Origin of the sequence: Serratia sp. H402Y (genome assembly GCF_051172415.1) — a bacterium.
Classification (GTDB): domain Bacteria; phylum Pseudomonadota; class Gammaproteobacteria; order Enterobacterales; family Enterobacteriaceae; genus Serratia; species Serratia ureilytica.
Genome location: NZ_JBPIYZ010000002.1, coordinates 1 through 230,686, shown reverse-complemented (window position 1 = coordinate 230,686; position 230,686 = coordinate 1). Strand labels below are relative to the sequence as shown.

The 230,686-nt window shown below is 59.8% G+C and carries 207 protein-coding genes, 5 tRNA genes, 2 pseudogenes, 1 riboswitch and 2 other annotated features (1 of these 217 cut by a window edge); of the genes and pseudogenes, 126 read left to right on the top strand and 88 right to left on the bottom strand.

Going from position 1 to position 230,686, the window contains the following annotated elements:
* On the top strand, positions 1–89 hold the end of the coding sequence (gene trpR / locus ACSBQS_RS15030) for a trp operon repressor (RefSeq protein WP_016929152.1). 241 nt of this gene lie to the left of the window's left edge; 89 of the gene's 330 nt are visible here — the last part of the coding sequence; the start codon falls outside the window, past its left edge; the stop codon is at positions 87–89.
* A gap of 11 nt (positions 90–100) precedes the next feature.
* On the opposite strand, the gene yjjX is transcribed toward trpR, so the two are convergent.
* On the bottom strand, positions 101–619 hold the full coding sequence (yjjX, locus tag ACSBQS_RS15025) for an inosine/xanthosine triphosphatase (protein ID WP_033641807.1): 519 nt from the start codon (positions 617–619) through the stop codon (positions 101–103).
* Positions 620–720: 101 nt separating this feature from the next.
* Here yjjX and gpmB point away from each other — a divergent pair, with 101 nt between their 5' ends.
* Positions 721–1,368 (top strand): 2,3-diphosphoglycerate-dependent phosphoglycerate mutase GpmB, encoded by a 648-nt coding sequence (gene gpmB, locus ACSBQS_RS15020; RefSeq protein ID WP_025305227.1) that lies wholly within the window; start codon positions 721–723, stop codon positions 1,366–1,368.
* Here gpmB and robA read toward each other — a convergent pair.
* The gene (gene robA, locus ACSBQS_RS15015) at positions 1,365–2,234 is read right to left on the bottom strand and encodes an MDR efflux pump AcrAB transcriptional activator RobA (protein ID WP_033641808.1); all 870 of its coding nucleotides are present in this window, start codon (positions 2,232–2,234) and stop codon (positions 1,365–1,367) included. The two genes, gpmB and robA, sit on opposite strands and share 4 nt — an antisense overlap.
* Before the next feature lie 342 nt (positions 2,235–2,576).
* Between robA and creA the strand changes: the two genes are divergently transcribed.
* On the top strand, positions 2,577–3,056 hold the full coding sequence (gene creA / locus ACSBQS_RS15010; protein ID WP_033641809.1) for a protein CreA: 480 nt from the start codon (positions 2,577–2,579) through the stop codon (positions 3,054–3,056).
* A 51-nt stretch (positions 3,057–3,107) separates the two neighbouring features.
* Here the strand turns inward: creA and arcA are convergent, their stop codons facing one another.
* Positions 3,108–3,824 carry a two-component system response regulator ArcA gene (arcA, locus tag ACSBQS_RS15005; protein WP_004933003.1) on the bottom strand — a complete coding sequence of 239 codons (717 nt, stop codon included), beginning with the start codon at positions 3,822–3,824 and terminating at the stop codon, positions 3,108–3,110.
* 629 nt (positions 3,825–4,453) lie between these two features.
* On the opposite strand from arcA, the gene ACSBQS_RS15000 reads away from it, so the two are divergent.
* From ACSBQS_RS15000 to thrC, 5 genes are all read left to right on the top strand, one after another.
* The gene (locus tag ACSBQS_RS15000; protein WP_182074370.1) at positions 4,454–5,143 is read left to right on the top strand and encodes a tRNA/rRNA methyltransferase; all 690 of its coding nucleotides are present in this window, start codon (positions 4,454–4,456) and stop codon (positions 5,141–5,143) included.
* Between the two features lie 194 nt (positions 5,144–5,337).
* The gene (gene thrL, locus ACSBQS_RS14995) at positions 5,338–5,424 is read left to right on the top strand and encodes a thr operon leader peptide (protein ID WP_071845095.1); all 87 of its coding nucleotides are present in this window, start codon (positions 5,338–5,340) and stop codon (positions 5,422–5,424) included.
* Positions 5,363–5,480 (top strand) — a sequence feature (Thr leader region). Its footprint overlaps the gene before it by 62 nt.
* Positions 5,481–5,504: 24 nt before the next feature.
* Complete coding sequence (thrA, locus tag ACSBQS_RS14990) at positions 5,505–7,964, top strand: bifunctional aspartate kinase/homoserine dehydrogenase I (RefSeq protein ID WP_033641811.1); 2,460 nt, start codon at positions 5,505–5,507, stop codon at positions 7,962–7,964.
* A 1-nt stretch (position 7,965) separates the two neighbouring features.
* Positions 7,966–8,895, top strand: coding sequence for a homoserine kinase (thrB, locus tag ACSBQS_RS14985; RefSeq protein ID WP_004932993.1), 930 nt, complete (start codon positions 7,966–7,968; stop codon positions 8,893–8,895).
* A gap of 3 nt (positions 8,896–8,898) precedes the next feature.
* Positions 8,899–10,188, top strand: a complete 1,290-nt coding sequence (thrC, locus tag ACSBQS_RS14980) for a threonine synthase (RefSeq protein WP_033641812.1) — start codon at positions 8,899–8,901, stop codon at positions 10,186–10,188.
* A gap of 47 nt (positions 10,189–10,235) precedes the next feature.
* Here the strand turns inward: thrC and yaaA are convergent, their stop codons facing one another.
* Positions 10,236–11,012, bottom strand: coding sequence for a peroxide stress protein YaaA (yaaA, locus tag ACSBQS_RS14975; protein ID WP_033641813.1), 777 nt, complete (start codon positions 11,010–11,012; stop codon positions 10,236–10,238).
* 105 nt (positions 11,013–11,117) lie between these two features.
* On the bottom strand, positions 11,118–12,554 hold the full coding sequence (locus ACSBQS_RS14970; RefSeq protein WP_004932985.1) for an alanine/glycine:cation symporter family protein: 1,437 nt from the start codon (positions 12,552–12,554) through the stop codon (positions 11,118–11,120).
* A 384-nt stretch (positions 12,555–12,938) separates the two neighbouring features.
* Here ACSBQS_RS14970 and tal point away from each other — a divergent pair, with 384 nt between their 5' ends.
* From tal to ACSBQS_RS14955, 3 genes are all read left to right on the top strand, one after another.
* On the top strand, positions 12,939–13,892 hold the full coding sequence (gene tal / locus ACSBQS_RS14965; protein WP_004932982.1) for a transaldolase: 954 nt from the start codon (positions 12,939–12,941) through the stop codon (positions 13,890–13,892).
* Between the two features lie 151 nt (positions 13,893–14,043).
* Positions 14,044–14,631 (top strand): molybdopterin adenylyltransferase, encoded by a 588-nt coding sequence (mog, locus tag ACSBQS_RS14960; RefSeq protein WP_015376607.1) that lies wholly within the window; start codon positions 14,044–14,046, stop codon positions 14,629–14,631.
* 124 nt (positions 14,632–14,755) lie between these two features.
* Positions 14,756–16,063 carry an MFS transporter gene (locus ACSBQS_RS14955; protein WP_197666596.1) on the top strand — a complete coding sequence of 436 codons (1,308 nt, stop codon included), beginning with the start codon at positions 14,756–14,758 and terminating at the stop codon, positions 16,061–16,063.
* Between the two features lie 43 nt (positions 16,064–16,106).
* On the opposite strand, the gene satP is transcribed toward ACSBQS_RS14955, so the two are convergent.
* Positions 16,107–16,706 (bottom strand): acetate uptake transporter, encoded by a 600-nt coding sequence (gene satP, locus ACSBQS_RS14950; protein WP_033644189.1) that lies wholly within the window; start codon positions 16,704–16,706, stop codon positions 16,107–16,109.
* Positions 16,707–17,031: 325 nt separating this feature from the next.
* On the opposite strand from satP, the gene dnaK reads away from it, so the two are divergent.
* The 4 genes from dnaK (at position 17,032) to nhaR (ending at position 22,670) form a co-directional block, all read left to right on the top strand.
* Complete coding sequence (gene dnaK, locus ACSBQS_RS14945; RefSeq protein ID WP_033641815.1) at positions 17,032–18,945, top strand: molecular chaperone DnaK; 1,914 nt, start codon at positions 17,032–17,034, stop codon at positions 18,943–18,945.
* A gap of 106 nt (positions 18,946–19,051) precedes the next feature.
* Positions 19,052–20,176 carry a molecular chaperone DnaJ gene (gene dnaJ / locus ACSBQS_RS14940; protein WP_434991013.1) on the top strand — a complete coding sequence of 375 codons (1,125 nt, stop codon included), beginning with the start codon at positions 19,052–19,054 and terminating at the stop codon, positions 20,174–20,176.
* A gap of 235 nt (positions 20,177–20,411) precedes the next feature.
* On the top strand, positions 20,412–21,578 hold the full coding sequence (gene nhaA, locus ACSBQS_RS14935; protein ID WP_033651695.1) for a Na+/H+ antiporter NhaA: 1,167 nt from the start codon (positions 20,412–20,414) through the stop codon (positions 21,576–21,578).
* A gap of 192 nt (positions 21,579–21,770) precedes the next feature.
* Complete coding sequence (nhaR, locus tag ACSBQS_RS14930) at positions 21,771–22,670, top strand: transcriptional activator NhaR (RefSeq protein WP_004932962.1); 900 nt, start codon at positions 21,771–21,773, stop codon at positions 22,668–22,670.
* Positions 22,671–22,741: 71 nt separating this feature from the next.
* Here nhaR and rpsT read toward each other — a convergent pair whose 3' ends face one another.
* A complete protein-coding gene (gene rpsT / locus ACSBQS_RS14925; protein WP_004932960.1) occupies positions 22,742–23,005 on the bottom strand; it encodes a 30S ribosomal protein S20 in 264 nt (87 codons plus the stop codon).
* Positions 23,006–23,395: 390 nt separating this feature from the next.
* Here rpsT and ribF point away from each other — a divergent pair, with 390 nt between their 5' ends.
* The 5 genes from ribF to ispH all read left to right on the top strand — a co-directional run bounded on the left by ribF (position 23,396) and on the right by ispH (position 29,236).
* On the top strand, positions 23,396–24,334 hold the full coding sequence (gene ribF, locus ACSBQS_RS14920; RefSeq protein WP_033641817.1) for a bifunctional riboflavin kinase/FAD synthetase: 939 nt from the start codon (positions 23,396–23,398) through the stop codon (positions 24,332–24,334).
* Positions 24,335–24,490: 156 nt separating this feature from the next.
* The gene (ileS, locus tag ACSBQS_RS14915; RefSeq protein WP_033641818.1) at positions 24,491–27,307 is read left to right on the top strand and encodes an isoleucine--tRNA ligase; all 2,817 of its coding nucleotides are present in this window, start codon (positions 24,491–24,493) and stop codon (positions 27,305–27,307) included.
* A gap of 13 nt (positions 27,308–27,320) precedes the next feature.
* On the top strand, positions 27,321–27,830 hold the full coding sequence (gene lspA / locus ACSBQS_RS14910) for a signal peptidase II (RefSeq protein WP_172755866.1): 510 nt from the start codon (positions 27,321–27,323) through the stop codon (positions 27,828–27,830).
* Between the two features lies 1 nt (position 27,831).
* On the top strand, positions 27,832–28,302 hold the full coding sequence (gene fkpB, locus ACSBQS_RS14905) for an FKBP-type peptidyl-prolyl cis-trans isomerase (RefSeq protein ID WP_016929135.1): 471 nt from the start codon (positions 27,832–27,834) through the stop codon (positions 28,300–28,302).
* Positions 28,283–29,236, top strand: coding sequence for a 4-hydroxy-3-methylbut-2-enyl diphosphate reductase (gene ispH / locus ACSBQS_RS14900; protein ID WP_033641819.1), 954 nt, complete (start codon positions 28,283–28,285; stop codon positions 29,234–29,236). Before fkpB ends, ispH begins: the two co-directional genes overlap by 20 nt.
* A gap of 271 nt (positions 29,237–29,507) precedes the next feature.
* On the opposite strand, the gene ACSBQS_RS14895 is transcribed toward ispH, so the two are convergent.
* The gene (locus tag ACSBQS_RS14895; RefSeq protein ID WP_223525040.1) at positions 29,508–30,413 is read right to left on the bottom strand and encodes a LysR family transcriptional regulator; all 906 of its coding nucleotides are present in this window, start codon (positions 30,411–30,413) and stop codon (positions 29,508–29,510) included.
* A 212-nt stretch (positions 30,414–30,625) separates the two neighbouring features.
* Between ACSBQS_RS14895 and pvcA the strand changes: the two genes are divergently transcribed.
* The 8 genes from pvcA (at position 30,626) to kefC (ending at position 42,355) form a co-directional block, all read left to right on the top strand.
* The gene (gene pvcA / locus ACSBQS_RS14890; RefSeq protein ID WP_004932937.1) at positions 30,626–31,594 is read left to right on the top strand and encodes an L-tyrosine isonitrile synthase; all 969 of its coding nucleotides are present in this window, start codon (positions 30,626–30,628) and stop codon (positions 31,592–31,594) included.
* Between the two features lie 95 nt (positions 31,595–31,689).
* Positions 31,690–32,553: a TauD/TfdA dioxygenase family protein gene (locus ACSBQS_RS14885; protein WP_033651693.1), complete on the top strand. Its 864-nt coding sequence runs from the start codon at positions 31,690–31,692 to the stop codon at positions 32,551–32,553.
* Positions 32,554–32,578: 25 nt separating this feature from the next.
* Positions 32,579–33,838 carry a glycosyltransferase gene (locus tag ACSBQS_RS14880; protein WP_197666622.1) on the top strand — a complete coding sequence of 420 codons (1,260 nt, stop codon included), beginning with the start codon at positions 32,579–32,581 and terminating at the stop codon, positions 33,836–33,838.
* 263 nt (positions 33,839–34,101) lie between these two features.
* Positions 34,102–34,923: a 4-hydroxy-tetrahydrodipicolinate reductase gene (gene dapB / locus ACSBQS_RS14875; protein WP_033651691.1), complete on the top strand. Its 822-nt coding sequence runs from the start codon at positions 34,102–34,104 to the stop codon at positions 34,921–34,923.
* A gap of 470 nt (positions 34,924–35,393) precedes the next feature.
* Positions 35,394–36,542 carry a glutamine-hydrolyzing carbamoyl-phosphate synthase small subunit gene (carA, locus tag ACSBQS_RS14870; RefSeq protein WP_071845094.1) on the top strand — a complete coding sequence of 383 codons (1,149 nt, stop codon included), beginning with the start codon at positions 35,394–35,396 and terminating at the stop codon, positions 36,540–36,542.
* A 14-nt stretch (positions 36,543–36,556) separates the two neighbouring features.
* Positions 36,557–39,781: a carbamoyl-phosphate synthase large subunit gene (gene carB / locus ACSBQS_RS14865; protein ID WP_025301533.1), complete on the top strand. Its 3,225-nt coding sequence runs from the start codon at positions 36,557–36,559 to the stop codon at positions 39,779–39,781.
* 170 nt (positions 39,782–39,951) lie between these two features.
* Complete coding sequence (gene kefF, locus ACSBQS_RS14860; RefSeq protein ID WP_047025189.1) at positions 39,952–40,509, top strand: glutathione-regulated potassium-efflux system oxidoreductase KefF; 558 nt, start codon at positions 39,952–39,954, stop codon at positions 40,507–40,509.
* Positions 40,502–42,355 carry a glutathione-regulated potassium-efflux system protein KefC gene (gene kefC, locus ACSBQS_RS14855; protein WP_033651689.1) on the top strand — a complete coding sequence of 618 codons (1,854 nt, stop codon included), beginning with the start codon at positions 40,502–40,504 and terminating at the stop codon, positions 42,353–42,355. The genes kefF and kefC overlap by 8 nt, the downstream gene beginning before the upstream one ends.
* Positions 42,356–42,389: 34 nt before the next feature.
* On the opposite strand, the gene ACSBQS_RS14850 is transcribed toward kefC, so the two are convergent.
* Positions 42,390–43,004 (bottom strand): LysE family translocator, encoded by a 615-nt coding sequence (locus ACSBQS_RS14850; RefSeq protein ID WP_015376619.1) that lies wholly within the window; start codon positions 43,002–43,004, stop codon positions 42,390–42,392.
* Positions 43,005–43,132: 128 nt separating this feature from the next.
* On the opposite strand from ACSBQS_RS14850, the gene ACSBQS_RS14845 reads away from it, so the two are divergent.
* The 4 genes from ACSBQS_RS14845 (at position 43,133) to ACSBQS_RS14830 (ending at position 47,090) form a co-directional block, all read left to right on the top strand.
* Positions 43,133–43,933, top strand: coding sequence for a threonine/serine ThrE exporter family protein (locus tag ACSBQS_RS14845; protein ID WP_033641829.1), 801 nt, complete (start codon positions 43,133–43,135; stop codon positions 43,931–43,933).
* A complete protein-coding gene (locus tag ACSBQS_RS14840; RefSeq protein WP_033651687.1) occupies positions 43,930–44,394 on the top strand; it encodes a threonine/serine exporter in 465 nt (154 codons plus the stop codon). The genes ACSBQS_RS14845 and ACSBQS_RS14840 overlap by 4 nt, the downstream gene beginning before the upstream one ends.
* A 143-nt stretch (positions 44,395–44,537) precedes the next feature.
* Positions 44,538–45,020, top strand: coding sequence for a type 3 dihydrofolate reductase (gene folA, locus ACSBQS_RS14835; RefSeq protein WP_033637073.1), 483 nt, complete (start codon positions 44,538–44,540; stop codon positions 45,018–45,020).
* A gap of 180 nt (positions 45,021–45,200) precedes the next feature.
* Entirely contained in the window at positions 45,201–47,090 is a 1,890-nt protein-coding gene (locus tag ACSBQS_RS14830) for a PhoX family protein (RefSeq protein WP_042783673.1), read from the top strand.
* A gap of 46 nt (positions 47,091–47,136) precedes the next feature.
* On the opposite strand, the gene apaH is transcribed toward ACSBQS_RS14830, so the two are convergent.
* The 6 genes from apaH to lptD form a co-directional block, all read right to left on the bottom strand.
* On the bottom strand, positions 47,137–47,988 hold the full coding sequence (apaH, locus tag ACSBQS_RS14825) for a bis(5'-nucleosyl)-tetraphosphatase (symmetrical) ApaH (RefSeq protein ID WP_033641832.1): 852 nt from the start codon (positions 47,986–47,988) through the stop codon (positions 47,137–47,139).
* A gap of 2 nt (positions 47,989–47,990) precedes the next feature.
* A complete protein-coding gene (gene apaG / locus ACSBQS_RS14820; RefSeq protein ID WP_015376624.1) occupies positions 47,991–48,368 on the bottom strand; it encodes a Co2+/Mg2+ efflux protein ApaG in 378 nt (125 codons plus the stop codon).
* A gap of 12 nt (positions 48,369–48,380) precedes the next feature.
* Positions 48,381–49,199, bottom strand: a complete 819-nt coding sequence (gene rsmA, locus ACSBQS_RS14815; RefSeq protein ID WP_033641833.1) for a 16S rRNA (adenine(1518)-N(6)/adenine(1519)-N(6))-dimethyltransferase RsmA — start codon at positions 49,197–49,199, stop codon at positions 48,381–48,383.
* Positions 49,192–50,184 carry a 4-hydroxythreonine-4-phosphate dehydrogenase PdxA gene (gene pdxA, locus ACSBQS_RS14810; protein ID WP_089192563.1) on the bottom strand — a complete coding sequence of 331 codons (993 nt, stop codon included), beginning with the start codon at positions 50,182–50,184 and terminating at the stop codon, positions 49,192–49,194. Before pdxA ends, rsmA begins: the two co-directional genes overlap by 8 nt.
* The gene (gene surA, locus ACSBQS_RS14805) at positions 50,171–51,472 is read right to left on the bottom strand and encodes a peptidylprolyl isomerase SurA (RefSeq protein ID WP_033641834.1); all 1,302 of its coding nucleotides are present in this window, start codon (positions 51,470–51,472) and stop codon (positions 50,171–50,173) included. Before surA ends, pdxA begins: the two co-directional genes overlap by 14 nt.
* A 65-nt stretch (positions 51,473–51,537) precedes the next feature.
* Positions 51,538–53,898 carry an LPS assembly protein LptD gene (lptD, locus tag ACSBQS_RS14800; RefSeq protein ID WP_021505352.1) on the bottom strand — a complete coding sequence of 787 codons (2,361 nt, stop codon included), beginning with the start codon at positions 53,896–53,898 and terminating at the stop codon, positions 51,538–51,540.
* A gap of 228 nt (positions 53,899–54,126) precedes the next feature.
* Here lptD and djlA point away from each other — a divergent pair, with 228 nt between their 5' ends.
* Positions 54,127–54,948, top strand: coding sequence for a co-chaperone DjlA (gene djlA / locus ACSBQS_RS14795; RefSeq protein WP_025301546.1), 822 nt, complete (start codon positions 54,127–54,129; stop codon positions 54,946–54,948).
* 143 nt (positions 54,949–55,091) lie between these two features.
* Here djlA and rluA read toward each other — a convergent pair whose 3' ends face one another.
* The 3 genes from rluA to ACSBQS_RS14780 all read right to left on the bottom strand — a co-directional run bounded on the left by rluA (position 55,092) and on the right by ACSBQS_RS14780 (position 61,320).
* The gene (rluA, locus tag ACSBQS_RS14790) at positions 55,092–55,742 is read right to left on the bottom strand and encodes a bifunctional tRNA pseudouridine(32) synthase/23S rRNA pseudouridine(746) synthase RluA (protein ID WP_033641835.1); all 651 of its coding nucleotides are present in this window, start codon (positions 55,740–55,742) and stop codon (positions 55,092–55,094) included.
* 57 nt (positions 55,743–55,799) lie between these two features.
* Entirely contained in the window at positions 55,800–58,706 is a 2,907-nt protein-coding gene (rapA, locus tag ACSBQS_RS14785) for an RNA polymerase-associated protein RapA (RefSeq protein ID WP_142001906.1), read from the bottom strand.
* Positions 58,707–58,953: 247 nt separating this feature from the next.
* A complete protein-coding gene (locus tag ACSBQS_RS14780; protein WP_197666593.1) occupies positions 58,954–61,320 on the bottom strand; it encodes a DNA polymerase II in 2,367 nt (788 codons plus the stop codon).
* Between the two features lie 215 nt (positions 61,321–61,535).
* Here ACSBQS_RS14780 and ACSBQS_RS14775 point away from each other — a divergent pair, with 215 nt between their 5' ends.
* Entirely contained in the window at positions 61,536–62,306 is a 771-nt protein-coding gene (locus tag ACSBQS_RS14775; protein ID WP_046688224.1) for a DedA family protein, read from the top strand.
* A gap of 27 nt (positions 62,307–62,333) precedes the next feature.
* On the opposite strand, the gene ilvN (ACSBQS_RS14770) is transcribed toward ACSBQS_RS14775, so the two are convergent.
* From ilvN (ACSBQS_RS14770) to sgrR, 7 genes are all read right to left on the bottom strand, one after another.
* The gene (gene ilvN, locus ACSBQS_RS14770; RefSeq protein ID WP_033641839.1) at positions 62,334–62,627 is read right to left on the bottom strand and encodes an acetolactate synthase small subunit; all 294 of its coding nucleotides are present in this window, start codon (positions 62,625–62,627) and stop codon (positions 62,334–62,336) included.
* Between the two features lie 3 nt (positions 62,628–62,630).
* Positions 62,631–64,325: an acetolactate synthase large subunit gene (ilvB, locus tag ACSBQS_RS14765; RefSeq protein ID WP_170853033.1), complete on the bottom strand. Its 1,695-nt coding sequence runs from the start codon at positions 64,323–64,325 to the stop codon at positions 62,631–62,633.
* Positions 64,326–64,436: 111 nt separating this feature from the next.
* Positions 64,437–64,550, bottom strand: coding sequence for an ilvB operon leader peptide IvbL (gene ivbL, locus ACSBQS_RS14760; protein ID WP_154747116.1), 114 nt, complete (start codon positions 64,548–64,550; stop codon positions 64,437–64,439).
* An 88-nt stretch (positions 64,551–64,638) separates the two neighbouring features.
* On the bottom strand, positions 64,639–65,343 hold the full coding sequence (gene thiQ, locus ACSBQS_RS14755; RefSeq protein ID WP_089194280.1) for a thiamine ABC transporter ATP-binding protein ThiQ: 705 nt from the start codon (positions 65,341–65,343) through the stop codon (positions 64,639–64,641).
* Positions 65,330–66,937: a thiamine/thiamine pyrophosphate ABC transporter permease ThiP gene (gene thiP / locus ACSBQS_RS14750; protein ID WP_434990999.1), complete on the bottom strand. Its 1,608-nt coding sequence runs from the start codon at positions 66,935–66,937 to the stop codon at positions 65,330–65,332. Before thiP ends, thiQ begins: the two co-directional genes overlap by 14 nt.
* A complete protein-coding gene (gene thiB / locus ACSBQS_RS14745) occupies positions 66,913–67,899 on the bottom strand; it encodes a thiamine ABC transporter substrate binding subunit (RefSeq protein ID WP_042783680.1) in 987 nt (328 codons plus the stop codon). The genes thiP and thiB overlap by 25 nt, the downstream gene beginning before the upstream one ends.
* A gap of 57 nt (positions 67,900–67,956) precedes the next feature.
* A riboswitch (TPP riboswitch) is annotated at positions 67,957–68,075 on the bottom strand.
* A gap of 37 nt (positions 68,076–68,112) precedes the next feature.
* Entirely contained in the window at positions 68,113–69,774 is a 1,662-nt protein-coding gene (sgrR, locus tag ACSBQS_RS14740; protein ID WP_434990996.1) for an HTH-type transcriptional regulator SgrR, read from the bottom strand.
* Between the two features lie 90 nt (positions 69,775–69,864).
* Between sgrR and sgrT the strand changes: the two genes are divergently transcribed.
* From sgrT to ACSBQS_RS14725, 3 genes are all read left to right on the top strand, one after another.
* Positions 69,865–70,038: a glucose uptake inhibitor SgrT gene (gene sgrT, locus ACSBQS_RS14735; protein ID WP_071883530.1), complete on the top strand. Its 174-nt coding sequence runs from the start codon at positions 69,865–69,867 to the stop codon at positions 70,036–70,038.
* Between the two features lie 156 nt (positions 70,039–70,194).
* Complete coding sequence (locus tag ACSBQS_RS14730) at positions 70,195–71,391, top strand: sugar efflux transporter (RefSeq protein WP_033641845.1); 1,197 nt, start codon at positions 70,195–70,197, stop codon at positions 71,389–71,391.
* Between the two features lie 144 nt (positions 71,392–71,535).
* Positions 71,536–73,008, top strand: a complete 1,473-nt coding sequence (locus ACSBQS_RS14725; protein WP_197666590.1) for a DASS family sodium-coupled anion symporter — start codon at positions 71,536–71,538, stop codon at positions 73,006–73,008.
* A gap of 37 nt (positions 73,009–73,045) precedes the next feature.
* Here the strand turns inward: ACSBQS_RS14725 and leuD are convergent, their stop codons facing one another.
* The 4 genes from leuD to leuA are packed head-to-tail and all read right to left on the bottom strand — an operon-like array spanning position 73,046 to position 77,728.
* Positions 73,046–73,648, bottom strand: coding sequence for a 3-isopropylmalate dehydratase small subunit (leuD, locus tag ACSBQS_RS14720; RefSeq protein WP_025159634.1), 603 nt, complete (start codon positions 73,646–73,648; stop codon positions 73,046–73,048).
* Positions 73,649–73,657: 9 nt separating this feature from the next.
* The gene (gene leuC, locus ACSBQS_RS14715) at positions 73,658–75,058 is read right to left on the bottom strand and encodes a 3-isopropylmalate dehydratase large subunit (RefSeq protein WP_069101109.1); all 1,401 of its coding nucleotides are present in this window, start codon (positions 75,056–75,058) and stop codon (positions 73,658–73,660) included.
* A gap of 1 nt (position 75,059) precedes the next feature.
* Positions 75,060–76,151 (bottom strand): 3-isopropylmalate dehydrogenase, encoded by a 1,092-nt coding sequence (gene leuB, locus ACSBQS_RS14710; RefSeq protein ID WP_025159635.1) that lies wholly within the window; start codon positions 76,149–76,151, stop codon positions 75,060–75,062.
* 2 nt (positions 76,152–76,153) lie between these two features.
* Complete coding sequence (gene leuA, locus ACSBQS_RS14705; RefSeq protein WP_033641848.1) at positions 76,154–77,728, bottom strand: 2-isopropylmalate synthase; 1,575 nt, start codon at positions 77,726–77,728, stop codon at positions 76,154–76,156.
* A gap of 872 nt (positions 77,729–78,600) precedes the next feature.
* On the opposite strand from leuA, the gene leuO reads away from it, so the two are divergent.
* The 5 genes from leuO (at position 78,601) to cra (ending at position 85,585) form a co-directional block, all read left to right on the top strand.
* Entirely contained in the window at positions 78,601–79,548 is a 948-nt protein-coding gene (gene leuO / locus ACSBQS_RS14700; protein WP_197749995.1) for a transcriptional regulator LeuO, read from the top strand.
* A gap of 465 nt (positions 79,549–80,013) precedes the next feature.
* Positions 80,014–81,822, top strand: a complete 1,809-nt coding sequence (locus ACSBQS_RS14695; RefSeq protein WP_197749996.1) for an AMP-dependent synthetase/ligase — start codon at positions 80,014–80,016, stop codon at positions 81,820–81,822.
* A 327-nt stretch (positions 81,823–82,149) separates the two neighbouring features.
* Positions 82,150–83,868: an acetolactate synthase 3 large subunit gene (ilvI, locus tag ACSBQS_RS14690; RefSeq protein WP_028127857.1), complete on the top strand. Its 1,719-nt coding sequence runs from the start codon at positions 82,150–82,152 to the stop codon at positions 83,866–83,868.
* A gap of 2 nt (positions 83,869–83,870) precedes the next feature.
* On the top strand, positions 83,871–84,362 hold the full coding sequence (gene ilvN, locus ACSBQS_RS14685) for an acetolactate synthase small subunit (RefSeq protein ID WP_004932806.1): 492 nt from the start codon (positions 83,871–83,873) through the stop codon (positions 84,360–84,362).
* Positions 84,363–84,580: 218 nt separating this feature from the next.
* Positions 84,581–85,585: a catabolite repressor/activator gene (gene cra / locus ACSBQS_RS14680; protein ID WP_004932801.1), complete on the top strand. Its 1,005-nt coding sequence runs from the start codon at positions 84,581–84,583 to the stop codon at positions 85,583–85,585.
* Positions 85,586–85,619: 34 nt separating this feature from the next.
* On the opposite strand, the gene ACSBQS_RS14675 is transcribed toward cra, so the two are convergent.
* Positions 85,620–86,060 carry an L-alanine exporter AlaE gene (locus ACSBQS_RS14675; protein ID WP_033651675.1) on the bottom strand — a complete coding sequence of 147 codons (441 nt, stop codon included), beginning with the start codon at positions 86,058–86,060 and terminating at the stop codon, positions 85,620–85,622.
* 863 nt (positions 86,061–86,923) lie between these two features.
* On the opposite strand from ACSBQS_RS14675, the gene mraZ reads away from it, so the two are divergent.
* The 16 genes from mraZ to lpxC all read left to right on the top strand — a co-directional run bounded on the left by mraZ (position 86,924) and on the right by lpxC (position 104,775).
* Complete coding sequence (mraZ, locus tag ACSBQS_RS14670; RefSeq protein ID WP_004932796.1) at positions 86,924–87,382, top strand: division/cell wall cluster transcriptional repressor MraZ; 459 nt, start codon at positions 86,924–86,926, stop codon at positions 87,380–87,382.
* Between the two features lie 2 nt (positions 87,383–87,384).
* Positions 87,385–88,326, top strand: a complete 942-nt coding sequence (rsmH, locus tag ACSBQS_RS14665; protein WP_004932794.1) for a 16S rRNA (cytosine(1402)-N(4))-methyltransferase RsmH — start codon at positions 87,385–87,387, stop codon at positions 88,324–88,326.
* The gene (ftsL, locus tag ACSBQS_RS14660) at positions 88,323–88,643 is read left to right on the top strand and encodes a cell division protein FtsL (protein WP_033651674.1); all 321 of its coding nucleotides are present in this window, start codon (positions 88,323–88,325) and stop codon (positions 88,641–88,643) included. The genes rsmH and ftsL overlap by 4 nt, the downstream gene beginning before the upstream one ends.
* Before the next feature lie 42 nt (positions 88,644–88,685).
* On the top strand, positions 88,686–90,449 hold the full coding sequence (locus tag ACSBQS_RS14655) for a peptidoglycan glycosyltransferase FtsI (RefSeq protein WP_004932790.1): 1,764 nt from the start codon (positions 88,686–88,688) through the stop codon (positions 90,447–90,449).
* A complete protein-coding gene (gene murE / locus ACSBQS_RS14650) occupies positions 90,436–91,923 on the top strand; it encodes a UDP-N-acetylmuramoyl-L-alanyl-D-glutamate--2,6-diaminopimelate ligase (protein ID WP_033651673.1) in 1,488 nt (495 codons plus the stop codon). Before ACSBQS_RS14655 ends, murE begins: the two co-directional genes overlap by 14 nt.
* A complete protein-coding gene (gene murF / locus ACSBQS_RS14645) occupies positions 91,920–93,281 on the top strand; it encodes a UDP-N-acetylmuramoyl-tripeptide--D-alanyl-D-alanine ligase (RefSeq protein ID WP_434990984.1) in 1,362 nt (453 codons plus the stop codon). Before murE ends, murF begins: the two co-directional genes overlap by 4 nt.
* Positions 93,275–94,357: a phospho-N-acetylmuramoyl-pentapeptide-transferase gene (gene mraY, locus ACSBQS_RS14640; RefSeq protein ID WP_004932782.1), complete on the top strand. Its 1,083-nt coding sequence runs from the start codon at positions 93,275–93,277 to the stop codon at positions 94,355–94,357. Before murF ends, mraY begins: the two co-directional genes overlap by 7 nt.
* Positions 94,358–94,359: 2 nt before the next feature.
* On the top strand, positions 94,360–95,679 hold the full coding sequence (murD, locus tag ACSBQS_RS14635) for a UDP-N-acetylmuramoyl-L-alanine--D-glutamate ligase (protein WP_033651671.1): 1,320 nt from the start codon (positions 94,360–94,362) through the stop codon (positions 95,677–95,679).
* Positions 95,676–96,878 (top strand): cell division protein FtsW, encoded by a 1,203-nt coding sequence (gene ftsW / locus ACSBQS_RS14630; RefSeq protein WP_015376649.1) that lies wholly within the window; start codon positions 95,676–95,678, stop codon positions 96,876–96,878. Before murD ends, ftsW begins: the two co-directional genes overlap by 4 nt.
* A 3-nt stretch (positions 96,879–96,881) precedes the next feature.
* Positions 96,882–97,946 carry an undecaprenyldiphospho-muramoylpentapeptide beta-N-acetylglucosaminyltransferase gene (gene murG, locus ACSBQS_RS14625; RefSeq protein ID WP_131165219.1) on the top strand — a complete coding sequence of 355 codons (1,065 nt, stop codon included), beginning with the start codon at positions 96,882–96,884 and terminating at the stop codon, positions 97,944–97,946.
* 84 nt (positions 97,947–98,030) lie between these two features.
* Positions 98,031–99,506 (top strand): UDP-N-acetylmuramate--L-alanine ligase, encoded by a 1,476-nt coding sequence (gene murC, locus ACSBQS_RS14620; protein WP_025301571.1) that lies wholly within the window; start codon positions 98,031–98,033, stop codon positions 99,504–99,506.
* A complete protein-coding gene (locus ACSBQS_RS14615) occupies positions 99,499–100,419 on the top strand; it encodes a D-alanine--D-alanine ligase (RefSeq protein WP_033651670.1) in 921 nt (306 codons plus the stop codon). The genes murC and ACSBQS_RS14615 overlap by 8 nt, the downstream gene beginning before the upstream one ends.
* Before the next feature lies 1 nt (position 100,420).
* Positions 100,421–101,272 carry a cell division protein FtsQ gene (gene ftsQ / locus ACSBQS_RS14610; protein WP_004932761.1) on the top strand — a complete coding sequence of 284 codons (852 nt, stop codon included), beginning with the start codon at positions 100,421–100,423 and terminating at the stop codon, positions 101,270–101,272.
* Entirely contained in the window at positions 101,269–102,525 is a 1,257-nt protein-coding gene (gene ftsA / locus ACSBQS_RS14605) for a cell division protein FtsA (RefSeq protein ID WP_004932758.1), read from the top strand. The genes ftsQ and ftsA overlap by 4 nt, the downstream gene beginning before the upstream one ends.
* 74 nt (positions 102,526–102,599) lie before the next feature.
* On the top strand, positions 102,600–103,754 hold the full coding sequence (gene ftsZ, locus ACSBQS_RS14600; protein ID WP_004932757.1) for a cell division protein FtsZ: 1,155 nt from the start codon (positions 102,600–102,602) through the stop codon (positions 103,752–103,754).
* Between the two features lie 103 nt (positions 103,755–103,857).
* Entirely contained in the window at positions 103,858–104,775 is a 918-nt protein-coding gene (gene lpxC, locus ACSBQS_RS14595; protein WP_004932754.1) for a UDP-3-O-acyl-N-acetylglucosamine deacetylase, read from the top strand.
* Positions 104,776–104,889: 114 nt separating this feature from the next.
* Here lpxC and ACSBQS_RS14590 read toward each other — a convergent pair whose 3' ends face one another.
* Positions 104,890–105,405 carry a DUF721 domain-containing protein gene (locus tag ACSBQS_RS14590; RefSeq protein ID WP_004932751.1) on the bottom strand — a complete coding sequence of 172 codons (516 nt, stop codon included), beginning with the start codon at positions 105,403–105,405 and terminating at the stop codon, positions 104,890–104,892.
* A gap of 26 nt (positions 105,406–105,431) precedes the next feature.
* Between ACSBQS_RS14590 and secM the strand changes: the two genes are divergently transcribed.
* From secM to mutT, 3 genes are all read left to right on the top strand, one after another.
* A complete protein-coding gene (gene secM, locus ACSBQS_RS14585) occupies positions 105,432–105,962 on the top strand; it encodes a secA translation cis-regulator SecM (protein ID WP_033641856.1) in 531 nt (176 codons plus the stop codon).
* An 82-nt stretch (positions 105,963–106,044) separates the two neighbouring features.
* Positions 106,045–108,753, top strand: a complete 2,709-nt coding sequence (gene secA, locus ACSBQS_RS14580) for a preprotein translocase subunit SecA (protein WP_042783690.1) — start codon at positions 106,045–106,047, stop codon at positions 108,751–108,753.
* 80 nt (positions 108,754–108,833) lie between these two features.
* On the top strand, positions 108,834–109,238 hold the full coding sequence (gene mutT, locus ACSBQS_RS14575) for an 8-oxo-dGTP diphosphatase MutT (RefSeq protein ID WP_434990976.1): 405 nt from the start codon (positions 108,834–108,836) through the stop codon (positions 109,236–109,238).
* Positions 109,239–109,277: 39 nt separating this feature from the next.
* On the opposite strand, the gene yacG is transcribed toward mutT, so the two are convergent.
* Positions 109,278–109,469, bottom strand: a complete 192-nt coding sequence (gene yacG / locus ACSBQS_RS14570) for a DNA gyrase inhibitor YacG (protein WP_025301578.1) — start codon at positions 109,467–109,469, stop codon at positions 109,278–109,280.
* Between the two features lie 51 nt (positions 109,470–109,520).
* Positions 109,521–110,261: pseudogene (gene zapD, locus ACSBQS_RS14565) on the bottom strand (cell division protein ZapD); the annotation flags it as partial.
* Between zapD and ACSBQS_RS14560 the strand changes: the two are divergent.
* A complete protein-coding gene (locus ACSBQS_RS14560) occupies positions 110,149–110,379 on the top strand; it encodes a hypothetical protein (RefSeq protein WP_227414610.1) in 231 nt (76 codons plus the stop codon). The pseudogene zapD and the gene ACSBQS_RS14560 sit on opposite strands and share 113 nt — an antisense overlap.
* Here ACSBQS_RS14560 and coaE read toward each other — a convergent pair.
* Entirely contained in the window at positions 110,279–110,893 is a 615-nt protein-coding gene (gene coaE, locus ACSBQS_RS14555) for a dephospho-CoA kinase (protein ID WP_047025205.1), read from the bottom strand. The genes ACSBQS_RS14560 and coaE overlap by 101 nt on opposite strands.
* Positions 110,894–111,255: 362 nt before the next feature.
* Here coaE and ACSBQS_RS14550 point away from each other — a divergent pair, with 362 nt between their 5' ends.
* Entirely contained in the window at positions 111,256–112,299 is a 1,044-nt protein-coding gene (locus ACSBQS_RS14550) for a GMP reductase (RefSeq protein WP_015376656.1), read from the top strand.
* A gap of 54 nt (positions 112,300–112,353) precedes the next feature.
* On the opposite strand, the gene hofC is transcribed toward ACSBQS_RS14550, so the two are convergent.
* From hofC to nadC, 4 genes are all read right to left on the bottom strand, one after another.
* Entirely contained in the window at positions 112,354–113,553 is a 1,200-nt protein-coding gene (gene hofC / locus ACSBQS_RS14545; protein WP_342163841.1) for a protein transport protein HofC, read from the bottom strand.
* On the bottom strand, positions 113,550–114,992 hold the full coding sequence (gspE, locus tag ACSBQS_RS14540) for a type II secretion system protein GspE (RefSeq protein WP_197666583.1): 1,443 nt from the start codon (positions 114,990–114,992) through the stop codon (positions 113,550–113,552). The genes hofC and gspE overlap by 4 nt, the downstream gene beginning before the upstream one ends.
* A 5-nt stretch (positions 114,993–114,997) precedes the next feature.
* Positions 114,998–115,435 carry a prepilin peptidase-dependent pilin gene (gene ppdD / locus ACSBQS_RS14535; protein ID WP_033641862.1) on the bottom strand — a complete coding sequence of 146 codons (438 nt, stop codon included), beginning with the start codon at positions 115,433–115,435 and terminating at the stop codon, positions 114,998–115,000.
* Between the two features lie 189 nt (positions 115,436–115,624).
* The gene (gene nadC, locus ACSBQS_RS14530; protein WP_025301584.1) at positions 115,625–116,515 is read right to left on the bottom strand and encodes a carboxylating nicotinate-nucleotide diphosphorylase; all 891 of its coding nucleotides are present in this window, start codon (positions 116,513–116,515) and stop codon (positions 115,625–115,627) included.
* Positions 116,516–116,599: 84 nt separating this feature from the next.
* Here nadC and ampD point away from each other — a divergent pair, with 84 nt between their 5' ends.
* Together ampD and ampE are read left to right on the top strand one after the other, a co-directional pair.
* Positions 116,600–117,196 carry a 1,6-anhydro-N-acetylmuramyl-L-alanine amidase AmpD gene (gene ampD / locus ACSBQS_RS14525; protein WP_025301585.1) on the top strand — a complete coding sequence of 199 codons (597 nt, stop codon included), beginning with the start codon at positions 116,600–116,602 and terminating at the stop codon, positions 117,194–117,196.
* Complete coding sequence (gene ampE, locus ACSBQS_RS14520; protein WP_033631795.1) at positions 117,196–118,050, top strand: beta-lactamase regulator AmpE; 855 nt, start codon at positions 117,196–117,198, stop codon at positions 118,048–118,050. The genes ampD and ampE overlap by 1 nt, the downstream gene beginning before the upstream one ends.
* Before the next feature lie 62 nt (positions 118,051–118,112).
* Here ampE and hemL read toward each other — a convergent pair whose 3' ends face one another.
* The gene (gene hemL / locus ACSBQS_RS14515; RefSeq protein WP_047025209.1) at positions 118,113–119,402 is read right to left on the bottom strand and encodes a glutamate-1-semialdehyde 2,1-aminomutase; all 1,290 of its coding nucleotides are present in this window, start codon (positions 119,400–119,402) and stop codon (positions 118,113–118,115) included.
* Between the two features lie 174 nt (positions 119,403–119,576).
* On the opposite strand from hemL, the gene clcA reads away from it, so the two are divergent.
* Together clcA and erpA are read left to right on the top strand one after the other, a co-directional pair.
* The gene (gene clcA, locus ACSBQS_RS14510) at positions 119,577–121,016 is read left to right on the top strand and encodes a H(+)/Cl(-) exchange transporter ClcA (RefSeq protein ID WP_197666582.1); all 1,440 of its coding nucleotides are present in this window, start codon (positions 119,577–119,579) and stop codon (positions 121,014–121,016) included.
* An 89-nt stretch (positions 121,017–121,105) separates the two neighbouring features.
* On the top strand, positions 121,106–121,450 hold the full coding sequence (gene erpA / locus ACSBQS_RS14505; protein ID WP_033641865.1) for an iron-sulfur cluster insertion protein ErpA: 345 nt from the start codon (positions 121,106–121,108) through the stop codon (positions 121,448–121,450).
* A 56-nt stretch (positions 121,451–121,506) separates the two neighbouring features.
* On the opposite strand, the gene ACSBQS_RS14500 is transcribed toward erpA, so the two are convergent.
* The 4 genes from ACSBQS_RS14500 to mtnN form a co-directional block, all read right to left on the bottom strand.
* Positions 121,507–121,755, bottom strand: coding sequence for a hypothetical protein (locus ACSBQS_RS14500; protein ID WP_147838126.1), 249 nt, complete (start codon positions 121,753–121,755; stop codon positions 121,507–121,509).
* 186 nt (positions 121,756–121,941) lie between these two features.
* On the bottom strand, positions 121,942–122,556 hold the full coding sequence (locus tag ACSBQS_RS14495; RefSeq protein WP_047025210.1) for a TRIC cation channel family protein: 615 nt from the start codon (positions 122,554–122,556) through the stop codon (positions 121,942–121,944).
* The gene (btuF, locus tag ACSBQS_RS14490) at positions 122,556–123,362 is read right to left on the bottom strand and encodes a vitamin B12 ABC transporter substrate-binding protein BtuF (RefSeq protein WP_047025211.1); all 807 of its coding nucleotides are present in this window, start codon (positions 123,360–123,362) and stop codon (positions 122,556–122,558) included. The genes ACSBQS_RS14495 and btuF overlap by 1 nt, the downstream gene beginning before the upstream one ends.
* A gap of 1 nt (position 123,363) precedes the next feature.
* On the bottom strand, positions 123,364–124,065 hold the full coding sequence (gene mtnN / locus ACSBQS_RS14485; protein ID WP_019455094.1) for a 5'-methylthioadenosine/S-adenosylhomocysteine nucleosidase: 702 nt from the start codon (positions 124,063–124,065) through the stop codon (positions 123,364–123,366).
* Positions 124,066–124,194: 129 nt separating this feature from the next.
* Here mtnN and dgt point away from each other — a divergent pair, with 129 nt between their 5' ends.
* Together dgt and degP are read left to right on the top strand one after the other, a co-directional pair.
* A complete protein-coding gene (dgt, locus tag ACSBQS_RS14480; protein WP_033651661.1) occupies positions 124,195–125,712 on the top strand; it encodes a dGTPase in 1,518 nt (505 codons plus the stop codon).
* A gap of 181 nt (positions 125,713–125,893) precedes the next feature.
* A complete protein-coding gene (gene degP, locus ACSBQS_RS14475; RefSeq protein ID WP_033651660.1) occupies positions 125,894–127,336 on the top strand; it encodes a serine endoprotease DegP in 1,443 nt (480 codons plus the stop codon).
* A 68-nt stretch (positions 127,337–127,404) separates the two neighbouring features.
* Here degP and barA read toward each other — a convergent pair whose 3' ends face one another.
* Positions 127,405–130,131 (bottom strand): two-component sensor histidine kinase BarA, encoded by a 2,727-nt coding sequence (gene barA, locus ACSBQS_RS14470; protein WP_197666581.1) that lies wholly within the window; start codon positions 130,129–130,131, stop codon positions 127,405–127,407.
* Between the two features lie 66 nt (positions 130,132–130,197).
* Between barA and rlmD the strand changes: the two genes are divergently transcribed.
* The 8 genes from rlmD to ACSBQS_RS14430 all read left to right on the top strand — a co-directional run bounded on the left by rlmD (position 130,198) and on the right by ACSBQS_RS14430 (position 141,158).
* Entirely contained in the window at positions 130,198–131,547 is a 1,350-nt protein-coding gene (rlmD, locus tag ACSBQS_RS14465; protein WP_047025213.1) for a 23S rRNA (uracil(1939)-C(5))-methyltransferase RlmD, read from the top strand.
* A gap of 9 nt (positions 131,548–131,556) precedes the next feature.
* Positions 131,557–133,788 carry a GTP diphosphokinase gene (gene relA / locus ACSBQS_RS14460; RefSeq protein ID WP_197666579.1) on the top strand — a complete coding sequence of 744 codons (2,232 nt, stop codon included), beginning with the start codon at positions 131,557–131,559 and terminating at the stop codon, positions 133,786–133,788.
* Positions 133,789–133,887: 99 nt separating this feature from the next.
* The gene (gene mazG, locus ACSBQS_RS14455; protein WP_172756161.1) at positions 133,888–134,682 is read left to right on the top strand and encodes a nucleoside triphosphate pyrophosphohydrolase; all 795 of its coding nucleotides are present in this window, start codon (positions 133,888–133,890) and stop codon (positions 134,680–134,682) included.
* A gap of 358 nt (positions 134,683–135,040) precedes the next feature.
* Entirely contained in the window at positions 135,041–136,678 is a 1,638-nt protein-coding gene (pyrG, locus tag ACSBQS_RS14450; RefSeq protein WP_004932674.1) for a glutamine hydrolyzing CTP synthase, read from the top strand.
* Between the two features lie 81 nt (positions 136,679–136,759).
* Positions 136,760–138,055, top strand: coding sequence for a phosphopyruvate hydratase (eno, locus tag ACSBQS_RS14445; protein ID WP_004932670.1), 1,296 nt, complete (start codon positions 136,760–136,762; stop codon positions 138,053–138,055).
* A gap of 284 nt (positions 138,056–138,339) precedes the next feature.
* Positions 138,340–139,530, top strand: a complete 1,191-nt coding sequence (locus ACSBQS_RS14440; protein WP_042783697.1) for an NAD(P)/FAD-dependent oxidoreductase — start codon at positions 138,340–138,342, stop codon at positions 139,528–139,530.
* Positions 139,527–139,931 carry a hypothetical protein gene (locus tag ACSBQS_RS14435; protein WP_080280870.1) on the top strand — a complete coding sequence of 135 codons (405 nt, stop codon included), beginning with the start codon at positions 139,527–139,529 and terminating at the stop codon, positions 139,929–139,931. Before ACSBQS_RS14440 ends, ACSBQS_RS14435 begins: the two co-directional genes overlap by 4 nt.
* 30 nt (positions 139,932–139,961) lie before the next feature.
* Positions 139,962–141,158, top strand: a complete 1,197-nt coding sequence (locus ACSBQS_RS14430; protein ID WP_434990965.1) for a methionine gamma-lyase — start codon at positions 139,962–139,964, stop codon at positions 141,156–141,158.
* Between the two features lie 36 nt (positions 141,159–141,194).
* Here the strand turns inward: ACSBQS_RS14430 and ACSBQS_RS14425 are convergent, their stop codons facing one another.
* The 4 genes from ACSBQS_RS14425 to ACSBQS_RS14410 form a co-directional block, all read right to left on the bottom strand.
* Positions 141,195–142,589, bottom strand: coding sequence for an amino acid permease (locus tag ACSBQS_RS14425; RefSeq protein WP_342163848.1), 1,395 nt, complete (start codon positions 142,587–142,589; stop codon positions 141,195–141,197).
* A 102-nt stretch (positions 142,590–142,691) separates the two neighbouring features.
* Complete coding sequence (hutH, locus tag ACSBQS_RS14420) at positions 142,692–144,227, bottom strand: histidine ammonia-lyase (RefSeq protein WP_025301604.1); 1,536 nt, start codon at positions 144,225–144,227, stop codon at positions 142,692–142,694.
* On the bottom strand, positions 144,224–145,915 hold the full coding sequence (hutU, locus tag ACSBQS_RS14415) for a urocanate hydratase (protein ID WP_025159649.1): 1,692 nt from the start codon (positions 145,913–145,915) through the stop codon (positions 144,224–144,226). Before hutU ends, hutH begins: the two co-directional genes overlap by 4 nt.
* Positions 145,916–146,290: 375 nt before the next feature.
* Positions 146,291–147,631, bottom strand: a complete 1,341-nt coding sequence (locus ACSBQS_RS14410; RefSeq protein ID WP_033641877.1) for an MFS transporter — start codon at positions 147,629–147,631, stop codon at positions 146,291–146,293.
* A 327-nt stretch (positions 147,632–147,958) separates the two neighbouring features.
* Between ACSBQS_RS14410 and queE the strand changes: the two genes are divergently transcribed.
* Both queE and ACSBQS_RS14400 read left to right on the top strand, forming a co-directional pair.
* Positions 147,959–148,630, top strand: a complete 672-nt coding sequence (gene queE, locus ACSBQS_RS14405; RefSeq protein WP_033641878.1) for a 7-carboxy-7-deazaguanine synthase QueE — start codon at positions 147,959–147,961, stop codon at positions 148,628–148,630.
* Between the two features lie 43 nt (positions 148,631–148,673).
* On the top strand, positions 148,674–149,183 hold the full coding sequence (locus tag ACSBQS_RS14400) for a GNAT family N-acetyltransferase (RefSeq protein WP_049866645.1): 510 nt from the start codon (positions 148,674–148,676) through the stop codon (positions 149,181–149,183).
* A 26-nt stretch (positions 149,184–149,209) separates the two neighbouring features.
* On the opposite strand, the gene queD is transcribed toward ACSBQS_RS14400, so the two are convergent.
* Positions 149,210–149,569 (bottom strand): 6-carboxytetrahydropterin synthase QueD, encoded by a 360-nt coding sequence (gene queD, locus ACSBQS_RS14395; protein WP_004932638.1) that lies wholly within the window; start codon positions 149,567–149,569, stop codon positions 149,210–149,212.
* A gap of 436 nt (positions 149,570–150,005) precedes the next feature.
* On the opposite strand from queD, the gene cysJ reads away from it, so the two are divergent.
* The 3 genes from cysJ to ACSBQS_RS14380 all read left to right on the top strand — a co-directional run bounded on the left by cysJ (position 150,006) and on the right by ACSBQS_RS14380 (position 154,316).
* A complete protein-coding gene (gene cysJ / locus ACSBQS_RS14390; RefSeq protein WP_033651649.1) occupies positions 150,006–151,805 on the top strand; it encodes an NADPH-dependent assimilatory sulfite reductase flavoprotein subunit in 1,800 nt (599 codons plus the stop codon).
* Positions 151,805–153,520 carry an assimilatory sulfite reductase (NADPH) hemoprotein subunit gene (cysI, locus tag ACSBQS_RS14385; RefSeq protein ID WP_197782033.1) on the top strand — a complete coding sequence of 572 codons (1,716 nt, stop codon included), beginning with the start codon at positions 151,805–151,807 and terminating at the stop codon, positions 153,518–153,520. The genes cysJ and cysI overlap by 1 nt, the downstream gene beginning before the upstream one ends.
* A 61-nt stretch (positions 153,521–153,581) precedes the next feature.
* The gene (locus ACSBQS_RS14380) at positions 153,582–154,316 is read left to right on the top strand and encodes a phosphoadenylyl-sulfate reductase (RefSeq protein WP_033641881.1); all 735 of its coding nucleotides are present in this window, start codon (positions 153,582–153,584) and stop codon (positions 154,314–154,316) included.
* 55 nt (positions 154,317–154,371) lie between these two features.
* Here the strand turns inward: ACSBQS_RS14380 and ACSBQS_RS14375 are convergent, their stop codons facing one another.
* Entirely contained in the window at positions 154,372–155,442 is a 1,071-nt protein-coding gene (locus ACSBQS_RS14375) for an aminopeptidase (RefSeq protein ID WP_042785639.1), read from the bottom strand.
* A gap of 261 nt (positions 155,443–155,703) precedes the next feature.
* Between ACSBQS_RS14375 and cysG the strand changes: the two genes are divergently transcribed.
* From cysG to ACSBQS_RS14350, 5 genes are all read left to right on the top strand, one after another.
* Entirely contained in the window at positions 155,704–157,134 is a 1,431-nt protein-coding gene (cysG, locus tag ACSBQS_RS14370; protein WP_069101116.1) for a siroheme synthase CysG, read from the top strand.
* Positions 157,135–157,156: 22 nt separating this feature from the next.
* Complete coding sequence (gene cysD / locus ACSBQS_RS14365; protein ID WP_116286811.1) at positions 157,157–158,065, top strand: sulfate adenylyltransferase subunit CysD; 909 nt, start codon at positions 157,157–157,159, stop codon at positions 158,063–158,065.
* Between the two features lie 11 nt (positions 158,066–158,076).
* Complete coding sequence (gene cysN / locus ACSBQS_RS14360) at positions 158,077–159,504, top strand: sulfate adenylyltransferase subunit CysN (protein WP_342097503.1); 1,428 nt, start codon at positions 158,077–158,079, stop codon at positions 159,502–159,504.
* Positions 159,443–160,132, top strand: a complete 690-nt coding sequence (gene cysC, locus ACSBQS_RS14355; RefSeq protein WP_084587945.1) for an adenylyl-sulfate kinase — start codon at positions 159,443–159,445, stop codon at positions 160,130–160,132. Before cysN ends, cysC begins: the two co-directional genes overlap by 62 nt.
* Positions 160,133–160,216: 84 nt before the next feature.
* Positions 160,217–160,543, top strand: a complete 327-nt coding sequence (locus tag ACSBQS_RS14350) for a DUF3561 family protein (protein ID WP_033641885.1) — start codon at positions 160,217–160,219, stop codon at positions 160,541–160,543.
* Positions 160,544–160,595: 52 nt separating this feature from the next.
* On the opposite strand, the gene ACSBQS_RS14345 is transcribed toward ACSBQS_RS14350, so the two are convergent.
* The 3 genes from ACSBQS_RS14345 to ACSBQS_RS14335 form a co-directional block, all read right to left on the bottom strand.
* Positions 160,596–161,318 carry an amino acid ABC transporter ATP-binding protein gene (locus ACSBQS_RS14345; RefSeq protein ID WP_042783703.1) on the bottom strand — a complete coding sequence of 241 codons (723 nt, stop codon included), beginning with the start codon at positions 161,316–161,318 and terminating at the stop codon, positions 160,596–160,598.
* The gene (locus ACSBQS_RS14340) at positions 161,302–162,021 is read right to left on the bottom strand and encodes an amino acid ABC transporter permease (protein ID WP_042706788.1); all 720 of its coding nucleotides are present in this window, start codon (positions 162,019–162,021) and stop codon (positions 161,302–161,304) included. Before ACSBQS_RS14340 ends, ACSBQS_RS14345 begins: the two co-directional genes overlap by 17 nt.
* A gap of 114 nt (positions 162,022–162,135) precedes the next feature.
* Positions 162,136–162,906, bottom strand: coding sequence for a basic amino acid ABC transporter substrate-binding protein (locus ACSBQS_RS14335; RefSeq protein WP_047572629.1), 771 nt, complete (start codon positions 162,904–162,906; stop codon positions 162,136–162,138).
* Between the two features lie 403 nt (positions 162,907–163,309).
* On the opposite strand from ACSBQS_RS14335, the gene ftsB reads away from it, so the two are divergent.
* The 8 genes from ftsB (at position 163,310) to rpoS (ending at position 169,615) form a co-directional block, all read left to right on the top strand.
* Complete coding sequence (ftsB, locus tag ACSBQS_RS14330) at positions 163,310–163,630, top strand: cell division protein FtsB (protein ID WP_016929043.1); 321 nt, start codon at positions 163,310–163,312, stop codon at positions 163,628–163,630.
* Positions 163,631–163,633: 3 nt separating this feature from the next.
* Positions 163,634–164,341 (top strand): 2-C-methyl-D-erythritol 4-phosphate cytidylyltransferase, encoded by a 708-nt coding sequence (ispD, locus tag ACSBQS_RS14325; RefSeq protein WP_197756100.1) that lies wholly within the window; start codon positions 163,634–163,636, stop codon positions 164,339–164,341.
* A 10-nt stretch (positions 164,342–164,351) separates the two neighbouring features.
* The gene (gene ispF / locus ACSBQS_RS14320; RefSeq protein ID WP_004932594.1) at positions 164,352–164,825 is read left to right on the top strand and encodes a 2-C-methyl-D-erythritol 2,4-cyclodiphosphate synthase; all 474 of its coding nucleotides are present in this window, start codon (positions 164,352–164,354) and stop codon (positions 164,823–164,825) included.
* Positions 164,826–164,829: 4 nt separating this feature from the next.
* On the top strand, positions 164,830–165,876 hold the full coding sequence (gene truD, locus ACSBQS_RS14315; protein WP_197750004.1) for a tRNA pseudouridine(13) synthase TruD: 1,047 nt from the start codon (positions 164,830–164,832) through the stop codon (positions 165,874–165,876).
* Complete coding sequence (gene surE / locus ACSBQS_RS14310; RefSeq protein WP_033641889.1) at positions 165,857–166,618, top strand: 5'/3'-nucleotidase SurE; 762 nt, start codon at positions 165,857–165,859, stop codon at positions 166,616–166,618. The genes truD and surE overlap by 20 nt, the downstream gene beginning before the upstream one ends.
* Complete coding sequence (locus tag ACSBQS_RS14305; RefSeq protein WP_033641890.1) at positions 166,612–167,238, top strand: protein-L-isoaspartate(D-aspartate) O-methyltransferase; 627 nt, start codon at positions 166,612–166,614, stop codon at positions 167,236–167,238. The genes surE and ACSBQS_RS14305 overlap by 7 nt, the downstream gene beginning before the upstream one ends.
* Before the next feature lie 325 nt (positions 167,239–167,563).
* On the top strand, positions 167,564–168,562 hold the full coding sequence (gene nlpD, locus ACSBQS_RS14300; RefSeq protein WP_033651642.1) for a murein hydrolase activator NlpD: 999 nt from the start codon (positions 167,564–167,566) through the stop codon (positions 168,560–168,562).
* Positions 168,563–168,616: 54 nt separating this feature from the next.
* On the top strand, positions 168,617–169,615 hold the full coding sequence (gene rpoS / locus ACSBQS_RS14295; RefSeq protein WP_019455119.1) for an RNA polymerase sigma factor RpoS: 999 nt from the start codon (positions 168,617–168,619) through the stop codon (positions 169,613–169,615).
* A gap of 79 nt (positions 169,616–169,694) precedes the next feature.
* On the opposite strand, the gene mutS is transcribed toward rpoS, so the two are convergent.
* The 4 genes from mutS to ACSBQS_RS14275 form a co-directional block, all read right to left on the bottom strand.
* Positions 169,695–172,250: a DNA mismatch repair protein MutS gene (gene mutS, locus ACSBQS_RS14290; protein ID WP_047025251.1), complete on the bottom strand. Its 2,556-nt coding sequence runs from the start codon at positions 172,248–172,250 to the stop codon at positions 169,695–169,697.
* 309 nt (positions 172,251–172,559) lie between these two features.
* Positions 172,560–173,552 (bottom strand): Vgb family protein, encoded by a 993-nt coding sequence (locus tag ACSBQS_RS14285; RefSeq protein WP_342163863.1) that lies wholly within the window; start codon positions 173,550–173,552, stop codon positions 172,560–172,562.
* 30 nt (positions 173,553–173,582) lie between these two features.
* Positions 173,583–174,554: an aldo/keto reductase gene (locus ACSBQS_RS14280; protein WP_033651640.1), complete on the bottom strand. Its 972-nt coding sequence runs from the start codon at positions 174,552–174,554 to the stop codon at positions 173,583–173,585.
* Positions 174,555–174,566: 12 nt separating this feature from the next.
* Positions 174,567–175,367, bottom strand: a complete 801-nt coding sequence (locus ACSBQS_RS14275) for an SDR family NAD(P)-dependent oxidoreductase (RefSeq protein WP_050440141.1) — start codon at positions 175,365–175,367, stop codon at positions 174,567–174,569.
* A gap of 106 nt (positions 175,368–175,473) precedes the next feature.
* On the opposite strand from ACSBQS_RS14275, the gene ACSBQS_RS14270 reads away from it, so the two are divergent.
* From ACSBQS_RS14270 to chbG, 6 genes are all read left to right on the top strand, one after another.
* Positions 175,474–176,367 (top strand): LysR family transcriptional regulator, encoded by an 894-nt coding sequence (locus ACSBQS_RS14270; RefSeq protein ID WP_042783708.1) that lies wholly within the window; start codon positions 175,474–175,476, stop codon positions 176,365–176,367.
* A gap of 417 nt (positions 176,368–176,784) precedes the next feature.
* Positions 176,785–177,102, top strand: a complete 318-nt coding sequence (locus ACSBQS_RS14265; protein ID WP_004932561.1) for a PTS sugar transporter subunit IIB — start codon at positions 176,785–176,787, stop codon at positions 177,100–177,102.
* Between the two features lie 12 nt (positions 177,103–177,114).
* Positions 177,115–178,476, top strand: a complete 1,362-nt coding sequence (chbC, locus tag ACSBQS_RS14260) for a PTS N,N'-diacetylchitobiose transporter subunit IIC (RefSeq protein WP_033641899.1) — start codon at positions 177,115–177,117, stop codon at positions 178,474–178,476.
* 43 nt (positions 178,477–178,519) lie between these two features.
* Positions 178,520–179,905, top strand: a complete 1,386-nt coding sequence (locus ACSBQS_RS14255; RefSeq protein ID WP_060659937.1) for a glycoside hydrolase family 1 protein — start codon at positions 178,520–178,522, stop codon at positions 179,903–179,905.
* A gap of 15 nt (positions 179,906–179,920) precedes the next feature.
* Positions 179,921–180,769 (top strand): transcriptional regulator ChbR, encoded by an 849-nt coding sequence (chbR, locus tag ACSBQS_RS14250; RefSeq protein WP_043135810.1) that lies wholly within the window; start codon positions 179,921–179,923, stop codon positions 180,767–180,769.
* 148 nt (positions 180,770–180,917) lie between these two features.
* Positions 180,918–181,679 carry a chitin disaccharide deacetylase gene (gene chbG, locus ACSBQS_RS14245; protein WP_197750007.1) on the top strand — a complete coding sequence of 254 codons (762 nt, stop codon included), beginning with the start codon at positions 180,918–180,920 and terminating at the stop codon, positions 181,677–181,679.
* Between the two features lie 9 nt (positions 181,680–181,688).
* On the opposite strand, the gene ACSBQS_RS14240 is transcribed toward chbG, so the two are convergent.
* Positions 181,689–183,068, bottom strand: a complete 1,380-nt coding sequence (locus tag ACSBQS_RS14240; protein WP_033641904.1) for an MFS transporter — start codon at positions 183,066–183,068, stop codon at positions 181,689–181,691.
* A 240-nt stretch (positions 183,069–183,308) separates the two neighbouring features.
* On the opposite strand from ACSBQS_RS14240, the gene pncC reads away from it, so the two are divergent.
* From pncC to recX, 3 genes are all read left to right on the top strand, one after another.
* Positions 183,309–183,797, top strand: coding sequence for a nicotinamide-nucleotide amidase (pncC, locus tag ACSBQS_RS14235; protein ID WP_047025224.1), 489 nt, complete (start codon positions 183,309–183,311; stop codon positions 183,795–183,797).
* 111 nt (positions 183,798–183,908) lie between these two features.
* The gene (gene recA, locus ACSBQS_RS14230; protein WP_004932541.1) at positions 183,909–184,973 is read left to right on the top strand and encodes a recombinase RecA; all 1,065 of its coding nucleotides are present in this window, start codon (positions 183,909–183,911) and stop codon (positions 184,971–184,973) included.
* Between the two features lie 60 nt (positions 184,974–185,033).
* Positions 185,034–185,537 carry a recombination regulator RecX gene (gene recX / locus ACSBQS_RS14225; RefSeq protein WP_197666572.1) on the top strand — a complete coding sequence of 168 codons (504 nt, stop codon included), beginning with the start codon at positions 185,034–185,036 and terminating at the stop codon, positions 185,535–185,537.
* Between the two features lie 40 nt (positions 185,538–185,577).
* Here recX and ACSBQS_RS14220 read toward each other — a convergent pair whose 3' ends face one another.
* A complete protein-coding gene (locus ACSBQS_RS14220) occupies positions 185,578–185,721 on the bottom strand; it encodes a hypothetical protein (RefSeq protein ID WP_162180460.1) in 144 nt (47 codons plus the stop codon).
* Here ACSBQS_RS14220 and alaS point away from each other — a divergent pair.
* The 11 genes from alaS to luxS all read left to right on the top strand — a co-directional run bounded on the left by alaS (position 185,671) and on the right by luxS (position 193,409).
* A complete protein-coding gene (gene alaS, locus ACSBQS_RS14215; protein WP_033641907.1) occupies positions 185,671–188,298 on the top strand; it encodes an alanine--tRNA ligase in 2,628 nt (875 codons plus the stop codon). The genes ACSBQS_RS14220 and alaS overlap by 51 nt on opposite strands.
* Before the next feature lie 252 nt (positions 188,299–188,550).
* Positions 188,551–188,736, top strand: coding sequence for a carbon storage regulator CsrA (gene csrA, locus ACSBQS_RS14210; protein WP_004091602.1), 186 nt, complete (start codon positions 188,551–188,553; stop codon positions 188,734–188,736).
* A 310-nt stretch (positions 188,737–189,046) separates the two neighbouring features.
* A tRNA-Ser gene (locus ACSBQS_RS14205) sits at positions 189,047–189,139 on the top strand.
* Positions 189,140–189,142: 3 nt separating this feature from the next.
* Positions 189,143–189,219, top strand: a tRNA-Arg gene (locus ACSBQS_RS14200).
* A 60-nt stretch (positions 189,220–189,279) separates the two neighbouring features.
* Positions 189,280–189,356, top strand: a tRNA-Arg gene (locus ACSBQS_RS14195).
* 190 nt (positions 189,357–189,546) lie between these two features.
* Positions 189,547–189,623, top strand: a tRNA-Arg gene (locus tag ACSBQS_RS14190).
* A 75-nt stretch (positions 189,624–189,698) separates the two neighbouring features.
* Positions 189,699–189,775: transfer RNA gene (locus tag ACSBQS_RS14185), tRNA-Arg, on the top strand.
* Between the two features lie 315 nt (positions 189,776–190,090).
* The gene (yqaB, locus tag ACSBQS_RS14180) at positions 190,091–190,657 is read left to right on the top strand and encodes a fructose-1-phosphate/6-phosphogluconate phosphatase (RefSeq protein ID WP_033641908.1); all 567 of its coding nucleotides are present in this window, start codon (positions 190,091–190,093) and stop codon (positions 190,655–190,657) included.
* Positions 190,654–191,082 (top strand): YqaA family protein, encoded by a 429-nt coding sequence (locus ACSBQS_RS14175; RefSeq protein WP_004932520.1) that lies wholly within the window; start codon positions 190,654–190,656, stop codon positions 191,080–191,082. The genes yqaB and ACSBQS_RS14175 overlap by 4 nt, the downstream gene beginning before the upstream one ends.
* Before the next feature lie 82 nt (positions 191,083–191,164).
* On the top strand, positions 191,165–192,727 hold the full coding sequence (gshA, locus tag ACSBQS_RS14170) for a glutamate--cysteine ligase (protein WP_047025226.1): 1,563 nt from the start codon (positions 191,165–191,167) through the stop codon (positions 192,725–192,727).
* A gap of 166 nt (positions 192,728–192,893) precedes the next feature.
* Positions 192,894–193,409 carry an S-ribosylhomocysteine lyase gene (luxS, locus tag ACSBQS_RS14165; protein WP_033641910.1) on the top strand — a complete coding sequence of 172 codons (516 nt, stop codon included), beginning with the start codon at positions 192,894–192,896 and terminating at the stop codon, positions 193,407–193,409.
* Positions 193,410–193,474: 65 nt separating this feature from the next.
* Here the strand turns inward: luxS and ACSBQS_RS14160 are convergent, their stop codons facing one another.
* Both ACSBQS_RS14160 and ACSBQS_RS14155 read right to left on the bottom strand, forming a co-directional pair.
* The gene (locus ACSBQS_RS14160; protein ID WP_016929024.1) at positions 193,475–194,764 is read right to left on the bottom strand and encodes an HlyC/CorC family transporter; all 1,290 of its coding nucleotides are present in this window, start codon (positions 194,762–194,764) and stop codon (positions 193,475–193,477) included.
* Positions 194,765–194,806: 42 nt separating this feature from the next.
* Positions 194,807–195,598 (bottom strand): cytochrome C assembly family protein, encoded by a 792-nt coding sequence (locus ACSBQS_RS14155; RefSeq protein ID WP_004932506.1) that lies wholly within the window; start codon positions 195,596–195,598, stop codon positions 194,807–194,809.
* Between the two features lie 169 nt (positions 195,599–195,767).
* On the opposite strand from ACSBQS_RS14155, the gene ffh reads away from it, so the two are divergent.
* From ffh to rplS, 5 genes are all read left to right on the top strand, one after another.
* A complete protein-coding gene (gene ffh, locus ACSBQS_RS14150) occupies positions 195,768–197,129 on the top strand; it encodes a signal recognition particle protein (protein WP_004932504.1) in 1,362 nt (453 codons plus the stop codon).
* Between the two features lie 214 nt (positions 197,130–197,343).
* Complete coding sequence (rpsP, locus tag ACSBQS_RS14145; RefSeq protein WP_004932501.1) at positions 197,344–197,592, top strand: 30S ribosomal protein S16; 249 nt, start codon at positions 197,344–197,346, stop codon at positions 197,590–197,592.
* Between the two features lie 18 nt (positions 197,593–197,610).
* Positions 197,611–198,159, top strand: a complete 549-nt coding sequence (gene rimM, locus ACSBQS_RS14140; protein WP_019455135.1) for a ribosome maturation factor RimM — start codon at positions 197,611–197,613, stop codon at positions 198,157–198,159.
* A 52-nt stretch (positions 198,160–198,211) separates the two neighbouring features.
* Positions 198,212–198,979 carry a tRNA (guanosine(37)-N1)-methyltransferase TrmD gene (gene trmD, locus ACSBQS_RS14135; RefSeq protein WP_033641911.1) on the top strand — a complete coding sequence of 256 codons (768 nt, stop codon included), beginning with the start codon at positions 198,212–198,214 and terminating at the stop codon, positions 198,977–198,979.
* A gap of 48 nt (positions 198,980–199,027) precedes the next feature.
* Positions 199,028–199,384 (top strand): 50S ribosomal protein L19, encoded by a 357-nt coding sequence (gene rplS, locus ACSBQS_RS14130; protein ID WP_015376707.1) that lies wholly within the window; start codon positions 199,028–199,030, stop codon positions 199,382–199,384.
* A gap of 143 nt (positions 199,385–199,527) precedes the next feature.
* Here rplS and ACSBQS_RS14125 read toward each other — a convergent pair whose 3' ends face one another.
* The 22 genes and pseudogenes from ACSBQS_RS14125 to ACSBQS_RS14020 all read right to left on the bottom strand — a co-directional run bounded on the left by ACSBQS_RS14125 (position 199,528) and on the right by ACSBQS_RS14020 (position 218,129).
* Positions 199,528–199,755, bottom strand: coding sequence for an ogr/Delta-like zinc finger family protein (locus ACSBQS_RS14125; protein ID WP_025301639.1), 228 nt, complete (start codon positions 199,753–199,755; stop codon positions 199,528–199,530).
* Positions 199,756–199,844: 89 nt separating this feature from the next.
* Positions 199,845–200,939 (bottom strand): phage late control D family protein, encoded by a 1,095-nt coding sequence (locus ACSBQS_RS14120; protein ID WP_434990936.1) that lies wholly within the window; start codon positions 200,937–200,939, stop codon positions 199,845–199,847.
* Positions 200,936–201,409, bottom strand: coding sequence for a phage tail protein (locus ACSBQS_RS14115; protein WP_033641914.1), 474 nt, complete (start codon positions 201,407–201,409; stop codon positions 200,936–200,938). The genes ACSBQS_RS14120 and ACSBQS_RS14115 overlap by 4 nt, the downstream gene beginning before the upstream one ends.
* 22 nt (positions 201,410–201,431) lie before the next feature.
* The gene (locus tag ACSBQS_RS14110) at positions 201,432–203,525 is read right to left on the bottom strand and encodes a phage tail tape measure protein (protein ID WP_089196597.1); all 2,094 of its coding nucleotides are present in this window, start codon (positions 203,523–203,525) and stop codon (positions 201,432–201,434) included.
* On the bottom strand, positions 203,518–203,640 hold the full coding sequence (locus tag ACSBQS_RS14105; protein ID WP_033641916.1) for a GpE family phage tail protein: 123 nt from the start codon (positions 203,638–203,640) through the stop codon (positions 203,518–203,520). The genes ACSBQS_RS14110 and ACSBQS_RS14105 overlap by 8 nt, the downstream gene beginning before the upstream one ends.
* A 32-nt stretch (positions 203,641–203,672) precedes the next feature.
* Positions 203,673–203,960 (bottom strand): phage tail assembly protein, encoded by a 288-nt coding sequence (locus ACSBQS_RS14100; protein ID WP_033641917.1) that lies wholly within the window; start codon positions 203,958–203,960, stop codon positions 203,673–203,675.
* Between the two features lie 64 nt (positions 203,961–204,024).
* Positions 204,025–204,534, bottom strand: a complete 510-nt coding sequence (locus ACSBQS_RS14095) for a phage major tail tube protein (protein ID WP_197666570.1) — start codon at positions 204,532–204,534, stop codon at positions 204,025–204,027.
* Between the two features lie 12 nt (positions 204,535–204,546).
* Positions 204,547–205,716 (bottom strand): phage tail sheath protein, encoded by a 1,170-nt coding sequence (locus ACSBQS_RS14090; protein ID WP_033641920.1) that lies wholly within the window; start codon positions 205,714–205,716, stop codon positions 204,547–204,549.
* A 140-nt stretch (positions 205,717–205,856) separates the two neighbouring features.
* Positions 205,857–206,414, bottom strand: a complete 558-nt coding sequence (locus ACSBQS_RS14085; protein ID WP_197666569.1) for a tail fiber assembly protein — start codon at positions 206,412–206,414, stop codon at positions 205,857–205,859.
* Positions 206,414–208,291 (bottom strand): phage tail protein, encoded by a 1,878-nt coding sequence (locus ACSBQS_RS14080; protein WP_197666568.1) that lies wholly within the window; start codon positions 208,289–208,291, stop codon positions 206,414–206,416. Before ACSBQS_RS14080 ends, ACSBQS_RS14085 begins: the two co-directional genes overlap by 1 nt.
* A 2,768-nt stretch (positions 208,292–211,059) precedes the next feature.
* Positions 211,060–211,581: pseudogene (locus ACSBQS_RS14075) on the bottom strand (phage tail protein I); the annotation flags it as partial.
* On the bottom strand, positions 211,574–212,482 hold the full coding sequence (locus tag ACSBQS_RS14070) for a baseplate assembly protein (protein WP_033641923.1): 909 nt from the start codon (positions 212,480–212,482) through the stop codon (positions 211,574–211,576). The pseudogene ACSBQS_RS14075 and the gene ACSBQS_RS14070, both read right to left, overlap by 8 nt.
* Before the next feature lie 4 nt (positions 212,483–212,486).
* The gene (locus tag ACSBQS_RS14065) at positions 212,487–212,837 is read right to left on the bottom strand and encodes a GPW/gp25 family protein (RefSeq protein ID WP_033641924.1); all 351 of its coding nucleotides are present in this window, start codon (positions 212,835–212,837) and stop codon (positions 212,487–212,489) included.
* Complete coding sequence (locus tag ACSBQS_RS14060; RefSeq protein WP_434990932.1) at positions 212,834–213,469, bottom strand: phage baseplate assembly protein V; 636 nt, start codon at positions 213,467–213,469, stop codon at positions 212,834–212,836. The genes ACSBQS_RS14065 and ACSBQS_RS14060 overlap by 4 nt, the downstream gene beginning before the upstream one ends.
* Positions 213,470–213,554: 85 nt before the next feature.
* Complete coding sequence (locus tag ACSBQS_RS14055) at positions 213,555–214,019, bottom strand: phage tail protein (protein ID WP_046688263.1); 465 nt, start codon at positions 214,017–214,019, stop codon at positions 213,555–213,557.
* Positions 214,020–214,072: 53 nt separating this feature from the next.
* A complete protein-coding gene (locus ACSBQS_RS14050) occupies positions 214,073–214,585 on the bottom strand; it encodes a lysozyme (protein WP_033641927.1) in 513 nt (170 codons plus the stop codon).
* A complete protein-coding gene (locus ACSBQS_RS14045) occupies positions 214,569–214,787 on the bottom strand; it encodes an HP1 family phage holin (protein WP_033641928.1) in 219 nt (72 codons plus the stop codon). The genes ACSBQS_RS14050 and ACSBQS_RS14045 overlap by 17 nt, the downstream gene beginning before the upstream one ends.
* A gap of 3 nt (positions 214,788–214,790) precedes the next feature.
* A complete protein-coding gene (locus tag ACSBQS_RS14040) occupies positions 214,791–214,994 on the bottom strand; it encodes a tail protein X (protein ID WP_147839180.1) in 204 nt (67 codons plus the stop codon).
* Positions 214,995–215,185: 191 nt separating this feature from the next.
* A complete protein-coding gene (locus tag ACSBQS_RS14035; RefSeq protein ID WP_047025231.1) occupies positions 215,186–215,380 on the bottom strand; it encodes a hypothetical protein in 195 nt (64 codons plus the stop codon).
* 63 nt (positions 215,381–215,443) lie between these two features.
* On the bottom strand, positions 215,444–217,540 hold the full coding sequence (locus ACSBQS_RS14030; protein WP_197666565.1) for a replication endonuclease: 2,097 nt from the start codon (positions 217,538–217,540) through the stop codon (positions 215,444–215,446).
* The gene (locus ACSBQS_RS14025) at positions 217,524–217,745 is read right to left on the bottom strand and encodes a TraR/DksA C4-type zinc finger protein (RefSeq protein WP_033641931.1); all 222 of its coding nucleotides are present in this window, start codon (positions 217,743–217,745) and stop codon (positions 217,524–217,526) included. Before ACSBQS_RS14025 ends, ACSBQS_RS14030 begins: the two co-directional genes overlap by 17 nt.
* Before the next feature lie 78 nt (positions 217,746–217,823).
* The gene (locus tag ACSBQS_RS14020; RefSeq protein ID WP_033641932.1) at positions 217,824–218,129 is read right to left on the bottom strand and encodes a hypothetical protein; all 306 of its coding nucleotides are present in this window, start codon (positions 218,127–218,129) and stop codon (positions 217,824–217,826) included.
* 242 nt (positions 218,130–218,371) lie between these two features.
* Here ACSBQS_RS14020 and ACSBQS_RS14015 point away from each other — a divergent pair, with 242 nt between their 5' ends.
* Positions 218,372–219,268 (top strand): helix-turn-helix domain-containing protein, encoded by an 897-nt coding sequence (locus ACSBQS_RS14015; RefSeq protein WP_147839177.1) that lies wholly within the window; start codon positions 218,372–218,374, stop codon positions 219,266–219,268.
* 46 nt (positions 219,269–219,314) lie between these two features.
* On the opposite strand, the gene ACSBQS_RS14010 is transcribed toward ACSBQS_RS14015, so the two are convergent.
* Entirely contained in the window at positions 219,315–220,079 is a 765-nt protein-coding gene (locus ACSBQS_RS14010; protein ID WP_033641933.1) for a DUF481 domain-containing protein, read from the bottom strand.
* Between the two features lie 495 nt (positions 220,080–220,574).
* Here ACSBQS_RS14010 and ACSBQS_RS14005 point away from each other — a divergent pair, with 495 nt between their 5' ends.
* A complete protein-coding gene (locus ACSBQS_RS14005) occupies positions 220,575–221,651 on the top strand; it encodes a 3-deoxy-7-phosphoheptulonate synthase (protein WP_016929016.1) in 1,077 nt (358 codons plus the stop codon).
* 3 nt (positions 221,652–221,654) lie between these two features.
* Positions 221,655–222,776 (top strand): bifunctional chorismate mutase/prephenate dehydrogenase, encoded by a 1,122-nt coding sequence (tyrA, locus tag ACSBQS_RS14000; RefSeq protein WP_033641935.1) that lies wholly within the window; start codon positions 221,655–221,657, stop codon positions 222,774–222,776.
* A 54-nt stretch (positions 222,777–222,830) separates the two neighbouring features.
* On the opposite strand, the gene pheA is transcribed toward tyrA, so the two are convergent.
* The 4 genes from pheA to bamD all read right to left on the bottom strand — a co-directional run bounded on the left by pheA (position 222,831) and on the right by bamD (position 225,665).
* Positions 222,831–223,988, bottom strand: coding sequence for a bifunctional chorismate mutase/prephenate dehydratase (gene pheA, locus ACSBQS_RS13995; RefSeq protein WP_197666564.1), 1,158 nt, complete (start codon positions 223,986–223,988; stop codon positions 222,831–222,833).
* Between the two features lie 42 nt (positions 223,989–224,030).
* Positions 224,031–224,157 (bottom strand) — a sequence feature (Phe leader region).
* A complete protein-coding gene (locus tag ACSBQS_RS13990) occupies positions 224,109–224,156 on the bottom strand; it encodes a hypothetical protein (RefSeq protein ID WP_101428074.1) in 48 nt (15 codons plus the stop codon). Its footprint overlaps the feature before it by 48 nt.
* A gap of 122 nt (positions 224,158–224,279) precedes the next feature.
* The gene (gene raiA, locus ACSBQS_RS13985) at positions 224,280–224,621 is read right to left on the bottom strand and encodes a ribosome-associated translation inhibitor RaiA (RefSeq protein ID WP_004932457.1); all 342 of its coding nucleotides are present in this window, start codon (positions 224,619–224,621) and stop codon (positions 224,280–224,282) included.
* Between the two features lie 312 nt (positions 224,622–224,933).
* Positions 224,934–225,665: an outer membrane protein assembly factor BamD gene (gene bamD / locus ACSBQS_RS13980; RefSeq protein WP_004932456.1), complete on the bottom strand. Its 732-nt coding sequence runs from the start codon at positions 225,663–225,665 to the stop codon at positions 224,934–224,936.
* Positions 225,666–225,796: 131 nt separating this feature from the next.
* On the opposite strand from bamD, the gene rluD reads away from it, so the two are divergent.
* From rluD to clpB, 3 genes are all read left to right on the top strand, one after another.
* Complete coding sequence (rluD, locus tag ACSBQS_RS13975) at positions 225,797–226,774, top strand: 23S rRNA pseudouridine(1911/1915/1917) synthase RluD (protein WP_197750010.1); 978 nt, start codon at positions 225,797–225,799, stop codon at positions 226,772–226,774.
* Positions 226,774–227,505 (top strand): purine nucleoside phosphorylase YfiH, encoded by a 732-nt coding sequence (gene yfiH, locus ACSBQS_RS13970; RefSeq protein WP_033641938.1) that lies wholly within the window; start codon positions 226,774–226,776, stop codon positions 227,503–227,505. Before rluD ends, yfiH begins: the two co-directional genes overlap by 1 nt.
* A 130-nt stretch (positions 227,506–227,635) precedes the next feature.
* Complete coding sequence (gene clpB / locus ACSBQS_RS13965) at positions 227,636–230,209, top strand: ATP-dependent chaperone ClpB (protein ID WP_025301647.1); 2,574 nt, start codon at positions 227,636–227,638, stop codon at positions 230,207–230,209.
* Positions 230,210–230,686 lie beyond the last annotated feature (477 nt).

Sequence of the window (230,686 nt, the reverse complement as noted above, 5' to 3'; positions counted from 1 at the left end):
CCATCACCCGCGGTTCTAACAGCCTGAAAGCGGCTTCACCCGCGCTGAAACAGTGGCTTGAGCAGCAGTTGCTGCACGACGCGCCCTAGCAGACTCTGCGTTATTGCTGATAGATGGCGTTGTGGAACGGCACCAGCGCCAGCAGCAGCGCCTGATGATAAACGCTGGTACGGCTCAGCCGGCCGTCGGTGAAGACGCCGATGGCGCCGCCCTGGCGCTTCACCTCGGCGTTGCCGGTGATCGTCGCCATTTCGCTGCCCAATTCGCGGCCTTCGCGAATACCTTGTAAGATGACTTCCGGCAGCATCAGGCTCGCCGAGCGGGATTCACCGCGAATGGACGGGTTCTCGATGGTCATCCAGGCGAAGGTCATATTCTCTTCAATCCCGGCTTCCACGCCGACCCAAAAATCGGCCTCGGGCCTGACCTGGCGCGCTTCCATCACGCGTTGACGCGCACCGGTGCGCGTTTCGTGATTGCCTATCGGCTGCAGCGAAACGCCGCTGGCGACGTCGACGGGTTCAATGCGGTATTGGCCTGCGCCGAAGACGTCATCGAAGGCCAATTGAATAGCCTTGATCTTTGCCGGGTTGGTAGTTGCAGCGACAACATGGTACATAACGGGTTTGATATCCTTCTGGCCGATACGCCGGGCAGCGGCAAAAGCGCCGCCGGGCCGGGGATAAACGCAAATTTCACGCAGTATAACGGAAAACAAAAATGTTACAGGTATACCTCGTTCGCCACGGCGAAACGGAATGGAACGCGGCTCGCCGCATCCAGGGTCAGTCCGACAGCCCGTTAACCGCCATGGGGGAACACCAGGCCCGTCTGGTCGCCAGGCGCGTCAGCAAAGAAGGCATTACGCATATCATTACCAGCGACCTGGGGCGCACGCGCCGCACCGCGCAGATCATCGCCGAAGCCTGTGGCTGCGAAGTGATTGGCGATCCGCGTTTGCGTGAGCTGCACATGGGGGTTCTGGAAGAACGCCTGATCGACAGTTTGACGCCGCAGGAAGAACAGTGGCGTAAACAGATGGTCGATGGTACTCCTGACGGCCGTATCCCTCAAGGCGAATCCATGGAGGAGCTGGGCGAGCGCATGCGCGCCGCGCTGGAGAGCTGCCTGATGCTGCCGGAGGGCAGCAAGCCGCTGCTCGTCAGCCATGGCATCGCGTTGGGGTGTTTGATCAGTACGGTGCTCGGGCTGCCGGCCTATGCGGAACGTCGCCTGCGCTTGCGCAACTGCTCACTGTCGCGCGTCGATCACCAGCAGAGCCCGTGGCTGGCTTCCGGCTGGATCGTCGAAACGGCGGGCGATGTCACGCATCTGGACATGCCCGCGTTGGACGAACTGCAGCGTTAACGTCGAATCGGGATCAGGTAATCGCACTTGATCTCGGTAGGCGCCTGATGCGGACGGCGCTCGCCTTTCGGGTAGAAGCGCTCGATGTCGTGCCCTTTGCGGCGCGTCAGTTTGAGCTCCGGCAGGCAAGTGCCGTAGACCGTCAGGATAAAGTCCTGCAGGCCTCCGATGGGCCCTTCATAGCTGAACATTGCAAATTCGCCGCCCGGCAGCACCAGCGGTTGAACTTCCTGCACTTTATCAGGCACCTGATCCGGCTCCAGCGCCGTGGTGTACAGCACTTCCTGTTCGTCGTCCTTCTCCTGGCTCGGACGCGAGTGGTGCAACCCGTACAGCACCGGCGGCAAGGTTTCGACTTCGCCGAGGAACTGGCGCCAGAACTGCGAGCGCAGCTCGGTGCGCACGGTGGTGATCTGTTCCAGCGTGCAGGAGTAGCTTTGGGTCAGGCCGACCAGATGCTTATCCGGCAACGAGAGGAACTCGGGCTGCGGCAGAGTGAAGGCCCCCAGACGGATCGGCGGACAGATGCCGAACGCGTTCCAGTCTTCGGCGCGGCGGTACAGCGCCGGCGTTTGCGCAAACTGTTTCTTGAAGGCGCGCGTGAAGGTCTGCTGCGAGTCGAAGCGATATTGCAGAGCGATATCCAAAATCGGCCGACTGGTCAGGCGCAGCGCGACGGCGGCCTTGGACAGCCTTCTTGCCCGGATGTAAGCACCGATGGCATTACCGGTAATATCTTTGAACATCCGTTGCAGGTGCCATTTGGAGTAGCCGGCCTTGGCCGCCACGTTATCCAGCGACAAGGGTTGGTCCAAATGGCTTTCCAGCCAGCTAAGCAGATCACGAATGATACCGGCTTGATCCATAGATCTTCCTCGTAAAGCTTGGGGGTAGGAACCCGAACTGTTGATTCGTCACGCTGGTGCTGCGCTATCAGACCGATCCATGAGCCATTATGCGTTGCACTCTTTGCCTCTGCTGCGCATGCCGCGCCAGAGTTGGATTGGGGTACACCGTAGTGGGCGCAAAGAAATAACGACGCCGCATCATAGCAATTTTTTTCCTCCGCGACTCTCAAAGATTTTTGTCACGCTCTGTGCTAAAACGGACGGTGCGGACCCGTAAAAACCCGATTCCGTGAGCTTAGACATAAATAATGGTGATCGCCGAGCCCATTTTCGCGGCAAGGTTATATCGGAGTTAAGTAAATGAAAAAAAGCTGGATATTTTTATTCGGTTTGGTTTGCGCAACCGTGGGAAGCGCACAGGCGGAGCAAGTGGGTTCCGTTGATACGGTGTTTAAATTGTTGGGGCCGGACCACAAAATCGTGGTCGAAGCGTTCGACGATCCGGATGTTAAAAATGTAACTTGTTATATCAGCCGCGCCAAAACCGGCGGCATCAAAGGCGGGCTGGGGCTGGCGGAAGATACCGCCGACGCGGCCATTTCCTGCCAGCAGGTCGGGCCTATCGAGCTGAGCGACAAGATCAAAAACGGCAAGGCGGAAGGCGATGTGGTGTTCCAGAAACGCACGTCGCTGGTGTTCAAGAAGCTGCAGGTGGTGCGCTTCTACGACGCCAAACGCAATTCGCTGATCTACCTGAGCTACTCCGACAAGGTGATCGACGGCTCGCCGAAGAATGCGCTGAGCGCGGTGCCGATCATGCCGTGGGCTGAGGCAAAATAAAAAAACGGGGTTCAGCATGCTGAACCCCGTTTTCATGACGGCAGGCTGGAATTACTCTTCCAGATCGCCGCAGAAGCGGTAGCCTTCGCCGTGGATGGTGGCGATGATTTCCGGCGTGTCCGGCGTCGATTCGAAGTGCTTGCGAATGCGACGGATGGTGACGTCCACGGTGCGGTCATGCGGCTTCAGCTCGCGGCCGGTCATCTTCTTCAGCAGTTCGCCGCGGGACTGGATCTTGCCCGGGTTTTCGCAGAAGTGCAGCATGGCGCGGAATTCGCTGCGCGGCAGCTTGTACTGTTCGCCGGCCGGGCTGATCAAAGAGCGGCTGTTGATGTCCAGCTCCCACCCGTTGAACTTGTAGCTCTCGACCAGGCGGCGCTCTTCGCCGAGGCTGCCCAGATTCATGGTGCGCGACAGCAGGTTGCGCGCGCGGATGGTCAGCTCACGCGGGTTGAACGGTTTGGTGATGTAATCGTCGGCGCCGATTTCCAGGCCGAGGATTTTATCCACCTCGTTATCGCGGCCGGTCAGGAACATCAAGGCGACGCTGGCCTGTTCGCGCAGTTCGCGCGCCAACAGCAGGCCGTTTTTGCCTGGCAGATTGATGTCCATGATGACCAGATTGATATCATTTTCAGACAGGATATTGTGCATCTCTGCACCATCATTGGCTTCATGAACAATGTAGCCTTCCGCCTCGAAAATGCTCTTCAGGGTGTTACGAGTGACTAACTCGTCTTCGACAATCAGAATGTGCGGGGTCTGCATATTTGCTACCTAAAATTGCCAACAAAATAGAAAATAGGAAGTACAGAAGTCTCTGTTTTCTTAGAGGAGGGCAGAGATAGCGCCACGTTCCCTCTCAGCAAATGACTAAAGTACGTAAACTCGTTCTTGATGCACTTTCCATCTCATGTCAACAAGATCGCTAGCCTGGTGGGGATGCCGTTCCCTACAACCCCTTGGGTGCCAAAACGGCGCATATCCTAACCCCATTAACAGCAATATAACAGCGCGTGCCGAATTCATCACCCAACAAAACTACGCTTTGTTGACATATATCAAATTCAATTGTAGCACGTTAACAGATTTGTGAAAAACACTTACAGAAATGCCAGTTTAAGTCACAGAACCTCAAATTCTGTGAACGATTCAGCATTATCCGGCCTGATAGGATACAATTATTCGCTTATTGATCATTGCGTTGTTTTAACTCATTGATAAATAAATGCAGTAAAACATAAGCATGAATAATGACTATTACGACAGGTTTATTAGCTCAACGAGCCGTTTAATCTTGTTTGTTGCTATTAACGCGTTTATTGTTACGCAATTGTAAATACATGCGGGCGCTGCGCTATCGTCAAAAATGCAGGCCCGCCTTCGGTGGAAGAGTGATGCAGATTCATATTGTTCTAGTGGCTCCGGCGCGGCCGGAAAACGTCGGCGCGGCGGCGCGCGCGATGAAAACCATGGGTTTCGCTTCGTTGCGCATTGTCGACAGCGAGGCGCATCTGCAGCCGGCGGCGCGCTGGGTGGCGCATGGGGCTGGCGAGATCCTCGACGGCGTGCAAACGTTCGCCACGCTGGAACAGGCGCTGGCGGATGTGGATTTCACCGTCGCCACCACCGCCCGCAGTCGCGCGCGTTTTCACTACTACTGCACGCCGCCTGAGCTGCTGGAACAGCTGAGTGAGCGTAAGCAGTGGGTCGGCCAGGCCGCGCTGGTATTCGGCCGCGAGGATTCCGGCCTGACCAACGAAGAGCTGGCGCTGGCGGATTTGCTGACCGGCGTGCCGATGCAGGCGGACTATCCGTCGCTCAACCTGGGCCAGGCGGTGATGGTGTACTGCTACCAGTTGGCGAGCCTGATGGGCGTCAACGCCGCGCCGCAGGAGGCTGCGGCGCCTGAAGGGCAACTCAGGGCGTTGCGCCACCGCGCCGATGCTTTGTTGGATGCCCTGGAGGTCGGCGATGACCAAAAATTGCGCGACTGGCTGCACCAGCGCCTCGGTGCGTTGCCGCAGCGAGATACGGCGATGCTGCATACGCTGCTGCACGACATCGAAAAAAAACTCGCCAAGTGATAGCGGCTCCAGCAGGCGGTTACTCAGTGTGATCCACTATTAAACCGGCTTTAGGTTGTTTTTTTGTTCTGTCATTTTGCTTTTCACCTGTTGCATCGCGCATTACCGCCGCTGAACGGAAAATAAGCAAAAAAAAGAAATCGTTTGACTTGGGATAGCGATTGCTTTAACCAATAGAGGGGACAGAGTATTTCATGAGACAGACAGACAACATGCGCAATATCAGCCTGACTACCACAATTATTACCACCACCGATACCACAGGTAACGGGGCGGGCTGACGCGCACAGGAAACACAGAAAAAAGCCCGCACCTAATCAGTGCGGGCTTTTTTTTCGGCTTAAATTCGGAGAGATCACAAATGCGAGTGCTGAAATTTGGCGGAACCTCGGTAGCGAATGCGGAACGTTTTCTGCGCGTCGCCGACATCATGGAGAGTAACGCGCGTCAGGGACAGGTAGCCACGGTCTTGTCCGCCCCCGCAAAGATCACCAACCATCTGGTGGCGATGATCGACAAAACGGTGGCGGGCCAGGACATTCTGCCGAATATGAGCGACGCCGAGCGGATCTTTGCCGACCTGCTGAGCGGGCTGGCGCAGGCGCTGCCGGGCTTTGAATACGATCGTTTGAAAGGCGTGGTCGATCAGGAATTCGCGCAGCTCAAACAGGTGCTGCATGGCGTCTCGCTGCTGGGGCAGTGCCCGGACAGCGTGAATGCGGCGATCATCTGCCGCGGCGAAAAGCTCTCCATCGCCATCATGGAAGGGGTGTTCCGCGCCAAAGGCTATCCGGTCACGGTGATTAACCCGGTGGAGAAACTGCTGGCGCAGGGCCACTACCTGGAGTCCACCGTGGACATCGCCGAGTCTACGCTGCGCATCGCCGCCGCGGCGATCCCGGCCGATCACATCGTGCTGATGGCCGGTTTCACCGCCGGTAATGACAAGGGCGAGCTGGTGGTGCTGGGCCGCAACGGCTCCGACTATTCCGCCGCGGTGCTGGCCGCCTGCCTGCGCGCCGACTGTTGCGAGATCTGGACCGACGTCGACGGCGTTTATACCTGCGATCCGCGCACCGTGCCGGACGCCAGGTTACTGAAATCGATGTCGTACCAGGAAGCGATGGAGCTTTCCTATTTCGGCGCCAAAGTGTTACACCCCCGCACCATCACTCCGATTGCCCAGTTCCAAATCCCTTGCCTGATTAAAAACACCTCCAACCCGCAGGCCCCCGGCACGCTGATCGGCAAAGACAGCACCGATGCCGATATGCCGGTGAAGGGCATCACCAACCTGAACAACATGGCGATGATCAACGTCTCCGGCCCGGGCATGAAAGGCATGGTCGGCATGGCCGCACGGGTGTTCGCCGTGATGTCGCGCGCCGGCATTTCGGTGGTGCTGATCACCCAATCCTCTTCCGAATACAGCATCAGCTTCTGTGTGCCGCAGGGTGAACTGCAGCGTGCTCGTCGCGCGCTGGAAGAGGAGTTCTATCTGGAGCTGAAAGACGGCGTGCTGGATCCGCTGGACGTGATGGAACGCCTGGCGATCATCTCGGTGGTCGGCGACGGCATGCGCACCCTGCGCGGCATTTCCGCACGCTTCTTCTCCGCGCTGGCGCGCGCCAACATCAATATCGTTGCCATCGCCCAAGGGTCTTCCGAACGTTCCATTTCGGTGGTGGTCAGCAATGATTCCGCCACCACCGGCGTGCGCGTCAGCCACCAGATGCTGTTCAACACCGATCAGGTGATCGAAGTGTTCGTCATCGGCGTCGGCGGCGTCGGCGGGGCGCTGATCGAGCAGATCTATCGCCAGCAGCCGTGGCTGAAGCAAAAACATATCGATCTGCGGGTGTGCGGCATCGCCAACTCGCGCGTGATGCTGACCAACGTGCACGGCATCGCGCTGGACAGCTGGCGCGACGCGCTGGCCGGCGCGCAGGAGCCGTTCAATCTCGGCCGCCTGATCCGGCTGGTGAAGGAATATCACCTGCTGAACCCGGTGATCGTCGACTGTACCTCCAGTCAGGCGGTGGCCGATCAGTACGTGGACTTCCTGGCGGACGGCTTCCATGTGGTGACGCCGAACAAAAAGGCCAACACCTCGTCGATGAACTATTATCAGCAGCTGCGCGCGGCCGCCGCCGGTTCGCATCGCAAGTTCCTGTACGACACCAACGTCGGCGCCGGTCTGCCGGTGATTGAGAACCTGCAAAATCTGCTGAACGCCGGTGATGAACTGGTGCGTTTCTCCGGCATCCTGTCCGGCTCGCTGTCCTTTATCTTCGGCAAGCTGGACGAAGGGCTGTCGCTGTCGGCGGCGACCCTGCAGGCCCGGGCCAACGGCTACACCGAGCCGGATCCGCGCGACGATCTGTCCGGGATGGATGTGGCGCGTAAGCTGCTGATCCTGGCGCGCGAGGCCGGTTACAAACTGGAACTGAGCGATATCGAGGTCGAGCCGGTGCTGCCGCCGTCCTTTGACGCGTCGGGCGACGTGGACACCTTCCTGGCGCGGTTGCCGGAGCTGGATAAAGAGTTCGCGCGCAACGTGGCCAACGCCGCCGAGCAAGGCAAGGTGCTGCGCTATGTCGGCCTGATCGACGAAGGGCGCTGCAAGGTGCGCATTGAGGCGGTGGACGGCAACGATCCGTTGTATAAAGTGAAGAACGGCGAGAACGCGCTGGCCTTCTACAGCCGCTACTATCAGCCGTTGCCGCTGGTGCTGCGCGGCTACGGCGCCGGTAACGATGTGACTGCAGCGGGCGTATTCGCCGATCTGCTGCGCACACTGTCATGGAAGTTGGGAGTTTAATATGGTTAAGGTGTATGCACCGGCCTCGATCGGCAACGTCAGCGTCGGTTTCGACGTGCTGGGCGCGGCGGTTTCGCCGATCGACGGCACGCTGCTGGGCGACTGTGTCAGCGTCGAAGCCGCCGAGACGTTCAGTTTGCAGAATGCCGGGCGCTTCGTCAGCAAGCTGCCGGCCGAGCCGAAAGAGAACATCGTTTATCAATGCTGGGAGCGCTTCTGCCAGGAGATCGGCCGCGAAGTGCCGGTGGCGATGCGTTTGGAAAAGAACATGCCGATCGGATCGGGGCTGGGTTCCAGCGCCTGTTCGGTGGTCGCCGGGCTGATGGCGATGAACGAATTCTGCGATCGCCCGTTGGATAAGACGACGCTGCTCGGCCTGATGGGCGAGCTGGAAGGGCGCATTTCCGGCAGCGTGCATTACGACAACGTGGCGCCTTGCTATCTGGGCGGCCTGCAGCTGATGCTGGAAGAAGAAGGCATTATCAGCCAGGAGGTGCCGTGCTTTGACGATTGGCTGTGGGTTATGGCCTATCCGGGCATCAAAGTGTCCACCGCCGAAGCGCGCGCCATTTTACCCGCGCAATACCGTCGTCAGGATTGCATCAGCCATGGCCGCTATCTGGCCGGCTTTATTCACGCCTGCCATACCCGGCAGCCGCAGCTGGCCGCCAAATTGATGCAGGACGTGATCGCCGAACCGTACCGCACCCGGCTGCTGCCGGGCTTCGCCGAAGCGCGCAAGGCGGCGCAGGAGATCGGCGCGTTGGCCTGCGGCATCTCCGGCTCTGGCCCGACGCTGTTCGCCGTCTGCAACGACGGCGCCACCGCGCAACGCATGGCCGCCTGGCTGCAACAACACTATCTGCAAAACGACGAAGGTTTTGTTCATATTTGCCGTCTGGATACCGCAGGCGCTCGACTACTGGGATAACGCATGAAACTGTACAACCTTAAGGATCACAACGAGCAGGTCAGCTTCGCGCAGGCGATCAAACAAGGCCTGGGCAAGCAACAGGGGCTGTTCTTCCCGCTGGAGCTGCCGGAGTTCGAACTGACCGAAATCGACCACCTGCTGGAACAGGATTTTGTCACCCGCAGCAGCCGCATTCTGTCGGCCTTTATCGGCGAAGAGGTGCCGGAAGCGGCGCTGAAGAAACGCGTGCAGGCCGCCTTTGAGTTCCCGGCGCCGGTGGCGAAAGTGACCGATGACGTCTCCTGCCTGGAGCTGTTCCACGGCCCGACGCTGGCGTTCAAAGACTTCGGCGGCCGCTTTATGGCGCAGATGCTGGCGGAAGTGGCCGGCGAGCAGCCGGTGACCATTCTGACCGCCACCTCCGGCGACACCGGCGCCGCCGTGGCGCACGCCTTCTACGGCCTGAAAAACGTGCGGGTGGTGATCCTGTATCCGCAGGGCAAAATCAGCCCGCTGCAGGAAAAGCTGTTCTGCACCCTGGGCGGCAACATTCACACCGTGGCGATCGACGGCGACTTCGATGCTTGTCAGGCGCTGGTGAAGCAGGCGTTCGACGATCAGGAATTGAAAGACGCGCTGCACCTGAACTCGGCCAACTCGATTAACATCAGCCGTTTACTGGCGCAGATTTGCTACTACTTCGAAGCGGTGGCGCAGCTGCCGCAGGAAGCGCGCAATCAACTGGTGATTTCGGTGCCGAGCGGCAACTTCGGCGATCTGACCGCCGGGCTGCTGGCCAAATCGCTGGGCCTGCCGGTGAAGCGCTTCATCGCCGCCACCAACGCCAACGACACCGTGCCGCGCTTCCTGACCAGCGGCCAGTGGCAGCCGCACGCTACGGTCGCGACGCTGTCCAACGCCATGGACGTCAGCCAGCCGAACAACTGGCCGCGCGTGGAAGAGCTGTTCCGTCGCAAGGTCTGGCAGTTGAAGGAGCTGGGTCACGCGGCGGTCAGCGACGAGACCACCAAAGACACGATGCGTGAGCTGGCCGAGCTGGGCTATATCTCCGAACCGCACGCGGCCATCGCCTACCGTGCGCTGCGTGACCAATTGCAGGAAGGGGAGTTCGGCCTGTTCCTCGGCACCGCGCATCCGGCCAAGTTTAAAGAGAGTGTGGAAGCGATACTCGGCCAGGAACTGCCGTTGCCGAAAGCGCTGGCGCTGCGGGCTGAGCTGCCGCTGCTGTCGCACACGCTGCCGGCCAACTTCGGCGAGCTGCGCAAGTTCCTGATGGGGCTGCCGGCCTGAAGTTCGGCAGGGTAAAATGCGAAAAGCCGTCTTGCGACGGCTTTTTTTTATGCCTGCTCCGGGCGTTTGAACACCAGTTCATTGCCTTGCGAGGCGGCTTCGTCGAAGGCGTAGCCTTCCAGGTTGAAGTCCGCCAGCTGCTCGCTGCGCGTCAGGCGGTTTTTGATGATAAAGCGGCTCATCAACCCGCGCGCTTTCTTGGCGTAGAAGCTGATGACCTTGAACTTGCCGTTCTTCTCGTCGAGGAACACCGGTTTGATCAGCGAGCCGTGCAGCTTGGCCGGCTTCACCGCTTTGAAATACTCGTCTGACGCCAGGTTGACCACCACGTCGTCGCCCTGTTGCTCCAGCGCTTCGTTGAGCTTTTTGGTGATCTGATCGCCCCAGAAGCTGTACAGATCTTTGCCCTTCGGGTTTTCCAGCTTGATGCCCATCTCCAGCCGGTACGGCATCATCAGATCGAGCGGGCGCAGTACGCCATACAGGCCGGACAGCATGCGCAGATGCTGCTGGGCGAAGTCGAAATCGGCTTCGTTGAAGTCCTGCGCCTGCAGGCCGGTATATACGTCGCCCTTGAACGCCAGCAGCGCCTGACGGGCGTTGTCCGGGGTAAATGTCGGTTGCCATTCGCTAAAGCGCGCGGCGTTCAGCCCGGCCAGCTTGTCGCTGATGCTCATCAGGCTGGCGATTTGCGCCGGCGTCAGCTCGCGGCAAATGTTGATAAGCTGCTTAGACTTGTTCAGCAGTTCGGGCTGCGTGAAGCGTTTTGTCGCCAGCGGGCTGTCGTAATCGAGCGTTTTTGCAGGTGAAATAATAACGAGCATGGCCAGATCCTGTTTATCCAAGTGCGCATACTGTAGCAAAAAGCGCGGGAAAAAGGGGCTATCGGTCCAATAGGCGGGGCGCGCATCGCACGCGCCCCGGAATACTCAGCGCGGCGGCTGCTTGTCGTCCCACACGCCCGGCTCCAGCTGCGATTTCAGCTCCGGGTAACGGTTGGCGTCGAAGGTCGGCAGCTTGCCCAGGCGGCGCTGGCGATGGTAGTCGTCGGCCAGCTTCAGCGCGACCCGCGACAGCAGCAAGATAGCCGTCAGGTTGGTGATCGCCATCAGCGCCATGGAGGTATCCGCCATTTTCCACACCAGCGGCAGCTCCGCCAGCGCGCCGAACATCACCATGCCCAGCGCCACGCAGCGGAAAATCAACAGGCCGCCCGGGTGGTTGTGCTCGAGGAACACCAGATTGCTCTCGGCATAGGCGTAGTTGGCGATGATCGACGTAAAGGCGAAGAAGAAGATGGCGATGGCGACGAACGGAGTCCCCCAACTGCCGACGGCGGTCGACAGCGCGCGCTGGGTCAGATCGATGCCGCTGATGCTGTCGGTCGGCTGATCGAGAATGCCGGAAGAGAGGATGATCGCCGCGGTGGCGCTGCAGATGACGATGGTGTCGATAAATACCCCGAGCATCTGCACGTAGCCCTGTGAAGCGGGATGCGGCGGATAAGGCGAGGCGGACGCCGCCGCGTTGGGCGCCGATCCCATGCCGGCTTCATTGGAGAACAGGCCGCGCTGCACGCCCTGGGTCATCGCCTGGGAGATACCGTAACCGACGGCGCCGGCCGCGGCTTCCTGCAGTCCGAAGGCGCTTTTGAAGATCAGCGTCAGGATCGCCGGCATGTGCTCGATGTTATGGCCAATCACCCAGAGAGCCAGCAGCAGGTAGGCGCCGGCCATCAGCGGCACCACCAGCTCGGCCACTTTGGCGATGGAGCGGATGCCGCCGAAGATCACCACGCCGCTCAGCAGCACCAGGCCAATACCGACGTGCAGCGGCTGTAAATGGAAGGCGACGGCGGAGGCCTGCGCGATGGAGTTGGCCTGTACGGCGTTGAACACCAGGCCGAAAGCGATGATCAGGAAAATGGAGAACAGCACGCCCATCCAGCGCATGCCGAGTCCCTTTTCCATGTAATAGGCCGGGCCGCCGCGGTAGTTGCCGTTGTCGTCTTTGGTTTTGTAGAGCTGAGCCAGCGAGCTCTCCACAAATGACGTGGCCATGCCGATAAACGCCACCACCCACATCCAGAAGATGGCGCCGGGGCCGCCGGCGGTCAGGGCGATGGCGACGCCGGTCAGGTTGCCGGTGCCGACGCGCGCCGCCAGCGTGGTGCACAGCGCCTGGAAAGAGGAGATGCCGGCGCTGTCGCTTTTATTGCTGTTTTTCAACACCGAGAACATGTGGCTGAAGTGGCGGAGCTGGATAAAACGGGTGCGCAGCGTGAAGTAAATGCCGGTGCCGAGCAGCAGATAAATCAGCACCGACCCCCACAAAATGTTGTTTATAAAATTCATCAGGTCCGTCAAGGGATCCCTCCTCCTTATCGAAATGTCATGCGCACCTGGCAGCATCCACCGCAGGTGAGAAATATTGGCCTATTTTTTACAAGAGCTTAGCTGGAATCGGTCCGGCGTCAGGCGATTAAGATTTTTCGCAGATTAGCGGACGAATTGCATCAATTTTTTCGAATTTAACATAATTTATTCGGGCAATAGCACGTTATTGCCTTTCCATCCGCTCGGTAATGGCGAAAGATATCGGCGTAAACGGTTGCTCGCCCAAGGATAAAACAGATGCTTGCGCGCCGCGGTTTTCCAGCCTTGCGCCGGGCTTGGCGCATGTTATTATCAGGGCAGGGCATGGTTGAACAATGCCAAAAGTTCATGCACAAACGATGAGATAATGCCAACATGACCGACAAATTAACTTCCCTGCGCCAGCTGACTACAGTGGTTGCAGATACGGGTGATATCGCGGCAATGAAGCTGTATCAACCGCAGGACGCCACAACCAACCCTTCGCTGATCCTCAATGCAGCCCAAATTCCTGAATACCGCAAACTGATTGACGAAGCCATCGCCTGGGCGCGCGGCCAGAGCAGCGATCGCGAGCAGCAGATCGCCGACGCCGCCGACAAGCTGGCGGTCAACATCGGTCTGGAGATCCTCAAACTGGTTCCGGGCCGCATCTCCACCGAGGTTGACGCGCGTCTGTCTTACGACACCGTCGCCAGCGTGGCCAAGGCCAAGCGCCTGATCAAGCTGTACAACGAAGCCGGCATCAGCAACGATCGCATTCTGATCAAACTGGCCTCGACCTGGCAGGGCATCCGCGCGGCGGAGCAGCTGGAGAAAGAAGGCATCAACTGTAACCTGACGCTGCTGTTCTCCTTCGCTCAGGCTCGCGCCTGCGCCGAAGCCGGCGTTTACCTGATTTCGCCGTTCGTCGGCCGTATCCTCGATTGGTACAAAGCCAACGGCGACAAGAAAGAGTTCGCGCCGCACGAAGATCCGGGCGTGATCTCTGTGACCGAGATTTACCAGTACTACAAACAACACGGTTACAACACCGTGGTGATGGGCGCCAGCTTCCGCAACGTCGGCGAAATCATCGAGCTGGCCGGCTGCGACCGCCTGACCATCGCCCCTGCGCTGCTGAAAGAGCTGGCGGAGAGCGAAGGCGCGCTGGAGCGCAAACTGTCTTATACCGGTGAAGTCAAGGCGCGTCCTGCCGCACTGACAGAACCTGAGTTCTACTGGCAGCACAACCAGGATCCGATGGCGGTCGAGAAACTGACCGACGGCATCCGCAAGTTTGCCGTAGACCAGGGCAAACTGGAAAAAATGATCGCCGACCTGCTGTAATTCCCGCAGATCGCGCAGTAAAAAGGTGGCTCAGGCCACCTTTTTTTATGCCCGACGCTCCCGCCGGCGGGGGAAGCCCTTATACTCTCGGCAATGACAACAGAACGGGAGACGAACCCGTTCGGACCCCATCAGGCTGTAGAGGTTACGCATGGATATTTTACGTATTGGTTTGGTTTCCGTTTCTGACCGCGCTTCCGGCGGCGTTTACCAGGATAAAGGCATTCCGGCGCTGGAGGAGTGGCTGGCCGGCGCGCTGGCGACGCCGTTCAAGCTGGAAACCCGGCTGATCCCCGATGAGCAGACGCAAATTGAACAAACGCTGTGTGAGCTGGTGGACGAAATGGGCTGCCATCTGGTGCTGACCACCGGCGGCACCGGGCCGGCGCGTCGCGACGTCACCCCTGACGCCACGCTGGCGATCGCCGATCGCGTGATGCCCGGCTTCGGCGAGCAAATGCGTCAGATCAGCCTACACTATGTGCCAACGGCAATTCTTTCTCGCCAGGTGGGGGCGATCCGCAAGCAGGCGCTGATCATCAATCTGCCCGGCCAGCCAAAGTCGATCAAGGAAACGCTGGAAGGGGTGAAGGACGAGCAGGGCAATGCGGTGGTGCACGGCATCTTCGCCAGCGTGCCTTATTGCATTCAGTTGCTCGACGGGCCTTATGTCGAAACGCATGCCGCAGTGGTAGCAGCATTTCGGCCAAAGAGCGCGCGTCGCGAGATAAACCTCTAAAATTCAGCAATCTGCGAGATCGGCTTCAGCCCGTTTGGTGTGAAAATAATTTGCCGCTATAGTAAGGATTCTTTTACAGAAAGCCTGCGGCTTTTATTTTTACAGCCTTTACCGACGGTGCCCTATGCCTCACGACACTAATCGCCGGCTGAACCGGCAAGACTACAAAACGCTGACGTTGGCCGCGTTGGGCGGCGCGTTGGAGTTTTACGACTTCATCATCTTCGTATTCTTCGCCGCCGTGGTCGGCGATCTGTTCTTCCCGGCGGACATGCCGGAATGGCTGCGGCTGGTGCAAACCTTCGGCATTTTCGCCGCCGGCTATCTGGCCCGCCCGCTGGGCGGCATCGTGATGGCGCACTTCGGCGATCTGGTCGGCCGCAAAAAGATGTTTACCCTGAGCATTCTGCTGATGGCGTTGCCGACGCTGGCGATGGGCCTGCTGCCGACCTACGCCAGCATCGGCATCGCCGCGCCGCTGTTGCTGCTGCTGATGCGCGTGCTGCAGGGGGCGGCGATCGGCGGAGAGGTGCCGGGCGCCTGGGTCTTCGTCGCCGAACACGTGCCGCGCGGGCGCATCGGTTTCGCCTGCGGCACGCTGACCGCCGGGCTGACGGTGGGCATCCTGCTGGGATCGGTGGTGGCGACGGTGATCAACACCACGCTTAGCCCGCAGAGCATTGCCGGCGGCGGCTGGCGCATTCCATTCCTGCTGGGCGGCATGTTCGGCCTGGTGGCGATGTACCTGCGCCGCTGGCTGCAGGAAACGCCGATCTTCATCGAGATGCAGGCGCGCAAAGCACTGGCCGAGGAGCTGCCGCTGAAATCGGTGGTGCTCAACCACAAACGGGAAGTGGCGGTGTCGATGCTGCTGACCTGGCTGCTCTCCGCCGGTATCGTGGTGGTGATCCTGATGACCCCGACCTATCTGCAAAAACAGTTCGGCATTGCGCCGGCCCTGACGCTGCAGGCCAACAGCATCGCCACCATCATGCTGATCGCCGGCTGCATCGTCGCCGGTTTGTCGGCCGATCGCTTCGGCGCCAGCAAAACGCTGGTGGTCGGCAGTTTGCTGCTGGCCGGCTGCAGCTGGTTGTTCTATCAGACGGTGGGCGTCCGCCCGGAAATGCTGTTCGCCTGCTATGCGCTGGTGGGTTTCAGCGTAGGCGTGGTGGGAGCCGTGCCGTACGTGATGGTGCGGGCTTTCCCGGCGGAAGTGCGGTTTACCGGCATCTCGTTCTCATATAACGTCTCGTACGCTATTTTTGGCGGTTTAACCCCTATTTTTGTGACGCTGATCATGAAATTAACCCCGTTAGCGCCCGCTTACTATGTGCTGGCGCTGTCGCTTATCGGGCTGCTGCTCGGTGTCTACCTGCATCGCGACCTGAACAGCGAAGCCGGCGAGCGGCGAGCCGGTTCCTACAGCTAAAAAAAGCCCTGCATTGCAGGGCTTTTTCGTCAGGGGCGGGCGATTACGCCGTGACCGGCGATGCCGCGACGCGGGCCGAGGCCGGTTCGCCAATCGGCAGCACGGTGCGGCCGTATTGCTCGTTGAGCACTTCGGCCATCGCCAGGTAGATGGCGCTGGCGCCGCAGATGATGCCCTCATAACCGGCGAAGGTCAGCAGCGCGTGGTTGCCGGTGATGTTGCCGACGGCCAGCAGGGCGAACAGCAGCGTCAGGCTGGCGAACACGAACTGCAGCACGCGGTTGGCGCCCAGGGTGCCGAAGAACATGAACAGGGTGAAGACGCCCCACAGCGCCAGGTAGATGCCCAACACGTGCGCCTCGGTGGCTTCCGCCAGGCCCAAACGCGGCAGCAGCAGCAGGCCGACCAGGCTCAGCCAGAAGCTGCCGTAGGCGGTGAATGCGGTCATACCAAAGGTGTTGCCCTTCTTGTACTCCAGCAGACCGGCCAGGATCTGGGCCAGGCCACCGAAGAAAATCCCCATGCTGATGATGGCTGAGTTCAGTGGGAAAAAGCCCGCGTTGTGCAGGTTCAGCAAGACGGTGGTCATCCCGAAGCCCATCAGGCCGAGAGGGCCGGGATTCGCCAACTTGTTGGTGTGCATAAGTCCTCTGCGATAACAGAAAATTAACGGAAACAGCGAAGTAAAATCATAAATGGTCTGAATGGCCAAAAAATCGAAGTTTTCCATCAGAGCGCGCGCATCATAATGATCCCCGCAGCCGGAAACAATGATCTGAATGACGATAAAAAAAGAAATTTTTTTTGCTTTGCCCCTTGATGCCGAGCTGGATGGCCCCATCTTATTTGCAACCGCAGCTGCTAACCGCGGGTCGCACTGAGATATCGGGCAGTTGAAAAGCAAAAAATCGCCCGCATATAGGTTAGCAACCTGACTGACTTATGAATTTTTTAGTGGAGACGTTTAGATGGGCAAAATTATTGGTATCGACCTGGGTACTACCAACTCTTGCGTAGCAATTATGGATGGTGCCAAGGCACGCGTGCTGGAAAACGCCGAGGGCGACCGCACCACTCCTTCTATTATCGCATATACCCAGGACGGTGAAACTCTGGTTGGCCAGCCGGCTAAGCGTCAGGCAGTGACCAACCCTGAAAACACCCTGTTCGCCATCAAGCGCCTGATCGGCCGCCGCTTCCAGGATGAAGAAGCGCAGCGCGACAAAGCGATCATGCCTTACAAAATCATCGAAGCCGACAACGGCGATGCCTGGCTGGAAGTGAAAGGCCAGAAAATGGCTCCGCCGCAGATCTCTGCGGAAGTGCTGAAGAAAATGAAGAAAACGGCGGAAGATTACCTGGGCGAACCGGTAACTGAAGCGGTTATCACCGTACCGGCTTACTTCAACGACGCCCAGCGTCAGGCGACTAAAGACGCCGGCCGCATCGCGGGTCTGGAAGTCAAGCGCATCATCAACGAACCGACCGCGGCGGCGCTGGCCTACGGACTGGACAAAGAAGTCGGCAACCGCACCATCGCGGTTTATGACCTGGGCGGCGGTACTTTCGATATCTCCATCATCGAAATCGACGACGTTGACGGCGAAAAAACCTTCGAAGTGCTGGCGACCAACGGTGACACCCACCTGGGCGGCGAAGACTTCGACAGCCGTCTGATCAACTACCTGGTGGAAGAGTTCAAGAAAGATCAGGGCATCGATCTGCGCAACGATCCGCTGGCGATGCAGCGTCTGAAAGAAGCCGCCGAGAAAGCGAAGATTGAACTGTCTTCCGCTCAGCAGACCGACGTTAACCTGCCGTACATCACGGCAGACGCGACCGGTCCAAAACACATGAACATCAAAGTGACTCGCGCCAAACTCGAGTCGCTGGTTGAAGATTTGGTGGCGCGCTCCATCGAGCCGCTGAAAGTGGCGCTGAAAGACGCAGGCCTGTCGGTTTCCGACATCCAGGACGTGATCCTGGTGGGTGGCCAGACCCGTATGCCAATGGTGCAGAAGAAAGTCGCAGACTTCTTCGGCAAAGAGCCGCGTAAAGACGTGAACCCGGACGAAGCGGTTGCCGTGGGCGCTGCGGTACAGGGCGGCGTGTTGGCCGGTGATGTGAAAGACGTTCTGCTGCTGGACGTTACCCCGCTGTCGCTGGGTATCGAAACCATGGGCAGCGTGATGACGCCGCTGATCACCAAAAACACCACGATCCCGACCAAGCACAGCCAGGTGTTCTCTACTGCGGAAGACAACCAGTCTGCGGTCACCATCCACGTGCTGCAGGGTGAGCGTAAGCGCGCCAGCGATAACAAATCTCTGGGCCAGTTCAACCTGGACGGCATCCAGGCGGCACCGCGCGGCATGGCGCAGATCGAAGTCACCTTCGACATCGATGCCGACGGCATTCTGCACGTGTCTGCCAAAGACAAGAACACCGGTCGTGAGCAGAAGATCACCATCAAGGCGTCTTCTGGCCTGAACGAGGATGAAATCCAGAAAATGGTGCGCGACGCCGAGCTGAACGCTGAAGCTGACCGCAAGTTCGAAGAGCTGGTACAGACTCGCAACCAGGCGGATCACCTGATCCACGGCACGCGCAAACAACTGGAAGAAGCGGGCGACAAACTGCCGGCGGAAGACAAAACGGCGATCGAAGCGGCGCTGAAAGATCTGGAAGCGGCGGTGAAAGGCGAAGATAAAGCCGAGATCGAAGCGAAGACCCAGGCGTTGGTGCAGGTTTCCGGCAAGCTGCTGGAAATGGCTCAGGCGCAGCAGGCTCAGCAGGGTGCTGACGCCGGCGCGGACAACGCGGCGCAGAAAGAAGACGACGTGGTTGATGCCGAGTTCGAAGAAGTTAAAGACAAAAAATAATCGCCCTTAAGCGGGCACGGGGCGGCGGAGATGCCGCTCCCGGAAACCAGCACGGGCGTCGAGGCAACTCTGCGCCCGTGCACGCATGTTAAGGGTAAGCGAAAGAATGGCGAAGAAAGACTATTACGAGATTCTCGGCGTCAGCAAGACGGCGGATGAACGTGAGATCAAAAAGGCGTACAAACGCCTGGCGATGAAATACCATCCTGACCGCAACCAGGAACAAGACGCCGAAACCAAGTTTAAAGAAGTTAAAGAAGCTTACGAAGTCCTGACCGACGACCAGAAACGCGCGGCTTACGATCAGTACGGGCACGCGGCCTTTGAACAGGGCGGCATGGGCGGCGGCGGCTTTGGCGGCGGCGCCGACTTCAGCGATATCTTTGGCGACGTGTTTGGCGACATCTTCGGCGGAGGCCGCCGTCAGCGCGCCAGCCGCGGTTCCGATCTGCGCTATAACATGGAGCTGACCCTCGAGGAAGCGGTACGTGGCGTCACCAAAGAGATCCGCATCCCGACGCTGGAAGAGTGCGACGTCTGCCACGGCAGCGGCGCCAAGCCGGGCAGTTCGCCGGTCACCTGCCCAACCTGTCATGGTCAGGGCCAGGTGCAGATGCGTCAGGGCTTCTTCACCGTGCAGCAGGCGTGTCCGCACTGCCATGGCCGCGGTCAGATCATCAAAGATCCGTGCAACAAATGCCATGGCCACGGCCGGGTAGAAAAATCCAAAACGCTGTCGGTGAAAATTCCGTCCGGCGTGGATACCGGCGATCGCATCCGCCTGGCGGGTGAAGGCGAAGCCGGCGAGCACGGCGCACCGGCGGGCGATCTGTACGTTCAGGTGCAGGTGAAGGCGCACCCGATCTTCGAGCGTGAAGGCAACAACCTGTACTGCGAAGTGCCGATCAACTTTGCCATGGCGGCGTTGGGCGGCGAGATTGAAGTGCCGACGCTGGATGGCCGGGTGAAACTGAAGGTGCCTTCGGAGACCCAAACCGGCAAGCTGTTCCGCATGCGCGGCAAGGGCGTGAAATCGGTGCGCGGCGGCAGCCAGGGCGACCTGCTGTGTCGCGTGGTGGTGGAAACCCCGGTCAATCTGAACGACAAGCAGAAGCAGCTGTTGCGTGAGCTGGAAGAGAGCCTGGGCGGCCCGTCCGGCGACAAGAACAGCCCGCGTTCGAAGAGCTTCTTCGACGGGGTGAAAAAGTTCTTTGACGATCTGACTCGCTAACCTTCTGTTTCTGTTAGCTTATGCGCGAACCCCGGGCTTCTGTCCCGGGGTTTTTATTTGCGCGCCAAACCGCTAATCCCTTATATAAATGTGACTTATTCGTGCTTTAAATCGGTTTTTTCGAGCTGTTTAGCATTTATAAACTTATTTTTTCGAATTAAAACGCCCTCTATACTCACTTCATGACTGTGCTTCGCAGGGCGCTTCGCCTTGCTCAGATTTGGAGAGACGTATTGTGACCAACATCATTCGTCAATTTTTACGTCAGGAAGCCGCGGGCGGCATCATCCTGATCGCGGCGGCGATCGTCGCCCTGATCATGGCCAACAGCCCGGCGCAGGGGATCTACCAGGCATTCCTTAACCTGCCGGTGATGGTGAAGGTAGCTTCGCTGGAGATCGCCAAGCCGCTGCTGCTGTGGATCAACGACGGGCTGATGGCCATCTTCTTCCTGGTGGTGGGGCTTGAGGTCAAGCGCGAGCTGATGCAAGGCTCACTGTCCGGGCGTGACAAGGCGGTGTTTCCGGCGATCGCCGCACTGGGCGGCATGCTGGCGCCGGCGCTGATTTACCTGTTGTTCAACGGCGCAGATGAAGTCACTCGCCAGGGTTGGGCGATCCCGGCCGCGACCGATATCGCCTTCGCGCTGGGCGTCATGGCGTTGCTGGGCAATCGCGTGCCGACCAGCCTGAAAGTGTTCCTGTTGGCGCTGGCGATCATCGACGACCTGGGCGTGATCATCATCATCGCGCTGTTCTACACCCACGAAGTGTCGATGATCGCGCTGGGGGTGGCGGCCGCGGCGACGGTGCTGCTGGCGGTGATGAACTGGCGCGGCGTGGGCAAAACTTCGTTGTACATGATGGTCGGCCTGGTGTTGTGGGTGGCGATCCTCAAGTCCGGGGTGCACGCGACGCTGGCCGGGGTGATCGTCGGCTTTATGATCCCGCTTAACGTGAAGAAGGGGCCATCGCCGTCGGAGACGTTGGAGCATGAGCTGCACCCGTGGGTGGCGTTCATGATCCTGCCGCTGTTCGCTTTCGCCAACGCCGGGGTCTCTCTGCAGGGCGTATCGCTGGAGGGATTGACCTCGCTGCTGCCGGTCGGGATTGCGGCCGGTCTGTTTATCGGCAAGCCGCTGGGGATTTTCCTCTTCAGCCTGCTGGCGGTGAAAATGGGCATCGCCCGCTTGCCTGAGGGGATCGGCTTCAAACAGGTGTTTGCCGTTTCGGTGCTCTGTGGTATTGGTTTTACCATGTCGATTTTCATCGCCTCGCTGGCGTTCGGCGAGGCCGATGCGGCGCTCAGCACTTATTCCCGTCTGGGGATCCTGTTGGGCTCCACCGCCGCGGCGGTGGCGGGGTACGGATTACTGCGTCTGGCGTTGCCGCGCGTGCGTTAATCCTGTCAGTGCCCGGCAGGGGCGCACAATAAAATGGCTGGTCGGAGCTGTGCGGTATAAAATATGTGCAGCTTCGGCCGTTCTTCGTTGGGACTAATGGGGCTATACGTTGTCTGAAGCAGGGAAAGGAAGTTTGTCGCTCGTCACGGCACACCGTTTGCCGCTGCGAAACGTTGTTAAGGAGAGCCGCTCGTGAGGATGTCGCATATCAACTTTAATCACCTTTACTATTTCTGGCAGGTCTGCAAGGCCGGTTCCGTGGTCGGCGCCGCTGAAGCGTTGTTTCTGACGCCGCAGACCATCACCGGCCAGATCAAGGCGCTGGAAGAGCGGTTGGACGGCAAGCTGTTCAAACGCCAGGGGCGCGGGTTGGTGCCTTCGGAGCTGGGGCAGTTGGTGTTCCGCTATGCCGACAAGATGTTCATGCTCAGCCAGGAAATGCTGGATATTGTCAACTACCGCAAAGAGTCGAACCTGCTGTTCGACGTCGGCGTGGCGGATGCGCTGTCGAAGCGGCTGGTCAGCCAGGTATTGGAAACGGCGGTGGTGGTGGACAACGAGCAGATCCACCTGCGTTGTTTTGAATCGACGCACGAGATGCTGCTGGAGCAGCTCAGCCAGCACAAGCTGGATATGATCCTGTCGGATTGCCCGGTGGACTCCAGCCAGCAGGAAGGGCTGTTCTCGCTGAAGCTGGGCGAGTGCGGCATCAGCTTCTTCTGCCGCCAGCCGGCGCCGGAGTTGCCGTTCCCGGCCTGCCTGGAGCAGCGTAAGTTGCTGATCCCCGGCCGCCGCTCGATGCTGGGGCGCAAGCTGCTTAACTGGTTCAATACGCAGGGCATTCAGGTGGAGATCCTGGGCGAGTTCGACGATGCGGCGCTGATGAAGGCCTTCGGCATGTACCACAACGCGATTTTCGTGGCGCCGACGCTGTATGCGCAGGATACCTACAACGATGACAACGTGGTGGAGATTGGGCGCATCGACAGCGTGCAGGAGGAGTATTACATCATCTTTGCCGAGCGCATGATCCAGCATCCGGCGGTGCAGCGCGTATGCAACAAAGACTTCTCGGCGCTGTTTTCCTGCTAGCGGTTCACTGAACGCAGGACGTAAAAAAACCGGCCTGAGCCGGTTTTTTTATCAAGCAGATAACGAAATGCTTATTGCATTGCGTTGATGCGTGCAGTCAGGTTTGACTTATGACGCGCTGCTTTGTTTTTGTGGATCAGGCCTTTAGCTGCCTGACGGTCCACCAGTGGCTGCATTACCAGGAATGCATTTTGTGCTGCTTCTTTGTCGCCAGCTGCGATAGCTGCGTCTACCTTCTTGATGAAGGTACGCACCATTGAGCGACGGCTTGCGTTATGCTTGCGGCGTTTCTCAGACTGTACGGCGCGTTTCTTAGCTGATTTGATATTAGCCAAGGTCCAACTCCCAAATATATTCTATTGAGGACAATTCAAAGGCCGAGGAATATGCCCTTTTAGCCTTCGTTTGTCAATGGATTTGTGCAAATAAGCGCCGTTTGTACAGGCGGCACTCGCTACGTTGTGATGGCGCAGGATTTTACCAGCTTCGCTCTTGGGAATACAGTGTTTCGCGAGAAAATTCGCCAATGATTTGCCGCGGCGGGCGCAAGCCGTTGGCCGCGGTCGAGAATCGGCCCGGCGGCGCGGGATAAACTGCGGTGAAGCCGTTTCACGCGCAGATTATCTCCGGTATGGTATGTCTATTACATAAAGGCACCAATCGCGGGTTAACCTTACCGGCTGTACAAGGTATAATCCGCCGATTTCCACTGTTTTGAGCCAGCTATGGAGCTAATTCGCGGCATTCACAATATCCGGGCGCGCCACCATGGTTGCGTGCTCACCATCGGCAACTTTGACGGCGTACACCGCGGTCATCAGGCGCTGCTGGAGCAGTTGAAGCAACAAGGGCAACGCCTCGGGCTGCCGGTGATGGTCATGATCTTTGAGCCGCAGCCGCTGGAGATGTTCGCCGCAGACAAGGCGCCGGCCCGTTTGACGCGCCTGCGCGACAAGGCCAACTATCTGGCGCAGGCGGGCGTTGATTACCTGCTGTGCGTCAAGTTCGATCCGCGTTTTGCCGCCAACACCGCGCAGGCGTTCGTCGCCGAGCTGCTGGTGGAGAAGCTCGGCGTCAAATTCCTGATGGTGGGGGATGATTTTCGCTTTGGCGCCGGGCGTCAGGGCGATTTTCCGCTATTGCAGCAGGCCGGAAAAGAGTACGGCTTCGACGTGGTCAGCACCCCGACCTTCCGCGAAGGCGACCGGCGCATCAGCAGTACGGCGATCCGCACTGCGCTGAGCGAGGACGATCTGCCGCTGGCGGAGACCCTGTTGGGCCACCCGTACAGCATCTCCGGGCGCGTGGTGCACGGCGATGAGCTGGGCCGCACCATCGGCTTCCCGACCGCCAACCTGCCGCTCAAGCGCCTGGTGGCGCCGGTGAAAGGGGTGTATGCGGTGGAGGTGTACGGCCTGGGGCCGCAGCCGCTGCCGGGCGTGGCCAACATCGGCACGCGCCCGACCGTCGCCGGCGTGCGCCAGCAGCTGGAAGTGCATCTGCTGGATGTCACAATGGATCTTTACGGGCGCCATATTGAGGTGGTGCTCCGCGCAAAATTGCGCAATGAACAGCGGTTTGCTTCGCTCGATGCCCTGAAGCAGCAGATCGCCAATGATGTGGTGACGGCCCGGAAGTTCTTCGGGTTAAAAACACTGGTTTAATCGTTTACCCTAAACAATTCGAGCCGCATCGCGGCGGCAACCGCGCGAACCCCGATGAGCTTGCACAGGCAAGTGATTCGGGTGAGAAAGGGCGGCCGACAAAGATGCAGCTTGAAGTGTGACGGGTAAATAGCCGAAAACGGAAACGAGAATCTCATGAGTGACTACAAGAATACCCTGAACTTGCCGGAAACAGGGTTCCCGATGCGCGGTGATCTCGCCAAGCGCGAGCCTGGCATGCTGCAACGTTGGTATGAACAGGATCTGTACGGGATTATTCGTACTGCCAAAAAGGGCAAAAAAACCTTCATTTTGCATGACGGCCCTCCGTATGCGAACGGCAGCATTCACATTGGTCACTCGGTTAACAAGATTCTCAAAGACATTATCATCAAGTCGAAAGGGATGGCCGGCTTCGACTCGCCTTATGTGCCGGGTTGGGATTGCCACGGCCTGCCTATCGAACTGAAGGTTGAGCAGCTGTACGGCAAACCGGGCGAGAAGCTGACGGCGGCCGAGTTCCGCCAGAAGTGCCGCGAATACGCGGCCGAGCAGGTTGAAGGCCAGAAGAAGGACTTCATCCGCCTGGGTGTGCTGGGCGACTGGGATCGTCCATACCTGACCATGGACTTCAAAACCGAAGCCAACATCATCCGCGCGCTGGGCAAGATCATCAGCAACGGCCACCTGCTGAAAGGTGCCAAGCCGGTTCACTGGTGCACCGACTGCGGCTCGTCGCTGGCGGAAGCGGAAGTGGAGTATTACGACAAGACTTCGCCGTCGATCGACGTGTCCTTCCATGCGGCCGACGCGGCTGCCGTGGCGGCCAAGTTCGGCGTGAGCCACTTCAACGGCGCCATCTCGCTGGTTATCTGGACCACCACGCCGTGGACCTTGCCGGCCAACCGCGCGATCTCGCTGCACCCGGACTTCACCTATCAACTGGTGCAGGTTGACGGCCAGTGCCTGATCCTGGCGGCCGAACTGGTGGAAAGCGTGATGAAACGCGCCGGCATCACCGAGTGGACGGTGCTGGGCAGCTGCAAAGGCGCCGATCTGGAGCTGCTGCGCTTCAAACACCCGTTCATGGACTTCGACGTGCCGGCAATCCTCGGCGAGCATGTGACCTTGGACGCCGGTACCGGTGCGGTGCACACAGCGCCGGGTCACGGCCCGGACGACTTCGTGATCGGCCAGAAATACGGCCTGGAAGTGGCCAACCCGGTAGGGCCGAACGGCTGCTACCTGACCGGCACCTACCCGCTGCTGGACGGCAAGTTCGTCTTCAAGGCCAACGATCTGATCGTCGATCTGCTGCGCGAGAAAGGCGCGCTGCTGCACGTCGAGAAGTTCCTGCACAGCTATCCGTGCTGCTGGCGCCACAAGACGCCAATCATCTTCCGCGCCACGCCGCAATGGTTCATCAGCATGGATCAGAAAGGCCTGCGTCAGCAGTCGCTGGAAGAGATCAAGGGCGTGCAGTGGATCCCGGATTGGGGTCAGGCGCGCATCGAAATGATGGTGGCCAACCGCCCGGACTGGTGCATCTCGCGTCAGCGCACCTGGGGCGTGCCGATGTCGCTGTTCGTGCACAAAGAGACCGAGCAGCTGCACCCGCGCACCGTTGAGCTGATGGAAGAAGTGGCCAAGCGCGTCGAGCAAGACGGCATTCAGGCCTGGTGGGATCTGGACGCGGCCGACATCCTCGGCGCGGAAGCCGCCGACTACGTGAAAGTGCCGGATACGCTGGACGTGTGGTTCGATTCCGGTTCTACCCACGCCTCCGTTGTCGACGTGCGTCCTGAATTCAACGGCCACGGCGCCGACATGTATCTGGAAGGCTCCGACCAACACCGCGGCTGGTTCATGTCATCGCTGATGATTTCCACCGCGATGAAGGGCAAGGCGCCGTACAAGGAAGTGCTGACCCACGGCTTCACCGTCGACGGCCAGGGCCGCAAGATGTCCAAGTCGATCGGCAACACCGTCAGCCCGCAGGACGTGATGAACAAGCTGGGCGGCGACATTCTGCGTCTGTGGGTGGCGTCGACCGATTACACCGGCGAGATCGCGGTGTCCGACGAGATCCTCAAGCGTTCCGCCGACTCTTACCGCCGCATCCGCAACACCGCGCGCTTCCTGCTGGCCAACCTGAACGGGTTCGAGCCAAGCACCGATTGCGTGGCGCCGGAAGACATGGTGGTGCTGGATCGCTGGGCGGTCGGCCGCGCGCTGGCGGCGCAGCAGGATATCGAGCAGGCTTACGCCAACTACGATTTCCACGAAGTGGTGCAGCGCCTGATGCAGTTCTGTTCGGTCGAGATGGGCTCCTTCTACCTGGATATCATCAAGGATCGTCAGTACACCGCCAAGAGCGACAGCGTCGCCCGCCGCAGCTGCCAGACCGCGCTGTATCACATCGTCGAAGCGCTGGTGCGCTGGATGGCGCCGATCATGTCGTTCACCGCAGACGAGATCTGGGGCTTCATGCCGGGCAAACGCGCGCAGTACGTGTTCACCGAAGAGTGGTACGACGGCCTGTTCGGGCTGGCGGAAGGCGAGCCGATGAACGACGCTTTCTGGGCTGAGCTGCTGAAAGTGCGCGGCGAAGTGAACAAGGTGCTGGAGCAGGCGCGTGCGGACAAACGCCTCGGCGGTTCGCTGGAAGCGGCGGTGACGCTGTATGCCGACAGCGAGTTGGCGGCGCGTCTGAACAGCCTGCAGGATGAGCTGCGCTTTGTGCTGCTGACCTCTGCGGCAAGCGTTGCGCCATTGGCGGAGGCGCCGGCCGACGCGCAGGCCTCCGAGTTGCTGAAAGGGCTGAAGATCGCCTTCAGCACGGCGCCAGGTGAGAAGTGCCCGCGCTGCTGGCATTACACCACCGATATCGGCCTGGTGGCGGAGCATGCAGACATCTGCGGCCGCTGTGTAAGCAACGTCGCCGGTGACGGCGAGAAGCGTAACTTTGCCTGAGAACTTGCGCCTGATGAGTAAACCAATTTGTTCGACCGGCCTGCGTTGGCTGTGGGTTGTAGTGGCGGTGCTGGCGCTGGATTTCGGCAGCAAACAGTGGATCCTCGCTAACTTTACGCTGGGCCAGTCCCAGCCGTTGATCCCGTCGTTCAACCTGTTTTACGCGCGCAACTACGGCGCCGCGTTCAGCTTCCTGGCCGATCACGGCGGTTGGCAGCGCTGGTTCTTCGCCGGCATCGCCATCGCCATTGTCGCGGTGCTGCTGGTGATGATGTACCGCAGCGCGGCGCAGCAGAAGCTGAACAACATCGCCTACGCCTTTATCATCGGCGGGGCGTTGGGCAACCTGTTCGATCGCCTGTGGCACGGTTTCGTGGTCGATTTCATCGACTTTTACGTCGGTGACTGGCACTACCCGACCTTCAATCTGGCGGACAGCTTTATCTGCGTGGGCGCGGCGATGATCGTGCTGGAAGGTTTCCTGTCGCCGGCGAACAAAGGCGTAAAGAGCAAAGGTGAGTAATATGACGGCTCAGGTTATCAGTGACAGCGCGGTGCTGGTTCACTTTACGCTGAAACTGGAAGACGGTTCGACCGCCGAATCCACCCGCAGCAGCGGCAAACCGGCGCTGTTCCGCCTGGGTGACGGCAGCCTGTCGGCGCCGCTGGAAGAGCAGCTGCTCGGCCTGCGCGCGGGCGACAAGCGCGCCTTTACCCTGCAGCCGGAAGCGGCGTTCGGCGCGGAGAACCCGGATCTGGTCCAGTTCTTCTCGCGCCGCGACTTCGCGGAAACCGGCGTGCCGGACGTGGGCACCATCATGCTGTTTACCGCGATTGACGGCAGCGAAATGCCGGGCGTGGTGCGCGCGGTGGCGGAAGATTCGATCACCGTCGATTTCAACCATCCGCTGGCGGGCCATCCGGTGACCTTCGACATCGAAGTGCTGGAGATCGATCCGCAGCAGGAGGAGACGCATGCAAATATTGCTGGCTAACCCGCGCGGCTTCTGCGCCGGGGTTGATCGTGCGATCAGCATCGTGGAACGCGCGCTGGAGCTGTATGGCGCGCCGATCTACGTACGGCATGAAGTGGTGCACAACCGCTACGTGGTCGACAGCCTGCGTGAGCGTGGCGCCGTGTTTATCGAAGAGATCGCCGAAGTGCCGGACGGCTCTATCCTGATCTTCTCGGCGCACGGCGTGTCTCAAGCCGTGCGCGCCGAAGCCAAGGCGCGCGATCTGACCATGCTGTTCGACGCCACCTGTCCGCTGGTGACCAAGGTGCATATGGAAGTGGCGCGCGCCAGCCGCCGCGGCACCGAAGCGATTCTGATCGGCCATGCCGGGCACCCGGAGGTGGAAGGCACCATGGGCCAGTACAGCAACCCGCAGGGCGGCATGTACCTGGTCGAATCGCCGGAAGACGTGTGGAAGCTGCAGGTGAAAGACGAAAACAACCTGTGCTTCATGACGCAGACCACGCTGTCGGTTGATGATACCTCGGACGTGATCGATGCGCTGCGTCAGCGCTTCCCGAGCATTATCGGTCCGCGCAAGGATGACATTTGCTACGCCACCACCAACCGTCAGGAAGCGGTGCGTAACCTGGCCGGCGATGCGGACGTGGTGCTGGTGGTGGGGTCGAAGAACTCTTCCAACTCTAACCGTCTGGCCGAACTGGCGCAGCGCGTGGGCAAACCGGCTTATTTGATCGATTCGGCGGCGGATATTCAGGAAAGTTGGCTGAGCGAAGCGCGCAACATCGGCGTCACCGCCGGCGCTTCGGCGCCGGACGTGCTGGTGCAGGAGGTGATCTCTCGCCTGAAAGCGCTGGGCGGCGTCGACGTGCATGAAATCAGCGGGCGTGAAGAGAACATCGTGTTCGAAGTGCCGAAAGAGCTGCGCGTGGACGTCCGTCAGATTGACTGAGGTGCGTGAGCGAATGACAACGGGGAGCTTAGGCTTCCCGTTTTTTTTGGAATGCCAACGGCATTAAAAATAAAATGCTGAGCATATTCAAATTTTCTGCTAACTAAAGCCAAATTTATTCTGAGTATTTGAAATAGCGGTGGCGCTATTAATTATATAGGCTGAATGAAGTCATTAAATAGAATATCATTAGGCTGCAATCTAAATAGGGCCTGGTGTCGTCAACGTGATTACAATAATTACAATAGTGGTCTTGCAGATGTTTCTTATTTTATTCTTGTCGAATCTGTTCTAGGTCGTTTAATCCTTTCTCCTTTAAATAGAGCTTCATATGCTCCAGCAATCGCCGGACTTTTAATGGCTGGATCTCCCGTCGCGGCATAATGGCATAGCAATTAATTTCCGGTAATCGCCAGTCGGGCAATATTTCAATCAGCTCGCCGCTGCGCAACTCTCGCTCGACGTTGGCGAAGAAATTGCGAATGATGCCTTTGCCGGTCAGCGCCAGCTCCTTCATCGCCATGCCGCTGTTGGTGAACAGTCGCCCGGTCATGCGCATGCGGTGCTCGCCGCCGTCGCGATGGATCAGGCGAACAAACTGCGGATTGCCGAGCGGCGTAAAGGTGACCCAGTGATGTTGCGTCAGCGCCTGCGGCGAATCCGGCACCCCGTAGTTCGCCAGGTAGGCCGGGGAGGCGCACAGCACTTCGCGGCAGCGCGCCAGCCGCGTGGAGACGTAGCTGGAGTCAGCCAGCGCGCCGCCGCGTATCGCCAGATCGATGCGTTGCGCGATGAGGTCTATTCTCTCATCGTGGATTTCCAACCGCAGCGTGATGCGCGGGTGTTCGTCGAGGAAGCTCTGCAGCGCCGGCACCAGATAATGGGTGGCGAATTCGGTCGAGGTGGCGACGCGCAGTTCACCGACCAGCTCGCCGCGCAGCGCGGCGATCCGCTGTTGCCCGCGCTCGGCGGCGTGGATCATCAGCAGACAATCTTCATAAAAGCACAATCCGGCTTCGGTCAGGCTCAATGAGCGCGTCGATCGCAACAGTAATTGAATACCCAGATGTTCCTCCAGCTGGCGAATATGCTGGCTGACGGCCGATGTCGTCATGCCCAATTCTTTTGCCGCCATGCTGAATGCGCCACAATCGACCACTTTTGAGAAAATGGCCATGCGTTTTAAAATATTGCTCATAGTTTGTTAAGCACAACTTAACCTAGATTGTGAGTTATACGGGCTAATAATATAGCACCATCTTTCCTATATTGCCTGAAGCATATAAACGCCGGGCTGATTATTATTTTGCATGCGCTTTATCTCTTTTTGATAAATCTTATTGCGCTTGCCAATAATACACCCGCGCCACATCGCAACAGGAGCTCATTGTGGATAGCGCACAGAAAAAAGAAGAGATAGCATTAAAAATCCTACGTGAATTATTGCAATATCGACGTCGCCTCATCGCCGACGATGCTTCTCTGGCTGAAGAAGAGCGGCAGGTCACTCAGGTGCAATTGCCGCGCATTCGGGCATTCATTGAAAACGATCAGCGCATCGAATTCGTGCTGCCGGCTTTTCCGACCAAGTCACCCAACGCCAATAAAGTGATAGGCGCGGTGCCGGACATGGCGGAGCGGTTGTCGCTGATCTTCCTCAACTCGCTGTGCCAGCGCATTCAACTCTATTACCCGCCGGGCGCGCATATCGTTATCTGTTCCGACGGCCACGTGTTCGGCGATCTGATCCGCGTCAGCGACGAAGCGATCAACCATTATCAACGTGAGATTGAAAGCCTGCTGCATGAAGTGGGCGCAACCCACCTGAGCGTGTTCAACCTTGGCGATGTCAAAGGCCTGGCGGAGCATACCGATGACTACGATCTGCTGCGTCGGCTGTTGGTGGACGGTTATGCCGAATCGGAAGAGGCGATCAAGCGTCAGCTGATGCAGGACGAGCAGGGATTAATGCTGTATCGCGCCATCACGCGCTTCTTGTATGAAGACAGCCTCCTGCCGGGCTACAGCGGTTCCAACGCCGCGCTGCAAAAAGACGCCAAACGGCGCGCCTGCGGCGTTATCCAGCGCAGCTGGGCCTGGGGCAACCTGTTGGCCCAGCATTTCCCGGCGGCGATCCGCCTGTCGATTCACCCGCAGCCGGCCGACAGCCTGAAGATAGGCATCCACATGATGCCGACCAAAGACGACTGGCTGACGCCGTGGCATGGCGTGGCGGCCAACGTGAACGGCCAGTTCGTGCTGATGAAGCGTAAAGACGCGCAGAGCCTGGACGGCGAGTTGGTTGAGATCCGCGGCACGCCGAGCCATTACCTGATCGAACAACCGCAGATGGCCTGAGGCCGCTGCATGCTTTTGCGCCCGAAATCCTGACGGGCGCCTTTTTGACGGCACGTTGCCGTGTGAGCAGCACATTCGATGCAAGGAGAATCACCATGAACAACCAACCGCTTAATTGCCACATTCAACCGAACACCCCGTTCGGCGCGATCCTGACGCCGCAGCATCCGGGGCAAAAGGTCAGCGAGCTGCCGGTGGCGGCGCTGCGAGCGCTGGCGCAGGAGCACCACTTGCTGGTGCTGCGCGGATTCGACTCCGGTTTCAGCGAGCCGGAAGTCCTGACTCGCTATGCCGAACAGTGGGGCGAGATCATGATGTGGCCGTTCGGTGCGGTGCTGGACGTGAAGGAACATCCGGACGCCAAGGATCATATCTTCGACAGCAGCTACGTCCCGCTGCATTGGGATGGCATGTATAAGCCGACCATACCCGAGTTCCAGTTATTCCACTGCGTGGCGGCGCCGTCGCCGGACGAAGGCGGATGTACCACCTTCGTCGACACCACGCGCTTGCTGGCCAATGCGGACGAAGCGTTGCTGGAGCAGTGGCTGTCGGTGTCTATCACCTACCGCATCAAGCAGGTGGTGCATTACGGCGGCGAAGTCTGTTCGCCGCTGGTGGTGCAGCACCCGAACGGCAGAGGATTGATCATGCGCTACAATGAACCGCCGACGGAGGGAAAAAAATTCCTCAACCAGCACGCGCTGGAATATCACGGCGTGCCGGCGCAGCAGCAGGAACAGTTCCACCGTACTCTGCAGCAGCACCTGTACGATCCGCGTCACTATTATGCCCACCAGTGGCAACAGGGTGACGTGGTGGTCGCGGACAACTTCTCGCTGCTGCACGGCCGCGAGGGCTTTACCGCCCGTTCCGCGCGTCATTTGCAGCGCGTGCATATTCAAAGCAATCCGGTGTGCGCCAATCTGGCGCTGAAGCCGGCCAACGCAGAAGCTTAAAAGGAGCATTATGGCAAGGATACTGATGGCGGCGGTCGCCACTCCGGGGCACGTCTACCCGATGTTAGCCATCGCTCGCCACCTGATCGCCCAAGGGCATCAGGTGCGGGTGATGACCGGCGCGCTGTTCCGCGAACGCGCCGAAGCGGCTGGGGCGAGCTTCGTGCCGTTCGACGCGCAGGTGGACTTCGACTATCGCCACCTGGAGGCGCATTTCCCCGAGCGCGCCGCGCTGCCGCCGGGCAATGCGCAGATGGCGCTGGCGCTGAAAGATTTCTTCGCCGCGCCGATCCCACTGTTGGATCGTCAGCTGCGTGCGGCCATCGCCGCCGAAAAGACCGATCTGCTGATGGTGGAGAACTGCTTCTACGGCGTGCTGCCGCTGCTGCAGTCCGCCGAACGGCCGCCGGTCTTCGGGATCGGCGTCACGCCGCTGTCGTATTCTTCGCGCGACGCCATTTTCTATGGCCCGCGCATCCCGCCGGCGCTGCTGCCGCGGGCGCTGACCCGCGAGCAATTGGTGGATGAAGCGACGCGGGTGTTGCTTGATGAGGTGCAGCAAAGCTTTGATGCCGCGCTGGTGCAAGCGGGCGGGCGGCCGCTGAATCGCCCGTTTACCGATGCGCTGATCGGCGGCTGCGAGCGTTTCCTGCAGTTGGCCACCACGGCGCTGGAATATGAGCGCGACGACCTGCCGAGCGGCGTGCGCTTCGTCGGGCCGCTGCGCAGCGGTGGTCAACCGGCCGCGGAAGAGGCGCTGTGGGAGGAGGACGATCGTCGGCCGCTGGTGATCGTGTCTCAGGGCACGTTGGCCAATGTCGATCTGCATCAGCTGATCGTGCCGACGCTTCAGGCGCTGGCGCATCTGCCGGTGCGGGTGTTGGCTACTACCGGCGGGCGGGCGACCGAAGGGCTGATGGACGCGTTGCCGGACAACGCCCGAGTGCGGGCGTTCATCTCCTTCGAACACTGGTTGCCGCAGGCGGCGCTGCTGATCACCAACGGTGGTTACGGCTCGATCAACTATGCGCTGGACAGCGGCGTGCCGCTGATTATCGCCGGCACCGGTGAGGACAAGCTGGAGGCGGCCGCGCGCGTGGTGGCCGCCGGTTGCGGCATCAGCCTGCATACCAGCACGCCAAGCGCGGAACAAATACTGGCGGCAGCGACGCGCATTCTGCAACAGCCGATCTATCGCCGGCGCGCGGCGCTGGTGCAGGAGGACTATGCTCGCCACGATGCGCTGACGGCGATAGCCAACGAAGTGGCCGCCATTACCGCTTGACCCCGCCGCACTCCGTTCCTCAGGCGCCGTTTTCGGCGCCTTTTTTCTGCATTTTTTTGCAATGAAAACTGCATGATTATGTACAATCGTCGCAGGCCGCCAAATCGGTTGAATGTTAATCTCACGACAGCGCCGCTGATGAAAGAAGCGCAATATCATAATTTTCTAATTATGAAATGAATCCTCTGGCGGCGCCGCAGCGGGGCAGTTACCCTGAATCGATAGGTTAATGGGATACGCGTTACATCAAGAAGAGAGCAAGCATGAAAGATTCACAAATCCGCATTGCGATTGCGGGCGCCGGCGGCCGGATGGGCCGTCAATTGATCCAGGCGGTGCAGCAGGCGGAAGGCGTGGTGTTGGGGGCGGCGCTGTCGCGCCCGGGATCGAGCCTGGTCGGCGTTGATGCCGGCGAGCTGGCGGGCATCGGCGCGCTGGGCGTCAAGGTGAGTGACAGTCTGGATAAAGTGGCGAGCGAGTTCGATATTTTGATCGACTTCACCCGTCCTGAAAGCACCCTGGGCTACCTGGAATTTTGCGTGGCGCACCATAAGGCGATGGTGATCGGCACCACCGGCTTCGATGACGCCGGCAAACAGGCGATCCGCGACGCGGCGCAGCATATCGGCATCGTGTTCGCCGCCAACTTCAGCGTCGGCGTCAATCTGGTGCTGAAACTGCTGGAGAAGGCCGCGCAGGTCATGGGCGACTATACCGATATCGAAATCGTTGAGGCGCACCACCGGCACAAAGTGGATGCGCCGTCGGGCACGGCGTTGGCCATGGGCGAAGCGATCGCCGGCGCGCTAGGGCGCGATCTGAAAAGCTGCGCGGTCTATGCGCGCGAAGGCCATACCGGCGAGCGCGATCCGAAGAGCATCGGCTTCGCCACCATTCGCGCCGGCGACATCGTCGGCGAGCACACCGCGATGTTCGCCGACATCGGCGAGCGGGTGGAAATCACCCACAAGGCCTCCAGCCGCATGACTTTCGCCAGCGGCGCGGTGCGCGCGGCTTCCTGGCTTCAGAGTCGGGATAAAGGTCTATTTGATATGCGTGACGTGCTGAGTTTAGACCGGATATAACTAAACTGAATACCATCGTGATGTGGTTGTGTTGATCATAATGCTATGATAATAGGGCAATAATTTTATTGTCCTTTTTTTTAACATGATAAATATCGTTTTGATGTTGTTTCCTTGTCAAGGCTGGTATTTGTTTATGTTTACCTTGCTAATTATCTGCTTTTTTTCCACCGTCGGCTTTTTTAGCGTCTTTTTTGGTCCATTCCGACGCCGTTTTCCGTCATTCCTCCCCGCAACCGTTTTCCAGCCCCGGTTTTCTGTGTTTTTATGGCAGCTCAAGCCGCTTGGGCATCGAGAACTGCAAAAATAAAACAAAAAATGGCGGTTTGGGTAGACAAGCGGAACACTCATCATTAAAATGCGCCCAATTTGCCAAAAATTGGCCTCGCGGACGGTTTTTGCATTGATTTAGATCGCGATATCTGAATTAATATGCAAATATTGTGATTGATTATTCCTCGGAGGATGTTTTGATAAAGTCAGCGCTATTGGTTCTGGAAGACGGAACCCAATTCCACGGTCGGGCCATCGGGGCAGAGGGAACGGCAGTGGGGGAAGTGGTCTTCAATACGTCGATGACCGGTTATCAAGAAATCCTCACTGATCCTTCCTATTCCCGCCAGATCGTTACTCTTACTTATCCTCATATCGGCAATGTCGGCACCAATGCTTCCGACGAAGAATCCTCCGCAGTACACGCCCAAGGCCTCGTCATTCGTGACCTCCCGCTGATCGCCAGCAACTACCGCAGTGAAGAAAGCCTGTCCGACTACCTCAAGCGTCACAACATCGTGGCGATCGCCGATATCGATACCCGTAAGTTGACTCGCCTGCTGCGCGAAAAAGGCGCCCAGAACGGCTGCATCGTCGCCGCCGATTCGCCGGATGCCGCGCTGGCTCTGGCCAAGGCGCAAGGCTTCCCGGGGTTGAAGGGCATGGATTTGGCGAAAGAGGTCACCACTCAAGAGGCCTACAGCTGGCAGCAAGGCAGCTGGACGCTTGAAGGCGACCTGCCGGAAGCCAAAACCACCGCGGAACTGCCGTTCCACGTGGTGGCTTACGACTACGGCGCCAAGCGCAACATCCTGCGCATGCTGGTGGATCGCGGCTGCCGCCTGACAGTGGTGCCGGCGCAGACCCCGGCCGACGAGGTGCTGAAAATGAATCCGGACGGCATCTTCCTGTCCAACGGCCCGGGCGACCCGGAGCCGTGCGACTACGCCATCGCCGCCATCAAGCAGTTCCTGGAAACCGACATTCCGGTGTTCGGCATCTGTCTGGGTCACCAGCTGCTGGCGCTGGCCAGCGGGGCGAAAACCATGAAGATGAAGCTCGGCCACCACGGCGGCAACCACCCGGTGAAGGATCTGGACAACAACACGGTGATGATCACCGCGCAGAACCACGGCTTCGCCGTCGATGAAAACGACCTGCCGGCGAATCTGCGCGTGACGCACAAATCGCTGTTCGACCACACGGTGCAGGGCATTCACCGCACCGACAAGGCGGCGTTCAGCTTCCAGGGGCACCCGGAAGCCAGCCCAGGCCCGCACGACGCCGCGCCGCTGTTCGATCACTTTATCGAACTGATTGAGACTTACCGTTCTAACGCCAAATAATCAGGAGCAGTAAAATGCCAAAACGTACAGACATAAAAAGCATCCTGATCCTCGGCGCTGGCCCGATTGTTATCGGCCAGGCGTGTGAGTTCGACTACTCGGGCGCCCAGGCGTGTAAAGCGCTGCGCGAAGAGGGCTACCGCGTCATTCTGGTCAACTCAAACCCGGCGACCATCATGACCGACCCGGAAATGGCCGATGCGACCTACATTGAGCCTATCCACTGGGAAGTGGTGCGCAAGATCATCGAAAAAGAGCGTCCGGATGCGGTTCTGCCGACCATGGGCGGCCAGACGGCGCTGAACTGCGCGCTGGAGCTGGAGCGTCAGGGCGTGCTGGCCGAGTTCGGCGTCACCATGATCGGCGCAACTGCCGATGCCATCGACAAGGCCGAAGACCGCCGCCGTTTCGACGTGGCGATGAAGAAAATCGGTTTGGATACCGCGCGTTCCGGCATCGCGCACACCATGGAAGAAGCGCTGGCGGTAGCCGCTGACGTCGGCTTCCCGTGCATCATCCGTCCTTCCTTTACCATGGGCGGCACCGGCGGCGGCATCGCCTACAACCGCGAAGAGTTCGAAGAGATCTGCGAACGCGGTCTGGACCTGTCGCCGACCAACGAGCTGCTGATCGACGAATCGCTGATCGGTTGGAAAGAGTACGAGATGGAAGTGGTGCGTGATAAGAACGACAACTGCATCATCGTTTGCTCCATCGAAAACTTCGACGCCATGGGCATCCACACCGGCGACTCGATCACCGTTGCGCCGGCCCAGACCCTGACCGATAAGGAATACCAAATCATGCGCAACGCCTCGATGGCGGTGCTGCGTGAGATCGGTGTTGAAACCGGCGGCTCCAACGTGCAGTTCTCGGTTAACCCGAAAACCGGCCGCCTGATCGTCATCGAGATGAACCCGCGCGTGTCGCGCTCTTCGGCGCTGGCGTCGAAAGCCACCGGCTTCCCGATCGCCAAGATCGCCGCCAAACTGGCGGTGGGCTATACCCTCGATGAGCTGATGAACGACATCACCGGCGGCCGCACCCCGGCGTCGTTCGAGCCGTCCATCGACTACGTCGTGACCAAGATCCCGCGCTTCAACTTCGAGAAGTTCGCCGGCGCCAACGATCGCCTGACTACCCAGATGAAGTCGGTCGGCGAAGTGATGGCCATCGGCCGCACTCAGCAGGAGTCGCTGCAGAAAGCGCTGCGCGGTCTGGAAGTGGGCGCCACCGGCTTCGATCCGAAAGTGAGCCTGGACGATCCGGAAGCGCTGACCAAAATCCGCCGCGAGCTGAAAGACGCCGGTTCCGACCGCATCTGGTACATCGCCGACGCCTTCCGCGCCGGTCTGTCGGTCGACGGCGTCTTCAACCTGACCAACGTCGATCGCTGGTTCCTGGTGCAGATTGAAGAGCTGGTGCGCCTGGAAGAGCAGGTAGCCGAAGCGGGCATCAACGGCCTGGACAAAGACTTCCTGCGCACGTTGAAGCGCAAGGGCTTCGCCGATGCGCGTCTGGCCAAGCTGGCCGGCGTCGCCGAGAGCGAAATTCGCAAGCTGCGCCACAGCCACGGCCTGCACCCGGTGTACAAGCGCGTGGATACCTGCGCGGCGGAATTCGCTACCGACACCGCCTACATGTACTCCACCTATGAAGAAGAGTGCGAGTCCAACCCGACCAACGACCGGCCGAAAGTGATGGTGCTGGGCGGCGGGCCGAACCGTATCGGCCAGGGCATCGAGTTCGACTACTGCTGCGTGCACGCTTCGCTGGCGCTGCGTGAAGATGGCTACGAGACCATCATGGTCAACTGCAACCCGGAAACCGTCTCCACCGACTACGACACCTCGGACCGCCTGTACTTTGAGCCGGTGACCCTGGAAGACGTGCTGGAAATCGTGCGCATCGAGAAACCGAAAGGCGTTATCGTGCAGTACGGCGGCCAGACCCCGCTGAAGCTGGCGCGCGAGCTGGAAGCCGCAGGCGTGCCGATCATCGGCACCAGCCCGGACGCCATCGACCGTGCCGAAGACCGCGAACGCTTCCAGCAGGCGGTCAACCGCCTGGGCCTGAAGCAGCCGGCCAACGCCACCGTCACCGCCATCGAGCAGGCGGTCGAGAAGGCGGCGGGCATCGGTTATCCGCTGGTGGTGCGTCCTTCCTACGTGCTGGGCGGCCGGGCGATGGAAATCGTCTATGACGAAACCGACCTGCGCCGCTACTTCCAGACCGCGGTCAGCGTGTCCAACGATGCGCCGGTGTTGCTGGACCGCTTCCTGGACGATGCGGTGGAGGTGGACGTCGATGCTATCTGCGACGGCGAGCGCGTGCTGATTGGCGGCATCATGGAGCACATCGAGCAGGCGGGCGTGCACTCCGGCGACTCCGCGTGTTCGCTGCCGGCGTACACCCTGAGCCAGGAAATTCAGGACGTGATGCGTCGCCAGGTGGAGAAACTGGCGTTCGAGCTGCAGGTGCGCGGCCTGATGAACGTGCAGTTCGCGGTGAAGGACAACGAAGTCTACCTGATTGAAGTCAACCCGCGCGCCGCGCGTACCGTGCCGTTCGTGTCCAAAGCGACCGGCGTGCCGCTGGCCAAAGTGGCCGCGCGCGTGATGGCGGGCAAAACGCTGGTTGAACAGGGCGTGACCGAAGAGATCATCCCGCCGTACTACTCGGTGAAAGAAGTGGTGCTGCCGTTCAACAAATTCCCGGGCGTCGACCCGATTTTGGGGCCGGAAATGCGCTCTACCGGGGAAGTGATGGGCGTGGGCCGCACCTTCGCGGAAGCCTTCTCCAAGGCGATGCTGGGCAGCAACTCGGGCATGAAGAAACAGGGCCGAGCGCTGCTGTCGGTGCGCGAAGGCGACAAGGCTCGCGTGGTCGATTTGGCCGCCAGCCTGCTGAAGCAGGGCTTTGAGCTGGACGCGACCCACGGCACCGCGGTGGTGCTGGGCGAAGCGGGCATCAACCCGCGCCTGGTCAACAAGGTGCACGAAGGGCGTCCGCACATTCAGGACCGTATCAAGAACGGCGAGTACACCTACATCGTCAACACCACGGCAGGCCGTCAGGCGATTGAGGACTCCAAGCTGATTCGCCGCAGCGCCCTGCAGTACAAGGTGCACTACGACACCACGCTGAACGGCGGCTTCGCCACCGCGATGGCGCTGAAAGCGGATCCGACCGAGCAGGTGACATCGGTGCAGGAAATGCACGCGCGTATTGGTAAGTAACCGCGCGCGAACGCTACGCCAGGGCGCTGCAGATGCAGCGCCCTTTTTTATTCAGTGAATTTGTAGGCTGGCGTTAAAAATTTCCGCTATCAATCAGTGGGCAAACTGTCACTCTGTGTGATTGGTATATGCTTGGTGTATTGGCAAGGAACGAAGGAACGACGATAACAATGATTCTGATAATTTATGCTCACCCGTATCCCCGGCATTCGCATGCCAATCACCGCCTGCTGCAGGCGGTGAGGGATCTTCCCGAGGTGGAGGTGCGCTCGCTGTATGAGCTGTACCCCGATTTCAATATCGACATCAACGCCGAGCAACAGGCGCTGGAGCGCGCCGACCTGGTGGTGCTGCAGCATCCGATGCAGTGGTACAGCTTCCCGCCGCTGTTGAAGCTGTGGATCGACAAAGTGCTGGAGCACGGCTGGGCCTATGGCCACGACGGCAACGCGCTGGTGGGCAAAGACTGCCTGTGGGCGGTGACCAGCGGCGGTGACGAGCACCATTTCGAACTGGGCGATTTTCCCAACTTCGCCGCGCTGGCGCAGCCGCTGCAGGCCACGGCGATTTATTGCGGCATGAACTGGCAGCCGTACTTCGCCCTGCACAACACCTTTACCTGCAACGAACCGGCGCTGATCGCCGCCGGGGAAGCCTACCGGCAGCGGTTGGTCGACTACCTGATGGAACATGCCGAAGCGGAAACCCGGGAGGCCAGCCATGGATAACCACCACATGATGATCGAGGGGCTGATCTATCTCGGTTCCGCCGCGCTGTTCGTGCCGATTGCGGTGCGCCTGGGGCTGGGTTCGGTGCTCGGTTACCTGATCGCCGGCTGCATTATCGGCCCCTGGGGGCTGAAGCTGGTGTCGGATGCCGAGTCTATCCTGACCTTCGCCGAGATCGGCGTGGTGCTGATGCTGTTTATCATCGGCCTGGAGCTGGATCCCAAACGGCTGTGGACGCTGCGCGCCTCGGTGTTCGGCGGCGGCAGCATTCAGATGGTGGGCTGCGGCCTGGCGCTGAGCGCCTTCTGCTACTTCCTCGGCCTCAACTGGAAGGTGGCGCTGCTGATCGGTTTGACGCTGGCGCTCTCATCGACCGCCATCGCCATGCAGGCGATGAGCGAACGCAATTTGACGCCGTCGCCGATCGGCCGCAGCGCGTTTGCGGTGTTGCTGTTCCAGGATATCGCGGCGATCCCGCTGGTGGCGATGATCCCGCTGCTGGCCAGCAGCGGCGCCACCACGACGCTGGGCGCTTTCGTACTGTCGGCGGCCAAAGTGGTGGGCGCGTTGACGATGGTGGTGCTGCTTGGCCGCTACGTCACCCGCCCGCTGCTGCACTTCGTCGCCCGTTCGGGCATGCGCGAGGTGTTCAGCGCCGTGGCGCTGTTCCTGGTGTTCGGCTTTGGCATCCTGCTGGAGATGGCCGGGTTGTCGATGGCGATGGGGGCGTTCCTCGCCGGGGTGCTGTTGGCGAGCTCGGAATACCGCCACGCGCTGGAGAGCGATATTCAGCCGTTCAAAGGGTTGCTGCTGGGGCTGTTTTTCATCGGCGTCGGCATGTCGATCGACTTCGGCACGCTGTTCCATCATCCGTTGCTGATCGCCTCGTTGCTGCTGGGCTTTATGCTTATCAAGGCGGCGTTGCTGTGGCTGATCGGCCCGCTGCTCGGGGTGCCGAAGCGCCAGCGCGGCCTGTTCGCCATTCTGCTGGGGCAGGGCAGTGAGTTCGCCTTCGTGATCTTCAGCGCCGCGCAGCTGGCCGGCGTCTTGCCGGTTGAATGGGCCAAGTCGCTGACGCTGGCGGTGGCGCTGTCGATGGCGGCCACCCCGCTGCTGTTGGTGATCGCCGCGCAGCTGGAGAAAAATGCGCCGAAAGAGGATCGCCCGGCTGATGTCATTGATGACGAGAACGCCAGCGTGATCATCGCCGGCTTCGGCCGTTTCGGCCAGATCGCCGGTCGTTTACTGTTGGCCAACGGTGTGCACACCGTGGTATTGGATCACGATCCGGACCATATCGAAACGCTGCGTAAATTTGACACCAAGGTGTTCTACGGCGACGCCACGCGCGCCGATCTGCTGGAGGCGGCCGGCGCCGCTCACGCCAAGGTGCTGATCAACGCCATCGACGATGTGGAGGACAGCCTGGCATTAACCGAGCTGGCCAGGCAGCACTTCCCGCATCTGAAAGTGGTGGCGCGGGCGCGCGACGTCGATCATTGGTATCAGTTGCGGCAGTTGGGGGTGGAAAAACCGGAGCGCGAAACCTTCGAAAGCTCGCTGCGCGTCGGCCGTGAAACGCTGGAGCTGCTGGGGCTGGACGCCTATGAGGCGCGCGAGAAAGCGGACACTTTCCGCCGCTATAACCTGAAGATGCTGGAAGATACGCTGGATAATTACCAAGATACTGAATTCCGTATCGCCAGCCTGCAGCGGGCCAAGGAGATGCTCAGCGCGGCCATCGAGCAGGATCAGAATCGGCTGGCGCGGGTGCAGCAGACCGGCTGGCGCGGCAGTATCGACGGCAAGGCGCCGGAAGACGAAGTGGTGGAAGCCAAAGGATAAGGGGAGGGGCGCCGTGATGGCGCCCCTTTTTTGCTTAGCTCAGCGCGACCTTGATGCCTAAGGCGATCAACATGCCGCCCAGCAATTTGTCGACGATCTTCTGCGTCTTTTCCAGCCCGCGGCGCACCGGCCCGCTCTGGATCAAAAACACCAGCAGCGGCCACCAGATGACCGACAGGCCGAGAATAATCCCCGCGTACCACAGCTTGTCACCCAGACCGGAATCGATCTGCAACACCTGGGTGAAGACCGCCAGGAAGAACAGGGTGGCTTTCGGGTTCAGCAGGTTGCACAGGTAGCCTTGCGCAAAGGCGCTCTTCAGGCTGACCTGTTGCTGCGGCAGATTGCTGACGTTCATTTTGCCGCCGCCGCGCGACAGCAGCGCCTGGATGCCGATCCACACCAGATAGACCGCCCCGGCGTATTTCAGCAGGTTGAACAGCCACGGCGTCGTGGTGATCACCACCGCCAGCCCGGCGACGCAGTAGGACATGTGGGTGGCGACGCCGCAGATCACGCCGAAGGCGGTCATCATGGCGGCCAGACGCGGGTAGCGGGCGGCGTTTTTGATCACCAGGAAAAAATCCGGGCCGGGGGAAAGCATGCCGAGGGCGGCAATGCCGGCGACGAACAGTGACGTTTCAAGCATGGGAGGTGTCTCGCGCAAAAGGCAGCATGTTGGCGATAATAACGCCGCTTCCTCTGATGCGCATCAACCCAATGAGGTATTGTTAGGCTCTATGATAATAATTCATCTATCGCCAGCAACGGAGCACCATGCAGCAGACTACCGCCACAGACAGGCCGGAACCGCACCGGCAACAGCGTGAAATCACCCGCTTGTGCATTCAATGCGCGCTGCTGCTGTTGCAGCACGGCGCCGAGAGCACGGTGGTGGAGCAGTTGTCCACCCGCCTGGGGTTGGCGCTGGGGATGGACAGCGTGGAAAGTTCAATCTCCGCCAATGCGGTGGTGTTGACCACCCTCAGCCACGGCGCCTGCCTGACCACGACCCGCAAGAATGTCGATCGCGGCATCAATATGCAGGTGGTGACGGAAGTGCAGCATATCGTGATCCTCGCCGAGCATCACCTGGCGGATACGCACGACGTGGCGCGGCGCTTCGAAAAGATCCGGCCGCTGCGCTATCCGCGCTGGCTGGTGGTGCTGATGGTGGGGTTGTCCTGCGGGTGTTTCAGCATGCTCAACGGCGGCGGCGGCGACGCCTTCCTGGTGACTTTTATCGCCAGCGGCGCGGCGATGCTGGTGCGCCAGATCCTCACCGCCCGCCATATGAATCCGCTGATCAATTTTTGCCTGACGGCGTTTGTCGCTACGTCGATATCCGGGCTGCTGCTGCGCCTGCCGGTGTTTAAAGAGACCTCGAGCGTGGCGATGGCCGCCAGCGTGCTGCTGCTGGTGCCGGGCTTCCCGCTGATCAACGCGGTGGCCGACATGTTCAAGGGACATGTCAACACCGGGCTGGCGCGCTGGGCGATGGCCAGCCTGTTGACGCTGGCGACCTGTATCGGCGTGGTGATGGCGATGTCGCTGTGGGATCTGCGGGGGTGGTCATGAGTCTGCTGTGGGCATTGTTGCAGGAGATGCTGTTGGCGGCGGTGCCGGCGCTGGGCTTCGCCATGGTGTTCAACGTGCCGCTGCGCGCGCTGCGCTATTGCGCGTTGCTTGGGGCAATCGGGCGCGGCTCGCGCATGCTGATGATGCACGTGGGCATGAACATCGAGTGGGCGTCGCTGCTGGCGGCGATCCTGATCGGCATCATCGGTATCTATTGGTCGCGCTGGCTGTTGGCGCATCCGAAGGTGTTCACCGTGGCGGCGGTGATCCCGATGTTCCCCGGCATTTCCGCCTATACCGCGATGATAACGGTGGTGGAGATCTCGCATCTGGGCTACAGCGAGGCTTTGATGGAGACCATGATCACCAACTTCCTCAAGGCCAGTTTCATCGTCGGCGCGTTGTCGATCGGCCTGTCGTTACCGGGCCTGTGGTTGTACCGCAAACGCCCCGGCGTGTGAAATTCCCCGGCAAAAGAACGTTGGTTATTAGATATGCTGATAAGAGCTATCTTATATATTCATCTTGCTTGATTAGCCTATCGACGGCACTCAGGCCTTTACGTATAGTGTCACCAATTTTGCTGCCTACACAGGGTTAAACAATGATTATCAGCCTGATCGCTGCCTTGGCGGCGGATCGCGTTATTGGCATGGAAAACGCCATGCCGTGGCACCTGCCGGCGGACCTTGCGTGGTTTAAACGCAACACGTTGAATAAGCCGGTTATTATGGGCCGCAAGACCTTCGAGTCCATCGGCCGCCCGCTGCCGGGCCGTCACAATATCGTTTTGAGCAGCCGCCCGGGCAATGCCGCCGGGGTGACCTGGGTGACCTCGCTGGATGAGGCGCTGGCCGCCGCGGGTGAGGTGGAAGAAGTAATGGTGATCGGCGGTGGGCGCATTTATACCCAGTTGCTGCCGCGCGCCGATCGCCTGTACCTGACACACATCGACGCCGAAGTCGGCGGCGATACTCACTTCCCGGATTACGAGCCGGACGAGTGGGAAACCACGTTCAGCGAATTCCACGACGCCGACGATCTGAACTCGCACAGCTACTGCTTCGAAATCCTGCAGCGCCGCTGATCTCAGCGCGTTAGCCAGTCATCCCCGGGGGCGCAAGCAATTGCGCCCCCGGTCTTTTTGCGCCGGTCATTCGTAACCTTTCCGTCACATTACCTGATTAGTATGAAGCCCAACTCCGAGCGCCACGGCAACTCTGGTGAATCTTGACCGCGGCGCCATAACTAAAAAGGTAACCACGTTATGACCAAGCAAATTGAGCAATTAGACGCCGACCGCCTGATCGATCCCACTCGCCGCAAGCTGCTGCTTGGCAGCGCCGGCGCCGTCGGCCTGGCCGGTTTTCTCGGCGGCGGCATCTGGTCGGTCTCCGCCGAGGCGTTAGCCGAGGATCTGCCGCCGAACACGCTGCTGGGCTTCCGGGGCATCGCCGCGTCTACCGCCGATGAAGTGACGATAGCGCCAGGCTACCGCGCCGAGGTGCTGATCTCCTGGGGCGAGCCACTGGTGGACGGCGCGCCGGCCTTCGATCCGCAGGGCAACAACAGCGCCGCCGATCAGGAAAAACAGTTTGGCGACAACAACGATGGCATGAGCTTTTTCCCTATCGATGACAATCACGGCGTGATGGCTATCAATAACGAATACGTTAACGAGCAGTACCTGTTCGCCCACGGCGGCGCCAAGGCCACCAGCCTGGAAGAGGTGCGCAAATCGCAGGCGGCGCACGGCGTCTCCATTGTCGCGGTCAAGCGGGTCGGCGACGGCCAGCGCTGGGAGGTGGAGCGCCCGTCGCGCTATAACCGCCGCATCACCGCCAACAGCGAGATGCAATTCAGCGGTCCGGCCGCCGGACATCCGCTGTTGCAGACCGCCGCCGATCCGAGCGGCCGCAAGGTGCTGGGCACCTTCGGCAACTGCGCCAACGGCAAGACGCCGTGGGGTACCTACCTGACCTGCGAGGAAAACTTCGACACCTATTTCGGCACCCGTCAGGCCGATTATCGAACCACGCCGGAACAGAAGCGCTACACGCTGAAGGCCAGCGAACCGGAACGCAACTGGCCGGACTATGACGAGCGTTTTGATGTGGCGAAGAATCCCAACGAATTCAACCGTCACGGCTGGATTGTCGAGATCGATCCGTTGAATCCGACCTCGACGCCCATCAAGCACACCGCGCTCGGCCGTTTCAAACATGAAAACGCGGCGGTGACCGTGGCCAAAGACGGCCGTCTGGTGGTGTATATGGGCGACGACGAGCGCGGCGAACATATCTATAAGTACGTCTCCAAAGGCGTGGTCGACGCCGCCAATCCGGCCAACAATCGCACGCTGCTGGACGAGGGGACGCTGTACGTGGCGCAGTTCGACGGCGATGAAGCCGGCACGCCGCTGAAGGGCAAAGGGCGCTGGATTGCGCTTGAGTTCGGCAAGAACGGCCTGACGCCGGAGAACGGTTTCCGCGATGAGGCCGAAGTGCTGATCTTCGCCCGCAAGGCGGCGCAGCAGGTCGGCGCCACCAAAATGGATCGCCCGGAGTGGATCGCGGTGAACCCGCATGACGGGCGCGCGTACTGCACGCTGACTAACAACAGCAAGCGCGGCGAGGAAGGGATGCCGTTGAACGCCGCCAACCCGCGACCGAACAATATCTACGGCCAAATCATTCGCTGGGACGAGGGCGGCGACGCCACCGCCGACGTCTTCGCCTGGGACATCTATGCGCTGTGCGGCAACCCGATTGCCCACCCCGAAGGCGTCAACCGCGGCACGCCGAACATCACGGCGGAAAACACCTTCAACAGCCCGGACGGGCTGGGTTTCGATCGCGCCGGCCGTCTGTGGATCCTCACCGACGGCAAGTACAGCAACAAGGGCGATTACGTCGGGCAGGGCAACAACCAGATGCTGGTGGGCGATCCGGTCAGCGGCGAGATCCGCCGTTTCATGGTGGGGCCGAAGTCCTGCGAACTGACCGGCATCACCTTCACCCCGGACTACAAGACGATGTTCGTCAACGTACAGCATCCCGGAGAAGAAGGCGATTCGCACTTCCCGAACAACAGCCCGCGCCCGCGTTCATCGGTGTTGATGATCACGCGTGAAGATGGCGGAGTGATTGGGGCGTAAGGCGGCAATACAGAACAAAGGCGGCCACCGGGCCGCCTTTATCGTTTCAGGATGCGGCTAATCTGCCGGCGTGGTCAGGCGCTTCGCCGCGATTGGCGGGCTGCGTGAAGTAACGGCGGTCTTCCCAGCGCAGCATCGTCAGATCGCCGCCCCAGCAGCAGCCGGTATCCAGCCCGATCACGCCCTCCGGCGTGCCCTTGCCTTCCAGCGAGGCCCAGTGGCCGAAGATGATAGTGTATTCCGGGTCCACCAGGCGCGGCAGCTCGAACCACGGTTTCAGCGGCGCCGGCGCGCTGCCCGGCGCATCTTTGCAGATCATGTCGAGCTGGCCGTTGGGGAAGCAGTAGCGCATGCGCGTCAGCGCATTGGTGCTGAAACGCAGACGCGCCAGGCCGCTCAGCTCCGGCGCCCAGTTGTTCGGCATGTCGCCGTACATGGCGTCGAGGAACAGCGGATAGCTGTCGCTGCTCAATACCGCCTCCACTTCGCGCGCGCACATTTTCGCGGTGTCGATGTCCCACTGCGGGGTGATGCCGGCGTGGGCCATCACCAGTTTTTGCTCATCATCCACCTGCAGCACCGGTTGGCGGCGCAGCCAGTTGATCAGCTCGTCGGCGTCCGGCGCTTCCAGCAGCGGCGTGATGCGATCTTTGGGTTTGTTGCGGCTGATGCCGGCGTAAACCGCCAGCAGGTGCAGATCGTGGTTGCCCAGCACCATGCGCACCGCCGGGCCGAGCGAGCGCACATAGCGCAGCACGTCCAGCGAGGCGGGGCCGCGCGCCACCAGATCGCCGGTCAGCCACAGTTGATCGCGCTCGGGATCGAACGCAACCTGAGCCAGCAGCGACTTCAGTTCATCGAAACAGCCGTGAACGTCGCCGATAAGGTATGTCGACATAATTAATGGATCAGCGTTGGAATGGCTAAGCGGAACACGGGAATAGCGGTGCGGAACGGCTGACCCTGATGGTCAACCATTTCGTAATGGCCTTCCATGGTGCCCAGCGGCGTTTCCAGAATGGCGCCGCTGGTGTACTGAAATTCTCCACCGGGCGGAATGACGGGCTGTTCGCCGATCACGCCTTCGCCCTGGACTTCGGTTTGGCGGCCGTTGCTGTTGGTGATCAGCCAGTAACGGCCCAGCAGTTGCACGTTGGTCCGCCCCAGATTGCGGATGGTAATGGTATAGGCGAAGACGTAACGCTCTTCTTCAGGGATCGACTGTGATTCCACATAGATGCTCTGAACCTGAATACACACGCGGGGCGAATCAATCATGACAACAACTCCTTATTGCTGCGGCGCCGGATTGGCTGACAGCCAGTTCGCCAGCTTGCAGTACTGCGCCACAGAAATATTCTCTGCTCTGAGCGAAGGATCGACGCCCAGCTCCGTCAGCTGCTCCGGCGTGAACAGATCGCCCAGGCTATTGCGGATGGTTTTCCGCCGCTGGTTGAACGCCTGCGTGGTGATGCGGCTCAGCATGCGCACGTCGCCCACCGGGTTCGGCAGCTCGGTGTGCGGGACCAGGCGCACCACGGCGGAATCGACCTTCGGCGGCGGCGCGAACGCGGTCGGCGGCACTTCCAGCACCGGGATGACGTTGCAGTAGTACTGCGCCATCACGGTCAAACGCCCGTAGGCCTTGCTGTTAGGGCCGGCCACCAGACGGTTGACCACCTCTTTCTGCAACATAAAGTGCATGTCGCGGATTGCCTGAGTATAGCTGAAAAGGTGGAACATCAGCGGCGTCGAAATATTGTACGGCAGGTTACCAAATACGCGCAGCGGTTGGCCAGCCTCCTCGGCCAGTTCGGCGAAATTCACCGTCATGGCGTCCTGCTGGCGGATGGTCAGCTTGTCTTTCAGCTGCGGGTGATTCTCCAGCCGAGTGGCCAGATCGCGGTCCAGTTCGATCACCGTCATGCGGTCCATGCGTGCGCCGACCGGTTCGGTCAAGGCGCCGAGGCCGGGGCCGATCTCGACCACCGCTTCGCCCGGCTGCGGGTGAATGGCGGAGACAATGCTATCGATGACAAACTGATCGGTTAAAAAGTTTTGTCCAAAGCGTTTGCGGGCAAAGTGCCCTTGGTGGACTCTGTTATTCATTACAATTAATTATCATTTTAATGGCGAGATTCAGGGCCGTTTGGAAACTGCCGACATCGGCGGTGCCGGTGCCGGCCAGTTCCAGAGCGGTACCGTGGTCGACCGAGGTGCGTATGAAAGGCAAACCGAGGGTGATATTCACCGCGCGGCCGAACCCTTGGTATTTTAGCACCGGCAGCCCCTGATCGTGATACATCGCCAGCACCGCATCGGCATCTTGCAGATATTTGGGCTGGAACAGGGTGTCCGCCGGCAGCGGGCCGACAAGATGGATACCGTCAGCGCGCAGCGCGTCGAGCGCCGGGATGATGGTGTCTATCTCTTCGCGCCCCATATGGCCGCCTTCCCCGGCGTGGGGATTCAGACCGCAGACGTAAATGTGCGGCTGGGCGATGCCAAATTTGGTTTTCAGATCGTGGTCGAGGATGCGAATGACTTCGAACAGGCTCTGCTGCGTGATGGCGCCCGGTACCGCCAGCAGCGGCAGGTGGGTGGTCGCCAGCGCCACGCGCAGCTCTTCGGTCGCGAGCATCATCACCACGCGATCGCAGCGGCTGCGATCGGCAAAGAATTCGGTATGGCCGATAAACGGCACGCCGGCGTCGTTGATCACGCCCTTGTTCACCGGGCCGGTGATCAAGGCGGCAAACTCGCCGTTCAGGCAGCCGTCACAGGCGCGCGCCAGGGTTTCCACCACGTAGGCACTGTTGCCGACGTTCAGTTCACCGGCGGTGACCGGCTGAGCGAGCGACACCGGCAGCACGGTCAGTGTGCCGGCGCGTTGCGCCTCGGCCGGCTGCTGCGGCTGGTAGTCGCGCAGCGTCAGCGGCAGGCCCAAACATTGGGCGCGTTCAAGCAACAGGGCCGGATCGGCGCACACCACCAGCTCAACAGGCCAATCCTGTTGCGCCAGGGCGGCTACCAAATCCGGCCCCACCCCGGCGGGTTCGCCGGGGGTAATGACGACGCGTTTATTGCTGCGCATCGCTGCCATCGAGGATCTTCACGTAAGCCTGGGCGCGCTGTTCCTGCATCCAGGTCTGCGCCTCTTCGGCGAACTTACGGTTGAACAGCATGCGGTAAGCGCGATCTTTCTGCGCGGCGTCGGTCTTATCCACCTGACGGGTATCCAGCAGCTGAATCAGGTGCCAACCGAAGGAAGAGTGCACCGGCGCGCTGATCTCACCTTTGCTCAGCTTGAGCAACGCATCGCGGAAGGCGGGATCGTAGATGTCCGGGGAAGCCCAGCCCAGATCGCCGCCCTGCATGGCGGAACCCGGATCCTGCGACAGCTGTTTGGCTTCGTCGGCGAATTTGGCGCGGCCGCTCTTGATGGCTTCCGCGACGGATTGCAGTTTGGCGCGCGCCTGGTCGTCGGTCAGCACCACCGAAGGTTTCAGCAGGATGTGACGAGCGTGCACTTCGGTGACCGACACCGACTGGCTGGCGCCGCGGATGTCGTTGACTTTCAGGATGTGGAAGCCTACGCCGGAACGGATTGGGCCGACGACGTCGCCTTTCTTGGCGCTGACCAGGCGTTCAGCGAACAGGGTCGGGATCTCTTGCAGCTTGCCCCAGCCCATGTTGCCGCCTTTCAGCGCCTGAGAGTCGGCGGAGTAGGTGATCGCCAGCTTGCCGAAGTCGGCGCCGCTGTTGATCTCGCCCACCAGGCGTTTGGCCAGCTCTTCGGCTTTGTCGACCTGCTGCTGCGACGGGTTCTCCGGCAGCGGGATCAGGATGTGGCTGATGTTCATTTCGGTGTCGCTGCCGTTCTGCGCGCCCACCTGTTTGGCCAGCGCATCCACTTCCTGCGGCAGGATGGTGACGCGGCGGCGCACTTCGTTGTTGCGCACTTCGGAGATCAGCATCTCTTTGCGGATCTGCGCGCGGTAGGTGTTGTAGTTCAGCCCTTCGTACGACAGGCGGCTGCGCAGCTGATCGACGCTCATGCGGTTCTGCGCGGCGATGTTGGCGATCGCTTTGTCCAGATCGGCGTCGGAGACGGTGATGCCCATTTTCTTGGCCATCTGCAGCTGGATGTTATCCATGATCAGGCGTTCGATGATCTGATGGCGCAGCGTCTTGTCGTCCGGCAGTTGCTGACCAGCCTGCTGGGCGTTGAGCTTCACCGACTGCAACAGTCCGTTGACGTCGCTTTCGAGTACCACGCCGTTATCCACGACGGCGGCGACTTTATCCACTTCTTGGGGTGCTGCGAACGCGGCATTGGCGCAAACCACCAATCCGAGAATAAGCGTTCTCCAGTTCTTCATACATTTCCCATTATGTAATCCGCAAATGCGGGTGAAAGTTCTCGTTTTCAAAGTGTTGCAAAGCGTCAGAATGCGCGCTGATACGGCAGAATGCCGGAGCGCAGCATTTCTGCGGAGCCGAGACTATGATCGCTGCTCAGGCCGCGCAGTTCGACGTTGAACGAAACTCTGTTGTCGTAAACGCTGGTATTGTTGCTGTTGTTCCAGTCGGTGATCTTGCGCTCATAGCCCAGCGTCACCGCCCAGCAGCAGGTGTTGTACTTCAGCCCCACCAGCTGATCGGCGGATTGTTTGGCGCGGGTGTCGTAGTAGTACGCCCCGACCACCGCCCAACGATCGGCGATCGGCCAGCTGCCGGTGATGCCCACCTGCGAGATGCCGTCCTGGAAGGCCGGAACCGTTTTGGTGTTCAACGCCGTCTGGATATATTCCGGCGTGGCGTAACGGTAGTTCAGCTGCACTACGCGCTCGGCATCCTGGCGGTATTCCACCACGCCGTTGCCCAGCGAGACGCTGTTCAGGCGGGTGTCGTACTGCAGGCCGCCGCGCAGGCCCCAACGATCGTCGATTTTCCAATAGGTATCGCCGGCCCAGGCCACGCTGCCGGTATCGTCGTTGTTGTCGTACCCGGTTACCCGATCGCCGGTGCGCGAACGGCTGAAGTAGTAGATTTGACCCACGGAAGCGTTAAAACGTTCAACCAGCGCGTCATCATAAATTCGGGTGGTCAAACCGGTAGACACGCGGTTCTGCGAAGCGATGCGATCCAGGCCGCTGTAGGTGCGATCGCGGAACAGGCCGGAGTAGTCGGTCTGCAGCAGCGTGGTGTCGTAGGTGTAGATGTTGCTCTGGTCGCGGTACGGCACGTACAGGTACTGCACGCGCGGCTCCAGCGTCTGGGTGGCGCCTTCGGCCCAGATCATCGGCCGCTCGAACACCAGCTTGCCGTCGACTTTGAACTGCGGCAGTACGCGGTTGACCGAATCATCGAGCTCCGGCGCGGCAGCGTTTTTGCGGCTCTGGTAGTTGGCGGCGAAACCGTCAGGAATATCCTGCTGGTAATGGGTCGCCATCACCTTGGCTTCGGTGTTCAGGCTGGCCCAGCCGTTGGTGAGCGGCAGACTCAGCGTCGGTTCCATATGCAGACGGGTGGCGTCCGGGCTGTATGGGTTGACGCTGGTGAACTTGGCCGCCTGGCCGTAAATATGGAAGTCGAACGGACCGAGGTCGTTCTTGTAGTAGTTCAGATCCAGCTGCGGCTGGACTTTATACGAGTCCGACTGTGAGCGATCGGTATCGTCGTAAATCTGGAACTGCTTGGAGCTCAGCGTGGCGTTCCAGTTTTCGTTGGCGTAGCCGAGGCTGAATTTCTGCGTGGCGTAGCCGTCGGTGGTGGAGCCGTATTTGGAGTCCAGATCGGTGAAGTACTTGGAATCGCTGACCTTGGTGTAATCGACGTTGAAGCGCCACACCTGATCCATAACGCCGTTGTGGTTCCAGTAGAACAGCCAGCGTTTGTTGTCGTCATGATCTTTGCCGTATTCCTTATCGTCCGGCAACCAGTCGAACTCCATCAGGCCGAGGCCCGGCTGCACCAGATAACGGAACTCGGTCTGCCACTGCAGGCCGCGCTTGGACATATAGTGCGGGGTAATGGTGGCGTCGTAGTTCGGCGCGATGTTCCAGTAATACGGCAACATGAACTCGAAGCCGTTGTTGCTGCCGTACTTGGCGTTCGGGATCAGGAAGCCGGAACGGCGCTTGTCGCCGACCGGCAGCTGCAGGTACGGGCTGTAGAACACCGGCACGCCGCCGATGCGGAAGCGGGCGTTCCATATTTCCGCCACCTGCTCTTCGCGATCGTGGATCACTTCGGAACCGACCACGCTCCAGCTGTCGTCGCCCGGCAGACAGGAGGTAAAGGTGCCGTTTTCCAGGATGGTGTAACGGTTGGCGCCGCGCATTTTCATCTTGTCGGCGTCGCCGCGTCCCTGACGGCCTACCATCTGGTAGTCGCCTTCATAGACGTCGGTATCTTTGGTATTCAGGTTAGACCAGGCCTTCGGGCCTTTCAGTTTGATCTGATTGTCGCTGTAGTGCACGTCGCCGGTGGCGGTGACGGTACGCACCGGTTCCGTCTGGCCGGGGTTTTGCGTCTGATTCAGCTCAACTTCTTTGGCGGTCAGGGTGCTGTTGCCCTGCTCGATATGCACGTTGCCGCTGAACAGGGCGCTTTTCGGGTAGTCGGCGCGCGAGTCATCGGCATTGATGGTCACCGGCTGGCTGTTCGGATCGCCGCTGACCAAAGGCTTGTCGTAAACAGGAACGCCAAGCATGCATTGCTCGGCCAGATCAGCCAGCGCATGCTGACTGTAGAGTGCCGTCCAAATCATCGTGGCCAGCAGTGTTGGGAAACTTTTTTTCATACGCGGTTTTGGTGTTCCGTCATCAGAGGCGTCGTGTCCGGCAAACGGTCAGAGACTATATTACTCATCTGCGTTGCGCTAGTGCTAAATCCAGCCGTTTACTTGCGTCGTCGTTAGGCGCAAAGATAAATGACAGGTATGATAATCCAAATTCTAGGAAAAATCGCCTGCGCCCTTTCCTGAAACGGAGGAGAGCGGGCGGCTTTCGGCATGATAATTGAGGAGTATATGCAGTATTGGGGAAAACTGCTCGGCGTCATCGTCGCCATCTGGTCTGGCGCGGGATTCTGGGGTGTAGTTCTGGGGCTGATTATCGGTCATATGATCGATACGGCGCGCAGCAACAAGCGCAGCCGGGGGTTTTTCACCGACCAGCAAACGCGGCAAACGCTGTTTTTCCGCACCACTTTTCAGGTTATGGGCCACCTGACCAAATCCAAAGGACGCGTCACCGAGGCGGATATCCAGATCGCCAGCCTGTTCATGGATCGCCTGCAGCTGCACGGCGAAGCCCGCACTGCGGCGCAGCAGGCGTTCCGCGAGGGCAAACAGAGCCAGTTCCCGCTGCGTGAGACGCTGCAGCAGTTCCGCAGCATCTGTTTCGGCCGCTTCGATCTGATTCGGATGTTTCTGGAAATTCAGATTCAGGCGGCGTTCGCCGACGGCTCGCTGCACCCGAACGAACGTCAGGTGCTGTATGTCATCGCCGAAGAGCTGGGCATTTCGCGCGCGCAGTTCGATCAGTTCCTCAGCATGATGGAGGGCGGGCGTCAGTTCGGCGGCGGTCAGCAGGGCGGGTATTCGCAAGGCGGTTATCAGCAGGCTCAGCGCGGCCCGACGCTCGACGATGCGTGCAAGGTGCTCGGCGTGCGCAGCAGCGACGATGCCGCCACCATCAAACGCGCCTACCGCAAGCTGATGAGCGAACACCATCCGGATAAGCTGGTGGCGAAAGGCTTGCCGCCGGAGATGATGGAAATGGCCAAGCAGAAAGCGCAGGAGATCCAGGCGGCGTACGACCTGATCAAACGCGAGAAAGGTTTTAAATAACGATACCCGTCATACTTCGAGCTGCAGGTGTGTTGGCTGCCCGCGCTTACCCCGGTCACGTACTTTTTGTACGCTCCCGGGGCTGCGCTTAGTTGCCGCCTTCCTGCAACTCGAATTATTTAGGGCATCCCAGGGTGATGAGCTCAGAAATCCGGCTCGGCGCGAAAGTGCATCGGCGTCTGGAAGGCGGGGTGGGTGATGCGCAGCTCTTGCGCATGCAGCTGCAGCCGCGGCGCCATCGCTTTGGCCTCCGGCGGGGCGTAGAAACCGTCACCGAGGATCGGGTGTCCCAGCGCCAGCATGTGCACCCGCAGCTGATGCGAGCGGCCGGTGATCGGCGTCAGCTTCACGCGGGTGCTGCCGTCGGCATCGCGCGACAGCACCAGATATTCCGTCTGCGCCGCTTTGCCGGTGTCAAAACACACCTTTTGCAGCGGCCGGTTCGGCCAGTCGCAGATCAGCGGCAAATCCACCAACCCTTCGTCATGCGCCATATGCCCCCAAACGCGGGCGATATAGGATTTCTTCGGTTCGCGTTCGCGAAACTGACGTTTCAGTTCACGCTCGGCGGCCTTGTTGAGCGCCACCACGATCACCCCGCTGGTGGCCATATCCAGCCGGTGCACCGATTCGGCGGCCGGATGATCGGCCTGAATGCGGGTCATCAGGCTGTCTTTGTTTTCCGGCGCGCGGCCGGGCACCGACAACAAGCCGCTGGGCTTGTTGACCACCATGATGTGTTCATCCTGATACAGGATGTGCAGCGGGTCCTGCGGGGGATTGTAGGGTTCCATCTTGGCTCCGCGAAAAGGGCCGAACGGGGAGGCAACCACCTCCCCGCGTCGCGCCGGTTACTGGTGGGTGACCACCACCAGACGAATGGCGTCGAGACGCCAGCCGGCTTCATTGAGGTTGGCCAGCACCTGACGGCGGTTGAACTCCAGCGTCTCGACTTCGTCGTCGCGGATGTTCGGGTTGACCGCCTTCAGCGCTTCCAGACGCGCCAGCTCGGCGCTCAGCTTGTCGTCCGCCTCTTGCTTCGCCTGCTCGATAAGCGTGCGTGCCTGCGCTTCCACCAGGCTTTCCGCCTGCTGCAGCATGGCGTGCACGTCTTGCTGCACTGCGTTGACCAGCTTGCTGGATGTGTGACGGTTGACCGCGTTCAACTGGCGGTTGAAGCTTTCGAACTCGACCTGCGCCGCCAGGTTGGTGCCCTTGCGGTCCATCAGCATGCGGATCGGCGTCGGCGGCAGGAAGCGGGTCAGCTGCAGATGCTTCGGCGCCTGGGCTTCCACCACGTACACCAGCTCAACCAGCAAGGTGCCGACCGGCAACGCTTTGTTTTTCAACAGGGACACCGCGCAGCTACCGGTATCGCCGGACAGGATAAGATCCAGGCCGTTGCGGATGATCGGGTGTTCCCAGCTGACGAACTGCGCGTCTTCGCGCGACAGCGCCTGATCGCGATCGAAGGTGACGGTGCAGCCGTCCTGCGGCAGGCCCGGGAAGTCCGGCACCAGCATATGGTCGGACGGCGTGAGCACGATCAGGTTGTCGCTGCGATCTTCCTGATTGATGCCGACGATGTCGAACAGGTTAAGCGCGAAGCCCACCAGGTTGACGTCGTTATCTTGCTCGGCGATGGCGGCGGCCAGCGCCTGGGCTTTGTCGCCGCCGTTGGAGTGCATCTCCAGCAGACGGTCGCGGCCTTGTTCCAGCTGCGTTTTCAACTGGTCATGCTGCTGGCGGCAGGCGTGGATGAATTCGTCCAGGCCTTCCTGCTCGGTCGGCGCGGCCAGATAGCCGATCAACTGCTCGTAGCAGCTGTCGTAGATGGTGCGGCCGGTCGGGCAGGTGTGTTCGAAGGCGTCGAGCCCTTCGTGGAACCAGCGGCCCAGCACCGCCTGTGCGGTGTGCTCCAGGTAAGGCACCATGATTTGGATATCGTGCATCTGGCCGATACGGTCCAGACGGCCGATGCGCTGTTCCAGCAGATCCGGATTGAACGGCAGATCGAACATCACCAGTTGGCTGGCGAACTGGAAGTTGCGGCCTTCGGAACCGATCTCGGAACACAGCAGCACCTGCGCGCCTTCCTCTTCGGAGGCGAAGTAGGCGGCGGCGCGGTCGCGCTCGATGATCGACAGCCCTTCGTGGAACACCGCGGCGCGGATCGCTTCACGCTCGCGCAGCACCTGCTCCAGCTGCAACGCGGTATCGGCTTTAGCGCAGATCACCAGCACTTTTTCGTTGCGGTTGGCCAGCAGGTAATCCAGCAACCATTCGACGCGCGGGTCGAAGTTCCACCAGGTGGCGTTTTCGCCTTCGAATTCCTGGTAGATCTGCTCCGGATACAGCATGTCGCGCGCGCGCGCTTCGACGGATTTCTTGGCGCCCATGATGCCGGACACTTTGATCGCGGTCTGATATTGGGTTGGCAACGGCAGCTTGATCTGGTGCAGGTTGCGGTGCGGGAAGCCCTTCACGCCGTTACGGGTGTTGCGGAACAGCACGCGGCTGGTGCCGTGGCGATCCATCAGCATGGCCACCAGCTCCTGACGCGCCTGCTCGGCGTTGTCGCCTTCGCTGTTGGCGGCCTTGAGCAGCGGTTCGATGTCCTGTTCGTCGATCAGCTCGCCCAGCAGGTTAAGCTTGTCGTCAGCCAGGCGTTCACCGCTCAGCAGCAGGGTGACGGCGTCGGCCACCGGACGGTATTTCTGCTGCTCGGCGACGAACTCGCCGTAGTCGTGGAAACGGTTCGGATCGAGCAGGCGCAGGCGCGCAAAGTGGCTCTGTTGACCCAGCTGTTCCGGGGTGGCGGTCAGCAGCAGCACGCCGGGGATATGCTCGGCCAGCTGTTCGATCACCTGATATTCGCGGCTCGGCGCTTCTTCGCTCCAGGCCAGGTGGTGCGCTTCATCGACCACCAGCAGATCCCACTGGGCGTCCGCCAGCTCTTCCAGGCGCTGCTTGTTGCGGCGCACGAAGTCCAGCGAGCAGATCACCAGCTGTTCGGTCTCGAACGGGTTGCTGCTGTCGAGCTTGGCTTCGGCGTAGCGGCTGTCGTCGAACAGCGAGAAGTAGAGGTTGAAGCGGCGCATCATCTCCACCAGCCACTGGTGCTGCAGCGTTTCCGGCACCACGATCAGCACGCGCTCGGCGCGGCCCGCCAGCAGTTGCTGGTGGATGATCATGCCGGCTTCGATGGTTTTGCCGAGGCCGACTTCGTCCGCCAGCAGAACGCGCGGCGCATGGCGCTGGCCGACTTCATGAGCGATGTGCAGCTGGTGCGGGATCAGGCTGGCGCGCATGCCGCGCAGGCCGGCGAACGGCAGGCGATACTGCTCGCTCTGGTATTTGCGGGCGCGAAAACGCAGCGCGAAACGATCCATGCGGTCGATTTGGCCGGCGAACAGGCGATCCTGCGGCTTGCTGAAGGTCAGTTTGCTGTCCAGCAGCACTTCGCGCATCGCCACGCCGCTTTCCTGGGTATCCAGGCGGGTGCCGATATAGGTCAACAGACCGTTTTCCTCTTTCACCTCTTCCACCTGCAGCTGCCATCCCTCGTGGCTGCTGACGGTATCGCCCGGGTTGAACATCACGCGGGTGATCGGCGAATCGTTTCTGGCATAGAGGCGGTTTTCACCGGTGGCGGGGAAAAGCAGGGTAATCATGCGCGCATCCAGCGCCACGACGGTGCCCAGTCCTAATTCGCTTTCCGTGTCGCTGATCCAGCGTTGACCAAGAGTAAAAGGCATATATTGTCGGCTCGATTCTTTGTAAGTAAGTCTTGTTACCGGGCGGGAAGGGCCGCGGCACCTGTACTGAACATCGGTTAATCCCGGTTTGTTTTAAATTTGACGGGCAATAGCCGTTCACGCCATGCAGACGTCGCGAGACGGCAGGGCTAAGCGTGGTTCAGTTTTGGGAAGGGCGCTATGGTAATGGAAGGCGGCGCGTTCGTCACCTGCAAAACCGGATGATTTTTCTTAACCTGGCGCAATCTCAAAACAGCCCCATCTGCCCGGTGACCAGCGTGGTGAAGTCGTCGTGCAAGAAAGGGAGTATAGCGTCTGCCACCGGTTGCAGCTGACGTTCGAGGTAGTGCTGATAATCGATGGGCGAATGGCGGGTTTCCAGCGGTTCCGGCCCGGCGACGGTCATCACGTAGCTGATCCAGCCGCCGTTCTGATACTGCAGCGGCCGCCCCTGACTGCGGTTGTAGTCGTCGGCGATGCGCGCGGCGCGGGCGTGCGGCGGCACATTGCGCTGATAGTCGTCGAGCTTTCTGCGCAGCCGTTTGCGGTACACCAATTGATCGTCGAAGTCGCCGTTCAGGGTTTTGCCGACGTAGTCGCGCACATAGTCCTGGTAGGGCTGTTGTTTGAAGATGCGCTGATAGAGCTGCTGCTGGAACTGCTGCGCCAGCGGCGTCCAGTCGGTGCGCACCGTTTCCAGGCCTTTGTACACCATCTCTTCCTGGCCGTCGGCGCGCGCGACCAGGCCGGCGTAGCGTTTTTTGCTGCCCTGTTCGGCGCCGCGAATGGTCGGCATCAGGAATCGGGAATAGTGGGTTTCGAACTCCAGTTCCAGCGCGTTCTCCAGCCCGAACTGCTGCTGCAGATGCTGTTGCCACCAGGCGTTGACCCGCTGCACCAGCGCCCGGCCGATCTGCGCCGCCTGCTGCTCGTCATGCGGCTGTTTCAACCAAACGAAGGTGGAGTCGGTGTCGCCGTAAATCACCTGATACCCTTCGGCTTCGATCAGCTCGCGGGTTTGGCGCATGATCTCGTGGCCGCGCAGGGTGATCGACGACGCCAGCCGCGGATCGAAGAAGCGGCATCCGCTCGATCCCAGCACGCCGTACAGCGCGTTCATGATGATCTTCAGCGCCTGCGACAGCGGCTTATTGTGCTGGCGTTTGGCGGCCTCGCGCCCCTGCCAGATCTGTTCGACGATCGCCGGCAGGCAGTGTTTGCTGCGCGAGAAGCGGGCGTTGCGAAAGCCGGGCACCGAGTTGGCGTCGCTGGGGTGGCGCATGCCCTCCACCAGCCCGACCGGATCGATCAGGAAGGTGCGGATGATCGACGGGTACAGGCTTTTATAGTCCAGTACCAACACTGAATCGTACAGGCCGGGCCGGGAATCCATCACGAAGCCGCCGGGGCTGTGCTCTTCCGGCTGTTCGCCGAGGTTGGGGGCGACAAAGCCCAGGCGATGCATGCGCGGCATATAGAGGTGGCTGAAGGCCGCCACCGATCCGCCGCTGCGATCGGCCGCCAGCCCGGTGACGGTGGCGCGCTCCAGCAGGAAGTTGAGCAGGTCGGCCTTGGCGAAAATCCGCGTCACCAGCTCGCAGTCTTTCAGGTTGTAGCGGGCCAGCGCCGGCTTGTCTTCGGCGAAGCGCCGGTCGATCTCCGCCATGCGCTGATAAGGATTGTCGATCGCCTTGCCTTCGCCCAGCAGCGCCTGCGAAACGTATTCCAGGCTGAAGGAGGGAAAGTTCCAGGTGGCGGATTTCAGCGCCTCGATGCCGTCGATGATCAGGCGGCCGGCGGCGGCGGCGAAAAAGTGATTCTGCTTGAAGCCATGCTCGCGCCATTCCAGCAGGTTGCCGCCGCGCCCCAGCCGCAGCGGGATTTGGTAGCGTTCGGCGTGCTTTTGCAGCACCCGCAGATCGAACTGTACCAGGTTCCAGCCGATGATGGCGTCGGGATCGTGACGCTCCAGCCACGCGTTCAGCCGTTCCAGCAACTGAGGGCGGCTGGCGCAGTATTCCAGATCGAAATCCAGCGGCTCATCGCCGCCGTTGGCCGGCCCCAGCATGTAGACCTGCCGCTGGCCGCAGCCTTCCAGCGCGATGGAGTAAAGCTCGCCGTGGGCGGTGGTTTCGATATCCAGCGACACCAGTTTTAGCGTTGGGCGGTACTCCGGCGCCGGCTTCATCTGGCCGCTGAGCAACGGCCCATTGCCGTCGCCCTGGCCGTTGAACCATACCGGCGCGGTAATGAAGCGTTCCATCAGGTAGCGCTCGGGCGGGCGAATGTCGGCTTCATAGACCGCAACGCCGCCTTCCCGCAGCAGTTTTTCCAGCTTGATGAGCTGACGGTGCTGGCGGCAGTACAGCCCCAGCATCGGGCGGTGATGAAAATCCGTCAGCGCCAGCGGTTTCAGTTCGACTTGCCGCTCTTCGCGCAGCAGCAGTTCCGCGCGCTGCCTTTGTTCGGCGGGGATAAACGCCACCGAGGTTTGCGGCGGCAGACGCAGCTGGCGTGGGCCCGCGTCGGTCGCCAGCCAAAATTCGACCTCGGTGCCGGCGGGCGTGTCGCGCCAGTGGCGAGTGAGCAGGAACCCCTGTTGCAGTGCTGTCATAACCCCTTCGTTTTTCGCCGGGCGGCGTGTGCGACGTTCAGCGTGATGTCGGTTTTGGCGCTAATATAGATAAATTACAGTATGGGTTTTTATACAGTTATTGTCCATTGCCGCGCGGCGTTGCCAAATACGCATACAATTCATCGATTGACTCACCAGCGGCGGCGCTGGAAAATCCTCGGCCCCGTTTGGCACGAATAATCCACAGAGGTGTAATGGAAGCCTATTTACAAGATTTGATCACCCAGTCACTGGCTTTCACTCTGATGGTCGTTCTGCTGGTCGCTTTTCTGGAGTCGTTGGCGCTGGTGGGGCTGCTGTTGCCCGGCACGGTGATGATGGCCAGCATCGGCGCGCTGATCGGCAGCGGCAAGGTGGATTTTTACTACGCCTGGGCGGCGGGCATCGTCGGCTGCCTGCTCGGCGATTGGATCTCCTATTTCGTCGGTCGCGCCTTTAAGGGGCCTTTGCACCGCTGGTCGTTCCTGAAGAAGAACAAAGCGCTGCTCGACAAAACCGAACATGCCTTGCACCAGCACAGCATGGCGACCATTTTGATCGGCCGCTTCGTTGGCCCGACGCGCCCGCTGGTACCGATGGTGGCCGGCATGCTCGATTTGCCGCCGTACAAGTTTGCGTTGCCGAACATCATCGGTTGCCTGACCTGGCCGCCGGTCTATTTCTTCCCCGGCATTCTGGCGGGGGTGGCGATCGATATCCCCGCCGACGCCAACAGCGCGACGTTCAAGTGGCTGTTGCTCGCGGCGGCGCTGCTGGTCTGGCTGGCGGTGTGGCTAAGCTGGCGCTGGTGGCGCGAGGGCAAGCGCAACGCCGATCGGCTGAGCCGTTGGCTGACGCCGCTGCGGCTGCGCGTGGTGTGCGGATTGAGTTGGCTGGCGGCGTTGGCGGTCGGCTATTTGCTGAGCCAACAGCCGCTGATGCCGGTGTACCGGCATCTGTTGTGGCAGGTGCTGTCCGGGCAATGATTGCGGGGGCATTAGCCCCCGTTCGCCTTACTGGAAGAACGCTTCCAGCTGTTCAAATACCCGCACGTCTTCGCTGTGGCGCTTCACCCGCAGCACGTCTTCCAGCTTTTCCACCTGGCTTATCATTTGTTCCAGCCGTTGATCGTCGGCGACCAATAGCCAAATGCGGCTCTGTTGGCCGTCTTTCAACGGCAGACACAGAATGCCTTCGACGTTGAACGCGCGGCGGGCGAACAGCCCGCAAACGTGCGACATCACGCCGGGATGGTTGCGCACCGCCAGCTCCAGGATCACCTGTGGTTTATCTTGTGGTTGCAGCATGGCTTATTCTCCAATCATGTCGATGTTGGCGGCGCCCGGCGGCACCATCGGGAACACTTTTTCGTTGATATCGATCAGCGCGTGGATCAGGCAGGGACCCGGGCGCTGGATCGCCTCAGCCAGTGCCGCCTGAGGATCTTCCGCGGCGTTCAGATCGCAGGTATCCAGCCCGAATCCGGCGGCGATTTTCAGGAAGTCGGTACGCTTCGGATAGGCGGCGGCGAAGATGCGCTGTTGGTAGAACAGGGTTTGCTGTTGGTGCACCAGCCCCAGCGCCTGGTTGTTCATCAAAATGATTTTCACGTCCAGATCGTGCTCGACCGCGGTGGCCATTTCCTGAATGTTCATCATCAGGCTGCCGTCGCCGGAGAAGCACAGCACTTTACGTTCGGGCTCCGCCAACGCCGCGCCGATCGCCGCCGGCAGACCGAAGCCCATGGTGCCCAGGCCGCCCGACGTCAGCCACTGGCGCGGCCGGCTCAGCGGATAGGCCTGCGCTACCCACATCTGATGCTGACCCACGTCGGTGGTGATGATGGCGCTGTCGTCCACGCAGCGCGCGGCGGCCAGCACCAGGCCGTAATGGCTCAGCGGATCGTCGGCGTTCGGCATGTTGAACGGGAATTCGCGCTTCAGATCGTTGACGGTGTTCAGCCACGCGCTGCGCGGCTGCGTGTCGATCTGCGGCAGCAGCTGTTGCAGCACCTGGCCGACGTCGGCATGGATCGCCACGTTGGCCTGTTTGACCTTGCCCAGCTCGGCGCGGTCGATATCCACATGAATGATGGCGGCGTTAGGGCAGAACTGCTCGGTTTTGCCGATCGCCCGATCGTCGAAGCGCGCGCCCAGCACGATCAGCAGATCGGCCTCCTGCAGAATGAAGTTGGTGCTACGCGCGGCGTGCATGCCCAGCATGCCCAGCGACAGCGGGTGTTCCACCGGCATCGCGCCCAGCGCCATCAGCGTCATGGTGGTGGGCAGACCGGCGCGCTCGGCCAGCTCCAGCGCCTGCCGGTGGGCGTCGGCGCAGATGATGCCGCCGCCCAGGTAGAGGATGGGGCGTTTCGCCTGATTGATCATCGCGGCGGCCTGCGAAACCAGCGCCGGATCGAAGCTCGGGGCGGCGTCCGGCACGGCGATCGGCGGCAGCTCTTCCAGGGTGATGGTGGCGGTCTGCACGTCTTTCGGCACATCGATCCAGACCGGGCCGGGGCGGCCGGACTCGGCGATGCGGAACGCGTCGCCAATCACCTGCGGCAGCTCGCGGATATCGCGCACCAGATGGTTGTGCTTGGTGATCGGGATGGAAATGCCGTAGGTGTCCACTTCCTGGAAGGCGTCGGTGCCGATCATCGAGGAAGGCACCTGCCCGGTGATGCACACCAGCGGAATGGAGTCGAGCTTGGCGTCGGCGATGGCGGTGACCAGGTTGGTGGCGCCCGGCCCGCTGGAGGCGATGCACACCGCCGCTTTGCCGTTGGCGCGCGCCATGCCTTGCGCTATAAAGCCCGCGCCCTGTTCGTGGCGCGCCAGCACGTGGTGAATGCGGGTGCTTTGGCTCAGCGCGTCATACAGCGGCAGCGCGGCGCCGCCGGGAATGCCGGCGACGGTGGTGATGCCCTGACGCTCCAGCAGATGAACGATCAATTGTGCGCCGGTGAAGCGGGTACTCGGTTGAGGCGTGCCCGAAGTTGCCATGTTCCTGTCCTTTCTCAAGGCCGGTGAGCTTTTCTGGGCAGGGTGCTAAAACAAGAAACCCCGCCCGGTTTGCGCCGGCGGGGTTTGGGAATCGATGCGTTGATTCGGACCCTACGGCGCATTGCCGACGACCACCACCACACGCACGACGACCACCGCGGCTGGTAGCGCGGTAACTAGTAGGGTCGAAGTCAGCGAGGATGCGATCACAGGGAACCTTATCATCAGTAAAAAAAGTCAGGTTTTTATAAAAACACAGGCGCAAAATTCGCACAACAGGTTTATTGGCGCAGCATAAAAAACGCGCGTCAGATCACGCTTTACCCGAAATGCCCAGCACGTGCGCTTCGGGGGCGCTGCCGTCCAGCAGGGCCTGCGTCGGGCCGTCGTAGTAGATGCGGCCGTCGACCACCAGCAGCGTGCGCGGCGCGATGCGCGCGGCGTCGTCGAGGTTGTGCGACACCATCAGCAGCGTCAGGTCGCGCTGTTCGCACACCGTCTGCAGCAGCTGCAGCATCTCGTTGCGCAGCGCCGGGTCGAGCGCCGAGAAGGGTTCGTCGAGCAGCAGGATCGGCCGCCGGCGAATCAAACAGCGCGCCAGCGCGGCGCGCTGACGCTGACCGCCGGAAAGCTGCGACGGCAGGCGATCCAGGTGTTCTTCCAGGCCGACCTGACGGGCGATGTGTTCTCGCTGTTGACGCTGCTGCGCAGTCAAGCGCAGACCGGGATCCAACCCCAACCCGATGTTCTGCGCCACCGTCAGGTGAGCGAACAGGTTGTTTTCCTGAAACAGCATCGACACCGGCCGTTTGGCCGGCGGCGTGGCGGTGTGGTCTTCGCCGTTCAGCAGCAGCCGGCCGCTGGCCGCCGGCAGAAAACCGGCGATCAGGCTCAGCAGGGTGCTTTTACCGGCGCCGCTGGGGCCGAGCACCGCGACGCGCTCGCCCGGCTGGATGCGCAGATCAAAGCGCATCGGCAGGTGTTCATACAGATAGGTCAGTTTTTCAAGCGTCAGCATGGCGGCCCGGTAAGCGTTCAATCAGGGTAAACAGCAGGAAGCACAGCAGCAGCAACAGCAGCGCGGTCACCGCTCCGTCCTGGCTGCGGTAGGCGCCAATCTGCTGATACAGGTAAAAAGGCAGGGTACGGAAATGCTCGTTGCCAAACAAGGCGACCACGCCGAAATCGCCGATCGACAGCACGCAGGCGAAGGCCAGCGCCTGCGCCAGCGGGCGGCGCAGGGCGCGCAGTTCAATCAGCCGCAGCCGTCGCCAGCCGCGGATATCCAGCGACAGGCACAGCGGGTTGTAACGTTCGGCGAGGTCGCGCATCGGGTTCTCCAACACCTTCAGCGCATAGGGCACCGCCATCAGCGCATTGGTGAGGATCACCAGCGCATAGGGCGACTGCGGCAACCCGATCGTATCGTTCAGCAGCAGGAAGAACCCGGTGGCCAGCACGATGCCCGGCATCGCCAGGATCACCATGCCGCTCAGCTCCAGCGCTTGGCCGCCGCGCAGCTGCTGCCGCAGTTTCAGCTCGCGGCTGCTCCACAGCAGCATCATCGTGAGCGCCACGCACAGCGCTCCGGCGCCAAGGGCGATGCGCAGCGACGTGAACAGCGCCTGCCACAGCACCGGCTGGCGCAGCACGCTGATGATAGCCTGATTGGCGCCGTCGGCGATCACCGCCAGCAGAGGCGGCAGCAGCAGCAACAGCGCGGCGGCGATCAGCAGAAAATCGCTGATGCGCCGCCACAGGCTGTCTTCCGGGTTGCGCCAGCGTTGGGCGTGGGTATGCCCTACCGGCAATGCCTGGCTCAGGCGTTGGCTGATCAGCACCAGCCCCAGACAACAGCCCAGTTGGATCAGCGCCAGCAGGGCGGCGCGGCCCAGATCGTAGTCGTAACTCAACGCCTGGTAGATCGCCAGCTCGATGGTGGTGGCCTGCGGCCCGCCGCCCAGTGACAGCGCGGTGGCGAAGCTGGCGAAGCACAGCATGAAGATCAGCGCGCCGCTCGGCAGGATTTGGCGGCGCAGCGCCGGCCATTCGACGAAGCGGAACTGCTGCCAGCCGTTCATGCCCAGCTGGGCGGCCAGCTGGCGCTGTTCCACCGGAATATTCTCCAGCGCCTGCAGCAACAGGCGGGTAGCCAGCGGCAGGTTAAAGAACAGGTGCGCCAGCAGAATTCCCTGCAGCCCGTAGGGCGAGAAATCATACTCGACGCCCAGCCAGCCGCACAGCGTCGCCAGCCAGCCCTGGCGCCCATAGACGCTGAGCAGGCCGAACACCGCCACCAGCACCGGCAGCACCAGCGTCATGGCGCACAGCCGCAGCAGCAGCTGCCGGCCGGGGAAACGACGCCGGTAGAGCGCGCGCGCCAGCAGAATGGCGGGCAGCACCGAAATCAGCGCCGACAGCAGCGCCTGCAGGAAAGTGAAGCGCACCACGTGCCACAGGTAGCTGTCCTGCCACAGGCCGCGCCAGTCGCTGTCCGGCGCGTGACGCCACAGCGAGCCCATCGCCAGCGCGGCGACCAGCAGGATCATGCCGGCGGCCAGCAGCCCCGGCCAGAGCCAGCGGGGGATCAGCGGCTGACGGCGGTTTGCCATGCCCGGATCCAGCCGCCGCGTTGTGTGGCCACCTCTTCGGCGCTGTATTGCAGCGCGGTATGCGGCACGTTCATCTGTTCAAAGCCGACGGGCAGCGGGGTGTTGATCACCGGGTACATCCAGTTGCCGGTCGGGATGGTGTTCTGGAATGCCGGCGTCACCATGAACTGCATGAAACGCTCCGCCAGCTCAGGCTGTTTGGCGGCCTTCAGTTTGCCGGCCACTTCCACCTGCAGGTAGTGGCCTTCGCTGAACGTGGCGGCGGCGTAGCGGTCTTTTTTCTCGGCGATCAGATGATAGGCGGGGGAGGTGGTGTAGCTGAGCACCAGATCGCCTTCGCCTTTCAGGAACAGGCCGTAGGCTTCGCTCCAGCCTTTGGTGACGGTCACGGTCTTTTTCGCCAACTGCTGCCAGGCGGCCGGCGCCTTGTCGCCATACACTTTTTGCATCCACAGCAGCAGGCCGAGGCCCGGCGTGCTGGTGCGCGGATCTTCGTAGATCACCTTCCAGTCACGATCGCTGCTGACCAGCTCCTGCAGGCTTTTCGGCGGGTTCTTCAGTTTTTCCTTGTCGTAGACGAAGGCGAAATACCCGTAGTCGTAAGGCACGAAGGTCGCGTCCTGCCAGCCGCCCGGCACCGTCAGTTTGGCGGTGTCCACGCCGCTCGGCGCGAACAGGCCGGTTTGCTGCGCCGCCTGCAGCAGGTTGTTGTCCAGCCCCAGCACCACGTCGGCGGCGCTGTTCTTGCCTTCCATGCGCAGGCGGTTCAGCAGTGAGACGCCGTCTTCCAGCGCCACGAACTTCAGCTCACAGTCGCACTCGGCTTCGAAGGCTTTTTTCACCGCCGGGCCTGGGCCCCAGTCGGCGGCGAAGGAATCGTAGGTGTAAACCGTCAGCGTCGGCTTGGCGAACACCGGCGCGGCGCACAGCAGCAATAAGCAGGGCAGATATTTTTTGACCACGTTGCACTCCTGAAAAATAAGGGGGCAAGGGCATCTGAGGGGGCGAGGCGGCGTCGCCGGTTCGCTGGGCTCAAATCCCTCCGCCGGTATTGACCGGATCAGGTTCGACGGGTGTGCTCTCAGCGGAAAATCGGGCTTATCACGCGGCCCGGCTCTCCGCACCCCGTTGAGACGGCGCTATTGTAAAGATTAACCGACTTGGGCGAAAGGCGCTTATGCCTCCGGCGGGGCAAACCAGGCTGACTTGAAGTCGAACCAGCCGAGGGTGTTCATTCGCACGCCGCGCATGCTGCGCTGGCCGTGCAGCTGCAGCCAGTGGTGGAACAGCGGATGCAGTTGGTGATTGCTGACCAGGCGCTGGCAGAACTCCGCCAGCGGCAGACGGTTGGCGCGCCACAGCGCCGCATCCTGCGCCAGGTCCTCGCTCATGCAATGCTGCATCAGCGGCAGCTCGTACAGCGTGGCGAACAGCGAAAACTCCAGCGGCAGATAGAAGTTGGCGCTGCCGAGCCACAGATCGCTGCGCGCGTCGCCCTGGTGCCAGGTCGCGTAATCCACGCTTTGCACGATCAGGCGGATGCCGTGCTGCGCCAGCAGCGGCTCCATCGCCTGGCGGATGGCGTGGAACTCCGAATGCTCATTGAAGTGAGTCAGCGTCAGTTCGGTCAGCCCCGCCGGTTTGGGCTGCTGCGCCAGCGCGCGGTTGTGGTGCCAGCGCGGCAGCAGGCCGTACGCCGGCGACCAATAGCGCTGGTAGAGCGGCCCGGCTTGGCTCAGCAGCGAAATGGGGTTGATCAATTCGCACAGCCAGCTGCGCATGGCGGGATCGGCCGCCAAGGGAGAGCGCTGATCGAACAGCAGGAAGTAGCAGCCTTCTTCCAGCCGGCTTTCCAGCTCGCTGTTGCCGGTTTCATCGCCCTGCAGCTGTACGCCGGAGTGCACCAGTTCTTCGGAGAACTCCGGCAGCACCCAGATGTTGACCTCATCGATCAGCGCCCGGTAGCCGAAATAGTCGTCGAAGGCGTGGATCTTCATCTGGCTGGGAAGGTTGCGCACCACGCGGTAGGGGCCGGTGCCGATCGGATGGCGGGTGAAGTCCGGCAGATCGCGCCATTCGCGCGGCAGGATCATGGCGTGCACGCTGCCCAGCAGCCAGGGCAGCCAGTGGTCGGGGCTGTGCAGATGCACGTCGACAACGAACGGCGTCGGCGAGGTGACGCTTTCGATATGCGAGAACAGCGGTTGTGAGGTCAGACGCGAAAGCGAGCTGATGACGTCCGCCATCTCCAGCTCGCGGCCATGATGAAAATGGATCGCCGGGCGCAGGTAAAACCGCCAGTGCAGCGGCGTCAGCGCCTGCCAATGGTGGGACAGATCGGATTCGAGTTCCCCGTTTTCCTCATTTATGCGCGTCAGGCCGTTGAAGATCTGACGCGCCAAATGGGTCTCGGAACGCCGCAGCGCCGAGCCGGGCAGCAGGTTGTACAACTGCCGATAGTAGAGCACCCGCAGGATATGTTTCCCCTGACGGAAGCTGCGCCCCAGCTGCGACAGCAGCATTTGGCGCACCACGTTTTTGTCGCCCACCAGCTGCACCAACTGATCGATGCGATCCTGCTCCAGCAGCTCCTCGGCCCGCTGTTGCTGCAGCGCCAGGCCGGTGTAATGAAAGGTTAGCCGCGAACGCTTGCCGCGTCCCGACTCCGCCTGCCAGGTGAGCCAGCCCTCCCGCTGCATGGCGCTCAACAGGGAGCGCACGTGGCGCCGCGAGCAGCTCAGCGCCTCCGCCAGCGCCTGCAGCGTGGTGTCGGTGGTTTCACCGTGGCAGCGTTGCCACAGACGGATGAACTGCTGCTGCAATCTGGACGTGGACATAAAAGAGGAACACTCCTGTCTCAACTCGTCAATTTTTCTTTCCCTATATTACGCCGATAATTTTCATCAATGAAAGGGGAGGGCGTAATCATGAAAGCTTTCTTATCCAAATCGTTCTATCAGCGCTATTTCAGCGCGGTGCGTCGGCAGCACGCCGACTGGCTGAGCGTGGTGCCCGAGCAGGCGCGGCTGGCAATATTGGCGCACCTGACGCAATGGGATATCAAAGAGATGAGCGACAAGCAGTATCGCGAGCACCTGTAAGGCGCTGCGGCATAAAAGTTTCTGAGTAATGGTGCTGTTTCACCAGCCAGTGGGTCGCCCCACTGGTTTTTTTATTTGCGGTTAGGGCGATAGACTTGCATTTTCCTCGCCGTGACCTAAGGTTTTTGCTTCTGCTTTGGGATCAGGGAAGAGGATATGGAACGCCTGAGACGGTTATCACTGCGCATCAACCCCATCTTTGCCGCCTTCCTGCTGATCGCTTTTCTCTCCGGCATCGCCGGCGCGTTGCTGACGCCGACGCTGAGCCTGTTTCTGACCACCGAAGTTAAGGTGCGGCCGCTGTGGGTCGGGTTGTTTTACACCGCCAACGCGGTGGCCGGCATCGTCGTCAGCTTCCTGCTGGCCAAACGTTCCGACACCCGCGGCGATCGGCGCAGGCTGATCCTGCTGTGCTGCCTGATGGCGGTCGGCAACTGCCTGCTGTTCGCTTTCAACCGCGACTACCTGACGCTGATCACCGCCGGGGTGTTAATGTCCGCCGTTGCCAACACCGCCATGCCGCAGATCTTCGCGCTGGCGCGGGAATACGCCGACAGCGAGGCGCGTGAAGTGGTGATGTTCAGTTCGGTGATGCGCGCCCAGCTTTCGCTGGCGTGGGTGATCGGCCCGCCGCTGTCGTTTGCGCTGGCGCTGAATTACGGCTTTACCGTGATGTTCCTGATCGCCGCCGCCACCTTCGCTATCTGCGTGCTGCTGGTCGGGTTCATGCTGCCTTCGGTGCCGCGCGCGGCGGACGGCGACGGGCTGCGGGACGGTGCTTCCGCGCCGATTGCGCCCGCCAGCGCCTGGCGCAATCGCGACGTGCGTCTGCTGTTTATCGCCTCGATGCTGATGTGGACCTGCAACACCATGTATATCATCGACATGCCGCTGTATATTACCGCCGATCTCGGCCTGCCTGAGGGGCTGGCCGGGGTGCTGATGGGCACCGCTGCCGGGCTGGAGATCCCGGCGATGCTGCTGGCCGGTTACTACGTCAAACGTTTCGGCAAGCGCAACATGATGCTGCTGGCGGTGGCGGCGGGCGTGCTGTTTTACCTCGGGCTGACGGTGCTGGCGACCAAGCCGACCCTGATCGCGTTGCAGCTGCTCAACGCGGTGTTTATCGGCATCGTCGCCGGTATCGGCATGCTCTATTTTCAAGATTTGATGCCGGGCCGACCGGGCGCCGCCACCACGCTGTTCACCAACAGCATCTCGACCGGGGTGATCCTGGCCGGGGTGCTGCAGGGCGCGCTGGTGGAGAACCTCGGTCATGGCTCGGTGTATTGGATGGCGGCGCTGCTGGCGCTGGCGGCGCTCTGGATGAGCGCCAAAGTGCGTGAAGTGTGAGGTCAAACGACGGCATTCTTGATGCAAGTCATTGAGAAGGCTGAAGCGGACGCCCAAGCTGAAGGCATATGGAGCGCGATCGTTGCGTCCACGCCCGTCTCGCTATTGAGATGCCGCCTTGTTGTTTAGAACAGTGGGAACGTTATGGATAAACTCACACCGCTCAAACCGCTTCCTTCCCTGTGCGCCCTTGCCGCCACGCTGATCATCTGGTTCCTCATTCCCGTGCCGGAGGGCGTTGCGCCCAACGCCTGGCAGCTGCTGGCGCTGTTTATCGGCACCATCATCGCCATCATCGGCAAGGCGATGCCGATCGGCGCGGTCTCGGTGATCGCCATCGCCCTGGTGGCGGTGACCGGCGTCACCAACCCCGGCAAGCCGGGCGCTGCGCTGGACGACGCGCTCAGCGGTTTTTCCAACCAGCTGATCTGGCTGATCGGCTTTTCTATCATGATCTCCCTCAGCCTGAACAAAACCGGGCTGGGCGCGCGCATCGGCTACTACTTTATCTCGCTGTTCGGTAAAAAAACGCTCGGCATCGCCTACGCATTGACGTTGGCGGAAACCACCCTGGCGCCGGTGACGCCGAGCAACACTGCGCGCGGCGGCGGCATCATTCACCCGATCATGAAATCGATCGCCGACAGCTTTGGTTCCAAACCCGAGCTCAATACCTCCGGCAAGATCGGCCGCTATCTGTCGCTGGTGAACTACAACATTAACCCGGTCACCTCGGCGATGTTTATCACCGCCACGGCGCCTAACCCGCTGATTGTCAGCCTGATCGCCAAAGGCACCCACGGCAGCTTCGAACTGTCCTGGTCGATGTGGGCGATCGCTGCCCTGGTGCCGGGGCTGTGTTCGCTGATCGTGATGCCGCTGGTCATTTATCTGCTGTACCCGCCGGAGGTGAAAAGCACCCCGGACGCGCCGCGTTTCGCCTGCGAAAAGCTGCAGTCGCTGGGGCCGGTGACGCTGCCGGAGAAAATTACTCTCGGGGTGTTCGCGCTGCTGTTGGTGCTGTGGGCCGGCATTCCGGCGATGATTTTCGGCCCGGCGCTGGCGGTCAATCCTACCACCGCGGCGCTGATCGGCCTGGCGGTGCTGCTGGCTACCGGGGTGTTGAGCTGGGAGGATGTGCTGAAGCATAAAGGGGCCTGGGATACCGTCGTGTGGTTCTCGGCGCTGGTGATGATGGCCAGTTTCCTCGGCAAGCTGGGGCTGATCGGCTGGCTGTCGCAGACCGTCGGCAACGGCATCGACCATATGGGCATGAGTTGGGTGGGCGGCACGATCTTGCTGACCATCATTTATCTGTATTCTCACTATTTCTTCGCCAGCACCACCGCGCATGTAACGGCGATGTTCGCCGCCTTCTTCGCTGCCGGCATCGCGCTCGGCGCGCCGCCGGCGCTGCTGGGCCTGATCCTGGCGTTCTCTTCTTCGCTGATGATGTCGCTGACGCATTACGGGACCGGCACCGCGCCGATCATCTTTGGCTCCGGCTATGTGACGTTGGGGGAGTGGTGGAAAGCGGGATGGGTGATGAGCGTGGTTAACTTGCTGATCTGGATAGTGATCGGCGGCGCATGGTGGAAGCTGCTGGGGTACTGGTGAGGAAAAAATTCACCCGCCGGGCGGCGGGTGAAGGGGATTAATTCAGAAACGCCGGTTGCTGCGCTTCGTAGCGGGAGATGTCCGCTTCGTGCTGCAGCGTCAGGCCGATGCTGTCCAGCCCGTTGATCATGCAGTGGCGGCGGAAGCTGTCTATTTCGAACGGATAGCTTTTGCCACCGGCGTTGACCGTCTGGTTCTCCAGATCCACCACGAACTCCGTACCTTCATTGGCGTCAACCAGTTTGAACAGCTCATCCACCTGCTGCTCGCTCAGCGTGACCGGCAACAGCTGGTTGTTAAACGAGTTGCCGTAGAAGATATCGGCGAAGCTCGGCGCGATCACCACTTTGAAACCGTAGTCGGTCAGCGCCCAAGGGGCGTGTTCGCGCGAGGAGCCGCAGCCGAAGTTCTCCCGCGCCAACAGGATGCTGGCGCCTTTATAGCGCGGTTTGTTCAGCACGAACTCCGGGTTGGGTTGCTGGCCGGCATCGTCGAGGAAGCGCCAGTCGTTGAACAGGTGCTGGCCGAAACCGGTACGGGTCACCTTCTGTAAAAACTGCTTGGGAATAATGGCGTCGGTGTCGACGTTGGCTGCATCCAAAGGCACCACTAAGCCGGTATGTTGAGTAAATTTAGCCACGTTAGCCCCTTAGTGAATATCACGGATGTCAGCGAAGTGACCGGCGACGGCGGCCGCGGCGGCCATTGCCGGGCTGACCAGGTGGGTGCGCCCACCGCGGCCCTGGCGCCCTTCGAAGTTACGGTTGCTGGTGGACGCGCAGCGCTCGCCCGGATTCAGACGGTCGTTGTTCATCGCCAGGCACATCGAGCAACCCGGCAAGCGCCATTCGAAACCGGCTTCAATAAAGATTTTGTCCAACCCTTCGGCTTCCGCCTGGGCCTTCACCGGGCCGGAGCCCGGCACCACGATGGCCTGCACGCCATTGGCGACCTTGCGCCCCTTGGCGATCGCCGCCGCCGCGCGCAGATCTTCGATGCGCGAGTTGGTGCAGGAACCGATGAACACTTTGTCGATCGGCACGTCGGTCAATTTGATGCCCGGCTTCAAATCCATGTAGGCCAGCGCTTTCTCGGCGGAGGCGCGCTCAACCGGATCGTTAAACGATTCCGGCGCCGGGATCGCCTGATTGACGGCGATCACCTGGCCAGGGTTGGTGCCCCAGGTGACCTGCGGCGCGATCTCTTCGGCGCGCAGCGTCACCACGGTATCGAACTGGGCGTCAGCGTCGGACTTCAGCGTGCGCCAGTAAGCGACCGCCTGCTCCCAGTTTTCACCGGTCGGCGCGAACTGACGCCCCTTCAGGTAGGCGAAGGTAGTGTCGTCCGGCGCGACCAACCCGGCTTTGGCGCCCATTTCGATCGCCATGTTGCACAGGGTCATGCGGCCTTCCATGCTCAATGCCTCGATCGCCTTGCCGCAGAACTCCACCACGTGGCCGGTGCCGCCGGCGCTGCCGGTTTTGCCGATCACCGCCAGCACGATGTCTTTGGCGGTAATGCCCTCGGCGGCATCGCCGGTGACCTCAATCTTCATGGTTTTGGCCCGGCCCTGCTTCAGGGTCTGGGTCGCCAGCACGTGCTCCACTTCGGAGGTGCCGATGCCGAACGCCAGCGAGCCGAAGGCGCCGTGGGTCGCGGTGTGTGAATCGCCGCAGACGATGGTCATGCCCGGCAGCGTCATGCCTTGCTCCGGCCCGATCACGTGCACGATGCCCTGGAACGGGTGGTTCAGGTCATACAGCGAAACGCCGAATTCCGCGCAGTTCTTGATCAGCTCCTGCATCTGGATGCGCGCCATCTCGCCGCTGGCGTTGATGTCTTTGGTCTGGGTCGACACGTTGTGATCCATGGTGGCGAAGGTTTTGCCGGGCTGGCGCACCTTCCGGCCCATGGCGCGCAGGCCGTCGAACGCCTGCGGCGACGTGACTTCGTGCACCAGGTGACGGTCGATATACAGCAACGGCGTCTCGTTCGGCGCTTCGTGCACCACGTGGGCGTCGTACAATTTCTGGTATAAGGTCTTGGCCATGTTATGCCCCCTGAGCTACAAAGCGAGCGATGATGTCGCCCATTTCATCGGTGCTGACGGCTTTGCCGTCACCGGCCAGATCGGCGGTGCGGTAGCCCTGTTCCAACGCCTGGTTGATGGCGCGCTCTACGGCGTCGGCCGCTTCATCGGCGCCCAGGCTGTAACGCAGCAGCAGGGTGGCGGACAGGATCTGCGCAATCGGGTTGGCGATGCCTTTGCCGGCGATATCCGGCGCGGAACCGCCCGCAGGTTCGTACAGGCCGAAGCCTTGCTCGTTCAGGCTGGCGGACGGCAGCATGCCCATCGAGCCGGTAATCATCGCGCACTCGTCGGACAGGATGTCGCCGAACAGGTTGGAACACAGCAGCACGTCGAACTGGGACGGATCCTTGATCAGCTGCATGGTGGCGTTGTCGATATACATGTGCGACAGCGACACGTCCGGGTAATCCTTGGCGACCTGATTGACCACTTCACGCCACAAGATGGAGCTTTGCAGCACGTTGGCCTTGTCGATCGACGTCACCTTGTGGCGGCGCTTGCGGGCGGATTCGAAGGCGATGCGCGCGATGCGTTCAATCTCGAAACGGTGATACACCTCGGTGTCGAAGGCGCGCTCCTGCATGCCCTGGCCTTCGCGGCCCTTCGGCTGGCCGAAATAGATGCCGCCGGTCAGTTCGCGCACGCACAGAATGTCGAAGCCGCGGGCGGCGATATCGGCGCGCAGCGGGCAGAACGCCTCCAACCCTTGATACAGGCGGGCCGGGCGCAGGTTGCTGAACAGTTTGAAGTGCTTGCGCAGTGGCAACAGCGCGCCGCGTTCCGGCTGCTCGGCCGGCGGCAGGTGTTCCCATTTCGGGCCGCCCACCGAACCGAACAGGATGGCGTCGGCCTGCTCGCAGCCGGCGACGGTCGCCGCCGGCAACGGGCTGCCGTGGCGATCGATGGCGATGCCGCCGACGTCGTACTCGGCGGTGGTGATGCGAATGTCAAAGCGTTGACGCACCGCGTCCAACACTTTGCGCGCCTGAGCCATTACTTCCGGGCCGATACCGTCTCCGGGCAAGACGGCAATGTGATAAGTCTTCGTCATGTTCACACCGTTTCCTGATTATTTTGATGTTTGTTTTGCTGCAGACGCTGTTTTTCTTTTTCTACCTGCTGTGAGCGCCAAATATTGTTCAACACGTGCACCATCGCCTTGGCGGAGGATTCGACGATGTCGGTCGCCAGACCCACGCCATGGAAACGACGGCCGTTATAAGAGACGACGATATCCACCTGGCCCAGCGCATCGCGCCCATGGCCTTTGGCGGTCAACTGGTACTTCACCAGTTCGATCGGGTAATCGGTGATGCGATTGATCGCCTGATAGACCGCATCGACCGGGCCGTTGCCGGTGGCGGCTTCGGCTTTCTCTTCGCCGCCGCAGATCAGTTTCACCGAGGCGGTGGCCATGATGCTGCTGCCGGACTGCACGCTGAAGTAACCCAGGCTGAAGTGTTCCGGTTCTTCCTGTTGTTTGTTGATGAAGGCCAGCGCCTCCAGGTCATAGTCGAACACCTGGCCTTTTTTGTCGGCCAGCTTCAGGAAGGCGGCGTACAGGGTATCCAGGTTGTAGTCCTGCTCCTGGTAGCCCATCTCTTCCATGCGGTGTTTCACCGCCGCGCGGCCGGAGCGGGAAGTCAGGTTCAACTGCACGTCTTTCAGGCCGATCGACTGCGGGGTCATGATTTCGTAGTTTTCGCGGTTCTTCAGCACGCCGTCCTGGTGAATGCCGGAGGAGTGGGCGAAGGCGTTGGCGCCGACGATCGCCTTGTTGGCCGGGATCGGCATGTTGCACAGCTGGCTGACGATCTGGCTGGTGCGGAAGATTTCCTGATGATTGATGTTGGTGTGCACGTTCATGATGTCCTGGCGCACCTTAATCGCCATGATCACCTCTTCCAGCGAACAGTTGCCGGCGCGCTCACCGATGCCGTTCAGGGTGCCTTCCACCTGACGGGCGCCGGCCTGGACCGCGGCAATGGAGTTGCCGACTGCCATGCCCAAATCGTCGTGGCAGTGTACGGAGATGATGGCTTTGTCGATGTTCGGCACGCGGTCATACAAGGTGGTGATGATGCCGCCGAACTGGTTTGGCGTGGTGTAGCCGACGGTGTCCGGAATATTGATGGTGGTGGCGCCGGCGTTGATGGCGGCTTCGACCACGCGGCACAGATTGTCGATCGGCGTGCGGCCGGCGTCTTCGCAGGAGAATTCCACGTCGTCGGTATAGTTGCGGGCGCGTTTGACCGAGCGTACTGCCATCTCCAACACTTCGTCGAACGAGCGCTTCAGCTTCGATTCGATGTGCAGGGTGGAGGTGGCCAGGAACACGTGGATACGGAACGCTTCAGCGACGCGCAACGCTTCGGCGGCCACGTCGATGTCTTTGTCCACGCAGCGGGCCAGGCCGCAGACGCGACTGTTCTTGATCTGGCGAGCGATGGTTTGCACCGATTCGAAATCGCCCGGCGAAGAGACCGGGAAGCCGACTTCCATCACGTCAACGCCCATTCTTTCCAGCGCCAGCGCAATCTGAATCTTCTCTTTTACGCTCAGGCTGGCCTGCAATGCCTGTTCGCCATCACGCAGCGTGGTATCGAAAATAATGACTTGTTGGCTCATCGGTGCATTCCTTATCGTGTTGATTTCACGCTAAGCGGGCAAAAAAAAACCCGCGCAGTAGCGCGGGTTTCTTATGGGTGATCGGCTGAGTCAGCTCCGAACTTCGTCCACAGGCATACCGCGCAAACAAGATGCGTTGAGTAGTAGGCCTAGTAGACGGTGAGTACGGATCATAATGGTTCAGCTTCTCTTAAATTGGGTGTCTGCCTAATTTGATACGTGATTGGCCTGGCGATGTCAACACCTGATTGAATGCGGGGACAATGCACCGGCTATGCATCCAAACAGAGGATCATTCGGTAAAAATGCGGCGCTATAGAGAAAAAATGGGAGCGGTTTGCGCGCTGCTTAGCATAAACGAATCGAATATATACTGCGCTAATTGCTTCTGGATTTTGTTGGGTTAAGATTTGTGATGAAAAAATAAGGAGGATTAATCACGGGAGGAAACAAAATAACATTTTTAATGCGAATGATTTAAATTGAATTCATATGATTAATTGATTGTTTTAGTCATAATATAACAAAATAATGCGATTTTACACAAAGCGATTGATGTTTTTAGATGGTTTGATTGCTTATGATGTGTTTTTATAGTTTGTCTCATACAGTGGGGTTACGTTGTTTAATTGTATTAATCATTGTTAATACCTAATTATTAGTACCACCCAGGTGGCATTCTTCCTGCTGACGGTAGAAGTGACTGATATGCATTCCATATACGACTTAAATCGTGTCGATAACACGAGGTTTTTTATCGGCTGATGACGGTAATGGCAGGATTTGTCGTGCAAAGATAAGACAATGCGGCGTTTCATTGTTTGTCGAGCATAAGGATTAGATTATCTACACAGGATTTAGTGGAGTGAAATATGGCTGAATATGATTCAGAAATCGCCATGGTCAAAGAGCCGGCGGACATCCATTTGCGCAGCGTCGATCTTAATTTGCTGACGGTGTTTGACGCCGTGATGCAAATGCAAAATATTACGCGAGCTGCTAATTCGTTAGGGATGTCGCAGCCGGCGGTGAGCAACGCGGTAGCGCGTCTGAAGGTGATGTTCAACGACGAGCTGTTCGTGCGCTGCGGGCGCGGGATCCAGCCCACCATGCGGGCCAGGCAGCTGTTCGGGCCGGTGCGGCAAGCGCTGCAGCTGGTGCAAAATGAGTTGCCGGGATCTGAGTTTGAGCCGCTGACCAGCACGCGAGCGTTCTCCCTGTCCCTGTGCAGCCCGCTCGATTTGCGTCTGGGCGCCGGGATAATCAATCACGTCAAACAGATAGCGCCGCAGCTTAACCTGCAAATAAAGTCATACATTAACAATAATATTGAACATCAATTACGTTATCAGGACGTCGAATTTGTCATCGGCTACAGTCGTTTCGAGTCGGCAGAGTTTCGCAGCCTGGCGATGTTCGACGACGAATTAGTGCTGGCGGTTGCGCAGGTGCACCCGCGAATAGGGGAGGAGGTGACGCCGGAACACATGTTGGCCGAACAGCATGCGGCGGTTTCCCTGGAAAGTTTTGGATCGTTCAGTAAACCTTTCTATTTAGAGGAGCCGATGCTGCGCGCCGTGACACAACAGTGCACGGACCTCTACAGCGTGTTGAATATGGTGTCGCAAACGGAAATGGTGGCGATTGCGCCCGCCTGGTTGGTGCGGCAACAGACGGAGGCGTTGAAAATAAAGGCGGTTCCTTTGTGCGCCAATCACAATAAAGCGACCTGCTATCTTTCCTGGCATGAATCCTCCGAACGGGATAAAGGGCACCAGTGGATGAAGTCCGTCCTGATTGAGGCGGGTAACCCAAAGTAAAGCGATAAAAAATGGGGATATATAAAGATAATATTCAACTGAGCGTTTTTTTCTCATGATAAAAACTAAGAACTATCTGGGTTTTTATTAAGATGTTTCTTGGTTTTGCGGCGATTAAATAACTTATTTTCAGGGTGAGTTGGTTCGTTTACCAAAAATAATTAATATAAATTAATATTCTGATTTTTACTTTACGACTGGTATTTTTAACTAACTCGATGCGGCGGCCCGGATGGGCCGCGTTTTATTGCCGCCAGCAAACCTTTTCCTTCCCGTTCTGTCCAACCCATGAAAGCGCGAAAGCCGGCCTGAGTTTTGGCTCACACTTCTACGCTGAAATCGCTTTTCCCCCTGCCTGAGAGTAGGTAGACTGCGCGGAAAAAAGTAAACACGTGTAAGCTGAGATGAGGGCCGTAAGGCGTCGTTCAGGCTTAACTGTATGATTCATTTCAGGCTTAGAGCACTATGATCACTAATCTGCTGCAATACCATTTGATCCATCGTATACAGCATCAAATCACCCACCGAGCCGATCGCACAGCTTTTCGCCAATGGTCGCCCAACGGCGAGTTTCAACTGACCTGGGAAGAGGCCGCCGTTCGCATCGATCGCATTGCCGCCGGGCTGTTGGCCCTGGGGGCCGAAGTGCAAGAGCGCATCGGCATTTTCGCCAATAACGGCATGGCCTGGTCGCTGGCCGATCTCGCGATTCTCCACCTGCGCGGCGTCAGCGTGCCGCTCTATTCCACCAATACGCCGGCGCAGGCGGCCTTCGTCATCAACGACGCCGACATTCGCATACTGTTCGTCGGCGAACAGGCGCAGTTGGACGCGGCCATCGCGCTGCGCGGCGTTTGCCCACAGCTGCGCCATATTATCGTGTTTGACCAAGATGCCGACCTGCGCGGCTGCGAGATCGCGCGACACCTGAGCGTCTTCGAGCATGCCGCCGATCCGACGGCTTTTATCGCTCAACGTCGGCAGCGCATTGAAGAGTGCGACCTGCAGGACCTCTTCACCCTGATCTATACCTCGGGCACCACCGGCGAGCCCAAAGGGGTGATGCTGGATTACCGCAACCTGGCGGCGCAGCTCTACCTGCATGATGAGAGACTGACGGTCGGCGAAGAGGATGTGTCGCTCAGTTTCCTGCCGCTGTCGCATGTGTTCGAGCGTGCCTGGAGCTTCTTTGTCATGCATTCCGGCGCGCAGAACGTCTTCCTGCCGAACACCGACTGGGTGCGGGAAGCGATGGGGCAGGTTCGCCCGACGCTGATGTGCGCGGTACCGCGTTTCTACGAGAAGATTTTCAGCGCGGTGCATGAAAAAGTGGCGCGCGCGCCTTGGCTGCGCCGCGCGCTGTTCCACTGGGCGATCGTCTGCGGGGAGCGCAAGTTCCTTCAGGAGCGGGCCGGCAAACCGTTGGGTAAACTGTTCGAACTCTCTCATCGCTGGGCCGACAAGCTGGTATTGAGCAAGCTGCGCGGCATCCTCGGCGGCCGGGTGCGCTTCCTGCCGGCGGCGGGCGCCAAGCTGGATGACAATGTGATCCTGTTTTTCCAGGCGATGGGCGTCAATATCAAGTACGGCTATGGCATGACCGAAACCTGTGCGACCGTGTCCTGCTGGGAAGAAGGGCATTTCCGCTTCGGCTCTATCGGCAAACCGCTGCCGGAGGTCGAGGTGCGCATCGGTGAAGAAAATGAAATCCAGGTGCGCGGGCCGATCGTGATGCGCGGCTATTTCAACAAACCGTTGGAAACCGCCGCGACCTTTACCGCAGACGGCTGGCTGAAAACCGGCGATGCCGGGGCGATCGATGAAGAGGGCAATCTGTTCATCACCGAGCGCCTTAAGGATTTGATGAAAACCTCCGGCGGCAAATACATCGCGCCGCAGATGCTGGAAGGCACGCTGGCGCAGGACCGCTTTATCGAGCAGGTGGCGATCATCGCCGATGCGCGCAAGTTCGTTTCCGCGCTGATCGTGCCGTGCTTTGAGTCGCTGGAAGAGTACGCGAAGTCAGTCAACCTGAAGTATCAGGATCGCCTGGAGCTGCTGCGCAACGGTGAAATCCTCGAGATGTTCGAAAAGCGTCTGCGCGAGATGCAAAAGGAGCTGGCGCGCTTCGAGCAGGTGAAGAAGTTCACGCTGCTGCCGGCGGCCTTTTCCATGGAGCTGGGGGAGCTGACGCCAACGCTGAAGCTGCGCCGCAAAGTGATCCTGCAGCGCTATCAGCGTGAAATCGACTCCATGTATCAGGAACAGGGCTGAGGCCGCCGCCGGACCGCGCGTTCGGCGAAAAAAACGGCATATTCTTCGCCTGATTTAGTTCTGTAATTTCCCCTCTGTTCGAAACAATGCCTAGCCTGACGCCCCTGGGGCTAGCGCATTGTTTTTATAAAGTCGCGATCTCCAGCCGCTTGGCAATAACTCCGCCGTCGTTAAGCCATTTTGCCGTTTGCCTGCCCCATATTCTGACGTTATGTTAATTCGATAGCGACAACCCATAAAAATTTAGGGGCATTGCCCCGCAGCAGGCGCTACGTTCCGGCGCCAGAGAAGAACCAGAGAAGAATAAGCAAGCCTGGAGGCAAACCCATGGAGATGTTGTCAGGAGCCGAGATGGTCGTCCGATCGTTGATCGATCAGGGCGTTAAACATGTATTCGGCTACCCCGGCGGGGCGGTGCTCGATATCTACGACGCCCTGCATACGGTCGGAGGGATCGATCATATTCTGGTGCGCCACGAGCAAGGTGCGGTGCACATGGCCGACGGTTACGCGCGCGCCACCGGCGAAGTGGGCGTGGTGCTGGTGACCTCCGGCCCCGGCGCCACCAACGCCATTACCGGTATCGCTACCGCTTATATGGACTCGATCCCGATGGTCGTCCTGTCGGGGCAGGTGCCCAGCTCGCTGATCGGCTACGACGCCTTCCAGGAGTGCGATATGGTGGGGATTTCTCGGCCGGTGGTGAAACACAGCTTCCTGGTGAAACGCACCGAAGACATCCCGGCGGTGTTGAAGAAGGCCTTTTACCTGGCCTCCAGCGGCCGCCCCGGCCCGGTGGTGATCGATCTGCCGAAAGACATCGTCGGCCCGGCGGTGCGGATGCCTTATGCCTATCCGCAGGACGTGAGCATGCGTTCTTACAACCCGACGGTGCAGGGCCACCGCGGGCAAATCAAACGCGCGCTGCAAACCATTCTGGCGGCCAAAAAGCCGGTGATGTACGTCGGCGGCGGCGCGATCAACGCCGGCTGCGAAGCCGAACTGTTGGCGTTGGCGGAGCAGTTGAACCTGCCGGTGACCAGCAGCCTGATGGGGTTGGGGGCCTTCCCCGGTACCCACCGCCAGAGCGTTGGCATGCTCGGCATGCACGGCACCTATGAAGCCAATAAAACCATGCACCATGCCGACGTGATCTTCGCCGTCGGCGTGCGTTTCGACGATCGTACGACCAACAATCTGGCCAAATACTGTCCGGATGCCACCGTGCTGCACATCGATATCGATCCGACCTCGATCTCCAAAACGGTGGACGCCGATATCCCGATCGTCGGCGATGCCAAGCAGGTGTTGGTGCAGATGCTGGAGCTGCTGGCGCAGGACGAGAAAGCGCAGGATCACGATGCGCTGCGCGATTGGTGGCAGTCTATCGAGCAGTGGCGCGCCCGCGACTGCCTGGGCTACGACAAAAACAGCGGCACCATCAAGCCGCAGGCGGTGATTGAAACCCTGCATCGCCTGACCAAAGGCGACGCCTATGTGACCTCGGACGTGGGCCAACACCAGATGTTCGCCGCGCTCTATTATCCGTTCGACAAACCGCGCCGTTGGATCAACTCCGGCGGCCTCGGCACCATGGGCTTCGGCCTGCCGGCGGCATTGGGCGTCAAGCTGGCGCTGCCGGAGGAAACCGTGGTGTGCGTGACCGGCGACGGCAGCATTCAGATGAATATTCAGGAGCTGTCCACCGCGCTGCAATATAACCTGCCGGTGGTGGTGGTGAACCTCAACAACCGCTATCTGGGCATGGTCAAGCAGTGGCAGGACATGATTTATTCCGGCCGTCATTCGCAGTCTTACATGGATTCACTGCCGGACTTCGTCAAGCTGGCCGAGGCTTACGGCCATGTCGGCATCGCCATCCGCACGCCGGATGAGCTGGAAAGCAAGCTGGCGCAGGCGCTGGCGGAAAAAGAGCGGCTGGTGTTCGTCGACGTGACCGTCGATGAAACCGAACATGTCTACCCGATGCAGATCCGCGGCGGAAGCATGGACGAAATGTGGCTTAGCAAAACGGAGAGGACCTGATCATGCGCCGTATTTTATCTGTCTTGCTGGAAAACGAATCCGGCGCCCTGTCGCGCGTGGTGGGGTTGTTCTCCCAGCGCGGTTACAACATCGAGAGCCTGACGGTGGCGCCGACCGACGATCCGACGCTGTCGCGCATGACTATCCAGACCGTCGGCGATGAGAAAGTGCTGGAGCAGATTGAGAAGCAGTTGCACAAGCTGGTGGACGTGTTGCGCGTCAGCGAGCTGGTGCAGGGCGCTCACGTTGAACGCGAGATCATGCTGGTGAAGCTGCAGGCCAGCGGCTACGGCCGTGAAGAGGTGAAACGCTGCGCCGATATTTTCCGCGGCCAGATCGTCGATGTGACGGCGACGCTGTATACAGTGCAGCTGGCCGGCACCAGCGACAAACTGGACGCCTTCCTGAGCGCGGTGCGTGAAGTGGCGGAGATTGTGGAAGTGGCGCGTTCCGGCGTGGTCGGCGTGTCGCGCGGCGACAAAATCATGCGCTGAGCGCGGTCTGGCGGCGAATAATCGGGGGCGCGGCGTGGCTGCGCCCTTTGTTTTTCGGACTTTTTTGCCCGATTGCCGGCACCTTTCGGCAAAAGCGGTTGCTAGGTAGTGTTTTCTGCTGTTAGATCGCAGAGGCTGGATTGAATAACCGCACGGGATGCCATGGTTAATCCGAGCACAGCCTTCACTTCTATTTTCAGCGTCATTAAGGGGTTAATGTGAAACTGGATGAAATCGCGCGTCTCGCGGGCGTTTCGCGCACGACGGCCAGTTATGTCATCAACGGCAAGGCGAAGCAGTATCGTGTCAGCGATAAAACCGTCGAGAAAGTGATGGCCGTGGTCAGGGAGCATAACTATCACCCGAATGCCGTCGCGGCGGGGCTGCGCGCCGGGCGCACCCGTTCTATCGGCCTGGTGATCCCGGATCTGGAAAATACCAGCTATACCCGCATCGCCAACTACCTGGAGCGCCAGGCGCGCCAGCGGGGTTACCAATTGCTGATCGCCTGTTCCGAAGATCAGCCGGACAACGAAATGCGCTGCATTGAGCACCTGCTGCAGCGTCAGGTGGACGCCATCATCGTCTCCACCGCCTTGCCGCCGGAGCATCCTTTCTATCAACGCTGGGCCAACGATCCGCTGCCGATCATCGCGCTGGACCGCGCGCTGGATCGCGAGCATTTCATCAGCGTTGTGGGCGCCGATCAGGAAGACGCTTTTGCGTTGGCGCAGGAGCTGCGCACCTTCCCGGCGGAGTCGGTGCTGTACCTGGGCGCCTTGCCGGAGCTTTCGGTCAGCTTCCTGCGTGAGCAGGGCTTCCGCCAGGCCTGGCAAGAGGATCCCCGCCACGTCGATTACCTGTACGCCAACAGCTACGAACGCGAAGCCGCCGGCGCGCTGTTTGCCGAATGGTTGAAAACGCACCCGATGCCGCAGGCGCTGTTTACCACGTCGTTCTCTTTATTGCAGGGCGTGATGGACGTGACGCTGAAGCAACGCGGCCGCTTGCCGACCGATCTGGCGATCGCCACCTTCGGCGATCATGAACTGTTGGATTTCCTTGAGTGCCCGGTATTGGCGGTAGCGCAGCGCCATCGCGACGTGGCCGAGCGCGTGCTGGAACTGGTGCTGGCCAGCCTGGACGAACCGCGTAAACCCAAGCCGGGGCTGACGCGCATTCGCCGCAATCTGTTCCGCCGCGGCAGCCTGAGCCGCAAGTAGTTTGCCTGACAGGGGCCCGCGTTGGTGGGCTCCTTTAGACGTAACCTGCCACCCGAAACAGCCGCCGGCAGTATTCCAGGAAGTAACCATACACCACGCCCATCGCCATGGAGACCAGCGCATTGCTGGTTACCGCCGCCAGCATTTGTTGGCCGTCGGCGCCCACGCTCCATAAAATTGCAGCATAAACCGGCGACTGGAAGCTGACATAGGCCAGCAGATCGGCGAGATTGCGCAGTAGGAACTGGCCGTGCGGGCAACGACGCGCCGTGCGGATAAACAGATCGCGATAGCGGCCATAAGGCCAGGCGATCAGAATGTTGACCGGGATCGACAACAGGCGTGAAGAGAGGGATTGCTGGAAGCTCATGCCGGAGATCAACACTTCAATCGCCATACCGGCGATAAAACAGTACACCACCAGTGCAAACGTATCGGCAGCGGCGCTGCGCCAGTGTGCGGCGGGCGAAAGCATGCATCTCTCCTTTTGTGTTAATGTGCTGTTAATTTTATAATTTGTGGTTGTTAACTCTGGTTTTTTGCTTTTTATATAGTTTACTGATCTGTTTTGTGTTTTTTAACTAGGTTTATATTTTTATTTTTAACATTTGTTCGGTTTTTGTCCCGCAGGGCCGGGGCGCAGGAAGGGATGGAGAGATTAAAATCGGTGTTTTTAAATAAACCTATTAAAAACATGCTGTTGCGATTTTTTGTGTCCGCGGGGGGATTTTTCCGGCAAAAATTGTGGAAATAAAGGTGTAAGAAAATGAAACCATAATTGTAAACAGGTGTTTTGGGAATAATCTTACCAAATTGATTTAAATCGAAATTACTTCTGCTCGTAATATCCGAGCCATTTATTTTCGCCGTGCTCTCATCATGGCGGTGCAAATTGAAGTAAAATAGCGCGCAATTTCACGGTGAATAACGATTGAGCGTTATTAACTCAAGGAGTTATGGCCTTATTCTGCGGTCGACTCTTCAGGCGCCGAGCCTTGGCGCGCGCGGGGCGGCAGCGGTTACAGCCCTGAGATTGCCGAGCTGAAAAATGAGACATGGCTTGCAGAAGGAAGTAATGAGTTAATTAATCGCCAGTTCGTCAGGTTTTTAATCAGATTCTTTCCGCTTAGAAAATTCTCTCCGTTTATCATGGTGTTAATTTTTAATCGTCGAATAATCAGAGTTTCTTTCGCGAGTCAGCTCCCAAAATGACCAGAGAAATATTGCCAAAGCGCTGGCGCTCTGGCTTGACAAGGTTTTCATACCCTCCGTAAACTCCATTGTGTGGGAATTTGTGGGGTAAAGTGGTGAAAACGGTCACTAAGGGGTAGCTCAGGAATGTTCCGTGGAGCGACGATGGTCAACCTCGACAGCAAAGGGCGGCTCGCCGTACCTACCCGATATCGGGAATTGCTCAACGAGGAATCGCAAGGCCAAATGGTCTGTACCATTGACCTCCATCAGCCCTGCCTGCTGCTTTATCCTTTGCCCGAATGGGAAATTATTGAACAAAAATTATCACGTCTGTCGAGCATGAATCCCGCCGAGCGCCGCGTTCAGCGCCTGCTGTTGGGACATGCCAGTGAGTGTCAGATGGATAGTGCCGGTCGTTTGCTGTTAGCCAGTACGCTGCGGCAACACGCCGGGCTCACGAAAGAAGTGATGCTGGTCGGTCAGTTCAACAAGTTTGAACTGTGGGATGAACAGACCTGGTATCAACAAGTCAAGGATGATATTGACGCTGAACAGTCGACTCAGGAACCGTTGTCTGAGCGGCTACAGGACTTGTCGCTATAAGCATGTTGGAAAACTATAAACACACCACCGTCCTGCTGGACGAAGCCGTCAACGGCCTCAATATCCGCAGCAACGGCATATATATCGACGGTACTTTTGGTCGCGGTGGCCATTCTCGTCTGATTCTGTCCCAACTGGGGCCGGAAGGGCGCTTGCTGGCAATTGACCGTGACCCTCAGGCGATTGCAGCCGCCAAATCTATTGAAGATCCTCGTTTTACCATCGTACACGGCCCATTTTCCGAGTTGTCGCACTATGTGCGGGAGCGCGAGCTGGTGGGCAAGATCGACGGCGTTCTGCTCGATCTGGGCGTTTCCTCGCCGCAGCTTGACGACGCGGAGCGCGGGTTCTCCTTTATGCGCGACGGTCCGCTGGACATGCGCATGGATCCGTCCACCGGCCTGTCTGCCGCAGAGTGGCTGATGAAGGCCGAAGCGGACGACATCGCCTGGGTGCTGAAAACCTTCGGCGAAGAGCGTTTCGCCAAGCGCATCGCGCGCGCCATCGTCGAAAGAAACCGCGTGGAGCCGATGACGCGCACCAAAGAGCTGGCGGATCTGATCGCCGATGCCAGCCCGTTCCGTGAAAAGCACAAGCATCCGGCGACGCGCAGCTTCCAGGCGATCCGCATTTATATCAACAGCGAGCTGGAAGAGATCGAGCGTGCGCTCGACGGCGCGCTGGAAGTGCTGGCCCCGCAGGGCCGTTTGTCGATCATCAGCTTCCATTCGCTGGAAGACCGCATCGTCAAACGCTTTATGCGACACCACAGCCGCGGCGCCCAGGTGCCGGCGGGCATTCCGTTGACCGAGGAGCAACTGCGCGGCATGGGCGGGCGAACGCTGAAAGCGCTGGGCAAAATGATGCCGTCGGAAGCGGAAGTGGCGGACAACCCGCGTGCGCGCAGCTCGGTGCTGCGCATTGCTGAGAGGATGCCCGCGTGATTGGCAACGAACGTCACGGCCTGGTCGGGGTGATTGGCGGCGATCTGCTGCGCAACGCCAAGATCCCCATGATTTTACTGATTGCGTCACTGGTCTCCGCGATTTTCGTGGTGACCACCGCGCACCGCACCCGCCTGCTGACCGCCGAACGCGAGCAGCTGGTTCTGGAGCGCGATGCGCTGGATATCGAGTGGCGCAACCTGATTTTAGAAGAGAACGCCCTCGGCGATCACAGCCGGGTTGAACGTATCGCGACAGAAAAACTGCAGATGCAACACGTTGATCCATCGCAGGAAAATATCATCGTTAAACAATGAATGGTTTAACCGGAATAATGACACGGAGTAGAAAGGAAACGCATGAAAGCAGCGCGCCCCGGTAAGTTGAGACGCCAGGAAGATCAGGCCAGCTTTGTCAGCTGGCGTTTTGCGTTGCTGTGCGGCTGCATTTTGCTGGCGATGGTTGGCCTGATGCTGCGCGTCGCGTACCTGCAGGTCATCAACCCCGATCGTCTGGTGAAAGAAGGCGACATGCGTTCGCTGCGCGTGCAGGAAGTGCCGACCGCGCGCGGCATGATCAGCGATCGCGCCGGCCGTCCGTTGGCGGTCAGCGTGCCGGTGAATGCGGTGTGGGCCGATCCGAAAGAGCTGAACGAACGCGGCGGCATCACGCTGGACAGCCGTTGGAAAGCGCTTTCCGATGCGCTAAACATCCCGCTGGACCAGCTTTCCAACCGCATCAACGCCAACCCGAAAGGGCGCTTCGTTTACCTGGCGCGCCAGGTTAACCCGGCGATCGGCGACTACATCCACAAACTCAAGCTGCCGGGGATCTACCTGCGGCAGGAGTCGCGCCGTTACTACCCGGCGGGGCAGGTGACGTCGCACATCATCGGCGTGACCAACATCGACGGGCAAGGCATCGAAGGCGTCGAGAAGAGCTTCGATCGCTGGCTGACCGGGCAACCGGGCGAGAGAACGGTGCGCAAGGATCGCTTCGGCCGGGTGATCGAAGACATCTCCTCCGTCGATAGCCAGGCGGCGCATAACCTGGTGCTGAGCGTCGATGAGCGACTGCAGGCGCTGGTGTATCGCGAGCTGAACAACGCCGTGGCGTTCAACAAGGCCGAATCGGGCACTGCGGTGCTGATCGACGTGAACACCGGCGAAGTGCTGGCGATGGCCAACAGCCCGTCTTACAACCCGAACAACATGGCCGGTACGCCGAAAGAAACCATGCGTAACCGCGCTATCACCGATATTTTTGAACCCGGTTCAACCGTGAAGCCAATGGTGGTGATGACCGCGCTGCAAAACGGCGTGGTGAGAGAAAACAGCGTGCTGAACACCATCCCGTACCGCATTCAGGGCCACGAGATCAAAGACGTGGCGCGGTACTCGGAGCTGTCATTGACCGGGATCTTGCAGAAGTCGAGTAACGTCGGTGTTTCAAAGCTGGCGTTAGCGATGCCGTCCTCAGCGTTAGTAGATACTTACTCTCGTTTTGGGCTGGGAAAAGCGACCAATTTGGGGCTGGTCGGAGAAAGCAGTGGCATATACCCAAAAAAACAACGGTGGTCTGACATAGAGAGGGCCACCTTCTCTTTCGGCTACGGGCTGATGGTAACTCCGTTACAGTTGGCGCGAGTCTATGCAACGATCGGCAGTCTGGGCGTGTATCGCCCATTGTCGATCACCAAGGTTGACCCTCCGGTCGCCGGCGAACGCGTTTTCCCTGAACCTCTGGTGCGCACCGTGGTGCACATGATGGAAAGCGTGGCCTTGCCGGGCGGCGGCGGCGTGAAAGCCGCCATCAAGGGATACCGTATCGCCATCAAAACCGGTACCGCGAAAAAAGTGGGCCCGGACGGCAAATACGTCAACCGATACATCGCTTATACCGCCGGCGTCGCGCCGGCAAGTAACCCCCGTTTTGCCCTGGTGGTCGTCATCAACGACCCGCAGGGTGGGAAATACTATGGTGGCGCAATCTCCGCGCCGGTGTTCGGCGCCATCATGGGCGGCGTATTGCGCACCATGAACGTCGAGCCTGACGCGTTGCCCACCGGTGACAAAAGCGAATTAGTGATTAACAAGAAAGAGGGTTCAGGTGGCAGATCGTAATTTGCGCGACTTACTCGCCCCGTGGGTGCCGACGGCGCCCGGGCGCGCGCTGCGGGAAATGACATTAGACAGCCGTGTGGCGGCTGCCGGGGATCTGTTTGTCGCCGTGGTCGGCCATCAAACGGATGGACGCCGCTATATTCCGCAGGCCATCGCGCAGGGCGTCGCCGCCGTGATCGCCGAAGCTGACGGTCAGGCCGAAGACGGCGCCATCGTTGAGATGCACGGCGTGCCGGTGATCTACCTGAGCCAACTGAACCAGCGCCTTTCCGCGCTGGCCGGGCGTTTTTACCATCAGCCGGGCGAGCGTCTGCGCCTGGTCGGCGTGACCGGCACCAACGGCAAAACCACCACCACGCAGTTGTTGGCGCAGTGGAGCCAACTGCTGGGCGAAACCAGCGCGGTGATGGGCACCGTCGGCAATGGTCTGCTGGGCCAGGTCTGCCCGACCGAGAATACCACCGGTTCTGCGGTGGATGTTCAACACGTATTAAACGACTTGGCGGAACAGGGCGCGACCTTCGCCGCGATGGAAGTCTCATCCCACGGTCTGGTGCAACACCGGGTGGCGGCGCTGCCGTTCGCTGCCGCGGTCTTCACCAACCTGAGCCGCGATCACCTGGATTACCACGGTGACATGGCCAATTACGAAGCGGCCAAATGGTCGCTGTTCGCCGCCCACAATGTGGGGCAGGCGATCATCAACGCCGACGATGAAGTCGGCCAGCGCTGGCTGAGCAAGCTGCCGGATGCGGTGGCGGTGACGATGCAGGACAACCTGCAGCCGGGCTGTCACGGCCGCTGGCTGAAAACCACGGCGGTCGATTATCACGACAACGGCGCCACGGTTCGGTTCAGCTCCAGCTGGGGCGACGGCGAGATCGAAAGCCGCCTGATGGGCGCGTTCAACGTCAGCAATCTGCTGTTGGCATTGGCGACGCTGCTGTCGCTGGGCTACCCGCTGGAGGCGCTGGTGGAAACCGGCAACCGTCTGCAGCCGGTCTGCGGCCGCATGGAAGTGTTTAACGCGCCGGGCAAACCGACGGTCGTGGTGGATTACGCCCACACGCCGGATGCGCTGGAGAAAGCGCTGGAAGCGGCGCGCCTGCACTGCCAGGGGCAGCTGTGGTGCGTCTTCGGCTGCGGCGGCGATCGCGACAAGGGCAAGCGTCCGCTGATGGGCGGCATCGCCGAGCAGTTCGCCGATCGCGTGGTGATCACCGATGACAACCCGCGTACCGAAGAGCCGCGCGCGATTATCAACGATATCCTGACCGGATTGCTGGATGCCGGGCAGGCGCTGGTGATCCACGGCCGCGCCGAAGCGGTGACCAGCGCCATCATGCAGGCGCAGGAGCAGGATGTGGTGTTGGTGGCGGGCAAAGGCCACGAAGATTATCAGCTGGTGGGCAACCGCCGCCTGGATTACTCCGACCGCACGACGGTCGCCCGACTGCTGGGGGTGCTGGCATGATCCCTGTCTCTCTTCAGACACTGGCTGAGGTATTGAGCGCTGAACCGATCGGCGCCGATTGCCAAATTGTCGAGGTGACGACAGACACCCGCAAGGTGACCGCCGGTTGCCTGTTTGTGGCGCTGAAAGGCGAGCGTTTCGACGCTCACGACTTTGCGGCGGATGCCGTAGCCGCAGGCGCCGGGGCGTTGCTGGTCAGTAAGCGCTTATTGGTGGACGTGCCGCAGCTGGTGGTGAAAGACACCCGTCTGGCGCTGGGGCAGCTTGGCGCCTGGGTGCGTCAGCAGGTGCCGGCGCGCGTGGTGGCGCTGACCGGCTCCTCGGGCAAGACATCGGTGAAAGAAATGACCGCCGCCATTCTGCGTGAATGCGGCGAAGTGCTGTATACCGCCGGCAACTTCAATAACGACATCGGCGTGCCGTTGACGCTGTTGCGTCTGGAGCCGCAGCATGATTTTGCCGTGATAGAGCTGGGCGCTAACCACATTGGCGAAATTGCTTACACCACCGCATTGACGCGTCCGCAGACCGCTTTGGTGAACAACCTGGCGGCGGCGCACCTGGAAGGCTTCGGCTCGCTGGCCGGCGTCGCCCAGGCGAAAGGTGAAATCTTTACCGGCCTGCCGGCCGACGGCGTGGCGATCATCAACGCCGATAACAACGACTGGCCGCACTGGCAGAGCATGCTGGGCGGCAAAACCGTCTGGCGCTTCTCGCCGCAGGCGGCCGAAGGCGTGGACTTCTTCGCGGACGACGTGCGGGTGAACGGCGCAGGCACGCAGTTTACGCTGCACAGCCCGTTCGGCACCGCCGAGATCGCGCTGCCGCTGCCGGGGCGCCACAACGTGGCCAACGCGCTGGCGGCCACGGCGCTGGCGATGTCGGTGGGCGCCACCCTCGAAGCGGTGCATCAGGGGTTGAAACAATTGCAGGCGGTGCCGGGGCGTTTGTTCCCGGTGGCGCTGGCCGAAGGCAAGCTGCTGCTGGACGACAGCTACAACGCCAACGTCGGGTCGATGATTGCGGCGGCGCAGGTGCTGGCGGAGATGCCGGGCTACCGCGTGATGGTGGTCGGCGATATGGCCGAGCTGGGCGCAGAAGCGGAAGAGTGCCACCGTCAGGTGGGTGAAGCCGCCCGCCAGGCCGGGGTCGATAAAGTGATCAGCGTCGGCGGGTTGAGCCGCGTGCTGAGCGAGGCTTCCGGCAACGGCGAACATTATCAGGACAAGACAGCAGTGATCGCGCGCGTGGCGGAATTACTGTCGGAACATGCGGTCATCACCGTGTTAATCAAAGGTTCACGTAGTGCCGCAATGGAGCAGGTAGTACGCGCGTTACAGGAGAAAGCACCATGTTAGTTTGGCTGGCCGAGCATTTGGTCAAGTATTACTCAGGCTTCAACGTCTTTTCTTATCTGACGTTCCGAGCCATTGTCAGCCTGCTGACCGCGCTGTTCCTGTCGCTGTGGATGGGCCCGCGGGTGATCAAGCGTCTGCAAGAAATGTCCTTCGGCCAGGTGGTGCGTAACGACGGCCCCGAGTCGCACTTCAGCAAGCGCGGCACGCCGACCATGGGCGGCATCATGATCCTGACCTCCATCACCATTTCGGTGCTGATGTGGGCCTACCCGTCCAACCCGTATGTCTGGTGTGTGCTGTTTGTGCTGGTGGGTTACGGCATCGTCGGTTTCGTCGATGACTACCGCAAGGTGGTGCGTAAGGATACCAAAGGGCTGATCGCCCGCTGGAAGTATTTCTGGCAGTCGGTGATTGCGCTGATTGTCGCATTCGCCATGTACGCCGTAGGAAAAGACACGCCAGCCACCGAGCTGGTTGTGCCGTTCTTTAAGGACGTGATGCCGCAGTTGGGCTTGCTGTACATCCTGCTGGCCTATTTCGTCATCGTCGGCACCAGCAACGCGGTCAACCTGACCGACGGTCTGGACGGCCTGGCGATTATGCCGACGGTATTCGTGGCGGCCGGTTTCGCGCTGGTAGCCTGGGCGACCGGTAACATGAACTTCGCCAACTACCTGCATATTCCGTATCTGCGTCATGCCGGTGAGTTGGTGATCGTCTGCACCGCCATCGTCGGCGCCGGCCTCGGCTTCCTGTGGTTCAACACCTACCCGGCGCAGGTGTTTATGGGCGACGTCGGTTCGCTGGCGCTGGGCGGCGCGCTGGGCACCATCGCGGTGCTGCTGCGCCAGGAGTTTTTGTTGGTGATCATGGGCGGCGTGTTCGTGGTAGAGACGCTGTCGGTGATCCTGCAGGTGGGATCGTTCAAGCTGCGCGGACAACGCATTTTCCGCATGGCGCCGATTCACCACCACTATGAATTGAAAGGCTGGCCGGAGCCGCGCGTGATCGTGCGCTTCTGGATCATTTCGCTGATGCTGGTGCTGATTGGCCTGGCAACGCTGAAGGTGCGTTAATCATGGCAGACTATCAGGGTAGAAAAGTCGTCATCATCGGGTTGGGCCTCACCGGCCTGTCCTGTGTCGATTTCTTCATGGCGCGCGGCGTGACGCCGCGCGTGATGGATACCCGTATCGCGCCGCCAGGGTTGGACAAACTGCCTGAAAGCGTGGAGCGCCATCTGGGCGATCTGAACCAGGACTGGCTGCTGGCGGCAGATCTGATCGTCGCCAGCCCGGGCGTCGCGCTGGCGACCCCGGCATTGAGCGCCGCGGCTGACGCCGGCGTGGAAATCGTCGGCGACGTCGAACTGTTCTGCCGCGAGGCGCAGGCGCCGATCGTGGCGATTACCGGCTCCAACGGCAAGAGCACCGTCACCACCCTGGTGGGCGAGATGGCGAAAGCCGCCGGTTGGGCGGTGGGCGTGGGCGGCAATATCGGCCTGCCGGCGCTGAGCCTGTTGCGCCAGGAATGTCAGCTTTATGTGCTGGAGCTGTCCAGCTTCCAGCTGGAAACGACGCATAGCCTGCGGGCGGCGGCGGCGACCATCCTGAACGTGACCGAAGATCATATGGATCGCTATCCGTTCGGCCTGCAGCAGTATCGCGGCGCCAAGCTGCGCGTGTATGAAAACGCCGCGGTGTGCGTGGTGAACGCGGACGATGCGCTGACCATGCCGGTGCGCGGCGCCGACGAACGCTGCGTTAGCTTCGGGGCGGACGTGGGCGACTATCACCTGAACCGTCAGCAGGGCGAAACCTGGCTGCGGGTGCGCGGTGAGAAGGTGCTGAACACGCGCGAGATGAAGCTGACCGGCCGCCACAACTACACCAACGCCCTGGCGGCGCTGGCGTTGGCGGATGCGGTCAATATCCCGCGTGCCTCCAGCCTGAAGGCGTTGACCACCTTCACCGGCCTGGCGCACCGCTTCCAGCTGGCCTGGGAGAACAACGGCGTGCGTTGGATCAACGATTCCAAAGCCACCAACGTCGGCAGCACCGAAGCGGCACTGAACGGCCTGCAGGTGGACGGCACGCTGCATCTGCTGCTGGGCGGCGACGGCAAGTCCGCCGATTTCTCGCCGCTGGCGCGCTATCTGCAGGGCGACAACGTGCGGCTGTATTGCTTTGGCCGCGACGGCGCCCAACTGGCGCAGCTGCGGCCGGAAGTGGCGACGCTGACCGAGACCATGGAGCAGGCGATGCGCACCATCGCCGGCCGCGTACAGCCCGGCGATATGGTGCTGTTGTCGCCGGCCTGCGCCAGTCTCGATCAGTTCCGTAATTTTGAAGTGCGCGGCGATGAGTTCGCCCGCCTGGCGCAGGAGCTTGGCGGATGAAACTACGCTTGCCGAACTTCGGGCTGACAGAACGGCTGAAAGACTGGGTGACCGGCGCGCGCGACAACGACGCGGTCAACATGGTGCTGTACGATCGCACCCTGCTGTGGCTGACCTTCGGGTTGGCGATCATCGGCTTCGTGATGGTGACCTCGGCGTCGATGCCGATCGGCCAACGCCTGGCGGACGATCCGTTCTTGTTCGCCAAACGCGATGCGCTGTACCTCGGCCTGGCGTTCGGCCTGTCGTTGGTGACGCTGCGCATCCCGATGGAAGTTTGGCAGCGCTACAGCAACGTGATGCTGCTGATGTCGATCGTGATGCTGCTGATCGTCCTGGTGGTGGGGAGCTCGGTGAACGGGGCCTCGCGCTGGATCGCGCTCGGCCCGCTGCGTATTCAGCCGGCGGAGCTGTCCAAGCTGTCGCTGTTCTGCTACCTGGCGAGCTATCTGGTGCGTAAGGTGGAAGAGGTGCGCAGCAACTTCTGGGGCTTCTGTAAGCCGATGGGCGTCATGGTGGTGCTGGCGGTGCTGCTGCTGGCGCAGCCGGATCTCGGCACCGTGGTGGTGCTGTTCATCACCACGCTGGCGATGCTGTTCCTGGCCGGCGCGAAAATGTGGCAGTTCCTGGCGATCATCGGCTCCGGCGTGTTCGCCGTGGTGCTGCTGATTATCGCGGAACCGTACCGTATGCGTCGCGTGACCTCGTTCTGGAACCCGTGGGCCGACCCGTTCGGCAGCGGCTACCAGTTGACCCAGTCGCTGATGGCGTTCGGCCGCGGCGAGTTCTGGGGGCAGGGGCTCGGCAACTCGGTGCAGAAACTGGAGTATTTGCCGGAAGCGCACACCGACTTCATCTTCTCCATTTTGGGTGAAGAACTGGGCTATATCGGTGTGGTTTTAGCCCTGTTAATGGTATTCTTCGTCGCTTTTCGCGCGATGTCCATCGGGCGCCGCGCGCTGGAGATAGACCAACGCTTCTCCGGCTTCCTGGCCTGCGCGATCGGCGTGTGGTTCAGCTTCCAGGCGCTGGTTAACGTCGGCGCCGCCGCGGGCATGCTGCCGACCAAAGGTCTGACGCTGCCGCTGATCAGTTACGGCGGCTCGAGCTTGCTGATTATGTCGACGGCGATTGTGCTGTTGCTGCGAATTGATTATGAAACGCGCCTGACCAAGGCTCAGGCGTTTGTGAAGAGGTAAGGGATGAGCGGGAAACCTAAGCGTTTAATGGTGATGGCAGGCGGTACCGGCGGGCACGTGTTCCCGGGGCTGGCGGTCGCGCATCATCTGATGGCGCAGGGCTGGCAGGTGCGCTGGCTCGGAACCGCAGACCGAATGGAAGCCGATCTGGTGCCGAAGCACGGGATCGAGATTGATTTTATCCGCATCTCCGGCCTGCGCGGCAAGGGCCTGAAGGCCCAGTTGACGGCGCCGCTGCGGATCTGGCAGGCGGTGCGGCAGGCGAAAGCCATCATGCGCAGTTATCAGCCGGATGTGGTGCTGGGGATGGGCGGTTACGTTTCCGGCCCCGGCGGCCTGGCGGCCTGGCAGTGCGGCATCCCGGTGGTGCTGCACGAGCAGAACGGCATCGCCGGCTTGACCAACCGCTGGCTGGCGCGCATCGCCGCCAAAGTGATGCAGGCCTTCCCCGGCGCGTTCCCGAACGCCGAGGTGGTGGGCAACCCGGTGCGCACCGACGTGTTGGCGCTGCCGTTGCCGACGGAGCGGTTGCAAGGGCGCGAAGGCCCGATCCGCGTGCTGGTGATTGGCGGAAGTCAGGGCGCCCGCGTGCTGAATCAGACAGTTCCTGAAGTCGCGGCGCGTTTGGGCGATAGAATTACGCTCTGGCATCAGGTTGGCAAGGGCGCGCTGGAAACGGTGCTGCGCGACTACGAGAGGGTAGGGCAGACGCAGCACAAGGTGACCGAGTTCATCGACGACATGGCCGCCGCCTATGCCTGGGCCGACGTGGTGGTCTGCCGCTCCGGCGCGTTGACCGTCAGCGAAATCGCGGCGGCGGGGCTGCCGGCGATTTTCGTGCCGTTCATGCACAAGGATCGTCAACAGTACTGGAACGCACGCCCGCTGGAAGAAGCCGGCGCGGCGAAGATTATCGAACAGCCGCAGTTCAACGCCGATGTGGTGGCCGAACTGCTGGCGAGCTGGGATCGCAAGACGCTGCTGGCCATGGCCGAGAAAGCGCGCGCGGTCGCCATTCCGGACGCCACCGAGCGCGTGGCGGCGGAGCTGGTGCGGCTCGCCAAGTAACGAGTGCAGGGGTTCGGCGCGCCGAACCTGAATAAAAGCAATGTGATGTAGGGCCGGGGTACCGGATCCGGATTAGAGAGAGTGATGAATACACAACAACTGGCGAAACTACGTACTATCGTGCCCGAGATGCGTCGCGTCCGGCACATTCACTTTGTCGGCATCGGTGGCGCCGGCATGGGTGGTATCGCCGAAGTGTTGGCAAACGAAGGGTATCAGATCAGCGGCTCCGACCTGGCGCCGAATCCGGTGACCCAGCAGTTGAGCGCGCTCGGGGCGACGATTTATTTCAATCACCGTCCGGAAAACGTGCTGGATGCGAGCGTGGTGGTGGTGTCTACCGCCATCTCCGCCGACAACCCGGAAATCGTCGCCGCCCGTGAAGCGCGCATCCCGGTGATCCGCCGCGCTGAAATGCTGGCGGAGCTGATGCGTTTTCGCCACGGCATCGCTATCGCCGGCACGCACGGCAAAACCACCACCACGGCGATGGTCTCGAGCATTTACGCCGAAGCCCGCCTGGACCCGACCTTCGTTAACGGCGGGCTGGTGAAGGCGGCGGGCACCCACGCACGACTGGGGTCCAGCCGTTATCTGATCGCGGAAGCGGATGAGAGCGATGCGTCGTTCCTGCATCTGCAGCCGATGGTGGCCGTGGTCACCAACATCGAAGCCGACCATATGGACACCTACCAGGGCGACTTCGAGAACCTGAAGCAGACGTTTATCAATTTCTTGCACAACCTGCCGTTCTACGGTCGCGCGGTGATGTGCATCGACGATCCGGTGGTGCGTGAGCTGCTGCCGCGCGTGGGTCGCCATATCACCACCTACGGCTTCAGTGAAGATGCCGACGTGCGCATCGAAGACTACCGGCAGATTGGGCCGCAGGGGCACTTTACCCTGAGCCGTCAGGACAAACCGTTGCTGACGGTGACGCTGAACGCGCCGGGCCGCCACAATGCGTTGAACGCAGCGGCGGCGGTGGCGGTAGCGACCGAAGAAGGCATCGACGACGAAGATATCCTGCGCGCGCTGGCGGGCTTCCAGGGCACCGGGCGCCGCTTCGATTTCCTCGGCGAGTTTCCGCTGGAGCCGGTCAACGGCAAAGCGGGCAGCGCGATGCTGGTGGACGATTACGGCCACCATCCGACCGAAGTGGATGCCACGCTGAAGGCGGCGCGCGCCGGTTGGCCGGACAAGCGTCTGGTGATGATCTTCCAGCCGCACCGCTACACGCGCACCCGCGATCTGTACGACGATTTCGCCAACGTGCTGTCGCAGGTGGATGTGCTGCTGATGCTCGACGTGTACGCCGCCGGCGAAGCGCCGATCCCGGGCGCGGACAGCCGCTCGCTGTGCCGCACCATCCGCAGCCGCGGCAAGCTGGATCCGATCCTGGTTTCCGATGCCGATACCGTGCCGGAAACCCTGGCGCAGCTGCTGCAGGATGAAGACCTGGTGCTGGTGCAAGGCGCCGGCAACGTGGGCAAAATCGCCCGTAAACTGGCCGAGCTGAAGCTGCAGCCGCCGAAGAAAGAGGAGGAGCACCATGGCTGATAAAGTTGCAGTTCTGCTGGGCGGCACCTCCGCTGAACGTGACGTTTCTCTGCAGTCCGGCGCCGCGGTGCTGGCCGGGTTGCGCGAAGCCGGTATCGATGCGCACGGCGTCGATACCCGCGATTTCCCGGTGACCCAGCTGAAAGAGCAGGGGTTCACCAAAGTGTTTATCGCGCTGCACGGCCGCGGCGGCGAGGACGGCACCCTGCAGGGGCTGCTGGAGTTCCTCGAGTTGCCTTATACCGGCAGCGGCGTGATGGCCTCGGCGCTGACCATGGACAAATGGCGCACCAAGATGGTGTGGCAGTCGATGGGCTTGCCGGTGGCGCCTTACGTGGCGCTGAATCGCCAGCTGTATCTCGGCGCCGAAAAAGCGGCGCTGTTGGCGCGCGTGGCGGATCTCGGTCTGCCGGTGATCGTCAAGCCGAGCCGTGAAGGCTCCAGCGTCGGCATGAGCAAGGTCACCGAAAGCGCGGCGTTGGCAGCGGCGTTGGAAGAAGCCTTCCGCCATGACGACGATGTGCTGGTGGAGAAGTGGTTGAGCGGCCCGGAATACACCGTGGCGATGCTGGGCGATCAAGTGTTGCCGTCGATCCGTATCCAGCCGGCCGGCGTGTTTTACGACTATCAGGCCAAGTACATTTCGGACGACACGCAGTACTTCTGCCCGAGCGGTTTGAGCGCCGAGCAGGAAGCCGAGATGGCGGCGTTGGCGCTGCGCGCCTACCGCGGTCTGGACTGCAGCGGCTGGGGCCGCGTCGATGTGATGCAAGACAGCGATGGCAGCTTCTATCTGCTTGAGGTGAACACCTCTCCGGGCATGACCAGTCATAGCCTGGTGCCGATGGCGGCGCGCCAGTTTGGATTAAGCTTCTCGCAGCTAGTGGCGAGAATTTTGGAGTTGGCCGACTGATATGTCGCAAGCTGCCCTGAATGCGCGCGATCGCGAGGTGGATAACGGCCCGCGCCGCAGCAATGGAACCCAGTTGGCGGGAATGATTTTCCTGCTGATGGTGTTGGGAACGGTCGTGTGGAGCGGTTGGGCGGTGCTTGGCTGGATGAAAGACGCCAGTCGCCTGCCGCTCTCAAGGCTGGTGGTGACCGGCGAACGCCATTACACCACCAACGATGATATTCGTCAGGCGATCCTGGCGCTGGGCGCGCCCGGCACCTTTATGACGCAGGATGTGGACGTCATCCAGCAGCAGATCGAACGTCTGCCGTGGATCAAGCAGGCCAGCGTGCGCAAACAATGGCCAGATGAGCTGAAGATCCATCTGGTGGAGTATGTCCCGGTGGCGCGCTGGAACGATTTGCACATGGTGGACGCCGAGGGCAAAGCGTTCAGCGTGCCGGCGGAGCGGGCGGGCAAGCAGAAGTTGCCGCTGCTCTACGGGCCGGAAGGGAGCGAGCAGGATGTGTTGGAAGGCTATCGGGCGATGAGCGCCACGTTGGCGGCCAGCAAATATACGCTGAAAATGGCGGCGATGACCGCGCGCCATTCCTGGCAGCTGGCGCTGGACAACGATGTCCGGCTTGAGCTGGGGCGCGATGACCGCAACGGGCGTTTGCAGCGGTTTATCGAGCTTTACCCGGTATTGCAGCAGCAGGGCCAGGCGGAGAGCAAGCGTGTCAGCTATGTCGATTTGCGCTACGAGTCCGGCGCTTCGGTAGGGTGGGCTCCGGTGTTGGTCGATCCGCAGGCGCTTGGCGGTCAGCAAAACAGTAATCAGCAACAGAATCAGGCACAGGCAAAACAACAATGATCAAGTCGACGGACAGAAAACTGGTAGTTGGACTGGAGATCGGTACTGCAAAAGTCTCCGCGTTGGTAGGGGAAGTTCTGCCCGATGGCATGGTCAACATTATCGGGGTGGGCAGCTGCCCGTCTCGCGGCATGGATAAGGGCGGCGTAAACGACCTGGAGTCGGTGGTGAAGTGCGTACAGCGCGCCATCGATCAGGCCGAGCTGATGGCGGACTGCCAGATCTCGTCGGTGTACCTGGCGCTGTCGGGCAAACACATCAGCTGCCAGAACGAAATCGGCATGGTGCCTATCTCGGAAGAGGAAGTGACGCAGGACGACGTGGAGAACGTGGTGCACACCGCCAAATCGGTGCGCGTGCGTGACGAACACCGCATCCTGCACGTGATTCCTCAGGAATACGCCATCGATTATCAGGAAGGCATCAAAAACCCGGTTGGGCTGTCCGGCGTGCGCATGCAGGCCAAGGTGCATCTGATTACCTGCCATAACGATATGGCGAAGAACATCGTCAAGGCCGTGGAACGTTGCGGCCTGAAAGTTGACCAACTTATTTTCGCCGGTTTGGCCGCGAGCTACGCGGTGCTGACCGAAGATGAACGCGAACTCGGCGTTTGCGTGGTGGATATCGGCGGCGGCACCATGGATATGGCGGTGTACACCGGCGGTGCGCTGCGCCACACCAAAGTGATCCCTTACGCCGGGAACGTGGTCACCAGCGATATCGCTTACGCCTTCGGCACGCCGCCGACCGACGCGGAAGCGATTAAAGTTCGACACGGTTGTGCGCTTGGGTCGATTGTTAGCAAGGATGAGAATGTAGAGGTGCCTAGCGTCGGGGGACGTCCTCCGCGCAGTCTGCAAAGACAGACGCTGGCTGAAGTCATTGAGCCACGCTACACCGAACTGTTGAATCTGGTTAACGATGAAATTTTGCAATTGCAGGAGCAACTGCGTCAGCAAGGGGTGAAGCATCATCTGGCGGCCGGTATCGTGCTGACCGGTGGCGCCGCCCAGATTGATGGCCTGGCAGCCTGTGCGCAACGGGTGTTCCACACCCAGGTACGCATCGGCCAACCCTTGAACATCACGGGTCTGACGGATTATGCGCAGGAGCCTTACTACTCGACGGCGGTAGGTCTGCTGCACTATGGAAAAGAGTCTCACCTGAGCGGTGAGACAGAAGTAGAAAAACGCGCCTCGGTGGGCAATTGGTTTAAACGCATCAATAGCTGGCTGAGAAAAGAGTTTTAATGTTTCAACAAAGAGATCATGCTGAGTAATCTTTTTATGATCTCGCAGCGACAGGCACAAAACGGAGAGAAACTATGTTTGAACCAATGGAACTAACCAATGACGCGGTGATTAAAGTCATCGGCGTCGGCGGCGGCGGTGGCAACGCCGTTGAACACATGGTGCGCGAGCGCATCGAAGGTGTTGAATTCTTCGCTGTGAACACGGACGCCCAGGCGCTCCGCAAAACGGCGGTTGGCCAAACCATCCAGATTGGTAGCGGTATTACCAAAGGTCTGGGTGCGGGCGCGAACCCGGAAGTGGGTCGCAATTCAGCGGAAGAAGACCGCGAAGCCCTGCGCGCAGCGCTGGACGGCGCAGACATGGTCTTCATCGCAGCCGGCATGGGCGGCGGCACCGGTACCGGTGCGGCGCCAGTGGTGGCTGAAGTGGCTAAAGATTTGGGTATTCTGACCGTGGCCGTGGTGACCAAGCCTTTCAACTTCGAAGGCAAAAAGCGCATGGCATTCGCGGAGCAGGGTATCGCTGAACTGTCCAAACACGTGGACTCACTGATCACCATCCCGAACGACAAGCTGTTGAAAGTTCTGGGTCGCGGCATCTCCCTGCTGGACGCGTTCGGCGCGGCCAACGACGTGCTGAAAGGCGCGGTGCAGGGTATCGCCGAGCTGATCACCCGTCCGGGCCTGATGAACGTCGACTTCGCCGACGTGCGCACCGTGATGTCCGAAATGGGCTACGCGATGATGGGTTCTGGCGTGGCTTGCGGTGAAGACCGCGCCGAAGAAGCGGCCGAAATGGCGATCTCCAGCCCACTGCTGGAAGACATCGACCTGTCCGGCGCGCGCGGCGTACTGGTCAACATCACCGCCGGCTTCGACCTGCGTCTGGATGAGTTCGAAACCGTGGGTAACACCATCCGTGCGTTCGCTTCCGACAACGCCACCGTGGTTATCGGTACCTCGCTGGATCCGGAAATGAACGACGAACTGCGCGTAACCGTGGTTGCAACCGGTATCGGTATGGACAAGCGTCCTGAAATCACCCTGGTGACCAATAAGCAGGCCAGCCAGCCGGTGATGGATCACCGTTATCAGCAGCACGGCATGTCGCCTCTGCCGCAGGAAGTGAAACCTGCCGCGAAGGTGGTCAACGACCAAGCTGCGCAGCCGAATAAAGAGCCCGACTATCTTGATATTCCAGCCTTCCTGCGTAAACAGGCAGACTAAGAATATCCTGAGAATTTGGAATCTCCGCTCTTTGTGCTAAACTGTCCCGCCAGCCATGCTGTATGCTTGGCTGGTAGGATGGATAACATTGCGAGATAAAACGATGATCAAACAAAGGACATTAAAACGTATTGTTCAGGCGACTGGCGTCGGTTTGCATACCGGCAAGAAAGTCACGCTGACAATGCGCCCAGCGCCGGCTAATACCGGGGTCATCTATCGTCGCACTGACTTGAATCCACCGGTTGATTTTCCGGCTGATGCAAAATCCGTGCGTGATACCATGCTCTGTACTTGCCTGGTGAATGAGCATGACGTGCGTATTTCGACCGTTGAGCATCTTAACGCCGCGCTGGCTGGGCTGGGCATCGACAACATCGTCATCGAAGTCGACGCCGCTGAAATCCCAATCATGGACGGCAGCGCCAGTCCGTTCGTGTTCTTGCTGCTGGATGCCGGCATCGAAGAACTGAACTCGGCGAAGAAATTCCTGCGTCTGAAAGAGACCGTACGCGTTGAAGATGGCGACAAGTGGGCCGAGCTGTCCCCGCATAACGGGTTCCGCCTGGACTTCACCATCGACTTCAACCACCCGGCCATCGACGCCAGCTCTCAGCGCTATCGTCTTGATTTCTCGGCTGAGTCGTTCGTGCGTCAAATCAGCCGCGCGCGCACCTTCGGGTTCATGCGTGATATCGAATACCTGCAGTCCCGCGGCCTGGCCTTGGGCGGCAGCTTCGACTGCGCCATCGTGGTAGACGACTACCGCGTGCTGAACGAAGACGGTCTGCGTTTCGAAGACGAATTCGTACGTCACAAAATGCTGGACGCCATCGGCGACCTGTTCATGTGCGGCCACAACATCATTGGCGCGTTCACCGCGTTCAAGTCTGGCCACGCGCTGAACAACAAACTGCTGCAGGCCGTGCTGGCCAAGCAGGAAGCGTGGGAATACGTGACCTTCCAGGACGAAGCCGAAATGCCATTGGCATTCAAGGCACCGTCTACCGTATTGGCGTAAGGTCTGCATTCCTCGCCTGCGAATAACGGCAGGCGCATCCCCTCAGAGCCTGAGAATTCAGGCTCACGATGGTGTGGTGCCGGCTGTCCGGTATTTTGCAGTCCGTGTCGCTGATTACTTATCACGACTGGTTGTGTTGGTACCCTCTCCGGCCAATGCAGCCAGCCGTTCCAATATCTTGCGCAGTTTCTCTGGGCTACGGCTCGCTAATCCCCTCAGCTCTTCCGCACTCTCCAGACTCAAATGCCGCATCGGCACGGGTTTTTCCGGCGCTTTTTCGGCGTTTTGCACCTGGTTGCTGCCTTTCGCCATCAAGGCCGGATTAATCCTGATGTCGATCGACGACAATGATGGTAGAATTTGCGCTCGTAGTGCAGACAGCAAAGCGGGTTGTTCGTAGCGCAAGCGCATCATCCAACTGGCATTTGCCGTTTCGAGCACTAAAATACCCTGTCGGAAATTCGCGACGCGGCACCAGGGATGCAGGGGAGCGGGCAACAGGCCCTTCACTGCACGGTTAAGCTTGAGCAGCGCCACCGCGCGTTGCTGGACGTTATGCAGCGGCCCTTTGCTGCCGGCAGACGCGTCGTCGAACAGGACATCTAATAATTGTGGACGGCTATCGCGCATAATGGGCTCCGGCGGATTATAAACTCGTGATCGGTATTCTAAATCGTTGGCGACAATTTGGCAGACGTTATTTCTGGCCCCATCTCCTGTTAGGGATGGTTGCGGCCACGCTTGGCGCGCCTTCCAATTTGTCCGGCGCACCCGATCAGGCCGCATTGCCGAGCACATCGTCCAGCCTTAACCGGCAAAATTCGGCCAACGGCACCTTCAACAGCCTGGCCCTGCTGCAGGACGCGCATCGCCGTCCTACCTTCAGCGTAGATTATTGGCAGCAACATGCGCTGCGCACGGTTATTCGTCACCTCTCTTTCGCGCTGGCGCCGCAGGCGGTTTATGCGCGGGTGCAGGAGAGCGAAGCCGAAGCGGAACCCCCTTTGCAGGTAGCGCAACTGGCGCTGCTTTCTACTCTCAACGCGCTGCTGACGCACGAGCCGAAGCCGCCGACCATCATTCGCCACACCCACCTTGAGGTGCTGCCAACGCTGGCGCGGCACCAGACCGGCCTGTGGGTGGCGCAGGTGCAGGGCATTCGCGCCGGGCCCGTCGCCCTCGTCTGATCTCGCCCTTTGGGCACAAAAACCATAAATAATAGCAAGTTGACTGCCGCGCTCGGCGGTCATGACAGAGATATCAAACATCATGTTAGTGAAATTATTAACCAAAGTTTTTGGCAGCCGTAACGATCGTACCCTGCGCCGCATGCGCAAAGTGGTTGAGCAGATCAACCGCATGGAACCGGACATGGAAAAGCTGTCCGATGACGAGTTGAAAGCGAAAACCAACGAATTCCGCGCGCGCCTGGAGAAGGGCGAATCGCTGGAAAGTCTGATCCCGGAAGCCTTCGCCGTGGTGCGTGAGGCGAGCAAGCGCGTGTTCGGCATGCGTCACTTCGACGTGCAGCTGCTGGGCGGCATGGTACTGAACGACCGCTGCATCGCCGAGATGCGCACCGGTGAAGGTAAAACCCTGACCGCGACGCTGCCGGCCTACCTGAACGCCCTGAGCGGCCGCGGCGTGCACGTCGTGACCGTCAACGACTATCTGGCGCAGCGCGACGCCGAAAACAACCGTCCGCTGTTCGAGTTCCTCGGCCTGAGCATCGGCATCAACCTGCCGGGCATGCCGGCGCCGGCCAAGCGCGAAGCTTACGCTGCCGACATCACCTACGGCACCAACAACGAGTACGGCTTCGACTACCTGCGCGACAACATGGCGTTCAGCCCGGAAGAGCGCGTGCAGCGTAAATTGCACTATGCGCTGGTGGATGAGGTGGACTCCATCCTGATCGATGAAGCGCGTACGCCGCTGATCATCTCCGGCCCGGCAGAAGACAGCTCCGAGATGTACATCAAGGTTAACAAGCTGATCCCTAAACTGATCCGCCAGGAAAAAGAAGACTCCGACACTTTCAAGGGTGAAGGGCACTTCTCGGTGGATGAGAAGGCGCGTCAGGTCCACCTGACCGAACGCGGCCTGATCCTGATCGAAGAGATGCTGGTAGAAGCCGGCATCATGGATGAAGGCGAATCGCTGTACTCGCCGACCAACATCATGCTGATGCACCATGTTACCGCCGCGCTGCGCGCCCACGTGCTGTTTACCCGCGACGTGGACTACATCGTGAAAGACGGCGAAGTGATCATCGTCGACGAGCACACCGGCCGTACCATGCAGGGCCGCCGCTGGTCCGACGGTCTGCACCAGGCGGTGGAAGCCAAAGAAGGCGTGGAGATCCAGAACGAGAACCAGACGCTGGCTTCGATCACCTTCCAGAACTACTTCCGTCTGTACGAGAAGCTGGCCGGGATGACCGGTACCGCCGATACCGAAGCCTTCGAATTCAGCTCGATCTACAAGCTGGACACGATCGTGGTGCCAACCAACCGTCCGATGATCCGTAAAGACATGCCGGATCTGGTGTACATGACCGAGAAAGAGAAGATCGGCGCCATCATTGAAGACATCCGCGAGCGTACCGCCAAAGGCCAGCCGGTGCTGGTGGGGACCATCTCGATCGAGAAATCCGAAGTGGTGTCCCGAGAGCTGACCAAAGCGGGCATCGACCACAAGGTGTTGAACGCCAAATTCCACGCCATGGAAGCGGACATCGTCGCCCAGGCCGGCCAGAGCGGTGCGGTAACCATCGCCACCAACATGGCGGGCCGTGGTACCGATATCGTGCTGGGCGGCAGCTGGCAGGCCGAAGTGGCGCTGCTGGAAGAACCGACCGAAGAGCAGATCGAAGCCATCAAAGCCGCCTGGAAAGAGCGCCACGACGCGGTGCTGGCGGCGGGCGGCCTGCATATCATCGGCACCGAGCGCCATGAATCGCGCCGTATCGATAACCAGCTGCGCGGCCGTTCCGGCCGTCAGGGCGACGCCGGTTCATCCCGCTTCTACCTGTCGATGGAAGATGCCCTGATGCGTATCTTCGCCTCGGATCGCGTGTCCGGCATGATGCGTAAACTGGGCATGAAAGAAGGCGAAGCCATTGAGCACCCGTGGGTGACCAAGGCGATCGCCAACGCGCAGCGCAAAGTGGAAAGCCGCAACTTCGATATCCGTAAGCAACTGCTGGAATACGACGACGTCGCCAACGATCAGCGCCGCGCCATCTACAGCCAGCGTAACGAATTGCTGGACGTGTCCGACGTGAGCGAAACCATCGCCAGCATCCGCGAGGACGTGTTCAAGAGCACCATCGACAACTACATCACGCCGCAGTCGCTGGAAGAAGAGTGGGATATTCAGGGGCTGGAAGAGCGCCTGAAGAACGACTTCGATCTGGAGATGCCGATTGCCCAGTGGCTGGACAAAGAGCCGGAGCTGCACGAAGAGACGCTGCGCGAACGCATTCTGGAGAACGCCAAAGAGCAGTACCTGCGTAAGGAAGAAGTGGTCGGCAGCGAAATGATGCGCAACTTCGAGAAGGGCGTGATGCTGCAGACGCTGGATTCCCTGTGGAAAGAGCACCTGGCGGCGATGGACTACCTGCGTCAGGGCATCCACCTGCGCGGCTATGCGCAGAAGGATCCGAAGCAGGAGTACAAGCGCGAATCCTTCAACATGTTCGCCACCATGCTGGAATCGCTGAAATATGAAGTGATCAGCGTGCTGAGCAAGGTACAGGTGCGGATGCCGGAAGAGGTGGAAGCGCTGGAACAGCAGCGCCGTGAAGAGGCCGAGCGTCTGGCGCAGCAGCAACAGCTGAGCCACCACGACGAGAACGCGCTGGTGACCGAAGATCCGAACGCGCCGGCGACCGCCGAGCGCAAAGTGGGCCGCAACGATCCTTGCCCATGCGGTTCCGGCAAGAAATACAAGCAGTGCCACGGCCGCCTGCAGTAATGCCGGCCGCGGTTGACCGATAATACCCGGGGGTTCAGCTTGCTGAGCCCCTGTTTTTTGGCACCCATCAGGAGGGTGAGATGAAACATCTGAATATCGCCGTGGGCATCATCCGCAATGCTCAACGGGAGATCTTTATTACGCGCCGCGCCGCTGACGCGCACATGGCCGGATTTTGGGAGTTTCCCGGCGGCAAGATCGAACCGGGTGAGATGCCGGAACAGGCGCTGAGCCGCGAGCTGCGTGAAGAGACCGGTATCGAAGCCGAGCGGGCCGAACTGCTGGAGGTGGTGGAACATCGCTTCAGCGATCGCATCGTGACGCTGAATTTTTATCTGGTGGAGCATTGGGCGGGCGAGCCGTTTGGCCGTGAGAGGCAGCCGATGCGCTGGGTAAAACAGGCGGAGCTGCGTGAAGACGAGTTCCCGGAAGCCAACGCCGGCATTATCCAACTGCTGGTGGCGCAGGCTGGCGCCGCCCAATAACACTATCGGCCTGGCGTGCGCCAGGCCTTCAATCGGCGATTAGCGGTCGTCGAGTTCGCTCCAGTCCTCACTTTCCGACAGATCGCTGTTGCTCGGAATGCGCTTCTCTTCATCGGCCCACTCGCCAAGATCGATCAGCTGGCAGCGCTTGCTGCAAAACGGCCGGAACGGGCTGACTTCGCCCCAAACCACGCCGGTGCCACAGGTTGGGCATTTCACTACGGTCGTCATAACGGTTCCTTACGCCTTCTGGCGGTGCTGAGAAGGCTTGCTTTCATGAGTTCAACAACAGGCCAGTTCGAACGTCAGGCGTTCAGGCACCATGCCATGTTCGCTGTCCAACGGCAGGAAACGAATGGCATAACGCGTCTTGTGGCCGGAAATTTGCGGATAAAGCTGCGGCGCCAGATGAAGGCGCAGGCGCAGCAGGTCCGCCCCTTCGGCGTTGTCCTGGAAAAAGCCGTTCAGACTGATTTGATTGCGGAACGGCCCCGACTGACGGATCAGATCCAGCACCATGATCAGCGCCTGGTTCAGCGGATCCAGCGACTGCAGCCAGGCGGCGACGTCGGCATCGCGATCCTGCTGCGGCGCGTGCATCCACATGTGCAGGGTCGGCAAATCGAAGCTGCAGCAGCCGCCGGGAATGTTCAGACGCTGGCGCACCAGGCCGATCAGCCGGTCTTCACGCAGTGCCTGACCGAGGCGTGGTGCCGCCATCAGCGCCGATGAACGCGACTTCAACTGGCCGCGCAACTGCTCGATCAGCGCCATATCCACGCCCGGCACATCGGCCCAGGCCAACAGTTTTTGCTGCTGACGCTCCAGCTCTTTGAGCAGTTCGGTGCGTACCTCGCCGCGCTCCAGTACGTCCAGCAAATCGGAGACGGTGCGGAAAAAGGTAAGGGCGATGGCGGTTTCGCTCAGGGCGCGCTGGCCGTGCAGCTGTTGCAGTAAAAACTCGATGCGCAGCCAGGTACGCATTTTTTCGTTCAGCGGGTGTTCAAAGAGAACGGTTGGGGAAACATCACTCATGCAGTTTAATCCTGTTGGGGCGCTGTTGCCGCCAGTTCAAGGTAGCGACGATGCAGTGCGGCGACCCGTGGCTCTATCCCCTGAGCGGCGCCGCTGTTGTCAATAATGTCATCCGCCACGGCGAGGCGCTGCTGGCGCGTGGCCTGGGCGGCGAGAATGCTCTGCGCTTGCTCGCGGCTGATGCCGTCGCGCGCGATGGTGCGAGCCAACTGGGTTTCGGTGTCGACGTCGATCACCAGCACCCGATCGGCGCGATCCTGCAGGCCGTTTTCCACCAGCAGCGGCACGACCCACAGCGCGTACGGGCTGGCCGCCTGCGCCAGTTGGCGTTGGGTCTCGCGGTGTATCAGCGGATGCAGCAGTTGGTTCAGCCAGGTTTTATCATCGGGGCGGCTGAAGATGCGCTGACGCAGCGCAGCGCGGTTGAGCGCGCCGTCCGGCAGCAACATTTCATTACCAAATCGCTCGGCGATCGCGGCCAGAGCAGGGGTGCCCGGCTCAACGACCTGACGGGCGATCACGTCGGCATCGACAATGGCTGCGCCGTGGCGCGCAAAGGCGTTCGCAACGGTCGTTTTGCCGCTGCCTATGCCCCCGGTCAACGCAACAATGTAGGCCATGGTGTTAGGTGCATCCGATGTTCATAAAAAAATAATAGACGAATCATAAAGCGATCGCGCAGAAGTGCAAGTCGGCAGGCGGCGCTTGCGCCTCGGCCCCGTTTGGACGGCGAGAAAAAGCGCAGCGGCACGGCAGAAATGAGCGGGCAATCACACTGCGATTATGCAGGTAAATTTGTCGGATTGTAGCGTAAATAAAGGCGAATTCGCAGTCTTGTTCGGCGATTATTAGCGCGTATTATAACGTCACTGGAACTGGCATTAATCTCGCCGTCATCTTTCCGCGCCACGGGAAAGCCGTCGGGCAGAGGTTCGAATATCCTCCTTGCGATCCGTCGCCATTAACCAGGAAATCATAAGTCATGCGTATTGAAGAAGATTTGAAGTTAGGCTTTAAAGACGTGTTGATCCGCCCTAAGCGTTCCACGTTGAAAAGCCGTTCCGAGGTTGAACTGGAACGTCAGTTTACCTTCAAGCATTCAGGTTGCAGCTGGTCCGGCGTGCCGATTATCGCCGCCAACATGGACACGGTGGGCACCTTCCGCATGGCTGAGGCCCTGGCTTCTTTCGACGTTCTCACCGCCGTACACAAACATTACAGCGTCGAGCAATGGGCTGACTTCGTGCAGCGCATGCCGGAATCGGTGCTGCGCCACGTGATGGTGTCCACCGGCACCTCAGAAGCCGACTTCGCCAAAATGCAGCAGATCCTGGCCCTGTCTCCGGCGCTGAAATTCATCTGTATCGACGTGGCCAACGGCTACTCTGAACACTTCGTCGCCTTCCTGCAGAAAGCGCGCGAAGCCTGCCCGAATCACGTCATCTGCGCCGGCAACGTAGTGACCGGCGAGATGGTGGAAGAGTTGATCCTCTCCGGCGCCGACATCGTTAAAGTCGGCATCGGGCCGGGATCGGTATGCACCACCCGCGTGAAGACCGGCGTGGGCTATCCGCAGCTGTCGGCGGTGATCGAATGCGCCGATGCGGCCCACGGGCTGGGCGGCCAAATCGTCAGCGACGGCGGCTGCTCGGTGCCGGGCGATGTCGCCAAAGCCTTCGGCGGCGGCGCGGACTTCGTGATGCTGGGCGGCATGCTGGCCGGCCACGACGAGTGCGAAGGCACCGTAGTGGAAGAGAACGGCGAGAAATTCATGCTGTTCTACGGCATGAGCTCCGAGTCAGCGATGAAGCGCCACGTCGGCGGCGTGGCGGAGTATCGCGCGGCCGAAGGCAAAACCGTCAAGCTGCCGCTGCGAGGCGAGGTGGAGTTCACCGTGCGTGATATCCTCGGCGGCCTGCGTTCCGCCTGCACCTACGTCGGCGCCGAGCGTTTGAAAGAGCTGACCAAGCGCACCACCTTTATCCGCGTGGCGGAGCAGGAAAACCGCGTCTTCGGCAGCAAATAAGCCGCACCTTGCATTCGGGCGCAGCGCACCGCGGCGCCCGCTATCCTTTTACCCTTATCCCAACACGCTGCCCAGTTGAAAGATAGGCAGGTACATGGCGATCACCAAAGCGCCGACAATCCCACCTACCACCAGCATCAGCAGCGGCTCCAGCGTTTGCGCCAGCGTATCGGCCAGCTCGTGCGTCTGCCGTTCATACCACTGCGCCAATTTATCCAGCAAGGCGTCCAGTGAACCGGACTCTTCGCCCACCCGCACCAGCTGCCGGCACAGCGGCGGAAACAGCGGTTGCAGGCCCAGGGCACGATGAAAGGCTTCGCCTTCGGCGATCTGCCGTTGCACCTGCTCCAGCGCCTGTTTGTACAGCAGATGGTCAGCCGCCAGCGCCGCCGCGTTCAACCCTTCCACCAGCGTCAGCCCGGCGCGTTGGGTCATGGTCAGGATGCGAAATGTTTGGCTCAGCGCGCCGCCGCTCACCAGCCGGGCGATCAGCGGCAGGCGCAGCAAGAGTGCCTGTTCACGTCTGCGCCACGGCGGGCGCGGGTGCAGCCAGCGGCCATAACCGAACAGCGACGCGCCCAGCAGCAGCGCCAGATAGGGGCCGGTGGCGATCAACTGCGCAGACAACGCCAGCAACCCTTGGGTAAACCAGGGCAGCGGCGCATCGAACGATTGATAAACCTTGGCGAATTCCGGCAGCACCATCACCAGCATCAACACGCTGACCATCAGCGCCACCGCGCAGATGAAGAGGGGATAACGCAGCGCTTTGGTCACCTTGCGGCGCAGCAGCAACTGGGCCTCCTGTTGTTGCGCCAGCTGCAGGCAGCAGCGATCGAGGTTGCCGGTCAGTTCACCGATGGCGATCAGCTGGCGATAGATCAGGGGAAAAATCCCCGGTTGTTCGGCGAGGGTTTCGGAAAGCGGTTGCCCTTCGCGCACCTGGTCGGCCAGCTGGCGCAACAGGCAGCGCCAGGCTGCCGAAGGATGCTCTGCTGCCAGCAACTGCAGCGCATTGACCAGCGGCAACCCCGCCTGCAGCAGAGTGGCGAGCTGGCGGGTGAAGTGGATTAACGGTTCTCCACGCCATTGGCCGGGCGTAACGCGTTTGCCGTGCCCGATTCGGCACGGTTGCAGGCCTTGTTCGATCAGCAACCGGCTCACCTGCCGTTTTTCCTCGCTCATCAGTTCGCCGCGGCGTAAGGCGCCCTGTGCGTCGAAAGCCTGCCAAAGAAACAGCCGGCGCGCTTTCATGGCGCGGCTATGCCAGGCTGGACGACGTCGATCACGCGGTACAGTTCTTCCAGCGAGGTCGTGCCTTCGGCGGCCAGCGCCAGGCCCGCTTGCAGCAGCGAAAGCTGCCCCTGTTCGCGGGCGATATCCGCCAGCAGACTGGGAGCGGCGTTCGCCAGCAATGCCGCCTGTATTTCCGGCGTAATGGCCAACAGTTCATACACGCCGATGCGCCCATAGTAACCGCCGAAGCAATGCTCGCAGCCATCGGCGCGCCAGACAGTGAGCGGTTCCGGCCAGATCGCGCTGGGAAAATGCGTCGGCTGGCTGTGCGGATAGCGGCAGTGGCGGCACAGTCTGCGCACCAACCGCTGCGCGACGATCAGCTTCAGACAGCCGGCGAGCAGGTAGCCGGGGATCCCCATGTGCATCAGCCGCGTCAGGGTTTCGCCGGTGGAGTTGGTATGCAGCGTCGACAGCACCAGGTGGCCGGTTTGCGCGGCCTTGACCGCGATCTCGGCGGTTTCCGCATCGCGGATCTCGCCGACCATGATGACGTCCGGATCCTGGCGCAGCAGGGCGCGCAGCACCCGGGCGAAGCTCAGCTCGGTTTTGGCGTTGATCTGGGTCTGATTAACGCCGAACAGCGGGATCTCGACCGGATCCTCGACGCTGCACAGGTTGCTCTGCGCATCGTTCAACTGGCGCAGACCGCTGTACAGCGTCACCGTTTTGCCGCTGCCGGTCGGGCCGGTCACCAGGATCAACCCTTGCGGGCAGGCCAGCGCCGTCGCGTAGCGCGCCAGATCCGCCCGGCTCATGCCCAACTGATCCAGCGGCAGTTCTTGTTGCTCGCCCTGCTGAACGCGCAGCACCACCTTTTCGCCGTGCAGCGTCGGCAGAGTGGCGATACGCATGGCATAGCGCGCGCTGTCCAGCGTCAGGCTGAGCTGCCCGTCCTGAGGCTGACGGCGCTCGGCGATATCCAGTTGGCCGAGGATCTTCAGCCGGGCGATGAGGCGCGCGGTCAGCTGCGGCGGCGGTGAGGCGAGGGTTTGCAGCACGCCGTCGATGCGCAGACGAATGCGAAAATGCTGTCGAAAGGGCTCGAAGTGGATGTCCGAGGCGCGGCGCTGGATGGCCAGGCGCAGCGTCTGGTTGATGAATTGCACCACCGGCGCATCGCCGTCGTCGGGGTAGGCGATGTCGGTTGTGTCCTCTTCGGCCGCCAGCGGCGCCGAGAGCGGTTCGTGGCGCTGGTTAAGCGCCAGCTCCAACCTGGCCGCCGGCCATTGTTCCAGATGGATGCGTTTGCCGGTGGCGAAACGCAGCGCCGCCAGCAGCCCCTGCGGCGCTTCTTCGCTGAGCGCGACCGTCAGTGTGGTCGGGTCTTCGCTCAGCGCCAGCGCCTGATAGCGCCGACACAGAGTGTGAACCTCTTCGCTGATTTGCGCGTTCATCGCCGTTACTCCGCCGCGTCGTCGAAGCGGAAGACTTCCCGGCACACCTCAACCAGCGTCGCGTTTTCGCTGCTGCACAGCCGGGTCCAGCGGGTCAGCCCATCGGCGTTCGACTTGGGGGTTAACGCCACCGCCAGCCCCTGCAGCGTTTGGGTGCCGGTCAGCGTGATTACGCCTTTAACGACTTTCACCCCGCTGACGTAACGCGACGCGCCGCCGGTGGGAATGCCTTTGCTGCCTGCTTCACAGCCGGCGGGCGCGCCTTCATCCAGCACGCACAACTCGACCGCCAGCTTATATGGCGCCATGGTTTGCAGCATGTCGGTCATCGCCGCTTTCTGGATGTAGCGCTGGTAGGCGGGAATGCCGATGGCGCTGAGGATGGCGATGATGGCGATCACCACCATCAGTTCGATCAGGCTAAAGCCGCGTTGCGTTTCCATGCGTTGTTTCCTCCATAAGGGTGTGGAAAACAACGGTAGCGGTTTGCGCGGGGGAACGGCGAGCGGGTTTTACGCGTTTCTCGGCGTGCTTCCATCAGTATTGATGCCGTTTGCAGCGGAGGAAAAAACGGTGCGAGGGGCTTCGCAAATCTGCGTTAACGCCCCCGGCGGCGGCCGGGGGCGAGGGGATCATTTGAAGCGCATCGACAGATCGAGCGCGGTCACATGTTTGGTCAGCGCGCCGACCGAAATGTAATCCACGCCGGTCTCGGCGAAGGTGCGCAGCGTCTCGCTGGTGACGTTGCCGGACACCTCCAGCTGGGCGCGGCCCTGGGTTTGGGCGACCGCCTGACGCATCATCTCGACGCTGAAGTTGTCCAGCATGATGATGTCGGCGCCGGCGTCCAGCGCCTGCTGCAGCTCATCGAGCGATTCGACTTCCACTTCCACCGGCACGTCGGCGTGCAGCCAGAAGGCTTTTTCCACCGCGTTTTTGATCGAGCCGGAGGCGATGATGTGGTTTTCCTTGATCAGGAAGGCATCGGACAGCCCCAGCCGGTGGTTGCTGCCGCCCCCGCACAGCACGGCGTATTTCAGCGCGGTGCGCAGGCCGGGCAAGGTCTTGCGGGTATCGAGCAGGCGAGTCTGGGTGCCTTCCAGCAGAGCCACGTAGCGGCTGACCTCGGTCGCCACGCCGGAGAGCATCTGCACGAAGTTCAGCGCGGTGCGCTCGCCGGTCAACAGCACCCGCGCAGGGCCGCGCAGCCGGCAAAGCGGTTGGTTCGGTATCAGACGGTCGCCGTCTGCCACCAGCCACTCCACCTGCACCTGGTTGCCCAACTGAATAAAGACTTCGTTCAGCCAGCGGCGGCCGCAGAACACGCCGGCTTCGCGGGTAATGACGGTGGCTTCGGCCTGCTTGTCCGCCGGTAACAATTGCGCGGTAATATCGCGCCCGGCGTCAACTTCACCTCCCAGGTCTTCGCGCAGCGCCTGGGCGACGGAATAGGGAATATCACTTTCAATACGTTCAAGAAGCTCGGTGCGGCGACGGTCGGCACTGTAGCGGCGTGTCGGCATGGAAAACTCCGAAATGGACGGTTAGTTCGTAGGGGAACATGCTACTCTGTTGCAGGAATAAGTACCACCGCAGAGAGGTGTCTGATGCAGTTGGAAAATGGCTGGATTGTCGGGGTGACGCGAGTGGTTTCGCCGCACTGCGATCGGCGCCCGGATGACGAGCCGCCCTCGCTGCTGGTCATCCATAACATCAGCCTGCCGCCCGGCGAATTCGGTGGCCCCTATATCGACCAGCTGTTCACCGGCACGCTCGATCCCGCGCAGCACCCTTATTTCGCCGAGATCCATCAGCTGCGAGTGTCTGCGCACTGCCTGATCCGCCGCGATGGGGAGATCGTGCAGTATGTGCCCTTCGACCAGCGCGCGTGGCACGCGGGCGTTTCTCTGTATCAGGGGCGCGAACGGTGCAACGATTTCTCCATCGGCATCGAGCTGGAAGGCACTGACCAGTTAGCCTACACCGAGGCGCAATATCGCACGCTGCAGGCGGTCACCGCGCTGCTGGCCGAACATTATCCGCCGTTGGCGGCGCATATCGCCGGGCATTGCGATATCGCCCCCGGCCGCAAAACCGATCCCGGGCCGGCGTTCGATTGGGATCGCTATCTGGCATCTCTGGAACAACGCGGCGCGCCCGCCGACGCTATGCTTGAGACAAGAAAAAGGGAGAGGAATCGCTAATGACGCTGTTTACGCTGTTGCTGGTTTTGGCCTGGGAGCGCCTGTTCAAGCTGGGGGAACACTGGCAGCTGGATCATCGCCTCGAAGTGGTATTTCAGCGGCTGCATCGGGTTTCGCTGGCGCAGACGCTGGCGATGACCGCCGCCTGGATGGTGATCGTCTGGGGCGTTCTGTGGTTGTCGCACGGGTTATTCTTCGGCGTGGTGACGCTGCTGCTGTGGATTGTCATCGATCTGCTGTGCGTCGGTGCCGGCATCAAGCGCAAACACTATCGCGCCTACCTGAAAGCGGCGCGGCAGGGGGATACCCATGCCAGCGATCAGATGGCGGAAGAGCTGGCGTTGATCCACGGTTTGCCGGTGGACTGCAGTGAGGAGCTGCGCCTGCGCGAGCTGCAAAACGCGCTGCTGTGGATCAACTTCCGTTATTACCTGGCGCCGCTGTTCTGGTTCGTGGTCTTTGGGCCGTACGGGCCGATCGCGCTGGCGGGATATGCCTTCCTGCGCGCCTATCAAACCTGGCTGGCGCGCCACAATACGCCGCTGGAGCGTTCGCAGTCGGGCATCGATCATCTGCTGAACTGGCTGGATTGGATCCCGGTGCGTTTGGCCGGGGTGGCCTATGCGTTGTTCGGCCACGGCGAGCGCGCGTTGCCGGCCTGGTTCGCCTCGCTCGGCGATCGGCATTCGTCGTCGTATCAGGTGTTGACGCGGCTGGCGCAGTTCTCGCTGGCGCGCGATCCGCATATGGATCCGGTGCAAACGCCGCGGGCGGCGGTGACGCTGGCGCGCAAGGTGACGATGATCATCGTGGTGGTGGTGGCGCTGTTGACCATTTACGGCACGCTGCTGTAAACCGCCGTGAAAAACAAAACGGGCGCCTCGGCGCCCGTTTCTTTTTGGCCATCCGGCCGGGATTACAGCTTGGCGAAGCAGCGACGCGCGGCGTCGATGGTGCGCTGGATGTCTTCCTTGCTGTGCGCCACGGACATGAAACCCGCTTCGAAGGCGGACGGCGCGAGATACACCCCCTCTTCCAGCATCAGGTGGAAGAAGCGCTTGAAGCGTTCCACGTCGCACTGCATCACGTCCTGGTAGCAGTTGACCGCCGGCGCGTCGGTGAAGAACAGGCCGAACATGCCGCCGACGTTGTTGACCACCAACGGAATATTCTCTTCCTGCGCCGCGTGCAGCAGGCCAGCGGCCAGCATCTCGGTCAGTTCGGTCAGCGTCTGATGCACGCCGACCTGCGACACTTCGGTCAGGCAAGCGTAGCCCGCCGCCATGGCGATCGGGTTGCCGGACAGGGTGCCCGCCTGGTAGACCGGGCCGGTCGGCGCCAGCGCGTCCATCACCTCGCGACGGCCGCCGAAGGCGCCCACCGGCATGCCGCCGCCGATGATTTTGCCGAGGCAGGTCAGATCCGGCTCGACGCCGTAATAGGATTGTGCGCCGGCCAGCGCGACGCGGAAGCCGGTCATCACTTCGTCGATGATCAAGAGCGCGCCGTACTTGTCGCACAGGGCGCGCAGGCCCGGCAGGAATTCCGGCAGCGGCGGCACGCAGTTCATGTTGCCGGCGACCGGCTCGACGATGATACAGGCGATCTCGGACGGGTACTGTTCGAAGGCGGCGCGCACCGAATCCAGATCGTTATAAGTGCAGGTCAGGGTGTGTTTGGCGAAGTCGGCCGGCACGCCCGGTGAGTTCGGCTGGCCGAGGGTCAGCGCGCCGGAGCCGGCTTTCACCAGCAGGCAGTCGGCGTGGCCGTGGTAGCAGCCTTCGAACTTGATGATTTTATCGCGGTTGGTGTAGCCGCGCGCCAGGCGGATGGCGCTCATGGTGGCTTCGGTGCCCGAGTTCACCATGCGCACCATATCCATCGTCGGCACCAGCTCGGTGACCAGCTGCGCCATTTTGACTTCCATCTCGGTCGGCGCGCCGAAGCTCAGGCCGCGCTGCGCCGCTTCGATCACCGCGTCGCGGATCGCCGGGTGGTTATGCCCCAGCACCATCGGCCCCCAGGAACCGACATAGTCGATATAGGCCTTGCCGTCGGCATCGAACAGGTAAGCCCCGTCTGCGCGCTCGATAAACAGCGGCACACCGCCCACGCCGGTGAATGCACGCACCGGAGAGTTTACCCCGCCGGGGATCAACTGTTGCGCCTGGGCGTACAGACTTTCGGACTTGCTGTGTAGGCTCATAAATCGGCTCCTGGATTCTCTTTTGAATGATTTGACCGCGCTATTCTAGAGGAGAGCGCCGCGTTATGAAACGATCACAGTCAGATACCATTAACGGCAGCGCCCGCCGCCGGGTTGGGGTAGAATTATCGCCCTGCCTATTTGTATTACAAATTACCTGACGAATCACTCGCGATGACAGAATCACAATCACAGCCAGTCGGGACGTTGAGCCCGCGTCTTAGGCGCAGCGATGCGGTGCGCCAGTTTATCCGCCGCGACAAAACGCCGGTGGCGATCCTGGTGATGGCCGCGCTGGTGGGGACGCTGGCCGGTTTGCTCGGCGTGGCCTTCGATAAAGCGGTGGAGTGGGTGCAGCAGCAGCGGCTGGCTTCGCTGGCGCAGGTCGCCGACTTCTGGATCCTGGTGTGGCCGCTGGCGTTTATCTTGTCCGCGGCGCTGGCGGCGCTGGGTTATTACCTGGTGCGGCGCTTTGCGCCTGAGGCGGGCGGTTCGGGCATTCCGGAGATCGAAGGCGCGCTGGAGGAGCTGCGCCCGGTGCGCTGGTGGCGCGTGATACCGGTGAAATTCATCGGCGGCATGGGAACGCTGGGGGCGGGCATGGTGCTGGGGCGCGAAGGGCCTACGGTGCAGATGGGCGGCAACGTCGGGCGCATGGTCTTGGACGTGCTGCGCATTCGCGGCGCCGAGGCGCGCCATTCGCTGCTGGCGACCGGGGCCGCCGCCGGGCTGTCCGCCGCGTTCAACGCGCCGCTGGCCGGCATTCTGTTTATCATCGAAGAGATGCGGCCGCAGTTTCGCTACAACCTGATCTCGATTAAAGCGGTGTTTATCGGCGTTATCATGTCGAGCGTGGTGTTCCAGCTGTTCAACGGCCAAGGCTCGGTGATCGCGGTCGGCAAACTCGCCTCGGCGCCCATCAACACCTTGTGGCTCTATCTGGTGCTGGGCGCGATATTCGGCGCGGTGGGCGTGGGATTCAACGCGCTGATCTTTCGAACTCAGGACATGTTCGCGCGCCTGCACGGCGGCAGAATGCGCAATGTGCTGCTGATGGGCGGGCTGCTCGGCGGCGTGTGCGGCATTCTGGGGCTGATCCAGCCGGAGGCGGCGGGCGGCGGCTTTGGGCTGATCCCGATCGCCGCGGCGGGCAATTACAGCGTCGGCATGTTGATGTTCATTTTCATTACCCGCATCTTCACCACGCTGCTGTGCTTCGGTTCCGGCGCGCCGGGCGGCATCTTTGCGCCGATGCTGGCGCTGGGCACGCTGTTCGGCACCGCCTTCGGGCTGGCGGGGGCGCATTTGTTCCCGCAGTACGGCATCGAGGCGGGCACTTTCGCCATCGCCGGCATGGGGGCGTTGTTCGCCGCCACGGTGCGCGCCCCGCTGACCGGCATCGTGTTGGTGCTGGAAATGACCGACAACTACCAGCTGATTTTACCGATGATCATCACCTGCCTCGGCGCTACGGTGGTGGCGCAGCTGCTCGGCGGCAAGCCGCTGTATTCGTCGATCCTGGCGCGCACCCTGCAACGGCAGGAGGCGCAGTTGGCGCGGGAAGCGGCGGAGAAAACAAGTAAAGAAAATACAACAAATGCGGTGAATACTTGAACGCAACACTCAGGTATCGGATAATCGTTAATATTAATCAGGCAGCCTTGGTCGCGATCTGATGCTGAACAATGTTGGGAGTAAAGAGTATGAGTGATGAAACGGCACTGCCCCTGCAATTTACCGAGGCAGCAGCAAACAAGGTCAAGTACCTCATTGCTGACGAAGAAAATCCGAACCTGAAGTTGCGGGTTTACATTACCGGCGGCGGCTGCAGCGGATTCCAGTACGGTTTCACTTTTGACGACAAGGTCAACGATGGCGACATGACCATCGAGAAGCAGGGCGTGGCGCTGGTGGTCGATCCGATGAGCCTGCAGTATCTGGTTGGCGGTTCGGTGGACTACACCGAAGGGCTGGAAGGATCGCGCTTCGTGGTGACCAACCCGAATGCCAAAACCACCTGCGGTTGCGGTTCGTCGTTCAGCATCTGAGTTTGCCTGTCAGAATATCAACCCGCTCGCTTTCCGGCCGGCGGATTTTTTTATGCCTACCACTCCACGAGGATCACTGCCACGCCGTTCTCCTGGGCCGGTGGGTTGTGGATGATATTCGGCTGTGCCGTCGCGTGGCTGCATTCGGCCCGTGGGGCGGCGGCTTCGAGGCGCACGGTGCATTGCGGTTCAATAGTCAGGGTAATGCCGATCTGGCCGCTGACGGCATCGGCATAGGCGGCTCCACTCAGCAGGGAGCCACAGCAGGCAAGCAGAATTTTTTTCATCATTGCGGGAATAGCCATCCGTAAGCCATCTTGTGATGACTTATCGGCAAAAAGTTAAAAAGTTTTAACAGCGCGGGGAAGGAATTAACCTGAGGATTACAGAACTTTACATCGTCACTACGCTATTTTATGGACGAAAATAATACCACTAAACCCGTTTGCAGGCTAATAAATCACCAGGCCGCCGCCCCGCAGGGCGGCGGCTCAGCGTTCGAGAATAAAGGCGGGCAGCTTGAGGTGCCAGCGGATGGCCGCCAGCCGAATGGCCAGCGTGATGACCATGCCCAGCATCATGGCCTGTTGCAGCGGCATGTTGAAGGTGTAAAACGCCGTGGCGTGTGCGATGCCACCGATGATGCAGGCGGTGGCGTAAATTTCGGTGCGCAGGATCATCGGGATCTCGCGCGCCAGCACGTCGCGGATAATGCCGCCGCCGACGCCGGTGATCACCCCCATGCAGATCGCCACCAGCGGGCCGGTGCCGGCTGCGAAAGCCTTGTTGACGCCGATGCCGACGAACACCGCCAGCCCGACGGCGTCGAGCACCGGCAGCACCCATTGCGGCAGACGGCGCGGCTGGCGCACCAGCAGCAGCGTCAAGACGCAGGTGATCATCGCCACCACCAGATCGGTGGGATCCTTGACCCAGAACACCGGGCCGTTGGCCAGCGCCATATCGCGGATGGTGCCGCCGCCGACCGCGGTAACCACGCCCAACACCAACACGCCGAACGGATCCATGCGCAGTTTGCCGGCCAGCAGTACGCCGGAGACGGCGAACACCGCCGTACCGAGAATATCCAACCAGAACACCAGCATCAGCGGATCTCCGCCAGCTGGCGGCACAGTTGCTGCGCCGCCAACAGCAGCCGCGGCCCGCCGCGATTGAACCAGTCTTCATTCAGCGCGATCACCGGCACCTGCAGCTGCGGCGCCCAGAAGGCTTTCACATTGGCGGCCTCTTTCGCGCCGCCGGTGATGACGATGGCCTGGGGTTGGCGCGCCAGCACCTGCTCGCGGCTGATCTGCGGCCAAGGCGTGCGGCTGTCGGCGAAGATGTTCTGCGCGCCGCACAGCGCCAACACTTGGCTCTGCAGCGTGGCGCCGGAGCTGGTGAACAGCGGCTGGGTGCCGAACTGCAGCAACACGCGTCGCGGAGGGTTATCGGCGTACTGTTGCCTGAGATCGGCGAACTGGCGGCGAAGGCCGGCGGCGGCCTGATGCGCCTGGTCCGGGTGCGGGCTGTATTGCGCCAGCTTATCCAGCAAGCCGGCGATCCCTTCGAGATTATCGGCGTCCGCATAGAAGATCGGGATGCCGAATGCGGCGAGCTGATCCAGCACGCGCTGCGGATTGCCGCCGCGCCAGGCGAGGATCAGATCCGGCTTGAGCGCCAGCACCCGCTCCAGGTTGATGCCCTGCCAGGAGGCCACCTGCTCCAGCCTGGCGGCCTGCGGCGGATAATCGGAATAGGCGCTCGCCGCCACCAGCACCTCGCCCATGCCGGCGGCATAGGCGAGTTCGGTCGCATTGGGCGCCAGGCTGATCACTCGCTGGGCGGCCCCGGCCGGCAGGGCTAGCCAGAACGCCAGCAGCCAGAGCGCCGAGGTGAAGCGCAGCCTCACATCAACCGCGCTTGGCCAGGGTTTGCAGCATGGCGTTGACCATCAGCGTAGACTGCTTGGCCGCTACCACCAGGAACTCGTCAAAGCTCATGTGCGACTCGCTGTCGGCGACGTCGGAAATGGCGCGCACCACCACGAACGGCGTGCCGAACAGATGGCAGACGTGGGCGATCGCCGCGGCTTCCATTTCCACGGCGGCGACGCGCGGGAAGGTGGCGCGGATGCGCGCCAGCGGCTCGGCGCCGTTGATGAAGGCGTCACCGCTGCAGATCAGGCCGCGCACCGCGTGCAGATCCAGCTGTTTGATACAGCTTTCCGCCAGCGCGATCAGTGCGTCGTCGGCGACGAACGCCGCCGGGCAGCCGGCCATCTGGCCCGGCTCGTAGCCGAAGGCGGTGACGTCGGCGTCGTGGTAGCGCACTTCTTCCGACACCACGATGTCGCCCACGCGCAGCGTGCTGGCCAGGCCGCCGGCGGAGCCGGTATTGATCACCACGTCCGGGCTGCAGTGCTCCAGCAGCAGGGTGGTGCCCATGGCTGCGGAGACTTTGCCGATGCCGGATTTCAGCAGGGCCACTTCAACGCCGCCGATCTGGCCGGTGTAGATTTCGCAGCCCGCGCGCTGGATGGTTTGACGGTTTTCGATTTGATCGCGCAGCAGGGTGACTTCCTGCTCCATTGCGCCGATGATGCCTACTTTCATAAATAACACTCGCTGATTGGCCGTGAGAATTGCGGCATAGTCTATCATGGCTGTGTATCAGAGATAATGCGTTGCATCCGCCGCCGGGAATTGTTATCACGGGGGCAGGGCGCAACGGCGGAGAAACAGATGTCCGGGATCGACTTCAAGCAAAAAATCAGCTTCCAACGGCCTTTCAGCAAACCGATCGAGGCCGAGGAAGAGTACGACATCGTGCGGCAGTTCGAGAGCGATCGCGGGCGCATCGTCAACTCGGCCGCCATTCGCCGTTTGCAGCAAAAAACCCAGGTGTTTCCGCTGGAGCGCAACGCGGCGGTGCGCAGCCGCCTGACGCACTCGATGGAGGTGCAGCAGGTCGGGCGCCATATCGCCAAAGAGATCCTCAACCGCTTCAAACAGGCGGGTAAGATCGATGAATTCGGCCTGACCCGGCTACTCGATCCGTTTGAGAGCATCGTGGAAATGGCCTGTCTGATGCACGATATCGGCAATCCGCCGTTCGGTCACTTCGGCGAGTCGGCGATCAACGACTGGTTCGCCCAGCGGCTCGATCCTGCCAGCTGCGGCAGCGAGCCGGGCAGTCACGATCGCTGCCAGGTCGCGTCGCTGCGGCTGCATGAAGGGGAGAGCGATCTGAACCGGCTGCGCAGCCGGATCCGTCAGGATCTCAGCCATTTCGAGGGCAACGCCCAGGCGATCCGCATGGTGTACAGCCTGCTGAAACTCAATCTGACCTACGCGCAGGTCGGCTGCATTTTGAAATACACCCGCCCGGCTTATTGGGCGGGCGACATCCCCGCCAGCCACAGCTATTTGATGAAAAAGCCCGGCTATTATCTGGCGGAAGAAGCCTTTGTCGATAGGCTGCGGCGCGAGCTGCACATGGGCGAGTTCGATCGTTTTCCGCTGACCTACATCATGGAGGCCGCCGACGATATCTCATACTGCGTGGCCGATCTGGAAGACGCGGTGGAGAAGAGCATTTTCACCGTCGAGCAGCTGTATCAGCACCTGATTCAGGAGTGGGGCGAGGTGGCGCCGGGCGATCTGTTCGACAAGACCGTCGCCAGCGCGTTTCGCAAGATCGACCGCGGCGGCGCGCGGCGCAGCGCGGAAGATCAGTTCTTCATGTATCTGCGGGTGTTTACCGTGGCGCGGCTGGTGCCGCACGCGGCGCAGCGCTTTATCGACAATCTTGACGCGGTTTATCAGGGCAGTTTCAATCAGGCGCTGCTGGAAGATTCCAGCCCGGCCTATCAGCTGCTGAAAATATTTAAAAATGTGGCGTTCAAGCACGTGTTCAACCACCCGGAGGTCGAGCAGCTCGAGCTGCAAGGCTACCGGGTGATCAGCGGCCTGCTGGACATTTACAGCCCGCTGCTGGCGATGTCGCTGGCGGACTTCAGCCGGTTGGTGCGCGAGGACAGCCATCGCGCTTACCCGATCGAAACGCGCCTGTTCCACAAGCTGTCCACCAAGCATCGGCTGGCTTATGTGGAAGCGGTAGAAGGGCTGCAGCATTTATCGCCGGAGCAGCAAACCATTCGGGAATATTATTTCCGCGCGCGTTTATTGCAGGACTATATCAGCGGAATGACCGACCTTTATGCCTATGATGAATATCGTCGATTAATGGCGGCGGAATAATTAAGCGGAGGAATAATTATCAGCAATTCCAACCGGTTGGCTGTCTCGAGTTTTGTAAAGACGAACAATATTTGTTTACTATTGCCAATCATCTGTGCCGGAACTTCGGGCTATTAATTAACTCTGAATAAGCACGCAAGACAGCCATTCTTTTTTGAACGACTTTATAAGAGACACACAGATGAAAAAAACCGCATTAGTTCTGAGCGCACTGGCATTCAGCATCGGTATGGCGATGGGCCCGGTTACGGCCAGCGCCGCTGAAACCGCGTCTTCCAGCACCCAGCAGTTGCCGAGCCTGGCGCCGATGCTGGAGAAGGTGATGCCTTCCGTCGTGAGCATTAACGTTGAGGGCAGCACCACGGTCAATACGCCGCGCATGCCGCAACAGTTCCAACAGTTCTTCGGTGAAGATTCGCCGTTCTGCCAGGACGGTTCACCGTTCCAGGGCTCGCCGATGTGTCAGGGCGCTGAACAGCCCGGACCGGATGGCCAGCAGCCGCAGGGCACGCAGCAGAAATTCCAGGCGCTGGGCGCTGGGGTGGTTATCGATGCCGCCAAGGGCTATGTGGTGACCAACAATCACGTGGTGGACAACGCCAACAAGATCCAGGTGCAGCTGAGCGACGGCCGCCGTTTCGACGCCAAAGTGATCGGCAAGGATCCGCGTTCCGACATCGCCCTGATCCAGCTGAAAGATTTCAAGAACCTGACGGCGATCAAGATGGCGGACTCCGATCAGCTGCGCGTCGGCGATTACACCGTGGCGATCGGCAACCCGTACGGGCTGGGTGAAACCGCTACCTCGGGCATCGTGTCCGCCCTGGGGCGCAGCGGCCTGAACATCGAAAACTACGAAAACTTTATTCAGACCGATGCGGCGATCAACCGCGGCAACTCCGGCGGCGCGCTGGTTAACCTGAACGGCGAGCTGATCGGCATCAACACCGCGATCCTGGCGCCGGACGGCGGCAACATCGGCATCGGCTTCGCCATTCCGAGCAATATGGTGAAAAACCTGACGGCGCAAATGGTCGAGTATGGCCAGGTGAAACGCGGCGAGCTGGGCATCATGGGCACCGAGCTGAACTCGGAGCTGGCCAAGGCGATGAAGGTCGACGCGCAGCGCGGTGCTTTCGTCAGCCAGGTAATGCCGAAATCTTCCGCCGCGAAGGCGGGCATCAAGGCCGGTGACGTGATCGTCACCATGAACGGCAAGGCCATCTCCAGCTTCGCCTCGTTCCGGGCAGAGATTGGCACGTTGCCGGTCGGCAGCAAGATGTCGCTGGGCATTATCCGCGACGGCAAGCCGGTAACGATTGACGTCACGCTGGAGCAAAGCGCGCAGACCCAGGTGGCCTCGGGCAATATCTACACCGGCATTGAAGGCGCCGAGCTGAGCAATACCCAGGTCGGCAACGTGAAAGGCGTCAAGGTCGACAGCGTGAAAGCCGGCAGCGCCGCCGCACGCATCGGCCTGAAAAAGGGCGACGTGATCCTGGGCGTGAACCAACAGCCGATCCAGAACCTGGGCGAGCTGCGTAAAATCCTCGACAGCAAACCGTCGGTGCTGGCGTTGAATATTCAGCGCGGCGATAGCCAGCTGTACCTGCTGGCGCAGTGATAAACGTCAGGCGCTAAAAGCAACAAAGGCACGCTACGGCGTGCCTTTTTGCATTATGGCCTGAGGATTCAGGCCGGTTGCGCCAGATGCGCGCGCGCCGCGTGGATCACCAGTTCAATCTCATCCAACAGCTCCAGCCACTCCGGCTCCAGCTCGTCGTTGGTGATGCCCTGGCGCAGCTGCCGCTCGAGGTAGAAACACAGCTGCTTGAGGCGCGGCACGCCGCTGTAGCTGCAGCTGCCGTGTAGCTTATGGACCAGGTCGAGGATCTCGTCGTCGTGTTGCCCCTCGAGCAGCGCCTGCACCCGTTCGCGCACCTGCGGCAGGAAATCGAGCAGCATTTGCAGCAGATCGCGCGCCAGATCCGGCTTATTGGCCGCCTGGCGCAGCGCCAGCGGCCAGTCGAGCGACAGCGGGGCATCGTCGGCGACGGCGCTTTCCACGTCGCCGCTGTGGTAGCGCGACAGCACGCGGGTCAGCATTTTCTCGTCGATCGGCTTGGCCAGGTAGTCGTCCATCCCCGCCTGCAGCAGATGCTCGCGTTCGCCGCTGGCGGCATGGGCAGTGACGGCGACGATCGGCGTGGAGTTGTGGTGCGGCAGTTGGCGGATCAGTTCGCTGGCGTGAATGCCGTCCATCTTCGGCATTTGAATGTCCATCAGGATCAGATCCAGCACGTTGTTGCGCGCCAGCGCCAGCGCTTCCTCACCGCTCTCGCACAGCAGCGTTTTTTCCACCTGTTCGCCCAGCAGCGTGCCGATCAGCTTCAGGTTGGCCGGGTTGTCGTCGACCGCCATCACCGTCAGCGGCAGACGTTTGCGCTCAGGCGGGGCGGCGAGCCGATCGGGCGTTTCCATTCTCAGCAGCGGGAACAGACGCGTGCTGGTGATAGGCTTGATCAGGCAGCCGAGCGCGCCTTGTTGCTTAAGCAGCTCGGCGTCGATCTGCGCCTGGCACGGCAGCGCCAGAATGACCCGATCGGCCAGCTTCAGCGAGGCCAACAATTTGTCCTGGTGCTGCGCCATGTTGTCGCGGAACGGGATCGGCACGCCGGCCAGCAGGAAATCGTAATGGCCTGACGGCAGCTGGCCCAGCGTCGGCGAGTGGGTGATCACCAGCTGCGTGACGCTGAGCATGTTGAGCGTCGCCTGTGCCGCCGTCGGGTTGGACTCGATGTAGGCGAGCGTTTTGCCGTTCAGATCCGGCAGGTTCGGCGCCAGCGACAGCATGCCCTCGTTCAGATCCAGCGTGATGTGGAACCAGAAGGTCGAGCCGCGATTCAGCTGGCTGTGGAAGCAGATGTCGCCGCCCATCTCCTTCACTAGCTTTTGCGTGATCACCAACCCCAGCCCGGTGCCGCCGTGGCGGCGGGAGATGCTGGCGTCCGCCTGGCGGAACGCCTGGAACAGCTGCGACTGCTGGCGTTCGGAGATGCCGATGCCGGTGTCGTGGATCTGCACTTCCACTTCCACCCGGCGCTCCAGCTGTTTGCGCAGCTCGACGCGAATATCGATATTGCCGGTTTCGGTGAACTTGATGGCGTTGCCCAGCAGGTTGGTGATGATTTGCTGCAGGCGCAGCGAGTCGCCGATCACCTGCTCCGGCACGTCGTTGTGCACATCCAGCGTCAGCTCCAACCCTTTGTCATGGGCGCTGGGGGCCAGCAGCACCACCACTTCGTCCAGCGTTTCGCGCAGGGCGAACGGAATATGCTCCAGCACCAGCTTGCCGGCCTCCAGCTTGGAGAAGTCCAGCACGTCATTGATGATGGTCAGCAGGTTGTTGGCCGAGCGCTCGATGGTCTGCAAATAGTCGGTTTGGGTCGCGCTCAGATCGGTTTTCAGCATCTGGCGGGTAAAACCGATCACGCCGTTGAGCGGGGTACGCAGCTCGTGCGACATGTTGGCCAGGAATTCGGACTTGATGCGCGCCGCCTCCTGCGCGCGTTTTTTCGCCAGATCCAGTTCGACGTTCTGGATCTCCATCTGCTCCAGCGTTTCACGCAGGTCAGACGTGGCCTGATCGATGTTCTGCTGCATCTCTTCGTGATAGGCGGTGAGCGACATCGCCATCGAGTTGATGCCGTTCTTCAGCATGTGCAGCTCGCCGAGCATGTAGCCCTCCACGCGGCTGTCGAGCTGGCCGCGGCGGATGCGATCGACGGTGTTCACCATGTTGCGGATCGGGCCGGTCACGTCGCGCATCAGCCGGTAAGCGAAAAGGATGGCGATACACATGCACAGCAGCAACAGCAGGGTAGAGACAAAGACCTCTTTATACTGCTGCAGCCGCACCGACTGCAGATCCAGCTCGATCGCCACATAGCCCAGGTTGTTGTCGGGATGGCTGCCGCCGTCGGCGGTTTCATCCGGATACTGGCTTTCCGACAGGATCGGCGTGCGCAGGATCAGCGAATCGCCGCGTCGGGTGAGCATCAGATCGGTGGGCAACGGCACGCCTTTCGGCAGCTGCAGCTGAGCGAAGTTGTGATGATAATTGGAGGTGACGAACAAATTGTTCTGCGCATCGAACACGGTGATCGAACGCACGATGTCCGAATGGCGGCGGTGCAGCAGGCTGACCAGTTGCCTGACCGATTCGCGGCTGCGGAACGTCATGCCGTACTCGCTGGCTACCGCCAGCGGCTCGATGATGCTGGCGCCGGCGTCGACCAATTGCTCCTGCAGCTCGTTATAGCGGTGCACCACGAAGAAGGTGCTGAGCAGCAAACCAATCAGCAAGGTCGGGGCCAGAATCAGGATCATCATGCGCGCACGCAGGCTGTATTTGGTCATGGGATTCCAATGTGGGAGAATTGACAGCTGACACTAGCTTAATGAACCAGCACACAATCGACAAATATGGCGCAATTCTACTCTCCCAAACGCCGCGTGACGACCCGGCAGAGCTCACAAATCTTCACCGTGACGGTGAGCGATCTCGATCCTTTCGGCCAGGGCGTGGCGCGCCACGACGGCAAAGCGGTGTTCGTGCCGGGCGTATTGCCGGGCGAGCAGGCGGAAATCCAGCTGACCGAAGACAAGCGCCAGTTCGCCAAAGGCAAGCTCAAGCGCCTGCTGAGCCGCAGCCCGCAGCGGGTGGAGCCGCGATGCCCGCATTTCGGCGTGTGCGGCGGCTGCCAGCAGCAACATGCGGATGAGGCGCTGCAACAGCAGAGCAAGGCGGCGGCGCTGGTGCGCATGATCGCCCGCGAAACCGGAGTAACCCCGCAACAGGAACCGGTGATCGCCGGCCCGGAATACGGCTATCGCCGCCGCGCCCGCCTGAGCCTGGCGTGGCAGCCGAAGCTGCAGCGCCTGATGATGGGGTTTCGACAGGCGGCCTCCAGCGAGCTGGTGGCGGTGGAGCACTGCCCGGTGCTGCGCCCGGAGCTGGAACAGCTGCTGGCGCCAGTGCGCGCCTGCCTGAGCGGGCTGCAGGCGGTGCGGCGGCTGGGGCATGTGGAGCTGGTGCTGGCGGATAACGGCCCGCTGCTGGTGCTGCGCCATCTCGATGCCCTGAAAGAGGCGGATCGCCAGGCGCTGTTGGCGTTTGGCGAGCGGGAAAAGGTCGCCGTTTATCTGGCGCCGGACAGCGATCGGGTGGAAAAACTGTGCGGTGAAACGCCGTATTATCAGGTTGACGGGCTACGCTTAGACTTCAGTCCGCGCGACTTTATTCAGGTCAATGACGCCGTAAACCAACAAATGGTGGCGCAGGCCCTTGAATGGCTCGACATTCAACCCAATGATCGGGTGCTGGACCTGTTCTGCGGCATGGGGAATTTCACCCTGCCGCTGGCGCGCCGCGCCGCTGCGGTGGTGGGCATCGAAGGTGTTGCCACGCTGGTAGCGAATGGGCAATATAATGCACATAAGAATAAGCTGAATAATGCGTCGTTCTTCCATGAGAATCTGGAGGACGACGTTGAGCGGCAACCTTGGGCAGCACAAGGGTTTGATAAGGTGATGCTGGATCCCGCCCGCGCCGGTGCGGCCGGGGTGATGTCACACATTGTAAAACTGGCGCCGGCGCGGGTGGTGTATGTTTCCTGTAACCCCACCACGCTGGCTCGCGACAGCAACGTGCTGTTGAACGCCGGTTATCGTCTTGCGCGCGTGCGGATGTTGGATATGTTTCCGCACACGGGGCATCTTGAATCAATGGCGCTGTTTATCAACGAGCGCGCGCCAGAGGTCGCTGCAAAGTAGGGAGAAGTTATGGTTGCGGTAAGAAGTGCACATCTGAATACGGCGGGTGAGTTCGCTCTCGATGAGTGGATCGCCGGCTTGGGGCTACCCAACCCGCAGTCATGTGAGCGATTGGCCGCAACCTGGCGTTATTGTGAGCAGCAGACCCAAAACCATCCCGACGCCTCGCTGCTGTTGTGGCGCGGCCTGGAGATGGTGGAAATCCTCTCGACGCTGAGCATGGACAACGACAGCATGCGCGCCGCGCTGCTGTTTCCGCTGGTGGATGCCGGCATTGTGCAGGAAGAGATCCTGACGGAAACGTTCGGCAAGGGCATCGTCGCCCTGGTGCATGGCGTGCGGGACATGGACGCCATTCGCCAACTGAAAGCCACCCAAAACGATTCGATGGCCTCCGAACAGGTCGACAACGTGCGCCGCATGCTGCTGGCGATGGTGGAGGATTTCCGCTGCGTCGTCATCAAGCTGGCGGAGCGCATCGCCCACCTGCGCGAGGTGAAAGACGCGCCGGAAGACGAACGCGTGCTGGCGGCGAAAGAGTGTTCCAACATCTATGCGCCGTTGGCTAACCGGCTCGGCATCGGCCAGCTGAAGTGGGAGCTGGAGGATTTCTGCTTCCGCTACCTGCACCCGGAAGAATACAAGCGCATCGCCAAGCTGCTGCATGAGCGCCGCATCGATCGCGAACAGTTCATCGACGATTTCGTCGCCGGGCTGCGCGCCGAGATGGCCAAAGAAGGCATTCGGGTGGAGATTTACGGCCGGCCGAAACACATCTACAGCATCTGGCGCAAGATGCAGAAAAAGCACCTGGCGTTCGACGAACTGTTCGACGTGCGCGCGGTGCGCATCGTGGCGGAGCGTCTGCAGGATTGCTATGCGGCATTGGGCATCGTGCATACCCACTTCCGCCATCTGCCGGATGAGTTCGACGACTACGTCGCCAACCCCAAACCCAACGGCTACCAGTCGATCCACACCGTGGTGCTGGGGCCGCGCGGCAAAACCGTCGAGATTCAGATCCGCACCCGGCAAATGCACGAAGACGCCGAACTGGGAGTGGCCGCGCACTGGAAGTACAAAGAGGGCGCGGGGGTTACCGTGCGCTCCGGCTATGAAGAGCGCATCGCCTGGCTGCGTAAGCTGATCGCCTGGCAGGAAGAGATGGCGGACTCCGGCGAGATGCTCGACGAAGTGCGCAGCCAGGTGTTCGACGATCGGGTCTATGTCTTTACCCCGAAAGGCGACGTGGTGGATCTGCCGGCCGGCTCCACGCCGCTCGATTTCGCCTACCACATTCACAGCGACGTTGGTCACCGCTGCATCGGCGCCAAGATCGGCGGCCGCATCGTGCCGTTTACCTATCAGCTGAAGATGGGCGATCAGATTGAGATCATCACCCAGAAACAGCCGAACCCGAGCCGCGACTGGCTGAACCCGAACCTGGGCTACGTGACCACCAGCCGCGGGCGCTCGAAGATCCACAACTGGTTCCGCAAGCAGGATCGCGACAAGAACATTCTTGCCGGCCGCCAGATGCTGGACAACGAACTGGAACACCTCGGCATCAGCCTGAAAGAGGCCGAGAAGCTGCTGATCCCGCGCTACAACATGAACTCGCTGGACGAGGTGCTGGCGGCGATCGGCGGCGGGGACATTCGCCTGAACCAGATGGTGAATTTCCTGCAGGGCAAGTTCAACAAGCCGAGCGCCGAAGAGCAGGATCGCGAGGCGCTGCGCCAGCTGGTGCAGCAGAAAGCGCCGCCGCCGGCCCGCAACAAGGATAACGGCCGCGTGGTGGTGGAGGGCGTGGGCAACCTGATGCACCACATCGCCCGCTGCTGCCAGCCGATCCCGGGCGACGACATCGTCGGCTTTATCACCCAGGGGCGCGGCATCTCGATCCACCGTGCGGACTGCGATCAGCTGGCCGATTTGCAATCGCATGCGCCGGAGCGCATCGTCGATGCGGTGTGGGGAGAAAGCTACTCCAGCGGTTATTCGCTGGTGGTGCGCGTGATGGCCAACGATCGCAGCGGGCTGCTGCGCGATATCACCACCATTCTGGCCAACGAAAAGGTCAACGTGCTGGGCGTCGCCAGCCGCAGCGATACCAAGAAGCAGTTGGCCACCATCGATATGGACATCGAAATTTATAACCAGCAGGTGCTGGGCCGGGTGCTGGCGAAGCTGAACCAGCTGCCGGACGTGATAGACGCCAAGCGTCTGCACGGCAACTAACTCCTGCGCCTTTCGGGCCGCATCCGAGGTCGATGCGGCCCGAACTCCATCAGTTCCGGCGGACATGTCCGTGCGCCCCCATTTTCTCAGAGATTTTTTATGACCCAATCCACTTCGTTGCAGCGCCTGCTGAACATCATGAAAACGCTGCGCGACCCGCAGAACGGTTGCTCATGGGACCGTAAGCAAACCTTCGCCACCATCGCGCCCTACACGCTGGAAGAGACTTACGAAGTGCTGGACGCCATCGAACGGCAGGACTACGCCGATCTGCGCGACGAACTGGGCGACTTGCTGTTTCAGGTAGTGTTCTACGCTCAGATGGGGCAGGAACAGGGGCTGTTCGATTTTGATGAGGTGTGTACTGCCATCAGCGACAAGCTGGAGCGCCGTCATCCGCACATCTTCGGCGACGCCGAGGGCGGAGACAGCGAAGCCGTGGCGGCGCGCTGGGAGCAGCTCAAGGCCGGCGAGCGCGCCGAAAAAGCGCTGCACTCGGTGCTGGACGACATTCCGCAGGCGTTGCCGGCGTTGATGAAGGCGCACAAGATCCAAAAACGCTGCGCCTCGGTCGGCTTCGACTGGAACACGCTGGGCCCGGTGCTGGACAAAGTGTATGAAGAGATCGACGAAGTGATGCACGAAGCCCGCCAGGCGGTGGTCGATGAAAGCAAGCTGGAAGAGGAGATCGGCGATCTGCTGTTCGCCACGGTGAACCTCTCGCGCCATTTGGGCCACAAGGCCGAGAACGCATTGCAGGCGGCCAACCGCAAGTTCGAACGCCGCTTCCGCCAGGTGGAGGCGATCGTCAAGCAACGCGGGCTACGCTTGGAAGACGCCACGCTGGAGCAGATGGAAGATGCCTGGCAACAGGTGAAACGCCAGGAAAGTTGAATCGCTGCAACGACAATGTTGAATGTTGATCACAAACAAGGTTCACTCAGGCTGAAACGGTTAAGCTTACGGTCAGGTCACAGGCGCAGGGCTGCCGTCGGCAGCAAAAGGCCAACAAACTGAAATCTAAGGTGTTTTATCGCTCGAGAGGGGCGGTAAAAAGAAATTTTCTCCGCTAACTCTTTGTATTTCCTGGAGGGTTTTGGGCGCGCCGGCGGAGTAAACCCTGATGAACACGGGAGGGCGGCCGAGATGATGGACAGCAAAACGATCGTTTGTAGGTCAGGAGAGGTTCGGGTATACTACTTTCCCGTCCTGGTTCTTCCATCGTCTTTAAACCTAAACTCTCAGGTTCAGCATGACAACTAATTATATTTTTGTGACCGGCGGGGTCGTATCCTCTCTGGGTAAAGGCATTGCCGCAGCCTCTCTGGCGGCTATTCTTGAAGCCCGTGGCCTCAACGTTACCATCATGAAACTGGACCCGTACATCAACGTGGATCCGGGCACCATGAGCCCGATTCAGCATGGGGAAGTTTTCGTCACCGAAGACGGCGCAGAAACCGATCTGGATTTGGGTCACTACGAGCGCTTCATCCGCACCAAAATGTCGCGTCGCAACAACTTCACCACCGGCCGCATCTACTCCGACGTGCTGCGTAAAGAACGCCGCGGCGACTATCTGGGCGCGACCGTGCAGGTCATTCCGCACATCACCAACGCGATCAAAGAACGCATCATCGAAGGCGGTGAAGGCCACGATGTGGTGCTGGTGGAAATCGGCGGCACCGTCGGCGATATCGAATCGCTGCCGTTCCTCGAAGCCATCCGTCAGATGGCGGTGGAAGTGGGCCGCGAGCACACCCTGTACATGCACCTGACGCTGGTGCCGTACATGGCGGCGGCGGGCGAAGTGAAAACCAAGCCGACCCAGCATTCCGTAAAAGAGCTGCTTTCCATCGGTATTCAGCCTGATGTGCTGATTTGCCGTTCCGACCGCGCGGTTCCTGCTAACGAACGCGCGAAAATCGCGCTTTTCTGCAACGTGCCGGAAAAAGCGGTTATCTCTCTGAAAGACGTTGATTCTATTTATAAAATCCCAGGCCTATTGAAATCTCAGGGGCTGGACGATTATATTTGTAAACGATTCAGCCTGAACGCGCCGGAAGCCAACCTGGCCGAATGGGAACAGGTGATCTACGAAGAAGCCAATCCGGGCGGCGAAGTGACCATCGGTATGGTCGGCAAATACGTTGAGTTGCCGGACGCCTACAAGTCGGTGATCGAAGCGCTGAAGCACGGCGGGCTGAAAAACCGTCTGACCGTGAACATCAAGCTGATCGACTCGCAGGACGTGGAAACCCGCGGCGTGGAAGTGCTGAAAGGGCTGGACGCGATCCTGATCCCGGGCGGCTTCGGCTACCGCGGCGTGGAAGGCAAAGTGATGACCGCACGCTATGCGCGCGAGAACAACATTCCTTACCTGGGCATTTGCCTGGGCATGCAGGTGGCGTTGATGGAGTTCGCTCGCAACGTGGCGGGGATGGAGAACGCCAACTCCACCGAGTTTATGCCAGACTGTAAGTACCCGGTGGTGGCGTTGATCACCGAATGGCGCGATGAAGACGGCAACGTCGAAGTGCGCAGCGAAGAAAGCGATTTGGGCGGCACGATGCGCGTAGGTGGCCAACAGTGCAACCTGAGCGACAACAGCCTGGTGCGTCAGCTGTACGGCGAACCGACCATTGTCGAGCGTCATCGTCACCGTTACGAAGTTAACAACATGCTGTTGAAGCAGATCGAAGCCGCAGGGCTGCGTGTCGCCGGTCGTTCCGCCGACAACAAGCTGGTCGAGATCATTGAACTGCCGAATCACCCGTGGTTTGTGGCCTGTCAATTCCACCCGGAATTTACATCGACGCCGCGTGATGGGCATCCGCTGTTCGCCGGCTTCGTGAAAGCCGCAGGCGAGCATCAGAAGCGCCAGGTGAAATAAAATATTTGGTAGGCGGCGCGCGGTGAGAACCGCGCGCTGTTTGTCTGGAGTTTTAGTTTAACTTGTACTGAGGAAAACCTAATGTCCAAAATCGTTAAAGTCATCGGTCGTGAAATCATCGACTCCCGCGGTAACCCGACTGTTGAAGCCGAAGTTCATCTGGAAGGCGGTTTCGTCGGCCTGGCTGCTGCGCCGTCAGGTGCTTCTACCGGTTCCCGCGAAGCGCTGGAACTGCGTGACGGTGACAAGTCTCGTTTCCTGGGTAAAGGCGTACTGAAAGCCGTTGCTGCAGTAAACGGTCCGATTGCTCAGGCAGTACTGGGTAAAGATGCCAAAGACCAGGCGAACATCGACAAGATCATGATCGAGCTGGACGGCACCGAAAACAAATCCAACTTCGGCGCCAACGCCATTCTGGCGGTTTCCCTGGCAGCAGCGAAAGCGGCCGCAGCCTCTAAAGGCATGCCGCTGTACGAGCACATCGCTGAACTGAACGGCACCCCAGGCAAATTCTCCATGCCACTGCCGATGATGAACATCATCAACGGCGGCGAGCACGCTGACAACAACGTCGACATTCAGGAATTCATGATTCAGCCGGTTGGCGCGAAGACCCTGAAAGAAGCGGTGCGCATCGGTTCCGAAGTGTTCCACCACCTGGCGAAAGTTCTGAAAGCCAAAGGCATGAACACCGCCGTGGGCGACGAAGGCGGCTACGCGCCAAACCTGGGTTCCAACGCCGAAGCGCTGGCGGTTATCGCTGAAGCGGTAAAAGCGGCGGGCTACGAGCTGGGCAAAGACGTCACTCTGGCGATGGACTGCGCGGCTTCCGAATTCTACAAAGACGGTAAATACGTGCTGGCCGGCGAAGGCAACAAAGCCTTCACTTCCGAAGAGTTCACTCACTTCCTGGAAGAGCTGACCAAACAGTACCCAATCGTGTCTATCGAAGACGGCCTGGATGAATCCGACTGGGCGGGCTTCGCTTACCAGACCAAAGTGCTGGGCGACAAAATCCAGCTGGTGGGCGACGATCTGTTCGTGACCAACACCAAGATCCTGAAAGAAGGCATCGAGAAAGGCATCGCTAACTCCATCCTGATCAAATTCAACCAGATCGGTTCTCTGACCGAAACGCTGGCGGCTATCAAGATGGCGAAAGACGCCGGCTACACTGCGGTGATCTCTCACCGTTCCGGTGAAACCGAAGACGCAACCATCGCCGACCTGGCGGTAGGGACTGCGGCTGGCCAGATCAAAACCGGTTCCATGAGCCGTTCTGACCGCGTTGCCAAGTACAACCAACTGATCCGCATCGAAGAAGCGCTGGGTGACCGTGCGCCGTTCAACGGCCTGAAAGAAGTTAAAGGCCAGTAAGTTCGACCGATTCGGTTGCTAAATAAAAACCCGCCGCGGCGGGTTTTTTTATGGCTGACGTACCAATGTTAATCCTGTTTTATTTATTAACAATCACTGCGTTTACCCTAATAAATTTATTGTGCAGTTTTCTTGCCGGTTTTTATATTCCGTTTTTATTTGCTTTATAACTATTCGTTACTAGACTGCCAATAAGGCGGCGTTATTTTTTTCTTGCCGTTAAATATCGCCATCATCGTAATGCGTTCTTTCATACTGCCGGGCTTCGGCTGGGGGAGGGCCAGATGCGACAGCGAGTCGTCATTGTCGGCGGTGGAACCGGCGGCACCATGCTAGCCAATCTGCTGGCCGTGAAATTGCACTGGGAAATTCTCAATAATAAAGTTGAGTTATTAATGATTTCGGATTCGCCGCTGCATTATTACAAGCCGGCGTTTATGTATGTTGCATTCAATAATTTTTTCAAGCAGGAGCTCACGCGTTCACAGCGGAGTTTATTGCGGCCGGAAATACAGTTTGTCGTCGATAAAGCGGAATCTTTTGATTTAAAACAGCGGTATATCATTACGCAAAGCGGCAAGCATTATCCGTATGACTTCCTGGTTTTCGCCACCGGCTGCGTGCCCTGGCCGGAGCGCATCGAAGGGTTGGCGCAGGCGGGCGATCATTTCTACCAGTATCAGGCCGCGCGGCGGTTGGCGCATAAGCTGGCGACGATCGAGAAAGGCCGCATTTTCATCACCGTGTCCTTCCCTGAAACGCCTAATGTGCCCCATCAGTGCGGCATCGCGCCGATCGAAACCACCCTGATGCTGGACGACTACCTGCGGCGGCGCGGCGTGCGCAAGGCGGTGGAGATCGTTTATACCTATCCAACCATTTCTCAACTGCTGCGCAACTGTCTGTTTTTACAGCGCCCGACCGGCGAAGCGCTGCCCGCTATTTTTGCCGCGCGCGACATTCGCCACCAGCGTGGGTTTACCCTCAGCCGGGTGGACGCTCAGCGCAACATCGCCTATTCCGCCGAGGGGGAAGAACAGCCGTTCGACATTCTGATGGCGACGCCGCCCATCCGTGCAGTGGAGGCGGTGCGCAATACCGGGTTGAGCGAGAGCCAAAACGGCGAAGGCTGGCTGCCGACCGATCATCAAACGCTGCAGGTCTACGGCCAGCAGGGGGTGTATGTCATAGGCGATACCGTGGATTTGCCGGTCAGCAAGGCCGGCGGCTCTTGCCATAATCAGGCGCCGGTCATTGCCGACAACATCGTGGCGGAAATGCGGCTGGGCCAAACCGTGAGCCATTATGACGGCAAGGTGCAGGCGGTCGCGCAAATGGGGCTGAATGCCGGCATGCCGCTGGTGTACGACTACCGTCACGACGTGCTGCCGACGCCCGCCACCAAGGCGGGCGGCATGCTGCGCAACGGGTTCAACCGCGGCCTTTACTGGGCCACGGTAAGGGGGCTGATATGACGGAAAGCACGGTGCACGCGGCTGACCTGCAATCATTGGCGGCGTTGCTCGAGAAACTGCAGCCGCTGCTGGCGGGCGGCCGTTTGGATAACGTGGTCGATCTGTTGTCGCTGCTGTCGGACGCGGTGGACATCGCCGACAACGCGCTGGTGGAGAAACTGGCCGGCGTCTTTGAAGGTTTGGTGACCATCGGTTGGGAAGGCGGAACGGCGCTGCAGATGGCGCACAGCGAGCTGCAATTGAATCCTCCGCCGGCCAGTTTTCGCGCGCTGTACGCCTTGCTGAAGCAGCCGGATACCCTGCTGGGGTTGACGCTGCTGCTGCGTACTTTACAAATCATCGGCCAGCGCACGCGAGACAGCGCATTGCCGCCGGCCCTTTCGGATGAATCAAAAAATTAAGCTTCACCCACTCAGGTAAGGAGTTGTGTTATGTCCGCTACAGCAGTTGGCCACGACTTTGCCACCCGGGCTATTCATTACGGCTACGATCCGCAGCGGTATCAGGGGGCACTGTCTCCGCCGGTGTTTATGAGCTCTACGTTTGCTTTTCCCACTGCGGAATACGGCGGCGCCTGCTTTGCCGGCACCGAGCCGGGGTACTTTTACTCGCGCATCGCCAATCCGACGTTAAACCTGCTCGAGCAACGCATCGCCAACCTGGAGGAGGGGGAGGCGGCGGTGGCGTTCGCTTCCGGCATGGGGGCGATCACCGCCTGTTGCTGGACGCTGCTCAGACCGGGCGATGAGCTGATTGTCGACGAAACCGTGTATGGCTGCACCTTCAGCTACTTTCATCATGGCCTGGCGCACTTTGGCGTCAAGATAACCCACGTTGATCTGACCCGGCCGGAGCGGCTGGCGGCGGCCATTGGACCGCGTACCCGCCTGGTGTATTGCGAAACGCCGGCCAATCCCAATATGCGTTTGATCGATATCGCCGCCGTGGCGGAGATTGCCCATCGGCATCAGGCGCTGTTGCTGGTGGACAACACCTATTGCACGCCCTATCTGCAGCGGCCTTTGGCGTTAGGCGCCGATATCGTGGTGCACTCGGCGACCAAGTACCTCGGCGGACACGGCGATCTCCTGGCCGGAATAGCGGTGACGCGTCAGGCGTTGGCCGAGGCGATTCGTCTGGAGGGGTTAAAGGACATGACCGGGGCGGTACTGTCGGCGCAAGATGCCGCGCTGGTGCTGCGCGGGATGAAAACCCTGCCGCTGCGCATGGATCGTCATTGCGATAACGCGCAGCGCCTGGCGGAGATGTTGGCGGAGCATCCGGCGGTCGAGCGGGTATATTACCCCGGCCTGGCGAACTTCCCGCAGCATGCGTTGGCGCAGCGGCAAATGGCGCGCCCCGGCGGCATGCTGGCGTTTGAGCTGCGGGGCGGCCTGCGTGCGGGCATTCGTTTCCTCAACGCGCTGCAGCTCATCTTGCGCGCGGTCAGCCTGGGCGATTGCGAAAGCCTGGCGCAGCACCCGGCCAGCATGACGCACTCGGCCTACACGCCGGAAGAGCGGAAACGGCACCACATCAGCGAGGGGCTGGTGCGGTTGTCCGCCGGGCTGGAGGCGTTTGACGATCTGCGGGCGGATATCCTGCAGGCGTTGGCGCAGGCGCAATAAAAAACCCGCCGCAGCGGGTTTTAGCAGAAGCGAGCGTTACATCTGTTGCGTCGCCGCGGTCACCGGCGAACCGCCGCCTTTCTTGCGTACCCACAGCCAGTAAGCCACGGTGAGTAAAGCGATCCACACCAGCCCGACGTACAGCGCGATGCGGCTCTCTTCGAAATAGCCGAGCAGGCCGATGACGAATGCCATAAAGGCGGTCGCCAATGCCGGCGCGACCGGCCACCACGGCACCGGGAAGCTCAACTGACGCGTTTCTTCCGGCGACAGCGTGCGGCGCATGACGATCTGCGACAGCAGGATCATCAGCCATACCCAGACGGTGGCGAAGGTGGCGATCGAGGCGATGATCATGAAGACCTTCTCCGGGATCAGGTAGTTGAGCACCACCGCCAACAGCAGGGCGACTGACATCACCAGCACCGTCATCCACGGCACGCCGCCGGCGGTCAGTTTGGTGAAGCTGCGCGGCGCCTGGCCGTCCTGCGCCATGCCGTACATCATGCGGCCGGCGCCGAAGATATCGCTGTTGATGGCCGAAATGGCGGCGGTGATCACCACCACGTTCAGCACGTTGGCGGCGGAACTGATGCCGAGGTTGCTGAAGATCTCAACGAACGGGCTGCCGTTCTGGCCGATGCTGTTCCACGGATAGATCGCCATCAGCACCGTCAGCGTCAGCACGTAAAACAGCAGGATGCGCACCGGCACGGCGTTGATCGCCTTCGGCAGCACTTTGGCGGGGTCTTTCGCCTCGCTGGCGGTGATGCCGATGATCTCGATGCCGCCGAAGGCGAACATCACCACCGCCAATGACGCGACCACGCCGCCGAAGCCGTTAGGCATAAAGCCGCCGTGTTGCCACAGGTTGCTGATACCGGTGGCGTGTTGGGTTTGCCCGAAACCGAACAGCATCACCGCCGCACCGCCGACGATCATCGCCACGATGGCGGCGACCTTGACCAGCGACAGCCAGAACTCCAGCTCGCCGAAGACCTTGACGCTGCACAGGTTGAGCGCGCCGATAAACAGGATGATGCTGAGCACCCAAACCCACTGAGCGACGGCTGGGAACCATAGCCCCATATAGATGCCGAAGGCGGTGACGTCCGCCAGGGCGACGATCACCATTTCGAAGGTGTAGGTCCAGCCGGTGAGGAACCCGGCCAGCGGGCCGAGATAGTGGCTGGCATAGTGGCCGAACGAGCCGGAAACCGGCTGATGCACCGCCATTTCACCCAGCGCGCGCATCACCATGAATACCGCCGCGCCGCCCACCAGATAGGCCAGCAGCACCGCCGGGCCGGCCAGTTGGATGGCGCCGGCGGAGCCGTAGAACAGGCCGGTGCCGATCGCCGAGCCGAGAGCCATGAAACGGATATGCCGCGCGTTTAGTCCGCGTCTGAGTTGTGTCGTTTCGTTACGCATGTTGTTTCCCGTTAAGTGTTTGCCGAACAGGCACGCGCTGCCCGCACCGGGTGGAACGCACCCGGCGGGGCAGAACAAACTGCGTGATTCAGTGTGTGATGATTATGCCTGGCTAGGCAGCAGCGCCGCAGGCAGCAGCGATGTCAGGTGACCGGCCGCCAAGAGTTGGCTGGCGGCTTCAATGTCGGGGGCGAAGAAACGATCCTTGTCGTAGAAACTGACATGCTCGCGCAGCAGACGGCGCGCCTGCTCCAGACCTTCCGAGGTCTTCAGGCCGTTGCGGAAATCCAGGCCCTGGCAGGCGGCCAGCCATTCGACCGCCAGAATGCCACGCACGTTGTCCGCCATGCTCCACAGGCGGCGACCGGCGGCCGGCGCCATGGAGACGTGGTCTTCCTGGTTGGCGGAGGTCGGGATGCTGTCGACGCTCGACGGATGCGCCAGCGCTTTGTTTTCGCTGGCCAGCGCCGCGGCGGTGACCTGAGCGATCATGAAGCCGGAGTTCACGCCGCCGTTTTCCACCAGGAACGGCGGCAGTTGCGACATGTGTTTGTCCATCATCAGCGAGATGCGGCGTTCGGACAGCGAACCGATTTCGGCGAACGCCAGCGCCAGGTTATCGGCGGCCATCGCTACCGGTTCGGCGTGGAAGTTGCCGCCGGACAGCACGTCGCCCTGTTCGGCGAACACCAGCGGGTTATCGGAGACGGCGTTGGCTTCGATTTCCAGCACCTCGGCGGCCTGGCGGATCTGCGTCAGGCAGGCGCCCATTACCTGCGGCTGGCAGCGCAGGGAGTAAGGATCCTGCACTTTTTCGCAGTTGCGGTGCGAGTCGGAGACTTCGCTGCGCGCGCCGAGCAGGTGGCGGTAGGCGAGGGCGGCGTCGATCTGGCCGCGTTGGCCGCGCACCTCATGGATACGCGCATCGAACGGGCTGCGGGAGCCCAGCGCCGCTTCCACCGTCAGGCTGCCCGCCACGGTCGCGGCGGCGAACAGGTCTTCCGCGTCGAACAGGCCGCGCAGCGCGAAGGCGGCGGAGACCTGGGTGCCGTTCAGCAGCGCCAGGCCCTCTTTCGCCGCCAGCGTCAGCGGTTTCAGACCGGCCTTGGCCAGCGCTTCGGTCGCCGGCAACCATTGGCCCTGATGGCGCGCCTGGCCTTCGCCCAGCAGCACCAGGCTCATGTGCGCCAGCGGCGCCAGGTCGCCGGAGGCGCCGACCGAGCCCTTCAGCGGGATATGCGGATAAACTTCGGCGTTGACCAGCGCGATCAGCGCCTGGATGACTTCCAGACGAATGCCGGAGAAACCGCGCGACAGGCTGTTGATTTTCAGCACCATGATCAGGCGCACCAGATTGTCGTCGGTGGGCTCGCCCACGCCGGCGGCGTGTGACAGCACGATCGAACGCTGCAGGTTTTCCAAATCGTCGCGGGCGATGCGGGTCGAAGCCAGCAGGCCAAACCCGGTGTTGATGCCGTAAGTGGTGCGGTTTTCTTCAACGATGCGTTCCACGCAGGCCACGCTCTGCTGGATAGGGCCGTAGGCGTTGTCGTCCAGCGTCAGCGTCACCGGGTGTTGATACACGTCGCGTAGCTGGGCCAGCGTCAGTTTGCCTGGGCGAATAGTCAGCGCTTTCATGCTTTTTCTCCTTGGGTCGCGGCAACCATCGGTAGGTTCAGGCCTTGCTCACGGGCGCAGTCGATAGCGATATCGTAACCGGCGTCGGCGTGACGCATGACCCCGGTAGCCGGGTCATTGTGCAGGACGCGGGCAATGCGCTCGGCGGCTTCGTCGGTGCCGTCGCAGACGATCACCATGCCGGAGTGTTGGGAGAAGCCCATGCCGACGCCGCCGCCGTGGTGCAGGGAAACCCAGGTGGCGCCGCTGGCGGTATTCAGCAGCGCGTTCAGCAGCGGCCAGTCGGAAACGGCATCGGAGCCGTCTTTCATCGCTTCGGTTTCACGGTTCGGGCTGGAAACGGAGCCGGAATCCAGATGGTCGCGGCCGATGACGATCGGGGCGGACAGTTCGCCGCGGCGCACCATCTCGTTGAACGCCAGGCCCAGCTTGGCGCGCTGGCCGAGGCCAACCCAGCAGATGCGCGCCGGCAGGCCCTGGAAGCTGATGCGCTCGCGCGCCATGTCCAGCCAGCGGTGCAGGTGCTCGTCATCCGGGATCAGCTCTTTCACCATGGCGTCGGTTTTGTAGATGTCCTGCGGATCGCCGGACAGCGCCGCCCAGCGGAACGGCCCGATGCCGCGGCAGAACAGCGGACGGATGTAGGCCGGCACGAAGCCCGGGAAGTCGAAGGCGTTGTCGACGCCGGTTTCTTTCGCCATCTGGCGAATGTTGTTGCCGTAGTCGAAGGTCGGCACGCCCATCTGCTGGAACGCCAGCATGGCTTTGACGTGATCGGCCATCGATTGCTTGGCGGCGGCGACCACTTTGGCCGGCTCGGTTTGAGCGCGCTGGCGATACTCTTCCCAGCTCCAGCCCTTCGGCAGGTAGCCGTTCAGCGGATCGTGGGCGCTGGTCTGGTCGGTGACCATGTCCGGGCGCACGCCGCGGCGCACCAGCTCAGGCAGGATTTCCGCCGCGTTGCCGCACAGAGCGATGGAGATGGCTTTGCCTTCTGAGGTGTATTTCTTGATGCGGGCCAGCGCGTCGTCCAGATCTTTGGCCTGCTCATCGACGTAGCGGGTTTTCAGACGGAAATCGATGCGGCTCTGCTGACATTCGATGTTCAGCGAGCAGGCGCCCGCCAGCGTCGCGGCCAGCGGCTGCGCGCCGCCCATGCCGCCCAGACCGGCGGTCAGCACCCAGCGCCCCTGCAGGCTGCCGTCGTAGTGCTGGCGGCCCGCTTCGACGAAGGTTTCATAGGTGCCCTGAACGATGCCCTGGCTGCCGATGTAGATCCAGCTGCCGGCGGTCATCTGGCCGTACATCGCCAGGCCTTTGGCGTCCAGCTCGTTGAAGTGTTCCCAGGTTGCCCAGTGCGGCACCAGGTTGGAGTTGGCGATCAGCACGCGCGGCGCGTTGCTGTGGGTTTTGAAGACGCCGACCGGTTTGCCGGACTGCACCAGCAGGGTTTCGTCTTCTTCCAGCGTTTTCAGGGTTTCGACGATCTTGTCGTAGCAATCCCAGTCGCGCGCGGCGCGGCCGATGCCACCGTACACCACCAGCTCGTGTGGGTTCTCCGCAACTTCAGGATCGAGGTTGTTCATCAGCATGCGTAACGGCGCTTCGGTCAGCCAGCTTTTTGCGTTTAATTGTGTGCCGCGTGGCGCGCGTACATCGACATTGCGAACTTTGTTATTTGTAGTCACAGCATTTTCCTCAAACAGTATCGGTGCAGATTCCATGCCGCGGTGGGGATGAGTACCACGGCATAACAATGCGTAGGGCTTATTAACATATACTTGTATGTACAAGCATATGCAACACTGACCAGTTGCCGCTGAAAAGTGGCATAAGAAAAAGTTATTTTCTTTTTATATCAGGTTGATATGCGATTTTTTATCGCCGGTCTCAGGTACGGAAAGCCGGAGAAAAGTGAGCTGTTCGGCAAAAATGAATTAAAATTGACTCATTTTTGGGCGGCTAGTCACAATATTTTTACAGTCTGATTACAGTTGACGGCGGAGGATAAAAAAGCCCTATCACCGCAGGAAGAAAGCCCGCCGTGGGCGGGCTTGCAAGGGTCAGGCGGCCGGCTGTAGCGTCGGTTTGCGGCTCATCTTGCACACCGTGGCGATGGCGGCGATCAACGCCGGCACGCACAGGAACATCAGGATGCTCTGCACTTCCCACTGCATGGCCAGCAGTTGGGCGCCCATCATGGTGCCGGCGACGCCGCCGAAGCGGCCGATGCCCTGCATCCAGGCGATGCCGGTGGCGCGGCTGTGGGTCGGGTAGAAGGTCGCCGCCAGCGTTTGCAGCCCGGACTGCGCGCCGTTCATGGTGACGCCCATCAGGAAGATGAAGGCGCCCAGCAGCACGATCTGTTTATCCTCGGTGGCCATCGCCACGATCAGCAGGGCGGTGACGACAAAGCCGCTCGAGACCACTTTGTGCGCATTCCAGCGGTCCATCAACCAGCCGGCCACCAGGATGCCCAGCGTGCCGCCGAAGGTGAACAGCGAGGTGAGCATCGCCGATTGCTCCAACTGATAGCCCAATCCCTGCATCAGGATTGGCATCCAGCTCAGCAACACGTAGTAGATCACCAGCCCCATAAAGTAGGTCAGCCACAGCATCAGCGTGCCGAGCAGGTAAGGGCGGCTGAACAGCAGGCCGACGCTGGTCTTGGTCTGCGCCAGCTTCTCTTCGTACAGGTAAAACCGCGTCACGCCGTCGAGGCTCCGGCTAACGAAGCGCTGCGCGATGCGCTTGATCTTCGCCGCATCCTGGCCGCGGTTAACCATATATTTAACCGACTCCGGCAGCAGCAGGATCAGCAGGACAGTCAATACCAGCGGCGCGATGGCGCCGAGCAGCAGCACGCTGTGCCAGCCGTAGTTCGGGATCAGCCACGATGAAATGGCGCCGCCGCCGGCCGCGCCCAGCGGAAAACCGCAGTACATGGTGTTGATCGCCAGCGAACGGCAGCGCTGCGGCGCGTATTCGGAGATCAAGGTAATGGCGTTGGGCATCGCCGCCCCCAGCCCGAGACCGGTGAGGAAGCGCCACAGCGTCAGGCTGTTGAGCGAACCGGCGTAGGCGGTGGCAAGGCTCGACAGGCCGAAGAACAGGCAGGAAAACACCAGCACGCGCTTGCGGCCGATGCGGTCGGAGATCGGCCCGGCGATCAGCGCGCCGAGCGACAGCCCCAGCAGCGCAGCGCTCAGCACCGGCCCCAGATCCTGCTTCACGATGCCCCAGTCTTTGGCGACCGAGGGGGCGATATAGCCCATGGCGGCGGTATCGAAACCGTCGATGGCGAGGATCAGAAATCCGAGAATGATCAGTGTCCAGTGAAACAGCGAAAACTTGCTGTCGTCGATGGCCTGTTGAATGTTTAACTCGCTGGTGGAATGAGTCATGGCACCCTCTAAACGCAGATGTAGTCGTGATGGATGGAACGTGGCCGAAACTGGCGCTCGGCTTGTGTTTGCTTGTATATACATCTGCGCGTCGGCGCTTTATGTCAAATATAATTATCTTATTTGTTAACTGTGTGTTGTTTTCTGTGGAGCAGGTTGCACCGCCGATGAAAGGCCAAAGACCGGTTAACAAATTAAATGAACGCCATTGGCGGTGAGATATGCTGACGGCGGCGCGGAGGATAAAATTTAATACAATTTTGGCCGTTTGGTCGCCGGGCCGGAATCTGCGATAATCGCTTTTTACTTTTCCAGATTGAGAAACCGATGCAGTACCCGATCAACGAGATGTTCCAAACCTTGCAGGGCGAAGGCTTTTTCACCGGCGTTCCGGCCATTTTCATCCGCCTGCAGGGCTGCCCGGTAGGGTGCAGCTGGTGCGACACCAAACATACCTGGGAAAAGGAAGCCCATCGGGAAGTCGACCTGCAACGGATCCTGGTCAAAACAGAAGAGAGCGACGCCTGGGGAAATGCCGGCGCCGAGCAGCTGTTGGCGGTGATGCGCCAACAAGGTTACACCGCGCGCCATGTGGTGATCACCGGCGGTGAACCCTGCATCTACGATCTGGCGCCGTTGACCGAGCTGTTCGAACAGCACGGCTACCGTTGCCAGATTGAAACCAGCGGCACCCACGAAATTCGCTGCTCCGCCAACACCTGGGTGACGGTTTCGCCCAAGGTGAATATGCGCGGCGGCATGAAGGTGCTGGATCAGGCGCTGCGGCGCGCCGACGAGGTGAAGCATCCGGTGGCGCGCGAGCGCGATATCGAGGCGCTGGATGCGCTGCTGGCGACGCTGCAGGACGATAAGGCGCGCATTATCGCGCTGCAGCCGATCAGTCAGAAAGAAGAGGCGACCCGCCTGTGCATCGAAACCTGCATTGCGCGCAATTGGCGGCTGTCGATGCAGACCCACAAATATCTGAATATCGCCTGAGTTTTTTATTGGCCGCAGGCCTTCGAACGGGACGGGAGTTACGGTGAAAATTGTATCGCGTGCATTCGAGGCGGTGACGGAAGCGGAATTGCGGTCGATTCGCTCGCTGTTGTCCGACGCTTTCCCCGAGATAACCGACGGATTTTATCGGCGGCAGGTGCCGGCTTGCCTGGTGACCGCCACGGAAGGCGAGGCGATCGTCGGCCAACTGGCGGTGCATGAGCGGCCGGTGTTGATTGACGGTGAGGCCGAGGTGATCGGCATCATCGGGCTGGTGGCCGTGGCACACACGCATCGGCGCCGCGGCGTGGCCGCAAACATGCTGGTGAAGGCGCATGACTATTTGCGCAGTAAAGGGATCGCGTATTCCATACTGTTTGCGGTAAGCGAAAAGTACTATACCGGCGCCGGCTATCGGGCGATGGAAAACGAGACGGCGTTCATTGAGGATGGCGAGAGTAAAACGTTTGTCTATCGAGGGGGAATGGCGTTGAGCCTGTCGGAAAGGCCCTGGACGGCGCGGCGTCTGGATCTGCAAGGCGAGGTAGTGTGAGGGTATCTGCACATACCCTCACGGCATCAACCTTTATATACGCATCCCGCCGTACAGGTCTCTTTCACCATCACCGCAGTCAGTTCCGGTAACTGGGGCTTGAGCTGCTGCCAAATCCAGGCGGCGAGCACTTCGCTGGTGGGATTTTCCAATCCTGGAATATCGTTCAGATAATGGTGATCCAGCCGCTCCCAGATCGGGGAAAACACAGCCTTGAGCTCGGCGAAATCCATCACCCAACCGGTGTGGGGATCCACTTCACCGGTCACTTCCAGACGCACCATAAACGAATGCCCATGCAGACGGCCGCATTTGTGGCCCTCCGGCACATGCGGCAAACGGTGTGCGGCTTCAAACTGAAAATCTTTAAACAGCGTGGTTGCCATTATTACGGCCTCATTGACTCAAAAACCGCCGCATAGTACCGGAAAGCGCGTCTGCTTGCCATTTATACCGTTATGGTCTACCGCCACGGCAAACGCATCCGGTTAACACTTTTTTTGTTTGGTGTCTGCGGCACCTATCGGCTGGGGTTATGAGCCGAAATGTTGAACGGTGAAAAAATGATGAAAAAAAGTGCTTTATTTTCATCTGGATAAAAAACTTTGTTTAACGGTTTAAGCGTTATCCCTTACCAGAAAAACAGCTTAGTCATTTTGGTTATGATTTATTGCTATCCCTTATTTAATCGTTGCTATTCTGCTCGGTAACCTTACAAACTCTCCTGATCTTTTCCGCACGCCCGACGCAGCGAAGAGACAGCGACTGACACTGGCGCGCGCCTGGCAGGAAAGGCGCTAAGTATAGGAAATAAGTACAGCAATGACGACTCAGGCTCCTCCAACATCTTTGCTCCCGCTGACGCCCGAACAGCTGGCACGCCTGCAGGCGACGATCGGCGACTATTCGCCGACGCAGCTGGCGTGGCTGTCCGGCTATTTTTGGGGCATGGTCAATCAACAGCCAGGAGCCGTGGCCATTGCGCCCGCCGCCCCTGCCGCCGCCGGCATCACCATCATTTCCGCTTCGCAGACCGGCAATGCGCGCCGCCTGGCAGAGCAGCTGCGCGATGATTTGCTGGCCGCCAATCTGAACGCCACGCTGATCAGCGCCGGCGATTACAAGTTCAAGCAGATAGCGCAAGAGCGCCTGCTGGTGATCGTCGCCTCCACGCAAGGGGAAGGCGAGCCGGCGGAAGAAGCGGTGGCGCTGCATAAATACCTGTTCTCGAAAAAGGCGCCGAAGCTGAGTGACACCGCGTTTGCGGTGTTCGGGCTGGGCGACACCTCTTATGAGAATTTCTGTCAGTCCGGTAAAGATTTCGACGCCAAGTTGGCCGAACTGGGCGCCGAGCGCCTGGTGGAGCGCGTGGATGCCGACGTGGAGTATCAGGAACTGGCCGCCGCCTGGCGCAAACAGGTGGTGTCGGTGCTGAAGGCGCGCGCGCCGGCGGAAAGCGCCGCGCCGGGCGCGTTGGCCAGCGGCGCGGTCGACCTGATCGACAGCAGCCCGTACAGCAAGGAACAACCGCTCACCGCCCAACTGGCGGTCAAGCAGAAAATTACCGGCCGCGCGTCCGATAAAGACGTGCGCCATATCGAGATCGATTTGGGCGATTCGGGCCTGCGCTACCAGCCTGGCGATGCGCTCGGCGTATGGTTCGACAACGATCCGGCGCTGGTGGACGAACTGGTGCAGCTATTGTGGCTGAAAGGCGACGAACCGGTGGAGGTGGAAGGGCAAACCCTGCCGCTGGCGCAGGCGCTGCGCAGCCATTTCGAACTGACGCAGAACACCACGCCGATCGTCGATAAATACGCCGCGCTGTCGCGCGACGAAAAGCTGATCGGTCTGTTGGCGGATAAAGCCGCGCTGCAGCAGTATGCGCACAACACGCCGATCGTCGACATGGTGCGCCAGGCGCCGGCGGATCTGAGCGCCGAACAGCTGGTCGGGCTGCTGCGTCCGCTGACGCCGCGCCTGTACTCCATCGCCTCTTCACAGGCGGAAAATGAGAACGAAGTGCACATCACCGTGGGCGTGGTGCGTTACGACATCGACGGGCGCGCTCGCAGCGGCGGCGCCTCCGGTTTCCTGGCGGACCGCCTGGAGGAGGACGGCGACGTGCGGGTGTTTATCGAGCACAACGACAACTTCCGTCTGCCGGCCAACCCGGAAACGCCGGTGATCATGATCGGCCCGGGCACCGGCATCGCGCCGTTCCGCGCCTTTATGCAGCAGCGCGACGCCGATGGCGCCGGCGGCAAAAACTGGCTGTTCTTCGGCAACCCGCACTTTACCGAAGATTTCCTGTACCAGGTTGAATGGCAGCGCTACGTGAAAGACGGCCTGCTGACCCGAATCGATCTAGCCTGGTCCCGCGACCAGCAACATAAAATATACGTACAAGACAAACTGCGCGAACAGGGCGCGGAAGTGTGGCGCTGGATTCAGGAAGGCGCGCACATTTACGTCTGCGGCGATGCCAATCGCATGGCGAAAGACGTGGAGCACACATTACTGGAACTGGTGGCCGAGCACGGTGGCATGGATACCGAGCAGGCGGATGAATTTTTAAGTGAGCTGCGCCTTGAGCGCCGTTATCAGCGAGATGTTTACTGATGAGTGATAAACACCCCGGGCCTTTGGTGGTCGAAGGCAAACTGGCCGATGCGGAGCGCATGAAGAAGGAGAGCAACTTCCTGCGCGGCACCATCGCCGAAGATTTGAACGACGGCCTGACCGGCGGCTTCAACGGCGACAACTTCCTGCTGATCCGTTTTCACGGCATGTACCAGCAGGATGACCGCGACATTCGCGCCGAACGCGCCGAGCAGAAGCTGGAGCCGCGCCACGCCATGATGCTGCGCTGCCGCCTGCCGGGCGGCGTCATCAGCCCGCAGCAGTGGCTGGGCATCGACAAGTTCGCGCAGGAGAGCACGCTGTACGGCAGCATTCGCATCACCAACCGCCAAACGTTCCAGTTTCACGGCATCCTGAAAGGCAACGTCAAACCGGTGCACCAGTTGCTGAATCGCCTGGGGCTGGACGCGCTGGCGACCGCCAACGACGTGAACCGCAACGTGCTGTGCACCTCCAACCCGGTGGAGTCCGAGCTGCATCAGGAAGCCTACGAGTGGGCGAAGAAGATCTCTGAACACCTGCTGCCGCGCACCCGCGCCTATGCAGAGGTGTGGCTGGATCAGGAAAAGGTGGCCACCACCGACGAAGAGCCGATTCTGGGGCCGACCTACCTGCCGCGCAAATTCAAAACCACGGTGGTGATCCCGCCGCAGAACGACGTCGATCTGCACGCCAACGACATGAACTTCGTGGCGATCGCCGAAAACGGCAAGCTGGTGGGCTTCAACCTGCTGGTGGGCGGCGGGCTGTCCATTGAGCACGGCAACAAGAAAACCTACGCGCGTCAGGCCAGCGAGTTCGGCTACATTCCGCTCGAGCATACGCTGGCGGTGGCGGAAGCGGTGGTGACCACGCAGCGCGACTGGGGCAACCGCACCGATCGCAAGAACGCCAAAACCAAATACACGCTGGAGCGCGTCGGGGTGGACGTTTTCCGCGCCGAAGTGGAAAAGCGCGCCGGCATCACTTTTGCGCCGATTCGGCCGTATGAATTCACCGGCCGCGGCGATCGCATCGGTTGGGTGAAGGGCATCGACGATCAGTGGCACCTGACGCTGTTTATCGAGAACGGCCGCCTGCTGGACTATCCGGGGCGCCCGCTGAAGACCGGCATGGCGGAGATCGCCAAGATCCATAAAGGCGACTTCCGCCTGACGGCGAACCAAAACGTGATCATCGCCGGCGTGCCGGAAAGCGAAAAGGCTAAGATTGAAGCCTTGGCGCGCGATCATGGCCTGATCGACGACGAGATCAGCGAGCAACGCAAAAACTCGATGGCCTGCGTGTCGTTCCCGACTTGCCCGCTGGCGATGGCGGAGGCCGAGCGTTTCCTGCCGCAGTTTGTCACCAAGGTGGAAGGGATCATGCATCGGCACGGGGTGGGTGACGAGCATATCGTGCTGCGCATCACCGGCTGCCCGAACGGCTGCGGCCGCGCGCTGCTGGCGGAGCTGGGGCTGGTGGGCAAGGCGGTCGGCCGCTATAACCTGCATTTGGGCGGCAACCGCGAAGGCACGCGCATTCCGCGCATGTACCGCGAAAACATCAACGAAGACGAGATCCTGAGCGAGATCGACCTGTTGGTGGGGCGCTGGGCGAAGGAGCGCAACGCCGGCGAAGGCTTCGGCGACTTCACCGTGCGCGCGGGCATCGTCAAACCGGTGCTGGATCCGGCGCGAGATTTCTGGGAGTGAGGCCGGGCGGCCCCTGGGCAGAGGGGCCGCACAGGTAATTTCAAGTATCAGGAGAGACAACATGGCTGAATTCGATCTGGCGGCGCTGAACGCGTTGCCCAAATCCGGGCAGGCGCTGGCATTGGCGGTGGTCAACGGCCAGCTGGAGAGCCTCAGCGCCGAACAGCGCGTCGAATGGGCGCTGGAGCATCTGCCCGGCGAGTTTGTACTCTCGTCCAGTTTCGGCATTCAGGCGGCGGTGTGTCTGCACCTGGTGACGCGCATCCGGCCGGATATCCCGGTGATCCTGACCGACACCGGTTACCTGTTCCCGGAAACCTACCGCTTTATCGATCAACTGACCGACCAGCTGAAGCTGAATCTGCAGGTGTTCCGCGCCGAACAGTCTCCCGCCTGGCAAGAGGCGCGCTACGGCAAACTGTGGGAGCAGGGAGTGGAAGGCATTGAAAAGTATAACCAGATCAATAAGGTCGAGCCGATGAACCGCGCGCTGGAGACGCTGGGCGCGCAGAGCTGGTTCGCCGGCCTGCGGCGCGAACAGTCCGGCAGCCGCGCCAATCTGCCGGTGCTGGCGGTGCAGCGTGGGGTGTTCAAGATCCTGCCGATCATCGACTGGGACAACCGCAAGATTTACCAGTATCTGACCGAACACGGGCTGAGTTATCACCCGCTGTGGGAGCAGGGCTACCTGTCGGTAGGCGATACCCACACCACTCAAAAGTGGGAGCCGGGCATGAGCGAGGAAGAGACGCGCTTCTTTGGCCTGAAGCGCGAGTGCGGTCTGCACGAAGGCTAAACGACGAGAATGACATCACAGGGCTCAGCAATGCTGGGCCCTGTTTTTTTACGGGCTACTTTTTCTTTTGCGCTTTCGGCGGGTGCGCCTGCGCCAGCTCTTTGATCAAGGGCAGCAGGATCTGCACGCTGTCGCGGCTGCGTTTGTCGATCCGCCCCGGCAGGTAGCGATCCAGATATTGCAGGTTGTCGTACTGCGGGCGGTGCCAGGTGATGCCCTGCGGGAAGTGCGGACTGACGGCGCGCTGCTGGTAACCGTCCTTGTCGCCCAGCGACCAGTTGGTGGCCTCCACTGACAATACCGGGATGCCTGCGGCGTCGAACACCTCTTGATCGGAACAGCAGCCGGTGCCTTGCGGATGCTGCGCGTTGCCTGGGTTGGTGGCGGCGGCGATGCCGTAGCGGTGGGCGATATCCAGCGCGCGATCGCGGGAGCGCTTCGCCATCTGCGGCGGCGTGTTGCGCCCGGCGTTGAAGTACAGACGATCGCCGGTGATCAGGCTGTCGAGGTTGATCACCAGCACGGTGTTGCTTTTCTCTTCCGCGCTCATGCGCTGCAGGTAGTTCTGCGCGCCCAGCGAACCGATCTCTTCAGCGCTGGTGGCGACGAAGCGCAGGCCGTAGGCGGTGGGGATATCCTTCAGGCGTTCCGCCAGCTCCAGCATCACGCCGATGCCGGAAGCGTTGTCGTCGACGCCCTGCAGCGTCAGGCCGCCGAGATTGTTATCCAGATCCTCGTCGCTCTGCGGCGTATAGGTGTCGAAGTGGGCGACGATCACGACCTGTTTCGGGCTGTCGCCGTTGCGGGCGGCGATCACCGAGCTGGCGGTGACGTTATTCCAGTTCTTCTTGCCGTCTTTGCTGGTGTAGAGATAACGCGTGTTGACGCTGCGAATATCGCTTTGGTAACCCATCTTGCCGAACTGCTGCTTGAGATAGTCGGCGGTGAGCAATTCTGCCGGGCTGCCCGCCATGCGGCCGGGGAAGTAAGTGGCGATGTGGCGGGTCTGTTCGGCGGCGAAACGGCCCATTGGCGCGTCTTTTACGGGCTGTGCGGCACAAACGCTGAAGACGCCGCCGAGTGCGAGGGCCAGCAGGCTGGTCTTCAGGTAAAAACGGGAAAACATACCGAAAAATCCTTCTTTGCTATCGGCGCTGCCGATCATTTTTCTTCGGCGCCCAGTATGAGACGACGGGCGGCATTACACAATTTCCCTGTCTCTTAATTTTCGCGCGAACGCGCAAATCGCCGTCGCGATGAGCATGGTTTGCCTCCTGCGCTGCGGCCTATATTCCATAAAGGAACTAATCATTCCTTTTCGTCATTTCAGAGGCTAAATCTCAGCCCGTATAGTCACACTATCTTTCTGTTATATGAAAAGGCTGTTGTGGACTATCTACCAATATTCGCCGACCTGAAACAACGTCCGGTGCTGGTCGTTGGCGGTGGGGACGTGGCGGCGCGCAAAGTCTCCCTGCTTCAGCGCGCCGGGGCTGAAATACGGATAGTTGCGCAGTCGCTCTCACCGGAACTGGAACAACAACGTCAGCAAGGGCGGGTGCTCTGGCTGGGGAAAACCTTTGATCCGCAGCAGCTGGACGACGTGTTTCTGGCGATCGCCGCCACGGACGACAATGCGCTGAACGCCGCGGTGTTCGCCGAGGCGGATAAACGCCGGGTGCTGGCCAACGTGGTGGACGATCAGCCGCGCTGTTCGTTCATCTTCCCGTCGATCATCGATCGCTCGCCGCTGGTGGTGGCCGTATCGTCCAGCGGCCAGGCGCCGGTGCTGGCGCGGTTGCTGCGCGAAAAGCTGGAGGCGTTGCTGCCCGCCAGTTTGGGGCTGATGGCGCAGGTGGCGGGCCGCTGGCGCGGCCAGGTCAAACAGCGGTTGGCTTCGATCGGCGAACGTCGCCGTTTCTGGGAAAACACCTTCGGCGGCCGTTTCGCCACGCTGGTGGCCAACGGCCAGACGGCGCAGGCGGAACGCCAGCTGGAGCAGGATTTACACCGCTTCGCCACAGGCGATGAGGGCGCCCAGGGCGAGATAGCGTTGGTGGGCGCCGGGCCGGGCGATGTGGGGCTGTTGACCCTGCGCGGGCTGCAGGTGATGCAGCAGGCGGACGTGGTGCTGTATGACCATCTGGTCAGCGGCGAAATCCTCGATCTGGTGCGCCGCGACGCCGAGCGCATCTGCGTGGGCAAGCGCGCCGGCGCGCACTCAGTGATCCAGGAAGAGACCAATAGGCTGCTGGTGGAGCTGGCGCAGCAGGGCAAACGGGTGGTGCGCCTCAAGGGGGGCGATCCGTTCATCTTTGGCCGCGGCGGCGAAGAGCTGCAGGTGGCCGCCGCCGCCGGCATTCCGTTCCAGGTGGTGCCGGGCGTCACGGCCGCCGCGGGGGCGACCGCCTACGCAGGCATTCCGCTGACGCACCGCGACCACGCGCAGAGCGTGACCTTTATCACCGGCCACTGCCGCCCCGACGGCGATGGCCTGGACTGGGCCGATCTGGCCCGGGCGCGGCAGACGCTGGCTATCTACATGGGCACCATGAAGGCGGCGGACATCAGCCAGCGCCTGATCGCCCACGGTCGCGACGCCTCGACGCCGGTGGCGGTGATCAGCCGCGGCACGCGCGCCGATCAGCAGGTTCAGATCGGCACGCTGGAACAACTGGAATATCTGGCCCAACGGGCGCCGTTGCCGGCGCTGCTGGTGATCGGCGAAGTGGTGGAACTGCACCACCAAATCGCCTGGTTCGGGCATCAATCGCAGACGGAAGGGGCCGCGCGCCCGGCCGTCGTGAATTTGGCATAGGCAAGGCTTTTAAGGACCTGTTATGGACGAAAAACGACTCACTCATTTGCGGCAATTGGAGGCGGAGAGTATCCATATCATCCGTGAAGTCGCCGCTGAATTCGCCAACCCGGTGATGCTGTATTCCATCGGCAAAGACTCTTCCGTGATGCTGCATCTGGCGCGTAAGGCGTTCTTCCCCGGCACGCTGCCATTCCCGCTGCTGCACGTCGATACCGGCTGGAAATTCCGCGAAATGTACGAATTCCGCGATCGCACCGCGAAGGAGTACGGCTTCGAGCTGCTGGTGCATAAAAACCCTGAAGGGGTGGCGATGGGCATCAACCCGTTCGTGCACGGCAGCGCCAAGCATACCGACATCATGAAAACCGAGGGCCTGAAGCAGGCGTTGAACAAGTACGGTTTCGACGCCGCCTTCGGCGGTGCGCGGCGCGACGAGGAGAAATCGCGCGCCAAAGAGCGCATCTATTCGTTCCGCGATCGCTTCCACCGCTGGGATCCGAAAAACCAGCGGCCGGAGCTGTGGCACAACTACAACGGCCAGATCAACAAAGGGGAGAGCATCCGCGTCTTCCCGCTGTCGAACTGGACCGAGCTGGATATCTGGCAGTACATCTTCCTGGAAAACATCGACATCGTACCGCTGTATCTGGCGAAACCGCGCCCGGTGGTGGAGCGCGACGGCATGCTGATGATGGTGGACGACGATCGCATCGATCTGCAGTCGGGTGAAGTGATCAGCCAGCGCATGGTGCGTTTCCGCACCCTGGGGTGCTGGCCGCTGACCGGCGCGGTGGACTCGCAGGCGCAAACCCTGCCGGAGATCATCGAAGAAATGCTGGTCTCCACCACCAGTGAACGCCAGGGGCGGATGATCGATCGCGATCAGTCCGGCTCGATGGAGCTGAAAAAGCGTCAAGGGTATTTCTAAGGAGCCGCCGGATGAACAACGCAATTGCACAACAAATCGCTGACCAGGGCGGCGTCGAGTCCTATCTGCACGCGCAGCAGCACAAGAGCCTGCTGCGCTTTCTGACCTGCGGCAGCGTCGATGACGGCAAAAGCACCCTGATCGGCCGCCTGCTGCACGATACCCGCCAGATCTATGAGGATCAGCTGTCGACGCTGCACAGCGACAGCAAACGCATCGGCACCCAAGGCGAGAAGCTCGATCTGGCGCTGCTGGTGGACGGTCTGCAGGCCGAGCGCGAGCAGGGCATCACCATCGATGTGGCCTATCGCTACTTCTCGACCGAAAAACGCAAGTTTATCATCGCCGATACCCCGGGGCATGAGCAGTACACCCGCAACATGGCCACCGGCGCCTCCACCTGCGATCTGGCGATCCTGCTGATCGACGCGCGTAAAGGGGTGCTGGATCAGACTCGCCGCCACAGCTTTATCGCGACCCTGCTGGGCATTCGCCATCTGGTGGTCGCGGTAAACAAAATGGATCTGGTGGACTATCAGGAAGCGGTGTTCGAGCAGTTCAAACAGGATTACCTGACCTTCGCCCAGCAGCTGCCAGGCGATCTGGACATCAAGTTTGTGCCGCTGTCGGCGTTGGACGGCGACAACGTGGCGAGCGAAAGCGCCCATATGCCGTGGTACAGCGGCCCGACCCTGCTGGAAGTGCTGGAGAGCGTTGACGTGGTCAGCGAGCGAGAAAACCAGCCGCTGCGCTTCCCGGTGCAGTACGTCAACCGCCCGAACCTCGATTTTCGCGGCTATGCCGGCACGCTGTCCGCCGGCGTGGTGCGGGTGGGGCAACGCATCAAAGTGCTGCCTTCCGGCGTGGAGTCCAGCGTGGCGCGCATCGTGACCTTCGACGGCGATCTGCCTGCGGCGGTGCCGGGCGAAGCGATTACGCTGGTGCTGAAGGATGAAGTGGACATCAGCCGGGGGGATCTGCTGGTCGACGCCGGCGAAAGTCTGCAGGCGGCGCAGAGCGCGCTGGTAGACGTGGTATGGATGGCCGAGCAGCCGCTGGTGCCGGGCCAGAGCTACGACATCAAGATCGCTGGTAAAAAGACCCGCGCGCGCGTGGAGAGCATCCGCCATCAGGTGGAGATCAATACGCTGGCGCAGCATCCGGCCGACACGTTGCCGCTCAACGGCATCGGATTGGTGGAGCTGACCTTCGACGAACCGCTGGTGCTGGACAGCTACCAGAGCAATCACGACACCGGCGGGCTGATCTTTATCGATCGCATGAGCAACGTGACGGTTGGCGCCGGTCTGGTACGTGAAACGCTGCAGGCCGCATCGGCGGCGCGCGGCGAATTCAGCGCCTTCGAGCTGGAGCTGAATGCGCTGGTACGCAAGCACTTCCCGCACTGGGGCGCGCGCGATCTGCTCGGTGGCCGATAAGGTGGCCGTTGAACTGAGGGCGACCGGGCCGGACGACGAAAATGTGGTTTGGCATCCGCACGCGGTGACGCGCGCGGATCGCGAAGCGCGCAACGGCCATCGCGGCGCGGTGCTGTGGTTTACCGGGCTGTCCGGCTCGGGCAAATCCACCGTCGCCGGCGCGCTGGAGCAGGCGCTGCATGGGCTCGGCGTCAGCACCTACCTGCTGGACGGCGATAACGTGCGCCACGGCCTGTGCCGCGATCTCGGCTTCTCCGACGAGGATCGGCGCGAGAACATTCGCCGGGTGGGGGAAGTGGCCAAGCTGATGGTGGACGCCGGGCTGGTGGTGCTGACCGCATTCATTTCACCGCACCGCGCCGAACGGCAGATGGTGCGTGAGATGCTCGGCGACGATCGCTTTATCGAGGTGTTTGTCGATACGCCGTTGGCGATCTGCGAGGCGCGCGATCCGAAGGGATTGTATAAGAAAGCGCGCGCTGGCGAGCTGCGCAATTTCACCGGTATCGACGCGGTTTACGAGGCGCCGCAGCAGCCGGAAATCCACCTTGATGGCCAACAATTGGTAACAAATTTGATTGCGCAATTGTTAGACGTGTTGCGTGGTCAGGCTATTATCAAACCCTGAATTCAAAAAAAGCGTGTGGCGTTTTTCGCCATGCGCTTTTTACTCTAAGCCGCCGCAGAGCGAGCCGAATAACCAGGGATCACTATGCAAAATGTCACGCCTATCTTGATCGACTCCAAGCAGTCAAAACAGGAGAAAGAGGAGCCTTCTTATTCTTTCCTGGGCGGCGTCAGCGGCTTTGTTTTCTACTGGCTGGCGTTCGCGTTGCCGTTTTTGGTTTACGGTTCCAACACGCTGTTTTTCCTGCTTTATACCTGGCCATTCTTCCTGGCGCTAATGCCGCTGTCGGTGCTGATCGGCATCACCCTCAGCATGCTGCTGCGCGGCCGTCTGATCTTGACGCTGCTGCTGACCGGCGCCGTTGTGCTGTGCCTGTTCTGGCTGGTGTTCAGCTTCCTGACCGGGTGGTGAGAGAGTGGGCGCCGAGGCCGGCGCCCGCAGGATTGCAAAGCCGTGCCGAAGGTTACAAAACTTTGCTCAAAAATGCCTGAGTGCGCGGATTGGACGGGTGACTGAAGATCTGCTGCGGCTGCCCCTCTTCCTGAATGATCCCCTGATCGATAAACAGTACCCGGTCGGCCACCTCGCGGGCAAAGCCCATCTCATGCGTGACGACCACCATGGTCATGCCCTCATGGGCCAGCGATTTCATCACCGCCAACACTTCGCCCACCAGTTCCGGATCGAGCGCGGAGGTCGGTTCGTCGAACAGCATGATTTTCGGCTCCATCGCCAGCGCGCGGGCGATCGCTACCCGCTGCTGCTGGCCGCCGGACAGGCTGTTGGGATAGGCGTCGATTTTGTCGAGCAGGCCGACCTTGCGCAGCAGCTGTTCCGCTTGCGCGATGGCTTCGGCGCGCGGCAGTTTTTTCACGCTTACCGGCGCCATGATGATGTTTTCCAACACCGTCATGTGCGGGAACAGGTTAAAGCGCTGGAACACCATGCCCACGCTTTCACGCATCTTATTCAGGTCGGTTTTCTGATCGTGGACGGCGAAGCCATTCACCTCTATCTCGCCGCCGGAGAGCGTTTCCAGCGCGTTGATGCAGCGCAGGAAGGTGCTTTTACCGGAGCCGGAGGGGCCGATGACGCACACCACTTCGTTGGCGGCGATCCGGCAGGAAATGCCGCGCAGCACGTGGCTTTCACCGAACTGTTTTTGCAGGTTATGTACGCGAATCACTTTTACCGAACCTCTTTTCCATGTGTTGCACCAGCAGCGAAAGCAGGAAGGTGATGACCCAATAGACCAGCGAAATGGTCAGGTAGGGCTCCCAATAGGTGGCGTAGGCGCCGGAGACGGTGCGGGCGGCATAGGCCAGATCCGCCAGGCCGATGGCGGAGGCCAGCGACGAATCCTTGACGATGGCGATGGCGTTGTTGCCCAGCGGCGGCAGCATGCGCCGGAAGGCTTGCGGCAAGATAACCTGGCGCATGGTCTTGCCGTAGCTCATGCCCAACGAGCGCGATGCTTCCATCTGGCCGCGATCGATCGATTGGATCCCGGCGCGGAAGATCTCCGACACATAGGCGCCGGCGTTGAGCGTGATCGCCACCACGCAGGAGAGAAAGGCGCCGTAGTCGGCGCGCAGCGCGCGGGCGAAGTCGACGCTCATCAGGCCGCTGGTGACCAGCAGGCCGTCGCGCGGGTTGATGAACAGCGGCACCAGCGCAAAGTGGACCACCATGATCTGCACGAACAGCGGGGTGCCGCGAAAGGCGCTGATGTAGATGCGTACCGGCCACTGAACGCCGTAATGCAGGATGGGTTTCCAGATGCCGTGCGGCGCCTGCGCCAAGCGCCCCAGGCCGAGGATCAATCCCCAGGTGGTGCCCAGCAGCACGCAGATAATGGTGCATTTGATGGTCATCCAGGCGCCTTCCATAAACAGCGGCGCGTATTCCTGGATGATCTCCCAGCGGAAGTTCAAAGGGTATTCCTTCTTGGTATGCTGAAACGGTGGCGCGCCGACGGCCTTGCGGGCGCCGGCGGCAGGGCATTATTCCGCCGGCAGCGTCGGTACGTTGCTGTCGAACCAGGCTTGGTAGATCTTGGCGTAGGTGCCGTCGGCGATGATTTTCTTCAGGCCGGCGTTGATTTTGTTGCGCAGCTCATCGTTGCCTTTGGCGACGGCGATGCCGAAATACTGACGTTCGAACTTGGCGTCGGGCACCAGCTTGAAGGCTTTCTCAGGGTGGGTTTTGATGTAGAACTTGGCCACGCCGACGTCGCCGACCGCCGCGCCGATGCCGTCTTCATACAGCTCTTGCAGCATCAGCGGGGTATTGTCGAAGCGTTTGATGGCGGTGCTGTTTTTGCCCAGTGCGTCGGACACCACGATGTCGCCGGTGCTGGAGTTCACCACGCCGACCTTCAGCGCTTTCAACGCGGCAATGGAGTCTACCTTCGAGTCTTGCGGCACCACGATGGCCTGCTCTGCCGGGAAGTAAGGCGCAGAAAAATCAACCATTTGTTTGCGTTTATCGGTGATGGTGATGCCGGAGATGATGATATCGCGATCGCCGGAATTCAGCGTGGCGAAGATCCCTTCCCACGGCGTATTGATCAGTTTTATCTGGAAACCTTCGGCCTTGGCTACGGCTTTGATAATGTCGATGTCGAAACCTTCCAGCTGCTTTTGGCTGTTTTCAAACTCGAACGGCCGATAGGTGCCGCCGGAGCCGACGACGTAGGTAGGTTCAGCCGCCAACACGGCGGTGGAGAAGGTGGCGGCCAGGCAGGCGCCGATCAGAACTAAACGTTTTAACATCGCGATCCCCGATAATGAATGGTTATATATTGGAGTTATTTATGCACTATGAGTGCATAAAAATAAGCTTCAATGAATGAAAGTGCAACCACTGCATGAGGATTATTCTTTCTATGGTGTTAAATATTAACTTCTTGCTTTGCCTTGGCGTAAGCGACGGGTCAGGATGCGATGGTGCAGTGATTCTTGCTGCATAATGGAGGAAGGGCAGTGTGTGTATCAGCGGAAAACGCGGCGCGCGCGCCGGACTAAAGCGGCTTTTTTTGCCGCTTTCGCAGCGGAATTAGGCGCTGAACACGGGAATCCTTCATCCGTATTCTGAATTTGGCGTTGAAATGCCGCTCTCAGTGTGGAGTCCAACGAGAAGTTGTGGGATGATTGGTCGGTTTTTCAGGGGGCGGAGATGGGAAAACTTACGCTGCTATTGCTGGCATTGCTCGGTTGGTTACAGTATTCACTGTGGCTGGGCAAAAATGGTATTCACGATTACGTGCGGGTCAATGAAGACGTTGCGGTCCAACAGGGCAACAACGCGAAGTTGAAAGCGCGTAACGATCAGCTGTTTGCCGAAATCGATGATTTGAACGGCGGTCAGGAAGCGATCGAAGAGCGAGCGCGTAATGAGCTGGGCATGATCAAGCCCGGTGAGACTTTCTATCGTCTGGTTCCTGACCAATCCAGACGCAACGCGGCGTCTTCCTCGCAAAATAACGCACAAAAATAACGCATGAATCACTCCGCAGGCACCTTTCCCTCGGTGATTGCCGTCCTGCCCGCTGCCGGTATCGGCAGCCGCATGCAGGCGGAATGCCCGAAGCAATATTTAACCATCGGCCGGCACAGCATCGTCGAACACGCTATCCATGCCCTGTTGCGTCACCCGCGCATTGAACGGGTGATCGTGGCGATCGGCCCGGAAGATCGTCAGTTCGAACGGCTGCCCATCGCTCAGGATCCGCGGGTGACCGTCACCGAGGGCGGCAAACAGCGCGCCGATTCGGTGATGGCCGGGCTGAAACTGGCGGGTGATGCGGACTGGGTGCTGGTGCACGACGCTGCGCGCCCCTGCCTGCATGCCGACGATCTCGAGCGCCTGTTGGCGATCACCGCACACAGCAAGGTGGGCGGTATTCTCGCCGCGCCGGTGCGCGACACCATGAAGCGCGCCGAACCTGGCCGCGACACCATCGCCCACACCGTTGAACGGCAGGATCTGTGGCATGCGCTGACGCCGCAGCTGTTTCCGCTGCCGCTGCTCAAGCAGTGCCTGCAGCGCGCGCTGGATGACGGCGCGAACGTCACCGACGAAGCCTCGGCGCTGGAGCATTGCGGTTATCATCCGCTGCTGATCGCCGGCCGGGCGGATAACATTAAAGTAACGCGGCCGGAGGATTTGGCGCTGGCGGCGTTCTATTTGACTCAGTTGGACAATTAAGGAGCGCACCATGCGTATCGGTCACGGTTTTGACGTACATAAATTCGGCGGCGAAGGCCCGTTGGTGATCGGCGGTGTTCGCATCCCTTACGACAAAGGTTTGTTGGCCCACTCCGACGGCGACGTTGCGCTGCACGCCGCGACCGACGCCTTGCTGGGCGCGGCGGCGCTGGGCGATATCGGCAAGCTGTTCCCCGATACCGATCCGGCCTTCAAGGGCGCGGACAGCCGCGAGCTGCTGCGCGAAGCCTGGAAGCGCATCCGCGCCAAAGGGTACCGCCTCGGCAACCTCGACATCACGATTATTGCCCAGGCGCCGAAAATGGCGCCGCACATCCCGCAGATGCGCGTCTTCCTGGCGGAAGATCTGCAGTGCCATATGGATGACGTCAACGTGAAGGCCACGACCACCGAGCAGCTCGGCTTCACCGGGCGCGGCGAGGGCATCGCCTGCGAAGCGGTCGCCTTGCTGATCAAGGAATAACCGCATGGATATGGCGAATCTGACCTGGCTGCATGGCCGGCCGCAGAGCACCGGGGTGTTGAAAGCCAATCCGGAAGACTTCGTGGTGGTGGAAGACCTGGGCTTTGCGCCGGACGGCGAAGGCGAGCATGTGCTGGTGAACATCCGTAAAAACGGCTGCAATACCCAGTTCGTGGCCGACTATCTGGCGCGCTTCGCCGGTATTCACGCCCGTTCCGTCAGCTATGCGGGCTTGAAGGATCGCCACGCGGTGACCGAACAGTGGTTCTGCCTGCATATGCCGGGCAAAGACACGCCGGATTTCTCACAGTTTGCGCTGGAAGGCTGCGAGGTGCTCTCGTTCGCCCGCCACCTGCGCAAAATGCGCATCGGCAATCTGAAGGGCAACCACTTTACGCTGGTGCTGCGCCAGATTTCCGATCGTCAGGACGTTGAGCGCCGCCTGCAGGCTATCGTCGCGCAGGGCGTGCCAAACTATTTCGGCAGCCAACGCTTCGGCCGCGGCGGCAACAATCTGGTGATGGCACGCCGCTGGGCGAACGACGAAATCCGCGTTAAAGAGCGCAGCAAGCGCAGCTTCTACCTTTCCGCCAGCCGCAGTGCGCTGTTCAATCTGATAGCCGGCCGGCGCCTGGCCGACGGCCTGCAGCGCACCGTGCTGGAAGGGGATGCCCTGCAGTTGAGCGGCCGCGGTAGCTGGTTCGTCGCCAAAGCCGATGAGCTGGAGACGTTGCAACAGCGGCTGGATGCCGGCGAGCTGGCGATCACGGCCTCCTTGCCGGGCGACGGAGAGCCAGGCACCGCCGGCCAAGCCTTGGCTTTTGAACAACAATGCTTGGCGGAACAACCGGAATTGCTTACGCTTTTAAAGCGCGAGCGTGTCGAACCCGCTCGCCGGGCCCTGCTGTTGCAGCCGCAAAATTTGCAGTGGAACTGGTGGGATGACGTTACCGTGGAACTGCGCTTCTGGTTGCCGGCAGGCAGCTTTGCTACCAGCGTGGTTCGCGAAATCATGCAGCAGGATAACAGTGATGCGGATATTGCTGAGTAACGATGACGGCGTCAGCGCCCCAGGCATTCAGGTGCTGGCGGCGGCGCTGCGGGAGTTTGCCGAGGTGCAGGTCGTGGCGCCGGATCGTAACCGCAGCGGTTCTTCCAATGCCCTGACGCTGGAGTCGCCGCTGCGCACGCAGACGCTGGCCAACGGCGATATCGCGGTGCTGCAGGGGACGCCGACCGACTGCGTTTATCTTGGCGTCAACGCATTGATGCGCCCTGCGCCGGATATCGTGGTCTCCGGCATTAACGCCGGACCGAATTTAGGCGATGACGTCATCTATTCCGGCACCGTCGCGGCGGCGATGGAGGGCCGGCACCTGGGGCTGCCCGCGCTGGCGGTGTCGCTGAACGGTCACCAACACTACGCGACTGCAGCGGCCATTACCTGCCGCATCTTGCGTGCGCTGCAGCGTGAACCGTTACGCACCGGAAAAATCCTGAATATCAACGTGCCGGATTTGCCGCTGGCGGAGATCAAAGGCCTGCGCGTCACTCGCTGTGGCAGCCGCCATCCCGCCGATAAGGTCTTCTGCCAGCAGGATCCGCGTGGACAAAATCTCTACTGGATCGGGCCGCCTGGTGATAAATTTGATGTCGGGCCGGATACCGACTTTGCGGCGGTGGAACAAGGCTATGTGGCGATCACGCCGCTACAGGTGGATCTGACCGCCTACGCGGCGCAGGAAGTCGTGAAAACATGGTTAACCAAGGCAGAGGTTAGCGGGGAATGGTGAACAAGCGTATGCAAACATTGCTGACGCAGCTGCGTCAGCAAGGGATCCGGGACGAAAAGCTGCTGCGAGCGATCGAAGCGGTGCCGCGCGAGCGTTTTGTCGACGAAGCGCTGGATCACAAAGCCTACGAAAACACTGCATTACCGATCGGTTCCGGTCAGACCATTTCTCAGCCCTATATGGTGGCGCGGATGACCGAGCTGCTGAATCTGAAGCCTACTTCACGGGTGCTTGAGATCGGCACCGGTTCCGGTTATCAAACCGCCATCCTGGCGCATCTGGTGCAACACGTTTGTTCCGTCGAGCGCATCAAGGGGCTGCAGTGGCAGGCCAAGCGCCGCCTGAAGCAGCTCGACCTTCATAATGTTTCCACTCGCCACGGCGACGGCTGGCAGGGCTGGGCGTCGCGCGGCCCGTTCGATGCGATCATCGTCACTGCCGCGCCGCCGGAGATCCCGCAGGCGCTGGTTGAGCAGTTGGACGACGGCGGCATTTTGGTGTTGCCGGTGGGCGAGCATGCCCAAACCCTCAAACGCATTCAGCGCCATGGCAACGATTTCGTGGTCGACGCGGTAGAGGCGGTGCGCTTTGTGCCGCTGGTGAAAGGCGAATTGGCCTAGCGATTGTCTGATTTTTCGACCGTCTGAAAAATCTGTTGCACTTTCATCACGTGCGGATAAGGTTTTCTCGTTCCAATCAGGCTAATTTTCACTAGAATTGGCCTTTCTACGTAGTTGTCTTATGGTGCGGTGACGCCAATGTGGTTAGCATTGGCGCGCGTTTTGATGCTCCGGCGGGAGATGACCTGGCGTTCAGGGATCGGCCGGCGGCGCCTTTACATCGCAGAAACTGGGAAGTGGCAAAAGCTCGGCTACGATGTAAAGGGTATTTTGGATATATCACTGATATTGCTGTCATGGGGGAAGCATGAGCACGGGAAGCCCAATGATTACGTTACGCCGGGTTGCGGTGTGTACGATGGTAAGTTTGTGGTTGGCGGGTTGTACAAACACGGCCTCGACGTCAGCCCCTATCAGCAGCGTGGGCGGCGGCGGCGCCGTTCCATCCGGCAATAATAATGGCGGAGCGCAGCAGGCCAGCCCAGAGGGCCGCATTGTCTATAACCGCAGTTATAACGCTATCCCTAAAGGGAGCTACAGCGGCGGCGACACCTATACGGTCAAGCGCGGTGATACGCTGTTTTACATCGCCTGGATCACCGGCAACGATTTCCGCGACCTGGCGCAGCGCAACAATATTCCCGAGCCTTACAGCCTGAATGTTGGCCAAACCATTCAACTTGGTAATGGTTCTGCCAATGGCGGCGGCGGTATGCTGGCGACGACTGACGCGACCAAAGGCGGTGTTCCGAAGCCACCTTCCAGCGCCCAGATCCAGACGGCAACGGTTGATTCTCAATCAACTAACGCGTATTCTGAAAACTCGGGTAAACAGAATGTAGGTAAGATGTTACCTGCAGCGGGCGCCGCAGCGGTTGGGACCGCGACTGCGCCTGTTACCGCACCGGAAGCCGCTCCACCAGTGAGCAGCACCGTCAGCAACAGCGCTCCGGTCAGTACCTGGAGATGGCCGACTGACGGCAAGATTATTGATAACTTTTCCTCATCAGAAGGTGGGAATAAGGGCGTCGATATCGCCGGTTCCCGTGGGCAGCCTATCTTCGCTACCGCCGATGGTCGCGTAGTGTATGCAGGCAACGCTTTACGGGGTTACGGTAATCTAATCATCATCAAACATAATGATGATTACCTGAGCGCCTACGCTCATAACGACACAATGCTGGTCCGGGAACAACAAGAAGTGAAGGCGGGTCAAAAAATAGCCACCATGGGTAGCTCCGGTACCAGTTCAGTACGTTTGCATTTTGAAATTCGTTACAAGGGGAAATCCGTAAACCCGCTGCGTTATCTTCCGCAGCGATAGATTGGGCAGAATACGCTGAGATTCTGCTCGCGGTATCACGGGTAGGAGCAGCATATGAGCCAAAATACGCTGAAAGTTAACGAGTTACATGATGATGCGGATTTCGACGAGAATGGAGCTGAGGCTGAGTCGTTTGATGAAAAAGCGCTGGTAGAAGAAGAGGCCAGCGAGAACGATTTAGCGGAAGAAGAGCTGTTGTCTCAAGGCGTTACGCAACGCGTATTGGATGCGACGCAGCTCTATCTGGGTGAGATCGGTTATTCACCTCTGTTGACCGCAGAGGAAGAGGTCTATTTTGCGCGGCGTGCTCTGCGCGGTGACGTGCCGTCCCGCCGTCGCATGATTGAAAGCAACCTGCGGCTGGTGGTGAAAATCGCCCGCCGCTACAGCAACCGCGGTCTGGCGCTGCTGGATCTGATCGAAGAGGGTAACCTCGGTCTGATCCGCGCGGTGGAAAAATTCGACCCGGAACGCGGTTTCCGTTTCTCCACTTACGCAACCTGGTGGATCCGTCAGACGATTGAACGGGCGATCATGAACCAAACCCGCACCATTCGTTTGCCTATCCATATCGTCAAAGAACTGAATGTTTATCTGCGCACCGCGCGCGAGCTTTCCCATAAACTGGATCATGAACCGAGCGCTGAAGAGATTGCCGAGCAACTCGACAAGCCGGTGGATGACGTCAGCCGCATGCTGCGCCTGAATGAGCGCATCACCTCGGTGGATACGCCGCTGGGCGGGGATTCGGAGAAAGCGCTGCTGGACATTCTGGCCGACGAGAAGGACAACGGGCCTGAAGACACCACGCAAGACGACGATATGAAGCAAAGCATCGTCAAATGGCTGTTCGAACTGAACGCCAAACAGCGTGAAGTGTTGGCGCGTCGTTTCGGCCTGCTGGGCTATGAAGCGGCGACGCTGGAAGACGTGGGCCGGGAGATTGGCCTGACGCGTGAACGCGTCCGTCAGATTCAGGTTGAAGGTCTGCGTCGCCTGCGTGAGATTCTGCAGATGCAGGGCCTGAGCATTGAGGCGCTGTTCCGCGAATAACGCCGGTTGTTGAACCGCATCAAATAAAAACGGTGAGCATGATGCTCACCGTTTTTTTATGCCCGCGTTTGACGTCTGACTACACCATATTTTTCAGCCGGTAGATCCATTCCAGCGCCTGGCGCGGCGACAGGGAATCCGGATCCAGCGCCTCCAGGGCTTCTACTGCCGGCGAAGTATCTTCCTGCAACAGCGTCATCTGGGTGGCATCGACGCTGCCCGACGCGGTGTGGCTGGAGATGGATTCCAGCTCGCGCAGCTTTTGGCGGGCGCGCTTGATGACGTCGCGCGGCACGCCGGCCAGTGCGGCGACCGCCAGGCCATAGCTTTTGCTGGCGGCACCGTCCTGCACGCTGTGCATAAAAGCGATGGTGTCGCCGTGCTCAAGCGCGTCCAGATGCACATTGACCACGCCTTCCATTTTTTCCGGCAGCGTCGTCAGCTCGAAGTAGTGGGTGGCGAACAGCGTCATCGCTTTGATGCGGTTGGCCAGGTTCTCGGCGCAGGCCCAGGCCAGCGACAGGCCGTCGTAGGTGGAGGTGCCACGGCCGATTTCATCCATCAACACCAGGCTGTGCTCGGTGGCGTTGTGAAGAATATTGGCGGTTTCGGTCATCTCCACCATGAAGGTGGAACGGCCGGAAGCCAGATCGTCCGCCGCGCCGACGCGGGTGAAGATGCGATCCACCGGGCCGATGGTGGCTTTGGCAGCCGGAACGTAGCTGCCGATGTGCGCCATCAGCACAATCAGCGCCGTTTGCCGCATATAGGTACTTTTACCGCCCATGTTCGGGCCGGTGATGATCAGCATGCGGCGCTGTGGCGACAGGGAGAGCGGGTTGGAGATAAACGGTTCGCTCAGCACCTGTTCCACCACCGGGTGGCGGCCTTCGGTAATGCGGATCCCCGGCTGGTCGCTCATGACCGGGCAGGCGTAGTTCAGGGTGTCGGCGCGCTCGGCCAGGTTGGCCAGCACGTCCAGCTCGGCCAGCGCGGCGGCGCTTTGCTGCAGTTCCGCCAGGTGCGGCAGCAGCAGATCGAACAGCTCGTCGTACAGGTTTTTCTCGATCGCCAGCGCTTTGCCCTTGGAGGTGAGTACCTTGTCTTCGTACTCTTTCAATTCCGGGATGATGTAGCGCTCGGCGTTTTTCAGCGTCTGGCGACGTACATAGTGGATCGGCACCAGGTGGCTCTGGCCGCGGCTCACCTGAATGTAGTAGCCGTGTACGCCGTTGAAGCCGACTTTGAGCGTATCCAGCCCCAGCTTTTCACGCTCGCGGATCTCCAGCCGATCGAGGTAGTCGCTGGCGCCGTCGGCCAGCGCGCGCCACTCGTCCAGCTCGCTGTTGTAACCGGGGGCGATCACGCCGCCGTCGCGCACCAGCACCGGCGGCGATTCAACGATCGCGCGTTCCAGCAGTTCGCGCAGCTCGTCGAACTGGCCTACCTGAGATAGCAGTTGCTGCACATGCGGCGTATCCACATCTTGCAGCACCGCGCGGATGTCCGGCAGTTGCTGGAAAGCATGACGCATGCGGGCCAGATCGCGTGGCCGCGCGGTGCGCAGCGCCAGGCGCGCCAAAATTCGCTCCTGATCGCCCACCTGGCGCAGCGAAGGCTGCAGATCGGCGAACCGTTCCTGCAATGCGCCGATCGCCTGCTGGCGGGCGGTCAGCACCTTGATGTCTCGGGTCGGCATGTGCAGCCAGCGTTTCAGCATGCGGCTGCCCATCGGCGTGACTGTGCGATCGAGGATCGCCGCCAGCGTGTTGTCGCTGCCGCCGGACAGGCTCTGCGTCAGCTCCAGGTTGCGGCGGGTGGCGGCGTCCATGATGATGCCGTCCTGCTGACGCTCCATGGTGATGCCGCGAATGTGCGGCAGCGAAGTGCGCTGGGTATCTTTCACGTACTGCAACAGACAGCCGGCGGCGCGCAGCGCCTGATGCGCCTGCTCGACGCCGAAGCCGGTCAAATCGCGGGTGCCGAACTGCAGGTTGAGTTGTTGGCGTGCGGTCTCCAGTTCGAATTCCCACAGCGGACGGCGGCGCAGGCCGTGGCGCTGCTCGATCAGCGCCATTTGTTCGAAGGTTTCCGGGTAGAGCAGCTCGGCCGGATTGGTGCGCTGCAGCTCGGCGGCCATGGTCTCTAGATCCTGCGGCTCGGCGACGCGGAAGCGGCCGGAGCTCACGTCCAGCGTGGCGTAACCGAAGCCGCGCGCATCCTGCCAGATCGCCGCCAGCAGGTTGTCCTGGCGCTCTTGCAGCAGCGCTTCGTCGGTGATGGTGCCGGGGGTGACGATGCGTACCACTTTGCGCTCGACCGGCCCTTTACTGGTGGCCGGATCGCCGATCTGTTCACAGATGGCGACGGATTCGCCGAGTTGAACCAGCTTGGCCAGGTAGTTCTCCACCGCGTGGTGCGGCACGCCGGCCATCGGGATCGGCTCGCCCGCCGAGGCGCCGCGTTTGGTCAGCGAGATATCCAGCAGTTGGGAAGCGCGCTTGGCGTCGTCGTAAAACAGCTCGTAGAAGTCGCCCATGCGGTAGAACAGCAGGATTTCAGGATGCTGGGCCTTGAGGCGCAGGTACTGCTGCATCATCGGCGTGTGCGAATCGAGTTTATCGGTGCTATTCATGCGATTATTTTTCCAATCCATTGAATGTAAAGGGAACTGTGATTTTCATTGTCGTCATTCGCTATCACATTGTTTCAGCAGGCGTCGCCCCACTCAGCGCTTGGCGGGCGGCGCAAATCAAATCATCAAAACGCCAAACGGCGCACTCAAACCTGAGGTTTGCACAGACGCTTATACTAGCCCAGCGGGCAATCGGCTGTCACAGGTAAAAATGGGAAGCGCTGCGCAAGGCGGGTTTGTAACGCGGCGAGATTGTTGTTCGCCTGCGGGCAACAACGCAAGTGGCCGCCCGCTGAGGCGGCGTAGAGGTTATTGCGCGGCGGTGAGAGGCAAGGGCAGTTGATAGATGCGGAAGCTGTCGGGCACTTCGGTTTCATGGCCGGGCAGCAGGCGGTGGCGGATGCGCGACTCGCTGACGAAGGCGCAGCCTTGTGGGGTGATAGTCAGGTTGACCGGCGACTCCATGCCTTCGCGCAAGACCTCAATCCGATGCATGCCGGTCGCTTTTGGCAACGCGATCCGCAGGATCCGCCCTTGGCCGCTCTGGATCCCGTTCTCCAGCACGATCAATGCGCCGTCCGGCGCCAATCCCATTCCGTCCGGGTTTTCAATCAGGCGCGGCAGCTGCATTTCCGTCAGCTGCGGCTTTGGATCGTGATAGCTGAGAGTGTAAAGCTTACCGGTGCCGAAATTGGCGACAGCCATCAGCCGATCGTCGAGCAGCACGATCCCGGCCGCGCCCAGCCCGCTCGGAGCCGCCAACCGCGCATCCTGAAACAGCGTACTGAATGCCGCTTCGCCCGGCCGCAAGCGCAGGATGCCGCCGCCTCGGGTTTCTGTCACGTACACCGTACCGTCTGTGCCGAGCACGATATCGTTGCCCATTTCCCCCGTCGGCAGCGCCAGGCTGAGGTTGAGCGTGCCATCGGCGACGTTCAGCGCATAGATGCGGTTGGCGCGCGATTTGCCGCCGGAAAGGAAGTCCGGCGAATTGCCCCACAGCAACCCGCGCCGTTCGTCCAGCCGCAGCGCGTTTGAGGCGAACACCGTGTCAGCGCCAGGGAAAAAGGTTTCCCACGCTTTACCCGGCCGCTTGCGCACCACGTTGCCGCTGGTGATCAGGCCGACATACAGCGTGCCGTCCGCCGCGCGGGCGATGCCGTTGGGATAAAGCGCGCCGGGCGGCAGCGTCATGCTGCTTTCGGCGCAGTGGGTATTGGCGGCGGCCTGCGCCGGAGTGGTCAGGGGGAGTGCGGCGGCGAGGGTGAACAACGCTGCTCGCGCGGTAAGCACATATGACATGTCTTCTCTCCTGGAATGACGGAAAAGGGGCTACCAGCGATCGGGGCGGGCAGCGTGCGCCATCGGCGCCTCCAGCGCGGCCACGTCTTGCGGCGATAAGCTGAGATTAAGCGCCGCCAGCGCATCCTGCAGATGGTGCGGCTTGGACATGCCCACCAGCGGCGACGCCACGCCGGGTTTGGCCAGCAGCCAGGCCAGCGCGATCTGCGCCGGTGGAACGCCGCGCGCGGCCGCCACCTCCGCTACCGCCGCGACGGTGCGTTCCACTTCGTTTCTGCCGCCGTACCAACGGGGCGCCTGTTCGTCGGTGGCGGCGCGCAGCGTGCCGGCGTTGCCGGAACCGGCCAGCACGCCGCGGGCCAGCGGCGACCAGGGCGTCAGGCTGAGCCCCTCCTCCAGACACAGCGGGATCAGCTCCTCTTCATCTTCACGCGTCACCAGGTTGTATTGGCTTTGCAGCGAAATAAACGGCGCCAGGCGGTGCTGACGCTGAAAGGCCAGCATTTTCATCAGGCGCCAGGCGTGCAGCGAGGAGGCGCCGAGATAGCGGATCTTGCCCGCCCGTACCAGGCCGTCGAGGGTGTCGGCGGTTTCTTCGATCGGCGTTTCGGTGTCGAAGCGGTGCAGCACAAACAGATCGAGGTAATCCGTCCCCAACCGCTGCAAAGAGGCGTCGACGCTGTGCAGCAGGTGCTTGCGCGACAGCCCTCGGCTGTTCGGCTGCGCGTCCATCGGAAAGTAGGCCTTGGTGGCGATCACCACGTCTTCGCGGCGGGCGAACGCCTTCAGGGCGCGGCCGAGAATGCGCTCGCTTTCTCCGCCGGAGTAAATGTTGGCGGTATCGAAAAAATTGATGCCCGCTTCCAGCGCTTCGCGGATAAAGGGGCGCGCTTCATCTTCCTTCAGCACCCAGGGGCGCCAGGCCGGATCGCCATAGGTCATGCAGCCCAGGCAGAGACGAGACACTTTCAGGCCGCTGTCGCCAAGCCGAACGTAGTTCATGGCATCGTCTCCTCAGCGCATGCCGGCGATGGTGTAACCGCCGTCCACCAGCAGGCTTTGGCCGGTGATGAAGCGGGCCTCGTCCGTCGCCAACCACAGCGCCACATCGCCGATGTCTTCCGATTCGCCCAAGCGGCCGGCGGGCGTATGGGCGATAAAGGGCGCGAACGCCGCGCTGTCGGCTACGCTGCCGCGCGCCATCGGCGTGTCGATGATGCCGGGGTTGATGTTGTTGACGCGGATGCCCTGGCCGCTGTATTCGAGCGCCACCGCGCGGATCATCGCATCGAGCGCCCCTTTGCTGGCGGAGTAGCTGGATGAGCCGGCCAGCGCGCCGTGGGTCAGCCAGGAGGAGGTGTTGATGATCACGCCGCCCGACCGCTGAGCCAGGAAGGTTTCAATCTCGTATTTCATCGCCAGCCAGACGCCTCTGAGGTTAATGGCAATCACCCGGTCAAAATCCTCGCTGCTCTGTTCGGCGATGGGGGCGAAGTTGCCGATGATGCCGGCGTTGTTGAAAGCGACGTCGAGCCGGCCGTAGTGGGCGGTCACCGCGGCGAGTAGCCGGCGGATATCGTCTTCTTGGGAGACGTCGGTCACGATGGGCAGGGCATCGCCGCCAGCCAGCGCGATATCGCGCGCCGTGGCTTCGATCTCCGCCGCGCGCCGGCCGGCCAGCGCCACGTTGGCGCCTTCGCGGGCATAGGCCAGCGCGGCGGCGCGGCCGATGCCGGTGCCGCCGCCGCTCACCAGTACGACTTTGCCCGCCAGACGGCGCGGCGTTTCATGGGTTGGAGCTGTAGCATTAATCATCGCATCGATACCTGGTAATGGGTTCGATCGCAATGCTATGTTGTTAGATGACGGATAACTATCCGCTAAAAATTCATCTCACTATTAGATAATTTATATCAATAGCATGAAGAAACCCGAACTGTCCGGCCTGGCGGCCTTCGTGGCTATCGCCAGTGAACGCAGCTTCCGCCGCGCCGCCGCCCGATTGGGCGTGACGCCGCCGACGCTGACCCACACCCTGCGCGAACTTGAAGCGCAGGTGGGCATTCGCCTGCTGAACCGCACCACCCGCAACGTCTCGCCGACGGAGGCCGGAGAGCATCTGCTGGCGCAGTTGGTGCCGGCTTTTACCGACATCGACGCCGCGCTGGAGAGCCTGAATGCGTTTCGCGAAGGGCCACGCGGCCTGGTGCGTATCAACGCGCCGCGTTCGGCGATCGATCTCGCCATCGTGCCGCATCTGGGACGGCTGGCCAGCGAATACCCCGGCATTACGCTGGAAGTGGTGGCGGACGAGGGGTTCGCCAACATCGTCGAGCAGGGCTTTGACGCTGGCATCCGGCTCGGCGAGGATCTGCACAACGATATGCGCGCGGTGCGCCTGACGCCGGATCTGCGTTTTGCCATCGTCGCCACGCCGGATTACTTTCAACGGCACGGTGAACCGACGCACCCGCAGGATTTACTGCAGCATCGCTGCATCGGTTGGCGCAAAGCTTCTTCAGGCGAGCGCTACAAATGGGCTTTTCAGCAGGGGGAGCAGCGATTTTCCGTGGCGGTTAACAGCCCGTTGATACTCGATGACGGCAGGATGATGGTGCAGGCGGCGCTGGCGAACGTCGGCATCGCTTTCGCCATCGAGCAGGAGGTGGAAGAATATCTGGCGAGCGGGCGGCTGCGGCGGGTGCTGGCCGATTGGTGCGCGCCGTTTCCCGGTTTTTACCTCTATTACCCCAACCGCAGAAACCATTCCGTGGCGTTGGCCACGGTGATTGAGTTGCTGCGTCTGCCCACGTAATCCTCTTCACCTGCCATCGCGTTCGGATGGCAGCAGGCGAATCAAGCTTGAACTATTTTTATTCCCTCGCCGTTTGTTCAGACGCAAATAAACCCTTAAATCCCCAGCGAGTTCATAACTTGCTGTTTATAATTGTTATTTGATTATTTATTACGAATATTCTGAGTTTTTATCGGTTGTTTGAGAGCCCGGTCACACTATTTTTTTGTGCGAAATGTGAAGAGGGTCAATCCATCAGGTCAATGAGAGACGGTTCTGTCTCCTTCTGGCTTACCGATCCTTTTTTCATGCTCCGTATACTGTCCGTAACCAGGGCAACGTGACGGAAATTTTCATAAGGAATGTGCGTGAAGCAATCGTGATTGCATCTGGCATACAAATAACACCGGGTTTTTTTGATTATCTGAGGTGCTTGGTATGGAAAAGAAAAAAATCTATCTGTTTTGTTCTGCCGGTATGTCCACTTCCCTGTTGGTATCAAAAATGAAGGCACAGGCCGAAAAATATGAAGTGCCGGTGATCATCGCCGCCTATCCGGAAGCGCTGGCCGCGGAGAAGGGGGTTGAAGCGGATCTGATCCTGCTGGGGCCGCAGATCGCCTACACCCTGCCGGAAGTGCAGAAACAGTTGCCCAATAAACCTGTTGAAGTCATCGATCCGCTGCTGTACGGCAAGGTCGATGGGCTGGGCGTGCTGAAGGCCGCGGTGGCCGCCATCAAGAAAGCCAACCAATAACAGGAGGCCGCCGTGAATACCCTCATTGCCTCGCTCGAGAAGGTTATCCTGCCTTTCGCCGTAAAAATCGGTAAGCAGCCCCATGTCAACGCCATCAAAAACGGCTTTATCCGCCTGATGCCGCTGACCTTGACCGGGGCGATGTTCGTGTTGATCAACAACGTGTTCCTGAGCTTTGGCGAGGGATCGTTCTTCTATTCGCTGGGCGTGCGATTGGACGCCTCCACCATCGAGACGCTCAATAGCCTGAAGAGTATTGGCGGCAGCGTTTACAACGGTACGTTGGGGATCATGTCCCTGATGACGCCGTTCTTTATCAGCATGGCGCTGGCCGAAGAGCGCAAGGTCGATCCCCTGGCCTCGGCGTTGCTGGCGGTGGCGGCCTTCATGACCGTCACGCCGTTCAACGTCGGCGAGGCCTATGCGGTGGGCGCCAATTGGCTGGGCGGCGCCAACATCATTTCCGGTATGGTGATCGGGCTGGCGGTGGCTGAGATGTTTGCCTTCATCGTGCGGCGCAACTGGGTGATCAGCCTGCCGGACAGCGTGCCGGCTTCGGTGTCGCGCTCCTTCTCGGCGCTGATCCCCGGCTTCATCATCCTCTCCATCATGGGGCTGGTGGCGTTCGCGCTGGCGCACTGGGGCACCAACTTCCACCAGATCATCATGGACGGCATTTCGGCGCCGCTGGCCAAGATGGGCAGCGTGGTGGGCTGGGTATACGTGCTTTTCTCTTCGCTGCTGTGGTTCTTTGGGGTACACGGTTCCATGGCGCTGGCGGCGCTGGACAGCGGCATCATGACGCCTTTCGCGCTGGAAAACGTGGAGCTGTACAATAAATACGGTTCGGTCGAGGCGGCGGTGGCCGCCGGCAAAGAGTTCCACATGTGGGCGAAACCGTTCGTCGACTCTTATATTTACCTCGGCGGCACCGGTTCGACGCTGGGCCTGATCATCGCCATCTTCATCGCCTCGCGCCGCGAAGATTACCGCCAGGTCGCCAAACTGGCGACGCCATCCGGCATTTTCCAGATCAACGAACCTATCCTATTCGGTTTGCCGGTGATCATGAACCCGGTGATGTTTATTCCGTTCATCCTGGTGCAGCCGGTGCTGACCCTCATCACCTCGCTGGCTTACTACTCCGGGCTGATCCCGCCGATCACCAACATCGCGCCCTGGACCATGCCGGTCGGCCTGGGAGCGTTCTTCAACACCAACGGCAGCATCATGGCCCTGTTGCTGAGCTTGTTCAACCTGGCGGTCGCCACCGTGATTTATCTGCCGTTCGTGGCGATTTCCAACAAGGCGCAAAGCCAGATCGACGCGGCGACGGAAAGCGAAGAAGACATCGCCAAGGCGCTGAAATTCTAACTGTGGAACGGGGCGGCGCGGTCGCCCCGCGAGGGACGCGAATATGGAATATCAATTTGCCGACGGGTTCTGGTGGGGCAGCGCCACCTCCGCGCCGCAGTCTGAAGGGGCGGCCGCGCGCGATGGCAAGAGCCGCAACATCTTCGACTATTGGTACGAGATCGCGCCCGAGCGCTTTCACGATCGGGTGGGGCCGGCCGAGGCCTCGACCTTTTATGACCATTTCCGCACCGATATCGGGCTGCTCAAAACGCTGGGCCACAATACCTTCAGAACCTCGATCTCGTGGTCACGGCTGATCCCGGACGGCGACGGCGAGGTGAACCCGCAGGCGGCGGCATTCTACAACGCGATGATCGACGAGCTGTTGGCGCAGGGCATCACCCCGTTTATCAATCTCTACCACTTCGATATGCCGCTGTGCATGCAGCAGCGCGGCGGCTGGGAAAGCCGGGCGGTGATCGACGCCTATGCGCGTTACGCCGACATCTGCTTCGGCCTGTTTGGCGATCGGGTTACCCACTGGTTCACCTTCAACGAGCCGATCGTGCCGGTAGAGGCCGGTTACCTGAATGACTTGCATTACCCTTGCGTGGTGGACTTCAAACGGGCGGTCACCGTGGCGTATCACAGCGTGCTGGCGCACGCCATGGCGGTGCAACGTTTCAGAGCGCGGGGGCTGCCGGGGAGCATCGGCATCATTTTGAACCTGAGCCCAACCTATCCGCGCTCCGACGCGCCGGAGGATCTACAGGCGGCACACGACGCCGATCTGTTGCTCAATCGCAGCTTTCTCGACCCGGTCGCCAAAGGGCGCTATCCGGCGGCGTTGCTGCATCTGTTGGCGCAGCATGGGCTGATGCCTTACTGCGAACCGCAGGACGCGCAGCTGATCGAAGGCGGCGTGGTCGATATCCTCGGCGTCAACTACTACCAGCCGCGCAGGGTACAGGCGAAAGCAGGGCGCCGCGCCGGGGAGCCGATCGCGCTGCCGGAGGACTTGTTCAGTTACTATGCAATGCCGGGTCGCAAAATCAATCCGCATCGCGGCTGGGAGATCTATGAAAAGGGGCTGTACGACATTCTGATGGATCTGAAAGAGAACTACGGCAATCTGCCTTGTTATATTTCCGAAAACGGCATGGGCGTTGAGGGCGAAGAGGCGTTTATCGGCGCCGATGGGCGGGTGGAGGACGATTACCGCATCGAGTTTATTCGCGATCACCTGAAGTGGCTGCACCGCGCGCTGGCGGAAGGCTCGCAGTGCAAGGGCTATCATCTGTGGACCTTTATCGACTGCTGGTCCTGGCTGAACGCCTACAAGAATCGTTATGGGCTGGTGCGGCTGGATCGGGCGGAGCAGCGGCGCACCATCAAAAAAAGCGGCTACTGGTTTGCCGAGGCGGCCAGACGCAACGGATTTGACTAACGGGAGGCCGGCGCCGTGTCCGATAACCGAATTTCGCTGAGTGCGAACGACGTGAAGCTGATTCGCGAGCAGGATTTCTTTAACTGCAAAGACTTTCACCTGTTCATCTACAACAAGGTGGAAAGCGCCACCGGGCTGCATCAGCACGACTATTACGAATTCACCATCGTGCTGAGCGGCAAATGCTATCAGGAGATCAACGGTAAGCGGGTGCTGCTGGAACGCGGGGATTTCGTCTTTATCCCCATCGGCTCCTACCACCAGAGCTTTTACGAGTTCGGCGCGACGAAAATCTTCAACGTGGCGGTCAGCAAAGCGTTTTTTGAAGAGCACTATTTGCAGCAGCTGCCGCGCTGCTTTGTCGCCTCGCAGGCCTACAGCCTGAGAAGCGAGTTTTTAGCCTATATCGAATCGGTGGTGAGTTCGCCACAGTTTCGCGAGGATGACTTCGCCGAATTTCTCGAAACGCTGACCTTCTACGTGATCAGCCGTATTCGTCACTATAAAGAAGACAATGACGGCGGCGATGATATCCCGCAGTGGCTGAAGAACACCCTCGCAGGCATGCATGACAAGGCGATGTTCGGCGAAAGGGCGCTGGCGAACATGGTGGCGCTGTCGGGGAAAACTCAGGAGTACCTGACCCGGGCGATGCGGCGCTACTACCAGAAGACGCCGATGCAGGTGATCAACGAGATCCGCATCAACTTCGCCAAGACGCAGCTGGAGGTCACCAACTATTCGGTTTCCGATATCGCCTTTGATTCCGGCTATGGCGACGTCAGTCTGTTCATTAAAAACTTCAAGCGGCTCACCGACGTGACCCCAGGCAACTACCGAAAAAAGTGTTACGGCCCTCTTTAGGGCCGCTCCCGATCAGTATCAACGCCGATATGCCGATGAGCTTCAGGGCGCCGGTCGGTTAATCATTTGATTTATATCTTAGCGAAGGGGAATGCCGCACCGGTCGGTCGGCCCTCCCTTGCCAAAAATTCATCCCGCGGGAGCCACTATGGAAAAACTACTGATCGTGAATGCCGACGATTTCGGTCTGAGCAAAGGGCAGAACTATGGCGTTATCGAGGCGTATCAGCATGGCGTCGTTTCCTCCACCACGGCGATGGTGAACGGCGGCGGCGCGGAGCATGCTGCAGCGCTCAGCCGACAATATCCCGGATTGCCGATCGGGCTGCACTTCGTTTTGACCCATGGCAGGCCGCTGGGCGCCATGCCTGCGCTGGTCAACGAGCGCGGCGAACTGGGCAAATGGCTGTGGCGCCGCGCCGAGGCCGGCGAGCTGCAGTTGGACGAGATTCAGGAAGAGCTGCAGCGCCAGTTCGCGCGGTTCGTGACGCTGTTCGGCAGGCCGCCGACGCACATTGACAGCCACCACCATGTGCATATGCAGCCGCAGATTTACCCGCTGGTGGAGGCGTTCGCGCTGGCGCATGATCTGCCGCTGCGCATCGATCGCGAAGAGGCGAAACGGCGCGACATTGCGTTGCAGACTCCCTGCAGCACCGACGCGTTTGACGCGGGATTCTACGGTGAAATGATTTCCGAAGCCTTGTTCTTGCAGCGGTTGGCGCGCGCCGACGAGCAGGGCGCCGAGTCACTGGAAATGATGTGCCACCCGGCCTTTCTCGACGCGACGATCCTGCAGAGCCAATACTGCCATCCGCGCCTCGCCGAGCTGGATGTGTTGACCGCGCCGACGCTGAAAGCGGCGATCGCCGAACGCGGTTTTATGCTGGGCTCTTTCCGGGATCTGTAACGCAGTCATTTACAGCATGGCGTGCGCCTTTTTCAGACCGGTGTCTTCTTCCGGATCCGCCCCCTGAGCTGAGGGTTCCGCCTCCTGTTCTTCGGGCTGCGGCTCCTCGACATCGGGCGCCGCTTCCGGCGGCGGCATGGTGTCGTGAATGATCTGCTCATCGAAGGTTGGATTGAGCGCCGGCGACAGCGGCGAGCTGGCGAGGCTGTCCGGCAGCGCAATATGCGGCACCGGCGCGTCCTGCGCCAGCTGCGGTTCCTCTGCTTTGGCCGTCCGGCTCAGGGCTGCCAGCAGCACGCCGCACAGGGCGAAGAAGGCGTACAGAATATTGCCGCCAAGCGGCTCGATCAGCGCGCCGACCGCCAACGGCCCGATGCTGGCGCCGACGCCGAACGCCATCAGCAGACAGGCGGCCAGCGAGACGCGGCGCTCCGGCTCGATCAGATCGTTGGCCAGCGCCACCGCCAGCGGGTAGAGCGTAAACTGCAGCATGCTGACGACGAATCCTACCGCCAGCAGCAGCGGAAAATCGATGTGCGGCAGCAGCGCCAGCGGCAGCGCCGCCACGATCAGCAGAATGGCGTTGAGGCGCATCAGCAAGGGGCGGTTATAGCGATCCGACAGCCAACTGAGCGGGAATTGCGCCACCAGCCCGGCGAAGATGGAGAGCGCCATGAACAGGCCGGTTTGCTGAGTGGTTAAGGACTGCAGGCTGGCGTAGACCGGCGCCAGCCCGTAAAACGAGCCCACGACCATGCCGATCACCAGCGTGGTGGCCAGCACCTTGGGAATGGCGCCGACAAAATAACGCAGTTCCATCGGCGCCGGCGACATGTGGCGCGCATTGGTGCGGGTAGTCAGAGCGATCGGCACCAGACAGAGCGCGAAGCACAGCGCGATCACCAGCAGCGTGGCGATGCCCAGATTGCTTTGCAGCATCAGCACGATCTGGCCCAGCGACATGCCGAGATAGGTCGCCGCCATATAGAAGCCGAACACCATGCCGCGCTGGTTGGATTCCGCCTGGTCGTTCAACCAGCTCTCCAGCACCATGTACTGACACATCATGCATAGGCCGATCACCAGGCGCAGCGCGACCCAGGCGGGAATGAACTCCGTCAGGCCGTGGCCCAGCACCGCGGCGGTGATGATGCCGGCGCAGGCCACGTAGGCGCGGATATGCCCGACGCGGGCGATGAGAAAGTGGCCGACCTTGCCGCCGATCACCAGCCCGATGTAGTTGGCGGCGATGATGGCGCCGATCAGCGCGCTGCTGACGTGAATGGAGGTCAGCCGCAGCGAGACGTAGGTAGTGAGCAGGCCTGAGCCCAACAGCAGCAGCAGGGTGGTGGTGTACAACGGCAAAAATACGCCCAACGTTTTTTTCACTCTATCATCCTAATCTCTTCTGGTGCGCCCTGAGGCCGCCGCAGCGTGCCGCCTCCGTGATGTTCCTTGTGCTGGTGCGCCGCCGCTCGATGGGGCGCTTCTTTTGATACTAGCAGCTTGGCCGGGCGCTTAAAACCGCACCTCCTGCGAGGCGCTGCGCATTTCTGCGCGCCAGCCGCCGCGCCGCCTTGATAAATGCTACTATCGGGCGCATATACCTGAATTCGCGAGGGAGGGATTATGAGTGAAAACCAACTGCGTCAGCTCAGCGTGTTGGCAGGGGAGAAACTGAAGGCTCAGGGCCGCTGGATCACCTGCGCTGAATCCTGCACCGGCGGCGGCATCGCCAAGGCCATTACCGATGTTGCGGGAAGCTCCGCCTATTTCGATCGCGGATTCGTGACCTACAGCAATGCGGCGAAGCATGACCTGCTGGGAGTGAGCGAAGCGACGTTGGCGGCGCATGGTGCGGTCAGCGAAGAGGTGGTGCGCGAGATGGCCATAGGGGCGCTGCGTGCGGCGCAGGCCGATCTGGCGCTGTCGGTGAGCGGCATCGCCGGCCCGGACGGCGGCAGCGCGGAAAAGCCGGTCGGCACCGTGTGGTTCGGCTTCGCCAGCAGCGATGGCCGGGGGCTGTCGCGCAAGATGCAATTCGAGGGCGACCGCGATGCGGTGCGGCTGCAGGCGACGATTTTCGCGCTGCAAACCGCCATCGACGAATTTTTGTAAATTAGGCTTGATACTGTATGACCATACAGTATAATTAGTGACATTTCCTGCACAACATACATTCAGTGGCAGTGTGGGGTAACACCGGCATTGCGAAACGAAGGAGCAAAAATGGCTATTGATGAGAACAAGCAAAAGGCGTTAGCTGCGGCACTGGGCCAGATTGAGAAACAGTTCGGCAAAGGCTCCATCATGCGCCTGGGTGAAGACCGCTCCATGGACGTGGAAACCATCTCCACCGGCTCACTGTCACTCGATATCGCTCTGGGCGCCGGCGGCCTGCCGATGGGCCGCATCGTCGAAATCTACGGTCCGGAATCGTCCGGTAAAACCACCCTGACGCTGCAGGTGATCGCCGCCGCGCAGCGCGAAGGCAAAACCTGTGCGTTCATCGATGCCGAGCACGCGCTGGATCCTATCTATGCGAAGAAGCTGGGCGTCGATATCGACAACCTGCTGTGCTCCCAGCCGGACACCGGCGAGCAGGCTCTGGAAATCTGTGATGCGCTGACCCGCTCCGGCGCGGTTGACGTCATCATCGTCGATTCCGTGGCGGCGTTGACGCCGAAGGCGGAAATCGAAGGTGAAATCGGCGATTCGCACATGGGGTTGGCGGCGCGCATGATGAGCCAGGCGATGCGTAAGCTGGCCGGCAACCTGAAAAATGCCAATACCCTGCTGATCTTCATCAACCAGATCCGTATGAAAATTGGTGTGATGTTCGGCAACCCGGAAACCACTACCGGTGGTAACGCTCTGAAGTTCTATGCTTCGGTGCGTCTGGATATCCGTCGTATCGGCGCCATCAAAGAGGGCGACGAAGTGGTGGGCAGCGAAACCCGCGTGAAAGTGGTGAAGAACAAAATCGCTGCGCCGTTCAAACAGGCTGAGTTCCAAATCATGTACGGCGAAGGCATCAACAGCCGTGGTGAACTGGTCGATCTGGGCGTGAAGCACAAGATGATCGAAAAAGCCGGCGCCTGGTACAGCTATAACGGCGAGAAGATCGGTCAGGGCAAGGCGAACGCCTGTAACTTCCTGAAAGAAAACCCGGCTATCGCCGCCGAGCTGGATAAGAAACTGCGCGACCTGCTGCTGCACAGCGGCGGTGAGCTGGTGGCTGCCTCCGGTGACGACTTCGAAGATGACGAAGCGGAAACCAGCGAGCAGTTTTAATCGCTGAAGATGTGCGCTGCCGTTTATGTGGCGCACATCCCCTGAATTCAGGCTTGAATGATGAATGACTTGCTAAGCCGCGCCATGCGCCTGCTGTCGCAACGCGATCATAGTGAAGCTGAACTGCGCCGCAAACTTGCGGCGCAGCCGTTTGTGGCGAAAGCCCGGTTTGGCGGCAAGGGGCCGCATGCGCCGACGGTAGCCGAAGAGCCGGTAGATCCCGCGCTGATCGAGCAGGTTATCGTCTACTGTTACCAGCACAACTGGATGGACGATAAGCGTTTCGCCCACAGCTACATCGGCAGCCGCAGCCGCAAAGGTTATGGCGCGCAGCGCATCCGCAGCGAACTGATGCAAAAGGGTGTGGATAAAGCGCTGGTGCAGGACGCGTTGGCGGAATGCGATATCGACTGGTGCGAACAGGCGAAACAGGTGGCGCAGCGAAAATTTGGCGATGCGTTGCCAACCGACTGGAAAGAGAAAGCCAAAGTGCAGCGTTATCTGCTCTATCGCGGCTTCTTCCAAGAAGAAATTCAGTCAATTTACCGTGATTTTGCGCAATGAGCGCACACGGGGTTTTACTTCCCTCTGAAGAAAATTTATCTTATCCCCACTTTTTGTTCGTGAGCTGGTTGTCATCGTCGGGATGACGCGCCACCGGCTCACGTGTCGTTATTCTAGCCTTTCCAGGAAAATTATGAGCAAGAGCACCGCTGAGATCCGTCAAGCGTTTCTCGATTTCTTTCATAGTAAGGGTCATCAGGTTGTAGCAAGCAGCTCCCTGGTGCCTAACAATGATCCGACATTGCTGTTTACCAATGCCGGCATGAACCAATTTAAGGATGTTTTCCTGGGGCTCGACAAACGCGCCTATTCCCGCGCCACCACCTCGCAGCGCTGCGTGCGCGCAGGCGGCAAGCATAACGACCTGGAAAACGTCGGTTATACCGCTCGTCACCACACCTTCTTTGAAATGCTGGGCAACTTCAGCTTCGGCGATTACTTCAAGCACGACGCTATCAGCTACGCGTGGGAATTGCTGACCGGTGAAAACTGGTTCAACCTGCCGAAAGAGAGACTGTGGGTCACCGTGTATGAAACCGATGACGAAGCATTCGACATCTGGCAGAAGCAAATCGGCGTACCGGCCGAGCGCATTATCCGCATCGGCGATAACAAGGGCGCGCCTTTCGCTTCAGATAACTTCTGGCAGATGGGTGATACCGGGCCATGCGGCCCGTGCACCGAGATTTTCTACGATCACGGCGATCACATCTGGGGCGGCCCTCCGGGCAGCCCGGAAGAAGACGGCGACCGCTACATCGAGATCTGGAACATCGTTTTCATGCAGTTCAACCGTCAGTCCGACGGCACCATGCTGCCGCTGCCGAAACCTTCGGTGGATACCGGTATGGGTCTGGAGCGTATTGCGGCGGTGTTGCAGCATGTGAACTCCAACTATGAGATCGATCTGTTCCGCACCCTGATCGCTGCCGTGGCGAAAGTGACCGGCGCGACCGATCTGGATAACAAATCCCTGCGCGTTATCGCCGACCACATTCGTTCCTGCGCCTTCCTGGTGTCGGACGGCGTGATCCCGTCTAACGAAAACCGCGGCTACGTGCTGCGCCGCATCATTCGTCGCGCGATCCGTCATGGCAACATGCTGGGCGCGAAAGACACCTTCTTCTACAAGCTGGTGGCGCCGCTGATCGAAGTGATGGGCCCGGCGGCCGACGAGCTGAAACGCCAGCAATCGCTGGTGGAGCAGGTGCTGAAAACCGAAGAAGAACAGTTTGCCCGCACGCTGGAGCGTGGCCTGGCGCTGTTGGACGAAGAGCTGGCCAAGCTGCAGGGCGATACCCTGGACGGCGAGACCGCTTTCCGTCTGTACGACACCTACGGCTTCCCGGTGGATCTGACCGCAGACGTCTGCCGCGAGCGCGGTCTGAAAGTCGACGAAGCGGGCTTTGAAGAAGCGATGGAAGCGCAGCGCCGCCGCGCGCGCGAATCCAGCGGTTTCGGCGCCGACTACAACAGCCTGATCCGCGTGGACGGCAGCAGCCAGTTCAGCGGCTATGATCATGATGAGCAGCAGGCGACGGTGATCGCGCTGTTCCGTGACGGCCAGCCGGTCGAGCAGATCAACGCCGGCGAAGAGGCGGTGGTGGTGCTGGACGAGACGCCGTTCTACGGTGAATCCGGCGGCCAGGTCGGCGATAAAGGCGTGCTGAAAGCCGCCGGCGCCGAGTTTGTGGTCAACGACACCCAGAAATACGGTCAGGCTATCGGCCATCAAGGCAAGCTGGCGCAAGGTTCGCTGAAGCTGAACGATCGCGTGGATGCGCAGATCGACACTGAGCGCCGCAACAGCATCCGTCTGAACCACTCCGCGACCCACCTGCTACACGCCGCGCTGCGCCAAACGTTGGGCGAGCACGTTGCGCAGAAAGGCTCTCTGGTTAACGACAAATACCTGCGCTTCGACTTCTCGCATTTTGAAGCGATGAAGCCGGAACAAATTCGCGCGGTGGAAGATCTGGTTAACCAGCAGGTGCGTCGTAACCTGCCGGTGCAGACCGAGCTGATGGCGTTGGAAGACGCCAAAGAGAAGGGCGCAATGGCGCTGTTCGGTGAGAAGTACGACGACAACGTGCGCGTGCTGACCATGGGCGACTTCTCCACCGAGCTGTGCGGCGGCACCCACGCCAGCCGCACCGGCGATATCGGCCTGTTCCGCATTCTGAGCGAATCGGGCACCGCGGCGGGCATCCGCCGTATTGAAGCGGTGACCGGCGCTGGCGCTATCGCTACGCTGCATCAGCAAAGCGATTTGTTGCAAGACGTTGCTCAATTGGTGAAGGGCGACAGCAACAACCTGACCGATAAAGTGCGCTCGGTGCTCGATCGCACGCGCGTGCTGGAAAAAGAACTGCAGCAACTGAAAGATCAGCAGGCGGCGCAGGAAAGCGCGTCGCTGTCCAGCCAGGCGAAAGTGGTTAACGGCGTGAAGCTGTTGGTCAGCCAGTTGGACAATGTCGAAGCCAAAATGCTGCGCACCATGGTGGATGACCTGAAAAATCAATTGGGTTCGGCCATTATCGTGTTGGCGACGACGGCTGATGACAAAGTCAGCCTGGTCGCAGGCGTGACCAAGGATCTGACTGACCGCGTGAAAGCCGGCGAGTTGATCGGCAACGTGGCGCAGCAGGTCGGCGGCAAGGGCGGTGGTCGCCCTGATATGGCGATGGCGGGGGGGACGGATATCAACGCCCTGCCAGCGGCGTTAAACAGCGTAGAAGCCTGGGTGGCCTCAAAGCTGTGAACATAAATAAATAGCACGGACAAACGCCATAATACTTTGTTGATTATGGCGTTTTCATACTGTGCTAACACAATTTAGTTACAATTGCGGGAACAAAGTTTTTCTGGTCGGCTAAACTTACCATTATCTGAGGTGGGACCAAGTCTGCTTACACTTATTGTGGATTGCGCGGCTTACGTTTTCACCACATATGATGGATAATGACGGGGAAACTGAGAGACCCGACTCTTTTAATCTTTCAAGGAGCAAAGAATGTTAATTCTGACTCGTCGAGTTGGTGAAACCCTCATGATTGGCGATGAGGTTACGGTCACTGTGCTAGGGGTAAAAGGCAACCAGGTGCGTATTGGTGTGAACGCCCCCAAAGAGGTTTCAGTTCACCGTGAAGAAATCTATCAGCGCATTCAGGCAGAGAAGTCTCAGCAGACGACTTACTGATTCCGAAGCAGCGTCTCGTTGCCAGACGAGACGCTACTGCATCGTTTTACCCACTTCTTTCGTTCTCCCCTCTCTTTTTCGTGATTATTTTCCCGGTTAGTTTCCTGCTTTATTGCTGCAGACGTTGCGGTTGCCTGTTGATAAAACGCCCTTTTTGCCGTGAAATCGCCCATGTTGGGTGCGAATTGTGCAAACGCGCATGAGTTGGGAAAAATTGTTTGACTTAAAAGTCGGAGAAAGTAATATGTGCGCCACGCAGTGCCGATGAGCTTCTCCAAAGCAAGTTAGGCACAATTCGAAAGAAGCGTATGGTGAGGTGGCCGAGAGGCTGAAGGCGCTCCCCTGCTAAGGGAGTATGCGGTCAAAAGCTGCATCCGGGGTTCGAATCCCCGCCTCACCGCCATTTGCATCCGTAGCTCAGCTGGATAGAGTACTCGGCTACGAACCGAGCGGTCGGAGGTTCGAATCCTCCCGGATGCACCATATTTGCAGTATGGTGGGGTAGTAACAACGTACCATACGGTATCAAAAAAGAATTCCTGTGCATCCGTAGCTCAGCTGGATAGAGTACTCGGCTACGAACCGAGCGGTCGGAGGTTCGAATCCTCCCGGATGCACCATTCTTAATCTCACTCGTCGCGAAGAGAAATCTTCAAGCGGGTGGAAGAAAAGAAAGTGTTACCAGGGAGGATAACGTTGCTTAAGCAACGGCCCGCAGGGTGAGGCGCTAGCGCCGAATCATCCTCCCGGATGCACCATTCTTCAAGTCTGGTTTTATTAGCAAAGCCGGCACGCGGTAAAAATAGTAATGCATCCGTAGCTCAGCTGGATAGAGTACTCGGCTACGAACCGAGCGGTCGGAGGTTCGAATCCTCCCGGATGCACCATCTAAGAGAAGCCCGCCTTAGCGGGTTTTTGCTTTTCTGTTATTCGTGAAACAGGCAAGCGGCAAAAACAGTCATGCATCCGTAGCTCAGCTGGATAGAGTACTCGGCTACGAACCGAGCGGTCGGAGGTTCGAATCCTCCCGGATGCACCATGTTTAACCTCCCGTATCGCGAAGAGAAATCGTCATGCGGGTGGTAAAAAGAAAGTGTCCTTGGGGAGGATAACGTTGCTTTAGCAACGGCCCGCAGGGTGAGGCGTTGGCGCCGAATCATCCTCCCGGATGCACCATCTAAGAGAAACCCGCTTTGGCGGGTTTTTCGCTTTTCAGCATTTAGCCATTCTCTCTTCACCCCTTTCCTTCTTTGCATCCGATCGATCACAGCACATTCCGCTATGACGCAGTCAGCGACAACCCAACGGCTTTACGCTAAAGTAGTTTTCTTTCCTCAACGATCATGGAGTAACGATGTACGACCGCTATCAGGGTCTTATTTTCGACATGGACGGCACGATTCTGGACACTGAGCCAACGCACCGTAAAGCGTGGCGCGAAGTGCTGTCCCGTTATGGCATGACGTTTGATGAAGCGGCCATGGTGGCGCTGAGCGGTTCACCGACCTGGCGCATCGCTCAGGCGATTATCGCCAGCCATCAGGCCGATCTCGATCCCCATCACCTGGCGGCGGAGAAAACGCGCGCGGTGGAAGCGATGCTGCTGGATAGCGTGCGTCCATTGCCATTGATCGAGGTGGTGAAGTCCTATCACGGCCGCCGTCCGATGGCGGTCGGCACCGGCAGCGAGCACCGCATGGCGGAAATGCTGCTGCGTCATCTCGGCCTGTTCAACTGCTTCGACGCGATCGTCGGTGCGGACGATGTACAGCGCCATAAACCGGAGCCGGATACCTTCCTGCGCTGTGCCGAACTGATCGGCGTGCCGCCGGAAAAATGCGTGGTGTTTGAAGACGCCGAGTTTGGCATTCAGGCGGCAAAAAATGCCGGCATGGCTGTGGTAGACGTTCGTACGCTGTGAGTAGTACGCTAGCCGTAATATCGTTATTTGGCAGCAGCTTCCTCAGTGCGACGCTGCTGCCGGGAAATTCAGAAATCGTTCTGGTCGCCTTGCTGACCCAGAGTCGCGTCTCGCCGGAGTTGCTGGTGCTGGCCGCGACCCTGGGCAACACTCTTGGCGGGTTGACCAATGTCATTATCGGGCGCCTGTTACCGGCGTTGAAACCACAGCGGGGGCTGGCAACGGCGCTCGGGTGGCTGCAACGCTTTGGCCCGGCTGCGCTGTTGCTCAGCTGGGTGCCGGTGGTGGGCGATTTGTTGTGCGTGTTGGCAGGTTGGCTGCGCATGCCCTGGGGCTCTGTCGCGCTGTTTCTGTGTATCGGAAAGGCGCTGCGTTACATCGTTTTGGCTATGATAACGGTACAGGGCATCGCCTGGTGGCAGTAACCAAGTGAATATAACTCAATATTCTCTCGGGTGCGGATTCAGTATGCTTACGAGTTATTGTTTTTAGAAGCGGGAGGTCAATTTGATCCCGGACGTATCACAGGCGCTTTCTTGGTTGGAAGCCCATCCCCAGGCATTAAAAGGCATTCGTCGCGGCATCGAGCGTGAAACGCTGCGAGTCACGCCGAACGGCACCTTGGCGACCACCGGGCATCCGGAAAAGCTGGGGGCGGCATTGACGCACCACTGGATCACCACGGATTTCGCCGAGGCGCTGTTAGAGTTCATTACGCCGGTTGATGACAATATCGATCACTTGCTGACGTTCCTGCGCGATATTCATCGCTACGTGGCGCGCAACATTGGCGATGAGCGCATGTGGCCGCTCAGCATGCCGTGCTTTATCGAAGCCGAGCAGGACATCGAGCTGGCGCAGTTCGGTTCGTCGAACATCGGCCGCATGAAGACGCTGTACCGTGAAGGGCTGAAGAATCGCTATGGCGCGCTGATGCAGACCATTTCCGGCGTGCACTACAACTTCTCGCTGCCGTTGGAGTTTTGGCAGGCCTGGGCCGGCGTGCAGGACGCAGAAAGCGGTAAAGAGCAGATCTCGGCCGGTTATTTCCGCCTGATCCGCAACTATTACCGTTTCGGCTGGGTGATCCCGTATCTGTTCGGCGCATCGCCGGCCATTTGTTCTTCGTTCCTCAAAGGGCGCGAGACCACTCTGCCGTTCGAGCGCACCGAGCAGGGGATGTGCTACCTGCCGTACGCCACTTCGCTGCGCCTGAGCGACTTGGGTTATACCAATAAATCGCAGAGTAATCTGGGCATCACCTTCAACGATCTGCACAGCTATGTGGCCGGTTTGAAGCGGGCGATCGCCACGCCTTCCGAAGAGTTCGCCAAGCTGGGCGTGAAAGAGGGCGATCGCTACCTGCAGCTGAACAGCAACGTTCTGCAAATCGAGAATGAGCTGTATGCGCCGATCCGGCCAAAGCGCGTGACCCAAAGCGGCGAGACGCCGTCGGACGCGCTGCTGCGCGGCGGTATCGAATACATTGAAGTGCGTTCGCTGGACATCAACCCATTCTCGCCGATCGGCGTGGATGCGGTGCAGGCGCGTTTCCTGGATCTGTTCCTGGTGTGGTGCGCGCTGGCGGATGCACCGGAGATGAGCAGCGATGAGCTGCTGTGCACGCGCAAGAACTGGAACCGGGTGATCCTCGAAGGGCGCAAGCCGGGCCAGACCATCGGCATCGGCTGTGGCGCCAGCCATGAGCCGCTGGAGAAAGTCGGCAAGGCGCTGTTCGCCGATCTGCGTCGGGTGGCGGAAGTGCTGGACGGCGAAGCCGGCGATCGTCAATACCAGCAGGTGTGCGATGAGCTGGTCGCCGCGTTTGACGATCCTGAGCTGACCTTCTCCGCGCGCATTCTCAAGGCAATGAAGGCGGAAGGCACCGGGCGCGTCGGTTTGCAGCTGGCGGAGCAGTATCGCCAGACATTGCTGGAAGAACCGTTGGAAATCCTGAACGAAGCCGAGCTGGATAAAGAGCGGGAAGCCTCGTGGCAGCGTCAACGCGACATAGAAGCCAATGATACGCTAAGCTTTGAAGCGTTCCTGAAGCAAAACGGCGGAAGCTGAAAAAGAAAAAGGCCACATCAATGTGGCCAAATATGCATCTCTGATGACAGGGATGATGATAACAAATGCGCGTCTTTCACATACTCAGACTCGCAGGGTTGGAAAAGGTTTCCCGGTTAGGAAAAAAAGTTTCGAAATAAATGCTCTTTTACGAGGAGGTAGCGAAATGCCATTGCTGGATAGCTTTACCGTCGATCATACCCGTATGGCAGCTCCGGCTGTCCGCGTTGCAAAAACCATGAAAACGCCTCATGGCGATACCATCACGGTGTTTGATCTGCGCTTTTGCCGCCCGAACCTGGAAGTGATGCCCGAGCGCGGCATTCACACGCTGGAGCACCTGTTCGCCGGCTTTATGCGTGACCACCTGAACGGCCAGGGCGTGGAAATTATCGACATCTCCCCGATGGGCTGTCGCACCGGTTTCTACATGAGCCTGATCGGCGTGCCGGAAGAGCAGCGCGTTGCCGATGCCTGGAAAGCGGCGATGGCCGACGTGCTGAAAGTGACCGACCAGCGCAAGATCCCTGAGCTTAACGAGTACCAGTGCGGCACCTACCATATGCACTCGCTGGAAGAAGCGCAGGAAATCGCCAAGCACATTCTGGATCACGGCGTGGTGGTGAACCACAACGACGAGCTGGCGCTGCCGAAAGAGAAGCTGCAGGAACTGCATATCTAGTCGTGCGTGGCCCGCAAAATAAAAAAAGACGCGATTTCGCGTCTTTTTTACGTTCTGGCCGAGGGCTAATGATGGCCGACGCTGGACTGCAGCGAGGTGATCGGCGTGACCCGCACCTGTTTAATCATGTTGCCCTGCACGTCGAGGATGTCGATATCGTAATGACCGATGCGCACCCGGGTGCCGATTTCGGGGATCTCTTCCAGCTCTTCCAGCAGCATGCCGTTGACGGTACGGGCTTCATTGGCCGGCAAGGTCCAGTTGAAGGCCTTGTTCAGCTCGCGCACGTTGGCGGTGCCGTCGATCAAGACCGAACCGTCGCTCTGCGGCGTGACTTCTTCCGCCAGCGTGGGTGACATCGAGGTGGTGAAATCGCCCACGATCTCCTCGAGGATGTCTTCCACCGTGACCAGGCCCTGAATGTCGCCGTACTCGTCGACCACGATGCCGACCTTCTCTTTGTTGCGCTGGAATTTCACCAGCTGCACGTTGAGCGGCGTGCCTTCCGGAACGAAATAGATCTCATCGGCGGCGCGCAGCAGGTTCTCTTTGTTGAACTCTTTTTTCTCGGTCATCAGGCGGTAGGCTTCGCGCACGCGCAGCATGCCGATCGCATCGTCCAGCGAGCTGCGATACAGCACGATGCGGCCGTGCGGCGAGTGGGTCAGCTGGCGCATGATCGACTTCCAGTCGTCGTTGACGTCGATGCCGACGATCTCGGTGCGCGGCACCATGATGTCGTTGACCGTCACCTTTTCCAGATCCAGCACCGAGATCAGCATGTCCTGATTGCGGCGGGAGATCTGCGACTGGGATTCGCGCACGATGGTGCGCAGCTCATCCTTGCTGACGGCGTCGCTGATGCGCACGTTGGTGCGAATGCCGAACAGGCGCAAGGTCAGGCTGGTGATGCCGTTGAGCAGCCAGACCAGCGGGAACATCACCTTTTGCAACGGGGCCAGCAGGACGCTGCTGGGGAAGGCGATGCGTTCCGGATAGAGTGCGGCGAAGGTCTTCGGCAGCACTTCGGCGAACAGCAGCACGGCGAAAGTCAGTATGCCGGTCGCAATCGCCACGCCGAGATCGCCATACAGCCGCATGCCGACGATGGTCGCCAGCGCCGAAGCGAGGATGTTGACCAGGTTGTTGCCGATCAGCACCAGGCCGATCAGCCGATCCGGTTTTTGCAGCAGCTTCTCGACCCGACGCGCCGAGCGGTTGCCCTGTTTGGACAGGTGACGCAGGCGATAACGGTTGAGCGTCATCATGCCGGTTTCGGAGGCGGAGAAGTAAGCGGAGACCACGATCATGATCACCAGGATAATGATGAGGGTCCCCGTCGACACATGCTCCAATGCAGTATTCCTTATAGAGAGGGAGAATTGAGCCAGGCTGGCCTAGCGCACCATCACCTGCTGAATCAGACGGCTGCCGAAGTAGGCGAGCGTCAGCAGGAAGGCGCCGGCGAAGCTGAACCAGACGACGCGGCGGCCGCGCCAGCCCTCATGGTAGTGGCCCCACAACAGCACGATATACACGAACCAGGCCATGATCGACAGCACGGCTTTATGCACGTTCTCTTTGCTGAACAGATTATCCATGTACAGCAGGCCGGTGCACAGGGTGAGCGTCAGCAGCACCACGCCGATCTGGGTGATATGGAACATCTTGCGCTCAATGCTCATCAGCGGCGGCATGTCGGCGCTGAAGGTCAGCTTCTTGTTTTTCAACAGGTAGTCGAGCCAGGCGAGCTGCAAGGCATAGAGCGCGGCGATGATCAGGGTGGCGTAAGAGAACAGCGCCAGGCCGATATGCACCATCAGTTCCGGGCTGGCCTCCAGGTGAGTGATGAACTCGCCGGGCATAAAGCTGGCGAAGGCCAGGTTGATCATCGCGAAGCTGTAGACGATTGGCAGCAGGAACCAGCCGCGATCGCGCGAAGCGACGAAGGTCATCACCGAGCAGATGATCAGGCTGACGATGGAACCAATGTTCAGCAGGCTGAGATTCTGCCCGGCGCTGACGTCAAAGATGCGCTGCTGCAGCGCGATGGCGTGGCAAATCAGCGCCACCACCGCCGAGACGAGGGCAAGCCGACGGTATGCGCTATTCTTCCGCAACAAACTGGGAATGATCAGTCCAAGGCTGAGCAGGTAGGCCATCAAAGCCACAATGGAGAAAACTGGCATAGCGTTTAATTTTGCTTCGGCGTGGTTAATTGGAGTGTCAGTATAACGTTGCGCGCGTTTCACTCCAACCTATCTCCAACGCTGAGGCAGAGATCCTGCTCGCTTCGTGTTATCATCGGCGCAATTGTGTCGCCGGAGCGGCCTGTCATTACACGTTGAGCATGAGACGATGTTTGAAAATTTAACCGATCGATTGTCGCGCACGTTGCGCAATATCAGCGGCCGCGGGCGGCTGACCGAAGAAAATATCAAGGAAACCCTGCGTGAAGTGCGTATGGCATTGCTGGAAGCGGACGTTGCGCTGCCGGTGGTGCGCGACTTCATCAACCGCGTCAAAGAGAGCGCGGTTGGCCATGAAGTCAACAAGAGCCTGACGCCGGGGCAGGAATTCGTCAAGATCGTCAAGGGCGAGCTGATCGCCGCGATGGGCGAAGTCAACACCGAGCTGAATCTGGCGGCTCAGCCGCCGGCGGTGGTGCTGATGGCGGGCCTGCAGGGCGCCGGTAAAACCACCAGCGTTGGTAAGCTCGGCAAGTTCCTGAAAGAAAAACAGAAGAAGAAAGTGTTGGTGGTTTCCGCGGACGTTTATCGCCCGGCGGCGATCAAACAGCTGGAAACGCTGGCGGAAGGTGTCGGCATCGATTTCTTCCCGTCCGACGTCAAAGAAAAACCGATCGACATCGTCAACCGCGCGTTGCAGCAGGCCAAGCTGAAGTTCTATGACGTACTGATCGTCGATACCGCCGGCCGTCTGCACGTTGACGAAGCGATGATGGACGAGATCAAACAGGTGCACGCGGCCATCAAGCCGGTGGAAACCCTGTTCGTGGTCGACGCCATGACCGGCCAGGACGCCGCCAATACCGCCAAGGCGTTTAACGAAGCGCTGCCGCTGACCGGCGTGGTGCTGACCAAGGTCGACGGCGATGCGCGCGGCGGTGCGGCGTTGTCCATCCGCCACATCACCGGCAAGCCGATCAAGTTCCTCGGCGTCGGCGAGAAGACCGAAGCGCTGGAGCCGTTCTATCCGGATCGCGTGGCGTCACGCATCCTGGGCATGGGCGACGTGCTGTCGCTGATCGAAGATATCGAAAGCAAGGTCGACCGCGAGCAGGCGGAGAAACTGGCCAACAAGCTGAAGAAGGGCGACGGTTTCGATCTGACCGACTTCCTGGAGCAGCTCAAGCAGATGCGCAACATGGGCGGCATGGCCAATATGCTGAGCAAGCTGCCGGGCGCGGGCCAGCTGCCGGATAACGTCAAGTCGCAGATGGACGACAAAGTGTTGGTGCGCATGGAGGCGATCATCAACTCGATGACGCTGAAAGAGCGCGCCAAACCGGAAATCATCAAGGGCTCGCGCAAGCGCCGCATCGCGATGGGGGCCGGCATGCAGGTGCAGGACGTCAACCGCTTGCTGAAGCAGTTCGACGAAATGCAGCGTATGATGAAGAAGATGAAGAAAGGCGGTATGGCGAAGATGATGCGCGGCATGAAAGGTATGATGCCGCCGGGCTTCCCAGGCCGCTGACGGGCCTCCGCACGCCGAGTGCGGGCGCTTTCAGCATTCGCCGTTCGCGGTGAAAACCGCCCGAAATTTGACAGGCTGCAAAAGTTGTCCCCTGCGATCGACGCTTTAGATTGCTTTTTGCGCCAAAATGAGTAAAATTTTCGGGCTTTTTATATTGCAACCGGGCCCCGTCCCTCAATGGGGCCCGGCTGTTTTATTAACTAAAGAGGATGTTATGGTAACAATTCGTTTGGCACGTGGCGGCGCTAAAAAGCGTCCGTTCTATCAAGTAGTAGTGACCGACAGCCGCAACGCTCGTGATGGTCGTTTCATCGAGCGCGTAGGCTTCTTCAACCCGATCGCTTCCGGTCAGGCTGAAGCACTGCGTCTGGACCTGGACCGCATCGAGCACTGGGTTGGTCTGGGTGCAACCGTTTCTGATCGCGTTCACGCGCTGATCAAAGACGCTAAGAAAGCAGCTTAATCTGTCGCGGTGGTGGCAATGAGCAAGCAACTCAAACCGGTAGCGCCTAAGCAGCCGATTGTACTCGGTAAAATGGGGTCCGCTTACGGCATTCGTGGTTGGCTCAGAGTGTTTTCATCCACCGAGAACGCCGAAAGCATTTTTGACTATCAGCCGTGGTTTATCCAGCAGGCGGGTCAGTGGCAGCATATCGAGTTGGAAGACTGGAAGCGCCACAGTCAGGATCTGATCATCAAAGTCAAAGGCATTGACGATCGGGACGCGGCGAATCTGCTGACCAATCGCGAGATTATGGTGGATTCTGAGCAACTTCCTCCGCTGGAGGGTGACGATTACTACTGGAAAGACCTGATGGGCTGCCAGGTAGTCACCACCGCCGGCTACGAGCTGGGTAAAGTCATCGATATGATGGAAACCGGCTCGAACGATGTGATGGTTGTGAAAGCGAACCTGAAAGATGCGTTCGGCATGAAGGAGCGGTTGATTCCGTTTCTTCATGGGCAGGTTATCAAGAAAGTCGATCTCACTGCCCGCGTGATTGAGGCAGATTGGGATCCTGGTTTTTGACCCCCGGATCAAACGGTCGAAGCAAGTGGAATAACGGTAAGGGGATTGGCTTGTGTTCATCGGTATTGTAAGCCTGTTTCCTGAGATGTTCCGCGCTATCACCGATTACGGGGTGACTGGCCGGGCAGTAAAAAATGGCCTGCTGAGCGTGCAGTGTTGGAGTCCGCGCGACTTCACCTACGACCGGCATCGTACCGTGGACGATCGCCCTTACGGCGGCGGCCCGGGAATGCTGATGATGGTGCAGCCTTTACGGGAAGCCATTCATGCGGCGAAAGCAGCGGCAGGCGAGGGAGCAAAGGTGATTTATCTGTCACCTCAGGGGCGCAAGCTGGATCAAACCGGCGTGTGCGAACTGGCGGCCAATCAGAAGATGATTCTGGTGTGCGGCCGTTACGAAGGGATAGACGAGCGCGTAATCCAAACCGAAATTGACGAAGAATGGTCAATCGGCGATTACGTTCTCAGCGGCGGGGAACTGCCGGCGATGACCCTGATTGATTCAGTCGCCCGTTTCATACCGGGTGTGCTGGGCCATCAGGCCTCAGCGGAGGAAGACTCCTTCGCCGACGGATTGCTGGACTGCCCGCACTATACCCGCCCCGAGGTGTTGGAAGGAATGGAAGTACCGCCGGTTCTGCTGTCGGGCAACCATGCCGAGATACGTCGCTGGCGCTTAAAGCAGTCGCTGGGCCGAACCTGGCTTAGAAGACCTGAACTTCTAGAAAGCCTAGCTCTGACTGACGAGCAAGCGGTGTTGCTGGCTGAGTTCCAACGGGAACATCAGACCAGGCAACAGGACTATGAAGGAAACGTCTGACATCAGACGGGACCGATATATCAGTTTACCTAGGGTAAGAGACATATTATGAGCAACATTATTAAGCAACTTGAACAAGAGCAGATGAAACAAGACGTACCTGCATTCCGTCCGGGTGATTCCGTGGAAGTGAAGGTATGGGTCGTTGAAGGTAGCAAAAAACGTCTGCAGGCATTCGAGGGCGTGGTTATCGCTATCCGTAACCGCGGTCTGCACTCTGCATTCACTGTTCGTAAGATTTCCAACGGCGAAGGTGTTGAGCGCGTATTCCAGACTCACTCCCCAGTAATCGACAGCATTACTGTTAAACGTCGTGGTGCCGTTCGTAAAGCTAAACTGTACTACCTGCGTGAACGTACTGGTAAGGCTGCTCGTATCAAAGAGCGTCTGAACCGCGTTAACTAACGCTGCATCCAAAAGTTAATAGTTATCAGGGGTTGGCCTATGCCAACCCCTTTTTTTATCTGAAAATCCGGCTGCGTTGCATTTGCGAGATTTCGTCTGCGCGCCGCCAACATAATAAAGCCTGCATAAGCAGGCTTTTTGCATTACAGCGCCGCGGCGCTTTGTTTATGCTGACTCTCCGGCGGGTGAGGCTGCGCCGGGATAATGTCATCGCCAGGTTTGACGATCACCCGCGCGACGGACTCGTGCGTGGCAAACGTGCAGCTGCAATTGATGTTGCGGCATTGATGGTAACGCTCTTTGGTCGACTCGCTCAGATAGCGACTGGAGCGAGTGTGGGCCACGTGACCGCATAATGGACAGTGCATCATAGTTGAATCCCTCGTTCTGCTACATCAGGTTATATGACTTATAATAGCTCATTAACTCGCAAAAGCAAGATTAAGATGCAAATGAATTATCACTCCTCCGTGATTGCAAACTCCATGCGTTGAGTCAGTACATCTAATGCGAGGCTGGTGGAGAAACCTCGATCATTAAGCGTGTGAACGACTTGACTAATGATCCAAGGTTGTCTGTCGATAACCTCTTTGAATCCACTCAGGTGGATCGGCGTTTCTGGACTGAGATCAGGCCGGCCGACGGCGAGGTTTATGGAAAATTGCACATTCCCTTGCTGAATGTTTGCCCACCTCGCTTTTGCCGCACGCATTGCGCTTTCTTTGTTCGCGTAGAGCGTCGGCAGGGTAAAAACGTTATTGCTTTCACCTGCCAGATAGCTTGAAGCCGCATTTTCATCTGTGGTATTCCCTTCCTCACGTTGTACTGTCATCTGCTGTTGCCTGGCATGCTGAGTATCTTGCCATTTGGCAATAACGCCGGTGTAAGCGTTCCGATCGGCCACATTGAAGTAGTGCTGGTCGCCATCGCTGCGTTCCAAAGTCATTGACGGCAGAGGTTTGCCCGAGATGCTTAGACCGGAACCTGGGACCAGAAACAGCAGGCGTTCATTTTTAATGGCGGCGACGGCACCATTCATGGTCGCCAGCCGGGTAAGAAAGGCGACATCCGTTTCCTGAGACTGATCGATATGCGTGATTTTGATCTCTGCCAGTCCTGCCGCCAGCGTATGCCCCATCCGGTTACGGTTGGCCACTTCGTTGACGATGTCACCAAGGGTGCGATCGTGATAGGAATGATCTCGCGCCACGTTCATCGAGTTTCGAAAGTCGACGCTGCGGGCCCGAATGACGAGTTTATCCGGTGCGCCACGATGTTCGATTTCATCAACGATAAACTTGCCTTTGTCGATCAAGGCTTGTCCTTTCCAGCCGAGCTTCACGGTGAGCGTTTGGCCGCGTTTGGGCATGGCGATTTGCCCATCCGCATCGTCGAGCTCAAGATCCAATCGATCCGCGGTAAAACCGCGATTATCGGTTAACGTCAATGAGAGCAGACGGTGGCGGAAAGCCTCCGTGATGTCCGCTTGCTGTAAAAACAGGGCATAGTCTGGCGCAATGAGCGCGCCAATAGGGACGGGGGTTTGCGTGATCACGGCAGCATCTCCCCGAGCCGCGCCGCAGCCTGACCTGCTTTATCGGCAAGGTCAGAGGCTTGTTGGCGCAGATCGCCGAACATGGCGATCAGCGATTCATCAACGCGCATCAGATTGATCGTAAACTCTATCTGTCGCGCGCTGCCGTTCGAGAAAAGCTGGGTTTTCGTGTCGACTATGCTTTCAATGACATACATCCCATGAATAGTTCCATTGCCCTCGATCAGCGGCCAGGCTCTGCCTTGGGCAGCCATGAGCTGAAGCGCCATCAATGATAATGTCCCTCCGGTTACTTCCGGTACCAAGACTCCCGTCAGCGTTATTTTCTCATTGTCTACTCCCAGAAACTGCGCGGCAGGGCGCTGGCCGATGCGCGGCAGGGTCGGCCAGCGGTAATTGGCGCTGCGTTGCATGCTTTGATAAGGCACGGTTTTCAACATAAAAACGAACATGCCGAGGGTCAGCATCATCATATTTCTCCTATTCGCGAGATTAACTCATCCGACTGCGGGCGTTTGCCGCTTGGCGATGAGCAAGCAATTCAAATTGCCGCGCGACTTCGCGGCCGATGTCTTGTTCATTCTGACCGGCGCCGGCAGTGATGTTGATAGTGACCGACGGAACCTGGATTTGGGTTACCGGCGAACCTGCTACCGGTGAGGCTGGCATTACAGGCGCGCTGAGCGACAGTAAAGCCGCCGACATGGCGGCCGTATGGCGGCGGCCGGTCACTTGAACGGGGCCGCTGACCAACTCAGGACCGTTTTCACCTACAATGCCGAATTGTCCGGCAGGAATGTCTCCCCCGCGATCGAACTTGCCGGCAAACCAGGCGCTGCCGTTTTCGGCATTGCCAGAGGTGCCGCTCTTATCGCCAAATTGCATCCAGTCGGGAAGATATTCGGTCAATGAAGTCAGTTGTTTTATCCAGCCATCAATGGTGTCTGAAATGTAATTCTTCAGCGCCTCACACCCTGCCGATATCTGCTCCCAAAGGTGGCTAAAGAAGGGGCCGACCTTGTCCCAGTTTTCAATCAGGGTGAAAGCGGCAAGCGCAACCAGGCCGACAATGGCCAGCAGCGGGTTGGCCATCGCTATACGCCCCAGCCACATCATGGCTTGCCCGGCCTTTAGGATCGCGCCGCTGATAATAGAGAACCCTGAGAGTACCTGGGTGGCGACCAGGCTGACGCCGCTGAGGCCGCCGAGCAATAACGTGAGCCCACCGGCGACCTGCAGCAAGGTGCCGGCTAACGCCGGATTATTGGTTATCCAGGTATTCAGTTTTACCAGCCACTCTGTCGCCGTTTGGGTCAGTTCCCGCAGGGCTGCGTTTTGGCCGGTAAACAAGTTGATTCTCAGGCTATCCCATGAGGCAAAAAGCTTTTGGATATCACCCTCTATATTGTCGCCTTTGACGGTGACCAAGTGCTGCGCTGAGCCGGCAACCTGGTTGGCCTGGAGTTTTTCTCTGCCCAAAGGCGCAATCTGTTGCGCCGCACTGAAGATATCGGCACCTGTTGTGGCTTTACTTTTCATGGCTGCACCAACGGCCCGAACATCCATGCCATATTGATTGCTGGCCAGCGCCAATACATCGGCAATACGATCGAATTGATCGGGGCCCAGATTGAAGCTGCGCTGCATTTCCGTCATCGTTGCGGCGGTTTCGTTGACGCTGCTGCCCGTCGCGGCGGAGAGTGTCAGTGCGGCGGGCGAAGCCGTTAAAATTTCCTTGGCATTCAACCCTTGTTTTGCCAGCGCTGTTTGCGCTTGTAGGGCTTGATCCGGGGTATAACCGGATTGGCTCATACCGCGAGCCTGCTGCTCGAGAGCCGTGAGCTGCGGATCGGACTTGCCCAGATTCAGCTGTGCCCGCAGTTGAGAAAGCTGTTTTTCAAATTCGATTCCCGGCGCCAGCAGGTTAGCTCCCCCTATGGCGGCACTTTTGGCGACAGAAAAGCCTGCGCTGCTGGTGTTGCGTAATTTTTCCAGCTTGTCGAGGCGCGCTTGATTGCCTGCCTGTGCGGATCGGTAGCGCTCCTGCGCTATCGATTGCCGTTGTTCTTTTAGGGTAACGATAGCGGCGCCGGCATTAATTCTGCCGTCACGCAGATTTTTGCGCTCATTGCCGAGCGATTGTAGATTAATCCCTTGCTGGGTAAGATGATGGCGCTGGCTTTTATCGATTGCGGCGAGGAGATCACGTTTCTTTTCCAGGGCATTTATCGTCTCCGCGACCTGCGCAATCTCTTTGTTCATAAATCGGGAACGCTGGCTTGGCTCGCGATCTTTCGTCAGCATTGCCAGCGCGGCGGATTTTTTGCGCGACGCTGCCAGCAACTTATTGGTCTCAGCCAGCGACTGGTTCGTCTTTTGGAAAGCGTCGATGTCATTTTCCTGCCGGCGCAGATGTTTGACTTTTTTCTCTGCTCGTTGGATATCCTGTCCCAGACTGTTGTACAGGTTTTTATCCCCGGAGGGCCTGCGCAACTGCCTCATCAGTTCTTTGCTCTGCTTGGCTATCGCTTGAAGCCCGATGACAATCTCGTTTTGTGACTCCAGCTCCTGTCTGCTGTTACTCATCTGTTTTTACTCCACTACGTTGCAGCGCTCTGTGGCGCCAGCCGATCAGCTCCGCCAGCGTCATGCCGTTCATTTCTGACGGCGGCCAGTGGAAAATCACCGCGATATCCGCCATCAGGTCATCTACTGTCAGAGTAGGATCGACCGTTACTCGGCCGATGTCGGCGACAAAAAACCGATCACCTGGCCGGCCAGCGCAATCAGGTCAGGCAGTTCCAAACGGGCACACTCTTCCTTGGTCAGGTTCGGGTAGGTGACCCGAGGCAGAATAGTGATCAACGCATCGACATCGGCGTTGGCCAGCGCGGCCAGACCGATGCCGCGCAGGCTGCCGGCATTCGGCTTGGTCACTTGCACGCGAGTGATTTCGCTATCGCCACGTTTAATCGGAGTATTCAGGACGACGGTGTTTTCCTGGGATGCATTCAGTTCCATGGGGTATCCAGTTTTCAGTCGGAAAAAGGGGGCCAGCGCGGGGCTGGCCGTTTGAGGTGAAAAATTACAGGCCGATGGCGCGGCGGTGCGCTGCCAGCAGATCTACGCCGTCGACTTTTTCGATCATGTTGACGGTATCGATCTCGATCAGCTCTTTGCCGTCGATGCTCAACTTGAAGTAAGTGCAGTCGGTGGAAACTTTGGTTTCGGTATCTTCACCCTGCTTGAAGTCGCCGCTGTCGATCTCTTTATGACGGCCGCGCATCACCACTTCGAGCGCAGAGACGTCGCCGGTATCGTCGCGTTGGAAAGAGCCGGTAAAGCGCAGCGGTACCGCATCGACGCGGCCCCATTGCTTGAGCACCAGTTCGTCAATGCCGCCCATGATCCATTCCACCACCAGCGCATCGTCGTCCAGGCCGAAGTCCACCGAGGCTGCGCCGCTCATGCCGCCGCCGCGGAATTTTTCCAGCTTGCGTGTCAGTTTCGGCAGCGTCATTGAGGAAACCACGCCCATATAGTTGAAGCCGTCGTTAAACAGGTTCAGGTATTTCAGTTTTTTTGGCAGTGCCATGCTTCAGTCTCCTTAGCTGTTCACGGATGCGGCGAAGTTCGCCAGGTAGCGATCGGTAATGCGCTGACGCAGAGTCAGATCCTCCAGAGGCGGTACCGGGGTGTAGTCGTAATCGATAAACAGCTTGCCGGCCTTCAGGGTCTCTTTGTCGTTGGCGCTTTCGTCATACCAGCAGTCACCGTCGATGATCAGACCGGCGGATTTCAGTTCGCGGAACTTGGCCTTGATGCCGTCGATCATGTCGCGGATCAGCGTCGGGGTAAGCGGACGGTCAACCGCCCACAGATGAGCTTCGGCCAAGGTGTCGGCCAATACCTGCGCGGTGCGGGTATAGTTTTCAAACTGGAACAGCGGCTCGTCGGAGCAGGTGCGAGATCCCCAGAACTTGAAGCCATCTTTGCGGATCAGGGTGGTGACGCAACCTTCATTCAGCAGATCGGCGTCGGTGCCTGCGGTTTGCAGATCCCAAAATACGCTGGCCGAGATACCGCTCACACCGTTGACGCCGACGTTGGATAAGGTTTTATGCCAGCCGGTCTCCTGGTCGATCTTGGCACGCAGCCCCAGTGCACGAGCGGTGGCGAAGGCGATGTCGCTGCTGTTGGTGGTGGTATTCCAGTTGATGAAGTCCGGCCAAATCAGCATCAGTTCGCGCTGGCTGAAGTTGGCGCGATATTTGATGGCGTCGGACACGGTTTTACAGCCGTAAGCGCTGATATAGCCGAAAGCGCGCAGCTGCTGGCAGATGCCGGCCAACGCGGTCGCCACTTCCTGATTATCATGGCCCGGTACGCCCAGAATGCGCGGTTTCACGCCCAGCTCGGCCTGAGCGGCCAGCAGCGCTTTCATGCCGGTGTACTTACCGTTTTCATCGGCGCCACCGATGATATTGGACGTGGTTTCGGCCTCGTCTTTCCCTTCCGCCACGCGTACCACGACGGTTACCGGCTTAGTCTGCTCGGCGATCGCCAGCAGCGAACGCGCCAGCGTCCCTTTTTTACCTGCTTTGCCGCTGGCGGCCAGGACGTCGGTAATCAGCACCGGGGTGTTGAGAGGAAACAGGGTTGCATCGGCATCTTCTGCGGTACAAACCATGCCGACAATGGCCGTCGAGACGGTGGAAATTACGCGGGTGCCTTCGTTGATTTCGAGGACACGCACGCCGTGGTGATAGTCACCCATAGCATTACTCCGTTTGTGGTTGGTGATGACAGCATGCCTGTTGGGAGGTGGCGCCGCATCTCATTCGGGGTGTGGGGTAACTGGTACAACAGCAGGAAAAATAAAGAAAAAAAACGCCCCAGGCGGGGCGTTGAACGACGTTATTGCGGCGGTTGCGGCCAGTCGATATCCGGGGCCGCTTCGGGATCGACCCGATTAAGCAATACGCGGTAGGTTTTCCAGCGGGTCAGCAGCCGCAGTTCCTCTTCGCTCGCCATTCCCAGATCAGTAGCGTCGTTAAGCGTTTCTATCTGCAGTGAACTTTGCTTAATCAACTCTTGTTTTTTATTGGCGGCCTGTTGCCGTAGCTCCTGAGTTGAATACGATCTTGGTATGATGTTTTCTCCATCAAAAATCCAGCGGCCGTTGATATCAGCGCCTTCTGGCAAGTTTTCGACCTCCGCCACACTCATATTTTCTGGGAAAAATCCGGAAACGTCATAATGGCCTTCGGCATTCGGTTTCGCGGTGATTGAACGAATGATCCCGTCCTTGTCATACATCAGTTTTACCGTCTCAGGACGGAAGCTTTTTTGACATTCATACCAGTCTTCCCCGGTATCGGATTTTAAAAACAAAACACCGTGCGAGGCGGCCAGCTGTTTCTGTTCTACCGTTTCCGGCGCGGCGAGGGTAAAGTTCTTCATGTTATTCATCATTATACGCTCCAGACGGTAACCCAATTGCCACCAATGTGTTTTTGCAGCGGACGACGGAAAATTACGTCGATGTATTCATCCACGTTGTTGTTTGCTGCGCCGGTCAGGACATAACCCGCGCTATCCGAATAGCCGGGGCCTCGCCAGGTAGCGATACTTTCCACATTACCCAGGCGAACATCGCGCACAAAGTTGTGATTGAGATAGTTGCTTAAATAGCCTCCCCAAATGCCGCCGTTAATATTGCCGTCTGTTTGATAAGCGGCTCCTGCAGCAAATAAGGTGCCGTTCGCGCGGAGTTCACCGTTATTACGGAAGCTGAACCAGCCATCGGCCCCGCCGTTGGCAACATGGATACCGAACTCATGGTGGCTCCCGACCTTCTCATAGTGGTAAAGATCGACGAGCAGATTACCTTGCCCCTGTAGACGCATACCGTTTGTTTGGCGATTGCCGTCGGGATGAGTAAGATTTCCTTGTTTAGTAATAAAATCAGAACTATAAAAAGCGGCCATACCGTTGATATTGGCCTTTCCGCCTATCCAGGCATCACCCGTCGCGCTCAGCTTGCCATTGACGTAATATTCATTGCCGTGAAAGGCTAAGGTGCCTTTGTTGTCATTGATGAGTCTGACATCGAAGTCACCGTTGCTATTGCCGTAATGAAAATCCAGATAGGGGGTGGTACCGAGCAGCTCGACACCTGCTTTGGTGGTCAACGCTCCGGCGATGGTCACGCTGCCATTTACGGCTAAAGAGGGTGTAGTGAGTCCGGATTTACTCTCAATCGCTCCATTGACCGTTAAAGCGCCGGTAATGGTATCGCCACTCTGTTTGACGAACTTCCCGTCGGCTTCCGCCTTGTTGTAGGCACCGACGTCTGTGGCCGTCGGTTTAAAACCTGTTGTGTAAATGCGATACCAGTTCAGCGGCTTGTCAGGGGTCGTGGACATGCCGATGTAAGATGAGCCATTCGATTGTATCGCCAGATAACCGCTGGCAGGGCCGCCGTCACACGGCAGGTTCAAGACGCCATAAACACCGCCGCCCGGCGCATTTTTCGATGCACCCGTAACCCGATAGATTTCGCCACGGTTGCTCAGAGCGTCTTCGCGATGTATCGGGCCTCCCCCCAAACCGAACGCGCCCACCTCCATCAGGTTGGTTTTTTGCGCGCCGACGTTGCGTGTGGCAGCAGTACCCAGCTCCAGGTTGCCGCGCGCGACGGACTTGTTTGGCAGGTCTTTCAGGTTCGCCGCGATTTTCAGCGAGGCATCGTTAACGGCTTTGACGGCTTTTGGGGTAGCGGCCAGCGTTTCACTAACGCTATTGCTGTCGTTGCTCAATTGAGTGAAACCCTTTGCCAGCAAGGTGGCGTCAGGATGATTGCGCGAGCGGGCATGTTCGGCAATGGCTGCACTCAGCGTATCGCGCGAGACCAGTAAGGCGGTCTTGTCTGCGACGATCGTCGCATTGGCGTCGCCTTTTACCAGAAGCACCATGCGCACGACCTGGGTGCGGCCGGCACCTTCGGTCAACTGCGGCTTGTAGGTATCGGGCGTATTGGCGAGCGCCACCAGCACGCCGTTTTTGTCATACAGCCCCAGCTCGCGGATCCACCAACCGCCAACGTCCTCCGGGATCACTTGTTCGGCGATCACTTGGTTGCTGTTGCCGGTATCTATCTGCAGTGAATTCAGCTCGGCGCGCCGTTTTTCGTTCACCAGCTTGGTCTGGCTTTCATCGGGCTGCGTTGGCGAACCGCCGCCGTCGCCGACCGCCATATGCGTAATTTCCAGCTTTTGGCCGGTTGCTGCAGCGTTAGCCAGCAGCGCTTTGCCCTGTTCGGTGAGCAGGGCGCGGTATTTTGCTGTCATGGTGTGGTTCTCTTCTGTTTGCCGGCCGGGTAGGTAAGGCCGTTTTTATACATCACATACAGACTCAATCCGCGCAGGATCTCGCCTGACCAAAAGCCGAAGAACATGCCGTTATCGGTGCCGAGACGCGGCGCGGGCGACCAGCCGCCGTCCATCACGTCACCGGTGGAGAGGTAATGTCTTTGTAATTCCGTAACGCATTGTTCGATAAAGTGTTCGAGGCCCTCAATTTCACTGCCGGCCATTCTTGCCAGCACCGCGCCAGCCAGCCACAGGCCGCACATGTGGCCGGTAAAATCCTGTGCATCGGGCTGCGGCAGGCTGGCCATCGGGAAATCGGTCGGCGTGACACCGCCGGCGTCATTGGTAAAATCAATCAGCCAGCGCAGCCAGTTTTCGACATATTCCACCAGCTTGAGCGGTGGCGTTTTGCTCGCCTGCTGTAACTCGAGCCAGGCGCGCGCGGCACCGAAGAAGGCGCGTGGCTGATAGCCGGACCAGGCCGTGCCGTCACCCCAGTGATACATGGTCCAGGTATCCGCCGGACCGTAACTCAGATTGTCCCAACGGTTCCAGATATAGGCCGATGCGCTGGGGCCCAGCACGCCGAATTGCTGCTGATACCACTGCTGCGACTGCCACAGAAACTCGACCATGTTGTTGAGCATCACCCCGTCGGGATCGGCGGCGGCGTGCACGAAAATGAACGGGTACTGGTAGCCCGGATAAGGCATGCCGTGCCAACCATCGAACTGTTGGCTGTCCGCCTGATAAATGTTGGAGAACGGCATGACGCCCGGCGTACAGAACAGGCCGTCGCGGCGGTGATTCAGGAGGGTGCAGTCTCCCAACAGCGCGGTGTAGGGGTGTGCCGCCTGGAACGTGATGCGATAGCGGATCGTGTAGCCGTCATCGGCGTTGAGCGTCGGTGGAATGTCGTTCAGTACGTAGTAGCTGAACGTGGCGTCCGGTACATTTCCGTCTTGCAGAATGGTTACTTGCTTGACGCGGCTGAAGCGAGGTGCGGCCGGTTTGGGCTCGACATCCTGATGGTCCGGCTGATAGCCGCTCAGCGTAGCCGCTTGCGGGGCGAAATTTGCGATTTGCCATTTGCCGCCGGTGGCGGGCAGCATCCAATACCAGCGCCATTTGTCATCATCTTCGAGCCGCAGGTTGAAGTCGGCGTCCGCGCGATAGACCAACTGCGTAACGGGGAAACTTTCCTCTGCGGTCAACCAGGCGCCGATCACCATGCCGGCGTCGTCATTGGGGAAACGGGCTTGGATCACCGTCGCGCTGCGGCTGTCGTAAACCTGTTCCTCAAATTGGCTGGCGATCGCGCAACCGCCGTAGTCGGTCACTGCGCGCAGATCGGCCAGCAGATAGTCGCTGCCGTCTTCTTTCGTCAGCGCCGCCAGGCTGCTGAGCGCGATGTCGTAAGTTTTTATCTGAGGTTGGAGCGACTGCGGCAGGCCGATGCCCCATTCCGTGGTGCTCGCCGCGTTTTTTTCCGGTGCTATAGACAGCTGTATTTTGCAGGAGATCGGCTGATTCTGATCGTCGACGCCGCCAAAGCAGGTGCGGATTTTTGACTGGCGATTAATGCGGAACCAGATTGCCTGTTGTTCCAGCGATTGTTGCGATGCTATCTCTTTGCGAATGGTGATCATGCCTTCGGCGCTGCGGCCGTAGCTTACCGGCGCACCGGAAGGGTATGACCAATCGTAGGAGATGCCGTCGGTAAACGGCGTATTGGCGCTGCGGCTCTGGCGAAAGAACTTATCCTGCGCATCAATATCGGTATATTCCATCGCGGTGAATTCAACGCTTTTCCAGGCGTTGAAATAGCGCTGCTCGCCGGTGATGCTGTGTAGCAGATAGCAGGCGTCGGCAAACCACAGCTCGGCATCGGCCGCGTTACCCATGGCGTTGTGCGGGACCGGCACATGCAGCGGACGGTTATGCTGTACCTGATTGCGTTCGATTAACACGCCGCCGTGTTCGACCGGTTGGCGATTGGCGAAATTCAGCTTGTGATTGCCGCCGAGCGTGGCGTCTTTTAATTGCACCGTACCGATTTGTTCAGCGGGCAGCCCTTTGGCCAGGATCTCGCCGTCGGCGCCGATCTGGTAACCCTGCCAATTGATGATCCAGTCCACGTCATAGCGTGTACCGTCGTTATTCCAGTCGATTTCACCGGCAGCATTGAGCGCGCGCACCTGGGCGTTGACGGCATCCCAGGCCAGCGCGCCGTCGAAGGCGAAAGTAGCGATATCGAGATATTCACCCCAGTAGGGCGCGCCGTGAGGGATCTGCGTACGGCCCTTGTTGAACGTTAGCGGAATACCTTTGAAACCGCTATGCGTCGGATCCCTCGTATCGACCGGCCAATTGGCGGGCACTGGCTCTTTGGCGTTGACGATCCAGTTGGCGATCCAGCGTTGAGGGCTGTCAGGGATCGGCGCACCGTCGTAAAAGTAGGTCACATAGGCGTCAAAACAGGCGATGGCCTGATCCAAATATTTTTGTTCTCCGGTCGCCAGATACGCATGGGCATAGCCAAGGATCTGCAGAGCCTGTCCTTCGGTGGTGGCGTCGTTCGGCAGCCCCGCCATGCGCGACAGCTCGCGTTCATGACGGGAATCGGCCAAAACATGTTCGTCGTTGAACACGAAGTGTTGCTGAGTCGAGTCCAGCGTGGTGCCGGTATTGCGTTGCAAGAATTGGTAATGTCCCTCCAGCATTTGCAGGGCGAGACTGGCATAGTCGGGGTACACGGTAGTAAGCTCTCCATCATATTGACCGCCGGCGACGTCGATTGCGCCAGCGGCTTCGAGGTTCAGCGCCAGGCCTGTCAGATGGCGGCTGACCGGCTTGGCATCGGCGATCATCCGCTCCATTTCCAGATACATCTCTTCGGTGATACCGTTCTCCAACACGCCGATATCCAGCGTGAAGGTGCCGGGCTCACCGTTGGTTTCCCACCACTCGCGCAGTTTGATCAGGTAACCCAACGGTTCCACCACACGGCGAATAGCGCCGATGGTGCCCTTGTGACGGTGGATGAAGAAAGCGGCGGCTACGACGCTGCGTTTGGCATCTTCCGTCCAGGTTTCATCCCAATGATCGACCGAGAAGGCCCAGGCCAGGTACGGCAGCAGATTGACCGGACAGGTGGCTGGATCCCACAGATCGCGCAGCGGCACCGGCATGGCGGCCAGTTCGGCACAGGCGGCCGCAGCCGCGACCTCCAGCGGGGAAGAGCCGACCGGCAGCAGACGGTTACTCATCGGAGCCTCCCACCGTCAGACGATAAGAAGCGCAATGTGACGCCTGGGTTTTGTCCAATACGATGTCGGCCTGCGGGGTCTTCAATTCAACGCGTTGCACCCCTTCGGCATGCAGTGCGGCGTAGATTGCCGACAAGCGAATGTCACGGCCTAAACGGTGCTGGGCGCTGATGTAATTTTTCAGTTTGGCTTCGGCAGCGCGACGTACCGGTTCTGCTTCAGGGCCAGGGTAGAGGTACAGTACGGCATCGATGTTGTAGCTGATGATGTTGGCAGAGCGGACGGTGACGCGATCGGCCACCGGGCGCACATCTTCATCGTTCAACGCTTTATCGACGATCGCCACCAGTTCGGCGCTTGCGGTACCGTCTCCTTCGCGTGACAGTACGGAAATCAGCACGTTGGCCGGACTCGGACTTATTGCGGAAACGTCGGCGACCCGGCCATCGGCGGAACGACCGTGATACTCGTAAGAGCCACTGGATCCAGCCACGCTTAAGCCTTCGAATGCCTGCTGGATGCGCACGCGGAAATCGCTATCCGATTCCATGACCGCCGGCAAGGGCGGGATGACGCTGTCATCCGGCTGTTGCACCACCAGGCGTCGCACCTGGAAGTTTGCGCCCAGTTGGTCGAGGTCGCTGCCGCTGGCATAACCCAGCATCACGGCCTTTGCGGCTTCATTCACGCGCTGGCGTAACAGCAGTTCGCGGTAAGCATTTTCTTGCAACAGTTTGACGATCGGCTCCGATTCCAGCGCCAATGTGCGGGCGATGGCTTCGCGCTGCTCTTCCGGGTAAAGGGAAATCAGCGTGGCCTTGCGATCGGCCAGCAGCGATTCGTAATCGAGAGGATCCACCACCGTCGGGGCGGGTAATAAACTCAGGTCAATGGTTGCCATGGTGTCAGCTCACTGAAATAGAAAGAGAAAAGGCATCCGGCGTATCTGTGCGGTTGCCGGTAATGTCGACCACCATTTTTCCGTCAAAGGTGGTGTTGCAACTGATACCCGTCAACCGAATGCGTGGTTCCCACTGCAGCAGTGCGCTGTAGCAGGCCGCCATCATTTGCAATCGCAGAACGTCGTTTTGCGGCTGATCCAGCAACTCGGACAGCAACGAACCGTAGCTGCGGCGCATGACGCGTGAGCCGATAGGCGTAATCAGGATGTCGCTCACCGACTGGCGAATGTGCTCGAGATCGGCGATTGCGCGGCCGTTGCCGCGATTCATGCCAAGAAATTTCGCGTTGTTCATGCTGGTTTGTCCGTTTGGCCTCCGCCGTTTTGCACTCCACCGTGGGTGTGGGTATGCACCACAATGCCGTTAGAGCTGATGCTGCCACCGGTGTGATTGAGATCGCCGGTCATCGAGCCGCCCTGATGGATGGCGATGGTGCCGGTAGTGAGTTGCTGGGTACACTCCACTTCGGGAGCGTCCAGCGTAATTTTTCCGCTGGCGATACAGGTGATGTTTGGCGCCGTCAGAGTGATCCGCTCGGCGGCTTCAATGGTGGCGCTTTTTATGCCGGCGGCCTTAAGCGCCCCGGTAGCCGGCTCGTATTCGAGCACTGCACCGTCAGGAAAAGCGATATGCGCCGCCTGTGCTGAGGCCGACGGTGCGGGGTGAGCATCGGAAAATACGCCGGGCAACACGAAAGCGGTTTCAAGTTCCCCGCCAAGTGACAGCACCAAGACCTGTTCACCAATGCTGGGTGCCCACCAGCTGCGTGCGTCGCCGGCCCGTCCGGTCAGCCAGTTGAGCCAGTCGGTAAGATTGCCGCCGGTGGCGACCCGGCAGCGCCCGCGTTCCAGGTCGAGCTCGCTGACGGTCCCGATCCGTATCAGGTTGCGCACCAGGCGCTGAATATCGAAGTTGTCTGTGTTCATGTCTCAAGAATGCCGCTGGATGAAAAGGGGGACAACGCGACGGCGTTTGGCTGCCGCCGGCACAACCGAAGCTGCCTGTAGGGCGCTACGGCTGACCAAATTCGCTGAGTAACTCTCCGTGCAAATAAACCTGGGTGAAGCGAACGACGTTCTCCGGTTCGGGAGGTTCAGCCAGCGGGGTGATATGCAATGCGCCATCGCGCAGTTCCACCCGGATGCGTTCGGTGAGTTGCAGCTGCAATATCAACTGGTTCGGCGTGTCTATATCCCTCTGAAACGAAAAATCATTTTTACGCTTGTCCGGATTGGCAAGAAGGTCTGGTTGGTGGCTGCGCAGCCAGGCCAGTACGGCGACCATGACCCGGTCGTCGTCAGCTGACGGCCCATCCAGCGCCAGATTGAGCTGATAGCGATATTCGAAGGACAGCGAGGGGGCGAGCGTTGAGATCACGCGGCCGTTAGCAATGCCAAGGCGCAATCGTTCGGGGTTTTGCTGCAATACGGGAATGGCATTGAACAGTGCTGCACGGAGCTGTTCGGGTTTTAACATGATGTATCTCCTGAAAAAGGAAGCGGTTTGAGTGGGCGTTTGTTGAAAAACGATCAGCGTGAGATGCCGCTCAGACATAGCGCACGTTCGGCCGTGCGGCGGCGCTCCAGTCCTTTGTTTTTGACGCCGTTGACATAAATCCAACGAGGCAGTTGATCGCAAGCCGCCTGCCACTGACGACGTTTGACAAAGGTGGCCAGCGTTGAATTGCAGGCGGCGTTGACGCCGACGTTGAAAGCGAAAGCGCTGACGGCGTCGTAAACCGGCTGCGGCATCTTGACATCCATACAGCGCGCGAGGCCGCGCTCTACGGCGCGTACATCGTCGATCAAATGGGCGGCCGCCTGGCGTTCGTTGATGACGGCGCCCGGCTTCACGCCGGCGGTGTGGCCGATGCCGTTGGTCCAGACGCCGGCACTGCATTGGTAGGGTGAAAGCCGGCAGCCTTCGAAATCGGCGATCAGGCGCAAACCTTGCTCAGAGGTTTTCAGCGTATTGAACTGAGGCAGCAGGGCAGCGAGGGTTAAAATAGCCGCCACGCTGCAGCGTTTAGCGAGTGAGCTCATCGTAGACTCCGCGTTTCAGGCCGTTTTTTTTTAGCGATTTCAGCAACTGGTAGCTTTTACGCCGGTAGTACCAATTCACTGCAAAGGTACCGACGCCGACTGCGGCGCCGACCAGGATGGCAATGTCCTGTGCAGAGTGGCTCCCTAACCAGGCCAGGCAAGCCGCGACGAAATAGGCAAGGGTTGAAGTGAGTTTCTCCATCGCTTAATCCCACAATTTGACGGTTTCTCGTTGGGCCGCCGCAGGCAGGTCCGGCAATTCCACCGGTTGACCGTGCGGCAGCAGGGGGCCGAGATCGGCCAGGCCACGGTTAGCCAGATAGACTTGTTCCACCTGGCGTAGCGTGCTGCCGTAGTAGCGCCAGCAAATCGCATCAATGGTGTCACCTTGTTGTGCATAAATTTTCATCATTACCATCCTGCGATAGCGTTGGGAGAGAGGGCTGTGGCCCCGGATATCTTCAGTTTCGCGCGCGTAGGAGGGAGGGGCAACGCAAGGGGGTTGTGGATGAGATGGCACAACTGAGACGCAAAAGTGCCGCCGGCAGCAATAAAAACCCCGCCGGCGGCGGGGGGATGAAAAACGTTTGGCTGGAGGGATTAGCAGGGGGGTTGTTCGTCAGCGGGATAAAATATTTCTTGATAATCATTGTTCGGCAGCACCTGACTGGCCAAATCGGAGATCAGCGACATGGCGATCAGAAACTCGGAGGCACTGCATTGCGCAGCCTGTGAAACATCGGCGATGAATTGGATGCGGGACAGTGTTACTTGTTGTTTATCCATAATTTCCACTGTTTTTGCCCTCTCTTGATTATACTGTGTATTTATACAGTATTAAGCAAAACGCTAAAGGCGTCAATGGTTGGACTTATCATTTGTGCAGTAAAAATACGGCCAATCATTGATTAGCGGAAATTGTACAAGGAGGCCGTCAAAATGAATTTTGCCGCCGCGTGCGAGAACCTCCAACTGCCAGCGTTGCGGTTCTATGCCAATACCTCGAAGTTTGCGGGCAATATTCAGACAATGCTGCCGCTGTGGCGGCGTCAAACGAGCCGACGGCGCGGGTGCCGGCGGCAGGTGAAGAGCGCGCGTTCCACAGTTATTGCCAGAACTCCAAGGCGTCGCGGCGGCGAGTGTTTTAGCGACGATCCGCCATTGCACGGTGCGCGTTCGGTATACCCGCTCAATTCCCAAATGCGGTGCATAAATGCCAACAACTTTTGTGACGGGCTCGTCATAAGCGTTCCGGGTTTCTGAGGCTTCGCGCGCGACCCGCACCCATTGGTGGCTGCGTGGCACATTGGCGCCGCCTTGCGCCTGTATGTAACCGGCAAAGTCGCCGGCGTCGGCAGCGGCGCGCACGGCTTCGGTGCCGGCGTCAAACTGCGGCGTCAGGTTTTGGCCGCGAATACGTCGACATTCGCGGTAGACCCCGAGACCGGGCAGGCCGAAGGGATGAAACTGGGGGATGCGCCAGGTGGCGGCCCAGGCGCTGACCGCGCGGGCGGTATCGCTCAGCGGGGCGCCGGTTTCGCGATCGAGCTCTTCCTCCAATGCATACCCATCGAGGTTTTTTGCGACATATTTGGCCAGATAGGCGGTTGCGCCACCCCGGTTGAGGTGTTTGCTCTGGAAACGATGTTGTTGGGCGCCAGGTTCTGCTGCATCCTGTTGCAGCGCATAACGCTGCATGATGTCAAGCACTGCCTGACGTTGCATTTGTGGAGTGAACATCATCAGATGCCAGTGCGGCGTGCCGTCATGATGAGGCTCAACCACTCGCATACCGTAGACCTGCAGACGGCGATCCTTGAAGGCGGTTCGCATTTTCCCCCACTGGGCAACCAGATAACGCTGGCCATCCTTCGGTGTTAGGGCTTGTCCTTGCCAGCGTGTATTGAAGCGCATTTTGCCTCGTGCGCCGACATGCTGGATAGGGTGAAAGCGTGCCGGCGTCGTCAACGTAATAAACAACCCGCAGTGGCCGTTGCGAGTGGCGTAGGTTTCTATACCGGCGAGGGTATTCATCAACTCCATACGACGAATGGCGGGATTGGCGATGCTGCCGAGCACTTTATCCATAAGATCGGCGCGCTCGCCCGTGGCGACGTTTTCCAGCTCGCAACGGTGAAGATAATCGAGGTTCGATTGACGCCGAGCCTTGACATCGTGAAGGGCCTGTCTGCTGGCATAAGGTGACGTGTTGTTGCGGACGTTGCCTATCGCGATTTGCAGCGCCTCGCGCCACTGCATGCGCTGCATTTTGAGACGCCGCAGCCACCAGCGATCGTCGGTCAGGCGCGACAGCGCCGCAATTGCCCGCTCGCTGTCCAACTTGCCTTTACGATAACAGCGCCAGTGCATGGGCTGGATATTGAAGGCGCGGGCCATCGTGGCGATTTGGCGATAGAGGCGGCGCTGTATATCCGCGTGTAGCAGGATCTCGGCATTATTGCCATGCTTCGCCAGCAAGGCGTCACATTCACTCTGGTAGAGCGCAGAAAGTTGGCCCCCGATACGCCGCGCCAACTGCTCCAGCGCTTTATCGCCCAGCGCGGGCAGTGCGCTATAGCTGTCCGCTTCGCTGCCAAAGTGCAGTGATTTGCGTTGATCCAAACCGAAATTATTATTTACCTGCTGAATGCGTGGCCATATCCGCCGATGGAAAACTCGCACCAGATAATGCCAGGCGGCGTGGGCTCCCTTCTGGCTGAGCAGTTGGCGGTGGCGCTCAAGGAACGGCGTGCGCAAATAATAAGGCAGGTCATGAATGCACTGCAGTATCGCTTGCCATTGGCGCAGTTGGTCGCGATTCAGCGCCGCTTCGCGTCCTATCGCACGTCGTGGGGCATTCCATGGATAGGCGTAATCACCGTACGCTGCGTGTTGTATGGCAGAGACGTTGACCGGCAGATGCTCCGCCGGCCTATTTTTAACGGCGAGCGACATGACGTTGCTTGGCTTCTGATAGCTGCTGGCAGGTCACGCAGCGGCTGACGCCGGGAATCGCGATGCGTCTCGCCACAGGAATCGCCGCGTCACAATCGGCACAGCAGAACGCCGAGGGCGCTGTGGCAACCGGCCTGGCATACGCAATTTGTTTCTCGAGCATCAATGCCTGGCGCTCCTGCGCCATATCAATAGTATCAGCCATAATATTTTCCAGTATTTAATAGGGTGAATTTGGGCCGAGCGGTGCCCGGCGGGTTGCACGCCAGCTTGATTCGAAAGGTTATTTTTTTGGGGTTAACAGACAGTCTGTTTCGCTGATATAGCGCGGCAACGATTGACTGAGCGAGATGAGTTCATTGAGTGCCGCGACGATTTTCCGCCGTTCGGCATAACCCATTTCGTGAAACTTTAACCACACATAGCGTTCAGTCAGCCCGGCGTGGAAGCAAAATGTATGGCGCAGGTGCAGCGGCGCCGTGTCGTAAATCTCTTCGGCATGGTTGGGTTGCCGGGCAAACAGTGTGCGGCGGATTTCAGCAATACGCCGCAGGCCGATAGCCCGTTGCTCCTCGCTGGCCAGTAGCATGACAGCCTCCTTATCTGAATTTGATGATGGATGAATACTCGCAAAAGCAAGGTTTGGTTATCCGTCGTTTAAAGGCGAAAACTTGAGTAAACACGCTGTAAACAAAGTGATTACGCAAGGTTGTTGTCGCCTTGCGGTATTTGCATTTTCATCACCCATGTCGCATCATCTTAACTAAAGCGATCGACATGCCGAGTGACGGCGAATTGATGGTACTTTAAATCGCAAAATGCGACTTGTAAATGCGAATTTCATTTTTAATCGGTGATGATATGCGTGAAGATGCAACAAACAACAACACCTCCGTGGGAGCGGTAATTGAGAGAGTTCTTTCATCTTATGGCGTTGGCACGCAGAAGGAATTGAGTGAAATCCTTGGGATAGCGCCGAATAACATCAGTAGTTGGCAACAGCGGGGTAGTGTTCCCGGATATGTCATTATCAACTGCGCGTTAACTACGGGAGCAGACCTGGCCTGGCTGATGACTGGTGAACTTGCAAATTCAAAAGGAAATCGCAAGCCTGCGTCATCTGCGCAAGGTAAAGCGCTTTACGATCGCGTTTTGGCTTCCGGCGGGAAAGGGGTATTGCGCCGCATTTTGGATGCTTACGGTTTCAATCTGCAAAAAGAATTGGGCGACCTGCTGGGTATCTCTTCAGGCACGATGAGCACCTGGGTCCGCCGCAACTACTTCCCCGGCGATATCGTGGTGACCTGTGCTCTGGATACAGGCGTCTCGCTGCTGTGGCTGGCGACGGGCCAGGGGGAGATGTGGGGTGATGCCGCATCGGCGGTTCCGGTATCCGAAGCTCGCACGATACCGAAATATCGCCTGCTCGCCGGGCAGTTGAAAGAGGGGGGGCAGTGGTCGGCAGACTGTTCTTTGATTCCTGACGGCGTGGCTCAGCCGGCTTATGTTGATGGCGGGCGCGTATCCTGGCTGGTGGATCTGGCCGTTACGCATATCGCCAATGGCCGCTGGCTGGTGGACATCGACGGTAACCTGGACGTTTACGATATAGCGCGTTTACCGGGTAACCAGGTGCGGGTCAGCGGCGGCAACGTCGACTTTCAATGTTCTCCGGATGCATTGAAAGCGCTTGGCATGGTCTGGTTAACGTTGACGCCGCAGGCATAAAAAAAGCCCATCGATGATGGGCTTCGAGAAATAATGGGCGGGCAGGTTACAGGCCGTAGACCAGCGTGACCGAGGTTGTCGTGTCGGTGTTCTTCGGCGCGGAGGCCGGTGGCTTGCTGTTGTAGGTCACGGTGTAAGCTACGCGCAGTGAAAAGCGATCGTTGATCGCCACGTTCAACGCGCTTTCCGAGTTCAGCGTGGTTTCTTCGTTCGCCAGTGCGGAGACGCCCTGAATGAACTTGGTGTTGTCGGTCAGCTGATAGGAATAGTTGGCCGCGCCATAGGCCAGCCCTTTGGTCGAGCGGCCGCCGCCATGGTATTCGTCATGGCGCACGCCGGGACCGAATTCCACCCGCAGGTCGCTGAGCGGCCCGTTGAGGATTTGACGGCCATAGCCGCTGGTCAGCGTGGAGCGTGAGTCGTAACCGTTGAAACGGTCGCTCAGCCAGCTGGCCTGGCCGAACAGGTAGTTGCGATCGGTCAGGTTATAGCGCGTACGGCCGCCGGCCTGATACTTTTCGGACGAGCGCACGTTGGAGGAGGTGGTGTTGTTGGCCGCCCCCCACAGGCTGTACGCCGCGTCGGTGTTGAACCAGGTCATGTTGGTATTGGCCAACAGAGTGGAACTCTGCGAGTTGCCGGACTGGGCGTTGTAGCCCGCCTGCACGTTGCCTTCGAACGGTTTCTTGGCGGTGGCCGGATCGTCCATCGCGGTGAAAAGCGTATTGTCGGCAAGGGCTGAAACACTGGTGAAAGTCGTTAAGCAGCAAATATACAGCGGAAAAGCGCGACGAGCGCGGGAAGAGAGCATCTTGGATCCAGTTGTTAAGGGTGATTATTGTTGATGACGGTCACATTATATCGGTTCATTTCGGCGACAAAAATAGCCGCCATTAGCTTAAGTTTTTAATTTTTATCCCTCATTTATTCGCTTTTCTTCTACTTAAATTCATCGCTTTCGACGGCATTTCGTGCTGATCCTGCTTTGCCCGGCCGCCGGTGCCGAGATGGGGCGTGCATCCTCGCTGTAAAATATAGTGTACAAATATATTTACGATAAATGGCTTTGTTAGGCAGGAGGGGCTACAGCGTGATGATGGGCTGTTTAATTGTTTAATATATTGTATTTATTGAATTTAAATATATTTTCGCAACCCTGACTCAAAGGTGGTTTAAGCAAGATAATGACGGTAATCTTTTATTTACGGAAAATGGATTGAAAACTTTACATATCGTGATAGGGTAGACCCCTGAAACGCTCAATGTTCCATTTCAACGCATAACGCCAAACGACAGGAATAGCATCATGCAAAAAGACGCGCTCAATAACGTACACATCAGTGCAGAACAGGTTCTCATCACGCCGGAGGAGCTGAAGAACCAGTTCCCGCTCAGCGCCGACGACGAAAATGAAATCGCCACTGCGCGTAACACCATCGCCAACATTTTGCAGGGGCGCGATCATCGCCTGTTGGTGGTGTGTGGGCCTTGTTCGATCCACGATCCGGATGCGGCGCTGGACTACGCCCGTCGTTTGAAAACCCTGGCGGCTGACTTGAGCGATCAGCTGTATATCGTTATGCGCGTCTACTTTGAAAAACCCAGAACCACTGTCGGCTGGAAAGGTTTGATCAACGATCCGTACATGGACGGTTCGTTTGACGTTGAAGCAGGCTTGCATATCGCGCGTCGCCTGTTGCTGGATCTGGTGGGCATGGGCTTGCCGTTGGCTACCGAAGCGTTGGATCCGAACAGCCCGCAGTACCTGGGCGATTTGTTCAGCTGGTCGGCGATCGGCGCGCGTACCACCGAATCTCAGACCCACCGAGAAATGGCATCCGGCCTGTCGATGCCGGTCGGGTTCAAAAACGGCACCGATGGCAGCCTGGGCACCGCCATCAACGCCATGCGCGCCGCTGCCATGCCGCATCGCTTCGTCGGCATTAACCAGGCAGGCCAGGTTTGCCTGCTGCAGACTCAGGGCAACCCGGATGGGCACGTGATCCTGCGCGGCGGCAAAACTCCGAACTACAGCGCTGAGCACGTTGCGGCCTGTGAAAAACAGATGCTTGAGGCGGGACTCCACCCGTCCTTGATGATAGATTGCAGCCATGGCAACTCGAATAAAGACTATCGCCGTCAGCCGGCGGTTGCCGAGTCCGTGGTGGAGCAGATCAAGGCGGGTAACCGCTCAATCACCGGCATTATGCTGGAGAGCCATCTGCATGAGGGCAATCAGTCTTCCGAACAGCCGCGTGCAGACATGCGTTACGGTGTGTCCGTCACCGACGCCTGCATCAACTGGGAGAGTACGGAAACCCTGTTGCGCCATATGCATCAGGAACTCGGCGCTGCGCTGACGGCCCGCACGGGAGAAAAGTAAGTTATGGTGGCAGAACTGACCGCGCTGCGCGATCAAATCGATGAGGTGGATAAAGCGCTGCTGGATCTGCTGGCGAAACGCCTGCATCTGGTAGCGGAAGTGGGCGAAGTCAAAAGCCGCCACGGTTTGCCGGTTTATGTGCCGGAGCGCGAAGCCGCGATGCTGGCCTCGCGCCGCCGGGAGGCGGAAAATCTCGGCGTGCCGCCGGATCTGATCGAAGATGTGTTGCGCCGCGTGATGCGCGAGTCTTACGTCAGCGAGAACGATAAGGGCTTTAAAACCCTGTGCCCGCAGCTGCGGCCGATCGTCATTATCGGCGGCAACGGCCAAATGGGCCGGCTGTTCAATCGCTTGCTGACGTTGTCGGGTTATCAGGTCAGGGTGTTGGATCAGGAAGATTGGCCGCAGGCGGAGCAGCTGTTGGCGGATGCCGGCATGGTGATCGTCAGCGTGCCGATCCACGTGACCGAGCAAGTGATAAGCCGCCTGCCGACGCTGCCTGCCGATTGTATTCTGGTGGATCTGGCGTCGGTGAAGAACCGGCCTTTGCACGCGATGTTGGCGGCGCACAGCGGCCCGGTGGTCGGTCTGCATCCGATGTTCGGCCCGGACGTGGGCAGCGTGGCCAAGCAGGTGGTGGTCTACTGCGACGGCCGCCAGCCGGAGGCGTATCAGTGGCTGCTTGAACAGTTGCAGGTGTGGGGGGCGCGGCTGCATCGCATCAGCGCGGCCGAGCACGATCAGAATATGGCGTTTATTCAGGCGCTGCGGCACTTCGCTACCTTCGCCTACGGGCTGCACCTGGCGGAAGAGAACGTGCAACTGGAGCAGCTGCTGGCACTCTCTTCGCCAATCTACCGGTTGGAGCTGGCGATGGTTGGCCGCCTGTTCGCACAGGATCCGCAGCTGTACGCCGATATCATTATGTCGTCGGAAGAAAATGTGGCGCTGATTAAGCGTTACTACCAGCGCTTCGGCGAGGCGATAAAGCTGTTGGAGCATGGCGACAAACAGGCGTTTATCGAGAGCTTCCGCAAGGTAGAGCATTGGTTCGGCGATTACGCCCAGCGCTTCCTGGTGGAGAGCCGTACGTTGTTGCGGCAGGCTAACGACAGCCGGCAGTAAAACGCGGGCAGTAAACATAAAGGGTTCGGCTTGGCCGAACCCTTTTTTACAGTTTCAGGATGGGTTGACCGGCACCACGGTGTCGCTTGGGTAACAGCCCAGCACCTTCAGCGAGCGGGTGAGCGGCGCCAGATCGCGCAGCGCTTTTTGCATCGCCTCGGCGCGCAGGTTGGCCTGCACATCGATATAGAACATCTCCTCCCACGGATTGCCGTTGATCGGACGTGATTCCAGCTTGGTCATGATGATGCCGTTATCGCGCAATACCAGCAGCGCTTCGACCAGCGCGCCGGATTGTTGGCCGGTCGCCATGATCAGCGTGGTTTTTGCCGGCACCTGTTCGGAGACATCGATCGCTTTGCGCGCCAGCACGATGAAGCGAGTGATGTTTTGCTGCTGGTTGGCGAGATTGTGTTCCAACACCTGCAACCCGTACAGCGCGCCGCCGGCCTCGCTGCCCAGTGCAGCCACCTTCGGCGAATTCAGCTTGGCGACTTTCTCCATCGCGGCCGCCGTGCTTTCGGTGTATTCGATTTTCCAGTGCGGGAAGCGGTTAAGGAACTGGCTGCACTGTTGGAACGGCTGCGGATGGCTGTAGACGGTTTCTATCTGGCTCAGATCGCTGTCGCCGGCGATCAGAACGCAGTGGTTGATAGGGTTAGTCAGTTCGCCGACGATCGACAGGCTGGTGTGTTGCAGCAGATCGTAGACCTCGTTTATCGAACCGGAGCTGGTGTTCTCGATCGGCAAAATCGCGTAGTCCGCCTGGCCGGTTTCCACCTGGGCGAAAATATCCTGAAACTTCTGGCAGCCGCATTCGATCAGCCGATCGAAGTGGCGGGCAGCGTATTGGCGCGCCGCCAGATGTGAATAAGAGCCTTTCGGGCCGAGGAAAGCGATGCGGGCGGAATGCTGGCTGACGGGGTTGAGCTGGTGCTGCAACAGCGCCTGCTGGGTCAGAACGGAGTCTTCAATGATCAGTTGGAACAGGCGGGTGACGTAGAAACCGTCCAGGTCGTAAGGCTTGGCGGCGGCGATCAGCGCATCCAGCAGATCGCGTTCGCGCTCTTTGTCACGGATCGGGCGGTGAGAGTGCAGCTTAGTCTTGCCGACTTCGATCGCCAGCTCACGGCGTTCCGCCAGCAAGGCCAACAGTTTCAAGTCCAGTGCGCTGATGCGCTCGCGCAGCACCAATAACGGGTTGTCAGTCATAATCAGCTTCCGCCTTCAGTTCTTATTCGTTGTATAACAGCCATAAAAAAAGCCCCCTGTTTCCAGGAGGCCTTGTTGTTCGTCTTCGCATTCTTTCTCACACGACGAAACGCCTCCCAGTCAGGGGAAGGTAAAAAAGAATGCGAAGAAAAACGGTGTGCGTGGCATGGTCTACCTAAGGTTAATGCGAACAGGTTTTAAAGTAACCGCTGGCTTTTACCCCGTCAACAAAAATACCCGACAAAAAACGCGCCCTCGGGCGCGTTTGATGCGGCAATCGCTGTCGGACGGTTATTCCTGCTCTTGCGTGACTTCCGGCACGATGTCTTTCACGCTGGCATTGCAGCGGCGCGCTTCGCCTTTATGCTGCACCTTGTTCAACTGGCGTTCCAGCTTGGCGATCAGCTCATTAACGGCGGTGTACATGTCATCATGTTTGGCGCTGGCGACCAGCGGGCCGTTAGGCGTAGTAATGGTAGCGTCGGCGACAAACCCCTGCGGTTCTTTAGATAAGACGATATGCGGGTTTATCAGCTGGGTCTGCCATTTTTCCAGTTTGGTGAGACGGTCTTCGACGTGATTGCGGATTGCGGGAGTGATATCCATTTGTTTGCTGGTAATGTTCAATGTCATATAACTTACCTCTCTGTCTTTCCGTCTTGGTGAACCCAGCATACCCCGCTTTTTGTTTAAATGCGTGATGTAAATCACGATTTTTTGTCACTTTTTGCAAAGTTAGTTCAATCTGTGATTCAGCATTTGAATTGGCTATCTAATGCTTGAGAGTTGCCGCCGGATGGCGCATTATCGATGAGTTGACCGGTGAGGAGCGCTAGCTAACACCGTGTTTTTACTTGTGTATTTTTCCAGTGAAAACCCGGTCGACGCCAATGAAAACGGCAGCCTTGGCTGCCGTTTGGTTTTTCTGCCGTTGCCGACGCGCGCTTATTGCGGGTTGGCAGCGATCACTTTGGCCACTTTGTCAGCCTGGCCGTTCAGCTGCAGCTGCTTGTAAGCATTTTCCATCAGCGGCAACACGTCGTGCGTCGCTTTGGTATCCGGGAATTCACGCAACATCTGCTCGGCGCGATTAACGACCGCGACGTAAGCACCGCGTTTAGTGTAGTATTCCGCCACCGAAAGCTCATACTTGGCCAAGCGGTCTTTCAGATACACCAAACGCTTGTTGGCGTCTGTCGCGTATTGGCTGTTCGGGTATTGCTGAATCAACTGGCTGAAGTCGCGGAACGCAGCGCGAGCGTGCTGAGGATCGCGATCCGAGCGGTCAACCCCGAAGAAGCCCTGCAGCGCGCTGTCATCGAGCGCCATGTCGGTCAAGCCGCGCATGTACATCACGTAATCGATGTTCGGGTGCGTCGGGTTCAGACGCATGAAGCGATCGATGGATGCCTGAGCCATCGGCAAGTCGGCGGCCTTATAGTAGGCGTAAATCAAATCCAGCTGGACCTGCTGGGAATACGGCCCGAAAGGATAGCGGTTATCTAACGCTTCGAGTTGCGTAATCGCGCCCTTGAAGTTACCGTCCTGCAGTTTTTGCTGCGCGGTAGCATAGATTTCCGAAGGTGGGTTGTCGGGAACCGCATCCTTGGATGTGGAGCAACCTGCCAGCGCCAGGCTCAACGTGGCTGCCGCCACCAGATATTTCATACGCGTCATGACGTTTTGATTATCCTCAGGGTGTTATTCCGGGAGACTGTCCGTTAAGCTCCCGACAAAGACCAGGTACAATAGCACATTATATTAAACGGCATCGCCGTGAAAACCCAACGTTAACGAAGAAGCTGCATATGGCACAACAAGTACAACTCACCGCAACGGTGGCCGAATCTCAACTCGGACAACGTTTAGATCAGGCTTTGGCCGAATTGTTCCCTGATTATTCACGATCTCGCATAAAAGAGTGGATCCTGGGCGATCGGGTGAAGGTCAATGGCAAAACGTCAAACAAACCGAAAGAGAAGGTGCTGGGCGGAGAGACAGTCGCCATCGATGCACAGATAGAAGAAGAAGCGCGTTGGGAGCCGCAGGATATCGCGCTGGATATCGTCTATGAAGACAGCGATATCCTGGTGATCAACAAGCCGCGCGATTTGGTGGTGCACCCTGGCGCCGGTAACCCGGACGGCACGGTGCTCAATGCGCTGCTGCATCACTACCCGGAAATCGCCGACGTGCCGCGTGCCGGCATCGTGCACCGTCTGGATAAAGACACCACCGGCCTGATGGTGGTGGCGAAAACCGTGCCGGCGCAAACCCGGCTGGTGGAGGCGCTGCAGGCGCGCGAAATCACCCGTGAATACGAAGCGGTGGCGATCGGTACCATGACGGCAGGCGGTACGGTAGAAGAACCTATCGCGCGCCATTCCACCAAGCGCACTCACATGGCGGTGCACCCGATGGGTAAGCCGGCGGTGACGCACTATCGCATTATGGAGCACTTCCGCGCGCACACTCGTCTGCGCCTGCGCCTGGAAACCGGCCGTACTCACCAGATCCGCGTGCACATGGCTTACATTAGCCATCCGCTGGTGGGCGATCCGCTGTACGGCGGCCGTCCGCGTCCGCCGAAAGGCGCTTCGGAGGCCTTCATCAACGCGCTGCGCGGCTTTGACCGCCAGGCGCTGCACGCTACCATGCTGCGTTTGTATCACCCGATCAGCGGCATCCAGATGGAGTGGCATGCGCCGCTGCCGCAGGACATGGTCGATCTGATCAACGCGCTGAAGGCGGACACCGAAGAATTCAAAGATCAGATGGACTGGTAATGCGCTCGCTCATTCTGCCCGACTGGCCGTTGCCTCCCGGCGTTAAAGCTTGCAGCACCACGCGCGATGGTGGCGTCAGCCTGCCACCTTATGACTCGCTGAACCTCGGCGCTCACGTGGGTGACGAGGCGCAAGCGGTGAAGCGCAATCGGGAACGGTTGGTTACCGCCGCCGGCTTGCCGCAGATGCCGGTATGGCTCGAGCAGGTGCACGGCACTCGCGTGGTGACGTTGACGGGACAAGCGCCCGCCGATCTGCGGGCGGATGCGGTGTACAGTAACGTGCCGGGTCAGGTGTGCGCAGTGATGACGGCGGATTGTCTGCCGGTGCTGTTCTGCTCGCAGCAAGGCGACGAAGTGGCCGCCGCTCACGCCGGTTGGCGTGGGCTATGCCACGGCGTGCTGGAGCAAACCGTGGCGGCGTTCAGCGCCGCACCGGGCCAAATCAGCGCCTGGCTGGGGCCGGCGATCGGCCCGCAGCAGTTTGAGGTCGGGCCGGAGGTGCGCGCCGCTTTCATGGCGGAAGACGCTGAGGCCGCAGCGGCATTTACCCCGCATGGCGATAAGTTTTTGGCTAATATCTACTTGCTGGCTCGCCAACGCTTGTTGCGTGCGGGCGTTCAGGCCATTTATGGCGGCGACCGCTGTACGGTTAACGAAATGAGCCATTTTTTCTCCTATCGACGCGATGGAATAACCGGACGTCTGGCAAGTTTAATCTGGCTGATATAACCTATTGAATTAGGACGATCCAACGACGCATGGCGTTGTACCGAAAATTTAGCGTCGAGATAACCTTGAAAATTTGAGGGATGACCTCATTTAATCTCCAGTAGCAATTTCGACCCATCTTGGAGGTGTTATGCGTCTGGATCGTCTTACCAACAAATTCCAGCTTGCCCTCGCCGATGCCCAGTCACTAGCCCTTGGGCACGACAACCAGTTTATTGAACCGCTACATCTGATGAGCGCCCTGCTCAATCAGGAAGGGGGCACGGTTCGTCCACTATTAACTTCCGCAGGTATCGATGCCGGGCGTGTGCGCACCGAGATCGAACAGGCGCTGTCCCGTTTACCGCAGGTAGAAGGCACCGGTGGCGACGTTCAACCGTCCCACGAGTTGGTGCGCGTTCTGAACCTGTGCGACAAGCTGGCGCAAAAGCGTGCGGACAAATTCATTTCTTCCGAGCTGTTTGTGCTTGCGGTGCTGGAAGACCGCGGCTCGTTGACCGACTTGTTGAAAGCGGCCGGCGCGACGGCCGACAAAATCAGCAAAGCCATTGAACAAATGAGAGGCGGTGACAGCGTGGAAGACCAAGGCGCCGAAGACCAACGGCAGGCATTGAAGAAATACACTATCGATCTGACCGAACGTGCTGAGCAGGGCAAACTTGATCCGGTGATCGGCCGTGACGAAGAGATCCGTCGCACCATTCAGGTGCTGCAACGCCGTACCAAAAACAACCCGGTGTTGATCGGCGAGCCTGGCGTGGGTAAAACCGCCATCGTCGAAGGCCTGGCGCAGCGCATCATCAACGGCGAAGTGCCGGAAGGACTGAAGCACAAGCGCGTATTGTCCCTCGATATGGGCGCCTTGATCGCCGGCGCCAAATATCGCGGCGAGTTTGAAGAGCGTCTGAAAGGCGTGCTCAACGATCTGGCCAAGCAGGAAGGCAGCGTTATTCTGTTTATCGACGAACTGCACACCATGGTCGGCGCCGGTAAGGCGGATGGCGCGATGGACGCAGGCAACATGCTGAAGCCGGCGCTGGCGCGCGGCGAGCTGCACTGCGTCGGTGCCACTACGCTGGATGAATACCGTCAATATATAGAGAAGGATGCGGCGCTCGAACGTCGTTTCCAGAAAGTGTATGTGGCTGAGCCGAGCGTGGAAGACACCATTGCTATTCTGCGCGGCCTGAAAGAGCGTTACGAACTGCACCACCACGTGCAGATAACCGACCCGGCCATTGTGGCGGCGGCAACGCTTTCGCACCGCTATATCGCCGATCGTCAATTGCCGGACAAGGCTATTGACCTTATCGACGAAGCGGCGTCCAGCATTCGCATGCAGATGGACTCCAAGCCGGAGTCGCTCGACAGGCTTGAGCGCCGCATCATCCAATTGAAACTGGAACAGCAGGCGCTGAATAAAGAGTCTGACGACGCCAGCAAGAAACGCCTGGACATGCTGAGCGATGAGCTGGGGCAGAAAGAGCGCGAATACTCGGAGCTGGAAGAAGAGTGGAAAGCGGAAAAAGCGTCGCTCTCCGGCACCCAGAATATCAAGGCTGAACTCGAGCAGGCCAAAATCACCCTGGAGCAGGCGCGTCGCGTCGGCGATCTGGGGCGGATGTCGGAACTGCAGTACGGCAAAATCCCTGAGCTGGAAAAACAGCTCGCCGCCGCCACGCAGGCCGAAGGCAAGAGCATGAAGCTATTGCGCAACCGGGTGACCGATGCGGAGATTGCCGAAGTGCTGGCGCGTGCCACCGGGATCCCGGTCGCAAGAATGCTGGAAGGCGAGCGCGACAAGCTGCTGCGCCTGGAACAAGAACTGCATTCGCGAGTGATTGGCCAGGACGAAGCGGTCAGCGCAGTCTCCAATGCGATTCGCCGCAGCCGTGCGGGGCTGTCCGATCCTAACCGACCGATCGGTTCGTTCCTGTTCCTCGGCCCGACCGGGGTGGGGAAAACCGAGCTCTGCAAGGCGCTGGCTTCGTTCCTGTTCGACAGCGACGACGCCATGGTGCGTATCGATATGTCCGAGTTTATGGAGAAACACTCCGTTTCGCGTCTGGTCGGTGCGCCTCCGGGCTATGTCGGTTATGAAGAGGGCGGCTACCTGACGGAAGCCGTACGTCGCCGGCCTTATTCGGTGATTCTGCTGGATGAAGTCGAGAAAGCGCACCCGGACGTGTTCAATATTCTGTTGCAGGTGTTGGATGACGGCCGCCTGACCGATGGTCAAGGCCGCACCGTCGATTTCCGCAATACCGTGGTGATCATGACGTCCAACCTGGGTTCCGATCTGATCCAGGAGCATTTCGGTCAGATGAACTACGCGCAGATGAAAGAGTCGGTGATGGAGATGGTGAGTCACCACTTCCGTCCGGAGTTCATCAACCGTATCGACGAAGTGGTGGTGTTCCACCCGCTGGGCGAGAAACACATCGCCGCGATCGCCAAGATTCAGTTGTCGCGTCTGTACAAGCGTTTGGAAGAGCGCGGTTACGAAGTGACCATGACCGAACCGGCCCTGGCGCTGTTAAGCAAAACCGGCTACGACCCTGTATATGGCGCACGCCCGTTGAAACGCGCTATTCAGCAGGAAATCGAGAACCCGCTGGCGCAGCAAATCCTGTCCGGCAAGCTGATCCCCGGCAAGCTGGTAACGCTGGATGTGGAAAACGACCATATCGTTGCCCGACAATAACGGCAATTAAGCGTAATAAAGATGAAAGGGAGCGGGTGACCGCTCCCTTTTCTTTACCTTCGTTTGTCCCTGTTTACAGGGTTTGCCGCTATTACTGTGCTAAAACCGGTATTTTCTGACTAATAAACATCCTAAAAAGGCGTTTTTGGTGATTATTTGAACGCTTGAAAATTTTTTTGCATTTAGGGGTTGCGGCCTGCCGAGAACTCCCTATAATGCGCCTCCACTGACCGGGAACAACGACTGACAAGCCGCCGGGTCAGCGAGAGGAAAGCGAAATAAACGCTTGACTCTCCGGGTGAAAAGCGTAATATACGCCACCTCGAGTTAGCAAGCGAAAGCGCCTAACTCACTGCTCTTTAACAATTTATCAGACAATCTGTGTGGGCACTCCACAAGACGATATCCAGCATCTTCGGATGCAAAAAAATATCAAGTCTTGAAGAGTGACTAACTGAAGTAAAATTCATGCAGTAA

Coding starts and splice junctions, on each gene's coding strand:
- leuO (WP_197749995.1), top strand. CDS start 78,601: ATGGCTGAATATGATTCAGAAATCGCCATGGTCAAAGAGCCGGCGGAC.
- djlA (WP_025301546.1), top strand. CDS start 54,127: ATGCAGTATTGGGGAAAACTGCTCGGCGTCATCGTCGCCATCTGGTCT.
- ACSBQS_RS14085 (WP_197666569.1), bottom strand. CDS start 206,414: ATGATGAATAACATGAAGAACTTTACCCTCGCCGCGCCGGAAACGGTA.
- yjjX (WP_033641807.1), bottom strand. CDS start 619: ATGTACCATGTTGTCGCTGCAACTACCAACCCGGCAAAGATCAAGGCT.
- cysN (WP_342097503.1), top strand. CDS start 158,077: ATGAACAACGCAATTGCACAACAAATCGCTGACCAGGGCGGCGTCGAG.
- ACSBQS_RS14040 (WP_147839180.1), bottom strand. CDS start 214,994: ATGAAAATTTATGCACAACAAGGTGACACCATTGATGCGATTTGCTGG.
- thiP (WP_434990999.1), bottom strand. CDS start 66,937: ATGGCAAACCGCCGTCAGCCGCTGATCCCCCGCTGGCTCTGGCCGGGG.
- apaG (WP_015376624.1), bottom strand. CDS start 48,368: ATGATTGATTCGCCCCGCGTGTGTATTCAGGTTCAGAGCATCTATGTG.
- ACSBQS_RS14410 (WP_033641877.1), bottom strand. CDS start 147,631: ATGACTCATTCCACCAGCGAGTTAAACATTCAACAGGCCATCGACGAC.
- lptD (WP_021505352.1), bottom strand. CDS start 53,898: ATGAAAAAAAGTTTCCCAACACTGCTGGCCACGATGATTTGGACGGCA.
- pdxA (WP_089192563.1), bottom strand. CDS start 50,184: ATGCGCAGCAATAAACGCGTCGTCATTACCCCCGGCGAACCCGCCGGG.
- ACSBQS_RS14430 (WP_434990965.1), top strand. CDS start 139,962: ATGTCCGCTACAGCAGTTGGCCACGACTTTGCCACCCGGGCTATTCAT.
- alaS (WP_033641907.1), top strand. CDS start 185,671: ATGAGCAAGAGCACCGCTGAGATCCGTCAAGCGTTTCTCGATTTCTTT.
- ftsB (WP_016929043.1), top strand. CDS start 163,310: ATGGGAAAACTTACGCTGCTATTGCTGGCATTGCTCGGTTGGTTACAG.
- secA (WP_042783690.1), top strand. CDS start 106,045: ATGTTAGTGAAATTATTAACCAAAGTTTTTGGCAGCCGTAACGATCGT.
- kefF (WP_047025189.1), top strand. CDS start 39,952: ATGATTCTGATAATTTATGCTCACCCGTATCCCCGGCATTCGCATGCC.
- leuC (WP_069101109.1), bottom strand. CDS start 75,058: ATGGCCAAGACCTTATACCAGAAATTGTACGACGCCCACGTGGTGCAC.
- ribF (WP_033641817.1), top strand. CDS start 23,396: ATGGAGCTAATTCGCGGCATTCACAATATCCGGGCGCGCCACCATGGT.
- carB (WP_025301533.1), top strand. CDS start 36,557: ATGCCAAAACGTACAGACATAAAAAGCATCCTGATCCTCGGCGCTGGC.
- ACSBQS_RS14895 (WP_223525040.1), bottom strand. CDS start 30,413: ATGGCCATTTTCTCAAAAGTGGTCGATTGTGGCGCATTCAGCATGGCG.
- tyrA (WP_033641935.1), top strand. CDS start 221,655: ATGGTGGCAGAACTGACCGCGCTGCGCGATCAAATCGATGAGGTGGAT.
- ACSBQS_RS14435 (WP_080280870.1), top strand. CDS start 139,527: ATGACGGAAAGCACGGTGCACGCGGCTGACCTGCAATCATTGGCGGCG.
- ACSBQS_RS14550 (WP_015376656.1), top strand. CDS start 111,256: ATGCGTATTGAAGAAGATTTGAAGTTAGGCTTTAAAGACGTGTTGATC.
- ACSBQS_RS14730 (WP_033641845.1), top strand. CDS start 70,195: ATGGAACGCCTGAGACGGTTATCACTGCGCATCAACCCCATCTTTGCC.
- ACSBQS_RS14285 (WP_342163863.1), bottom strand. CDS start 173,552: ATGTCATATGTGCTTACCGCGCGAGCAGCGTTGTTCACCCTCGCCGCC.
- coaE (WP_047025205.1), bottom strand. CDS start 110,893: ATGGCCTACATTGTTGCGTTGACCGGGGGCATAGGCAGCGGCAAAACG.
- ffh (WP_004932504.1), top strand. CDS start 195,768: ATGTTTGAAAATTTAACCGATCGATTGTCGCGCACGTTGCGCAATATC.
- dgt (WP_033651661.1), top strand. CDS start 124,195: ATGTCCGGGATCGACTTCAAGCAAAAAATCAGCTTCCAACGGCCTTTC.
- ACSBQS_RS14220 (WP_162180460.1), bottom strand. CDS start 185,721: ATGAAAGAAATCGAGAAACGCTTGACGGATCTCAGCGGTGCTCTTGCT.
- kefC (WP_033651689.1), top strand. CDS start 40,502: ATGGATAACCACCACATGATGATCGAGGGGCTGATCTATCTCGGTTCC.
- rsmA (WP_033641833.1), bottom strand. CDS start 49,199: ATGAATAACAGAGTCCACCAAGGGCACTTTGCCCGCAAACGCTTTGGA.
- mazG (WP_172756161.1), top strand. CDS start 133,888: ATGACCCAATCCACTTCGTTGCAGCGCCTGCTGAACATCATGAAAACG.
- ACSBQS_RS14615 (WP_033651670.1), top strand. CDS start 99,499: ATGGCTGATAAAGTTGCAGTTCTGCTGGGCGGCACCTCCGCTGAACGT.
- pncC (WP_047025224.1), top strand. CDS start 183,309: ATGAGTGAAAACCAACTGCGTCAGCTCAGCGTGTTGGCAGGGGAGAAA.
- ACSBQS_RS14125 (WP_025301639.1), bottom strand. CDS start 199,755: ATGATGCACTGTCCATTATGCGGTCACGTGGCCCACACTCGCTCCAGT.
- ACSBQS_RS14840 (WP_033651687.1), top strand. CDS start 43,930: ATGAGTCTGCTGTGGGCATTGTTGCAGGAGATGCTGTTGGCGGCGGTG.
- ACSBQS_RS14060 (WP_434990932.1), bottom strand. CDS start 213,469: ATGAACACAGACAACTTCGATATTCAGCGCCTGGTGCGCAACCTGATA.
- ACSBQS_RS14350 (WP_033641885.1), top strand. CDS start 160,217: ATGCAAAATGTCACGCCTATCTTGATCGACTCCAAGCAGTCAAAACAG.
- cysC (WP_084587945.1), top strand. CDS start 159,443: ATGCGCTGGTACGCAAGCACTTCCCGCACTGGGGCGCGCGCGATCTGC.
- creA (WP_033641809.1), top strand. CDS start 2,577: ATGAAAAAAAGCTGGATATTTTTATTCGGTTTGGTTTGCGCAACCGTG.
- thrA (WP_033641811.1), top strand. CDS start 5,505: ATGCGAGTGCTGAAATTTGGCGGAACCTCGGTAGCGAATGCGGAACGT.
- mutT (WP_434990976.1), top strand. CDS start 108,834: ATGAAACATCTGAATATCGCCGTGGGCATCATCCGCAATGCTCAACGG.
- rplS (WP_015376707.1), top strand. CDS start 199,028: ATGAGCAACATTATTAAGCAACTTGAACAAGAGCAGATGAAACAAGAC.
- ACSBQS_RS14560 (WP_227414610.1), top strand. CDS start 110,149: ATGGCGGTTTCGCTCAGGGCGCGCTGGCCGTGCAGCTGTTGCAGTAAA.
- ACSBQS_RS14495 (WP_047025210.1), bottom strand. CDS start 122,556: ATGCTGGTGTTCTGGTTGGATATTCTCGGTACGGCGGTGTTCGCCGTC.
- mraY (WP_004932782.1), top strand. CDS start 93,275: ATGTTAGTTTGGCTGGCCGAGCATTTGGTCAAGTATTACTCAGGCTTC.
- rpoS (WP_019455119.1), top strand. CDS start 168,617: ATGAGCCAAAATACGCTGAAAGTTAACGAGTTACATGATGATGCGGAT.
- recA (WP_004932541.1), top strand. CDS start 183,909: ATGGCTATTGATGAGAACAAGCAAAAGGCGTTAGCTGCGGCACTGGGC.
- ACSBQS_RS14340 (WP_042706788.1), bottom strand. CDS start 162,021: ATGGAAGGCGCCTGGATGACCATCAAATGCACCATTATCTGCGTGCTG.
- ftsW (WP_015376649.1), top strand. CDS start 95,676: ATGAAACTACGCTTGCCGAACTTCGGGCTGACAGAACGGCTGAAAGAC.
- murF (WP_434990984.1), top strand. CDS start 91,920: ATGATCCCTGTCTCTCTTCAGACACTGGCTGAGGTATTGAGCGCTGAA.
- rluA (WP_033641835.1), bottom strand. CDS start 55,742: ATGGAACCCTACAATCCCCCGCAGGACCCGCTGCACATCCTGTATCAG.
- ilvB (WP_170853033.1), bottom strand. CDS start 64,325: ATGGCAACTTCGGGCACGCCTCAACCGAGTACCCGCTTCACCGGCGCA.
- hofC (WP_342163841.1), bottom strand. CDS start 113,553: ATGAAAGCGCGCCGGCTGTTTCTTTGGCAGGCTTTCGACGCACAGGGC.
- ACSBQS_RS14280 (WP_033651640.1), bottom strand. CDS start 174,554: ATGAACTACGTTCGGCTTGGCGACAGCGGCCTGAAAGTGTCTCGTCTC.
- folA (WP_033637073.1), top strand. CDS start 44,538: ATGATTATCAGCCTGATCGCTGCCTTGGCGGCGGATCGCGTTATTGGC.
- degP (WP_033651660.1), top strand. CDS start 125,894: ATGAAAAAAACCGCATTAGTTCTGAGCGCACTGGCATTCAGCATCGGT.
- ilvI (WP_028127857.1), top strand. CDS start 82,150: ATGGAGATGTTGTCAGGAGCCGAGATGGTCGTCCGATCGTTGATCGAT.
- pheA (WP_197666564.1), bottom strand. CDS start 223,988: ATGACTGACAACCCGTTATTGGTGCTGCGCGAGCGCATCAGCGCACTG.
- ACSBQS_RS14080 (WP_197666568.1), bottom strand. CDS start 208,291: ATGACAGCAAAATACCGCGCCCTGCTCACCGAACAGGGCAAAGCGCTG.
- rlmD (WP_047025213.1), top strand. CDS start 130,198: ATGGCGCAATTCTACTCTCCCAAACGCCGCGTGACGACCCGGCAGAGC.
- ACSBQS_RS14070 (WP_033641923.1), bottom strand. CDS start 212,482: ATGGCAACCATTGACCTGAGTTTATTACCCGCCCCGACGGTGGTGGAT.
- erpA (WP_033641865.1), top strand. CDS start 121,106: ATGAGTGATGAAACGGCACTGCCCCTGCAATTTACCGAGGCAGCAGCA.
- murD (WP_033651671.1), top strand. CDS start 94,360: ATGGCAGACTATCAGGGTAGAAAAGTCGTCATCATCGGGTTGGGCCTC.
- lspA (WP_172755866.1), top strand. CDS start 27,321: ATGAGTAAACCAATTTGTTCGACCGGCCTGCGTTGGCTGTGGGTTGTA.
- murG (WP_131165219.1), top strand. CDS start 96,882: ATGAGCGGGAAACCTAAGCGTTTAATGGTGATGGCAGGCGGTACCGGC.
- ACSBQS_RS14255 (WP_060659937.1), top strand. CDS start 178,520: ATGGAATATCAATTTGCCGACGGGTTCTGGTGGGGCAGCGCCACCTCC.
- barA (WP_197666581.1), bottom strand. CDS start 130,131: ATGACCAAATACAGCCTGCGTGCGCGCATGATGATCCTGATTCTGGCC.
- ACSBQS_RS14010 (WP_033641933.1), bottom strand. CDS start 220,079: ATGCTCTCTTCCCGCGCTCGTCGCGCTTTTCCGCTGTATATTTGCTGC.
- csrA (WP_004091602.1), top strand. CDS start 188,551: ATGTTAATTCTGACTCGTCGAGTTGGTGAAACCCTCATGATTGGCGAT.
- mog (WP_015376607.1), top strand. CDS start 14,044: ATGGATATTTTACGTATTGGTTTGGTTTCCGTTTCTGACCGCGCTTCC.
- nadC (WP_025301584.1), bottom strand. CDS start 116,515: ATGCCGACACGCCGCTACAGTGCCGACCGTCGCCGCACCGAGCTTCTT.
- ACSBQS_RS14275 (WP_050440141.1), bottom strand. CDS start 175,367: ATGATTAATGCTACAGCTCCAACCCATGAAACGCCGCGCCGTCTGGCG.
- ampD (WP_025301585.1), top strand. CDS start 116,600: ATGCAGTTGGAAAATGGCTGGATTGTCGGGGTGACGCGAGTGGTTTCG.
- ACSBQS_RS14440 (WP_042783697.1), top strand. CDS start 138,340: ATGCGACAGCGAGTCGTCATTGTCGGCGGTGGAACCGGCGGCACCATG.
- apaH (WP_033641832.1), bottom strand. CDS start 47,988: ATGTCGACATACCTTATCGGCGACGTTCACGGCTGTTTCGATGAACTG.
- clcA (WP_197666582.1), top strand. CDS start 119,577: ATGACAGAATCACAATCACAGCCAGTCGGGACGTTGAGCCCGCGTCTT.
- ACSBQS_RS14055 (WP_046688263.1), bottom strand. CDS start 214,019: ATGTTAAAACCCGAACAGCTCCGTGCAGCACTGTTCAATGCCATTCCC.
- ACSBQS_RS14655 (WP_004932790.1), top strand. CDS start 88,686: ATGAAAGCAGCGCGCCCCGGTAAGTTGAGACGCCAGGAAGATCAGGCC.
- arcA (WP_004933003.1), bottom strand. CDS start 3,824: ATGCAGACCCCGCACATTCTGATTGTCGAAGACGAGTTAGTCACTCGT.
- rluD (WP_197750010.1), top strand. CDS start 225,797: ATGGCACAACAAGTACAACTCACCGCAACGGTGGCCGAATCTCAACTC.
- ftsA (WP_004932758.1), top strand. CDS start 101,269: ATGATCAAGTCGACGGACAGAAAACTGGTAGTTGGACTGGAGATCGGT.
- ACSBQS_RS14775 (WP_046688224.1), top strand. CDS start 61,536: ATGGAAGCCTATTTACAAGATTTGATCACCCAGTCACTGGCTTTCACT.
- gspE (WP_197666583.1), bottom strand. CDS start 114,992: ATGAACGCGCAAATCAGCGAAGAGGTTCACACTCTGTGTCGGCGCTAT.
- ACSBQS_RS14850 (WP_015376619.1), bottom strand. CDS start 43,004: ATGCTTGAAACGTCACTGTTCGTCGCCGGCATTGCCGCCCTCGGCATG.
- ACSBQS_RS14050 (WP_033641927.1), bottom strand. CDS start 214,585: ATGAGCTCACTCGCTAAACGCTGCAGCGTGGCGGCTATTTTAACCCTC.
- ACSBQS_RS14725 (WP_197666590.1), top strand. CDS start 71,536: ATGGATAAACTCACACCGCTCAAACCGCTTCCTTCCCTGTGCGCCCTT.
- nlpD (WP_033651642.1), top strand. CDS start 167,564: ATGATTACGTTACGCCGGGTTGCGGTGTGTACGATGGTAAGTTTGTGG.
- ACSBQS_RS14105 (WP_033641916.1), bottom strand. CDS start 203,640: ATGGCGGATATCGCGGTGATTTTCCACTGGCCGCCGTCAGAAATGAAC.
- mutS (WP_047025251.1), bottom strand. CDS start 172,250: ATGAATAGCACCGATAAACTCGATTCGCACACGCCGATGATGCAGCAG.
- ACSBQS_RS14500 (WP_147838126.1), bottom strand. CDS start 121,755: ATGGCTATTCCCGCAATGATGAAAAAAATTCTGCTTGCCTGCTGTGGC.
- cysI (WP_197782033.1), top strand. CDS start 151,805: ATGAGTGATAAACACCCCGGGCCTTTGGTGGTCGAAGGCAAACTGGCC.
- yqaB (WP_033641908.1), top strand. CDS start 190,091: ATGTACGACCGCTATCAGGGTCTTATTTTCGACATGGACGGCACGATT.
- ACSBQS_RS14110 (WP_089196597.1), bottom strand. CDS start 203,525: ATGAGTAACAGCAGACAGGAGCTGGAGTCACAAAACGAGATTGTCATC.
- dapB (WP_033651691.1), top strand. CDS start 34,102: ATGAAAGATTCACAAATCCGCATTGCGATTGCGGGCGCCGGCGGCCGG.
- fkpB (WP_016929135.1), top strand. CDS start 27,832: ATGACGGCTCAGGTTATCAGTGACAGCGCGGTGCTGGTTCACTTTACG.
- ftsQ (WP_004932761.1), top strand. CDS start 100,421: ATGTCGCAAGCTGCCCTGAATGCGCGCGATCGCGAGGTGGATAACGGC.
- cysD (WP_116286811.1), top strand. CDS start 157,157: ATGGACGAAAAACGACTCACTCATTTGCGGCAATTGGAGGCGGAGAGT.
- ACSBQS_RS14045 (WP_033641928.1), bottom strand. CDS start 214,787: ATGGAGAAACTCACTTCAACCCTTGCCTATTTCGTCGCGGCTTGCCTG.
- rpsP (WP_004932501.1), top strand. CDS start 197,344: ATGGTAACAATTCGTTTGGCACGTGGCGGCGCTAAAAAGCGTCCGTTC.
- queE (WP_033641878.1), top strand. CDS start 147,959: ATGCAGTACCCGATCAACGAGATGTTCCAAACCTTGCAGGGCGAAGGC.
- luxS (WP_033641910.1), top strand. CDS start 192,894: ATGCCATTGCTGGATAGCTTTACCGTCGATCATACCCGTATGGCAGCT.
- ACSBQS_RS14155 (WP_004932506.1), bottom strand. CDS start 195,598: ATGCCAGTTTTCTCCATTGTGGCTTTGATGGCCTACCTGCTCAGCCTT.
- murC (WP_025301571.1), top strand. CDS start 98,031: ATGAATACACAACAACTGGCGAAACTACGTACTATCGTGCCCGAGATG.
- truD (WP_197750004.1), top strand. CDS start 164,830: ATGGATATGGCGAATCTGACCTGGCTGCATGGCCGGCCGCAGAGCACC.
- ACSBQS_RS14880 (WP_197666622.1), top strand. CDS start 32,579: ATGGCGGCGGTCGCCACTCCGGGGCACGTCTACCCGATGTTAGCCATC.
- ACSBQS_RS15000 (WP_182074370.1), top strand. CDS start 4,454: ATGCAGATTCATATTGTTCTAGTGGCTCCGGCGCGGCCGGAAAACGTC.
- ACSBQS_RS14695 (WP_197749996.1), top strand. CDS start 80,014: ATGATCACTAATCTGCTGCAATACCATTTGATCCATCGTATACAGCAT.
- raiA (WP_004932457.1), bottom strand. CDS start 224,621: ATGACATTGAACATTACCAGCAAACAAATGGATATCACTCCCGCAATC.
- ACSBQS_RS14845 (WP_033641829.1), top strand. CDS start 43,133: ATGCAGCAGACTACCGCCACAGACAGGCCGGAACCGCACCGGCAACAG.
- sgrT (WP_071883530.1), top strand. CDS start 69,865: ATGAAAGCTTTCTTATCCAAATCGTTCTATCAGCGCTATTTCAGCGCG.
- ACSBQS_RS14830 (WP_042783673.1), top strand. CDS start 45,201: ATGACCAAGCAAATTGAGCAATTAGACGCCGACCGCCTGATCGATCCC.
- sgrR (WP_434990996.1), bottom strand. CDS start 69,774: ATGTCCACGTCCAGATTGCAGCAGCAGTTCATCCGTCTGTGGCAACGC.
- ACSBQS_RS14100 (WP_033641917.1), bottom strand. CDS start 203,960: ATGGAACTGAATGCATCCCAGGAAAACACCGTCGTCCTGAATACTCCG.
- ilvN (WP_033641839.1), bottom strand. CDS start 62,627: ATGCTGCAACCACAAGATAAACCACAGGTGATCCTGGAGCTGGCGGTG.
- recX (WP_197666572.1), top strand. CDS start 185,034: ATGAATGACTTGCTAAGCCGCGCCATGCGCCTGCTGTCGCAACGCGAT.
- ACSBQS_RS14115 (WP_033641914.1), bottom strand. CDS start 201,409: ATGATGCTGACCCTCGGCATGTTCGTTTTTATGTTGAAAACCGTGCCT.
- surE (WP_033641889.1), top strand. CDS start 165,857: ATGCGGATATTGCTGAGTAACGATGACGGCGTCAGCGCCCCAGGCATT.
- ampE (WP_033631795.1), top strand. CDS start 117,196: ATGACGCTGTTTACGCTGTTGCTGGTTTTGGCCTGGGAGCGCCTGTTC.
- ileS (WP_033641818.1), top strand. CDS start 24,491: ATGAGTGACTACAAGAATACCCTGAACTTGCCGGAAACAGGGTTCCCG.
- ilvN (WP_004932806.1), top strand. CDS start 83,871: ATGCGCCGTATTTTATCTGTCTTGCTGGAAAACGAATCCGGCGCCCTG.
- dnaK (WP_033641815.1), top strand. CDS start 17,032: ATGGGCAAAATTATTGGTATCGACCTGGGTACTACCAACTCTTGCGTA.
- ACSBQS_RS14020 (WP_033641932.1), bottom strand. CDS start 218,129: ATGCTACTGGCCAGCGAGGAGCAACGGGCTATCGGCCTGCGGCGTATT.
- hemL (WP_047025209.1), bottom strand. CDS start 119,402: ATGAGCCTACACAGCAAGTCCGAAAGTCTGTACGCCCAGGCGCAACAG.
- ivbL (WP_154747116.1), bottom strand. CDS start 64,550: ATGATAAGGTTCCCTGTGATCGCATCCTCGCTGACTTCGACCCTACTA.
- ACSBQS_RS14885 (WP_033651693.1), top strand. CDS start 31,690: ATGAACAACCAACCGCTTAATTGCCACATTCAACCGAACACCCCGTTC.
- ACSBQS_RS14065 (WP_033641924.1), bottom strand. CDS start 212,837: ATGAACAACGCGAAATTTCTTGGCATGAATCGCGGCAACGGCCGCGCA.
- yaaA (WP_033641813.1), bottom strand. CDS start 11,012: ATGCTCGTTATTATTTCACCTGCAAAAACGCTCGATTACGACAGCCCG.
- ispH (WP_033641819.1), top strand. CDS start 28,283: ATGCAAATATTGCTGGCTAACCCGCGCGGCTTCTGCGCCGGGGTTGAT.
- dnaJ (WP_434991013.1), top strand. CDS start 19,052: ATGGCGAAGAAAGACTATTACGAGATTCTCGGCGTCAGCAAGACGGCG.
- lpxC (WP_004932754.1), top strand. CDS start 103,858: ATGATCAAACAAAGGACATTAAAACGTATTGTTCAGGCGACTGGCGTC.
- ACSBQS_RS14090 (WP_033641920.1), bottom strand. CDS start 205,716: ATGGGTGACTATCACCACGGCGTGCGTGTCCTCGAAATCAACGAAGGC.
- cysJ (WP_033651649.1), top strand. CDS start 150,006: ATGACGACTCAGGCTCCTCCAACATCTTTGCTCCCGCTGACGCCCGAA.
- ACSBQS_RS14955 (WP_197666596.1), top strand. CDS start 14,756: ATGCCTCACGACACTAATCGCCGGCTGAACCGGCAAGACTACAAAACG.
- yfiH (WP_033641938.1), top strand. CDS start 226,774: ATGCGCTCGCTCATTCTGCCCGACTGGCCGTTGCCTCCCGGCGTTAAA.
- thiQ (WP_089194280.1), bottom strand. CDS start 65,343: ATGCTGACGCTTGAAAAACTGACCTATCTGTATGAACACCTGCCGATG.
- ACSBQS_RS14025 (WP_033641931.1), bottom strand. CDS start 217,745: ATGGCTGATACTATTGATATGGCGCAGGAGCGCCAGGCATTGATGCTC.
- ACSBQS_RS14265 (WP_004932561.1), top strand. CDS start 176,785: ATGGAAAAGAAAAAAATCTATCTGTTTTGTTCTGCCGGTATGTCCACT.
- ACSBQS_RS14305 (WP_033641890.1), top strand. CDS start 166,612: ATGGTGAACAAGCGTATGCAAACATTGCTGACGCAGCTGCGTCAGCAA.
- thrB (WP_004932993.1), top strand. CDS start 7,966: ATGGTTAAGGTGTATGCACCGGCCTCGATCGGCAACGTCAGCGTCGGT.
- rsmH (WP_004932794.1), top strand. CDS start 87,385: ATGTTGGAAAACTATAAACACACCACCGTCCTGCTGGACGAAGCCGTC.
- ACSBQS_RS14095 (WP_197666570.1), bottom strand. CDS start 204,534: ATGGCACTGCCAAAAAAACTGAAATACCTGAACCTGTTTAACGACGGC.
- relA (WP_197666579.1), top strand. CDS start 131,557: ATGGTTGCGGTAAGAAGTGCACATCTGAATACGGCGGGTGAGTTCGCT.
- ACSBQS_RS14425 (WP_342163848.1), bottom strand. CDS start 142,589: ATGCGTAACGAAACGACACAACTCAGACGCGGACTAAACGCGCGGCAT.
- ispF (WP_004932594.1), top strand. CDS start 164,352: ATGCGTATCGGTCACGGTTTTGACGTACATAAATTCGGCGGCGAAGGC.
- gpmB (WP_025305227.1), top strand. CDS start 721: ATGTTACAGGTATACCTCGTTCGCCACGGCGAAACGGAATGGAACGCG.
- ftsZ (WP_004932757.1), top strand. CDS start 102,600: ATGTTTGAACCAATGGAACTAACCAATGACGCGGTGATTAAAGTCATC.
- ACSBQS_RS14015 (WP_147839177.1), top strand. CDS start 218,372: ATGCGAATTTCATTTTTAATCGGTGATGATATGCGTGAAGATGCAACA.
- eno (WP_004932670.1), top strand. CDS start 136,760: ATGTCCAAAATCGTTAAAGTCATCGGTCGTGAAATCATCGACTCCCGC.
- ACSBQS_RS14590 (WP_004932751.1), bottom strand. CDS start 105,405: ATGCGCGATAGCCGTCCACAATTATTAGATGTCCTGTTCGACGACGCG.
- thrC (WP_033641812.1), top strand. CDS start 8,899: ATGAAACTGTACAACCTTAAGGATCACAACGAGCAGGTCAGCTTCGCG.
- ACSBQS_RS14335 (WP_047572629.1), bottom strand. CDS start 162,906: ATGTTAAAACGTTTAGTTCTGATCGGCGCCTGCCTGGCCGCCACCTTC.
- mtnN (WP_019455094.1), bottom strand. CDS start 124,065: ATGAAAGTAGGCATCATCGGCGCAATGGAGCAGGAAGTCACCCTGCTG.
- bamD (WP_004932456.1), bottom strand. CDS start 225,665: ATGACGCGTATGAAATATCTGGTGGCGGCAGCCACGTTGAGCCTGGCG.
- ACSBQS_RS14380 (WP_033641881.1), top strand. CDS start 153,582: ATGGCTGAATTCGATCTGGCGGCGCTGAACGCGTTGCCCAAATCCGGG.
- ACSBQS_RS14375 (WP_042785639.1), bottom strand. CDS start 155,442: ATGTTTTCCCGTTTTTACCTGAAGACCAGCCTGCTGGCCCTCGCACTC.
- mraZ (WP_004932796.1), top strand. CDS start 86,924: ATGTTCCGTGGAGCGACGATGGTCAACCTCGACAGCAAAGGGCGGCTC.
- leuA (WP_033641848.1), bottom strand. CDS start 77,728: ATGAGCCAACAAGTCATTATTTTCGATACCACGCTGCGTGATGGCGAA.
- thrL (WP_071845095.1), top strand. CDS start 5,338: ATGAGACAGACAGACAACATGCGCAATATCAGCCTGACTACCACAATT.
- queD (WP_004932638.1), bottom strand. CDS start 149,569: ATGGCAACCACGCTGTTTAAAGATTTTCAGTTTGAAGCCGCACACCGT.
- rimM (WP_019455135.1), top strand. CDS start 197,611: ATGAGCAAGCAACTCAAACCGGTAGCGCCTAAGCAGCCGATTGTACTC.
- ACSBQS_RS14780 (WP_197666593.1), bottom strand. CDS start 61,320: ATGACAGCACTGCAACAGGGGTTCCTGCTCACTCGCCACTGGCGCGAC.
- ACSBQS_RS14675 (WP_033651675.1), bottom strand. CDS start 86,060: ATGCTTTCGCCCGCCGCACACTGGCGCAGCGCCGCTGCCGATACGTTT.
- chbG (WP_197750007.1), top strand. CDS start 180,918: ATGGAAAAACTACTGATCGTGAATGCCGACGATTTCGGTCTGAGCAAA.
- ACSBQS_RS14270 (WP_042783708.1), top strand. CDS start 175,474: ATGAAGAAACCCGAACTGTCCGGCCTGGCGGCCTTCGTGGCTATCGCC.
- ACSBQS_RS14030 (WP_197666565.1), bottom strand. CDS start 217,540: ATGTCGCTCGCCGTTAAAAATAGGCCGGCGGAGCATCTGCCGGTCAAC.
- ACSBQS_RS14005 (WP_016929016.1), top strand. CDS start 220,575: ATGCAAAAAGACGCGCTCAATAACGTACACATCAGTGCAGAACAGGTT.
- tal (WP_004932982.1), top strand. CDS start 12,939: ATGACCGACAAATTAACTTCCCTGCGCCAGCTGACTACAGTGGTTGCA.
- surA (WP_033641834.1), bottom strand. CDS start 51,472: ATGAAGAACTGGAGAACGCTTATTCTCGGATTGGTGGTTTGCGCCAAT.
- ispD (WP_197756100.1), top strand. CDS start 163,634: ATGAATCACTCCGCAGGCACCTTTCCCTCGGTGATTGCCGTCCTGCCC.
- satP (WP_033644189.1), bottom strand. CDS start 16,706: ATGCACACCAACAAGTTGGCGAATCCCGGCCCTCTCGGCCTGATGGGC.
- robA (WP_033641808.1), bottom strand. CDS start 2,234: ATGGATCAAGCCGGTATCATTCGTGATCTGCTTAGCTGGCTGGAAAGC.
- yacG (WP_025301578.1), bottom strand. CDS start 109,469: ATGACGACCGTAGTGAAATGCCCAACCTGTGGCACCGGCGTGGTTTGG.
- pyrG (WP_004932674.1), top strand. CDS start 135,041: ATGACAACTAATTATATTTTTGTGACCGGCGGGGTCGTATCCTCTCTG.
- clpB (WP_025301647.1), top strand. CDS start 227,636: ATGCGTCTGGATCGTCTTACCAACAAATTCCAGCTTGCCCTCGCCGAT.
- hutH (WP_025301604.1), bottom strand. CDS start 144,227: ATGAAAGCGCTGACTATTCGCCCAGGCAAACTGACGCTGGCCCAGCTA.
- rapA (WP_142001906.1), bottom strand. CDS start 58,706: ATGCCTTTTACTCTTGGTCAACGCTGGATCAGCGACACGGAAAGCGAA.
- leuB (WP_025159635.1), bottom strand. CDS start 76,151: ATGACGAAGACTTATCACATTGCCGTCTTGCCCGGAGACGGTATCGGC.
- ppdD (WP_033641862.1), bottom strand. CDS start 115,435: ATGGAAACGCAACGCGGCTTTAGCCTGATCGAACTGATGGTGGTGATC.